The following is a 230686-nucleotide window of genomic DNA, read 5'->3' as shown; positions in this document are numbered from 1 at the left end:
CGCAACGCGTGGACTCCGCCATCGCCAGCGGATACGGCGTCCTGCTCGATAGACACCTGGCTGACTACCAGGAGCTCTTCTCGCGCGTGCAATTCGACGTAGGCGCAACCGTGCCCGACATCCCCACCGATCAGCTCATGAGGAACTACCGCGCAGGATCCTACGATCTCGCAGTCGACCAGATGGCGTACCAGTTCGGTCGCTACCTCAGCATCGCCGGCTCGCGGATCGGCGACCTTCCCACCAACCTCTGCGGCCTGTGGATGATCGGCAGCGCGAGCGCCTTCTGGGGAGCGGACTACCACTTCAACGTCAACGCCCAGATGAACTACTGGCCGGCGATGATCACCCACCTCGCCGAGACCCAGGTGCCGTTCAACGAGTTCGTCGAGTCGCTGGTGGTTCCGGGTCGACTGACGGCTGAGCGGTCCGCAGCGGTGAAGACCGAGGACTTCGCAAACGCGCCGCTCGGGACCAGCAAGGGATTCCTCATCAACACCCAGGTGAACCCGTTCGGGCACACCGCGCCGATCGGTTCGCAGGAGTACGGCTGGAACATCGGCGGATCGTCGTGGGCGATGCAGAACCTCTACGACTACTACCTCTTCACCGGCGACGAGACCTTCCTGCGCGACACCGCGTACCCCATGCTCAAGGAGATGGCCGCGTTCTGGAACGAGTACCTCTGGTACAGCCCGTACCAGAAGCGACTTACCGTGGCGCCGAGCGTCTCAGCCGAGCAGGGCCCGACAGCCGTCGGAACCGCATACGACCAGTCCCTGGTGTGGGAGCTCTACCGCATGGCGATCGAGGCCTCCGAGAAACTCGGGGTCGACGCGGACCTGCGCGCGGTGTGGCAGGACAAGCAGTCGCAGCTCAACCCGATCCTGATCGGGCAGCAAGGTCAGGTGAAGGAGTGGTTCGAGGAGACCACCCTCGGCAAGGCCCAGGCTGGCGATCTCCCCGAGGTGGGCATCTGGAACTTCGGTGCCGGTGGCAGCGCCAACCAAGGCTCTGTGCACCGCCACACATCGCAGCTCGTCGGGCTCTTCCCCGGCACGCTGATCAGCAAGGACACGCCCGAGTGGATGGATGCTGCCATCAAGTCGCTCGAGCAGCGCAGCCTCAACGGCACGGGTTGGTCCAAGGCTATGAAGATCAACATGTACGCCAGGACCGGCCGCGCCGAGGACACCTACTCCATGGTGCGCGCGATGCTCGCCGGGAACCGGAACGGCCTGATGGACAATCTGCTGGACTCCCACCCTCCGTTCCAGATCGATGGCAACTTCGGGCTGACCGCAGGCATGACCGAGATGCTCGTGCAAAGCCAGCTCGGCTACACCCAGTTCCTCCCGGCACTCCCCAGTGCGTGGAAGGACGGGAGCGTCGACGGCCTCGTCGCGCGCGGAAACTTCGTCTTGGACATGAAGTGGGCAAATGGCGCCGCCACGGAGTTCCGGGTGACGGCTCGCAACGGCGGCACGTTCGTCGGTGACTACCCGAGCATCGCGCAGACTACGGTAAAGGACGCGGACGGCAACCTCGTGGCCGTAAAAGCCAACGGCTCGGACGAGATCTCGTTTGACACGACCAAGGGGCAGACCTACACGATCGCCTTCGAGCCCGTAGGTGTTGGGTTCGCCAACGTCTCCTGGCACGTCGATCGCGCCGAGACTGTCGGGGAGCTCGCGAGCTCCGCCGCGGAACAGGTCCGGCAGCACATCGCGCAGGCAGAGCACCTTGCGCAATCGCCCGCGTCGAACCGTGCGGTCATCCGGCAGCTCGACAACGCGGCACAAAAGGGGAAGGCGAGTACGAAGTTGGTTGAGGCACTCAGTGCGCTAGCAGCCACATTCCGCTGAACCACCGAGGCGCGTGCCCGGCGACGTCGGTCGCCGGGCACGCGCCCCTCTTGCTAGCCGTGGTCGACGCGGCGCCTTGAGGGCCGCGCAGAAATCGCCGGACGGCCTCCTCACACTCCGAGCACCTCGTGGAGCAACTCGCCTCCCGCGCCCTCACCAGCGGACAGCGCATGGTCCACGTCCGGCGCGACGAGGACGGGCGGATCGTCGGGGCCGACGGCGAGGACCAGGAGCACCGCACCGACGCCGCTGCCGAGTCGGTCCTGCTCCACTTCTCCTCCCCCGGGCCGCCGCCACCATCGCGGCCTTCCTCCGCACGCGGGTCTACCGGGCCGGAATCCCTGGTGTAACTGGAGGGCTACCAGGCCCTCATCCGCTGGCGAGCCGAGAACGAGATCACCGGCCTGCACGCCGTCCCCTACGACACCGAGACCGACGTCGGCGTCACGAAGGCTTTCCCGCTGGGCAGGTGGGTGCACCAGCAGCGCAAGGCGCTGCGGGCCGGGGAGCTCGAGGAGCGGCGCAAGGAACTGCTGGACGCACCGGAGGCCGGGATGGTGTGGGAACCGGGCGAGGAAGCCTGGGAGGCCAAGCTCGCCGCGCTGCGGTCTTATCGGCGGGCCACCGGGCACCTCGCACCCCGTCAGGACGCGGTCTGGGGCGAAGGCGAGGCGATGATCCCCATCGGGCAGCACATGGCCAACCTCCGGCGGAAGGGAGCGAAGAACGGCCTGGGCAAGCACCCGGAACGGGCGACGGAACGCACCGCGCAGCTAACGGGCTGCCCCGCGATTGATCGGGGGTGTGCCGTGACGTGACGATGGCCGCGCGGGTTCTTGAGGTGTGAAGATCAAGCAGGCCCGCGCGGCCATGGCCCATCCTGCCTTCTGCGGCGTCTCGCGCCAACATCTCGGCGAGTTGATCGAAGAACTCGCGCCACGCTGGGAAGCGCGCTGTGAGTCCGGGCGGCATGACCGGCGCCAGGCCAAGCGTCGACGGGAAGCCGGGGCCGGGCCGAAGTACGAACTCGTCTTCACCGACCGGGTATTGGCGACCCTTGTCCACCTGCGGACCGGACTGACCCACCAGGCCCTGGCCGTCATCTATGAGGTCGACTCCTCCACTGTCGGCCGGGCGATCGGCGAGATCCGTCCGCTGCTGGCCAAGCGTGGGTTCGCCGTGCCTAACCGCCCCGGAGTACGGCTGCGCACGCTGGAGGACGTGTTCGCCTACGCGGAGGCCGAGCAGGTGACGTTGCGGATCGACGGGTTGGAGACCCAGGTCCGCCGCCCGCAAGCGAACCGTCCCGGCCGACGGGCGTTCGTCTCGGGCAAGCGGAAACAGAACACCATCAAGACCACCACGATCAGCGACCACCAGGGCCGGACCCTGTGGTCGGGAGCCGAACGGCCGGGCCGGATGCACGACCAGACCGCCCTGCGCACCGAGGGCATCGCCGAGCAGTTTTACCAACATCCCGGCGTAAAAGCCGAGGTCGACGACGGATACCGGGGCCTGGCCAACGAGTTCCCCGGCCAGGTCTCGGCCCCGCCGAAGAAACCCAAGGGCCTCGACGATGACGACGCCCCGCTGAGCGAGCGGTACGGCTGGCGCGAAGCGAAACGCCGCCAGTCCTCCCGCCGGATCTGCGTCGAGCACGCCAACGCCGAACACCGCCAGTGGCGCCCTCTCCAGCGGTTCACCGGACGGCGCGAGACCTACGGCGAAACCCACCGCGCTGTCGCGGCCCTGGTCTCCGACCGTGCTGCCCAGCGGGCCACCCAGCGCAAGCCCAGCACCGAGCTCGTGCTCGTCCGCACCACGGCCTGCTGAATCATCCACCAGCCGAACCTCCAGGCCAGCACGACCCAACATCAATCGCGGGGCAGCCCGTAAGCTTGTCGTTTAACGTCGCACGTCACTTGACGGGCTGACTTGGGGAGTTCTCGCGGACAGCGGCAGCGGCCGTCCTCCACGCTGTGCAGTGTCGAGCAACACTGCACGGAGGAACGGCCGCTGATGACGAGTCTTCCCGATGCCGCCGACGGCGTGGAGGCGCTTGGGGTGTTGTCCCGCTTTCGGGTGGAGTTCTACGACTGAACTTTCCCGTGATGCTGGACACTCGTTGCGCACGGCGAGCGTGAAGTAGACCATGAACCCGGCCGGCAGGGCGCCAACCTTCTTCACCCATCGAGTCACCACCCCCAGCTGCACATGATCGGATAACCCCACCCACGGATGCATGCCGAGTCCAACGACCGGACCGCTGCGGGGTCACCGTGAACTGCTTGCTGCACTCAAGCAACGGCGTTGAGTCCCTGGCGGCAGGTGGCACAGTGTGACCGGCAGCCCGGTCTCCGCTGCCAGGGCGGCGAGTTCAGTCGTCCAGGCGCGCGCAGCCCGCGTCGGCGGTGATCAGCAACCGTCCGGCCTGCGGGTGGGCGCTGCGGCCGGCGCCGTTCCACCAGCGGCGGATGGATTCCACGGCGAAGGCGGCGGTGTCGTGGTCGGTGCCGACGTTGACCCAGCCAGTGTTCGCCGTGAGGTCGTAGATCCCGTACGGCACCGCTGTTCTAAAGACCCAACCGCTGCACATCAATCTCGGCCTGGGCAGGCCGAGATTGATGTGCAGCGCCCCTGATGGGGACTCGAATCCGACTCAGGCCGTCGGCGCTTGCCGCGACGCATGGTTACGTGCGCGGGTGAGTGCCAACTGGCGGTTGGCTCAGGCGCAGATCACTCGGGCGTCGGCCCAGTCGGCGTGGTCGAAGCCATTGCCGTCACCGCCGTCGGTGACTCGCAGCGTGAGCATTCTGACCCCCGTCACGTCGGTATCGATGAGATGGGCGCTGTCGGTGCCGCGGACGACGCCGGTCCCGGCGAGCTGCCGACCGTCGCCGAGCACCTGATATGCCACCGATCCACGATCGGCCACCTCGTCGTCGACGCCGACCTCGGTGTGGAAGGCGCGACAGGCGCCGCCAAGAAAGATGGTGATCTCGCTGGACGCGTGCGCCCCGATGCCCTTGGCGTACGTCTTCCCGCCGATGGTCAGAGTCGCCCCGTCACCTGCGCCCACATCAGCGTTGGACATGTCGCGTTCGACCGGGCCCCATCCGTTGGTTGCGCTCACGAACGGCAGGTCGCTGAGGTACGCGGTCCCGCTCGGAGCGGGGGGCTGCACGAACACCCGGACTGCCTTCTCCACATGCACCGGGCGGTCCGCCGGGTCGTTGGGGAATCGGAAGGTGGCCACCACCGGCAGGTCCACATAGCCGTAGTCGGCTTTCTCCGGGGGCGTGACGGCCCAATGGCCCTCGATGGACTCCCCGTCCCGCATGCGGGGCTTCGACACGGTGGGGCCGTCAACCTGCCACCCGGTGGGCGGCATGACGCGAAGCTGCACGTCGGTGATCGGCCCGTCCGCTGACACCTTGAACGTTCCGTTCACGTCGACGGCGTCTCCGGGTCGCGCATCCGTCTCGGTCGAGGACATGGTCAGGGATGTCTGCGGCACCTTCCGGACTGGCTGGTCGCAGGTCGACCTGTCCGCACTGTATCTGCAGATCATCGAGAGGAACCCGCCGTTGGTGGCGACCGGCACCGAGAACGTGTCCTTGGCGCTGACGATCTCCGTCTCCCGGATCAGGCCGCTCGGCCCGTCGTGGACGGTCTCCACCCGCCACTGGCCCTCCGGCAGGAAGTTCAGCGGCGTCTTGAACGTCTTCGCCGATACGGCGGAGAGTCCGCCGAGGAACCAGCGGTCGCCGGATCGCCTGGCAAGCACGGCCTCCTTGCCAGGGTGGCCGCTGAGCAGGCGTGTCTTGTCCCACGCGGTGGGGAGCTGGTCCATCACCCGCAGCGCCTCGGGCTGCATCCGGTAGCTCTCCGGCGAGTCCGCGCCGTGCTGCCAGCCGGACTCGAAGACCATGAACGTCGCCAGCTCGTGCGCGTCGGTGGTGTCGCGGCCGGTAATGCTGAAGACCGTGGGCGTGGGGTCCATGCTGCCGACGACGTTGCGGGTGAACGGGAGCGTCGTGTTGACCGCGGCGCGGGTTGTGTCCGGCGGATTCAGGGTGAGGTACTCCAGGCCGCGGGCCGACTCCATGCTCATCACGTGTGGCCAGGTGCGCTGGATGCCACGGGGGATGGTCGCACCGTGGAAGTTGACCATCAACTTCAGCTCGGCGGTCTTCTTGAGCACGTCGTCGTACCACTTGAACCGCGCCTGGGAATCCGATTCCATGAAGTCGATCTTCACACCGGCCACTCCCCAGGACTTGATCAGTGGCAGCGTGGTGTCCCGCTCCTGCGCGGTGTCCAGGTCAGTCCAGTGGAACCACAGCAGAACCTCGACCCCGCGGGCGCGCGCATAGCGTGTTATCTCCGGCACCCAGCTGCGGTTCCATCCCGCATCGATCAACACGTAGGGCCAGCCGTTGCGCGCGGCAAAGTCGATGTACTGCCGCTGACGCGCCGGGTCACGGGGGCTGTCGTGTTCCACCAGCCACGACCAGGCGACCGAGCCAGGGTGGATCCAGGAGGTATCGGTCACCCGCGTCGGCGGGGCGAGGTCGTCGGTCAGGGTTGAGGTGGTCACCGTTGCCAGATCACCGACGATAGCGGTACGCCACGGTGTGGCCAGCGGGCCGGTGGAGGTGACCTGCGCGTCGGCCAGCTTGATGCCGTACGTACCCGACCCCGCCTGATGGGTCAGCCGACCACCGGAGTACCGGCCGTCGACGTCCGACTCCGTGAGCAGGACGTAGGTACCGTTCACATTGAACAGTGAGGGTAAGCCGAAATCACCCGTCGCTGCGGCGCCGGCGGTCGTCTCAGCAGGCTTGGTCTCGTAGTAACTGACGTACGGCTGCAGCCATGCGGTTGCATCGGTGGGCAGGGGGAACGAGGAAGCCTCCCGCTTCACCTTCACGCCTCCGGCCTCCGGCAGGACGTACCGGTAGGCGACGCCATCGCTGGAGACGCGGACTACGAGGTCCATCCGCGTGCCGCCGGACCCGACGAACGAGAATGTCGACTCCCGGAACGCGGCATGCCGCTCACGCTGCTTTCCGACGGTCATCGTGTAGTTCTCATTGACGATCCGGTCCGCGCGCCCCTGGAACTCAAGGCCTTTGGTCAGGTCAGCGGTCTCGGTCTCGATGCCGATCTGGCTCGGCGCGAGCACCGTCACACCCTGATCAGCAACGGCGAACGTCAACTTCCCCGCGGAGTCGAGCTGGACTTGCGCCGACGCGGGCGCCGTGGGCGACGGGCCGGTGACGACCCAGGTGGCCGGTTCGCCGGCCGCCGCGGCGGGGCTGGCCTGAGCCGAAGTGGGGTTGACCGCGACCAGCGCCGCCGTGGCGGTGGCCACCGCCACGGCCAGAGCGGCCCTGATGCGGTTGCGAGGAGAAACGTGCATGGGGACTACGTGCGAGCTTGGCCGGTGCGCGGCTGCCGATCTGGTCGGCAGCCACCCCCGGCAGAGTGCAGCCATACTTCTGGTCCTGATCACCTGTGCTCCCATCATGAACGTCCGAAAGGGAAGACTGATTTACCTGTGCGAAGAGCGCGCTTTGCAGTGCGCGACGAAACTTCACAGCCGCATCCGGCACCTGCAACCGCAAGGACGACACGACGTGCCATCCCTGCCGTATGACAGCGAACTTGTGCATGACCAGCGGAAACCCAGCACCGAGGTGCGGGCCCTGCCGTCCGGCCTTCACGCGATCACGCTTCGGCGTGCCGCGAGCTTGTCGGTTCTCACGTGTCGTAGACCCTCAACTCGTGCGGGTCGCTTTCTCGTGAGACGAGGTGGCCGCCCGGACGTTGCGGCCGGTGGGGGCGGTGGGGGGTCCGGCGTGGAGAGGGTCAGTGGGGCAGTCCGACAGCGCGTTCGCCGTTGCGGCGCTGCTGGATAACGACGGCGGCGACGAGGAGGACGCCCTGGGCGACGTTCTGCCAGAAGGCATTGATGCCCTCCACGGTGAGGCCGTTCTCGAGGCACGCGAGAAGAGCGACGGCGAGGAGGGTGCCGCCGATTCCGCCCTTTCCGCCCTTGAGGGCGGCGCCGCCAAGTGCCGCAGCAGTGATGGCTTTGAGCTCGAGACCTTCGGAACCGGAGACGGGCTGGCCGGAGCCGGTGCGTGCGGTGAGCAGGATGCCGGCGGTGGCGGCGACGATGCCGATGAGGACGTAGACGCAGATGAGGTATTTGTTGATGTTGATGCCGGCGAGGCGGGCGGCGGTGTCGTTGCCGCCGATGGCGTAGAGGTTGCGGCCGATGTCGGTGTACTTGAGGAGCAGATGCACCGTCAGGGCAACGACGACGAGGATCCAGACCATGACGGGAAGGCCTGCTACCTTGCCGCGGCCGAGGAAGATGAAGACATCATTGTTGAGGACGTAGCCCTGGGCGCGGCCGTCGGACAGGAGTTGAGCGAGACCCTTGTAGGCGGCGAGTCCGGCGAGGGTTGCGATGGTGGGGTTGACACGGCCGTAGACGATGACGAGGCCGTTGACCACGCCGATGAGCAGTCCGACGCCGATGGCGGCGACCATGCCCACGAATGCGTTGGAGCCGGTGGTGGTGAAGACCATGGCGCTGACGACGGAGGCGACGCCGACCTGCGAGCCGACGGAGATGTCCAGGCCGCCGCAGATGATGACGACGGTCTGCACGATGGCGAGCAGGCCAGTGATGGTGGCGGCCTCGGCGATCACCTGCATGTTGGACAGGCTCAGGTAGTTGTCGTTGAGGATCCCGAACAGCGTCAGTATGAGCACGAGGGCGCCGACGAGGCTGACGTACTGCCCACTGATGCCGACGAGCAGCTTCGGCCGGGAGGGCGGTGTGGCGTGGGAGGGGCCCTTCGCCGGGGTCGGGGTGCTGGTGAGGCTCATGATGCTGCTCCGGAGGCGCTGGTGGTGGCGGGCGACCTGCCTCGGGTTGATCGCGTAGACCTGGTAGTCGGCGGCGAGCAGCGCCTGCACCCAGGGGCCGCGGTCGGTCTCGATCCCCACGATCACCTCGGTGGCATCGAGGTCCTCACCGCCATGCTCCGCGACGAGTTCATGGAACTTGCCGATGCCCTCGATACCTTCGGGTAGCTTGGCGGCGGCCAGTTTTCGGCCGGTAGCGTCCTGGACCTCGACATCGTGGTGGTCTTCGGCCCAGTCATCGCCGATCAGCAGCAACTCGTCCTCCTGGTCAGGTACTTCAATACTCGTGCAGCCTCCGGAAGACACGGCACGCGGCCTAATGGATCCAGTGCTCACGCCCCACTCGGCGGGCACGCCTCCCCATCAGCGGTCTGGCCTCCCGGCCGACCAGCAGGGGCACGGTCTGACCACAGAGCTCGAACGGCTCCGGCAGTGGAAGTACTCACCTGCTGGCGGCTACGGCACCGAGCCTCTCCGACTCGGCAGCTCCCATTAGGTCAGCGCGGTCGTCAACTGGGCTGACTCTTGGCGACCTTCAGTTTGTAGGTCACCGCTGCGTCAGGGACACCGTCGCTGTTGCGGGCAGTGATGGTGAAGTGTGTGGCGCCCGAGGTGGTGGGGATTCCGGTGATACCACCGGTGTCCTTGTTCAGACTCAGCCCAGCCGGCAAAGCACCAGAAGTGACCTCGTACCGAGTCGTCTGAGGCGTGCTCGAGGTGACCTTGAACCCGTACAACTCCCCCACGTAACCATCGGGCGGCTCGGGCGTGGTGAAGCCGGGCTCCGACGCCTCCACCACCTGCGCCGCCCCGACCGGATTGTCAGCCGAATCCAACTCCTGCAACGACCACCTCTTATCCGCCGTCACCTCACTCAGGTGCCAATACTTGCTCTGGTCGGTCATGAGCTGCTGTTGGGCGGGAGTGAATGCTCCGGCCGCGATGGCAGAGTTCCAGGTCTTTATCGCGGCGAGGATTTCCCTGGTGTTGGATCCTCCGGACAGGCTGCTCACGTTTGTCTCGAACCAGCCGAAGTTCGCGCCAAGGGACGCCCCCAGCGCCAGGTTCCTCTCAATGCTGAGCGTACTCGTGTTACCGCCAATCGGGAGCGAACCACCCATGGGCGGAAGGTAGTTGGCCCGGTAGAAGTTGTTGTTCCTGGTTACCTGGTCATAGTTGGAGTCGGACCACCCGATGCCGCCCCAGCTGATCCGCGACTGGGCGAACCACGTATTGGACGACGGGTTGGAGGCCTCGGAGATGAAGCCGTCCTGGGACTTCAGGTGACGGTAGACGCCGTTGACCAGGTGCGCGAAACCGTGCCCACTCCAGCCGTTCCAGGACGCCTCCTCCAGTCCGTCGTACGAGATGTTCCTGATGCCGGTGGTGTTGCACACCGTGGCCAGCCGGGTAGCGATCTCGTCGATAACCGGCAGATCGCCTCGTGCTCCACCGTACTGGTTCTCGGCGATCCGGGTGGCGCTGGTCCCCTCGGGGTAGGACGCCGCTACGGATCCCCATCGCGCACGGTTGACGCCGGTGAACTGCCAGTCGGTGGCGCTGATTTGGGTCACACCGGAGAACGTGAGGAACTCGTCGCCGAGCCGCAGCCGGCGACCGAAGACGTAACGGCCGCCGCCAGAGTTGCCATCGGCGTACAGGGTCGTGTCCGTCTCGGCGAGGGGGCGGGTCAGCTTCACCGTCAGGCCGGTCGTGAGCCGTGTGTCAGCCGGTGGCGGAACAATGTAGGGGTCGTTGGGGGCGATGAAATTGGACAGTGTGTGCACGCCGACCCGCACCCCGCTCGCGGCGGCGGTTGCCACCATCTGGGTCGCGACGGCGTCCGAACCGCCGAAGTTGCTGTTGAACTCGTAGTGGCCGGTTGACCTCCACGGGCCGGCGGCGCCCTGCACGGAGTAGACGTTCCTGATCCCTGCCTGCTGGGCGAAATTTACGGCGGAGGCGAGGTTTTCGGTACTGAGGTCGTGCAGCGTCAGGAACGGCTGCCGGGTTGCCTGGGCCACCTTCTGCCACTGCCCGTTGATGGTCGGGTACGGCAGGTCCTCACCCTGCGCGACCTGGCTGAGCACGGTGAGCACAAGGTCCGGTGCGCTGCCGAACACCGCCAGCTTCGACCCGAGGATCTTCCCTTCGGGGCCCGACAGCGGGCCGATCGGTATCTCGCCCTCCCTGATCCGAACCTTGCTGTAGTCGTAGGTGTAGGCACGCAGGATGCTGCCCCACGACGTCTTCGCCCCGGCGCTCCGGCCGTTCTGTGTCCCAGCGTGCCCATACGGCAGGGACTCAACGTCCGCGCCGAACCCAAGCGAGTCAAACTCCTTGGGCCAGGCACCGACGGTCTTGTCGTTGAGCGGGATGATCCCAAATGCGAAGCGGCTGTTGCCGACCACGCCGACATCCTCGCCCACCTTCTGGGTGACGCTCGTCGACAGCGGCCCCCACAGCAACGTCTGCACATCCGTGCCCGGCGCGGCGTCCAGCCTGACGACCTCGAGTGTCGAGTACGTCGCGTACTTGACGACCTTCACCTCGACCGTCACCTTGGCGCTGCTGAACACCAACACCCGGGGATCCCGTCGCGAAACCTGCACCTGAGTAGCAGCTTCCTGCTTCCCGTCACCCAGCACGACAGATACCAGGGGCACCGACCTACCCGCTGCCGCGTAGTCAGTTCCGTTGCGCAGGTCCACCAGACTGACCACCCGACCCGCCTGGTCGAGGCCTATCGACAGGAATCCCGCCTTGATCCGCAATGACCTGGGTTCCTGCGCCGCGGACGCAGGCTCAGCCATCGCCGGAACCGCGATCGTCGCCAGCGAACTCACACCACTAGCGATCAGAAAACTCCGCCTGTCCATGGTTCCTCCCAATCGATTTGTTCGATGCTGATGCTGGTTCCGCCGGTGTATTCGGTGGCGTCGATGAACACTGGCAGTCAGTGCCGCCGGCCTCCATCGCGGAGGTCGGCCTCCGGGCTCGTGGCCCGGACCTCGAATCGCCAGAGCGAGTAGCCGAAGGAGGACGTGCGCTTGATCCCTTGCATGCGCACGTACCGGCCCGTCACCGGCGCGAAGGTGAGTTCGTCCACGCGGGCGCCCGTCGGCCTGACGGCGACGGCCGTCGTCCAGTTCTCCGCGTCGTCGGAGACCTGGATGTCGTGCGCGGATGCCGTCTCCCAGTCGAGCAGCAGCGCCGGACGGTCTGCGAGCGCCCCAGGTCCACCTGGATCCATTCGCCGTCCCGGTAGGCACTGGCCCATCGGGTCATTCCGTCCCCATCGGTGGCGTTCTCCGGTCCCCAGCTCGGCACCTCGGACGACGACGCCGTGGTCGGCTGATGCAGAGCCAGGTCGGGCCCATCGAACTGGGGAGGAGGGTGGTCCTCCAACAGGGCCTTTGCTCTGCGGCGCCAGGACCCGGTGCTGCCCGCGGATTGCCGCGAGCGAGGGGCCCGTGCCGAGATGGCCACGTCGAAGCTGCCAGTCCCAGGGACCACCACGGTTAGCTCGTCCAAGGCGTCGAAGATGCCGTCGATCAGCCGAGCGGCCTTGCGCAGGGCTCCAGGCCGGATCTCCTCGGCCTAGAGGAGTCGGCGGCGTCCGGCTTTCCGCGGCGCAGCCGGGGAGCCGTGGCATTCCAGCAGCCGGGTCACCGCTGTATCGTCCAAGCGAGAGCCCCGGACGCGCTCCAAGCTCAGGGCGGAACTGGGTGAGCAGGCCGCGCATCCGGTTGAACGTCCGGGGGGCCTCGGCCGCAGGACCCTGATCAAAGGCGACGAGCACAGTCAGCTCGGCGGTGATCTCGTGGGCCGGCTCCAGGCCGGAGGGTCCCAGGAACATCGAATTGCGTGTCATGCGCTTCATTCCCCTAGGGCGTGTATCGAATGTGCTGGTCACAGCCACTCGTTGATGGCGGCGACGAGGACGGTCGCTTCATACCGGACGGCGAGTTTCTCGTAGCGGGTGGCGACCGCGCGGTGGCGCTTGAGGCGATTGATCCCGCACTCGACCGCGTGCCGCTCGCGGTAGTCGGTCTTGTCGAACTTCGGCGGCCGACCGCCGCGGGATCCGCGCTTCTTGCGGTAGCGGACCTGGTCGGCCTTGTCCGGGATCGTGCAGCGGATCCCGCGTCGCCGCAGGTAAGCGCGGTTGGTGCGAGAGGCGTTCGCCTTGTCCCCCCGCACTCGGTCGGGCTTTGTGCGGGGCCTGCCGGGCCCGATGCGGGGCACTCAGATCGCCTTCAGGACGGGCTCGAACTGCGGGGAGTCCCCGCGCTGCCCAGCCGTGATGACGATCGACGTGGGTTTCTGTCCCTGCTCGACGGCCAGGTGCAGCTTGGTGGTCAGACCGCCACGCGAGCGTCCGAGGCCGTGGTCGGCCGGTTCGGTGGTGGTGCCACCCGGCGGCTCTTTTTGCAGATCCCCCTTTTCCGCGCCCCGGCGGCGTGCTGGTGGGCCCGGCAGATAGTGGAGTCGATGTTGATGTCCCAAGTGATCAGGTTCTTGGCGTCGGCCTGGGCCTGCAGTTCGGTGGAGATCCGCTGCCAGGTGCCATCCCGCTGCAAGCGCCGGAGTCGTACACCCGGCCCCACGGCCCGTACCGCTCCGGGACATCCCGCCACGGCACACCCGTCCGGGTCCGCCACCGTATGCCGTCGATCAGCTGCCGCCTCGTCCATATCGGAGGCCGGCCAGGCTTCTTGCCCTTGGGCAGCAGCGGTTCCAGGCGGGCCCACTGCGCATCCGTCAGGTCTCCACGTGCCACGAACCAAGATCATCTCACGTCCAAGATCCACTTTCGATACAAGCCCTAAGCCTCGGGCGGGCGGTGGTGTTGCCGCGATGCCGTTCCGTAACGAGGTGGGAGGTGATCACCCCTCAATCGCCTACGGAACTCGACACATAGTTCAGACTCTTTTGGAAGCCGTATAGCCTTCGTTGAACGACCACCCTTCCTGGCGGCCTACCCACAAGAGCCCTTAGCTCAGAAGAGTGTGAGGTTTGATCGCGGTCACGTCAAGAAGTCAAACCAAATTAAGCCTGCCTCCCAGGTCAAATAGATGCGATACATCTGGGAGTTGCGGAGATCGGGAATCTGCCATCCGAAACCGCGGGTGCGCCGGTCGTACTTCATGCGGACCAGCACGATCGTGTGCAGGGCGTTGTTGGCGGCGCGGTCGCCGCCGCGGTTGAGCCGGTGGCGGTGGGTGCGGCCGGAGGAAGCCGGGACCGGGGCGGCTCTGCACAGGTGTGCGAAGTATGCCTCGGAGCGGAGCCGTTCGGGGTTGTCGCCCGCGCTCGTCAGCAGCTGGCCGGCGGCCTCTCGCGGAGGTCTACGGCGCCGAAGTCTCCAAGAACACCATCTCCACGATCACGGACAAGGTGATCGACGGCATGAACGAATGGCAGAACCGGCCCCTCGACTCGGTTTACCCGGTCCTGTTCATCGACTGCGTGCACGTGAAGCTGCGCGACGGGAAGGTGGCCAACAGGCCGATCTACGTGGTCCTGGCGGTCACCGTCGAGGGTACCCGCGAGATCCTCGGGCTGTGGGCCGGCGACGGCGGCGAGGGCGCCAAGGACTGGCTCCAGGTGCTGACCGAGATCAAGAACCGCGGCACGGAAGACGTCTGCATGGTCGTCTGCGACGGCCTCAAGGGTCTCCCGGACGCGATCGGGGCGGTCTGGCCGCAGGCGATCACGCAGACTTGTGTGGTTCACCTGCTGCGGGCGTCGTTCCGTTACGCGGCCCGGCAGGACTGGGACAAGATCTCGAAGGCGCTCAAGCCGGTCTACACGGCCCCGACCGAGGACGCCGCCACGGAACGTTTCCTGGAGTTCAGTGACGCCTGGGGCGGGAAGTATCCAGCGATCGTGCGGTTGTGGGAGAACGCCTGGGCCGAGTTCATGCCGTTTCTCCAATTCGACACCGAAATAAGGCGAGTTGTATGCACGACGAACGCCATCGAGTCGGTCAACGCGCGCATCCGCAAGGCCGTCCGCTCCCGCGGACATTTCCCGAACGAGCAGGCAGCGATCAAGTGCGTCTACATGGCCGTCATGAGCCTGGACCCGACGGGGCAGGGCCGCAAACGCTGGTCACAGCGATGGAAGGCCGCACTCAACGCCTTCGAGATCACCTTCGACGGGCGGCTCTCCGCCGCCCGCCGCTGACCCACTAACAACTCCAGAACCACCGTTAACTTTACAGACCCGATCAGAACCTGATGCTTGCGATGTTCATGCCGGTGTCCATGAGGAAGTTGCGGGCGGCCTGGGTGGTCCATGGGCCGGTGGGGTTGGCGGTGACGCCGAGCAGGTGCGCACGGCGGCTGCCGTGTTCGAGCACGACCAGGGCGTAGATGCGTTTGAGGTTGATGGTGTCGACGTGCAGGAAGTCGACGGCGACGATGTGCTCGGCCTGGGCTGCGAGGAACTGCCTCCAGGTTGGTCCGGTACGACGTGGGGCGGGGTCGATGCCGGCCTGGTTGAGGATGTTCCACACGGTGGAGGCGGCCATCTTGTGGCCGAGGCGGGTGAGTTCGCCGTGGATGCGCCGATGGCCCCATCCCGGGTTCTCTGCCGCCACGCGCAAGACCAGGGCTTTGACTGCGGGGCCCGTGGGCGGGCGTCCGGGGCGGCGAAGCCGGCTGTAGTCCCACTTCTTCGCGACGAGTTTGCGGTGGCAGGCCAGCAGCGTGGCCAGTGCACGGGGCGCCGACTTCGGCGAGCGGTCGAGGCTGAACGGCAGCCGGCCAAAGCTGACGCGCGATCGGTCAGACACCGTCACCCTCGTCGGCGACGCCAGCTGGCTCCGTCGTTGGTCTCGTCGACGAGGAAGTCCCGATTCGGCGACAGCCGCCGCGGCGCTCGTAGGATGCCTGGATGCCTAAGCAGATACGGATGAGCCGCTGCTCGTGGGTTGCCGCGTGGGCGGTGCTGTGCGCGGCTGGCCTCGCCGCCACCGCCAAACTGAACGCCTCCTCGGCACCGGACCCGCAGCCCGAGAAGTCCGTCAGTGCCGAGTGCGCCGAGCGCATCGCGGACATCGAGACGCAGCTGGCCAAGGCCAAGCAGGAAGGCAAGGGAGACGGAGTGCTGGTCTTCTCGCGAGTCCAGGTCGGCACCGAGGACGACTGCCGTGACGATCTCCGTAACCACTTCCGTGGCGATCAGTGAGCCGCGGTACCTGGCTCGCCGCGATGACAGGGCTAGCCTTCGTCGGTGCCGGGGCAATCATTGCCGTGGGCGCCACGTCGGAACCGAAGCCGCGGCCCACGCCGCCGCGGGTGTACTCCTCCTGCCTGGCGGCAGACACCAAGCCGGTGTCTGCGGACGACGACCCGTGCGACGGCCGCTGAAGAACGTCCGCCGCATGGCAGAGCACCCAAACCCAAGACGACCTCTTGTCCGACGGCGCCACCAAGAACCGTGGACATCGGGGCTCACCCAGATGAGGGGGACCCTGTTCGTCACTGACAGTGAGTCTAGCCACGGCCACTTGATTCCCCGTCAGGCGGCCTTGGGCGGGGAGATCTAACTGGCCACCGACAGCCAACAGCGCGCTCTGGCGGTCGACGGCGAGGGCCTGGAGGCAGGCGGCCACGGCCTGCGGGCCGAGCGTCGCCATCGCCCACAGGGCACTGGTCCGGCAGCCGGAGGACCAGAGGCCGGTCGTCGGCAGCCGGAATGGGGCCACGGCGATGCTCTGGGCCGCGAAGGCGGCCACGTCGAGATAGGTCATGCCGCCGGTCCCGCACAGATACGCCCGGGCGCCGGTCCCGGCGGCCAGGTCGGCGAGACGTTGGGATCGGCCCGGCCGGGAGGGCAGGCGGCTGCTGGTGAGGACCTGGCCTCGCCAGCCGGCCAGGTCCAGCAGGAGGCGGGTGGATGCCTCGGCGACCGCCGCGGTCTTGCCGGTGGTGAAGGCATCCAGCACCGGGTCCAGGGCCTGGGCGAGAGTGAGGCAGTGGGGGCTAGGGCGCGTATCGGGTCGTGATCAATGGGTGGTCCGGGTGAGGTCTTTGATCCAGATCATCGAGGCGCGCAGGTGGAGGCCGGCGAGGTAGCTGTCCGGGGTCTTGTCGTAGCGGGTGGCGATGCCTCGCCAGGCCTTGAGCTTGTTGATCAGGCGTTCGACGGTGTTCCGCTCTTTGTAGAGGTCCGCGTCGTGACTGACGGGCCGGCCGCCCCTGCTGCCCTTCTTCGTCCGATTGGCGGCTTGGTCCTTCTTCTCCGGGATGACTGCCTTGATGCCGCGTCTGCGCAGGTGGGCCCGGTTACCGCGGGATGAGTAGGCCTTGTCCCCAGCGACCGCGTCCGGCCGGGTGCGGGGGCGGCCGACGGGCCCGCGGACCCGTATCTTCCCCAGCACGGGGATGAACTGCGGGCTGTCGGCGGCCTGTCCCGCGGTCAGGACGAACGCCAGCGGGCGGCACTTGCGGTCGGCGGCGAGGTGGACCTTGCTGGTCTGCCCACCTCTGGAGCGTCCGAGGAGGGCGGCCTTCAGCCGGAGTTTTCGGCGACGCCGGATGCGTCGTCGTTCTTCCCGCTCGGGATCGTTTTCGGCGTCCTGCCCGGTTTGTTCTTCGAGGCCGCCCCCTTTGACCTGGCCTTCTCCTCCTCGGCGGCGGCCTTCTCCAGCGTGGTGATGACGTCCTGGTCCAGATGCATCCCGGCGGCGTCGTGGTGAGCCCGCGCGGTGGTGGAGTCGACGCTGACCAGGGACAGGTCCACCTCGCCCCGCTTCGCGGCCTCCGCGATCAGCCCCTCCAGCAGGGCCTCGAAGACGCCGGCGTCACGCCACTGCCGGAAGCGGTTGTGGACGGTCGACCAGGCACCGAACTCCTGCGGCATCTCCCGCCACTGCCCGCCCGTCCTGAACCGCCAGATCACCCCCTCGAACTGCTGCCGCAGCCGCTCGGGGTACGGGCCGTACTCGCCGATGGGCAGGTACGGCTCGATGAACTCCCACTCCGTGTCCCTCAGTTGCACTCGCGTCACGCAAGAACACCTACCGGTCCAGGCCCCGCCGCGAAGGCGAATCCCGCAGATTGATCACGACTCGATACGCGCCCTAGCACGGGAGCCGGGAGCCCGGCCCGCGGGGCGGTCACCCGCGGGCCGGGCTTCGCGCGCATCGGTGCGGCCGGGGCTCCTGATCGTCTATCCGGACCGCTGATTGTCCCGTTACGGTGTGGTCGTGGATTCCAATCGGCTGCTGGACGGCCGGCTCAAGATGCGTCATCTGACGATGGTGGTCGCGATCGCTGACCACGGCGGCGTGACGCGTGCAGCCGACGAGCTGCATCTGACCCAGCCTGTGGTCACCCGGGCGTTGCGCGAGCTGGAGGAGATCCTGGGCGTCTCCCTGTTCGAACGCGGTCCACGCGGTGTCACGGTCACCGCTTTCGGAGCCGCGTTTGTCGAGGACGCGCGCGCGATCATCAGACGGATGCGCCAGGCTGCCCGCCGCCTCGACGCGCTGGCGGCCGAGGAGGGCGGCACCGTCGCCGTGGGCACCCATCTCACCGGCACGGACGGCTTCCTCCCCCGCGCCATCCACCGCCTCAAACGCTCGCGGCCGCGGGTGGTGGTCGAGCTGGTCGAGGCTCCCCACGAACGCCTTGTGTCCCAGTTGTCCAGCGGTGTGCTGGACATCGTGGTCGGCCGCGTCGACATGTCAGCCGATATTCCCTGCGTACGTCAGGTCCGTCTCTACACCGAGGGCGTGAAGCTCGTCGTGCGGGCCGGACACCCGGCTGCCGCGCAGCCGGATGTGACCCTGGATGCGCTGCGCGGCTACCCGTGGATCTTTCCCGGCGCCGAGACGGCGGTGTCACGCGAGCTGTTCGCGGCGTTCACCGACCGCGATCTGGCGCCGCCGGAGGACCGGATCATCAGCACGTCGCTGTCGGTTCCCGAGATCTTGCTCCTGGAGTCGGACGCGGTCGCGGCGCTGCCTGGGCACATGGCCCTCGACGACGGCCGCTTCCAGGTGCTGCAGTGCGACGGATTCTCCCTGGACCGCACGGTGGGGGTCCTCCTTCCGCAGGAGCGGTCGATGACCCCCACCGCCGTCGACTTCATGAAGTGCCTCCGGATGGAGGCCGGGAAGATCCGCGAGGCCGCAGGAGCCGGCGCCGGCGCCGGCGCCGGCGCCGGCGTCTGATCAGGACGAGGCAGCCGTGCAGGCGGCCAGGGCGCTGACGTCGTAGCTCTGCAGGTCATCGCCCACGATGACCGTGCCGGCGAACTCCGAGCGTGCCCCGGTCAGGAACTGCTCGTGGGTGACGCGCCCGTCGGCGGGGTACAGGTGGGTGAGCACCAAAGCCCCCACACCGGCTTCCGTCGCCACGGCGCCGACACCGGGAACGTAGTCGGGGGCTCCGGGGACCCCGTGACTGACCAGCGGAGTGTGACCGGTCAGGAACTGCCGCCGGTAGGTGTCCGCCAAGGCAGTCCCCTCGTACATTGCGACGGCCTCGTCCACCGCAACGACCTCGTTGACCAGGACGTCGGCGCCCGACGCCAGCTCCACGAGGTTGCGGCACGAGGTGGTGTCCCCGCTGAACACGACGGAACCGTGCGGGGTGTCGAACCGGTAGGCGAAGGCGGGGAAGACGGGCGGGTGGTGGACCAGGATGGCGGTGACCTTGACCCGGTCGTCCTCGTAGATCTCGATGGGGTCCAGGGTCGGGCTGGGATTCTCCACGTGGGCGTGGCCGGGCGTCGGGACCGCCTGGGGGACGATCATCGGACGCCCGGTCTCGCCCGTGAAGGCGAGCGGAACACCATCCGGCCGCCGGGTGGTCCGGATGGCGTTGTTGAGGTCGAACGCGTAGGCCTGTTTGAGCAGCTCGGTCATCTCCACGATGCCCGGGGTGGGCAGCTCCGGCGAGATGACCGGCGTATCTGCCAGGTCAGGCATGCCGGGAGTCCGGCTGGTGCCCGGGCCGCTGAGGTCGGCCCGCCCCGGCCCGAAGACCGGGATCTGCTGCGTCTCAGGTCGCCACAGCGGGAAGTTCACGTTGAAGAACATGAAGTAGTCGGCGATGTGGTCGCTGTGCAGGTGGGTGATGAACATCGAGCGCACCTGCCCAAAGTCCAGCCCCGCCTCATGGAAGCGCTGGATCAGGCCGGCGCCCGCGTCGATGATGTAGACGGCCCCGTCCACAACGAGTGCGCTCACCGCCGATGCGCGCATCTCGGGGTGCGGGCCGGCCCGCGTGCCCAGGAGCACGAGGTGCGTTCCCCTCTCCGGGGGCGGGCTCATCCGCTCTTGCCGTCGATGGGGGTGGACGCCTGATGCGCTCATGATCATTGGCCTTTCCTGTTGTTCTTGCTGTACTTGCTGCACTTGCCGTCGGGTGAGGGGTGGTGGTCTGGAGGGGTCACGCCGGGGGCTCGGCCTGGGGAACCGGCGCGTCGGCAGGCCGCCGCTCTGCTCGCGGGCCTGAGCTCGGGGCCAGGTGCCGCACCTTCTTGCGGCGAAGCGCCCAGACGCCGACGCCGAGCAGAGCCCACAGGGCGAGCGCGAGATTGGCCTGAGGTGTGAGCCGCCCGATCAGCAGGTAGGTCTGGACGACGAGCACCACGCCACCGACCACCGAGCAGGCCAGATGGACGCCCCGGCTGAGCTTGAAGGGCGCTGCGGCGTACTGGCGGGGCGAGCGGGTGCGCAGCCGCCATGACGCTGCGACGAGGATCGCGAGGATGGGGCCCGTGGCGAGCGACGCCATACCGGCAACGGCCTCCACACTGAAACCGAGTAGCACGGGCGCCACGCCCACGACGTACAGGACCGTGAGCAGCCAGTGCGGGGTCCCGTAGCGCTTGTTGACCGCGCCGAGGCCCGCAGGGAGCCAGCCGTCGTCGATGGCGGCGAGGACCGGCTTCGTCGCAGCGAGCAGCAGCGAGTTGATGTGGCCGACCACGGCACACAGTGCTCCGCCGATGACGAAGAAGGCCGCCCCTGAAGGGCTCAGGATGACCTCGGCCACTGCCGTCATCGTCTTGTTGGCGGCCGCCTGCGGACCGAGTACGCCGATCGAGGGGATGGCGACCAGCACGTAGAGGACGGCGGCAAAGGCGGTGGCGCCCACGATGGACACGGGTATGTCACGGCCCGGGCGTTTCATCTCCCCTCCGAGGTCCGACACGGCGACGGCGCCGGTCGTGGCGAAGGTGAGCAGGGCGGCGGTCGACAGCAGCCCGCCCACGCCCTGCGGTGTGAACTCGCTGAAGTGCGTCCCCTGCACATGGCCCAGACCCATGACGCCGTAAAGGCCGAAGGCTGCGAGCATGACGAATCCCAGCAGGATCCCAACGCGGCTGGAGAACGTCGCGCCGAACAGGTTGGCCACGAAGAAGACTGTCATGAACACGAACGCCACGGGCCGCGCGGGAAGGGACGGCCACAGTGACTGGGCATACGCCGCTCCCGCCAGCGCCATCAGGCTGAGCTGGATCGTCACGAGCACCGCGAACCACATCGCGACGAAGCCGATCGTCGGGGAGAACACCCGGGCACCGTAGGTGTAGCGGCCGCCGACCACCGGCATGGCGCTCGCGAGGGTGGCTATGGGAATCGAGTAGATGATCACGGCGACTGCTGCAATCACGAAGGCAAGGGGCGTACCCGAACCCGTCATGGCGATGGCGACACCCATCAGTGCGACGACACCACCACCGACCACCTGGTGGAACGCGACGCCGAGTGCCTGCGGGAGAGTGATGGTCCGCTTCAGATTGGCCTGCGCGCCAACGCTCTGTTTCGACCTCATGGATGATCCCCTCTGTTCCTTGCCACGGAGCCTGTCAGCGGACTGCACCGCAGTTGCTGCCACGAGTCCGCTCATGATGCGGCGCGCCGGCATGCGTGACCAATGCCGAAGTCGTCCATCGACATGGCGAATGGCTATGCGGCCGGGGGTGCCGCAACTCCGGCTGAAAGCAGTACGGTCTGGCCCGCATCGATTCAACCTTCAAGGAGGCGGGACAGTTGGGCATCACACGCCGGACGTTCGTGAAGCGCAGCGGACAGGCCGCGGCAGGGGCCGGTGCCGTATGGCTGGCCGGCAGCACGGTGGGACCGGCCGCCCAGGCGCTCGCGGCGTCGCGCGACAGCGCCGGCACCGCACACATCACCGTCACCGAGGCGACCAACGCCTCGGCGGCCCTCTCCCCGGACGGCCGAACCATCGCCTTCGACCTGCTCAATCTCCTGTGGACCGTGCCGGCCGCCGGCGGTGAGGCGACTCGTCTGACGGACATCGAACAGGAGGCGACCGAGCCGGACTTCTCGCCCGACGGCAAGCGGATCGTCTTCGTGTCGTACACCGACGGCAACTTCCACCTGTGGCTGATGAACACGGACGGGACAGGGCTGCGCCGCCTCACCACCGGCACCGCCGACCACCGCGAGCCGCGGTTCTCCCCGGACGGGACCCGGATCGCCTGCGCCGTCGAGACCGGCAGCCGGTACGCCATCCACGTGCTGTCCCCGGACACCGGCAAGAGCGAGATCTGGACGCGGGGAACGGCCCAGGAGGCGCAGCCGGTCTGGACCCCGGACGGCTCCGCGATCGCCTTCACCACCGGTACGGGCAGCGCCCCGAGAGCCATCGACCTGGTGGACGCCTCCAGCGCGCGACGCACGCTGGTCACCGTCTCCGACGGCTTCGTCGCCGGCCCGTCCTTCTCCCCCGACGGCAGCCAGCTCGCCTACATCCACCTCACCAAGGCGGGCACCTCGCTGGTCGTGGACGGAAAGGTCGTCTCTGACGAGGGCGAGGACGTCTTTCCCTTCCCCGCCCGCTGGATCTCCGACGACGAGCTGCTGCACACCGCCGACGGAAAGCTGCGCCGCCGCGTGATCGGCGGTACGACCCAGGACATCGAGTTCAGCGCCGGCGTCACGGTGTCCACGGTCGACGAGCGGCCCAGCAACCGGGACTTCGACAGCACCGCCGCGCAACAGGTCAAGGGCATCGTCGGCCCGGCGCTCTCGCCGGACGGCAACCGCGTGGCCTTCGCCGCGCTCGGCGACATCTGGGTGATGCACCGGGGCGCGGCACCCGAGGCCGTGGTCTCCGACGGGCACTACAACACCGCCCCCGCCTGGTCGCCGGACGGCCGCACGCTCGCCTACGTCAGCGACCGCTCGGGCGCTGTCGAGCTGTGGCTGTATGAGCTTGGCAGCGGCGAGCGGCGGCAGTTGACCGGTCTCGGCGACGCGGACGCACCGGCCTGGAGCCCCGACGGCAGGTCGGTCGCCTTCGTCGCCGACGGATCGACCCTCACCACCGTCGACGTGGCCACGGGGGACGTACGCAAGGTCGCGGGCCCGCTCAACGCTCCGGGCAGGCCCAGCTTCTCCGCCGACGGCAAGCAGATAGCCAGTGCCGTCCTGGTGCCGGTCACCCCGCGCTTCCGCGAGGGCCGCAACCAGATCCTCAGCGTCGACCTGGACACGGGCGCGGCCCGTTACAGCGAGCCGGTCCCCGGTGCGTCGCTCGCCAATCGCGTCGACAGCGGTCCCGTCCACTCCCCCGACGGCAAGAAGATCGCCTACGTTGTGGGCGGCACCCTGCGGGTCAGCGCAGTGGACTCCTCTGGCCTGCCGACCGGGCCCGCCCGCACCGTGGGCAGCGAGACCGCCGACGCCCCCAGCTGGAGCGGGGATTCCCGCTCGCTGCTCTATCTGTCCGACGGTCGTCTGCGCCTCGCCGACGCGGACAGCGGCGAGGCCCGCACCGTAGCCGTCCCCTTGAGGTGGCGTCAGGCGAAGCCGTCCGGCCGCACCGTGATCCAGGCCGGCGCCCTGTGGGACGGTACGAGCGCACGGCTGCGCCGTGACGTCGACATCACGCTCGAGGGTAACCGCATCGTCGACGTGTCCCCGCGCGGCACCGGGCCCAGGCGAAGCGGCGACCGGACCGTCGACGCCCGGCACCTGACCGCGATGCCCGGCCTGATCGCTGTGCATGAACACGGGCCGTGGTACCGCAACGACACCGGACGGCTGTGGCTGTCCTTCGGCGTCACCGCCCTGCGCTCCCCGGGCACGTGCCACTACGCGAGCGTCGAGGCGAAGGAGGCCGTCGGGTCCGGACGCCGCACCGGCCCGCGGGTGTTCGCCGCCGGCGACTTCATCGACGGTTCGCGGATCTACTACTCCTCCGGCCGCCCGGTGACCAGCGCCGGGGAGCTGCGGCGCGAGCTCGACAAGGGCCGGGCGCTTGGCCACGATCTGGTCAAGACCTACGTCCGGCTGCCGTACTCGCTGCAGCGCAAGGCCATCGAGACCGCCCACCGCCTCGGCCTGCGGACCACCTCCCACTATCTATTCGGCCCGCTCGGACTCGGCGGGGACGCCGTGGAGCACATGGGCGGCACCAGCCGCTACGGGCGCCGCCAGAAGTTGACCCATCTCGGCCACACCTACCAGGACGTCACCGGGCCGCTGTCCGGCGCCGGGATGGCCTTCACCCCGACCCTCGGGCTATCTGGGCTCGGCCTGTACCGCTACGCGGAGTGGGCGATTGACGATCCCCGGCTGACCGAGCTGCTGCCCGCCGCCGAGTACAAGGCGTTCCGCGAAGGCGTCGAAGCAGCGCAGGCCGAGGAGCACGTGGAGGAGATCGCCGACGTGGGGCGCCACGTCGAAACGATCCGCCGTCTGATCGAGGGCGGGGCGCACGTGGCGGTCGGCACGGACACTCCGCTGGTCCCCCCAGCCGTGTACTACCACCTCAATCTGCAGGCCATGGTGCGCTACGGCGTCAGCCCGCACGACACGCTGCGGTCCGCAACCGTCGAGGGGGCGCGCGTCCTGGGGTTGAGCGGTGACCTCGGCACGGTGGAGCCGGGCAAGCTCGCGGACCTGGTTCTGGTCGAGGGCGATCCGCTGGAGGACATCACGGCGGCGGCGGCGGTACGGCAAGTCGTCGTCGGCGGGTTCGTGCGCAGCGTGCCGGACCTCATCGCCAGGAGGGCCTCGGAGGGCGGAGTGCTGAGCGCGGCCGCGCCATCGGCCGCGGCCGGTACGACGTCGGGCGTGCACAACAGGGCTCTGCCCGAGGTCCCGCAGGCTCCGGCCACGGAGCGCTACTGGTGGCACCGGGAGGAGCATCAAAACCACACCTGCTGCTGAGGCCGCAGTACCTGGTGTTGATGGGCGGTGCATGCCGTGCATCGCCCGTCACAGAGGCCACCGCCTCTCCCCTGGCGCCGCCCATGACCAGGCCGACTGACCGGTCCCGCGCGACACCCCCACGCCCGGTGCACAGCGGCTTCCGCGGGAAGACACGCCGAGACTTGCCCGTAACTCGCCTACCTCATCCGGCCGTTGTAAAAGGCTCGAAAGGACGCCGTCTCATCGAGCGGCGAAAGTTGATGAAGATCCAGATCAGGCTGACGGGCCCGCTGACTGGTCCGAAAATGAAGCTTGAACGCTGGCAGGGAAGGTGGGTTCAGGGTGCCGCGATGGGTTCGAAGCGGACGGTGAGGCCGAGGGCGTTGGCTTGTCGGGTGATCCGGCGGAGAGCGCGTTCGGGGTCGAGCTTGGCGTAGTAGTCGCCGCCGAGGTCGTGGTACGGCGTGTCGTTGGCGAGCATGTGCCAGACGGCGGTCAGGAGGGTGTGTTCGACGGCGACCAGGGCCTTCTTCTTGCCCAGGCGGGGCATGAGGCGGTGGTATCGGGCGCCGAGGTAGGTGGTGTCGCGGGTGCGCGAGGCTGCCATGGCGGCGGTGCCCAGGGCCGCGCCAAGCCAGCGGTTGCCGATGTCGCTCGCCGCCGCATCCTCCGGCGTCGGCGTCCGAATCGACGTCAGTGTCCGCAAGGACCTCTCCCCCGCAGTCGCCACCATCCACGAACTAACCTGCAAGGTCGCCGACGCCGACCGCACCCCCGAACAGCAGCAACGCATCGGCCAGGCGCTGCTGGCCGTACTGCGGATGGGCGAGCCGGACCTCACCGACGAACGCCCCCACCACGAGGAGCACGCCAGCCTGCTCGCCGAAGCCACCGACATCCGCACCTGGGTCGCGCTCAAATACATGATCACGCGGGCCGACGGCAGCCAGGAGAGATGGGGCGCCCGCGATGTCACCATCTCCCAGGGCGAAAGCCACCTGATCGTCCTCGCCCCGATGCTGGCCGCGCTCGCCGCCGACTACCGCGACCTGCCCTCCCACGCCGCCCGCCTGTGCGCCCTGGACGAGGTACCCGCCGAGGTCGACCAACAGGGCCGGGACGGGATCGCCGCCTACGTCGAGAGCCTCGATCTGGACCTGATCTGCACCAGCCACCACTGGGACGGCTCCCCCGGCGCCTGGGACGGCGTCGACATCTACGACCTGGAGAAAGCACCCGACGGCACCGTCATCGCATTCGAGGAAATGAACCTCTACGGCCCCAGCCTGCTCCAGGCGACCGGCCATATCCTCCCCCACCCCGCAGGCCCTGCCGCGACCATCGCCAAGGACCGACCGTGACAGCCGGACCAGCTCCGTGCCCGGACGCGCTGTGCCCCGACGGCGCTTGCGACAGCGCCGAGTTCGGCGCTCTGCTCGGCGACAAGGTGATGTGGCTGTGGAAGCAGTTCGCCGACCGGGCCGACCGTGCCATGGAACATGGCACGGTGACAATCACCGCGCCGTCCGATGCGGCTCAGCGGGCGGCTGTCCTCGGTCTCCTGGGCACGAGGTCCCTGCGCCCGGGGCAGAGCAAGCGCATCAACCTGCCCGAACTCACCCGCCGCCTTCGCGCCCGCGGTCCTCGCCTGACCCCTGCGGCCGTGGCCGCGCATGCGTTGCGTCGGGCGTTGGGCCAGAACGCGGCCGAACACGCCCGACAGGCAGCCCGGCTCGCGGGCCTCCAGGAGCTCGCAACCGACTGCTGGCCTCACTTCCTCTCACCGCCCCGGTGAGACCGGGTCCTCAGGAGTGGGCCGTACTGCAGCGGACCGGCCGGGTCAGCCGGATCGCCCAGCACTCCGCCCCCGAGGAACTGCTGGCCGCTCTCGCCCGTGTGCTGGCCCGTCTCCCGGAGAAAGGTCGCCTCGACCGCCGGCTCCTGGCCCACGATGTCACCGGGGACCCGCACGCCCTGGACGCCGATACCGACCTCGGCGGACTTGTCCTCGCCGAAGCAGCCGCCTGCGGCGCCGTGGAACCCGGCCTGCACAGACGCGACGCGTGGGCCCGGCTCGGCGTCGACCTCGACACTCTCACCGGTGGCCTTCTCAGCCTCAACGTCCACCCCCTGCGGCTGGGGCGTCCCCCGCAACCAGCCGCTCATCCTGCCGCCCTGGACACTGAAACGCTGCCCTTGCCGAAAACGTCATCCATTGAGGTCATGCGGCATGTCGGTACTCATGGAGAATGCCGCCGAGGCGATCGCGGCGGCGTATGTCGAGGCGGGCGATCTCGTCCGGATCAGTGATCGGCGTGGGCAATGGATACGGCGGGCGGGCATTCGCGATGCCCTGATGCGGCCGATGGGAGTTATAGAACTGTTCGAACGCGCGCAAGGCGTGGAGCAGATGCCGCTGATTCCAGATCAACGTGCGGTCCAGCAGCTCGCGCCGGCAGGTCTGCACCCACCTCTCCATAATCGAGTTCATTCTCGGCATCCGGACGCCGCTGAGCACAACCTCAATGCCCGCATCGGCGAGGATCGCGTCGAACAAGGCGGGGAACTTCCCGTCCCGGTCCCGGATCAGGAACCGCGCCCGGCAGCGTGCGTCCTTAAGGTCCATGACGAGATTCTTCGCGGCCTGCGCCACCCAGGCGGCGGTCGGGTGTGCCGTGGCGCCCAGAATCCGGATCCGCCGACTGCCGTGCTCGATCACTGCGAGCACGTACATCCGTGCCCCGGACAAGGTGACCGTCTCGAAGAAATCGCACGCCGGCAGGGCGTCGGCCTGCGAGCGCAGGAAGTCCGCCCACGTACTTGAGCTCCGTTGGGGTGACGGATCGATCCCGGCCTCCCGCAGGATCTCCCAGACCGTGGAGGGGGCCACCGTCACGCCCAGCACCAGCAGCTCGCCGTGGAGGCGCCGGTAGCCCCACGTGGGATTTTCCCGTGCCAGGCGCAGCACCAGGGCGCGGATGGAGCGCACGGTGCGGGGCCGACCCGGGCGCTTCGGCTTGGACTCGGCGGCGTGGCGGCGGGCGACCAGGTCGCGGTGCCAACGTAGCACCGTGTCCGGCCGGACCAGCAGCCGCAGCCTGCGCAGCACGTCCCGCGGCAGCCGGTGCGGCAGCGCCGTCAGGAACGCCCGGTCGCTCGGGCTGAACCGCACCTTCTCCATACCGAGTTGGCGCTCCAGCACCGACAGTTGGTGGCGCAGGGCGAGGATCTCCACGTCCTTGTCCCGATCGCTCATCGGTAGCAGGCGCAGCAGGGCGAACGCGTTCGCCATGCCCAAGTAGGCCAGTCGCAGCAGCACGGTTGGTCATCATGCCGCGTTGATCGATAGCCGCGGAGCGGCGCAGACTCGACCGACCGCGCTCGACATCCCGTACACCCCGCACACCAGCTCCGACCAGGTCGGATGAGGTTATCGGCAAGCGCACGTTTCCAGGATGTTCGCCCCGGTTCCTGTCGAATCGTCACGCCGTAATACTTCCTAAAACCGGGGCTCCGGGAAGCTGTCCTATTTCCGTCCCCGTGGTCTGGCCGTGCCCGTGAGGCAGGCACAGGTGTAGTCAGCCCCAGTCGCCGTTGATCCACGCGAGCAGGCGGGCGCGCTTCTTGTAGGAGCAAGGAGCGTAGACAGCGCCGGACGTGACGTACGTTTCGGACCCGCCCCGCAGGTCGTACCCGTAGTCGCTGGGGCCGTATTCGCCGTCGCGGTAGCCGTCCATGTCGTCGGCCCAGTCGAGGAGACCGAAGTCGAGGTTGAGGTTCTCGAGGTACCGGTTGGGGTCGGCCGGTTCTACCGGTGTGGGACGACCGTTTGCCCCGGCGGTGAGCCGGTCTTCGAGGCAGCCGTCGGAGCGCACGGGCTGTCCCAGCCACCACCCGGCCAGGAACACGGCGTACAAAGTGGTGGCGGCGCCGAGGCGGCGCAGGGTTATCCAGGCAGGCATCCGGGGAGTGTCGCACGACACGAGGTCGGCGCCCGCGTCGGCGGACACACCAGGCCACACCGCCTCTCTACCGCCAGTGGCCCTCGAACCACGCTCGCATGCGGGGGCGTTCGCTCGTGTCGTTGGTGCAGGCGACGGCATAGTCGGTGACCGTTTGGGACCACCTGGCGTCGGCGCCCCCACGGGGGTTGTAGGGGGGTTTGTAGGCCGGGTCCGGCGTCGGGTCGAGCGGGAGGGGGGACTTCGAGTCGTACCGTGACGGGTACGCCGTCGGCGTCGGAGTGGGTGTGGGGGATGGTTCGGTTTCGTACTCCTCGGCGATCCGGTCGAGGGCGGCCTGGTCGACGTGGCATTCGGGGGTGACGGGCTGACCCAGGTACCAGCCCGCAACGAACACGCCGTAGATCGCGGCGGCGGCGCCGAGGCGGCGCGGGGTGACCCAGCGGGGGGTGTTCACCGGCGGCCCCGTTCCAGAACACGGGCGGCGTCCCGTAGCGCCTGGACAGCGGCTTCGGCGTCCTTGGCCCGGCTGTCACGGATGAACTGGCAGGCGGTCGAGAGCGACTCCTCCCGCATGGCGGCCTCATTCCCCATGGTCGCGGAAGAGCCGGTGCACACGCCGGGCAACGGGTCCCCGGTCATGGACTGGTTCCCGGTGCCGTGGCGGGGGCCGACCAAGTGCTCGACGACGATGTTGTCCGCGTCCGCGCTGCCGCTCTGGCCGGCGGCGAGGGTGAACCCGGCGCCGAACGCGGCGGCGGTGAAGGCCGCCCCGATTCCGAGGGCGGCGCGGAGGCTGACCCGGCGTATGTCGGGCGGTGTTGTGCTCATGCCGAAGGACCCTACCCGCAGGTGTAGACCTATCTGCCGGTATGTGTGTCCCTCGACACGCGGCCGGCTATGCGACATCCCGCGGGTTCGTCCTGGCTGTCATCTCCCGTTGCCGCAGGTCAGCCCGGCAGACGGGAGCGATGGATCCGCATAGATCATGATGGACCTTCGGGATTCCTGAAGAACCATCATGACTCCTGCACAGACGCACAGGCCGAGGGCGACGAGGTGCCTGGTCAGGCCCCGTGCCGAGGAACCGAGGGGCACGGCGAACCCGCGGGATGTCGCACAAACGCCGCCGTCTGCCAGCTCGCGCAGAACCAGTTTCGCCAGGCGGTCTACGCCGGGACAAGGACGGTAAGCCATTCCGCTTCGCGTGGCCGGTACCCGTAACGATCCCCCAATCCCGACACGATCGCCGGGACGTGGCCGGCCCCGTAGACGACGGCCACCCGGATCTGCTCGTCGCCGCGCTCCGCGTGGATCTCGCCGAGCGCGGCGAGCAACCGCTGGTCGCGCCGACCGGTCATCGCGTGCCCCACAGGATCGTCGGCCATCATCTCCGCCCGCAGCGTCGACGGCAGATCCTCGACCACCAGGTCCTCATCGAGGAAGGCGCGCGGACCGCGCAGCGCGAACACCAGGCCCATCACGGGAGCCGCGACCATGAGCAGCAGGTACGTCCACCGCGGCAGCGTCTTCAGGTCCGCGATCGCCTCCGCCGCGGTCACATCCGGGTTGATAACCGGCACGCCCTCGGGAAGCAGCAGCTCCTCGCGCTGCTCCTGCAGGCCGTTGCGCCGTCGGCGTGGGGTGAACCGGTAAGCAAGCGTGAGGGCACTCACTCCGACCGACTTCCCTCGGATTCCCTCGATGACTATGAGGTCGCATTCCCTGAGCCTGATGCGGACCTGGGAGTAGAACGCCGGCGAAGCCACATGCAGCATCGGGAAGATCACAAACTCAAGTGGCGTTCCTGTCCGCCTCATGGTGATCACAGCAGATCGGACGGCATAACCGGTCACCTCGATAATCTGCATGATTCCCCCGCGAACCTCGCCCGGTTTCTCTTCCACCCGTACCAGGACACGAGCCCGCCCAGGGCCGCGGTTCCCCCCCGTTATGTTTTTCGCGGTCCTGCAACGGGACCGCTGGCCTCCGGGCCCGGCATGACTGTTGCCCCCTGTCGAAGGCATGACCTGGGGGGTGGTGTCACCGAGCCCGGAGGTGTCGTCACAGACGCTGATGAGAGGTCCGGCCACTGTCCGGTCCGGCGCAACGCCGGGCAGTTCGCGGGCGGCAGGTCTGCATAACGTGGATGCGCGAGCACGACACCGAAGCCGAGGCCGGCACTGAGAACACCCCTTGGAAAGAGGGAGTAACGATGTTCGATACGACCGAGGTGGGCGTCTTCCTGGGCCTGGACGTCGGCAAGAGCACCCATCACGGGCACGGGCTGACCCCGGCGGGGAAGAAGGTCTTCGACAAGCCGCTGCCCAACAGTGAACCCAGACTGCGGGCCGTCTTCGACAAGCTCACGGCGAAGTTCGGCACCGTGCTGGTGATCGTGGACCAGCCCGCCTCCATCGGCGCCCTCCCGCTGACCGTCGCCCGAGACGCCGGCTGCAAGGTCGCCTACCTGCCCGGCCTGGCCATGCGGCGGATCGCCGATCTCTACCCGGGCGAGGCCAAGACCGACGCGAAAGACGCCGCGGTCATCGCGGACGCCGCCCGCACCATGCCCCACACCCTGCGCACCCTGGAGCTGACCGACGAGATCACCGCCGAGCTGACCGTGCTCGTCGGCTTCGACCAGGACCTCGCCGCCGAGGCCACCCGCACCTCCAACCGGATACGTGGCCTGCTCACCCAGTTCCACCCCAGCCTCGAACGCGTCCTCGGGCCTCGCCTGGACCACCAGGCCGTCACCTGGCTGCTGGAGCGCCACGGATCCCCGGCCGCCCTGCGCAAAGCCGGCCGCCGCAGGCTCGCCGAGCTCATCCGCCCCAAGGCCCCGCGCATGGCCACCCGGCTGATTGACGACGTCTTCGACGCCCTCGACGAACAGACCGTCGTCGTCCCGGGCACCGGCACCCTCGACGTCGTGATCCCCTCCCTGGCCCGCTCGCTCGGCGCCGTCCACGAACAACGCCGAGCCCTGGAAACCCAGATCAGCACCCTGCTGGAATCCCACCCTCTTTCCCAGGTCCTGACCTCGATGCCCGGCGTCGGCGTCAGGACCGCCGCAGTCCTGCTGACCACCGTCGGCGACGGCACCAGCTTCCCCACCGCCGCCCACCTCGCCTCCTACGCCGGCCTCGCCCCCACCACCAAGCAATCCGGCACCTCGATCCACGGCGAACACGCACCCCGAGGCGGAAACCGGCAACTCAAACGTGCAATGTTCCTCTCCGCCTTCGCCTGCATGAACGCCGATCCCGCCTCCCGCACCTACTACGACCGCCAACGAGCCCGAGGGAAAACCCGCCGAGTAGCCGAGGGGAGTCTCACCCCCCGGCTCTCACAGATCCGTGCGTAACAGTCTCCCGTTACACGGCTCTTGTCGTTCTGATCACCAACCTGATGCGGCCACCGTCGTGCAGCGCCAGTGCGTGAACATGCGGGGATACCGCTGAGCAATCTCCCGCAGCTTCGCAAGGGCCTTCCGCAGCGGCGCGAGCCGTTCGTACTTCTGGCGGATCCAACGCACCAAGTAGGCGTTGATGCGCTTCAAGAAGCGGGTCAACTCGCTCGGCCTGAACCGGCCGTAGTAGTTGATCCACCCCGCCACCACAGGATTGATCCTGCGGGCAAGGTCGGTGAAGGACAGATCCGAGCGCGTGTGCAGGTGCCAGGACCGCACCTCGCCGCTGATCTTCTTCAGAGCATCCTTGCTGATGCCGGGGTCGAACGACAAGAAGAGCTTGCCGTTGCGATCCTGACTGCACCTGGCGCGAAAGGTGAACCCGAGGAATGTGAATGCCGTGGCTCCGAAGGAGCCTCGGCGCTTCCCGTCCTTGCAGTACACGATCCGGGTCTTGTCCGGATGCAGTCGCAATCCGACCTCGGCCATCCTGTTCTCCAGAGCGGACAGCACCTTGACGGCCTGCCGCTCCGAGACGCAGTGCAGTACCGCGTCGTCCGCATACCGTTCGAACCAGACGGTGGGGAACTCCCGGTCCATCCAGAGATCGAACGCATAGTGCAGGAACAGGTTCGCCAGGACAGGCGAGACCGGAGCCCCTTGCGGGGTCCCGCACTCGCGGTCCAGCAGGGAACCGTCGGGCATCTTGAGCGGGGCAGCAAGCCACCGCTCCACATACAACTTCACCCAAACGGCATCAGTGTGAGCTTCCACCGCCTTGACGAGGAGGTCCCAGGGCACGCTGTCGAAGAACTTGGCGATGTCGAACTCCACCACCCAGTCCCGTTTCCGGCAGCGTTCTCTGCAACGCTCCACCGCATTCAGCGCAGACCGCCCGGGCCGGTATCCAAAGGAATCTTGGTGGAAAACAGGCTCCACCCTTCGCATCAGATGCCTGGCCACCACGGTCTGAGCCACACGGTCGGCGACTGCGGGAATGCCGAGCATTCTCACGCCGCCGCCATGAGGCTTCGGAATCTCCACCGCACGCACGGGAGGAGGGAAGTATGAGCCCGATGACATCCGGTTCCAGACCTTATAGAGGTTGTTCCTCAGGTCCTTCTCAAAGTCGTCAATGCTCTGCCCATCCACTCCGGGTGCGCCCTTGTTCGCTCTGACTTCCTCCCACGCCTCCTTGACTTCCCACTTCGAGATATCGAACGGTTTGACTGGCGACTTCAACTGGTCCATCGGACTCCTCCCGGATAGCTCCGGTTGATACGACACACTCAGTCACGAACGACCCGGTCCCTTCGCTCCACCCCCGTTACAGGGGCTTCACCACTACTACGGACCGGTCCGCCGGCATGTCCCGCCCCGGTACTCAACCCCTCACGGTTTCGGCCGCTTGGAGCACTCCCTGTCGCCCGCCCAGAAAGGCGGACAGTGTCGGGACACGCCTTCTCCTGTTCCATGCGAAAGCAGCAGACTGGGCTCACGTCACCTGCATGCCGGACATCACCTGGCCAATAGACGGGCACCCGCCAGGCTTATCCCGGAGCTGGGTATACACCCCGGTTTCGATGCCATCTGAAGGTCTTACGACACGTCAGCAGTGATTCGATTGCACTCGTCTTCCCAGTCCCCACCTGACACCTCTTGGATGCCTTTTCCTCATCGCTCACCACGACGGTCTTCAGCCAACGCAGCATGAGGCGGTTTGAAGCCTCCCCCCGCAGGGCGACTCCGAAGGGCCACACCTTCATCTCTCGCACAGCATCGCTTCTGGGAGCTGCCCTACAAACAGATCCCTTTCGCGTTCAGGACACAAACACCCAGGCCCTCCTCCGCCTCGCCCGCCAGCGCATCAGCGTCCTGTTCGCCATGCTCCGCGACGGAACCTTCTACGAACCCCGAACCCCCGCCGTCACCCTCGCTGCATGACCAACCCAAACAGCCACAAACCAGGCGGCATGACCTTGACGAAGAACATAGAGGCACCCCCCCGGCGCAAGCCGTGCCACCGGGCAGTGGGGTATCGAGCAGGCACTCCCGCGACACCACCTGGCCGCTGACCACCCTCGACAGCACGTGATCAAACCGGCCACAACGCGAAAACGACGCAGCCCTGGTCCAGTTGTGCGACATCCCGCGGGTTCGCCGTGCCCCTCGGTTCCTCGGCACGGGGCCTGACCAGGCACCTCGTCGCCCTCGGCCTGTGCGTCTGTGCAGGAGTCATGATGGTTCTTCAGGAATCCCGAACGTCCATCATGATCTATGCGGATCCATCGCTCCCGTCTGCCGGGCTGACCTGCGGCAACGGGAGATGACAGCCAGGACGAACCCGCGGGATGTCGCATATCACCCGCCGGAAGTCATGGCGGACGACGGCCGACGGCTGACACCGCAACCTCAAGATTCCCGACAGCACATCAGCGCGGCTTCGCCGTGCGCCGGGGGCACAGTAAATGCGCCGTCGTACGTCTTCAGGTCGCTTGTCCGCCCTGCCGGCGAGACGGCCGTATCCGGATCATGGAACTGTTCGTTCCGGACGAGACCGATGACTCTGTGATGCCTCCGAGCTCGCACGACAGCATGGTACTGAGGGCCGTCCACGGGAACCGTGGAGTGTTGCCATGAGCACGCGCGTCAGACTCTTCGCACTGCCTTGGCCCTCCCGGAACGGCACCACGACCCCGAAGAATCGGACGGGAACGGAGCCGAGGCCATGGACGTCCTGCACGAACGCTGCGCCGGCATCGACATCAGCACCCAATCCAGTCGCCGCAGGTCACGACGGTCGGAGGCGCTCGGCGCCACCAGGCCGCTCTGCCAATGAAGTTAGTCGTCGCAGGTCGGAGACTTCCGCTCGGCTGACTTCATTGGCAACGGACACCCACCGACGGACGCCCGGATTCGGCAGCCTGGAGACGGCCAGTTACGTACTGACGCCGCCCAACTCGCCTTCATAGGCTCCTAGTCGGCCTATCCGCCTGTTTCAGGAGGTGTCGTGCAACCCCACACGATGTACTGCTACACCTGCGAGACCGATGAAAATCACCGCCCCCTCACCCCCACGGAGAAGGGCTGGCTCAAGAACCGCACCGGCATGAAGAACGTCGAAGCGTTCTTCATGTGCACGGCACAGGGCTGCCGCAACCTGCGCACCGGCTTCAACCAGCACCCCTTCGACCCAGTCATCCGCGTTCCCCTGCCCGACTGACCCCCCTCGCGGCGCAGTCGTACCGCGGCAGTGGCCGTGGCCCCGAAGACGGTTGTCTTCGGGGCCACGGTTCCTCCAGGTGCCCGGCGGCGGCCCGCCGCCGGACCGGTGGTTGGTCAGCGCGTAATGATGGCGGCGGCGATCGCGATGACGGCGGCTAAACGGCATCCCGCCCGTGGAGCAGTCCCGGACCTGAGCCTGTGCCCCAAAGCACCAGTGTTCTTGCATGCCGGAACGCTGGCGGCTTCGTGTGCGCCGCAGGGACCGGGCCCTAGGGTGAGGCGCACACGGTCATGGATGAAGGGGGACTCATGGACCAGGACGCGTACGGCCTGGCTCTGAGGATTGCTCAGGCCCGCGGCTGGGACTGCCGGCCACAGGGATTCGGAGCTTCGCAGGCCCGGCTGCTGGTGGAGAGCGAAGAGCGCTGGCTTGGTATCACGCTGGCGCCCGACGACCTGGTGCTCCTGGCGGCCGGGCACGTCGTGGACGGAACGCCCGGCAACCCCGAGGTGGAGACGTCGGCGACGGGGTCAGACCTGGAGTCGCTGCTCGCCGAACTGGATCTGCTGTGGCAGAGGCTGGCAGGGCAGAAAGCTTGAGGTCGCCGCACAGCCGGTGGGAGTACGCGGTGTCAGCAGCCGACCAGCTCTTGCTGTGGCACGGGCGCACCCGTCCGGGCCTGCTGGACGAACCGCTCCGGACCAGGGCGGCGGTACTGCTGGGCGCCTGCCTTGCAGACCGCGCGACGGCCGCCGGCCTGGACGGTGCGGCGGTTGCCGAGGTCCGGCTCACTGATGCCGCGGGCGTGCTGGAGAGGTACGTCGCGTCCGCGCTGGAGTCCTGCAGGACGGTCCCGGGCAGTGTCGGCGAGGACGTTGTCGACGAGCTGCTGAATGCGTACGGACAGCCGCTGTTCGAGGAGGCCCGCCAGACGGTGCGCGAGACCCTGGCGCACCACATGGCCGACAGCGGTCCGCACGTCCGCATTGTTGACCGGCGTCAGGCCCTGCTCGACAACCGGGGGCTGCAGTCGTCGTGACTCATGACGGCGAGGAATCGGATGGTGCGTCGTCCGTGCGGCCAGTTCCGAGAGTGCGGCGTGGGCTCTGTGGGGCCGGGATGGGGGCCCCAAGCACTCCACGGGCCCGCAACTCGCTGAGGTCTGGGAGATGGACGCCGGGCAGTCCGTCGAGAAGGTCGGCCTCGGCGACACGGACGCTATGAGCGGGAGCCTCGGGGCCTGAGCCAAGGGTGCGGCGGTCGGTCACGATGATCATCGTAAGGGCCCGAGGTCGCGCCTCTGGTCGCACCGGAAGCCGTCGCCGAGGACGGCTCCGCAGGGCCCTGACCTGGGGGCCAAGGGTGCGTTTGGTGAGCTCGCCGGACGCCGACTACTTCCCTGGGAGCCCTCTACGCGGCGGCCCACTCGTGTGGCTGGCCCCCTCGCCACTCCACCCATGAGGGGTCGTCGAGAAGGGGACCCGGGTCATCGAGCCCGGCTCGTCGCAGGAACTCGATGACGTCGACATCGCTGTACGCGATCCCGAGGATGTGCGTCTTGCCGCCGCTGCGGACGGAGACGCGGCGGCCGCCGTCGGCACTGATGTGGTCGACGATGACGGACGGGCTCATTCCTCCACGGTGCGCCCGGCCCCGTAGCGATGCCACCGTTCACGGCGATACCGCACAACTCCGCTGAGCCTGGCCAATCCGGCGGTTACGCCCCCACCTGCCTCTGGAGTGCTCGTATGGGTGGAACTGTAACCAGCGGTGAACTGTCTGCCATCGTCGGAGCGTCGGCCCGGTCATGGAACAGATCGACCCTTTTCACGTCTCGGAACCGGGCCTGCTGGTCGTTGACCTCACCGCGGCGGACGAAGAGACCGTCCAGGCCGCGATCGATGCGCTCGGTCGGCGCTGGGCAACGTCGGGCGGTGGCCGGGTTCGCCGTGTCCCTGGCGAGCCTGGGGTGACGGCGAGGCTGTATGCAGATATCCGCCGCCCTGGGTCCGAGGGCGCTGCGGCGCCGGACTGACTGCTCAATCCCCTCGCCCCGCACGGGCCGCCTGGACGCTCTCCTCCAGCGCCGCCAACAGATCCACCGGCGCCGCCGGCCCCACGGGCTCGACCAGCTCGCCGCCGCTGAGTTTCACCGTGACCAGCTGCTCCAGGGCGTGTCCGTACCCATCCTGCAGCTCGCTCTCCTCGATGCCGGGCAGTGATCCGATCAACGTCTCAGCGAGTTCGAGCTCCCGGTCCGTGACGGGCGCGGACGGAGCGAGATCACCGGGGTCACGCAGCTCGTCGGCCCAGAGCAGGGTCTGGACAACGAGCACGCCATGCCGTGGACGCAGCAGCGCCAGGCGCTCCCGGCTCCTGATGGCGATCTTGGAAACGCCCACGAATCCGGTTCGGGCGAGGGCTTCGACGAGTACTGGCGATCCCGGTTATCCATAGCTGCGGAATGGGCCGCCGGTCGGTCCATCTGCCAGGAATGATCGGGGCCGGGCGGGAGTAACTCTCGGTCGAGGTCACGACGGTCGGCCGTACGCAGCGGCGTGGTGCGGGCGATCAGCCGCAGCTGTCCGTCGGCGTCGCGGCCACGCGGCAAAGTGGCCAGGGACACCAGTGCTTCGGTGACCCCGCCGATGATGCCTTCGGCGGTGGTGCGGGAGCGGACCTTGATCCTCCTCTGCACCAAGTCAAGCCAGGCGAACCCTGAAGGCGGGGGCAGAGCAGACGAGGGCACCGAGGTGGCAGCGTTGATCATCATCTCGGCTGTAAGACAGAGATCCTGGAGCTACGGTGCAGTGGTGAGCAACGACTCTCTCCTGGGCCGCACCGTCCGCCTCATCCCACTGTCCGTCGGTCATGCCGAAGCGCTGTTCGCTTCTGCGTCGGATCCCGAGGTATGGCGATGGATGCCCCGGCCCCGCCCCGACTCTCTGATACAGATGCGGGCGTTGATCAGCCAGATGCTGGAGGATCCGGCCCGACGGTGCTTCGCAGTTCAACGCCTGGCGGACGAGGCGGTGGTCGGCTCGACCAGCCTGTATGCGCTTGATCTTGCCGAGGGGCGTGCTGAAATTGGCGCTACCTGGTTCGATCGTTCGTGCTGGGGCGGCCCCTACAACGCCGAATCCAAGCTGCTGCTGTTCGGGCATGCCTTCGATGATCTGGGCCTGGTCAGGATTGCCTTGCGCACCGACAACCTCAACGTCCGTTCCCAGCAGGCCCTGACGCGGCTGGGGCTCGTGTACGAGGGGACGTTGCGCAGCCACATGATGCGCCAGGACGGCACTCGTCGGGACTCGCTGTACTACAGCGTGCTTGCGGACGAGTGGCCTGCCGTGCGCGACAAGCTGCTCGCCAGGATCGCGGCCAAGTCCACCGCCTGATACGCAGCTGCCTGTACCTGCGACATCAACGAGCGGTTGTGACTCCTTCATCGGGCTGGCGCGGGGTGTTGGCGACGAGCAGTTCCTGCAGGAGTTCAACGATGAGATCGGGCTGTCCGACGAACGGGGAGTGGCCCGTCTGCCAGTCGCGCACGTCGGTGCAGCGCGAGGCCATCGTCCGCTGCAGGGCCGGGTCGATGGCCCGGTCCTGCGCGCAAACAGCGTAGGTGGTGGGAGCATGCTTCCAGCTGCGGCGCTCTGGGATCCCTCGCCCGCAGCCGGGGGCTTGCGCACGCAGGAGGCCAACCGCCCAGGCGGCGAGAGGTTCGGGACAGTCGCCGTAGAGGGTGCCGGCAGCCCGGTCGGGGTGCAGGCTGGTCGAGCCGTCGGGCTCAGGGTTGATCGCGTCCTGGAGCTGCGGAGACGCGCCACCCAGACCGGCCGCGCTCTCGCCGACATCCGGCACGAAGGCCGCCAGATAGACCAGGTGTCCCGCCCTGCGCAGCCCAGTGATCACTGAGCCGCCGTAGGAGTGACCGAGCACAATCGGCGGCTCCGGTAGCGAGTCGATGACAGCCTGGACCGCGGCTGTGTCAGCCGGCAATGAGCCCCGGTGGAGCTCGGGAACGACGACCTCGGTTCCTGCGGTTCGCAAGCTTTCTGCCACCAGGGAGAAGTGTTCGGGACGGTGATACAGGCCATGAACGAGCACCACGGCGGCCAAACGCACGCCTCCTCGGGTCGGTGTCAGACGAGTGATCCAGGGCCGGTCAGCCGTATCGTTGCAGCAATCCGTCCACGTACGCCTCCAGCCGCTCTCCCAGCACCTCGGACGTCAGATCGACCCGCCCCAGTTCACGCCACGGCCCGGCCAGCTTCGCCGCGTCGGGGCAGTAGTGCAGGGCGTCGAGCAGCCGCCAGTACAAGTGGTCGGGGTCGTCGGCGAGGTCCCGGCCGCCGTGGGCCTCGTACCGCTCGCGGAAGCCCAGCCCGTACGCCGGCCCGTGCAGCAGCGCGAGCGCGGTCGAGCAGTGCGCCACGTCCAGGTCGGCAGGTCCCCACGAGGTCTCGACCCAGTCCACGACACCGGTGATCCGCAGCCCCTGCCCGGCTCCCGTGAAAAGCACGTTCCCGGGGTGGAAATCGCGGTGCAGGAAGCACCCTTCGTATGGCGGCGGGTCGCGGCGGATCACGTCCACGGCCCGCTCCCACAGAGAACCGTCCGGGGTGCGGACGCGCTCCGGGGACGTCCACGCCTGGTACGTGCGCGGTCTTTCGTCCGGTACGACGCCGTGTACGCGGACGAGCTGGGCCGCGAGCAGGTCCAGGCGACGGTCGAGGTCCTCCTCGTCCACGCGGACGCGGCCGGGCAACGCGGACATCAACAGGGTCGGGTGGTCGCAGTGTTCGGCCGTGGCGTCCACAGCGACGAACCCGGGAGCCGGGATGCCTTCATGCCCGGCGAGCAGCGCCAGGACGTCCGCCTCGCGGGCCAGCAGCCCGGGCCCGTGGTGGCGGAAGAACGGCTTCACGAAGGTCCGTTGCACCAGGTCCGTGCCGTCGTCGAGCGTGAGCCAGCGCATCTGGGAGCTCCAGCCACCGGACAGGAGGCGCAAGTCGGTGACCGACCGGCCGTTGCCGAGCTGCTTGGCCACCCACGCACGCGTGGCCGTCCAGCCACGGTCGTCGGGGCCGGTCAGCACCGCCTCCACGAACTCCCGCCGGTCGTCGCCGTGATCGCGGAACCACATGCCCAGCTGGTGCTGCGCGTCCGGAAGGTCGAACCGCGTGTACTGGGCGCGCGCGGCCAGCGCATCCTGTACCGCCTCGGTCACCGCGGGCGGGATCACCGCGTCCGTGCCCGGCACAGCGAGCACCGCCCGGCCCTCGTACACCCGCAGCACCTCAAGCGCGGGCGCCTCCCGCCAGCCGTCCGGCCGCCGGATGATCCCGCTGAACCGGCCGTTCCCGTCCCCGAAGGGGACATCCCACGCCTCGGCCGTGTACACGGCGGGCGCGCACAGCCCCAGCGCCGCCACTCGATCCCCGTAATGCCGGACGAGATCGGCCACCGTCTGCCCGCTCATGCTGAACCCCACCAGGACCAGCGGCCCGTCCGCCCCCGCGTACGCATCGATCACCGCGACGGCCTGCTCGAACCGTCGCCGCAGGCTTAACTCGCTCAGTTTGCCGGTGCTTTCGCCGTGCCCGGAGAAGTCGAAGGCGACCCCTCGACAGCCGTGGGCTACGAACTCCCGCACCAGCGGAAGCAGTCGCTCCGTGCTGCTGGTGCCTGCGCCATGCAGCACCACGGCGGTGCCCCCGACAGGATCACCGCCGTACACACCGCTGAGTCGTTCACCGTCGTGGTCGTGCGTGAAGTCGAAGAGCATGTCCCCTATTCACTCACGCCGTGGCCTCCGTTCTTCGAGAGTGTCACCGCAAGCATCCGACCCTGGTCTCTGCTCTTCGAGCGGCGGCTGAGTTCGGCGGCGTACTGCGCGCGGGGGCCGCCCGCGGCGGCGGCCCAGCCAGTGGCCGCTCCGATGGAGACGCCGAGGACCTCGCTGAGGACGGCGGGGGGCATCTGCGCCGCGAGGTCCATCAGTGCGCTGTTGCGTTCGCGCCGGGAAGGCAGGCCGTAGGACGCGAGGCGCGTGCGCAGTTGGCGGGGGCTGCGAGGGCGGCCCGGGCGGGTGCCGGGCAGGAGCCAGGAGTGGTCGGTGCTCCGGCCGAGCGCGAGGGCACCGTCGCGGTCTTCGGCGAGGTGGATCAGGAGCTGGTCCAGCGGTGGGGGTACGGCGACAGGGTGGGGGCCGAGGGCGAGACGGACGCCTTCGTCGGTGGTGAGGACCTGGCCGGTGGTGAGGCCGGCAATCTTGGTGAGGGGCTGGCCGTAAAGGAGTACAAGGAGGCCCGCGACGCGGTCGACAGCGGCGATGGAGTCGTCGTGCAGGAAGCGGTGGACCAGGCGCCAGCGGTCGGCGTCATCGGGCAGCGTCCGGTACGGCCTGCCGCTGGGCATCGGCGGGAAGGCGACCGGGCGTCGGATGTGGTTGTGGCGGGCTGCCCACCGGACGAAGCCGCGGGCCTTGAACCGCATCACGGTGCCCTCGGCGAGCCAGGTGTCGATGTCGTGCTGGCTGCAGGCGGCGAGCGGGGCACCGTGCTCGCGCAGCCACTGGAGGAACTGGGCGGACTGGGCGAGGCAGTAGCGGACGTCGGCCGCGGTGTAGGGCGACAGGGGGCGGCCGGGGTGGTGCTTGCGGCGCAGGCGGCGCAGATAGTGCCAGGTGACGAAGGCGTGCAGGAGTCGGCGCTCGACAGGATCGGTGGTGTTCTTGAGGAACTGGGAGACCCAGTGTTCCAGCGCGGCGAGTTGCTCGTCGCGTTCGGGCAGCACGTGGGTGGCGACGAGGATCATGCGGAGCAGGCGGGTGCGGTCGGCCGGAGCGAGCTGGTCGAGCATGTCGTGGGTGACCGGCACGCCGGCGTCGCGGATCTGGCTGAGCAGCGCGGCCCGCCCGGGTTTGTTCAGCCACTCCAGTACCGAGGACGGCTTGCCGCCGGCCAGAGCGCGGAAGACGGGTTCCAGGCCCGGGGCCACGATGCCGTGGTCGTCGCCGAGGAGTTCGCGCAGACGGGCGGGTGCGGCGCAGGTTTCGCACAGGCCGTGGCGTGCGGGGATCGCGATCATGCCGCACCCCGGGCACGGCTGCCTGCGGGTGGGGTCGTTGCGGTAACAGGGCTCGCATACCGCATCGCCGCTGGTCCGACGTGTGCTGACGCGGGTCTCGTGCCCGCACCGGGCGCAGGTCTTGATGATGACGTGGCACGAGCGGCACAAGGGCTCGCCCTCGGCGGTTCGGGTGACGACGCGTCGGCGCCGGCCGCAGCCGCTGCACTCCTCCGGCCGGCGGGAACACTCCGGGCACCGGGGCGCGTCGGTGTCCGCGCGGTAGCACGGGGTCATCCGCCCGCAGACGGAGCAGAGAGCGACGGGGAGCCGTACGCATGCGAAGCACACGCCCGCATGGTCGCCGGTCTGGAGGATCTCCACGTCCTTGTCCCGATCGCTCATCGGTAGCAGGCGCAGCAGGGCGAACGCGTTCGCCATGCCCAAGTAGGCCAGTCGCAGCAGCACGGTTGGTCATCATGCCGCGTTGATCGATAGCCGCGGAGCGGCGCAGACTCGACCGACCGCGCTCGACATCCCGTACACCCCGCACACCAGCTCCGACCAGGTCGGATGAGGTTATCGGCAAGCGCAGCGTTGCAGCATCCACTTGAAGTGCTCGTTCTTGGTCGCGAAGGGGACTTTGTCGTCGATCCCGGCCGCGCGGCAGCGGTCACGGTCATCCGTCCAGGAGACAGGGATGTAGAGCTCGCGGTCGATCAACGCCCGCCCCCTGGAGGAGGCGTAGGCCAGGAATGGTCCGATCTGACTGTTCTCCGTGCGGCCAGCTGTGCCGGTGTACTGACGCTGGACGCCGGCGGACTTGGTGCCCTTCTTCAGGAAGCCGGTGTCGTCGCCGATCAGCACCGCATCCTTGGCACCGATGGTCTCCACGACGAAGTCCCGCACATCGTCGCGGACCGCGTTCTCGTCCCAGTCGGAGTGGTTGAGCAGGCGCTGGACGCCGTCGGGGCCCAGCCCGACCTGCTCCGACAGCGTCCACCCGTTCTTTTTCTCAAGCGGCGCGAGCAACCCGTTCAGGTAGTCCAACGCCCGCTCGCGGGGCTCCGACCTGCCGAAACGATGGGCGAACCGGGCATGGAACCCGGCTATCCCCTCGGACCACGACTCGACCTGCTCAACCGTCAACGATTCATCGCACAGTCGGAACAACGAGCCACTCCGGCACCTGTCACGGCAGATGCGGTTGCAGTACTAAGCCCCGCTCCGGCAGAGTTCGGGAGCCGCGTCGCTTGGCGAAAGCAGGTCTGCGTAGTCAGGCTCGAGCCCGGAGTTCGCAGCGATCCGGCATGCCCTAGCCGGCCACTCACCATTCTGCACGGCGGTGTTGTTCTTCATCGTGATGTTCCTGCCGTTGTTCCGCATGAACGGCTGGTCGGTGTAGTTATCGGCAACGAGAAGGTCGTGAATCGAGGATGTCCAAATGTGTAGCCAGATAGGAACATCTTGCACGACGTTGTCCGTCCATTCCTGATAGGCGCTGGCTTCATCCGGGTAAAGGCCACCATAATTGCCTGCGACATGGTCAATGTAGTTGCCGCTGACCTGTGTCCCAGGCTGCGCTGAGAGAGCGTAGATGCCGGCGCCGTCGCGTAGCGTCTTCATCACGTCGAATATCCGGTTGTCGCGTATCTGATTGTCGCGGCTGGTGGTCGGCGTGTCGTAGACGGGCAAACCATTATTGCCCGGGTAGTTGGGGTTTCCGCCCGCATCGAACAGGCCCCAGCCCCAGCCGACGGAGATTCCGGTGTAGGGGAGGTCGAACACCTCATTGTGCGCGACCGTGGTGTGCGTGGTGTACCCGACGAAGATTCCGACCGCGTCCGCATTCTCGACGGCGACTCTGGCAACCACGTTACTGCTGACGGTGTTGTCTTTGACGATCTGTCGTGGGTCACCGGGATGGTGATCCACCTTCATGGTGCCGCCGACCTGGATGCCGGTCGAGGAGATGTCCTCGAAGCGGTTCCCCACGACCTGGCTGCCTTGACTACCAGTTTCGAGATTGACACCGGCCGCGCCGAGATGAGTGAACGTGTTGCGGCGCAACTCGATTCCCCGCGCGTTCTGGAAAACCAGCGCTGCCGGCGTCTGAACCCAATTCGGCATGGTTTGATTGAAGACGGGGTTGTCGGAGCCTACGATCCGGAAACCCGCCTGGACCACGGCATAACCCTCGTCAGTGTTCGGCGCCAGCCACGTGGCGTGCGCGAATGTGATTCCCTCGAACCGCACATCGCGAAGAGGCTCATCCAACGTGCCCTCCCCACGCACCAACGTCTGCAGGACGGGCGCCACGACATCGGCGGTGGAGATGTCCTCGTCGGCCTTGGGGATGTAGTAAAGCCGACCAGCCTGCCTGTCGAGGTACCACTCGCCCGGCAGGTCGAGCAGCTCATAGGCGTTTTCGATCCAGGACGGCAGCCCCATGCCGAACTGCAGGCTCGCGTTGTGCCAGCAGGGCTGCTGCATGGTGATCGTGGTCTCCTTGACGGAAGCGACCGGGCAGCGGAATTGCTTCCATTCCCGCCGGCTGACCACCTCGATGTCCGACGGGTTCCGCCACGACGCCATCGTCGCGTCGGGCGCGATGTAGCCGGTGCTCGTCTTGGTGAAGCCCTGCGGGTTCATCGGGCCGCGGGCGCGGGTCACACGCCTGCCATCCACGTACAGCTGGCGCGTCTTGAGGTCGCCGACGTCGGCCGCCCAGATCTTCTTCGTCTGGTCGACGAGGTGCCAGCCGGTGATCTGGCGTCCACTGCTGACGACCGGGTGTTGGCCAGGCACGTTGCGCCAGATCACGTGGTGCCCGTTCCTGCCGCTGTCGCGGGGGTCGAAGTCCAAAGGACGGGTCAAGCGGTAGGTCCCCCCGTACAAGAAAACGGTCACATCCTTCGCCGCGGCCACGTGCGGGTCGACCGATCGGGCCGCCTGCTGGGCCCGCTCCAGCGTTCGGAACGGCTTGGCCGACGTACCAATGTCCGTGTCGCTGCCGTCGGGCGAGACATAGAAGACCGTCCGTCCCTCGCCCACCACCGGACCGGTACTCGCCACCGCCGACGCTGCGGTGAGGGCCGTAAGACCCACGAGGACGCTCGTGATCCACACAAGCCAGCATTGATGAACGATCCTGCGTCTAGGGACCATCATGCGAGTTCCTTTCCTGTGCACTTTCAGCTTCTTCCTTGCCGACTGCGAAAACGTTGCGCTTGCCGAAAACCTCATCCGCCCAGCTCAGGGCATGTTGGGACTCGTGGAGGACGCCGAGTCGTTTGCGTCGTCGCTGGTGTTGAACGCGATCGGACTACTGAGGGAGTAGGTACCTCCTTGTGTGTGTTCCGTCTTGTCAAGGCCACGGCGTGGGCCACTGACGGGCCCGGACCGCGGCGGCCTCGACACCCGGCCAGACGGCGGCGAGGAGCCGGAGGTACTCCTCCCGGCGCTCGGGCCGCAGCCTGGTGGTCTGCGCGACGCGCCGCCTCACCTCGCATCCCGTCCTTCCGGAGCAGTTCCCCGGCCGGGTGGGGCGAACGGCGTGCGGTAGCTCGGGGTCTGGGTGCGCAGCTCTATCCCGAGCGTGAGCCGGATGCGGGTGGAGGCCGGGAGCCGGACCGTGAGCCAGGGGCTGTTGGGTGATGCTGCGGCTTCGGTGACCGTCGGCTCGCCATGGCCGTAGTCGTACATGTCCCCGACCCAGGAGTCATCCGGGCAGACCGTGTACCGCACCGACCTGAGGGTGTGCTCAGCGAAGGCGCCGGCCTGCACGATCACCGTCCGCGGGGACTCGGGGTCGACGTTGACCAGTTCGACGGTGGTCGCGTCGGGGTCGATGGAACTCACCAGCGCGGCCACGGACGGCGGCAGCCCCGCGCGGCACGCGTCGGCGTCGTAGTAGCGCACACGGGCCTGCTGGAGGCCGCCGTTGTACACGACCTGCGGTCCACCCCACGTCAGCTGGACTAGGGCCTCGGTGACGACAGGGTTCGACTGCTGCCACAGGTGGATGTCGGCCTCGGGGACGTCCACGTCGCGGTAGCGGTCCATACGGGCCAGCCGGTGCCGCACCTGCGCCTGGGCCGCGGCCAGGATCCGCTCGGGGTACGCCGGGTTGTCGCCCGCCAGGAACGCGAACCAGGGCTCCTCGTGCCCGGCCTCCTCCTTGAGGCGGTACGGGCGTACGGTGCGCCAGTCGACACCGGCGGCCTCGCGCAGGTGCTCCAGCCGGGACCCGTCGGCGTCGGACATCGTGTGGTGCCACAGCGCCATGGGTACGGCGGTGGTGACGGGGTTGTAGTCGAACCAGCCGGAGTCGCGGTATCGGAAGGGCACGTGCAGCGTGGGTGTGTGGATGTCCTCGCCGAGCTGGACGAGCCAGCGGGAGGCGAGGCTGGAGTCGGCCTCGGTGAAGGCCATGACCTTTCCGTTGTCGAGGAGGGTGTCGAGTCCGGTGGCGACCATGGACAGGAAGCTGTCGTCGCCGGTGACCGTGGCCGCGGCGAGTGCCGCCACGCATGCCGCATGGCCTACGCTGTGCCAGCCGTGCGGCCATGACCAGCCGTAGTGCCCGCCGTACCAGCGGCCGTCGAGGAGGCTGCCGACCTCGCCGTCGGGTCCGACATTGTCCGGGATGAGTCCGCCGTTGGCCTCCGTGCGTTCCCGCCACGCCCCGACGTACTGGACGATCCAGTCGCGGTAGCGGTCCTCGCCAGTCAGGACCCAGGCGTTGAGGACCAGCCCGGTGGCGGCGAGGTTGACGGCGGTGTCGCCGAAGCCTATCCGGTCGCGCATCGCCTTGCCCAGGCGAGGATCCTCGGACAGCGCGGGCGGGGCGCACACCGCGCCGGCCAGCCATTGCTGCTGACCGCCGGCCGGTGCGAGCCAGTCGAGCGGGAAGCCGTACAGCTCGGCCTCCTTGGGCAGCCAGGGGTAGGCGTGGCCGTCGAAGAGGCCCTGCCGGTCCGCGTCGCTGCCGTTGTGGGGGCGGGTGATGATGCGGTGTACGGGGTCGTAGTTGCCCTTCGCCGGATCCACGTACAACTCGGCGAAACGCAGGGCCCGTTCGGACCAGTCGTCGGGGTCGGCCATGCACAGGAAGTAGAGCAGCAGCAGGCTCTCGCCCTGGTGGAACCAGTCGTAGCCGCGCTCGTACTCCTCCTGGAGCATGCCGAGGTCGGTCAGCTGGCGGGTGACGCCCTCCCAGTGCTTCTCGCTGGCGGCCAGCAGGTCGTCCGCGCCGCCGAGAAGGTAGAGCTGTGGCCAGTTGAAGAAGACCTCGTAGAAGTCGTCGACGCCGTCGCGGGTGGTGAGCCGGCCGTTGTAGTTGAGGCGTCCGTCCGGGCCGGTGAAGTCCCGGGCGAAGCGCCGCCAGGCGTGGTCGAGCAGGTCGAAGAGCGCGCGTTGGGCGACGGCCCAGCCGGGGGGTTCGAGGAGCGGGACGGTCGCGTTCACCTCGGGTGGCGGCAGCGGGGAGCCGGGGGTGCCCTCGCCGGAGGTGCGGTCGGCAGGGCCGATGGTCATGGGGAGAGCTCCGTTCGGGGAGTGGGTGACGCGGAGGACCGCGGTCATTCCTTGGTGGCGCCGGCGAGCATTCCGGTGACCAGGAAGCGCTGGGAGAAGAGGAAGACGATCAGCACGGGGGTGATGGCGATCAAGGTGGCCAGGGCCAGCTGAGGCCGCTCGATCGCGAGGGAGCCGACCGTCGGGTTGAACGACGGCACGTTGCTGAGCAGCGTGCCCACCCCGACCTGCACCGGCATCTGGTCGCTCTCGGGAAGCATCACGTACGGGAGGAAGTAGTTGGTCCAGTTTGCGACGAAGCTGAAGAACCCGACGAGCGCGATGACCGGGGTCGCCAGTGGCAGGGCGACATGGCGGAACACCCCGAACTCCGTACAGCCGTCCATCCGGGCCGCTGCCAGTAGATCGCTGGGGACGGCGGTCGTGAAGTAGATGTACGTCAGGTAGACGCCGAAGGGGTAGAACGAGTACGGCAGGATGATCGACCACATCGTGCCGACCAACCGGACCGCGTTGATCTCCAGGAACAGCGGCACCACCAGGGTGGCGTTCGGCATCAGCATGACGATGAGCGTGGAGATCAGCAGGACGCGCCGGCCGCGGAACTCGGTCATCGCCAGCGCGTAGCCGGCCGGTACGGCGACGCAGAGCGTGATCACCAGGGAGATTCCCGCGTAGAGCACCGAGTTGCGCAGCCACAGCGTGATTGCGTTGTCCTGGAATCCGGAAAGTGCGTGCCAGTTGGCCTTGAGCGCGTGCCAGGATCCGAAGGAGAGCGGGTTGCCGTGGACGAGTTGTTGGTCCGTTTTGGTGGCCGCGAGGAGTAGCCAGAGCACCGGCAGGACGAAGAACACCAGGAAGGCGGCCAGTACCGCTCCGGCCAGCAGCCGGGAGGCCAGGTGCCGTGCCGGGGCGCGACGTCGGCGGGACGGCTCGGGGTTCACCGGATCCATGGCTTGGTGTCCGGGGCGGGGCCCGACGGCCGCGGTGGCGGGCCGGGCGGGGGATTTATTCGGCATCGAAGAACCCCGACCGTGCGACGAAGAGCGCGGCTGCCGACGCACTGACGACGAGGAGCTCGACGGAGACGGCGGCGGCACCGTTGATGTTGTTCATCCGGAAGGCGAAGTCGTACGAGAGCTGGTTCAGGGAGTAGTCGCGGCCGGCCACGCCCACGCTGGCGAGCGACAGCAGTTGCGGCTCGACGAAGAGCTGCGCGCCGCCCGCGAAGGCGAGGATCACCATGTAGACGATCCACTTGCGCAGCATGGGGATCTGCACCCGCCAGGCCGTCTGCCACGCGCCCGCGCCGTCGATGCGGGCGGCCTCCATCACGTCGGTGGGAATGTTGTTGAGCGCGCCATAGATGACGACGATCCATCCGCCCGCGCCGGTCCAGAAGGCGATGACGGTGAACAGCAACGGCAGGTGTCCGGGGGCGATGACCTCGCCGAAGGTGTCGTAGCCCAGGGCGCCGAGCAGTGAACTGACCGGGCTCACCGTGGGATCGAGCATGAACAGCCACACCAGGACACTGGCGGCACCGGCGAGCGCTCCCGGAATGTAGTATAGGAACCGGAGTGTCCTGCTCGCGCCGCCGGATGCCAGCCGGTGCAGCAGCAACGCCAGCCCGACCACGAAGACCACGAGCGAGACGAGCCAGAAGACCAGGTAGACCGCGACGTGCCCGAGAGCCGGCACGAACCGGAAGTCCTGTGCCGTGGTGAGGAAGTTGCCGAGGCCGCTGAAGGTGCCCCCGGCGTTGGTGAAGGCGAAGTAGATGGCGTAGGCGGTCGGGATGATACCGAGGGCGATCAGCAGGACCACGTAGCCCGCGACGAAGGCCATGCCGGCCCGGCTCTGCCGCGCGGCACCGCGGCGGCACCGCGCGGCAGAGCCGGCCGGGAAGTGGGTGAGGGTCACTGGGACACCTTGTATCCGTCGGACTCGGCGTACTTGACGATGGCGTCCTGCCAGGCGGGGAGCAGCGAGACGATGGTCTTGCCCTGGGTGAGGCCGGGCTTGACCGTGGCAGCCCAGATCGCCTCCTGGCTGAACTGACCGGAACCCCAACCCGACCACACCTGGGTCGAGGCGTCCTGCAGCACGCTGATGTCGCCCGCGTAGTAGCCGGAGGCGTTCTGCTTTTTCAGCCAGGTCTCGGCCGCGGGCGCGTACGCCGGGAAGGTGGGTGCCTTCTCGCCCTGGTAGGCGTTGTCGGTCGTGACCCAAGTGAGGAAGTCGGTGGCGGCCTTGAGGTGCGCCGAGTGGCTGGAGAGCAGCCAGGTGCCGCCGCCCACGTTGCCGGTGGACGGCGAGGTCTCACCGCTCCACTGCGGCATGGGGGCCGCCGCGATCCGCTTGGCCGAGGTCTTGAAGGTGTCCTTGAACAGCGCGCCGCCGTACCAGGCCGGGCCGGGCATCATCAGGACCTTGTCGGCCTTGTTCTTGCCGAAGTCGGTGCTGAAGACCCCGCTGATCGACATGGACTTCGCCCTGATCAGGTCGTCCATGAGCTTGGCCATCTTGGTGCAGTTCTCACTGGTGGTGTTCACCGAGACGGACTTGGCACCGGTGATGTCGTTGGCGCCGCACTTGCTCGCCCACAGGTAGATGTCCGGTGTGAAGGCGTCGCCCGCGTCGCCCACGAGGTAGTCCGGATGCTCGGCGGCCACCTTCAGGCCGAGCTTGCGGTACTCCTCCCAGGTCGTCGGCACCGTATAGCCGAACTTCTTCATCAGCGGCGCGTTGTACCAGAGCACGGCCTGCGAGAGGTCGTTGCGCAGGCAGTAGAGCTTCCCGTCGACCGTGCAGACGTCGTTGGCGCCCTTGGCGAACTTCCCGAGCGTCGCCTCGGGGATCAGCCCCTTGTTGAGCGGGGCCACGAAGTTCGCGTCGACCGCCCAGGTCGCCTCGCTGTTCAGCGTGCTGAAGACGACGTCCGGCCATCCCTTGCCGGTTCGGTTGAACAACTGCACCTTTGTCTGCAGGTAGTTCGACCCATTGGCGTCACCGTCGTACGTGACGATGTCTATCTTCACCTTTGGGTGCAACTGCTGGTACTGCTTGGCGGCGGCCAGCCGGACCGAGTCCACCCAGACGGTCAGCGTCCCGTCCGTTTGCGGGACCTGGTTGAAGCCGTCCTTGCCGCTGGTACTCCCCCCGTTGGCACCACAGGCCGAGGCGGTCAGGAGCACCGAGGCCACACAGCCGGCGAACAGCGCAGAAGGTCTCCTGGCGAACGCCCTTCGCCTGGTGGCGGAAGGCTGTCTTACGGTCATGAGTCACTCCACTGCGTCGTGGGCGGCCGTGCATGAGCCGGGCGGCGCGGGCGGACGGTCCTGCAGCCGTGGGCGGCGACACCGCGCCGCAGGGCTACTCGCACACGGCGCCGTCCGCTCGGGTTACGCAAAGCAATTAGGCGCCTCATCCTGCGCCGGGTCAAGGGATGTGCACTCACGATTTTCGCGATTCTTAGCCAACGGCCGAAGAGAAAATGCACCTTTTATCGGGTGAAGGAGGCTATTTGCGCTGCCTTTGTTAGCGTATGCTGTGGTCGTCTCGAAAAATAAGTACGACTCATTTTGAGGATTTCATCAACAGGGGGAATGGCGGATGAAGGAGATGCCCGCGGCCGAGGCGACACCGACGCCCGGTGTTGCGGTGGCTCCGGCGGAAGGCGGGCGGGAGTCAACCGGCTACCGGCCCGGATACGAGATGGTCGCGGAGCAGATCCTCGAATTCATCGGCTCGTCGCGTCTGGAGGCGGGTGATCGGCTGCCCACGGAGGTCGATCTCGCCCGGCAGCTGCATACGAGCAGGGCGGTCGTGCGGGAGGCCGTCAAAATCCTCTCCGCGCTGGGCCGCGTCCGCGCGCAGAAGGGACGTGGCCTCTACGTCGCGGACGACGAGGGCATGTTGACCGCGAGCCGTTGGGGAGGGTTCTTCCGGCCCACCGACCTCGATCACATCTTCATGCTGTTCGAGTTCCGCAGAGTGCAGGAGACGGCGGCCAGCAGACTGGCGGCTACCCGTGCCACCCCCGCCGAACTGCGGGCCATCGAAGTCGCCGTCGAGACCTGCCGCTATGGGTTCGTCCATGGCCAGGTGGAGATCTTCAACCAGGCGGACGACGACTTCCACGCCAGTGTCGCGGCAGCCTCACACAACGACTTCCTCGTCGATGCTGTACGCGACGCCCGGCGGCTGCAGCGACAGTCCAGCGCCATAGGCATGCACGACATCCTCGGCGAACACGCCGAGGCCGCCGTCGAGGAGCACGCGGCGATCTACGAAGCCATCCGTGACGGACAGCCGGAGGCCGCGGCCGAGGCGACCGCGGTGCACCTCGACAAGACATTGGAGGACTACCGGCGCGAGATCCAGCGCCGCCTGTTCGGGTAGCGGTTCAGGCCACCTCGTCGCCCTCGCCCGAACAGCGTGCACACTACGAACGCAGCATCGCGGCCGAGCGCAGCGAAGGGATCGCCGCAACATCCGGCCGCGGGCCGACGGCACCATCGTCGACTGGGGACGCGAACGGCTGCTGGCCATCGGGGCCTGGCTGGACGTCGACGGGCAGGCCATCTACGGCTCCCGGCCTCGCAGCGGGCCGAGGACGGGGAGGTGCGCTACACCGTCGGCGCCGATGGCATCTTCCACATCATCCCGCTGAGCTGGCCGGGTAACCGGCTGGCGGTCCCGGCCGACCTGCCGCAAGAAGTCAGACGCCGCGGCCCTGGCCAACATCCTGCGAACCGACATGGCCGCCCACCGCCCGCTGCCCGCGGACTCCGAGCTCGTGCAGGCCATCGCCGTGCTCGCGCGTGCCCAACAGGACGCCGTCTGGGCCCGCGGCCAGGCCCAGAACAAGCTCCGTTCTCAGCTCAGGGAGTTCTACCCGGCGATCCTCGACGCCTTCGCCCAGCACAAACACGGCCTGTGCTCGAGGGAAGCCCGCAGCATCCTGGCTGCAGCCCCGACGCCGACTATGGCGGCGAAGCTGACACGTCGGCGCCTGCAATCCCTGCTCAAGCAGGCCGGCAGGGTTCGCGGCATCCAGACCGAAGCCGAAAGGCTCCACGAAGTCTTCAAGCGCGAGTATCTCCACCCGCAGGTCGAAACAGCCCTCGGGCATCAGACATCCGCCCTGCTCAGGCAGCTGAACACCGCTTGCGACAACGCTGAACAGCTCGAAGAAGCCGTCACGCAAGCCTTCGCAGAGCATCCCGATGCCCCGATCATCCGCAGCTTTCCAGGTCTCGCCTCACTGACCGGCGCCCGGATCCTGGCAGAGATCGGCGATGACCGGACCCGCTTTGCCAATGCAGGATCGCTCAAGGCCTACGCAGGAAGCGCCCCGGTCACCAGGTCCAGCGGCAAGAGCTGCATGGTCATGAGTCGGAAGATCAAGAATCAGAGATTGGCGGCCGTTGGCTATGTCTGGGCATTCGTCTCCCTTACCCGCTCACCAGGCGCCAGAGCCCACTACGACCGCCGCCGAGAGGCCGGCGACCGCCACGTCGCCGCCCAACGGAACCTCTTCAACCGCTTCATGGGAATGCTGTTCTACTGCCTCCAGAACGGTCACATCTATGACGAAGCAATCGCCTTCCCACAGCCGTCACCCGAACTCTCTGCAGCAGCGGCTTGACGCTTATCCGCGTGGGATGTCTTGTCCCCGGCGACCGCGTCCGGCCGGGTGCGGGGACGGCCGACGGGCCCGCGGACCCGTACTTTCCTGAGCACGGGGATGAACTGCGGGCTGTCGGCGGCCTGTCCCGCGGTCAGGACGAACGCCAGCGGGCGGCACTTGCGGTCGGCGGCGAGGTGGACCTTGCTGGTCTGCCCACCTCTGGAGCGTCCGAGGAGGGCGGCCTTCAGCCGGAGTTTTCGGCGACGCCGGATGCGTCGTCGTTCTTCCCGCTCGGGATCGTTTTCGGCGTCCTGCCCGGTTTGTTCTTCGAGGCCGCCCCCTTTGACCTGGCCTTCTCCTCCTCGGCGGCGGCCTTCTCCAGCGTGGTGATGACGTCCTGGTCCAGATGCATCCCGGCGGCGTCGTGGTGAGCCCGCGCGGTGGTGGAGTCGACGCTGACCAGGGACAGGTCCACCTCGCCCCGCTTCGCGGCCTCCGCGATCAGCCCCCTCCAGCAGGGCCTCGAAGACGCAGGCGTCACGCCACTGCCGGAAGCGGTTGTGGACGGTCGACCAGGCACCGAACTCCTGCGGCATCTCCCGCCACTGCCCGCCCGTCCTGAACCGCCAGATCACCCCCTCGAACTGCTGCCGCAGCCGCTCGGGGTACGGGCCGTACTCGCCGATGGGCAGGTACGGCTCGATGAACTCCCACTCCGTGTCCCTCAGTTGCACTCGCGTCACGCAAGAACACCTACCGGTCCAGGCCCCGCCGCGAGGGCGAATCCCGCAGATTGATCAAGACTCGATACGCGCCCTAATGGTTTTCTGAGCTCGTGCCGGGTCGGTGCTCGGTTTAGGGCGGGTGATATCTGCTGGTCTGCCCAGCTTTTCCACGGGTTCGGTTCCGGTCGGGCCTTGAGGGCGGGGTGGACAGGGGTGTCAGATCAGTCCCGGTGGGGCCGTGCGTGATGGCGAACAAATGCGTCTAGGCTTGCTGCCAGGGCCAGTTGTGGGGCAGGTGCAGGGTGATGCGCCGTGCGGAGCGAGCGATCCGGGCCGGGACGTGGACCAGGTGGGCACGGATCGTGGCGGTGGTCGCCTTCGCGTGGAAGGCCGAGGTGTGTGCTCCGACGGCCCGCAGCAGGTTGTAAGCCATCGCCCACAAGATGAGCCAGGCCGAGTTGGCGTGGAAGCGCCCGGAGGGCGGGTGGGCCAGAGCGCCGGCTTTACTGTCCGCGATGACCTGTTCCACCACCGCGTGGTGGCGGTGTTCCCGTTCGGCCTGGAGTGTCCCGGCGGGGTTGTCGATGAAGAAGGGGTGGTAGCGCCAGACGGGAAACAGCTCGCCCTGTTCTCCCACGACGGCAAGTTTGGCCAGGTCACGGACCCGGCGCACGATCAGCCGGGCCGTGACGCGCTCACTCTTGTTGCGGCTGGCGAACGCGGTGTATGCGGGTATCTCGGCGACCTCGGCGTCCGAGATGAGATCACCGGTGTCTGGATCTTCCACCGCGTTCGGGTAACTAATCTTCTGCCATGCCTGGTTGGGGATGCTGAGGACGGCCCGTTTGATGGACGGGTTCATGCCGGTGGTGATGGAGAAGCGGGCTCCGGCCCGGCGGCACGCGGCGATCACACCGGCGTTGTAGAACTGTGAGTCCGCCCGCAGGATCCGCATGCCGGTACAGCCCGCCTCGACGGCGGTGGCCAGGGCCTCGCTCACGAATTTCGGGGCGCCGCGGGCGTCGGCTGCCTTGCCGCGTCGCATCCGAACCGCGGCGATCACCGGCCGGGAGTGCGGGGTGCAGATCGTGGCGAGCATCCCGCCCGCACCCGAACGGGGGCACACAACTTGGGCCGACTTCCTGCGTTCCCAGGCCGACGCCATCCTGGCCGCCGACTTCTTCGAGACCAAGACCCTCACCGGAACGACCCTGACCGTCCTCGCGGTGATCGAACACGCCACCCGCCGCGTGCGGGTCCTTGGCGTCACCGCCCACACGACCGCGGCATGGGTCACCCAACTCGCGAGGAACCTGGCCATGGATATCCAGGACGCCGGAACGAAGATCAAATACCTGATCCGGGACCGCGACGTGCGCTACCCGGCCGGCTTCGACGGCGTCCTGGCCGAGGAGGGAATCAAGGTCGTGCAAACCGGGGTGAGAATGCCCCGCATGAACGCGATCACGGAGCGCTGGATCCGCTCGTGCCGGACCGAACTCCTCGACCGCACCCCGATCTGGGACCATGCCCACCTGCTGCACGCCCTGCGCGAGTACGAGGCGTTCTACAACGCGCACCGCCCGCACCGCACCCTCGCCGGCGCCGCACCCCTGCGCCCGCCGCCCGAACCGATCACCGAACCCGACCGGCTCGTCCACCTTGACGTCCACCGACGCGACCGCCTCGGCGGCATCCTGCACGAGTACCAACATGCAGCGTGAGCAGCACGGATGTGGTTCTCGACACCTACAAGGTCGGCCAGGGCAGCAGCAGCGCGATCGCCTGCCACTCCGCGTCCGTCATGTCCGTGGTGTAGCGGCGCGGATGAACAGGGCGGCCGGCGCCGTGGCCGAACCGGCACGCGGCGCAGGAACAGCCGACTTCCTCGACCGCGGAGACAGGGGACGGTGTGGTGGCGTACAACGGCATGACAGGACCTCTTGGTGCAGCGGCTGGCTTCGACACCGCTGTTGCCCCCGGCACAGTGCCCTGAGCGCCATTGGCGTATGTCGCCCCCGTACCGCCGATGGCCCGTCCACGCGCCGCGAGTGAAGGCGGCTTCCCGGCACGGGGCGTTGCCGCTGAGGCTCACCTCACTCGTTTCCTCAGCGTTCATTGGGCATTTGATCGAGAGTCGGATGCATTCATCAACGACCGTTAGCAATGGGCTGTTCTTCGTTCGTCTAAAAACAAAGGTGTTTCATGAGTCGTATGTTCGGCAGGTCCGTGCTGACCGCTGTCCTGGTCCTCGTCTCGATGGCGATCGCGCCCACGTCCTGGGCAGACACTTCTGGCCGGGATCTCACGGTCGCGACCTACAACATCCACCACGGCGCGGGGGCCGACGAGGTTCTCGACCTCGAGCGCATCGCGCGTGTCGTCAAGGACACCGGTGCCGACGTCGTCGGCCTGCAGGAAGTCGACCGGTACTGGTCCTCGCGCAGCAACTTCGTCGATCAGGCCAATTGGCTTGCCGAGCGCCTCGACATGCACGTGGCCTACGGGGCCAACCTCGACCTCGAACCGGCACAGGCCGGCGACCCCCGTCGCCAGTACGGGACCGCGATCCTGTCCCGCTTCCCGATCCTTGACTCCCACAACACGCTCCTTCCCCGGCCGGAGCAGGGCGAGCAGCGCGGCCTGTTGGAGGCGAACATCAAGGTGCGCGGCACCACCATGCGCTTCCTGAACACGCACCTGCAGCACAACTCGCAGACCGAGCGCCTGGCGCAGGTGGACACGATCAACGACATCGTCGACGACTCCGACCGCCCCACCGTGCTGGTCGGTGATCTCAACGCCACCCCGGACACTCCCGAGATCGCAACGGTGACCAAGCACCTCGACGACACCTGGCTCGCCGCCGGACGAGGCGACGGGTTCACCCATGACGCGCTGAACCCGCACCTGCGCATCGACTACGTCCTCGCATCGCCGGGTATCGATGCCCACCGTGCCCGCGTCCTCACCACCGACGCGTCTGATCACCTGCCTGTCAGTGTCGACATCACCCTCCCGTAACGCCTGACAGACGGCCGTGAGCGGCTCCCGGCTGCGATCCAGCCGGAAGCCGCTCACGTATGCGGTCGGGCCGGAGGAACCGGCCGTCCCGGTCGGCTGACAACCGCGCGGTCGCCCCGGTCAGGCGCCGGAGGCCGCGGCGTAGCGGTGCCCTTGCCGATAACCTCATCCGCCCTGGTGGGGGTGGGTGTGCCGGGTTTCGCGGTTGCCGACAGCGATCGCTCAAGCAAGGGCTCTCGCGCTGCCGGCGGTCACTGCGGCATCATGATCGACCGTGCTGCTTCGACTGGCTTACCTCGGTGTGACGAACACGTTCGCCATGCTGCGCCTGCTGCCGATGGGCGACAGGGACAAGGACATCGAGATCCTCGCCCTGCGCCACCAACTGTCGGTGCTGGAGCGTCAATTCGGCAAGGCGAAGGTGCGGTTCAGCCCGAGCGATCGAGTGTTTCTGGCGGCGCTGCTGCATCGGCTCCCGCTGGACGTACTGCGCCGGCTACGGCTACTCGTTCAGCCGGACACCGTGCTGCGCTGGCACCGCGACCTGGTCGCACACCACCACGCTGCCGCGTCACGCCCGAAACGACCGGGACGGCCGCGTACCGTGCAGTCCATCCGCGTTCTTATCCTGCGCCTGGCACGGGAGAACCCCAGCTGGGGCTACCGCCGCATCCACGGCGAACTGATGGTCCTCGGCGTGAAAGTGGCCGCCTCCACCGTCTGGGAGATCCTGCGGGACGCCGGGATCGACCCGTCACCCGAACGGAGCTCGAGTACCTGGGCGGACTTCCTGCGTTCCCAGGCCGAGGCCCTGCTGGCCTGCGACTTTCTGGAGACGGTCTCCTTGTCCGGGGCGCGGCTGTTCGTGTTCGCGGTGATCGAGCACGGCAGTCGCCGGATCCGCATTCTGGGTGCGACCGCGCACCCGTCCTGCGCTTGGGTGGTGCAGGCCGCGAAGAATCTGGTCATGGACTTGGGAGCGGGCCCCGTGGTACACCACCAAGGCCGAGCCGGCCCTGTCCGACATGGTCGCCAAGCTCCGCCGGGTGATCATCGCCGCCCGATTTACGCCCACCCGCCCAGGCCGGCCCACGGATGAGGAAATCCGCGTCGTCCAGCAGGCGTGGGCCGCAGCCGGCGCAGCCTGATCACCCAAACCTGTCAGAACATCGAAAGTCGAGTAGGACTACGCGGGTCCTTCACCTCGGCCAACAACCTCCAGAGCACACCCGACTCCGGCACAGACGACACGGGCGACATCACGGCAGCAGGCATGGAAGACTGACGATTCACCGAAGCTCCGTTGGTTCAGGGCGACTTGAGAGGTCACCCCACCCAACGGAGCTTCGGCTTTCCCGGACACGGGCCCCTCACCTGCGAAAACGTCACCCCGACGGACTTTGCGTCAGCCCTGACGTCTCACGCCTCACGAACTACATCTGCCGTGCCTGTGGCCGGCCGTACACAACGCGCGGGCCGAATCCCTGTGGGGAAATCCGGCAGTCGCGCTGGCCGAAGTGCTGGTGCAAGGAGAGGAACGGCTCTTGCGCGCCTGAGCCTCAAGGCGAGTGCAGTGGCAGCCGGTGCTGCCACCGGGGATCTTGAACGTCACACTTGCCACTCCTCAATCAAGTAGTCGACACCGGACGTGAAAACATGATACGCCTTTTCGGAGATCAAATCTTCTCACCGGTTTCCGAATTATCCCTCTTTATCGTAACGTCCAACGAGTTCCTTCAAGGCGGTCACATCGAGGGCGTGCTGGTCACCTTTCCGACGTAAAGCTCGTTTAGCCGGAGGCCGGAGTCGACTCCCCATTCCAGTTTGAATTCGGCAACGGGCGCATACTTGCGCAGATCGATGTTCTGATACGCGCCCGTAAATGTTCCGGCGTCGATCCATTCCGGATCCCCGGTCCCTGCTGCGCCAGCCTGCGCGAATCTCTTGACCTTCAGTTTCACTTCCGATCCCTCGTTCTTCATCAGGATCAGATTGGTTGCGTCCGGGGTATTGATGTTGTTGTAGGTCAGCTCTCCCGCCGTGTTGCCGACGTCGACATAGTTGAAGATATCGAGGTCGAGCAACTTCTCTAGGCCGCTTAGATTAGCTGAGAGAGCGAAGGTGTCCTCCTTGACGGTTGTATTAACCTTTATCTCATTGATCTTGAGCCAGTTGTTCTGTACGCCGTCGGTCAGCTTCACATAACGGGCCGATTTACCGCCGACATCCACAACATTGATGTTTCCCGCGCCAGCGAACGTGATCAGGTCACGCCAACTCATCCCGTCCGAACTCAGTTCAATCTTACCGGAGGACAATACGTCCCCGTCGGAGTTGATGAGCACGTCATAAATCGGAATCTCGCTTCCCAGATCGAATATGAAATGTCGATTTCCGTCCGATCCCCTGAGCCAGAGATACGTGGACGGATTACCGTCCACAATATTGCCCACATTCCCCGAATAGATACTGGCATTATAAGCCGCTGCCGACAGGGACGTTGAACCGCCGAAACTTACGGAAAGCTCCGTAAGTGCGAAGTTCCTTGCCTCCTGAGACGCGTTCCTCACGCGAATGTATTTAGCCGCATTGATGTGTGGATCCGACCAAGACATCGCGCTCCAGTTTCTCCCGTCTGCCGAGAACTCGGCGGTCAGAAACTTGAGGCCATCGTCAATTTTCAGAGAGTGCGCGTTCTTCAGCCTGTTAAATTGGAATCCAAAATAGTCCCCGGGTTCCAGCGTGATCTCAGCGACGTTCCGCAGTGCTGCGGAAGCGCCTTTGAACGTCAGCGCCTGATTCTTCAGCGCGGATACGTTGGTATAGACCTCTGCGGATCTTTCCACGTTCACCTGAAACTCTTTGACGGATAGGCCGCGATTCGGCGATCCGGTGTTCTCGTCGGTGAACTCGGCAGTGGCACGGTAACGCAAGAATTGTGCGTAAAGGTCAAGTCCTTGCGCAGAGATCGTGCTCGTTTCGAATTCCGCAACCTTTGTCCAGTGTCTGTTATCGACTGACGCTTCGAGCACACCCTTTTTATAGTACTTCGTGTCGTCCATCGCGATGTGTACGTTGTCGATATGCGCTTTCCTGCCGAGATTCACGCCGAAGTACGCGCCGCGCGACACCACCGTGCCCGAGTCGGTCGCCGTCGTCATATCGCCGTCCAACATCCTCGTGTAGTCGAGGGTCGTGCTGCCGAAACCGCGCATCTTGGGCGGCAGGGAGAGCCTTTCCATAAGCCGCATTTCCAGCAGGGACAGGATCTCCTCGGTGAAGGGAACGATCTCTTTTTGCGCAACGACCTTCGTCGAGGACGACACTGCTGCTTTAAGCTCTGCTCTGCGCTCAGAAATCCAGTTCATGGTTGCCTGGATTGATGCCGGATCATTCGGAGAGATTTCTCCCAATTTCAGCATTCCTTGCACAGTGTTTCTACTCGCCTGTGCAATCTTCTTCATTTTGTCCAACCAAGGCTTGAGCTCCCCCGAGATACCGTTCGTGCCTTGGTATGCCTTGAGTGTGTTTGCGGCACGGATAATGTCTTCGAATGATCGATCCAGGGACGCGCCAGGGTCGGGAATATCTTTGCCGACCGCAAACCGCTGTTTAAAGGTATTCATCTGGGGCAGCAGGTAGGTGGATTCGCCTGTGTTAAATGGGTTCAGTCCGTTTGACGCGTTCGCCGAAAAGGTGCGCAATGCCATCGCCGCCTGGGGATCATCCCGGATGACGTGGTCAAACGAGTCCTGCCAGCTCTGCTCATAATCGTATGCGTCGGTGTTCCATGTATAATTCGCGACGCTGAACAGCGGCACCTTGGACGCCTGCGCCTGATTCATCGGGTTCGAGGCAAAGCCCGAGATATTCTTCACACCCGGGTAGAGTCCCTTAGCCGGACCTATATGGACATAGCTCGCGCGTCCTAGATCATTTACCGGATAGTTCCACCACATATAGACCGGTCGGTCGATGTACTGGGTGACCCAGTCGATGACGCTCTGATTGACCGGCGAAACGACGTTATCGCCCGTCCACATGATTTGTACGTCTTTCGGGAACCTGCTGATATTCTTCAGGTAATCGATCGTTTTTTGACTGCCACTGTCCTTGCGGTAATACTGCGGGCAGAAGATGATCGGCTTGACATCGCCCTTGGGCTTTATGTATTCACTGTCTATCCGCGTGATAAAGTTCACGAGCTGGTCGTTGTTCGTTGCGGAGTCGTCAAAGAAAATCGCGAATTGCCTGACGCCGATTCCGTACATCTGGTCGAACTTGTTCTTGAGCGCCTGAATGTCGGCTTCCGAGCCAAGATCGATCTTGCCACCGACATGGGCGGCCCAGACGAAGTCAACGTTGTTTTCCAGACCCTTGCTGACCAACTCTTTCAGCTCGGCGAGCTTTTCGGGGGGATAGGGATCCCTCCAGCGCGACGCATGATAGGGATCATCCTTGGGCCCATACAGATAGGAATTCATCTTGAAGTCGCCGCCGAATGACATCAAGTCCTTGCGATTCTCGTGCGACCATGGTGTGCCGTAAAAGCCCTCGATGAAGCCGCGAAATTTTACGTCCGCATAATCTTCGATCAGCGTGTCGGTCAAAACGCCGCCCGCCTGCTCCAAGATCTGATCGAGCGTGGTGACACCGTAAAACGCGCCGCTGTTGTCAGCGCCCATGATGGCGATGGCTCGATCCGCTGCAGAGATCTTGAGCGCATAGCCGTCATCCTTTTTCACTGAATTCGTTGGGTCGAATTTTCCGTCTAGGTACTCGTAATCGGCTCCCTTGTTGTTGTCGATAGCGATCAGAACGTCGATATCGTGCACTGACGCGTCTCGCCGAGCCTTCGTGACGGTGAAGCCTCGTTCCTCGAAAAGTCTTTGTGCCTTGGCTGCGGTATTCTCGCCGACGCCGTCTTCCAGCACCAGATTGATCGTTTCTCCCGCGAGTTTCATCCTCCGCTGTCCAGCGACACACTTGTGCACCCTTGGATACAGGGCGTACTTGCACTCGACTTCTTCATCCAATGTCGAATTAGAAGTATTCGTTTCGCGCTCTTCGGCAGACGCCATGTTTGCCGGGAACATCGACAGCAACAAAAAAGAGATCAGCAATATTCCCAAACTTGTTTTGTATCTTGCCTTGGTTTGCATCTCGAATCCTCTCTTATCTGCTGATTGAGCCTCTATTTAGGGACTTTTGTGACGAACCAGCGCTCACCGATGAAGACTTCCAGGCTGATGAACAAAGATGATGGCGCCTGTCGTGGCCCAAAGCCCTCCCGCCACAACATGCTCGCTGGGCTTGCGTTGCAGTGCGAGTCCTACAGCCGTGGTCAGTCCGGTCAGGACACCCACCTTGTTGAAGCGGTGGCTGGCGATGGACCCAGAAGGTTGGCGAAACGTCCACTTTGGGGCATCTGCCGTGCTGCGTGTTGGCAGCCGCCGACTGGCTCGTAGGCGGAACGCCGGCGAGAAGATCACGATCTCAAAATGTGACTCTCACTGAACCTGTGCGGGGCTCGGAGCTCATGGAACGAACCTCGACGCGCCACAGCGAATAGCCGAACCTGGAGGTGCGCGCGATGCCCTGCATCCACATGTACCTGTTCAATGTCGGTCGCCAGCTGCGCACTCTGCTCGCCGGGCTCGGCGACCTACCCCTTGGCCAGCACGATCCGGCTGTACTTGTGAGCTGAATGTCGCTTCATACGCGCTTCAACCTACTTTCGAGAGATTGAAAGCCTCATCCGCTGTGGTGGTGTAGACCATAGGCCAGGAAAGGTTCGACGTCGAGTGCCTGTGAGTGCCTGAAACTGTGTCACCCCACGCGACCTGCGAGTATTCGTGGATGAGTCCGCCGAGTTGGTCGTGACGGACGAGGCACGTGTTGGCGTCGGCATCAGGGCGATTTCAAAGGCGGGTGATCTTGTAGGCGTGCAGGTCACGGCGGTGTGACGATGTTCGGTGGGCGCGCGACGTACGCAGCGAAGCTCCGTTGTGCAGGTGACCTTCCCAAGTCGCCTTCGCTCAACGGAGCTTCGACCGCCAGTCTGCCACCGGCTGCCTGAGTGCGTCGTGGCAAAGGGAGTCCCTGTTCGATGAGCAAGGGCTTCTTCGTGTGCAGGGCGTGATCGTGGAGGGGTAGGGGCAGGCAGCGGACGGCTTGTTGTTGATCGGGGAGGGTGCGATGCCGTCGGTGCTGGGGTTGATGGAACGGCGTGAGGCGCGGGCAAGGCAGGAGCTGGAGTCCTGGACGGAGGTCCTGGAGCAGGCTCAGGCGGAGGTGGATGCCGCGCGAGAGCGAGTCGAGCGAGCCCGGGTGGGGCGTGAGGAGCTCGTGTCGGTGCTGGCCGAGGAGAGCGCGGGGAATACGCCGGTTTCCGTTCCGTTTGATGGTGGGGCGGTTGCTGCTGGGGGATCGAGCGGCTCCGGCTCGGTGCGTGGCGAGCGGCCGCCGGTGTGGCGGTCGGGCATGGGTGAGGAGGTGCTCAGCGACCTGTATCGGGAGGTGTTCGCCGCGGTGGTGGCCGCGTCGGGGCCGGTGAGCGGGGTGGAGTTGACGCGCATGGTGGGCCGGGATGCGGAGATCAAGAACGAGGTGGAGAAGATCCGTCACCGTGCCTACGCGCTGGAGAAGCGGGGCTGGCTGGTACGGGAGAAGGACGGACGGTTCACGCTCGTGTCCGGGGTAGTCGGCCGGGACGCTTCTCCGGCCAGCGCGGGGCATCGCCGGCCATCTGGCGCGACAGCCTGATCACGGCTGCCCACCACACCATCTGCTGGTGGTGATCAGGGTGGCGTTCGTGGTCGCGGTTGAGGCGGCGTGAGCGGGAGAGCCAGCTCAGCGTTCGCTCCACCACCCACCTGCGGGCCAGTACGACAAATCCGCGTTGCCCATCGGATCGGCGCACGACCTCGATCCGGACTCCGTGACGGGCGAACGCCTTCGCCAGCGCCGGACCCTGGTAGGCGCTGTCGACCCACACCAGTTTCAGCAGCCGGCCCGGCTCGTCCATGAATGTCTCCAGCAGTGCGGGGGCGGCCTTGGAGTCGTGGACATCGGCCGTGGTCACGGTCACCTCCAGGAGCAGGCCCTCCGTGTCGGTCAGGATGTGGCGCTTGCGCCCGTCACGTGACTTGCCGCCGTCGTATCCGCGACTGTCCTCACCGACGGTTTCGGAGGCGTCCACCGACTGACTGTGGCATCCAAGACATATGAGTGGGTGCTGGAGGGCGACATCACGGCCTGTTTCGACGAGATCTCGCACTCGGCCCTGATGGACCGGGTGCGGGCTCGGATCGGGGACAAGCGTGTGATCGCGCTGGTGAAGGCGTTCTTGAAGGCGGGCATCCTCACTGAGGTGGGCACCTCCAAGGAGACCGTCACCGGCACCCCACAGGGTGGGATTCTTTCGCCACTGATGAGCAATGTGGCTCTGTCGGTCCTAGACGAGCACTTCGTCAAGGCTCCGGGCGGGCCGCAGTCCACGACGAAGCAGCGGTGGACACGGCGCCAGAAGGGGCTGCCCAACTACCGGCTGATCCGGTACGCGGACGACTTCGTCGTTCTGGTGTCGGGCACCCGAGCGCACACCGAGGCGCTGCTTCCGGAAGTGGCGGACGTCCTCGCCACCGTCGGTCTTCGGCTGTCGGAGGAGAAGACGCTGATCACGCACATCGACGAGGGCCTCGACTTCCTCGGCTGGCGCATCCAGCGTCACCGGAAGCGGGGAACGGACCGGCAGTACGTCTACAACTACCCGGCCAAGAAGGCACTTCGGTCCATCAAGGCCAAGACGAAGACGATCTGCCGGATGAACGTCAGCCTGCCGCTGGCAGTCCTGCTGCACAAGCTCAACCAGGTGCTGCGGGGCTGGACCGCCTACTTTCGCCCCGGGGTATCTGCCCGGGCCTTCTAGGGCGCGTATCGGGTCGTGATCAATGGGTGGTCCGGGTGAGGTCTTTGATCCAGATCATCGAGGCGCGCAGGTGGAGGCCGGCGAGGTAGCTGTCCGGGGTCTTGTCGTAGCGGGTGGCGATGCCTCGCCAGGCCTTGAGCTTGTTGATCAGGCGTTCGACGGTGTTCCGCTCTTTGTAGAGGTCCGCGTCGTGACTGACGGGCCGGCCGCCCCTGCTGCCCTTCTTCGTCCGATTGGCGGCTTGGTCCTTCTTCTCCGGGATGACTGCCTTGATGCCGCGTCTGCGCAGGTGGGCCCGGTTACCGCGGGATGAGTAGGCCTTGTCCCCAGCGACCGCGTCCGGCCGGGTGCGGGGGCGGCCGACGGGCCCGCGGACCCGTATCTTCCCCAGCACGGGGATGAACTGCGGGCTGTCGGCGGCCTGTCCCGCGGTCAGGACGAACGCCAGCGGGCGGCACTTGCGGTCGGCGGCGAGGTGGACCTTGCTGGTCTGCCCACCTCTGGAGCGTCCGAGGAGGGCGGCCTTCAGCCGGAGTTTTCGGCGACGCCGGATGCGTCGTCGTTCTTCCCGCTCGGGATCGTTTTCGGCGTCCTGCCCGGTTTGTTCTTCGAGGCCGCCCCCTTTGACCTGGCCTTCTCCTCCTCGGCGGCGGCCTTCTCCAGCGTGGTGATGACGTCCTGGTCCAGATGCATCCCGGCGGCGTCGTGGTGAGCCCGCGCGGTGGTGGAGTCGACGCTGACCAGGGACAGGTCCACCTCGCCCCGCTTCGCGGCCTCCGCGATCAGCCCCTCCAGCAGGGCCTCGAAGACGCCGGCGTCACGCCACTGCCGGAAGCGGTTGTGGACGGTCGACCAGGCACCGAACTCCTGCGGCATCTCCCGCCACTGCCCGCCCGTCTTGAACCGCCAGATCACCCCCTCGAACTGCTGCCGCAGCCGCTCGGGGTACGGGCCGTACTCGCCGATGGGCAGGTACGGCTCGATGAACTCCCACTCCGTGTCCCTCAGTTGCACTCGCGTCACGCAAGAACACCTACCGGTCCAGGCCCCGCCGCGAAGGCGAATCCCGCAGATTGATCACGACTCGATACGCGCCCTAGTACCTCCGCATGATCGTCCGGCGGCAGGTCTTCGGATGGCTCCGGCGCAAACACCTCGGAGTCGGGTGGAAGGAACTCCGCCGCCGCTACTGCGACGGTGGATGGTGGCCGCACGACGGAGAAGTCGTCCTGTTCAACCCCGGGTCGGTAGTCACCACACGTTACCGACCCCGTGGAACGACGATTCCATCGCCATGGCCCAGTACAAGCTGAGGAGAGCAACTACCCAACGGGGCTTGTGGAGAGCCGGATGCGGGGCCAACTCGCACGTCCGGTTCGGGAGGGCGGCATGGAGAAACGGGCCGGGAGCAATCCCGAAACCGCGCTCCATGCCGACCCCACCACGATGTCGAGATCCAGGACGGGACCGGCCGGAAGCTGGCTGCCACGAAGCTGCCCGAAGGGGTGGAAGGCGTCGCCAAGCTCCACGAGCTCGTTGCCCGGCACGGTGGTGAGGACCTGGACCCTGCCGACGTGGTGGTGGGGATCGAGACGGACCGCGGCCCGTGGGTGCAGGCTCTGATCGCCGCGGGTTACCAGGTCTATGCGATCAACCCGAGGCAGGTAGCCCGGTTCAAGGAACGGTATGGAACCTCCGGCGCGAAGAGCGACAAGGGCGACGCCCACGCACTGGCGGACATGGTCCGCATCGACCGGGACCAGCTGCGACCGATGGCCGGGGACAGCGACGCCGCCCAGGCCGTGAAGGTCGTCGCCCGCGCCCACCAGACCCTGATCTGGGAACGCACCCGCACCTTCCAACGGCTTCGCAGCACGCTGCGCGAGTACTTCCCCGCCGCCCTGACCGCCTACGCCGGCCTCACCCTGACCAGCACCGACGCTCTCGAACTACTGGTCAAAGCCTCCACCCCGGCTACCGGGGCGAAACTGACCCGCACCCAGATCATCACCGTCCTGGCCCGCCACCGCCGCCGCAACCGCGACGCCAAAGCGGCCAGCATCCAAACCGCGCTGCGCGAGCGGCAGCTGGCTCTACCCGAGCAGGTCACCGCCGCCTACGCGGCCACCGCCACTGCTCATGCCCGGCTGATCATCGCGCTGAACGAGCAGATCGCCGAGCTGGAAGTCCAGGTGAAGGCCCATTTTCTGAAGCACCCGGACGCTGAGATCTACCTCTCGATGCCCGGCATCGGAGAAATCACCGGCGCCCGGGTGCTCGCCGAGTTCGGAGACGATCCCGACCGATACACCTGCGCGAAGGCCCGGAAGAACTACGCCGGCACCAGCCCGGTCACCCGGGCCTCCGGCAAGAGTCACACCGTCCAGGCCCGCTACGTCCGCAACAACCGGCTCGCCGACGCCCTCCAGACCCAGGCGTTCTCCGCCTTGCGCGCCTCACCCGGAGCCCGCCGCTACTACGACAAACAACGCACCCGCGAGATCGGCTACAACCCCGCGCTCCGCCAACTCGGCAACCGGCTCGTCGGCATCCTCCACGGTTGCCTCAAAACCCGCACCACCTACGACGAAGCAACCGCATGGTCACACCACGCCTACCCCCATCCCGCTTGACACCCCAACGACATGGGGTGTCTGACCTCAGACGTGGAAAGCGAGCCGACCTCTACGAGGAGAGTTCCTCTATGCGCGGCATATAGCCTGCTGCGTCATAGTTCGCGATCTTGTTAGCCAGGCCGCGCGGACTCACTCCGTGCGTGTTCTCGCGGTCGGGATCAGCACCAGCCGCAAGCAGTATCCGCAGCGTCGCGGCCTCGCCCCGGGAGTTGAACACTGCCGTCCACAACGCAGTGTTGCCATGCCGATCGGGCACGTCCACCGCTGCCCCGGCGCCCAGGAGAGCCTCGGAGACCTGCGGATTCTGGGCCTGCGCAGCGAAATGCAACGGCGTCCAGCCAGCATTGTCCGCAGCATCCGGATCAGCCCCAATCGCCACGAGCTCACGCAAACCATCAACATCACCGTCCGCGGCGGCATAGTGCACCGCCGTCCGGCCCATCCGATCCCGCCCCTGATCCCCTCGCGTCATGAACCACATCCTCCCCGGGCTTGACGGAAGAGATAGGGGCACCCCCCGGCCGCCGGAGCCCTGTGCCGCTACGCCTCGGAGTGGACCGCGACCAAACTGCGCTGGGACCTGGCCGTCGACGAGCTGGAGAAGAACCAGCTGCTGAAAATCGCAGCCGGCTGCAGCAGTGACACCGTCATCTACACCCCAGCACCCTAACCAAACACCGCGTGAAAAGGGGCCCTGGCGCCACCGGGGTCCTCCCCCACGAGCAAGGGCAGCGATAGCGAACGTGCCCCGACCTCCTCTCCCTATCGCCGCAGCTTTCGTTCCACCGCGTCTTCGTCCGCAACGCCCAGGAGGCCAGCAACCTGGGCGGGGAACTGACCGGACGCATCACGCACTTCGACCTGCCCGACCACGATTTGCGCCAACCCCGAAGTTCTGGTGTTCGACCACATCGGTATGCCGGAGGCTGGCACCCAAGTCCCTGCAGGAGGAGCCAAATCAGGCGAAAGACTGGAAGAAGCGGTCCTTCGAGAGGTCGCCGAGGAGACCGGTCTGCTGACAGCCACCGTGGTCCGGCAGATCGCCGTGGAGGACAAGCCCCATCCCGACACGGGTCAGCCACGACGAACCAGCTTCTTCTTCCTCCAGGCACCAGCAGACACCTACGATGCGTGGGACCACCAGGTCAACAGTGACGGAGACGACGCCGGCCTCACCTTGCCTGCCAGTTCCTCCCCCTTCCCCTGGAGCAACCACTGGCCGACGATCAGGACGCCTGGCTGGGCAGCCAACGGGCGCACCGCGCTGAGGGGCGGCACCAGGCGCACACTCGACTACGCCGCCGAAGTCACCGCTCCACGGGACATACCAACGGCTCTCAGGCAAGGACCTTCCATGCGCCTGAGGGCATCGCCTCCCCTCCGGGAAGCGCGGCCCTCGCTGTACCCGCGGCGCAGGTGTCAGCTGGGGCGAGCGCGATCAACTCTTCCCAGGACAGCGGCTCAAGATCGGACCTGGCAAGATCCAACCGCATCACCGCCCAGCCTCGCTCGCAGGCCGTCACCGGCAGCCCGAAGCGATCACCCTCCAATTACCCGCTGAAGGTTTACGCAGAGAGGTGCCGATGGCTGGAAAGTACCCGCCGAGGCGGTGTCCACAATCGCATGCGCTGGGCATAGCAGCTGGGTCAGCAGGCATGACCGGATCAGACATCCCTGGCCTCGACGGCGTGTTCACTTTGCAGGGTCGGGATGAGGGCCTCCGGGCGGAGGATGTCGGCGATTTGCTGTTCGGTGAGCAGGCCTTGCTCGACGACCAGAGCGCGGACACTGCGCCCGGTGGTGAGCGCGGCGGCGGCTACCTGGGTCGCAGCGGCGTAGCCGATGTGGGGGTTGAGAGCGGTCACGACTCCTATGGACTGTTCGACGACACGGCTCAGGTGCGCCTCGTTCGCCGTGATTCCGGCGATGCAGCGACTGGTCAGAGTGCGGCAGGCACTGGTCAGGTGGGTGATCGACTCGAACAGTGCGTGCGCGATGATCGGCTCGAAGGCATTGAGCTGCAGCTGCCCACCCTCGGCGGCCATGCTGATGGCGACGTCGTTGCCGACGACCTCGAAAGCGACCTGGTTGACGACCTCGGGGATCACCGGGTTGACCTTGCCGGGCATAATGCTCGATCCGGCCTGTACCGCAGGGAGATTGATTTCCGAGAGGCCGGTGCGGGGGCCCGAGGACAGCAGGCGCAGGTCGTTGCAGATCTTCGACAGCTTCACGGCGGTGCGCTTCAGTACCCCGGAAAGTTGCACGAATGCCCCGACGTCCTGCGTGGCTTCCACGAGATCGGCGGCGGTGGTGACCGACACACCGGAAATCTCCCGCAAGTATCGGCAGGCGAGCCCGGCGTAGCGGGGATGGGCGTTGAACCCGTGCCGATCGCTGTGCCACCAAGGTTGATCTCGCTGATCAGCTCTGCGGCTTCGAGCAGGCGCTCGGCGTCCTCGGCGACCATGACACCGTAGGCGCCGAATTCCTGTCCCAGGGTCATCGGAACCGCATCCTGCAGCTGGGTTCGGCCCATCTTCACCACGTCGGCGAACTCGACGGCCTTGGTGTTGAAGGCCTCGGACAGCTCGGCCATCGTGCCGTGCAGGCGACGGGTGGCGAACTGCAAAGCGATCTTGACGGCGGTTGGGTAGACGTCGTTGGTGGACTAGCTCATGTTGACGTGCTCGAGCGGGTGTATCACTGCGTAGTCCCCGCGGTCGCGGTGGAGGTGCTCCAGGGCGCGGTTGGCGATGACCTCGTTGGCGTTCATGTTCGTCGAGGTACCGGCTCCGCCCTGGATGACATCGACGACGAAGTGCTCGTGGAGGGAGCCTGCCCGGATGTCTTCGCAGGCGGCAGCGATCGCGTCAGCCTTGTCGGTGTCGAGTAGGCCGAGTTCCGCGTTACTGCGTGCCGCGGCCTGCTTCACGCACGCCAGCGCGACGATCAGGTCGGGATAGGTACTGATCGGGATCGCGGTGATCGGAAAGTTCTCGGTGGCGCGCAGGGTGTGGATGCCGAAGTATGCGTGGTTATCAACAGACCGGTCGCCGAGCAGGTCGTGCTCGACACGGATCCGGCCTGGCCGGAAATTGGCGTCCGCGTTGCCGGTGGTCGTGTGGGTGGTTGGGGCAGTCATGGTGTTTCGCTTCCTCGATGCCGATCAGTGGTGGACGGACAGTCCGCTCATGCGGCCGTGTCAGGGCTGATGAATGTGAGGCCACGGGCGAGGATGCCGCCGAGCCGGCCCACCTGGCCCGCTGGTGTGGTCCATATCGAGCGACTCCGCAGCCCGTCGCGGACTGGGGATCATCGGTGAATGTCAGGCCGAGCTGAAGCAGTACCGAGCCTTCGACGGCTGCAGGTCAGCGCCGACGACGACGCCCGGGGTGCCGTCGTCGTAGACCGACCCCGACCCGGCGCGAGTGGTGGAGACGAACACCCCGCCCTTGTCGACCGCCCGCCCACGCGCTGCCTGTTGCACAACGGCGGAGCAGGTGCGCGAATGGTTTGCCACGTTCGGCTCCCCGGAGTTCGACCTGACCGGCTGAACCGGCCCGAAAGTAACCACATCACGGGGCCGATGTCCGGCTGTCCGAGATGTCACCGGCACCGTGCCGGCTGTGACGATCCCGTCCACCTTGCACTGGTCGGCCAAGGCCTTGATCGGCAAGGCGTCGGCTTGGGCATAGCTGGAAACGATCTCTGCCGACGCCATGTCCACGGCGTCCACGGTCGACAGGTCGAACGGGGTCACCCAGTCCTCGGTACCGGCCTCGCCTGCGCGCGAGGTCCGCACTCGGTGCTCAACGACCATGCCGAGCGCGCCCAACCGGCCGCGCCTGGGAGCGCGGCCGGGTCCCGTGGACTGGGTGGGCTCAGCTCGCGTGCGAGGGTTCGGCAGCCTCGAGCCGGCCGTTCCTGCGCAGGTACGGCTCGCTGTCGGCCACTCGCGCCATGAACTCCACGCCCAGCTGGGCCCCGAGCAGGGACGTGTTGTTGGACCGGACATCGATCATCGGGTTGATCTCGACGATGTCGAAGCCGACGACATCGGCGTGCCGGGCGATGCCGAACAGCGTCTGCTTCATCTCCTCGTAGCCGAATCCGTCGGGCTCCGCCGAGGCGCATCCCGGGACGAGCGGCATGTCGAGGACGTCGATGTCCATGCTGACGTAGACGGCGGCACCCGCAGGGATCTTGTCCAGAAGTCGCTCCAGCCCGTGGCGACGGTACTGCTTCATGGTGATGACGTCGTTGCCGTGGCGCCGGGCGTCAGCGAGGTCGTCCTGGCTCATCCGCATGCTGCGCATGCCGACCTGCACCATCTGGCCGACCTGGTTCAGGGAGGACATCTTCCGCACCGGGCTGCCGTTGCCGTACTGGGCACCGTGCACAAACGGCCTGAAGTCGAGATGCGCGTCGAAGTGCAGCAAGATGACGGGCTGGTCGTAGGCGCGGACGACGCCGTAGGAGATGGCGTGGTCGCCGCCGTAAATGACCGGCAGCGCGCCGGCGTCCAGGATCTTGCGGACCGAGCGGGTGACGTTGTTCATCGTCTGCTCGGGGTTGGTGTAGACGATGTCGACGTCGCCGCAGTCGACGATGCGGTTGTTCTTGGTCTCGTGCACCAGGTACCGGCGGTCTTCATCGAGGTCGTAGTAGCCGCCGTGACGCTGGGTGGGGCCGTACTCGGCGTACCGGACGGACATCTCGCGGATCTGGCGCGGTGCCATGCGGGCACCGGGGTACCACGGCGAGCCCTCGTCGCTGGGAACACCCAGGATGGCTATGTCGGCGTCGAGTTCGTCGAGGTTACCCACGATCGGCGCCCGCATGAAGGACGGGATACCGGTGAACGGGAGGTTCAGCTTGGCTTCGGACATTGTGCTTCTCCGTTGTGCTTGTCAGCGAATCTGTGTGGATGTCAGCGGACGGGTGGCTGCGGCGGGGTCCGCTTTGATCTCGAGTGGCTTGATGTCCCCGACCATGAAGAGGTAGATGAGGCAGCCGACGATGGCGATGCCCGCAGCGGCGAGCAGTCCGCCGACGAACGAGCCGGTGCTGCTGTAGATCAGGCCGATGACGAACGGGCTGGCGACGCCCGCGAGATTGGACACCGAGTTCTGGACGCCCACGACCGTGTCGAGAGCGGCGCGATGTCGGCGGGCAGCGTCACGATGCTCGACGTAGCGAAGGTGACCCCGCCAAAGGACAGGGACAGCAGGGCGAGCGCCACGATGCTGCTGTCGACCACGGCGGCCAGGCCGATGAGCGCGGACACCAGCATGCCGGCGATGATGCAGGACTTACGGGCGAACGTCAGGCTGTGGCCACGCCGGACCAGTGCGTCCGAGGCCCAGCCGCCCGCGAAGTTGCCGATGAAAGCGACGATTGCCGGGATCATGCCGAACACGCCCAGCGAGAGCAGGGAGAATCCGCGGGCCTCGACGAGATACGACGGGAACCAGGTGATGAAGAAGTAGATCACGAAGGACTGGCAGGAGAACCCCAGCGCCATCCCCCATACCGTTCGGTACCGCAGCAAGTCGCGCCAGCGCAGCTGCGGCGCGTCGTCGGATTCGTCAGCGTCCTGGTCTTGGCCAGCCTCGATGTAGGCGAGCTCCGCCTCATTGGCCTTCGGGTGCTTGCGGGGATCGCGGTACATCTTCAGCCAGAACACCACCCAGATCAGGCCGAACGCACCAGTGATGAGAAACGAGCCGCGCCACCCGAAAGCCGCGATCAGCGCGGTCACCATCGGGGTGGCGAGCAGTGTGCCGCCTCGCGCTCCGCTGTCGTAGATCCCCGAAGCCGTGCCCCGCTCCTGGCTGGGGAACCATCTTTCCACGACCTTGGTGCAGGCCGGGAACGCAGCTGCCTCACCGACGCCGAGCAGCAGCCGGGCGCCGATCAGCGAGCCGGCCCCGCGGACGGCTGCCATGGCGACAGTGATGAGCGACCACCACGCGACGGCTACGGCATACAGCATTCGGCTGCCGAAGCGATCGACGAGCCAGCCCATCGGTATCTGGAAAAGGGAGTATGTCCAGAAGAAGGCGCCGAGCAGTAGACCCGAGAGTGCTGGATCGATGTGCAGGTCCTTGGTCATGTACGGAAGCGCGACCGAAATGTTGGCCCGGTCCACATAGGCAATGGTCAGACCGGCAAAGGCCAGCCAGATCATGAACCACCTGACACGGGAGCGGCGCTCCGTGGGAGGGGCCGCAGCCCCGGTAGAAGTGGTCATCACATCTCCTCTTGGAGAGACGTCTGAGCCGCCACGTATGCGTACCGACGTCAGGCGGTCATCCGGTCCGCCGCCTCCGCAAGGTTGGCGGCGCTCACTCGATGGCGAGGAGTCTGCCCCGAGCGACAGGCGTCCGTCAATAGTGACCGACTACTGTCTCCTTTGGTGGTCAGCAATCAGAAATGGCATACTGACTACTGGACTCTTGAGACTGCACAACGGTTCAAACCGCCGCAATAAGGAGCACTGTGAGCGAAGCGGTACACGACGCACCCTCTACGCCGAGCTGGCTGGACGACAACACCAGCGACGCACTGCTCATCGCCATCGACGAGGTCGGCAGCCCGGTGGGCGCCCGGCAGATCAGTGCCGCGCTGGCCGAGCGGGGACGGCACCTGTCCGAATCCACCGTTGCACGACGACTGCGCCACCTCGATGCCGAGGGCCTGACCCTGCAGATCGGGGTCAAGGGCCGCGTCCTCACCGATGCGGGAAACCGAGCGGTCGAGCGTCTGCGACGCACCTCCCGCAGTGCAAGCCTGGTGTCGGCGTCCGAGGTGCGCACCGCTCAGGACGTGGTCAACCTACTCAAGGCCCGGCGGGCGATCGAACCCGAGGCCGTACGGGACGCCACTACGCACATCTCCGATGCCGAACTCGCCGCCCTGAGCACGGTCGTGGCCGAGCATCGCAACCGGGCCAGCGCCAAAGAGCGGCCTCCCCGGGACATCGCGCTCACATTCCACCGCCTACTGAGCGCGCCCGCACAAAACCCCCTGGTGCAGGCAATGGTCGGCATCGTGCTCGATGACAGCCATGATCACGTCGAGGCGGCGCTGGACGTCATCCTGGAGGCGCATCACCACAGTGCCGTCAGCGTGTCCGAACATGAAGCCATCATCGAAGCCATGGCCCAGCGTGACGCAGAGCGCGCCGCCGACCTGATGCGAACCCACCTCGACCGGCTACTCGAAGAGGTCGACACCTTCATCACCCGCTACGACTCTGAGCTACTCGAACGCCTCCTTCGCCTGCCTTGAGATCTCCTCCCCGTCCACTGGACGGGGACGTGCATCTTCACGCCGAAGCGGGAGCGGATCACCTCGCGCACCCGCTCCCTGGTCCACAGACCGAAGTCCAACTCGAGCTGTCGGGGGTCCTGGTGCGCGATCAGGCGACAGAGCTCCCGCTGCTCATCAGTAGTCAGCTTCGGGGGCGCGCCGGGAGCCTTGCGCTCCTTGAGGGCGTCCCCGTGGGGCTCAAATACGGGATTCGGCCCGCTGATCTGCGGGTTCGTAGCGGTGTCAACTGGCGATCTGGTACTCGTTAATGATTCCGCCAGGGACCGCTGTGCGGCGGACGCGGTGCTCGGCAAGGTCGATGGGGCGCGGAGGTCCGGCTTCAGCTTGCGATGGACAGAGCTGGCTCAGTGCGCGGTGAGGCCGGTGCCCGTTGTAGTGCTCCAGGTAACTGGTGAGGGTTCGGCGCAGGTGCCGTTCGTTGAGGATGAGAGTCCGGTCGAGGACCTCACGGCGCAGGGTGCCGATGAGCCTTTCGCAGTGTGCGTTCGCCTTCGGGACATGGGGCGGCCTTTTGAGGACGCGCAGTCCGACGTTGGCGAAGACGGCGTCGAGGGCGTCGGTGAACTGGCCGCCGCGGTCACGGATCAGGAACCTGATGCTTGCGATGTTCATGCCGGTGTCCATGAGGAAGTTGCGGGCGGCCTGGGTGGTCCATGGGCCGGTGGGGTTGGCGGTGACGCCGAGCAGGTGCGCACGGCGGCTGCCGTGTTCGAGCACGACCAGGGCGTAGATGCGTTTGAGGTTGATGGTGTCGACGTGCAGGAAGTCGACGGCGACGATGTGCTCGGCCTGGGCTGCGAGGAACTGCCTCCAGGTTGGTCCGGTACGACGTGGGGCGGGGTCGATGCCGGCCTGGTTGAGGATGTTCCACACGGTGGAGGCGGCCATCTTGTGGCCGAGGCGGGTGAGTTCGCCGTGGATGCGCCGATGGCCCCATCCCGGGTTCTCGGCCGCCACGCGCAAGACCAGGGCTTTGACTGCGGGGCCCGTGGGCGGGCGTCCGGGGCGGCGACGCCGGCTGTAGTCCCACTTCTTCGCGACGAGTTTGCGGTGCCAGGCCAGCAGCGTGGCCGGGGTCATCGGGAAGACCTGGGCCCAGCGGCGGCGCGTTATCAGGCCTGAAGTTCCCCCTCTGAAGTGGACAGCCTGATACTGGGACGGATAGGTCCCGGAGGAAGCAGTCCAGGTTGAGTGGCAAGAGCAACATGAGCAAGCGGTACACGTCGGAGTTCAAGCGGGACGCGGTGGCACTGGTCCGTTCGTCGGGGCGGAATGTCACCGAGGTCGCCCGGGAACTCGGTGTGAGTCCGGAGGGTCTTCGCGGCTGGGTGAAGCAGGCGAAGGTTGACCGCGGCGAGGGGGCGCCCGGCTCGCTGACCACGGCGGAGAAGGAAGAGCTCCAGCGGCTGCGCAGGGAGAACCGGGAACAGCAGCAGACGATCGAGATCTTGAAAAAAGCAGCGGCCTTCTTCGCGAAGGAGACGATGAAGTAGGCACTCTGTGCCGTTTCATCGACGCGGAGAAGGCCGCCGAGGCCAACCCCGACGGCTATAGCGTGGCCCTGCTGTGCCGCGTCACGGGGATCAACCGCTCCACCTACTACTCGTGGCTGGCGGACCATCCGGCAGCGGCCGAACGGCAGTGTGCCGAGGACGAGTTGACCGAGGAGATCCGCGAGATCCACGCCTCCTCGCGGGGTGCCTACGGTGTTCCGCGCGTGCACGCCGCGCTGCGGCGCAAGGGCCATACGATCAACCGGAAGAAAGTCGAGCGAATCATGCGCGAGCGCGACATCCGCGGCGTCACCCGCCGCAGGCTGTCCCGCTCGAAAATACGATTTAGCGGCTGTGGCCTGCACGTTTGCTGATCCTGGCGACAAGGCCTCGACTGGCCTGCGACGATCTGCGGATGTCGCTGTCGGTCGTCGCCACGCTCGTCCGGAATCTGATCACCGTGCCCGCTGCCGTACTGCGCAGCCGTATGGCCAAAGGTGTGGAAGTTCTCGCGCTCCGGCATGAGAACGCGGTACTGCGCCGGCAGATCGCCCGGGTCTGCTACGAGCCCGCCGACCGGATCTGGCTCGCCGCACTCTCCCGGCTGATCCCGCGCGAACGCTGGCGCCAGGTCTTCGCGGTCACCCCCACCACACTGCTGGCCTGGCACCGTCAACTCCTCGCCCGCAAGTGGGCGTTCACCCAACGCCGCCGCCCCGGCCGACCCTCCACCGCGCCCGCCGTCAAGCAGCTCATTCCGCGCCTGGCCCGCGAGAACAACACCTGGGGCCACCGCCGGATTCAAGGCGAACTCGCCCGCCTGGGCTACGCGATCGCCCCGTCCACAGTCTGGGAGATCCTGCATGCCACCGGCATCGACCCCGCCCCGCAGCGCTCCGGGCCGACCTGGCGCCAGTTCCTCACCGCCCAGGCCCACGGCATCATCGCCGCCGACTTCCTCCACCTCGACACCGTGTCACTCAAGCGCCTCTACGCCCTGGTCGTCATCGAGCACGGCACCCGGCACCTCCACCTCGCCGGCGTCACCGCCCATCCCACCGCGCAATGGACCGTCCAGCAGGCCAGGAACCTCGCCGTGATCCTGGACCGCCCCATCGACTCGCTGCGTTTCCTCCTCCGGGACCGGGACAGCAAGTACACCCGTGCCTTCGACGCCGTCTTCGAGGCCGACGGCGTGGAGATTCTGCTCAGCCCACCACGGGCACCCAAAGCGAACGCGATCTGCGAGCGAGTCGTGGGCACCCTCCGCCGCGAGCTCCTCGACCGCATGCTGATCTACAACGAGACCCACGCCGTGAAAGTACTGACCGAGTACATCCAGCACTACAACGGACACCGTCCCCACCAATCCCGCCAGCAGCTACCCCCGGACAGCGACCAACCGTCCAACCCGGCCGCCATCACCGACCTCCAGGCCCACCGGATCCGGCGACAACCCATCCTCGGAGGATTGATCAACCAGTATCACCGCGCCGCCTGACCAAACGACACCACCGCAGCTCACAGCACCGAATCGCATTTTCGAGCGGGACAGGGTCGGTTGCGAATAGTCGTGCTGCGGCAGTAGAGCGGTTTGTCTGTGTCATGCGAGGCTGCCGTCGGGGTGGTGGTTGATCCACGCGAGGCCCCCGATGTCAAGGCGGTGGCGGGCTCGTGTGACCGCTACGTAGGCGAGCCGGGCCTCGCCGTCGTCGATGGGCCCGGGAAGGGGTTGGCCCTTGTCGTCGTGCTCGTCGCTGTCCGGCGGCGGGGTGAAGTCGTCAGCGATTCGTACACGCGGCCATTCACGCCCTTTGGCTTTGTGCGCGGTGGAGACGGTCACCTCGGCTGTGTGTTCGTCGTTGAGCTGGTCGATTGCACGGAGGATAGTGGTGGTGCCGTGGGTGTCGACGAGGTCGACGAGTGGCTGGAGGTCGCCGCCGGCCGGATCGTGGCCGGCGTAGTCCTGCAGTTCGCCCCAGGTCGGGAAGAGGACGAGCTCGGGGTGAGATGTGCGGCGGCCCTCTTTGAGGTCGTTGGCGGCCCGGGCCAAGGCCCGCAGCGCTTCCCCTCCCCCGACCAGAGCTACGCGGTGGCCCATTTCGAGTAGCTGCATGACTTCGCGCATGGCGCCCACGTTGGTCCGGCACAGGACAGCGTCGGGGACCCCGACGGGGCCAAGCTCGGTGGGGACCGTCTCGGTTCCTTCGAGACGCAGGGGCGCGTCGGCGATGGTGAGCCACCGGTTGGCTTCAGCTGCGAGGCGAGGGCCGAAGCGGAAGGACTTGGACAGGGTGAGTTGTGTGGCGTGGAAGGTGGCCATGACTTCGCGTGCTCCACGCCATTGGTAGATGGCTTGTGCGGAGTCGCCGACCATCACCAGCTGGGCGTGGCTGCGCTGGTTGAGGAAGACTTCCTCGACTACGGGGTTGGTGTCCTGTGCTTCGTCCAGGAGCAGGAAGTCGGTGTTGATTTTCGGCTCGATGAGGGCCCAGGTCTTGAGGTAGTGGTCGTGGTCGAAGCGCACGGCACCGTCGTTAGTTTGTTGGAGGTCCGTCCAGGCTAGGCGGGCGAACGGCACGATGTGTTCGCCGAGTTGGGTGTGCAGGTCGGGGTCTTCGAGGCCGCGCAGACGGGGCACGTGGTGCCGGGTGATGGTGGGGTCGGCGGAGTGGCAGAAGCTGGTCACGGTGCGCAGGGTGGCGTAGGAGAGGGCCTTGGGTGACAGGTCGCGTTCGCCGATGCGGATGGTTTTGGTGATGCCGAGTGCCTGGCCTGTCTGCCAGGCAGGACGTCTGGGGGCGTTCAGCCGCCGGACGTAGTGGTGGCCAATGGTTGCGAAGGCCAGGGCGTGGGCGGTTTTGCAGGTGACGGTGGAAGGGAAGCGGGCAGCGGCGTCCTGGGCGATGGCTCTGTTGTAGGCGAGGTAGCGGCCGCGGCGGCGGGTGTGGTGGGCAAGAAAGGCGAGGGTGCTGGTCTTGCCTGTGCCGGCGCCTGCTTGGAGGGCGAGGTGGTCGCCGGCGTGGAAGGCGTCGGCTGCGGCGGTTTGTTCGTCGGTGGGATTCAGGTTGAGCACCCTGGTACTCCGTCGGTATGCGGGGGCGTGGGTGAACGTATGCGCGGAAGCGGTCAGCTATTGCGGCGGGATGAGGTGTTCAAAAGTCGTTCCAGGGCGATGTCGAGCCTGTGGAGCGTTTTCGGCCGCGGGGGGGTGCCAGCGCCCGGGGCGCGGTATGGGTAGGCGGATTCACGCGCCGGCTCCTGGAGCGTTGCCTCGGTGGGCTTCGGCCGTGCGTGGTCGTGTGCGGTTCTCATGTCCGTGCCTGGGTCCGGTGGTGTCGGACTGTGGTGGGCAGGCGGTTGTGGATGTGCTGGTGGTGCAGCAGTGGGTCGAAGGCTTCCCAGTCGCAGAGTGCGAGGTCGGCTGCGCCTGGGGCGGCGGCGTGGTCGGGGCAGCGTTGGTGGTACCAGCGCAGCTGTTCCGCGTAGGGCAGGTGGGTGAGGTCGTAGACGGCCATCAGGCCGTCCGGGATGGCGAGTTGTCTGCGTCCTGTGGTGGCGGGGGCGAGTGTCCATGTGCCGGCCGGTGCACTGGGGCTGAGGACGGGGCGGGTGCAGCGGTGGCGGAGCCGGGTCTGGGCTACGCATTGGATGGTGTCGATGGGCTGGGCGGCGAGGTAGCGGGTGTGGAGGAGCAGGACGATGGGCCGGGCCGGGCGGCAGGGCTCCGGGGCGGCTGCGATTGGGGCTGTGTCCGGTGCGGGTGGGGTGAGGGTGCCGGTGTCGAGGAGTCGGCGGGTGTGGAGGGCGAGGTGGCGGCGCAGTGCGGCGATCTGCGGGGTAAGGGGGGTGGGGGCGGGGTGTGCGGGGCACAGGGAGAGGTGAGGGATGCGGCACCAGGGGGTGCCGTCGTCGGCGGGGTGGGCGATGCCGGAGCTGGCGTGCCAACGGCTGGCGGCCGGAACGGTGGTGGCGTCGAGTTCTTGCGGGTGGAGGCTGACGGGGTGGTTGTCGGGGCGGGTGTACCAGTCGATGCGGTTGCCGCAGTCGCGACAGCGACTGGGCTGGGCGCTGCGCACGAGGCGGGTGGGGCTGTCGGCGGCGACGCGCAGGGCCCGCTGGCGGTGGGGGCGGTTGGGGGCTCCGTCCCATCGGCGGCCGGATGAGGCAATGGAGGACATGGGCGTGAAGGTGACAGGCGCCGCGCCGCAGCTGCGGTCAGCGTGCCGGATTGTCCTGCGGATGGCTCAATACGGCGGGACTGATGTGCGGTTTCCCGTAAGGGAGTTCCCATCGGTGACTGGATCGGGTGATCCTCAGCACCAGTGCCGGTGGTGCTATTCGGCGGACCCGGCGGGCGGCTCGTGCCCTTCGCAGAGGGTGGCGAAGAGGTGGTCGACGGGCACGTCGAGGGCGTGGGCGAGGGCGTGCCAGGTCTTGAGGGATCCGATGGTGCGGCCCTGCTCGATTTCGATGAGGGTGCGTCTGGCCAGGCCGGTGCGGCGGGCGAGTTCGTCGTAGGTCCAGCCGCGTTCGCTCCTCAGTCGCGCGAGCTCCAGGCGGAGGGCGGTGAGGTTCGGGTCGGGCGGGAAGGTTGTCACTCCCCCATCCGAAGGTGCAGACCCCTGCCCTGTCAGTGCAGACCTCTGCCCTATTTCCGCAGGTCGTCGCGTCGCACGCGAGGGCAGACGTCTGCACTACGGTGTGCGGCCAGCACCCCGCTCCCCCACCCGCACAAGCGGGACACGGACTGGTACCCGACGAAGGTAGGAGGAAGACGCGCCTCATGAGGCTGTGCACGACGCATCTAGTGGGGCAGCGCACCTGGACCGTGGAACTGCGCCCAGAGCGCGGCGGACCGACGCTCTACTGCCCGCAGTGCCCGCCCGGCACCCCGCCCGTGCGGGCTGCGGCGCCCCAGGCGCTGGCACACCTGGCCCGGCATGCACGCCGCGACGCGTTGCCCCAGCATCTGCGTACCTGTCAGTGCGACGCGCGCGGCTGTAGCTGGCATCCGCGTCACCGCGGCTGCGCAGGTCCGGTCCTGCTCGTCCTCACCCGGGAACACGGCGGCCGCCTCTGGCGGCTCGCCGATGTCTGCGCCGCCTGCGCGGCGGCCACCACACACGCCGCTGTCGTACCCGACACCGCGCTTCCCGCCTCGTCGGCAACTCGCACGGCACCGACCAGGAACCGGGCACGGAGCCGACGGGAGCATCGCGGTCCGTCCGAGCAGGTCCGTGTGCGCGAGATGCTCAGCTACCTCGCCGCAGCTCTCCCCACGCAGACCACCGCCGCGGCCCGCCTGCTGGCCCTGCAGTGCGCCTTGCGCTCCAATGCAGCCGGGTATGTACACATCCCCACCGGACTGCTCCGCGGCATGCGGCTCGACTTCCACACCACCACCCCGCACAAGGAACTGCGGGACGCCCACTGGCTGCACTACCCCGCCCGCCCCGGCACCGGGCGGGCGGGTTTCACCGCGCAGCTGCTGGACGCCGCGGTACGCACGCAGGCCCCGGCACGGCGCGACCGGGCCCGCGCAGCTGACTGGGCCCTGCGCACCTGCCCAGCAGCGCGGTTCCGCCCACTCGGCCCGCTCCCGCGCCTACTGGCACTCGTGCTCACCGCCCACCTCCCGGCCGGCAGCCCCCAGGCGCCCGTACTTGCCGAGGGAGACCTACTCGCCCGGATGCGCGGTCTCAACCCACCGGAACTCGTCCACGTACTCGACCTGCTCGTCGACACAGATTTCCTGCAGTCCTGGGCATACGGCCCCAACCCCGAAGACGTGCAGTGGGAGTTCGCGCTACCGGATCCGTTCCCCTTCAGCCAAGGACCAGGCCGCAGAGCCTGTGCCGGCATCCCAGTCCCTGGGACGGTCTGAGCAGCAATATAGAGAGCCTCACTCAAAGGAGCGTTGGTGGAATCCATACGGCGCGCTCGGCCAAAGGGGAGCAGCCTCAGGCCATGCGGGAAATCAACGGAATTGCTTTCAGCGCAGCGCGACCGTCCGCGGTAGAAGTGCGGGCCTGGCGTATCGTTTTCGCGTGGCCAGGACATTGCGGTTGGCGGTTGCGCAGAGCACGGTGCCGAGGGATCCGACCGACCTTGGATCCCTGCGGGCGAGCGGGGCAGAGATCCGTGGCCTGATGCGTGAGGCAAGCAGGGCCGGAGCGCGCCTCGTGCAGTTCCCGGAAGGCGCGATCACCTACCCGGACAAGCACGTAATGTCGGCAGGGGAACCGGGGACGCTCACCGTGTCGGACTGGAGCCGGGTCGCGTGGGATGTGCTGCGTGAGGAAGGGGAGTTGATCGCTGACCTGGCAGGTGAGCTCGGCCTCTGGGCGGCTTTCGGGTCGATCCATCCGCTCACGCCGCCGAACCGGCCGCACAACAGCCTGTACGTGGTGTCCGACCAGGGCCGTCTCGTCGCCCGGTATGACAAGCGGTACCTGTCCTCCACCGAGGTGTCGTACATGTACACCCCGGGGATCCATCCGCTCGTCTTCGAGGTTGCTGGCATCCGGTTCGGGTGCGCGCTGTGCATCGAGGTCAACTTCCCCGAACTGTTCGCCGAGTACGAGCGCTTGGGCGTGGACTGCGTACTTGTGTCGCTCATGGTCGACAATGCGGCGCGGGCCGTCATCGCGCAGGCATACGGAGCGCTGTACAGCTACTGGATCGGCTACTCGATCCCGGCGCAGTTCAGCACCACTGTGCCCTCCGGGATCATCGCCCCCGGAGGGCGCTGGCTCGCCCGCTGCCCAGCCGACGGCCGGCCCTCGCTGACCATCGCGGACCTCGACCTGGGTGCGACAGACCCGGACATCAATGAGGCGGTCCGCCTCGCCCGGCCCTGGCGCCGCTCAGCACGAGCAGGCCTTTACAACACCAAGACCGTTCAGGGCGACCCGCGCAGCGATACACGCACCGCGTTCTGACGGGCTCGCCCCGAGAGTCGTCTTACGGAGCGGATGGTGTGCATGACACCGTCCGCTCTTGCGGTGCCGTCGTCTCAACCGCGGATGATGTTCTCCGCCTGTGGGCCCTTCTGCCCCTGCCCGATGTCGAAGGTCACCTGCTCGCCCTCGGTGAGCTCGCGGTAGCCGCTACCGGAAATGTTCGAGTAGTGCGCGAAGACGTCTGGACCCCCGCCGTCCTGCGCAATGAAGCCGAAGCCCTTTTCGGAGTTGAACCACTTCACCGTTCCGCTGGCCATGCCTCATCCTTCGATCGGTCCTGGGACGCCCAGGCGCGAGCGTTCCAGCTGCCGTCACATCCCGGCACCCGGACGCTGTCCTACCCCGCTGTTCGCCCGCCTACCCCACCCTGGAGCCCCTGCCCCAGAGCGGCAGAGGAACCCCGGCGGACCGCCGGTCGAGAGGGGTGGTTCTGATCCGCCGATCCTGGCCTGCGTCAGCAACTGCACTGCGGTCAGCTATCGTGCGCTGGCCACCGTCTGCACACAGCAGCAAGCGGAACTGGTTACTCCCCGTCAGGGCAGACAAAACGGCAGTCTGTGCTGTCGCTCAGCGCGTGCTCGATGAGAAGGTGCGTCGCTGTGTTCAGAGCCGGAAGTTCCGCCGGGGAAAACCATGCAACGTCGATTGATTCGTCATCATTCACTTTTGCCTCACCGCCGACGGGTCGACAGCGGAAGGTGACGTTGAGGTATTGCGATCTGTCTCGGTTCAGATGGATCAGCGGAGGTTCGGCGTACACGCTGGAGACATATTCGGGGACCACGCGAACACCTGTTTCCTCAAAGACTTCCCGAACAATGCCGGCCGCAGGCTGTTCACCCGGTTCAAGGATGCCGCTGATCGCGGACCACAGTCCGGTGTCCCTCCGACGGTTCAGCAGGATGCGACCAGTCTCGTCGACGACTACGGCAGTGACACTGGGTAGCCACAGCAGGTCGTGGCCTACGGATCGGCGAAGTTGGGCTACGAAATCTGGAATGGGCATTCTGTAACCCTAGAGCGCCTCAGCTTGACTCTGCCGGGAATCTTGGTTGGTCGGGCTCAGCCGCCGAGGGTTCGCCAGGACTTCGGCCGGGGGATTTCGTTCTGATCCAGGAAGGTCTGGAAGGCGGTCGGCGGTCTTGGTGAAGGGGCTTCCTCGGTGACTGACCGGCCGCTGAGGCGTTCAATGTTCACGGCGATGGCTGTGAGTACGTGTTGCAGGTGAGCTTTCGGTTGTCCTCGGTAGCGGCAGCGGCGCATACCGTGTCCGTGGGCAAACTCGTTGATAGTGCTCTCCACTCCGGAGCGGACCGCGTAGCGGGCCTTCCACTCGGGTGTCTGCTGCTCGTTGCGGACACGGACTTGCAGGTCGCGGAGTTCTCGCGGGGGAAAGCCCACGTTCCGGGCGCCCTCGCGGGAACTCGTGCACCGAGGGCGGTCCGGACACGGCTGACACTGGCTCTTGGTGAACCGCGCCACGATCAGGGGTGCCGCGGTGGGCGAGGAGGTCGGGTAGGGGCCGTGCCAGCCCTGGCTGACCTGACCTCGTGGGCAGGTGACCTGTCGGCGGTCGAAGTCGATGTGGAAGTCGTCCCGGCCGAAGCCTTCGTTCCTGCGGTGCTGGCGGGTGGGATTGCCCGGCAGCGGCCCGCTGACGGTGACCTGGTGTTCGCGCTCGGCTCGTTCCAGGTGGACCAGAGAGGTGTAGCCGCCGTCGACCAGGTGCTCCGCGGGCAGCAACCCGCGACGCGCCAGGCGGGTGTGGATGCCGGGCAGGGCCTGGCCGTCGTTCGTGGCGGCCGAGGTGGTGGCCACGTCCGTGATCACGTTGGCGCTGTCGGAGGCACACGTCTCGGTGACATGCGCGGCGAACCCCTTCCAGCTGATGATGTGCCCGTGACGGACGTAACGCGCCGTGGTGTCGTAGGGGGAGACGATCGCCGAGGAGGAGGGCGGCAGACCGCCGTCATCGGCGGTGCGCCAGCGCAGGCGGCCTGCCGTGTCACGGTAGTAGTTCTGCACGACGATCTGCCGCAGCGCCTCGGCCTGTGGGCCGGGCCGGAAACCCGGTCCGTGCCGGTGGAGACGTTCCAGCAGTCGGCAGGCGTCGTCGCCGGCGGCGAGGATCCTGGTCTTGGGCCGTGTGGGGTTCTTGCCCAGACGGACCGGACGGCCGTAGCGGCGCCCCCAGTCCTCGTCGACCAGGCCGGTCAACAGGTGCGAAGCGGTGCGGGCCACTTCTTCCAGCGCGGCACGGACAGCCTCGGTGACCAGTTCCAGCCGGGTCAGGTCGCGCACCGCGGCCAGGACGTGGGTGGAGTCGGTGCGCTGCGTGGTGCGCTCGCGCACGAGTCCGGCCTCCTTCAGGCGCGCGAGCGCCAGATCGAGAAGGCGGTCGGCCCGGTCGTCCTGGGCGAGGCGCTCGCGGAAGTCGGCCAGCACGCTGTGGTGGAAGCCGGGATAATCCAGCTCCATGGCCAGGGCGTACTTGAAATCGATGCGGCAGCGGACCGCTTCCGCTGCCTGCCGGTCCGACAGGCCGAGCAGGAACTGCAGCACACAGACGGTGGCCAATTGGGCAGGCGAGATGCCGGGGCGTCCATCGCGCGGGTACCAGCCCGCGAAGTCCTCGTCGCACCACAGCCCGTCCAGCCGGTCTCTCACCCACATCGCCGTCGTACCGCCCGGGTTGCTCGCCCGCGCGATCTGCGCGGTCAGAGACGGGACTTGCTCACCGGAACGGGGACGGAGCGACAACGGACACCTCGACAACTGCATCGGCCTTCGAAACAGCCACGAGCATGCCCGCTGATCAGGCTGGCGCACCGGGAAACTCCAAGATCCCCGACAGAGTCAAGCTCAGGGCACATGCGGCAACCAGGTGCGCCGCGGCACTACCAAATACCCTTGGATCGCCATTAAAAACTATGCCAAACCCTAAGGGCGACGGCCCCCGAGAAGCCGATTCTGCTCGCGTTTGAGATCACGAAAGGACTTACGCACGTAGCGTGATATTTCCAGGCGCGGGTAGGGGATCGCGGAAAAGTTCTCTCGATAATCACCCTCACCCCATCGAGCGGCGGTGATTTCATAGCCCGCAGCGTGAGCGCAGAGCTGGATCAGAGCCGGTGGCATTTCGGCCTCAATGATCAGATCAGCCTTGCTGACCACCATCTCTCGCATCTTCTTGATGTTGGGGATGAATACCGTGGAAAGCCAGATCCTCCACTCCGCAAGCTCTTGGTCGGTTGGGGTCCCATCGTGATCGAAAGGTGATTGCCCGTCAGGGCGGCTATGACGTTCTGAGAACGCTGCGTAGGACAGGAGCCCTACCTCCTCCATCGCGAGCAGAGGCCCATAAAACTCGGCGAGTTGCCTGGTTATGCGCACAAGGCGCTCTTGGCGCTGTGCGAGGCGTAATCCATTGAGATACGTGGCTATGTAACCTGCCAGTGCGATCGAGACGGTTATGAGCGCTGCAATCATGGCTGCCCTTCGCCGGAGTAAGCGACCGTCGGAGTCGAATTCTCACTTTCGGATTGATCTTTGCGCGTTCGCCGCCTTGGCATAGCGGCCTCTCGGTTCTACTACGCCAAGAAGATCACCAAGCTGGTGCCACGGCGTCTCGCTGGATTGGCGTCCTGGAGAACGTATACCGAGCACTTCCTCGCCTGGACAGACCCAGGCGACGCCTAGCGGTGGGTCCAGGAGGGGCGAACCCCGCCGCCATCAGTTGCTGTGTCCAGACGGCAGCGCCGATCTGGCGACGCACACCCACTGGGCACGATCGCCTGGTGCACCTTGGTTCGCTGCGGACGCCTCAGGACTGAGTCTCGGTCACTTCAGCGCACTTCACACACGGCTTTGACAGTGAAATCGACCGAAAAGCGGCTCGCGTGTTTAATCACAAATATGATGGCCTGTCACTATGGAGGGGATCATCGCGGGTGCCTTGGCCGTCATGGGTACCTTGCTGGGCGCTGTGATAGCGCATCGTTTCCAGGAAAAGGCCGCGAACCGAGCCGAGGGTCGCGCCCGTACCCATCTCCAGCAAGAGCGGCTGTTTGACACTTGCGCCAACTTCATCAGACTCGCTGAGGATTACCGCCGCGCCCAGTACGACCGCTGGTCGTGCTGGGACGAGGCTCCTGACGGTGAAACAGCCGCCGCTGCCCGAACCGAGTCCTACCGGCTCTATGTCGAAACCCGTAGCAGCGCCAGCTACATCAAACTTGCTAGCAGCCGGACGGACGTGCAACAGCTCGCCGATCAGGCCAACATGGTGCTGGAGCTGACCAGCGCGATCATACGGACCAATGACAGGGCCGACATGCTCAAGCGCGGCGAGAGGGCCCAGGAAGCCTGCGACGCCTTCGTCGCCAAGGCCAACGCCGTATTGCACGCCGCATAGCTGAGCCTGCTCACATGTCCTTCGCTGAGCACGTCAACAAGTACGCCGCAGACATCTGCTCTCAGCGTCACTACTACGGCAGTCAGGTTGCGCAGAAACACGTTCGGCCTTCGGCGATCGGTGCGGTGCAGGGAGCGCACCGTAAACGATCCGCTTTACATCGATGTGTGTCTGTGACGGTGGCTCTTCGCCCTGACGGGCCTTCGTCAGCGGGCGAAGCGCGTCGTCAAAGCCGCCCGGCCGTGATCGCGAAGGTCAGCAGTGCCAGGGACAGGGTGGCACTGCCGGCGAAGGCTACGGCACCGCGCAGCAGGGCGGTGGCATAGGTTGCTCCGTCGATCCGAGCAAGCAGGCCAGCCGCTGCTCCTACGAGCGTGCAGAAGAGCGTGAGGACCGTCAGGAGCAGGGCCAGGAGCATCAGGTGTGTGGGTGAGGTCATGTTTTCTTCCCGAGTTGATCGGACGGTGGTGACTTCGGTGAATTTCGCGGTTTTGGTGTTCACCAGGGTTCGGGCCGAACAAAGTTGAATGAAGACGGTCGCCCGAGGGACGGAGTAGACAGGACGTGGAGGAAGTGCACGAAGATCCGTTGTCGGATCTCGGGCTACGGCTGCGCACGCTCAAGGCGCAGCGTGGTCTGCAGGTAAGTGGGCTGCAGGTGCGGTCCGGGTTGGGGCGGACAACGGTCAGCCAGGCGCTGAACGGCAAGGCGGTGCCGTCCGAGGCCACGCTGGTGGCCCTCGCCAAGGCGTTGAGCACAGATGTGAGGCCGTTACTGGCGCTACGCCAGGCCGCTGTGCAGCGGTCTGTTGGCCAGGCTCGGGTTGACGCTCGCGAGTGGCCGGGGTGGCTGGTGCGCGACGTCCGTGATCCTTTCGACCTGGAGGTCCAGCGGGCGATCGACGTCTCCGGCGATGACGGATCCAGCCCTTTGCCGGTGCTGCCGGTCTACGTAGAGCGCGAACACGATGCGCTGCTGCATGAGTCGGTTCTCGGCGCCTTGGATGGGCGCAGCGCGTTGGTGACATTGATTGGCGGTTCTTCCACCGGAAAGACCCGAGCCTGCTGGGAGGCGGTCCGACTCCTGCCGGACGAGTGGCGCTTGTGGCATCCGATCGCGCCAAGCCACGCTGATGCGGTGCTCACGGGCCTGCCAGAGGTCGAGCCGCGCACCGTGCTCTGGCTCAACGAGATCCAGCAGTATCTGCTGACCAGCGACCCGGCCGTCGGCGAGCGGGTCGCTGCCGGCTTGCGTGAACTGCTGCGTACGCCCGGGCGCGGTCCCGTCCTCGCGCTCGCCACCACCAATCTGGATGACTGGGACCGCCTCACCGCCACTTCTCCGCCCCACGATGGCTACCCCCAGGCCCGGGCACTGCTCACCGGAGTCGGCGTCCGCGCGCGGATCCCGGACCAGTTCGTCTGTGATCCCGCGGCCCTTGAGGAGGCGGCCCAGGCCGACCCGCGCGTCGCCGAGGCCTCCGCAGTCGCCATTGACGGGCGGCTCACCCAGTACCTCGCGGGCGTGCCGGCACTCCTGGAGCGCGTCGAGCACGCCTCCCCGATGGCCCGGTGTCTCATCATCGCCGCGGTGCAGTTGCGCCGCCTCGGCCACGGCCCGATGCTGCCCTTGCGTGGGCTGGAAGCCACTGCGGCTTCTCTCGCCCCTGACCACGTGTGGGATGAACACGCTCGCCCTGGGTGGTTCGAGAGCGCCCTGGAGTACCTTTCCGCCCCGTGCCGGGGCGTCCCCGGCCCCCTGAGCCCGGTCCGACCCAGGCCCGGCACTCCCCCACCGGACCGGCCGCTCTACCGGCTGTCCGACTATCTCTTCGAAATCGGCCGCTACGAGCTCCGCCACGACTGCCCGCCCGCGCCGTTCTGGGCAGCCGCCCTGCAGCATGCCGGCACCGACGAGGACCGTCTGGCCCTCGCCCGGTCCGCGTACGAGCGAGGGCGGGTACGCGTGTCCGCTTCGGTCTCAGATGGCAGGGATTTGTTCGGTCTGTACGACCGCGGCTCCTCCTACCTGCTGGGGCAGGAGGCTGACAGGGCGCGTGCGGAGAGCGCTCTGGCCACGATTGGCGAGCAGCGAGCGTCCGGGGAACTCCAGCGCAATGCCGTCCTCGCCTACTTCTACCGGCGCCAGGAAGCACACCATCTCACGGAAATTGGCGAGCTCGAGCGGGCCGCGGCCGTCTGGCGGGAGCTCGCAGACCGGGGGCACCGGGATGCCTTCGTGCACGTCGGGCGCCATCACCTGGAGCTCGGCCAGCGGACGGAGGCCGAGCGGTGGTTCCGGCGGGGTGCCGAGGCCGGTGAGGATAACGCCATGCAGGCGCTGGTGTTCATGCTCGCCGAGGACGGGTTGTTCGAGGAGGCCGCCGCGTGGACCGAACGGATCGCGAGGAGCGGGAGCGGGGATATCTACGCCTATTCCCGGCTGGCCTACCGCTATGAGCGGGCAGGCAATCTCACGCAGGCCAAGATCTACTTCCGTGAGGCGATCGACGCCGGGCTCGTGGACTGCTACCAGGACCTGGTCCAGCTGCACTACCAGGAAGGTGACATCGAAGGGGCCCGCCGCCTGTACGCGGAGGGGATCGAGGCGGGCGAGACCACAGGCCCCATGATGCGGGCCGAGAAGCACGGAGAACACGCCGAGGCCGACGAACTTGCTTTCACCGCCCGGGACCACGGCCGCACCATGGAGCCACTGCGGCTCCTGCTGTTGCATCGGCTGCAGCAGCCGGACACGGTCGCCCTCGGAACGGCCCTCGCGCGCACAGCGATCGACGCAGGCGAGGCCTTCATCGTCAAGGCGGTGGCCAGCGAGCTCTCGGTGGCCGGACACCACCGTGCTGGCGAAGCCCTGCAGGGCGTCTTCGATGCGGTCGACGAAAGCGTGGACCAGTGAGAGCGCGCGCTGCGAGCTCAACTCCGGCCGGTCTCCCGGCGGGCCTCGGGTGGTCCGACGTCGTCTGACCCAGTTCGGAAGGTCATGCCTGCTGGGCCTACTGGGTACGGCGGTTGGTTCCGAGCAATGCTCAGGACTTGTGGATCAGCTCCCCGGGAGCGTGCGAAGGGCGCACCTTCCCGGGTGATTGATCGACCAGTCACCGAGTAGGCCCGCGTTCGCAGCGCGGGTCGGGAAGGCACGCCCGTGCTGAGCGTAGTGAACGCCGACAGCTCGACCGAGATCGGCTCCCTCGGGAGGCCAAACGCTGTCTGAAGCGCCGTCTCGCCGATCACGTATGGCGCATCATGATCGCAGACGAGCGAATGTCCAAGCACCCACTGCCTCAAGCGACTTGACAAGACACAGAGGCACCCCGGTCGTCGATCCAAGCCAGAACCCAGCGCCAGGTGTCGTCCTCGTCGTCCGGGACGTCGTCGGGACCGGCCGCCAAGGTGACGTAACGGAGTCCAGCCGTCCAGGTACCGCCCCAGATCGCCGCCATAGACGGTGCGGTCGCGGCCCTCGACCGTCAGGACATGGCGCCCGGGCTGCTCGCCCGGACGCAGCGTGGCAGTGGTGGTACGGCGCGGGTCGGTCTGCTCCCGGGCGAGGTTGAGGGCGGCGTGATAGCCGAGGCCCCGTTCGGTCTGCAGCGCTCGAGCTCGCTTCTGCAGGGCGGTGCGCTTGGTCACGATCGTCTCCCGACCGGCCGGTCCCCACGCCACCCGCCGAAAGCGGTGGATCGTTCAGCGTCTTTGTGCTCGTGTGCCGGATCCCGCGGGACCTTCTCCCAGCGACTGGCGGCGTGGGCGCCGGTCGGGCGGATGGGCGGTCGGCTCGCCAGGGTCAGCATCTTAGCGGGCGGCGGATGGACGGGCGGGCGAACTCGTGCCGTCGGCGAACTCTTGTGCCAGGAGCAGCGGTTGCTCGGCGGCGGCGATGCGGGACTGCCGATGGCGCTGCTGGCCGATGCCGCGGCAGCCGGCCAGGGGGCGCAGGACGTCCGGCCGGACGGCGGCGACGGCATCGACGTAGGCGCGGCCGCCGAGGGCGATCAGCTGTCGGGCGTGGTGGAGGCCGAGGTGTTCGGCCTGGGCGCGCAGTTGGTCGGGCTGGACGCTGCCGGGCTCGCCCATGCGCAGCTCGTACGGGGCCAGGGGCTCGTCGAGCGTCACGAAGCCGTGGGCCGCGGAGAGGACCAGGACGGTGCCGGTGCCGCTGGCGATGGCGTGGGCGGCCCGGCGGCACAGCCGGTGGAACGATCCGACGTAGAGGTCCGCGGCCGGGACGGGCGCGGTGATGGAGAGCTTGGCTGCGCTGCACGGCGAAGCGCGCAAGTTCCTGGATTCTGAAAGCGGAGCGGCCTCGAACCCGCCGCAGAAGGTCCATTTCGACCGTCAGTCTGCAGCGGGTTCGAGGCCGCTCTTCGGGGTGTGGCCGGCTCAGCGCGGCACTGCGTCGAGGTAGCGCTTGATGCCGGCGGCGAGCCGCAGCTTGTCCGGGGTACCCGGGAACTCGCGGACGGTCTGCAGGAGTTCGCGCTCGGGCCTGGAGGACGGCACCGAGGTCAAGCTCGGGGTGTTCCTGTCGAACAGCAAAAGCAGGCGCGCGAAGCTCACCGCTGGCAAGCTCAAGCAGCTCGCCGACCTCGGACTGGAGTGGGCGGCGTAGCAGCTGGGGCCTCCAGACGGTGGGAACGAGGACGCAGGCAATTCGCTCAGCTCGCGTGCGGATCCCGTCATCCGATCGGCAGTGCAACCCGTCCGGGTCGACCAAGGCTTCCTGATCGACCCGGCTGTAGCGGCACGCATCCTCCCGTGCCCGGGGAGGCCGGTTACTCTCCGCATGGCTCCTCAGGCGTCGTTGAGTGCCCAGACGCTCCACGGCTCACAGGTTCCCTTGATGCAGTGCTTGATACTGATCCTGCTGCCTTGGTAGCCGTTGTGGACGGTCGAGTTTTCGTAGAAATCCTTGTTGCACACCCCAAAGGTTCGGGTTCCGAGGTCGTTGAAACACTCCCCGTATCGGTAAAGCTCCCACCCCCCATCTTTTTTCTTTATTTCATTGCGCCACTGAACGGACATTCGCATGACTGTGTCCGTCTGAGCGGTGTACACCTGCAGGACGTCCCCGTATTTCTGGAAGCAGGAGAACGCATCGGTCCAGCCCGACAGGCTGACGAGGCTGCAATTCTTTTGCGCGGAGAGGTCAGCTACGTCTTCTTCCCATGTGATTGCGTGAGCGTTCCCGGATGACGCCAGAAGAGCGAACGCTGTAAGCGCCGCCATGCCGAGCGTCCGCCCCTTCGAAAGCCGGTTCCTCATACCTTCACCTTCCTTTTTGACGCGCCCAAATTTGCCTTCTGTGAAACTCTGAGTGTGGTGTAGGGGGTGAGGGCACCTCCGCGCTCCGTGTCACATGTTTCTGGGTGCTCTCGTGGTCTGCGGGGTCATGGCTGGACCCCTCGTGTTTGGCCTGTCGGTCCGTAACCAGGTCCTCCCTCCCAAGCGTGGTGGGTCGAGGAATGGATGTCCTTGTCGGTGAGCGACTGACGATTGACGGCTCGTGCCAATCGGATCTGCAGCGCCTGTTGTCGGTAGTCGCTGGGAGATATGCCGTAGGCGGCCCTGAAGACACGGCTGAAGTGGGCGGGGTTGGGAAGGCCCCAGCGTGTGGCTATGGCTTGGATCGGCCTGGACCCCAAGCTGGCGTCGGTCAGGTCGCGGCGGCAGCGTTCCAGTCGGCACTGGCGTATCCAGTCGGCGACAGATGGCCCTGCCCCTTCGAAAAGCCGATGCAGGTGGCGGGTGGAGATGTGGTGGGCGGCGGCGATGGCGTGGGGGGTGAGTCCGGGGTCACCGAGTCGCTGCTGGATGAAGTCGTGGATCTGCACCTGAAAGGCGGCTGTGCGCGTCTCAGGCGGAAGCGAGCCGGCGGCTTCGAGGTGGTGGGCGCAAAAGGCGGCGAGTAGGTCCAGCGTGATGGTGGCGAGGCGGGTGGCATCGGCTGGCGTGTAGCTGGAGGCGTTCTCCTGCAGTTCGATGAGGTGGCGTGCGAGCAGAGCACCGATTCCCTTTCGTCCCTGTAATCGCACGGCGGTGAGCTGTGCCAGAGCGTTCTGGGAGACCGGGAGAAGCGTCCTTGGTATCTGAAGGAGAAGATGGCCGACGGCGCCTCCTTCGCTGGCTGTCCAGCCGTGGAAAGCCCGCGAAGAGTCGTAGAGCATCAGGTCCCGTGAGCCGGCCACGGTCTCACGGCCTGCCTGGGTCAGCCCGAACGTCCCGTGCAACGCCAGTGACAGCGTGTACAGCTCCGCATCGGACTGCCGGATCAGCTTCGGAGTTCGGCGCGGCTCCACCGGGCTGTAGACCAGTGTGGATACCTGCACGGAGCCGAGGTCGACCAGGTGCACCCTTCCCTGGAAGTCGTCTTGATGCTCGGTGCGGAGATCGGTACGCAGATGGGCACGAGTGATCAAGTCGTACCAGGTCGCCCAGCGGTCCACCTGCGGCAGGTCCCCGGTACTGAACACCGTCTCGATCATTTACCGCCCCGTTCGGTCAACTGCATCTCTGCCTACGGCTGGCGAAGCACGCTGTCGGGCTCCAGCATGCGAAACCCTTTCGACCGCAAACTGAATGTCTGATCCAGATACCTCGAAGCAGTCCTCCTGTGGCCAGATACGGCGTAATTCACGCGCCCCGAGAGACCGCGCGGCGAGTGATGCCAAGCTGACTGCTGAGTAGGGTCGGGGACTGGCGCGGTGGCCTGTAAGGGCTCCGTTTCCAGCCCCCGCCCGTCAATCCGTGCATGCGCTTCTCGCGCACACGGCTTACCGACATCGTTCACCGGCTGGCATGCGCTGCCACCCTGTGTACGTTCCCGGACAGGCGGAACACCCCGCGCCGGTTGAACCACGCGCCGTCATGGCGCTGGCCCCAACGGCGGCCGGGGATGTTGCGCTTGCGATTGTCGAAGATCGCGAGCCGCTCGTGGACGTAGCTGTCGATCGTGGAGAACTTTCCGGCCGAGTTACCCCAGCGGAAGTACGCTGCCCAGCCCCGCAGCACGGGGTTGAGGTCGGCGACCACGGGCGCCAGCGGCCGTCCCACCCGGCGGCGGTCGGTGGCCGCGCGGATCTTGTCCCGCAGCACCCCCATCGCCCGCTTGGACGGCCAGCGTTGCAGGTGGAACCTGCCCCGCCGACGCCACGACTCCACCTTGCGGTGGTGGAAGCCGAGGAAATCGAAGCCCTGCCCGCCCCTGGCGAGGTGGCCGGTCTTGTCCGGGTGCAGCCGCAACCCAAGCGAGGCCAGCACCGCGCCCGCCAACTCCCGTGCCTGCTCGACACGTTCCCTGGTCGGGCACAGGATCACGAAATCATCGCAGTACCTCACCAGCACCCCCAGCCGACACCCCTCGCCCTGCCACGCCTCGTCGAGGACGTGCAGCGCGATATTCGCCAGCAACAGTGAGATCGGTGAGCCCTGTGGGGTTCCTACTCCTGGTGAGCCACTCGCCCCGTCCTCCAGCACCCCAGCCTTCAGCCACACCCGGATCAGGTCGAACCATCCACGACGCGCCGAGCCACCTGGGCCACGAGGGCGTCATGCCGGATCGATCCGAAACAGTCGCGGATATCGGCCTCCAGCACCCACTCCCGGCCCCGGTTCGCCTCCACGCGCACGCTCTCGCACGCGTCGATCGTTCGGCGTCAGCCGGCGGCTCAGTATGAGCCTGTGCAGGCCAGCAGTACGGTCTCGTTGCGGAAGCCGCAGGCGTATGAGGTGATGCCCGCGTCGTTGACCATCACCGTGTGCTGGTCACTACCGGAGTTGACGCGGCGTTCGCGGTAGGTACCGCTTGAGTTGCTCACGGAGATCCAGTCGCCCACGCTGGCACCGAGGATCTTGCCCCAGGCGGCGCGGCACGACGGGCTGTAGCGGAGCTGGATCGTGCGTCCTCCGGAGGTCACCTGCTTGGCCGTGATGGCGTCATTGGCGCACGTTGTGCCGTTGGGCTCGATGCCGGTACACGAGGAGCCATAGCAGGTGCCGGCTGCTGCCGCGTGGGCAGTCGGGGCGGTGAAGGCGATCGTCCCGCACAGCAGCGCGGCAGAGGAGAGCCCGACTGCGAATCGTCTGTTCAACGTTCCCCCTGGAAGCAAGAGGCTCTGCCTGGCCGACAGCGCCTTAAGTGTCATGGACACTAACGGGCGCAACAATGCACTCCCAACGTTCGTTCAGGACATATGGAGCAACTTCCCCCAAGACGCACCACTGCTGCTCAGGCGGCGTGTGACAGCGAGGGGAGGCACCCGGCGGAAGCGCGACACCCGTCTCGCAGACCCCGCCAACCGGCCAGTTGCCCGTAAGACGCCCTCAGAACGGAATTTGAAGAAGACATGACCAAAAGTTGCCTTGTAGCGTGCCCGGGTTCAAGGAGTCGTCGCAACACTTCCGTTTTATGTTGATAGTAGATGACTGTTGAGAGTCTCGGAGGGTGTCCTCCAGCCCAGGGTTTTGCGGGGGCGGCCGTTGAGGGCAGCTGCGACGGCAGCGAGATCCTCGCGGGTGTGTCTGCTGAGGTCGGTGCCCTTCGGGAAGTACTGCCGTAGCAGCCCGTTGGTGTTCTCATTCGTGCCGCGCTGCCAGGGGCTGTGCGGGTCGGCGAAGTAGATCTCCAGGCCGGTGTCGATGCGGAGTTCGGCGTGCTGCGCCATTTCCGAACCCTGGTCCCAGGTAAGGGACTTGCGTAGTTGGGCGGGTAGGCGGGTGATCGCTTCCGTCAGGGCGTCACGTACGGCTGCGGCTCCGTGGCCGGCCAGTGCGGGGCCGTTCTTGGCCCGTGTGCCGTCGTGGCCGGGCATGGGCGGTAGGTGCAGCAGCATCGTGAACCTGCTGGTGCGTTCGACCAGGGTGCCGATCGCGGAGCTGTTGAGGCCGATGATGAGGTCGCCCTCCCAGTGGCCGGGGACCGCCCGGTCCTCCGCCTCGGCCGGCCGCTGACTGATCAGCACGTCCTCGGTGACGAACTTCTTCCCCCGGCCGGCGGTGCGAGCCCGGGGCACCCGCAGCGCACGGCCGGTGCGCAGGCAGGCGACCAGCTCGCGCTTGAGTGCTCCCCGGCCCTGGATATAGAGGGCCTGGTAGATCGCCTCGTGAGAGATGCGCATGGAATCATCATCAGGGAAGTCGACCTTCAGCCGGTGGGAGATCTGCTGCGGACTCCACGAGTTGCCCCAACGGCGGTCCTGGCGCCTCGGCTTGTTCCGTCCCTTCCACGGCGGTGCCGCAGGTCCCGGCGCCGGCATGCCGTCCGGGCGGCGGATCTCTCCGGCCAGGCGGTCCTGGACGTACTCGTGCAGCCGCTCGCTGCAGGCAAGTTTGGACGGCTTCGGCCGCCGCGCGGCCAGCTCGGCCTTCCACTGCGCGATCGACGCCCGGTAGGCGAGTTGTCCGCTGCGGGTGGCCGCATTGCGCCGCAGTTCCCGCGAAACAGTGGACGGGTGCCTGCCCAGCCGACGGGCGATCTCCCGGACCCCGGTGTTCTGAGCCTTCAGCACAGCGATCTCCTCGCGCTCTGCAAAGGAGAGATACCTGCCCGACACCGGGCCCAGCTCGATCGACGGCATACCGCCACGTTCCCGGAACCATCGTGAGCCGACCGGCCCCGACACACCGCACGCGATCGCCGCGTCCTCGCTGGTCAGCCCATCAGCGATCTTCTTCCAGAAGGCACGCTCCACATCCCGGCGGACCGGCGGCCTGCCCGGAGACCGCATCGCCGGGCGCCCCGTCACCGCCGTCGTCCACCCTGCCGGTCGCCCCATCGGACACCTCCATGATCGAGGTGTTGCGACGACCGGTTGAATCCACCATGAACACCAACCAAGCAAAATGACCAACAGCTGCAGGATCGGCTAGCCAGAAAGAAAACAGCAGGCCAGAGCACTCATCAGGCGACAACGAGTGCACGCCATCTCCGTACTCCGCTGAGCGGTCAGCGCCCAAAGGCCACAACCAGCCAACTGATCAGCCCAGTTCACCACTCCACGAACCGATCAAAAGAAACGGGCAGCGACAACCGACACCCAGCTGAAGGCTGCCCAGCTCCTGGGGGCTGAGGGCCGGTCGGACGAGGTGCGCGGGGCACGGCTCGCGGCTCTCCAGACGGCACTGCTGAAGGCGTCCGCCGAGGAGGACTTCCGCAGGACGCTGGTCTTCCACCACCTGGTCAAGGAAGCCGAGGCCTTCGCAGCCGGCCTTCCCGACGTCGCCGCACAACTGCACGCGGACGACCCCCAGCTGTACCCGGGCGCGGTCTGGGCCGACTGGCTCTGCGGCGATCACCCACCGGCCCACCGGCGCCGCGTGCTGGACGAGTTCGCCGGCGGCGCGCACGGCGCGGAGATGGCCAGGCGCTTTTTGGGGTCGGCGAAGGTCCTGGGTGAGGGCGTCGACATCCACAACTGCGACAGCGTGTACTTCGCCGACGTCCGCGGCTCCATGCCCGACCTCGTCCAGGCCGTCGGCCGCGCCCTGCGCATCCAGCCCGGCGAGGGCAAGATGGCCTCACTCGTGGTGCCGATCCTGCTCGGGCCCGGGGAAAGTGCGGACACCATGCTCACAAGCAAGGCCTACGGCGGGCTCGCCAAGCTCCTGGAAGCCCTCAGGGCGCACGACACCCGCATCGTGGAGGCACTACTGGCCGCGCCACAGGCGCCCAGCCACTCCACGGGCGTCCAGAGCCGTGAGGGAGGCCAGGACACAGAGAGCACCGAGGGCGAAGACGGCGTCCTCATCTCGGTGCCGGCACGGGCGCTGCTGAAGTTCAGCACCCCGCGCGATGCGGCCGCCCTCGCCGCGTTCATCAACCTGCGCGTCCTCAACCCCGAGAAAGAGCACTGGCGGCGCGGCGTGGAAGCCGCCGTCCTCTACACCCGGCTCCACGGCCACCTGAAGATCCCGTTCACCTACCGCGTGCCCGACAGCCGGGAGCAGGAGACCGAGGGCCGGAGCGAAAAGCAGAGCGAGGGTGTGCGTGAGAGATGGCCGGTCTCGCTCGCAGGCTTCCCCCTCGGGCAGTGGATCGCCGGCGCCCGCCACCTTCACGCCCGCGGCCGCCTGGAAGCCGAACGCGCCTGGCAGCTGGAGCAGTTGGGCATGGTCTGGTCGCACCGTGACGTCGCGTGGGAGGAAGGGCTCACCGCGGCGCGTGGGTGGGCGAAGGAGAACGGACACCTCCTGGCGCCGCTGGACGCCGTCCACCAGGGCCACAAGACCGGCATCTGGCTGAAGAACGCGCGCGCCGACGCCCGCGCCCAGACGCTGGCCCCCCAGCGGCGCGAGCAACTGGAGGACATCGACCCATCATGGTGCCCCGCCTGGCCCGTGGAATGGCAGCGCGCCTTCCACCTCGTCCGCCAGCACCTGGAAGCCCACCGCGTGCTGCCCACCGCGCCGGGCGAGACCGTGCACCAGGGCGAGGACCTCGGACGCTGGGTCACAGCGCAGCGTCTTGGATGGGACCGGCTCACCGGCGGACAGCAGTGGATGTGCGAGCAGGTCCTCGGGATCGAGTCCGCGGCTGAGGACGAGAAGCCGAAGCCACGCCGCACGCAGAGCGACAAGTGGGCACTGAACTACGCCGCCGCCCGCCAGTACTACGAACGAGAGGGGCACCTTCGGGTGCCCAGGGGACACGTCGAACGGATCGTCACCGGCGACGGCCGCGAGAACCAGGAGGAACGAGACCTCAAGCTGGGATCGTGGATCAGCAACCAGCGCAGCAGGGCCGCCACGCTGCCGCCGGAGCGGGTGCAGCAACTGTCCGAGATCGAAATGCGCTGGCCGTAAGCGGCGCCGGACGGGCAGCGGGGCAGGGCAGGGCAGGGCCAGGGAGGCTCAAACCGACCCGCCGCGTCCAGCCGAAGGCCATCACCCTCGTACCCAAACTGGTTTAGCCATTCAAGCAACGGCATTGCCCGCGCCCTTCGCTCTTCTCGTCATCGCTGTCGGGGAGAGGTACGGATGTGTCACCTCTCAGCCGCACGCCCGGGGCCATTTGTCCCGCAGCCACGCCAGGTCGGTCTCGGCGCGGGTACGGGTCGCCTGTTCACGGGTGAAGACGGCGTCCGTCTTGGTCAGGACCAGAACGTAGGGGCGTCCCTGGCGCCGGGTGGTGTGGGAGACGGGCAGGCCGGCCTGGTCGATGCGGCTGTGGAGGTGGCGGCGTCCGTCCTTCGCGAGCGGCCACTCCATGACGTGGCGGGTACGGGAGGTGAGGAAGGCGTCCAAGTCGGGGCAGAGTCCGCAGGCAGTCCGGCATGTCCCGGCCGGGGTGAGGGACCAGTCGTCGGCCGCGCGTACGGGGCGGGTGAGGGCCGCGGCGAGCCGGTCCTCGCAGTGGTCGGCGAGGGTCTGGAAGGCGCGGGCGGCGGGTGCGCCGTCGCGTATGGTCGTCGGCTGGCGGGCCGCGGTGCGCAGGGCGGGGAGCAGGCATTCCAGGGCGGTGTCCGGCAGGCCGCGCAGCGTGGCGGCGATGGTGTCGGCGGTCTCGGGCCCTGCCGCCTGCAGGACGCGGGCCAGTGATGCGCCGAGCCCCTCCATGCCTGTGCGGCGCTCCGTCTCGCGGCCTACGCCGAGCCAGCTGGTGAGCTGCTGCTCGACTGCTTGCCAGGCACCCTCGGCCAGCGGCGAGGCCATCGCGTCCCCATCGCCGTCGACGGCCCGCAGCGCGGTGCACAGGCCGGGCAGCGATTCGAGCCACGCCGCGCGGCCGGCCCCGGTGTACGCGCCAACCGTGCCGAACCAGCTGCTGACGGCCCCGCGGGCCCACGTCCGTCCGTACCGCGCGGCCGCTGCCGCGAGACCCGGGGCGTGCCGCTCACCCAAGGCCTCCACCCCAAAAGGCGCGAGGAGCATCGTGGCAGTGTCCGCTTCCCGCAGTCCCACCGCGACGGGCAGGGCGGCGGCGAAGAGCGCCGCGGCCGCCTCGCCCGAACCGTGGTGCTTCCAGAACGGGGCGAGCGACTGGGCGAGCGTGCGCGCCCGGTCGAGGTCCCCGGCATCCAGGTGGCCCTGAAGTTCCCGCAGTGCGCCCTCGGAGCCGGCCTCGGCGCGGGCCGTGAACGAGCGCTGCCGGGGCCACAGGACCACGGCGGCCCGCCGGTACCAGCGGTCGAGGGTGTTGCCGTAGTTGCCCATGTAGCCCTCGTACTCGGACTGGTAGGGCGTCAGGTCCTTGTTCTCGGTGGTGGCGCACACCTCGGCGTACGCGACGGGCAGGTTGATCTGCTCGCCGCCGGTGCCGTCCGGGCGGGTCCACCAGCTTAGCGTGATCTCGTCGTCGATCAGCTCGTTCAGTTCGTAGCTGGAGAAGTCGCCGCTGCGGCGGCGCTCGGCACCGGGTTCCCCGTCGGGGTCCAGGAGACATTCACCCTCGCACTCCTCGTCCTCGCAGTCGTCGTAGTGCTCGACCTCGCCGTAGTAGTCGTAGCGGTCGTACGGCGCATGCGCGTCCCAGGTCTCCTTCACCTCGGCCAACGCGAGGACCGCTTCGCAGTCCGTCTCTGCGGCGGCCTGGCGGAGCAGGGCGGTGCGGGTGGCGTCGGCTCCCTTGAGGCGGTCCCAGTCCAGGCCGCGCTGGGTGTACTCGTGGTCGAGGAGGTACACGAGGCGGTTCGGGGGCGCGGCCTTCTGGCGGCCGTAGGCGTAGCGCTCTTCGGCCGGCTCGGTGAAGTGTTCGGTCAAGCAGTGGGCCAGGTCGGCGACCGGGTCCCCGTCGTCCTCGCCAGCCGGGCGGATGCGTTCGGCGAGGAGGTTCATGGTGAGGGTGACGCGGTAGCCGGACTTGACGGGCTTGACCTCGTGCAGGCAGTCCGCGTAGAAGGCGGCGAAGGTCAGCTTCTCCCGGGACGCCTGATGGACGACGCTGCGGCCAGCGTGCGAGACGACGAGTTCGCCGCCGGTGTGGTGCGAGGGCAGCGAGACGACCAGGGTGCCCACCATGGAGTCGTCCTTCTCGGAGTCCTGGTGCGGCAGGAAGAACTGGCCCTTGCCGTAGACGAGCAGTGCGTGCGGCTCGGCACGTAGGACGACGGTGGGCGGCAGACCGAGCGCGGTGCGGACACCGTCGAGGACGCCGTCCAGGGTGCGGTCCCAGTCGGTGCCGCCGAGCGTGATGCGGTCCGGGGTGATCTCCCAGGTGTCGCGGACGCTGGTGTCGGACAGGGTCTGCTCGCCGCGGCCGAAGGATGCCTGCCGGGCCTGCGCGATCAGTTTCTTGGTGACCGGGGCACGCAGCGGCAGCGGCAGTTCCCCCACCCCGTCGACCTCGATGCTCAGCGCGCGGGCCGACATCTCGATACGGGTGCTGAAGTCCCCGCGCCGCTGTGCGTCGCCGAGCAGCTCCGCCAGCTGCTTCCGCGCTCCGTGTCCCATACTGTTTCGTCCCCAGGGGTGCAGCGTGCCGTATGGCCTGTCCCGGAAACCCTAACGCCGCGGGCAGTCCTTGTTCCCGGGCTGTTGGTCATGCGGCGAGGGTGAGTATGTCGCGGTAGCGGATGGTGTGAACCGTAGGTGATCGCGTTGCTGGTGGTAGCGCCAGTAGGCGTCGAGGTCGCTGTCCACGGACAGTGGGACGTCCGGGTGAGCGGAGAGTTGATCTCCTTGTGTGCGGACAGCTCATCTCCTTGTCCGGTATGACTTTTCATCCCTCGGACGGCGGTCAGTTGGACGGGGTGAGAGGCTGGACGCCCTGACCGCGGCCACCACAGACATCAACAGCCTCACCACCCGACGCCACCGCACCCGCCGCTCCCCCGCACGTACCCACACATGACCACGTGCCCATAGACGTGCCTGCACCCGGCCGAACCGTCCGAGCAGCACGCCCCGTACCTGGGTCAGTGACACCGGATACGCACCCCGGCCACAAGACGCGGGCGTCGGCGCCCGTGCAGAGCACCAGATCAACCATGCTGGGCGCCACGTGGAGGCACATCTGTACCGGATGACCATGGCTGCTGTCAGTCTTATGCCGATTCACGTCAGTAGGGTGCCGAAGGGCTGCGATACCTGGGGCCTGGAGGGCAGTTCATGCCGTCCGGTTCTCGTGGGAAGGGCCATGATGCAGGGAAGGCGTGATGGTGATCGCGAAAGCGGTCCGGTGGCCATGTTCCCGCCAGCGTCGGGCCGGGCGGCGGCAATGCCCCGGCTGCTGGACCTCGACAGCCGCGGTGAGCTGAGCGCCGCGCATGTGCGCCTGGTGGCAAAGGCGTTGGGGAAGTCGGAGCGGACAGTGTGGCGGTGGCTGGCCGCTGCCCGCGAGGATCACCGCCTCGCACGGGTGGAGGCGCCCCATTTCACGGTCACCACGGAAGTCCGGCGGCTGCTGGCGCTGTGGGGCGGTAACGCCTCCCGAGTCCACGCCGAGCTGGTACAGCGGGCGGCCGACGATCCGAACGCTCCCGCGGTGCCCTCGCTCTCCACGTTGCACCGGGCGATCCGCCGGGACCTGACCCGCGGCGAGCGGGCCGGGCTGAAGAGCGGGGAAGCCGCCCGCCGTGCTCACGACGTGTTCGGGCAGCGCCCGCCGACGCATCGCAACGCGGCGTGGGAGGGCGACCACAAGCACGTGCCCGTCGAAGTCGATGTAGAAGGCGAGCTGGCCACACCGTGGCTGACCTGGTTCATCGACTGCGCCACCAAGGCGATCACCGGGGCCGCGGTCACCGCGCACGCTCCGAGCCGGGACGCGGTGCTGGCGTCCCTGCGGATCGCGATCACCCGCAGCGAGCCGTTCGGGCCGGTGGGCGGGCTGCCGGGTCAGATCCGGGTCGATCGCGGCAAGGAGTTCCTGTGCGCGACGGTCACCGCGGCGATGGGCGCGCTCGCCGTCCCCGTCACCGATCTGCCCGCCTACACCCCGCACTTGAAGGGCTCGATCGAGGCGTTGAACGACGCGGTGGAGGAGATGTTCCTCGTCTCGCTCCCCCGCTACACCGGCCGCCAGAAACTCACCGGTGGCCGGCTCGCCGACCCCGACGCCCCGCCCCTGACCTACGAGGCGTTCGTGGGGCTGCTGCTGGACTGGGTGACCTGGTGGAACACCCTCCATCGTCCCGCCGCGCTGAACGGGGAAACCCCCCTCCAGGCGTGGCAGTCCGACGCGACACCGCTCACGGATGTGTCCGCCGGGCAGCTGGCGACGTTCGCCCTGGAGGACGACGGCCGCACGTACACGATCAGCACGAGCGGGGTGCGGTGGCGCCGCCGGGACTACCTCGCCCCGTGGATGAACGGCCGTACCGGCACCAAAGTCTCGGTACGGCACCTGCCCCACCACGACGACACCATCGAGGTCTTCGACGCCGCCACCGGCCACCACCTCGGATCGGCGTTCCTGGCCGCCGCCGCGAGCTAGTACTGCAACCGCATTTGGGGGTTGTGGCCTCGACGTTTGTAGTGGGAGCGGCGGGCTCGGGCCTGGCTGCGTCGTCGGAAGCGTGACCAGTGCAGATGGTGCTCGTTGGTCTGGTGACGGGGCTTGACGAGGTGGCCCATCAACCGGCGGATCTCCGGGACGCTGAGGGGTATGAGGTCTTGCTCGTCGTCTGCGGTGCCCCTTTTGCGGCTTCTGCGGCGCGGACGGCAGCCAGGTAGGCGAGTGCGGCCATGGCCAGGGTGATGTGCCGGTACCACGCCCGGTAGAGCCTGACCTGGTAGTGGTCCAGGCCGCACTCGCCCTTCGCGGTCTGGAAGCACTCCTCCACTGCCCACCTCGTGGCGGCCACCCTGACCAGGTCTTTCAGCCGGGAGATGGCCGGTCCGTAGCAGACGTAGTAAGCGATCTCGGTGGGGTCGCTGACACTGCGGCGGGCCAGGACCCAGTGCCCGAATCCCTCTTCCCAGCAGGGGCGGATTGCGACGCGGGCCCAGTCGTAGATCCGTTCCCCGTGCGCGCCCTGCCCGCCCGACAGACGCTTCCAGCGTTGCTGTGGCAGCGCGGCGATGAGGTCGTCGACGCGCGACTCGGCCCAACTGGTGGTGATCACGGTGTCGTTGACCTTGGTGGCCAGGACATGCGCGATCTTGCGTTCCTCCAGCCAGGCCCGCGTGTGCTTGACCTGCCCGTATGCCTCGTCCGCGGTCACCCAGGAGAACGGAACGCCGGCGTCGATGGCGCGTTGCAGCATCTGCCGGAAGTGCTCGTTCTTGGTCGCGAAGGGTACCTCGTCGTCGATCCCGGCAGCGCGGCAGCGGTCCCGGTCATCGGTCCAGGAAGACGGCAGGTAGAGCTCCCGGTCGATCAGGGCTCGCCCCTTCGCCGAGGCGTAGGCCAGGAAGGTCCCGATCTGGCAGTTCTCGGTCCGGCCCGGGACTTGCAATTGAATAACTGTCAGATTTGATCTGAAGCATCGTCATCGTCAGGGTGCCGGTGGGAGGCTGTGGCATGGCTACGCATCCGCAACCCCGTACAGCGGCCGAAGCCCTGCAGACAAAGTTCGACCAGATCCTGCCGCACCTTGATGAGCGCCGTCGTCGGCTCTATCTGGCCAGCGAGGCCACCGCGATCGGCCACGGCGGCATCGCTCTGGTGGCGACGGCCTCCGGTACCAGCACCGCCACCATCGCACGCGGCATCGTCGAACTGGCCGGGCAGCCTGCACCGACCCGTCGGATCCGGGTTCCGGGAGGCGGCCGCAAGCCTTTGACGGCCACCGATTCCGGTCTACTGCCGGCACTCGAGGCGTTGATCGAGCCGCACACTCGCGGCGATCCCGTCTCCCCGCTGCGCTGGACCACGCTGTCGCTGCGCGCCTTGGCATCGTCCTTGACCGACCAGGGCCACCCGGTCAGCGCCACGACTGTCGGGCACCTGCTGCACAACCTGGGCTACAGCCTGCAGGGCACCGCGAAGACCCACGAGGGCGTCGGCCATCCGGACCGCGACGCCCAGTTCGCCCACCTGAACCGCACCGCCGCCGCCTTCCTCAACGACAACCAGCCGGTGATCAGTATCGACACCAAGGCCAAAGAGTGGCTCGGCGACCGCGACCGGCCCGGCCGCACCTGGCGACCGGGCGGAAACCCGATCAAAGTGGACTGCCACACCTTCATCACAAGCGACCAGCCGGTAGTCATCCCCTTCGGGATCTACGACATCGCCCACAACAGCGGCTGGGTCAACGTCGGAACCGACCATGACACCTCCGAGTTCGCGGTGGAGTCCATCCGCCGCTGGTGGCAGCACCGCGGACAAGCTGACCACCCGGACGCCACCCGGCTGCTGATCACCGCCGACTCCGGCGGCTCCAACGATCCCCGCCGCTGGACATGGAAGAAGCACCTGCACGCCTTCGCGCAGGAGAGTGGGCTCGAGATCACGGTCTGCCACTTCCCACCTGGCACATCAAAGTGGAACAAGATAGAACACCGAATGTTCTGCCACATCACCGCGAACTGGCGAGGACGGCCGCTGACCAGCTACGAGGTCGCCCTCGAGACCATCGCCGCAACGACCACCACGACCGGGCTTTCGATCGGGGCCGAACTCGACACCGGTAGCTACCACCTTGGCACGACCGTCACGCCAGCCGAGTTCCACGCTCTGCCGATCACACCGAGCACGTTCCACGGCGACTGGAACTACACCCTCGCACCTGCCCCGCCCAAGCCTCCCGAGGCGCCACGGACTCGTCGCCGGATCGACCCGGCCCTGACCGAACTGCTCACCGACCCGGCCCTGACGGGAATGGCCCGCTCCGACTTCGACCACTTGGTGGCGGTCTCGGAGCCGTACTGGGACGCCTTGGCCGAGGCAGCATTCCAACGACGCTTTCACCGTCCGCGCAGCTATCTCCACCCGCAGACCAGCAGCCTGGACCACTACCACCGTCTGCTGACAGCGTTGTTACGCCGCCGCAGAGCATCGACGAGTACGCTCCTGGCCCACTTGCTGGGCGTCACCCGCACCAACCTGTCCAATCAGTTCCAGGACGGGCACCGTCTCCTGGACCTGCACAAAATCACCGTCAAGCCATTGCCCGGAGCGCCCGCCCGCACCCTGGAGCAACTGAAGGCCCGTGGGACGCCTATCGAAAGACACCCCACAGATCAAATCTGACAGTTATTCAATTACAAGCCCCCGCGGTGCCCGAGTACTGCCGCTGGACACCGGCGGACTTGGTGCCCTTCTTCAAAAAGCCGGTGTCGTCGCAGATCAGGACGCCGTCCGCACTGCCGATGGTCTCCACGACGAAGTCGCGGATGTCGTCGCGGACGGCGTTCTCGTCCCAGTCGGAGTGGTTGAGCAGGCGCTGGACCGAGTCCGGGCGCAGCTGCCCGACCTGCTCCGACAGCGTCCACCCGTTCTTCATCTCCAGCGGCGCGAGCAACCCGGTCAGATAGTCAAGCGCCCGCTCACGCGGCTCCGACCTGCCGAAACGGTGGGCGAACCGGGCATGGAGCCCGGCTACCCCCTCGGACCACGACTCGACCTGCTCAACCGTCAGCACATCAGCACACAGTCACACCAACGAGACACAACGCCGTCCGTCACGCCAGATGCGGTTGCAGTACTAAGCCGTCAAGTCATCCCTCAGGGACTTCGTGGTTCGCACCGCCCTGATGACACAGGTAAGGCCGAGGAGCGTCGAGGGCTCGGTCTGGGCAGGGGCAGTCGGTGAGGCGGCATGATGATCGGCATGATGGAGATACCCGGGTACGACAGTTGCCCTCTTGTTCACCAGCCGGAGCTGCTGGAAGAACCTCTCTTCTGGGTTGGCCACCTGTACTCGTGCGTCGGTCCCGACGAGGACATGGAAGAGCTGCTCCTCGGTGCGAATCTCGAGGCGGCCGAGGTGTTCCACCGGGAGCTGTTGGAGCGGGCAGAGTGCCCCTTCTTCTCTATCCCGCTGACCGCCGGGCACCTCCTTCACGTCGTCCACCGCGCGTGCAAGAACGACCCAGGTGTCGACTATCTGCTGCACCACCCCAGCTGGGAGCGTGCGCTGCTGCTGGCCAGGGACGACGGGCACTTCATGGGTCCTGCCTTGTCCTGGCCCGAGTTGTTCTCCGCCGCCGACAACGGGCTGCCCGGAGGCAGCACGGCCGATCCACACAGCCGACTTCTGTTGTTGTTGCCCGCGCTTGGAGATGACAGCGCCCCGGACAGCGCGACACCCCGCCTGGCGGCAGCTCTCAGCACCCTGACGGCGGTTGAGGCCCCCGAAAAACTCGCTGCTGCTTTCGTTTACGGCGGTGCAGGAGGGGCGTCCTGCTGGACCAGCAAGAACGGCGTTCGCGTGGACGACGGCGCATACTCCTACCGGAACCAGTCCAACGTCTTCGCCCTGTCTCCGGAAGACCTAGCTCGCGTTTCGGCTGCCTTCACCTTCTGAGCCGCGTACCAACCCGCGCGTTCTATGGACTGGCCAGCTCAGGCGCGGCCGCTGGTGGGAAGGCGATCGCCTCGTCGAAGGGAGCGCGGGCGAGTAGGCAGTAATGCAGCTGCCCCAGCATGCGATTGAACAGGTGCCTCAGGGCCTGGGCATGCCAGTCCCCGGCCGCGCGACGACGACGGTAGTGCGCATTTGCACCTGCCGAGTGGGTGAGGGTGGCGAAGGCCCACAGGTGTCCAGCGTGGTTGAGCCGGTTGTTCTTCACGAACCGACGGCCGACGTACTTTCGTTTGCCGGAGGCGCGGGTGATCGAGGCGGCGCCCGCGTATGCCTTCAGCCCACCGGCGGTGACGAAGCGGATGCGGTCGTCGCCCATCTCGGCCAAGAGACGGGCGCCGACGCCGGGGCCGATGCCGGGGAAGCTGAGCATGATCGAGGCGGCGCCCGCGTATGCCTTCAGCCCACCGGCGGTGGCGAAGCGGGTGCGGTCGTCGCCCATCTCGGCCAAGAGACGGGCGCCGACGCCGGGGCCGATGCCGGGGAAGCTGAGCATGATCGGCGCGTCGGGGTGAGAGCGGAAAGTCCGCTCCACCGCCTTGGCGAGCTCGTCGACGGCCTTGCAGACAGCGTGCAGCTGAACCAACGGGGCCTTGGCCTGGATGCCCATGGCCTCCTCGACAGCGGGCAGGTGGCGGGCGACGGGCTGCCGGAACAGCGTGTGGAGCCGTTCTGCGTCCTCGGTGATGCCGCGCTTGCGGCCCGCGTTGGTCATCATCAGCCGGAGCTTCCACGTTGGCAGCTGAGCCGCGAGTGCTGGCGTCCGTGCCGCCCCGAGGATCTTACGGGCGTCTGGGCGGGTCAATCCGCCGGCCTTGTCTCGCCAAGCGTCGACGGCGGCCGGGTAGTACTCGCGCAGCAGCGAGCGGAGCTGGTTGGCGATCTGCTGCCGGTTCCAGACCGCGTCCTGGTGCGCGCGGGCCAGGACTGCGATCGCCTGAGCCAGGTCGCTGTCGGCGGGCAGCGGTCGGTGCATGGGCATGTCCGTGCGGATGATGTTCGCCAGAACCAGAGCATCGCCAGGGTCGGACTTCTTGCGGCTCACGCCATGCCGGTCTCGGTAGCGGGATGCCGCCATCGGGTTGACCGCGAACACCTGCCGGGCGCCGGTCCGGAGCGTGGCGACCAGCAGTCCACGGCTGGTCTCGATGGCCACTGGGATAGGGGTCTCGGCGCTGTCACCGTGCTCGGCCAGCAGGTCCAGCAGCAGCTGGTAGCCGTCCAGGTCGTCGTTGATGCGGCGTTTGGCCAGCAGTTGCCCGGTGTCGTCGACCACTGCAACGTCATGGTGGGGTCGGCATGGAGCGCGGTTCCGGGATTACTCCCGGCCCGTTTCTCCATGCCACCCTCCCGAACCGGACGTGCGAGTTGGCCCCGCATCCGGCTCTCCACAAGCCCCGTTGGGCAGTTGCTCTCCTCAGCTTGTACTGGGCCATGGCGATGGAATCGTCGTTCCACGGGGTCGGTAACGTGTGGTGACTACCGACCCGGGGTTGAACAGGACGACTTCTCCGTCGTGCGGCCACCATCCACCGTCGCAGTAGCGGCGGCGGAGTTCCTTCCACCCGACTCCGAGGTGTTTGCGCCGGAGCCATCCGAAGACCTGCCGCCGGACGATCATGCGGAGGTACTGGAAGGCCCGGGCAGATACCCCGGGGCGAAAGTAGGCGGTCCAGCCCCGCAGCACCTGGTTGAGCTTGTGCAGCAGGACTGCCAGCGGCAGGCTGACGTTCATCCGGCAGATCGTCTTCGTCTTGGCCTTGATGGACCGAAGTGCCTTCTTGGCCGGGTAGTTGTAGACGTACTGCCGGTCCGTTCCCCGCTTCCGGTGACGCTGGATGCGCCAGCCGAGGAAGTCGAGGCCCTCGTCGATGTGCGTGATCAGCGTCTTCTCCTCCGACAGCCGAAGACCGACGGTGGCGAGGACGTCCGCCACTTCCGGAAGCAGCGCCTCGGTGTGCGCTCGGGTGCCCGACACGAGAACGACGAAGTCGTCCGCGTACCGGATCAGCCGGTAGTTGGGCAGCCCCTTCTGGCGCCGTGTCCACCGCTGCTTCGTCGTGGACTGCGGCCCGCCCGGAGCCTTGACGAAGTGCTCGTCTAGGGCGTGTTCCAGGTTCGGATCATGTGGGGCGGAGACTCCGGAGCCAGATGATCGATCCGCGTAGGTGGAGTCCGGCGAGGTAGCTGGTAGGAGTCTTGTCGTAGCGGGTGGCCAGCCCTCGCCATTCCTTGATCTTGTTGATGCCGCGCTCGACGGTGTTCCTCTCCTTGTAAAGCTCGGCGTCGTGGGAGAGGGGGCGGCCGCCCTTCGAGCCTCGCTTCTTGCGGTGGGCGGCCTGGTCCTTCTTCTCCGGGATCACCGCCTGGATCCGGCGTTTACGCAGGTAGGAGCGGTTCGCGCGGGAGGAATACGCCTTATCGGCGGCGACGGCCCGGGGGCGGGTGCGGGGCCGACCGACCGGCCCACGGATCCTGACTCGGTCGAGGACCGCGGCGAAACGCGGACTGTCGGCCGCCTGTCCCGGCGTCACCACGAACGACAGCGGGCGGCACCGCCGGTCGGTGGCCAGGTGCGTCTTGACCGTCAGCCCGCCCCGCGAGCGCCCCAACGCGGCAGCTTTCAGGCGGGCCTTGTGGCGGCGGCGTATCCGTCGTCGTTCGGCACGTAACGCTTCCTCGACCGGGTCGCCTTCGGCCGTCACCTGGGCGGATTGTCCCTTTGCTGGAGCCCCTTTTCCTCCTCGGCGGCTTTCACCAGTTCCTCCAGGAGCCCGGGTTCGACGGCCATGCCGGCCGCGTGGTGATGCGCGCGTGCGACGGTGGAATCGACGCTGACCAGGTCCAGATCGGCCTGTCCTCGCCGGGCCGCCTCGGCGATCATCCGCTCCATCAGCGTCTCGAAGGTGCCCGCAAGGGCCCACTTCTGGAAGCGGCCGTAGACGGTGGACCAGGACCCGTAGCGTTCGGGGATGTCGCGCCACGGGCTCCCGGTCCGGAACCTCCACATCACCGCGTTCAACTGTTTACGCAGGTCAGGGATCGGTCCACTCACGCCGAGCGGCAGGTGCGGCTCGAACAACTCCCACTCTGCATCCGTCAGATCGCCTCGCGTCACCCCGGATGTCTACCGTCCCGAGCCACTCCGGCGGAGCGATTTGACCCAACAGTGATCTGAACCTGGAACACGCCCTAGGACCGACAGAGCCACATTACTCATCAGTGGCGAAAGAATCCCACCCTGTGGGGTGCCGGTGACGGTCTCCTTGGAGGTGCCCACCTCAGTGAGGAAGCCCGCCTTCAAGAACGCCTTCACCAGCGCGAGCACACGCTTGTCCCCGATGCGAGCCCGCACCCGGTCCATCAGGACCGAGTGCGAGATCTCGTCGAAACAGGCCGTGATGTCGCCCTCCAGCACCCACTCATATGTCTTGGATGCCAGAAAGCGTGTCTCGGCCATCGCGTCGTGCGCACGCCGATTCGGGCGGAAGCCGTACGAGCACGGCACAAAGTCCGCCTCGAAGATCGGCTCCAGCACCAGCTTCAAAGACGCCTGGACCACCCGATCGGCCACGGACGGAATCCCAAGGCGCCGCCGCTTGCGCGACCCCGGCTTGGGGATCATCCGTTCCCTGACCGGGACCGGGCGGAAGCTGCGGGACTTCAACTGGTCCCGCAGCCCGGCGAGGAACCGCTCCTCACCGATCCGTTCCCGGACGAAGGCGACGGTCATCCCGTCGACTCCGGCCGAGCGTGCGCCCTTGTTCCCCGCGACCCGCTCCCAGGCCATCGCCAGGAAGCCGGGATCGCAGACGAGGTTGTAAAGATCGTCGAACCGACGATGAGGATCGTCGTTCGCCCAACGGTGCAGCTTGGTCTGGATCTCCAGTACCCGCCGCTCGGTCCGCAGAGAACCAAGCGGCAGTTCACTCGTGTTCACCAGTGTTCTCCCGGTCTTCCAGTACTTCCACTGCTGACTTGCTGGTGCCGGGCACCAAAGGGGGGTCCCGAGTGGCCTCCGAAGGGGCTGCCACAGGAATGCACCGCGGCTTGCCTGGGCTGGTCGGCCTGGTGGTCGGGGCGGAGGCCGGCCGCTGGTCGGTGTGCCGTCATCGCGTTGTTCTCCCTCGGTCCGGGCGCCCCGGGTGGGGCGGTGATCGAGGGAGCAGCGTGCACGGGACCCCCTTGTCCGCGGTCTGACGGCGGCCGGTAGCGGGCGTGGTCCAGGGGAAACGCGGCGGTGGTCGGGGTGGTAGCCGGCCTGGACAAGGGGTCCTGGTCGGGTTCGTGGTCGGGCCGACCAGAGTGGACAAGGGGGCCGGGTTTGGCCCTGGCAGCCCGATTCGCCCCGTCCGTTCGGGGAGGGAGAGTCCTCTGTCCTCTGTCCACAGGTCAGCAGGCCGACCATGCGGGGACGACGCCGTGGGTCGCGCGGCGGCCATCGTGAGGAGCTTGATGCCGTACCTGATTCCGTCCCGCACGCCGCTTGTGGACGATCGCGTAATTCCCCAGGGGTAAGTTCACGTAATTCCCCAGGTTCCTCTGCCTGAGAGGGGGGCGCGACAGGTCCGCGGAAGTGGCCGGTTACTCTCATCTCGTTCCAAGGCCATGGCCTGAGATGATCTCCGCTGAAGGGGAGGGGCAGTAATGGAGATGCCACCGACGCACCTGGCTGTCGAACAGGACCGGCTGGAGGATCTGCGCGACCTCTTGGCGGCGGGAGCTGACATCCACGAGGAGTACAACGGGTTCACCCTCCTCCACAGTGCTGTCGACGGAGAGATCGACGGACACATCCAGACTGGGGAGCCCCTCCATGTGGATGCCACGTGCTTCCTGCTGTCCCAAGGTGCAGATCCCACACGTCGTTCACACGGCGGGACCGGAGTGTCAGCCCATCACATGGCCTTCGTCAACAGGCACTGGCTTGCTGACGCTCTCTTCGAAGCCTGGCTCACTCGTGGGGACACCAAAAGCGGTCTTTAGAAGACGGACTCTGGTTATTTAAGGCTTGGCGGTGGGGTTCTTCGGCCGCTTGTTGGGGCGGTAGCTGGGGCCGTTCATGATGACCTGGTGGCTGGTGTTGATCAGCCGGTCCAGCAGCGACTCGGCGACGACGGGGTTGGGGAAGAGCGGATACCAGTCGCTGGGCGCCCGGTTGCTGGTGATGATCAGGGACCGGCCCTGCCGTTCGCTGACCAGCTCGTAGAAGTCGTCAGCCTGGGCCGCGCTGAGCTGGCGCATGGCGAAGTCGTCGAGGATGAGCACGTCGGGCCGTACCATTTCGCGGATCCGCTTGTCCCAGGTGCGGTCCGCGTGTCCGCCGGCGAGGTCCGCGAGGATCCGGCTGGTCTTGGCGAAGCGGACGTGGGCGCCCTGGCGGACGGCGAGGTGGCCGAGGGCCTGAGCGACGTGTGTTTTTCCGACCCCGACCGGCCCGAAGAGGATGACCGACTCCCCGGAGTGGAGCCAGCGCAGGGCTCCGAGATCTCGGATCTGGGCGGCGGGGAGCTTCGAGGAGGCGGTGAAGTCGAACTCCTCCAGGGTGACCTGCTGCTCGAACTTTGCCCGTGCCAGGCGCCGTTGGAAGGCAACGGTCTCGCGGCGGGTGATCTCGTCTTGGCAGAGGACCTGCAGAAAGTCCAGGTGCCCGAGTTCGCCGCCAGGTGGTGACGGCGGCGGCGCCGATGCCGATGGCGCGGTGGAGGGCCGCGTCCAGCTCCATCCACGCGCTGCCCGGCCCGGTGAGCTCGGAGGTGGCCTTGCCGTCGTCGTCGACGCGGGCGGCCTTGCAGTGCTCGATGTAGCCGGTCTTGCCGGTCTTCTTCGCCAGCCATAGCAGAACCGCTCCGCGGTCGATCGCGGCGTGTGTGGAGGCGTTGATGGCCGCGCCGGCGAGCAGCGCGGTGGGCGTGACGCGGTAGCCGAAGGCGCGGGTGATCGCGACGGTCGCCCCGAGCTGCACGGCGGTGTACGAGGCGACGTGGCAGGCCACCGCACGCCTGCCGAGGGTGCTGGTGGTCATGGTCGGGCGGGTGGAGTTCGGCGTGGCGGGGGAGCCGTCGGCGTGGACCAGGTCCTCGCCGTACAGCCGCTTCCGCGAAGCCGTCTTCGACCCCTGCACCCAGTGGTCACAGGCGGGATGCAGTTCGCCGAAGGTCGCCAGCAGGGTGCCGAAGAGGGCCAGGCGCTCGGTGGTGAGGGGCAGACGGGGCATGCTGGGGTTCTCCTGATCTCGAATGCGGGTGAAGGGGAGCGGGGCGGCCGGCCTCTTTGCCGATGCTGCGGCCGACCCCGTGTGCGGCTTCCGCCCCTGGCCACACAGGCCGGGGGCGGGAGCCGTCAGAACGGCGGTTCGTCTGGCCAGGCCGGGACGGGCAGGAGCCGGATGCGCAGCTCGCGCCGCATCGCCCAGCAGCCGCACGCCTCCATCTCCGGGAACGGGCCGCCGGTCCACCAGCCGCCCGCGCCCCGGCAGTCGGGGCAGGAGCGACGGGCGACGGGGGCCAGCTCGATGCGGTGGCGGTCGGCGTGCAGCTTCCAGTGGCCGGCCTTGAGGGCGACGGCGGCCGCGGCGACCGTGCCGGACACGGCGGCCGCGACCAGCGCGGCGGTTCGAATGCGCACGGCGTCAGGGCCGGGCGAAGGGCTGGACGGTGAAGTGGGTGCCCTGCCCGGAGGCGGCGGGCGTCGCGGCGAGGAAGCCGGGGTCGGCCTGCGCGATGTCGCCCAGCAACGCCTTGATCCAGTCGGTGGGGCGTTGGAGGTCGACGCGGAGCGCGGTGAAGTCCGAGAGCCGCACCCGGTGCGGAGCCGCGCCGTAGCGGCGCGCCCACAACCGGGAGCGGATCAGCTTCGCGGCCTCGGTGTCGGTGGGCCTGGCGGGCACGCCGCGCGGCACCGCCCGGCAGGTGGCGGCGTGGATGTTGGCGCCCTGGGCGGCCTCCGTCTCCGTCATCACGTTGCTGGCGGCGTTGCGGTCCGCGCGGTGCGTGCAGCCGAGGCAGGCGACGGCGTAGCGCGCGCTGCTCCGGTCGGGGTCGCCGGTGTAAACGAGGACGGTCGCGCCCTCCAGTGCCCGGAAGCGCTGGGAGACGAGCGTGCCTTCCGGCGTCCAGGTCTTGGGGGCCGGGGCGGTACGGGTGAACAGAGCCACGGTGACTCTCCTTCGCAGGGATCGTTGATCAGGCGGCCAGCCGGTGGGTCACCGGGGCCGTAGCGGTGAAGTAGGTGTCGGGGCTGGGCTCGTAGCCCTTGTGGCACGGGTCGCAGCAGCCCTGGGTGCGCAGCGGGAGGCAGAAGTAATAGCGGCGCTTGCACTCCGGGCAGGTGGACCTCGCGGCCATCGCCCGGTCCAGCGCCCATTCCTGCGCGAGCGTCGGCGTCCGCTTCGGCCGGGCCAGTTCCACGTCGTAGAGCCAGCCCCGCTGGGGGTGGTTGCACGACTGGTCAGGCCGGTAGGCGCAGTACTTGCAGCGCAGGACCGCGACCGGGCCGTGCCCGCCGGGGCTCAGTCCCCGCTCGCGCAGCTGCCTGCGGGTGACCAGGCCCTCGGGACAGGTGCGCCGATCGAACTCCGAAACCAGCGGGTTCGCAGAATCTGGTGGTAGCCGTGGCAGGAACTCGCTGGTGGGTTGTCGGTTCTGTAGTGAGAGGCGCTCGGGTTCGTGCCCGACGCGTCAGGCAAGATGAGGGCTCCAATCGGTTGGGGAGGGGCCTGGGGTGGGTTACGTACTGCAGGCGGTAATCGCAGGGGACGAGCTGCTGAGTGCCGCGGCACGGGACGTTCCGGGAGCCCGAGTGGCGCCCCTTCGGCAGGGCCTGTCGCTGATGCCGATGACGGATGAGGTCTTCGACGGCGTCACGGACGGCAGCGCCGCAGGGGATCTGGGTTTTTGGCGGCTGCCAGGTGGCTTCGAGAGAATGCTCGCTCAGTGGTCGGTCTCAGGGCCGGTTGCCTATGTGGAGGCCGAGTACTTTGGTGGCGGCGGCGAGCAACGAGCCGCCGTCTGGGCTGACGGGGCCCTGGTGCTGGGGCCGCTGGATGTGCCAACGAAGAAGCGGTTCTCCCGAACAGTCAGCCCGATCTCCCAGTCCCTGGGGCGGCTGGGCGCGCGAAGGGGCCTGGGTGAGGACGAGTTCGAGGCCGTGGGGCTGGACCGTCACCGTGACAACGAAGTCTGGATCTCGTCCAGCGCCTGCTAGGCCGTCTCTTTCGGATCACCGACCGGCATACTGGGCGTCATCCAACGGCTGGAAGCAGACAGCGTGCAATTCGACATATTTCGCATCGGCGCAAGCCTTTCGACTGCCACCGTGATGGCATTCGCCCCGTCCGCTTGCGGGACAGCCAAACCCGCCCCCACTCCGAAGGCCGTCACTCATGCCGAATTGGTCGGCCGGTGGGACGGGGAGGGGGAATGCGGATCGCCGATCGTCCGGCTACGCGACGACTACACCTTCTCCAGCAAGGACTTTCCGGTCCAGTGGGACGGCCCCGTGCCGGACTCGCAGGTGACACGCCGTTCAAGCGACGGGAAATGGCATGGGGTCAACAACGACCCCGGCCTGACGCCTTATCTGGTGCTTAGTTTCAAGAATCACAACGACTACCAGTTTCTGCCGTTCTATCTGGAGCACGGAAAGCTGTGGATGGACGGGACTGTCTCCGCGGACGGCGGGGACCCCTATCTCTACACATGTCACTACAAACGCACTTCCGCCGACCCTGAGGCCTAGGCCTGTGTGGAGTCGATAGTGAAGCGCTCGGGATAGGCCGCGCGGACGTAGCAGATCGCGGTGTGCGAGGTAATTCCGAACAGACGCATCAGCCGGATCGGATCCGCGGTCTCGCGGGCCTCGTCGAGGAATCGGTCTTGCCGGAGCTGTGTGGCGTTGATCCCGATCCGGTCCCGCAGTGTCTGGAAGTTGGAGGCGGTGACTGCGGGCTGGTCAACATGCATGGCGGTGATGGGGCTGACGATCATGTGTCTGTGCTGCAGCCCGGCGCTGCAGCACCTGCACGTCCGCCAGGCCGCTGTCCTCCGGGCTGCCCGGGCCTTGCTCATCGCCGTCCTCCGGCTGCCCGGTGAGCAACGTCAGACGGCGGCGACTTCCTGAATCCCGCATAGCCCCGCAAGTTACTGGCCGAACTCGCAGAATCTGCCAGTAACTCGGGAAACTCGACACGGACGGATGACGACCGCCAAGAAGGCCCTCACCTCCCCACTTGCACTGATTCCCGTACAAGAAGCGCTGACGAACCCGCGTGAACTCCAGTTGGCAGGGTCGCGGTGCTGCGCGGCACCTTCTTGACCTCGCGGCGGCGCCCCTTCTTCCGGGGGCGGGGCATCAGCTGCTCCAGGTACCGGGGAGCCGGGCGGGGCGCTGCGGGCGGGGCTGGCCGATGCGGCGGCGCGGGCGGGGGATGAGCACGGTGTGTCCTCCAACAGGGTTGATGGCGGGCAGTGCTGCGCCCGTCGGCGGAAAGTCCGTCGACGGGGCGGAAGGGGTGAGGCGGGCGGCCGGTCGGCCTGTCCGGTCCTCGCCCGCGTACGGCGGGCGAGAGCCAGGCAGGGCGGCGGGTCAGCGCTTTTGGAGCGGGTGCACGTTGTCCGGGGTGTCTTCGGCGGGCGGGGCTGCCGGGGCCGGGAGATGGATGTGCGGCTCGATCTGGTGACCGGCGTTGTGGATGTGGGTGAAGAACGCCGGGCGCAGGGTCAGGCCGCGCAGCGCGAACGCGGAGGCGGCGGTCCAGGCGAGGACGGCGAGCCCGGTGGCGATGGTGCGGCCGTCGGCGGGCGCGGCGCTGTAGACCATCGCGATGCTGGCCGCGCCCCAGGCTGTCCAGGTGATGCGGGCTCCGCTGCTGCGGAAGAACCCGCCGACAAGGCCGAAGAGACCGACGACCTGCCAGACGGTGTAGACGGTGGAGGCGCTGATCGGGAGCGAGGCGGAGTGGGCCGCGATGTACGAGCGGATCGGCTGGTCGGCCACGGCGAAGACGCCGTTGGAGGTGTCGGTGCCGACCTGGACGCGCGGGACGGCGGTCAGCAGGTCGTGCAGCGCGGCGGCCAGGACGTCGGTCGCGCCGTCCAGCAGGATGATGACCGCGCAGATCGCGGCGAGTCCGAGCGCCGCCTTCACCCAGTTCGCCATGCCGTGCCAGCCGAGCTCGGGAACCTGGCGCACGTCTTCCCAGCGCCAAGCCGACGGGTTCGCGGATTCCTGGAGGAGAAATCCAGGGAACCGGAGGGAGGTTCCTCCTCTTGAGGCAGAGTAGCCCGTGGGTTTGGCTTCGCTCACTTCAACCGAAAGAGCGGCAGCATCCCTGCGCTGCCCACCCGGCTCGTCGGCCTGCTTCGCAGATCGGCGCGATCGTTCCGCGGAAAAGAAGCCGCGCTGTCTGCCGCAGAGCTGACAGCATCCGGTGTCATGGCAGATGACAGCACTAACGAGTTGGTGCGTGATAGCGGGTGAGGCGTCGTGCCAGGTTGGTGGCATGATCCGGGTGTGGCGATCATGGTGAATCGGGCGGTGCTGGCGCATCGGTTGTTTACGGGGATCTCGCGGCGTCATCTCGCGTGTCTGATCAAGGAGTTGGCTGTGTCGTGGCAGGCCGGCCTGGAGGGCCGCCGTCATGCCGTGCGGGGTGGGGCCAGGAAGCGGGCCGCGGGTGCCGGCGCCCGTCACCAGCTGGTTTTCGTCGACCGCCTGGTGGCCACGCTGATCCATCTGCGACACGACCTGCCGCACTCGGTGCTGGGCCTGCTGTTCGGCGTCGACCGCTCCACCATCACCCGTGCGATCGCAGAAGTACGCACGCTCCTGGCCGAGCGGGGGTGCGCGGTTCCCGACCGTCCCGGTCTGCGGCTGCGGCTGCGGCTGCGGCTGCGGCTGCGGCTGCGGCTGCGGCTGCGGCTGCGGCTGCGGACGCTGACAAACGTGTTCGCCTACGCCCAGGCCGAGGGCATTGAGCTGCGCTTGGACGCCACCGAGATCCAGGTCCGTCGTCCGCCGGCCGGACGTGGCGGGCGGCGCGCGTTCGTCTCCGGTAAGAAGAAACAGAACACGATGAAGGCCACCGTCATCGCCGACTGGCGTGGCCGCACGTTATGGACCGATGCGCTGCGGCCTGGTCGTATGCACGATGCCACGGCCGCCCGCAACGAAGGCATAGCCATCTGCTTCCAGCACTTCCCCGACGTCGAGGTCCTCTTGGACGACGGCTACCTGGGCCTGAGCCGCGACCACCGCGGGCAAGCGATCACGCCGCCCAGAAAACCGCGTCCGGGAGCACTGCCCGGCAGAGTTGAGCAGTGGGAACGCGACCGCCACGGTCACTCATCCGACCGCATCACCGTCGAACACGCCCTCGCCGACCACAAACGCTGGAAGCAACTGACCCGCTGGACCCACCGCCGCGACCGCCTGCCCGACACCTACCGCGCCATCGTCGGCCTCGTCTCCGACCGCACCATCAACGCCTGACAACCGGCCACGACCAAGCCAAACACGACCCGCCCGCTATCACGCACCAACTCGTAAGCCTTGATGGCGCCCGTGAGCACGCCTTTGACGAAGTACTTCTGGAGGAAGGGGTAGACGGCGACGATCGGGATGATCGCAAGGATCAGCACCGCCATGGACATCGAGGTGGACGACGGCAGCGTGGCGACGCCGAGCGCCTTGGCGTTGAAGGTGTCGCCTTGCAGGACGTACGAGCGGAGCACGACCTGCAGCGGCAGCTTCGAGCCGTCGTTGATGTACAGCATCGCGTTGAAGAAGTTGTTCCAGTACTGGACCGCGTAGAACATCCCGACCACCGCGATGACGGCCTTCGACAGCGGCAGCACGATCCGCAGCAGGATGCGCAGATCGCCCGCGCCGTCGAGGCGCGCCGCCTCGTGGAGCTCGTCCGGGATGCCCTGGAAGAAGGCCCGTACGACCACGATGTTGAAGGCGTTGAGCATGATCGGGGCGATCAGCGCCCCGTATGTGTCGATCATGCCCAGCTCCTGGATGACCAGGTAGTTGGGGATGATGCCGGGGGTGAAGAGGAAGGTCCCGAGGACGATCATCAGCAGCGGCTTGCCCGCCACCGTGCCCGGCCGCGACAGCCCGTACGCCAGGGCCACCGTGCAGAGCAGGCTGAGCGCCGTGCCGACCAGGGTGATGACGACGCTGACCACCGCGGCCCGCGTGACCACGCCGCCGGAGAGGACCACGTTGTAGGACTCGAAGGTCGGATTGCTCGGGAAGAGCACGTAGCCGCCGTTGGCCGCGAGCTCCTCCTTGGTCGCCAGGCTGGCGCCCAGGCAGAGCAGGAACACAAGCGGAACAGGGCTTACCAATCTCCCAAACGTCTCAATTTCGCCTCCATCACACCTTGGGAACCATCCCCCACGCATGCTAGCTTCCCCGTTTGATTCCGAACTGCCATGACACAACGGCAGCTTCGAGACAACAAGCATGTCTTCAGACATGGCTTCAGACATGGGAGGCCCCATGAACAGAAGCGCCGCCGTGCCCCTCGGCGCGGCCTTACTCCTTCTCCTCGGCACGGCCGTGCCCGCCGCCGCGGGAACCCCCGGCGACGGCGCGGCCACCGACGGGGCGACGCTCTACCGCGACAACACGGTCGACGTCTCCTACCGCCAGGTCGCCCCCGGCGACGCGGCGTGGAGCCAGGTCCCGGCCGCCCTCCGCGGCAGAGCGACGGAGGGCTCGTACGTCGCCCGGCTCCAGCTCGAGAACGTCTCCGATCACCCCGTCTCCAAATGGTCGCTGACCTTCGAGCTCTCTGACCGCATCACGGACACCTCCGCCGCGAAGCTCGCCGCCCCCCAGGACGCGCGCACGACGCTCCAGGGCGTCGGCCCCACGAACACCCTCCAGCCGGGCAGGACCGAGACCGTCTGGTACCGCGCCGAGCCCGGCGCCAAGGCCGATACCCCGACCTGGGCGTCCTTCGCCAAGCACGGCATCTCGCCGACGGAGGACACCGACGGCGACCGCCTCCCCGACGACCTGGAGGTGCGCGCCAAGCTCGACCCCAAGTCCGAGGACACCGACGGCGACGGCCTCTCCGACTTCGCCGAGCTCGGCTACCGCTTCAGCAGCCCGCTCAAGGCCGACACCGACGGCGACGGCACCAAGGACGGCGCCGAGGACCCCGACAAGGACGGCCTCACGACCGCCCGCGAGCTCAAGCTCCGCACCACGCCCACCCGCGCCGACACCGACCAGGACGGCCTCTCGGACGCCCGCGAGCTGAAGCTCCGCACGGAGCCCACCAAGGCCGACACCGACGGCGACGGCGTCCAGGACGGCGAGGAGACGAGGCTCAACGCCTCCCCCCGCGCTAAGAACTCCGCCTTCGACGTGACCCGCCGCGCGGACGGCGGCGCCACCGCCGCCGAGGCCACGCTCAAAGGCCTGCGCGCCAAGCAGGTCGGCGGCTTCCAGGTCACCAGGCTCCCTGCCAAGCAGCGGGAGTTCCCGGAGTCCACTCCGGGCTACCTCGGCAACGGCTTCCAGGTCTCCGCCCCCGCGGACGGCGCCGCAAGGCTCACCTTCCGCCTCGACCCCGACCGTACGGAGGGCACCGCACCGGCCCTCTACCGCTACGACGAGAAGGCCCGCCACCTCGTCAAGCAGTCGGGCCAGCAGCGCAGCGGCAGCACGATCACGGCCACCGCCACGGCCGACAGCTCCGCCAAGTACGTCGTCCTCGACAGCCACGCCTTCGACAAGGCAGGCCCCAAGGCCCCTGGCAAGCGAATCCTCTCCGACGGCCCCGGCGACGGCGGAGACCCGGGTGACCCGGGCGACCCGCCCCCGACCGACATGCTGATCCACCAGTCGTCCTTCCGCGAGGGCCGCCGCAAGGCCCCCGACCCCCAGCACCCGCCCGTCCCGGCCGACCCGCGCGTCGCCGACGACCTCACCTTCAACGACTACAACTTCGACGAACTCACCGACCTCGGCTGGGAGTTCTGGGTCGCCCGCATCACGCCCGAGTCCTGGATGTGGGCCGAGTTCAACGACATCATGAACTTCGGCAAGCTCGGCGCCGACGCCGACTACGCCCAGTCCGTCGACGACCTCCGCAACGCCTTCCGCTACGGCCGCGGCGGCCAGAGCGCGGGCACGGTCACCGTCGACGACAACTTCGACCCCGGCCGCTACCTCTACCGCGGCTCCGGCACGGCCCTCTCCCGCGCCGTCGGCGCCTCACCACAGGAGAAGACGTACACCGACAAGGCCAGCCAGATCATCAAGCAGTCCCTCATCGACAACAAGGGCCGCACCGATCAGCTCAAGGTCCAGGAGGACCTCTCCAAGAACTTCCTCTTCCAGGAGTTCCTCCGCCAGGACGTGAAGTACCCGGTGTACGACTTCTCGCTCTGGGACGCCAACCAGCGCGCCCTCTCCATCGCGATCCACCAGTTCCACGGCCACACGATCGCGCTGAAGGACTACAAGGTCGAGGGCAACTCCTTCTCCGGCAAGCTCGTCTTCCACTCCTACGACCACTTCGGTCTCGACCCGGACGACGAGATCACGGAGTACGGCTTCATCGACTGGTTTACGCTCCAGCACTATGACCGGTTCGACGGGAAGTACCCCCCGCCGATCGCGCAGGCGGACATCGAGATCCCCATCAGCGGCACGTTCTGACCTCGCCGACCTGATGCCCCACAGGCGCTCGCCGGGCCGGGTCCTGGTCGTCACGCTGCTCGTCGTGACGGCCGGGTACCTGGCCTGGCGGGTCGCCGTCCTCGCGGGCCTGGAGGCCCACTTCGGCAGCGGCTTCGACGAGCAGCGCTTCAACCGGCTGCAGCAGGAGTACGACCGCCGCGAGGACGCCTTCGCCCGGGCCGACGCCCGGATGCGGAAGCTGATCGCGGAACACCCCCGCGCCGAACGCATCGACTGGAGCCGGTACCGGACCTGCGTCCGCGAGCCCGGCCGCCCCTCCGACACGTGCACGACGACGCCCCCGCGCGACCAGAAGGTGTACGACGCCCTCTGGGGCGTCAGCGTGATCCTCTACCAGCCCAAGGACGAGGGCCGCACGTTCTACCGCTTCTACCACGAGGACCCCCCGCGCTACACGATCATGCGCGCCCCCGAGGACACCGCGGAGGAGGCCGAGGAGTACGCGGACGCCCACGGCTTCCGCTCCACCCGCCCCCTCGGGCCCGGCTGGACGATCCTCGGCCCGATCGACGACATCGGCCGCGAGGAGAAGCAGTTCCCGTAGGAGGGCTCGCGGAACGCTTCGCCGGGAAGCAGCAGGGAAGCAGCAGGCACGAGAGGAGACCCCCACCCCCGTGAACACGTTACTGATCACCGCCGTCCGTGTCATCGCAGGCCCCGCGGACCGGGTGACCGCCGACGGCGCCGTGCTCGTCGACGAGAGCACCGGCGCCGTATCCGCCGTCGGCCCCGCCGCCGAGCTGGACGCGACGGTGGACCCCCAAGTGCCCCGCCTGCGCTGCCCGGGCGCGACGGTGCTGCCCGGCATGACGGACTGCCACGTCCACCTCGCCTTCGACTCCGGCCCCGACCCCATCGGCACGACGGCGCAGGCCACCCCGGCAGAGCTCTCCGCAGGCATGGCGGAACGCTGCCCTTGCCGAAAACGTCATCCATTGAGGTCATGCGGCATGTCGGTACTCGTGGAGAATGCCGCCGAGGCGATCACGGCGGCGTATGTCGAGGCGGGCGATCTCGTCCGGATCAGTGATCGGCGTGGGCAATGGATACAGCGGGCGGGCATTCGCGATGCCCTGATGCGGCCGATGGGAGTTGTAGAACTGTTCGAACGCGCGCAAGGCGTGGAGCAGATGCCGCTGATTCCAGATCAACGTGCGGTCCAGCAGCTCGCGCCGGCAGGTCTGCACCCACCTCTCCATAATCGAGTTCATTCTCGGCATCCGGACGCCGCTGAGCACAACCTCAATGCCCGCATCGGCGAGGATCGCGTCGAACAAGGCGGGGAACTTCCCGTCCCGGTCCCGGATCAGGAACCGCGCCCGGCAGCGTGCGTCCTCCAGGTCCATGACGAGATTCTTCGCGGCCTGCACCACCCAGGCGGCGGTCGGGTGGGCCGTGGCGCCCAGAATCCGGATCCGCCGACTGCCGTGCTCGATCACTGCGAGCACGTACATCCGTGCCCCGGACAAGGTGACCGTCTCGAAGAAATCGCACGCCGGCAGGGCGTCGGCCTGCGAGCGCAGGAAATCCGCCCACGTACTTGAGCCCCGTTGGGGCGACGGATCGATCCCGGCCTCCCGCAGGATCTCCCAGACCGTGGAGGGGGCCACCGTCACGCCCAGCACCAGCAGCTCGCCGTGGAGGCGCCGGTAGCCCCACGTGGGATTTTCCCGTGCCATGCGCAGCACCACGGCGCGGATGGAGCGCACGGTGCGGGGCCGACCCGGGCGCTTCGGCTTGGACTCGGCGGCGTGGCGGCGGGCGACCAGGTCGCGATGCCAACGTAGCACCGTGTCCGGCCGGACCAGCAGCCGCAGCCTGCGCAGCACGTCCCGCGGCAGCCGGTGCAGCAGCGCCGCCAGGAACGCCCGGTCGCTCGGGCTGAACCGCACCTTCTCCATACCGAGTTGGCGCTCCAGCACCGACACTTGGTGGCGCAGGGCGAGGATCTCCACGTCCTTGTCCCGATCGCTCATCGGTAGCAGGCGCAGCATGGCGAACGCGTTCGCCATGCCCAAGTAGGCCAGTCGCAGCAGCACGGTTGGTCATCATGCCGCGTTGATCGATAGCCGCGCGACGGCGCAGACTCGACCGACCGCGCTCGACATCCCGTAAACCCCGCACACCAGCTCCGACCAGGGCGGATGAGGTTATCGGCAAGCACAACGTCACCGAGAACATCGGCCTGACTACCGCGGCTTAAACGGGCACCGAAACCACACCTCAGCACGCCCCGAAGCCCCATCGACCGGTCACCGCGCCATCAACGTGACAACGCCCAACACCGAGTTCCTGCTGCAGTGTTGACTTACCGGGCAAAGGTGATCACCATACGCTAGTGACCAGCATCATCCTGCGATGACACAGGGCCATCATGGCAGTTGAACCACGACACGATGTGCGTCGGCTGCGTGTGCGTCTGCGCGGCTACCTCCTCGCCGTGCTGATCAGCGCTGGGTGGGCGGTCATAGGTCACTGGTGGGTGGCTGAACCGTGGTCAGCGAGCATAGAAACCATGCTCTTCTTACTTGCGGCGGCCGTGCTCTACAGCGAGATCCGCGCCTGGCGACTCCGTCGCATCCACCGTATGCCCGATTGAGCGGAAATCAACGGGTAGCAGCAGTGAGTGTCTAAGCCTCGATCCACCGACGTGCTCTGAAGATGCTCTCTTGATCATTGTGTGAACTGGTTTCGATCGGTGGTCGTTGATGGGCAGGTGGTATCTACTGGTCTGCCCAGCTTTTGCCGCTGGTGCCATCCTCCTGCTCTTCGGACAGCACCTCACCCGAATCGCCGCGCTGGCCTCCAGCACGCTCACCGTCGTGGACGGCACCGCCTTCATCACCTTTCACCGCACCCCCATCCCCTTGCCCAACACTCTCGCCCAGCTCTTGACCGAGCTCACCCAGTGCCCCGCACCCACCGGCTGGAGCGCGAACACGTCATCGTGCTGGCTGTTCCCCGGCCGTGTGCCCGAGAAGGTCGTGCACCACGACGACGGAAGCGTGACCCTCAGCGGCGGGGCGAGACCCTCACCCTGCCCGCCCAGCACGTCGAGAAGCTGACCCAGATGTTCCGGACCGAGGTCACCGTGGACGAGGTGAAGGCCATCGCCGCGGAAGCCGAGCGGTATGGGATGGAACCACTGCTCGCGGCCACCGCCACCGCACAGCCGACAGTGAGCCGGCAAGCGGTGAGCGCGGCTTCGTTGCGCGGTGCGGTCATGGCGGGATCACCGAAAGTCGGGACCGTCGGCCGGACCGGCGGCTTCCGAAGCGGCAGGAGCAACCGGCCTAACGCCGTGCGATCAAGCCGAGGAGCAGTGACCATGCCAGTGTGCACACGCGACTTGACCAGCATCGACCGGAACCGGATGACAGTTGCCCCCTCCAACCGACACGAACAACGCGATCACCGACTCTTCCGCGATGGGCGGAGCAGATGCGGCAGTGGTGCGCCTGTGCCGGGGAAGCGGTGAGCCGGTTCAAAGCAGCGCTTGACAACGATGTCTTCGCTCCACACCTGTGCCGCGGGGTAAGACGCCGACTGACACCACTAACACTCATGAACCGTAGGCGCCGTGCCGGCGAGGACTGATACAGAGAGGTGTCCAAATGAAAGCGATCGTGGTGACGGACCAGGCCGCAGGAACGGCCGGGATGACGCTGACGGAGCGGCCCGAGCCGGAGCCGGCGATAAACGATGTCGTCGTTCAGATTCATGCGTCGGGATTCGTCCCGACCGAGATGGCGTGGCCCTCGACCTGGACCGATCGCCTCGACCGCGACCGAACACCGTCGATCCCCGGACATGAGCTGGCCGGAGTGGTCACCGCCCTCGGCTACGGCACGACGGGTCTCTCGGTGGGACAGCGCGTGTTCGGCCTCACCGACTGGCATCGCGACGGCACCCTCGCCGAGCACGCGCCCGTCGAGGCACGCAACCTCGCGCCGCTGCCGGGCGACGTCGACTTCACCGTGGGCGCGAGCCTGCCGATCTCAGGCCTCACCGCGTGGCAGGGACTGTTCCAGCACGGCCACCTCCAGGCGGGGCAGAGCGTCCTCGCGCACGGCGCGGCCGGCGCAGTCGGGACGATGGTGACGCAGCTCGCACGAGAGGCCGGCGCCTACGTCATCGGCACCGGACGTGCCGCCGACCGTCACAAGGCACTCGACTTCGGCGCAATGGAGTTCGTCGACCTCGACAACAACACCCTCGAAGACGTCGGCGAAGTCGACCTGGTCTTCGACGTCATCGGCGGAGACATCCAGAAGCGATCCGCAGGCCTGATCCGGGCTGGAGGAACACTGGTAACCGTCGTTGGGCCGCCCGAGGCGCGGCCCGCCCACGGCCTGGCGATCGACTTCGTTGTCGAGTCCGATCGTGCCCAACTGGGTGAGATCGTCCAGCGGGTGCGGGACGGACGACTGCGCACGAACATCGGCAACGTCGCGACCCTCGACGATGCCGTCACCGCCCTCAACCCGACCGAGCGACTCCAGGGGAAGACGATCATCCGCGTTCGTCCGTGAGGACCCTGTAGGTGCCGAGGAGACCGGCGAGCACAGGCGGTTCTCCTCGAAGATCCTGCCGCCGTGGTGCCGTAAGTCGCCGAAGGTCTCCGAGGTGCTGCCGCTGCTCTACCTGCACGGACTGTCATCCGGAGACTTCGTGCCCGCGCTGGAGCAGTTCCTCGGCTCTGCTGCTGGCCTTTCACCCGCGACGGTGACCCGGCTGACCAGGCAGTGGAGCGACGACCACGCCGCCTTCCAAGACCGGGACCTGTCGGACCGCGACTACGTCTACGTGTGGGCCGACGGTGTGCACCCCAAGGTCCGGCTCGGCCAGGCGCACTCGTGCGTGCTGGTCCTGCTCGGGGTGCGCATGGACGGCACCAAGGAACTGATCGCGCTCGCGGAGAGACTGCGCGAATCCACCGAGTCGTGGGCCGACCTGCTGCGCGACTGCCGCCGCCGCGGCATGCGCGACCCCGAGCTGACCCTCAGGCTGCCCGCCCCGTCCCTCCAGCCAGGCCGGGGTGGGCAACAACGGCCGCACCACTGCCCATTCCGCGTCCGACATGTCCGACGGGTAGCAGCGTTCCCTCTCCGGATGATCGGCCGCGTTGCCGTACACGTGCGCGAGGCAATCGCACGACACAGCGGACGAGTTGAAATCAACGGGCGCGGGCGCGTACAACAGCGACAACAGGGCCTCCCGGCACTGCTCGGTTCGGATTCGCATCCCCGAGCTACCGAGAGGCCCTGCCCTCATGCGCGTACAGCCGGAAGATCACCCGACCAGGAACCCTGTTCGATCTGCACGTTCCATGATCGGTACAACAACGGCTGCTAAACCTTGGTGAAGGTCCAGGACTGGAGCGGCGCGGCCATGATGCCCAGGGAGATGACCTTGGCGCCATTGGTGGCCGACTCCGCGGTGATCGCCTGGGCGCTGGCCGTCGTCGCCACCAGTGAGTAGCCGGTGGTGGCGGTCTGCCAGAGCGACCAGCGCTGGGCGGCGGTCGACGTGCAGGCGGTCTGGATGATCGCCTGACCCCCGGTGTTCGAGTTGGTGGAGATGGCGACGCAGAGTCCGCTGTAGACGCTCTTGAGTGTGTAGGTGTTGTCCGGGTTGGCGGTGATGACGAACTTCTGGTTATCGCCGGAGTGCGGGCTGTCCACGGTGAGCTGGGTGCCGTCGGTATTGGTCAGGGGGATGTCCATGGCTTTGCCGCCGGTCTTGAGCTGGTAGGTGGCTCCGGACTGGATGACCGGTGCGTAGACCTCGAACTCGTGCAGCGAGTAGCCGTAGCCGGTGGCGCGGGCGGTGCCCTGCATGCGGACGTAGCGGCCGGTGCCCGTGAGCCCGGTCAGGTCGTCGATGCCGCCGTCACCCGTGGTGGTCGTGTAGACCGTCGTCCACGTGGTGGCGTCGTTGGAGACCTGGATCTGGTAGCCCTTGCCGTACGCGTTCCCCCAGTGCAGCTTCACCTGACTGACCGGCTTGGGGATGCCGAGGTCGATGGTGATCGACTGGTTGTCGCTGTAGCGGCTGGACCAGCGAGTGGTGTAGTTGCTGTCCACTGCGTTCGCGCCCGCGACGCTTCTGGCCTCGGTGCTGGAAACGGTCACGGGCCGGCCTGCGGCGACGTTGCCCTGCTGGGCGTCGGTCGGCCAGGCCGGGTTGCGGCCGATGGTGTTGATCGTCGTGGTGAAGTTCGACCACGGGGTCACCAGCTTGGGTGAACCCCAGGTCTGCTGGGCCACCATGCGCAGGCCGTTCTTGATGTCATTGGCGACGCGTTCCTGGGTGGCGGTGTCGCGGTCGCACCAGACGTGGAGCTTGGTGCCGAGGTTCTTGGACTTCGAGGTGTCGCTGATGGTCTGGTTGCCCTGGAACAGGTCGGGGTTCCAGGTGTCATAGCCCCATTGGCTGTCCGGTCCGCTTGGTCCACCCGAGCCGAGAACGTAGTAGGTCGGGCTCCAGCTGTCGTTGGAGATCAGGTGCCCGTTGTCGATGTGCGCCTGCGGTGAGAGACCGAGGTTGTACCAGAACTCGAGGATGATGTTGGGGTTGACCGTAACGGCGGTGCCGCCGCCCACTCCGTCATTCCACGCGCGGGTGGTCTTGCCCTCGGCGCGGATGATGTCGTTGGCCCAGTTAATGAAGCCGAGGTAGACGTCCTTGCCGGTGGCGTTGGCGCCGTAGGTGTCCTGGGCGTACTGCTCCAGCTGCGGGTACTGGCTGTAGCTGCCGACTCTGTACTCGTCGGCGCCGATGTGGAAGTACGGGCCGGGGAACAGCGCCAAGTACTCCTTGTAGAGGTCCTTGAGCAGCGTGTAGGTCCCGGGCTTGCTCAGGTCGATGAACTCCGACTGCTGAGTGCCGGTGCTGGTGACCAGCCGCAGTTCGGGGTGGACGTTCAGGACCTGGCGCAGATGCCCGGGTGCATCGATCTCCGGGACAACGGTGATCTTGTACTTGGCGGCCAGTGCGATGATGTCCTTGACCTCTTGTTTGGTGAGGTGCTCGTAGGACACGATCTCCGGGTGCGAGGTGCTTTCGATCCGGAAGCCCTGATTGTCGGACAGATGCAGGTGGAAGTAGTTCATTTTGAGGTAGGCGAGTTCCTTCACGTGGTCTTTGAGCCACTGCGGGGTGAAGTACTTTCGCCCGATGTCCACCATGAGTCCGCGCTCGGGCTTGAGCGCCCAGTCCCGGGCCGTGCCCTGCGGGATCGACGTGCTCTGCTTGAGCAGTTGCAGGATCGTCCGGGTGCCATAGAAGGCGCCGCGGTCGTCCCGGGCGGTGATGGTGATCTTGTCGGTGACCGAGAGGGCGTAGCCCTCGGTGCCGAGGGCGGTGTCGGTGGAGCCGAGGGACAGGAAGATGTCGCCGGCCCGCAGGCTGGCGGTGGTGCCGATCACCTGGGTGACGGGGTAGCCGTTCAGCTCCCGCAGGTCGTCGGCGAAGACCTGGCTGGTGGTCGCCAGCGCCCTCGCGTTCGCGGCGGCGCGGACGATCCTGGTGGCGCTGGAGTAGGTGAACGACCCGGTGCCGCCGGTCCACTCCTGCAGCGCGGGAATCGTCTGGGGCTTGGGGTTGGGCGTGGTCTGCGCGCTTGCCGGGACGGTTGCCACCGAGACGGTGGCGGCCAGCCCGATGAGAACGGCGAGCACGCTGCGGAAAAGCGACAGTAAGGGCTTCATCTCGGTTCCTTCGCAGGGGTGATCAGGCCACGTGGGACGGCGGATTGGAATCGTGTCGTGTCCGGGACACCCATCGCCGGACAGAACAGCCACCGCGGATCCGGTCGGGATCCGCGGTGTCTTTACTGGGCCGGGATCGTCTGGGGCTTGGGATTCGGGGCGGTCTGCGCGGTCGTCGGGTTGGCCGCCATCACGATGGTGGCCAACCCGACGGCCACGGCGAGCGCGCCAAGGAAGAGCAACCGCAGGGGCCTCATCGTGTTCCTCGATTGAGCTGGCGGATACAGGGTCGCGGTTGGGAAATTGGTCTAAACCACCGGTAGTTCAGCGGGTGATGGGGGCGGTGTCAAGAGGGTTGGTCAATTCGGCGAGCAAACGACATGGTCTGCGCCTCAGTCTGGTCCGTGACGGGCCGCTGGTTCGCGACCTGCGGGCGGAGGAGCCCATACCTACCGTGGTGAAGTTTCCGAACGACTCACCACGGCCGCTGAGTTACAGACCGGCAGAGCTCCGGTGCTCTGAGCCCCTGAGTCAGGGGTCTATCAGGAATCAGGCTCTACGAAAATCTTGTCAGAGCCAGGTATCAGGTGTAGTTCGTCGGGCATGACCTTCATAACGCCGGGTGTGGCCGCTGCCGGCATCAAGGCCACGGGCAGCGTGGCCAGCGCTCTGACCGGACGGTACCGGCCCACGGGCGTGCCCCGGCTGGGCAGCAACGAGGACCGGGCGCAGGCCTACCGGCGGTTGCTGGACGCTTCCGCCCGCCCTTTCGGCTACGCCTACCAGTTGGGGGTGTTCACTCCTATGTGTAAGTGATGGTCTTGCTGGGTGCTGGTCGGGCCCGTCCTGACCTGGAGTTTGTGACACACAGTGAGTGATTTGATGAACGAGATCAGCCCGCAGGCCGCGCCCATGGGCAGCCGTGAGGAGGCCGCCCGACGCCTGGCGGGCGCACTGTCGCCTGCGGCGATCGACCGGATGCTGGCGGACGCGGAGGAGGCCGGGGTCGGCATCGACGGGGCCGGCGGGCTGCTGCAGCAGATGATGATGATGATGATGATGATGATGATGATGAAGGCGGTCCTGGAGCGGGCTCTGCAGGTCGAGATGGCCGACCACCTGGGCTACGAGGCCGGCGACCCGGCCGGTCGGGGCAGCGGGAACTCCCGCAACGGCAGCTTCCCCAAGACACTCACCACGACGGCGGGGCCGGTCACGGTGGACGTGCCCAGGGACCGCAAGGCCGCCTTCGAGCCGGTCATCGTGCCCAAGGGGCGACGGCGCCTGGCCCAGGTCGACGACATGATCCTGTCCCTCTACGCCCGCGGCATGACCACCCGCGACATCACCGCGCATCTGAAGGAGGTCTACGGCTCCGAGGTCTCCCCGGCCCTGGTCTCCAAGATCACTGATGTGGTGGCCGACGAGATAACCGCCTCGCAGAACAGGCCAGTTGACGAGGTCTATCCCATCCTCTACATCGACGCACTCAGCGTGAAGGTCCGCGACGGCGGCATGGTCACCAACAAGTCCGCCCACCTGGTCATCGGCGTCGACGTCGACGGCATCAAGAACGTCCTGGGCATCTGGATCCAGGACACCGAAGGCTCGAAGTTCTGGCTGAACGTGCTCACCCAGCTGAAGAACCGCGGCCTGCGCGATGCGCTGATCGTGTGCTGCGACGGCCTGACCGGCCTGCCCGAGGCCATCAACACCGTCTGGGACAAAGCCCTGGTCCAGACCTGCGTGACCCACCTGATCCGGGCGTCGATGAAGTACGTCTCCTACAGCGACCGCAAGAAGGTCGCCGCCGCCCTCAAACCCATCTACACGGCCGCAACCGAGTCCGAGACACTGTCCGCCCTGGACGAGCTGAGGGCGAACTACAGGACGCCAACGCCCTCATCGCCCTCGCCATACTCAGCCTCGGCGGCCACCGCCCCCAACTACCAGGCCGTCACACCGCATAACCCCACCCACGGAAGCGACCGAAGAGCCCTTTGTTAGGACATCTAAGCGACCCCGCCGGGGCCATGGCCGTTGCCCGGAGGGCCTACGCGGATCGTGCGGAAGTAGTCGTAGGACACGTGGGCGGTGCGGACCGGGTGGGGCTGCTGGTCCCTCTCGATGATGTAGTGGTGATGGGGCAGTTGCCGCAGGTTGGCGAAGATCCCCGCGAAGTCGATCTCGCCCTCTCCCAGGTCGGTCTCGACGTCGTTCCACGGTGCGCCGTCCTTGACGTGGAGCATCGGGAACCGCTTCTCGTACGACCTGAGGTAGGGGGCCGGGTCCGCACCTGCCCGCAGGATCCAGTAGAGGTCCATCTCGAACCAGACCAGATCCGGGTCGGTCTCCTCCAGCCACACGTCGAAGAGAGTCTGCCCAGACTGCGGATCCGCGTGGAACTCGTTGTCGTGCAGGTGGGCATACCAGCGCAGCCCCCGGGCTCGGGCGGCCTCGCCCCACTGGTTCATCTCCCGCGCCATCGCGCGGTAGGCCTGGGCGGTCTGGGCGCCGTCCATGTAGGAGACGCCGACGTACTCCTGTCCAAGCGCCACCGCGTTGTCGAAGGTCTGCTGCGCCCGGGCGCCCCGGAAGTCGCCGGGGTTGTGGTGACTGCCGATCAGCCGCAGTCCGTTCGCATCGGCGATCCTGCGGAACTGCTCGGCGGTGCGCCCGCCGTAGGTGTAGGCAGGCTCGATCTCGGCGTAGCCCGCGTCGGCGATCATCTCGAGTGTGCCCTCGGGATCGACGGCGAGCATGTCGCGCACCGAGTAGAGCTGGAGACCGATGCGGCCTGCCGGAACCCGTCTGCCCGCGTCTCCGGGGGCCGGGGCTGCCAGCGACGGCCAGGCCTGCGATCCAGCGGCCAGAACGGCGGCGGAGACCGCTGCTCCACGGAGGAATTGACGGCGACTGCGTGACTTTCCTTGAGCGGAGTCCATCTTTGTCCCTCTCTCGGCGAAAGTTGAGAGGATGCTATGGACACATCAACTGCTCGCACAAGGTCTTTGACCTCGATCGCTCCAGCCATCAAGGTCACCCATTCGACCCCGGAACCCCCGTTCCACCCTCAGGAAGCCTCATTGCGGACCGTTGAATTGCTCAGCCGTAGAACGGAAGTTCAGCGAAAGCCGGGCTCGGCATCCGGTCGGCGGAGGTACCTGAGCCGAGCGGCCGCCAGGCCGAGCGGCGGAACCCACCACCGGCCCCGGCCACGCTTCCTTGAGGTTGTCCGTCACGGCCGGCACCGCCCGAGACGCAGCAACGCTGCTGCCGCCTACGGTCCGCAGCCGGCCCGCGAGGCCAGATGCTGGTCCATCTCGGCCTCCAGCGCGGCCTGCATCAGGTGCTGGGCCAGCTCGGGCAGGATCCCGCCCTCGCCCATCAGCCGCAGCCCGCCCTCGGCGGTCCGCTCCACCGCGAGCGCGGCCAGCTCCTCCAGCAACTCAGCGGACAGAACGTTCACGGATACCGGCATCGACTTCACGTCGGCACCCTGGGCGCTCTCACCAGCCTCGGCAAGCGACACGCCCCCAGCAGACTCGATCAGGTGACCAGTACTCGTACTCATCAGGTGACTCCTTCGTGGAGGGCCCACACCTGATTCATGGCTCTGTCCCGTAATCGGTGGTAGCGCTATGTGGTGGTCATTGGAGGAGGATGCGGTGGCGGAGCAGGGGAAATCCGGCTCGGCCGTGCATCTGTCTCGTGATCCTCTTGGTGCGTGTGTTGACGCCCTCGGTGCGGCCGTTGTGGTGGGGGTGAGTGAGGCCGGCGTTGACCGCGGCGCGGTCGAGTTCGAGGCCGTTCGCGAAGGTGTGCAGGTGGGGCAGGTTGCAGGCGCGGACGGCTGTGATCCACTCGGTGAGCTTGGTGTCGTTGCCGGTGGCGGGGGTGAGGAGTTCAGCGAACTCCTTGACGAGACGCGCGAGTTAGGTCATCTCGGGGCAGGCGGCGGTGAGTTCACACAGGAGTTCGGCGTCCTTGTCCCGCAGGTTGTCGGGGTGGGTGAGGAGAAGGCGGGCGAGGCGGCGCGGGGTGATGACGGGCCGGTCGCCCTCGGCCCGGCCCTGGGTGATGTAGCGGTAGAGAAGATTGAGGCTGCCGGTGTAGCCCAGTTCCTTGATCTCGCGGAAGAGCTGAAGCACGGGGACGGCGGGGTCCGCGGCCCGGCGGGCGCGCAGGTGGTCGCGGTAGGGGTCGACGAGGGTGGGCCGGTACTGCGGGGCCCGGCGCAGGGCGTTGGGCTCCTGGGTGCGGGCGTAGCGCTTGACGGTGTTGAGGGCGAGGTTCAGGCGGCGGGCGCATTCGAGCAGGCCGACGCCCTTGCCGAGGAGGTCGTGGACCTGGTGCCAGCGTTCGCGGGTGGTCTGCCCGCGTGCTCCCTCGGGGCGGGGTGGGTTGACGGTGGCCCAGCAGGAGCTGTGGGAGCGGACCTCGGCCAGGGCCTTGTCGCAGAGGTTGTGCCACAGGTGCCACCGGTCGCTGACCTGCACCGCGGCGGGCAGGGCCCGGCGTATGGCCTCGCCGTAGGCGCCTGAGCCGTCCCGGCAGACGATCTCAGCGCCGGGATGTTCGCGCAGCCACGCCTCAAGGGTGTCCGCGCTGCGGTCGGGGAGTACGTCGATCCGCTCGCCGGTCTCGGCGTTGATCACGATGGTGGCGTACCGGTGGCGGCGCTTGAGCGCGAAGTCGTCCACGCCCAGCACCCGCGGCACCCGGCGCGGAGGCAGCGGCAGTCGCATGAGCGTCCGCAGGGCGGTCGAGCGCGACACCGCGGTGGCCAGAGCCCGGGAGAGGCGGGCGCCCGCCCGGCCCGCTAACTCCTTGACTACGCTGCCGAGTTGGTCGGTGAGCCGGTTCGTCCGGCGCTGGTAGCGCCCCAGCAGGCCGGGCACCTGCTCACGAAACGTCTGCCGCGGACAGCCCAGCACCGGGCACACCAGGCGCCGCACCCTCACCGACACCACCACCCGCCTGCCGTCCACCGCCACGTCCGCCACCGTCCGGCCGTGAAAGCCGTGCACCCGCCCGGTCGGCGTCCCGCACACCGGACACGGCACCGGATCATCGCGGGTACGCGCCACCACCCGGACCAGCTCACCCTCATCCGCCACACCCTCGATGACCAGGGCAGACAGACCCGAAAACACCGCACCCACAAGGGCATTGACCTCAAGCACGCCCCAGCCTGACACACAGTGACGTACGGTCACCACCGATTACGGGACAGAGCCTGATTCATGACACTCCCGCCGCTGCCCACCCCTTGGGCGCGGTACCTGCATCACGGTGGACCGGGGGCGCTACGAGCGCGCGCAGCGGTGCTCACCGACCGAAGTGTGTGCGCCGGGCGGATCAGGCTGTCCCGGCGCACGGCTTACGGGACGGCCTGGTTCTCAGCCCACCGTGGGGCGGGCTGATGCGCACCGTCGGGTGTCAGAGGCGAAGATCTGGGCCAGGCATCTCCGGCCATTCTCCAGCACATGCCGGACGATCTCCGCGATGCCCAGGGCCTTGGGAAAGATGCCTGCGTGCGCTGCCCAATGCTCTGACCCGACCCCGTCCAGCGTGAGCGGCACGTCGAGGTCCGCGACAACCTCCTCGTCCGCATCGCCGAGATCGAACGCGAAGGACGGCTCGGCAAGGTGGAAACGCTACAGGTGAGCGTTGCCGGAGCGCAGGAAAAACTCGCCCAACTCGACCGAGACCCCGCCAGCCGCAGAGTTGTCGACCTCGGCGGCGAAGCCGACCAGGGCGAGACCGACTGCGATCTCCCGCACGGGCGTCGTAACTTCCGTACTGCCGGTGCGTTGGGCCCCTCATGCGACGGATCATCCGTCTGGCCGCCGGCGCGGCCGCTCTGCTCGTATCCACTCCCCCGCCCGTGCTCGCGGCGCAGCCCGCCGCTGCGGCCCGGATGGTGGACACCCACCGCTGCACACCGCGGGGCGACTACTGCATCGTGCTGCGGTGCGACACCTCCTCCCGGCGGGTGCCGCTGATCATCGCCCACAAGGTCTCCGGACGGGCGGGACATACCTACCGGGCCCGGTAGTCGTACAAGAAACCGGGACACGGCGCGAAGGCCAGCAGGTGGAAGCGGTCCTCGTGGACGGGCGACAACGGGCGGGCGCCCGGCGTCGCGGTGGAAACCCTGTGGAGGCACCGCGGCCGGTCCGGCGGACCGAAGATGCCCGAAGAGACCATGATGTGCATTCGGGCCCCCGGCGAGCAGGACGGGCTTGGTGGTCCGTCCCTCCTCCATCCCGCGGATGTGCAGGGTGATGGTGTCGCTGGTAAATAGCGGCCCGGATCGCATCTGCTCAAGCCGCCACGGCAGGTCATCGAATCCGTCAACGCGACCTTCAAAAGCCAGCTCGACCTTGAACGACATCGCGGCCGCACCCCGGCGGCGTGGCCGTCCGCGTCCTGCACCGCATCCTCGCTCTCACCGCAGCCATCTGGCGCAACGACCACACCGGTCAGACGACCAGACGCGCGCTCACCGCCTACGACCACTGAACCCGTTGGAATCGATCATCTGGGCGTCGCCGGCGCAGCATCGTGTAGCTGCCCGCCATCGCGGGCAGCGCCCACAGCAGGAGCACCACGGGAGCGGTGCCGCTGCTGTAGGGACCGGTGTCCTGTGTGATGACAGGGGACCGTCGAGGCGGCTTCCGTCTTCTCTGCGGAAGGAGCCGCGCGGCGTTCGTCAAGATGGCGCCTTCCCTGCATCACTGTGGGTGATCTCCGTGTTGCGCAAGCCTGGTAGTGATCTTCGGTGGCATCCCGGTGGCATGCTCGCTCCGGCAGGCCGAGGGGCCGGGCCGACGGTGTGCGGGAGGCTGTTGTGATCTGGGAGCAGGGCGGCCGTGCCCGGGTACGGGGCATGGGCCGAAGCGGCCGGGGCGGTGCCTTGAGGGCGCCGGTCGCCGTGGGCGCCCTCGGTGCCCTTGTCCTTGGAGGGTGTGCGGGGGGTGGCGGGTCCTCGCATCCGTTGCCGTCGGCGAGTGTCGTGGGCAGGGCCACGCTGTTCCCCTCCGATTCTGGGCGCGGTGGCGGCCAGGGTGGTGGTTCCGGGATCGGGTTCCCGGCCGTGAAGGTGGGTGAGTCCGCGGACACGGTCGTCGAAATGAAGAACAACGAGAAACGTGCCTGGGAGCACGACAAGCCGACGGTCGCCGGGGATGGTGCGGACGAAGGGGACGGTGTCCAGGGGGCCAAGGCCGCCGGAACCGGTACCGCGTCGGAAGCCACCGGCGACGGACACAACGTGTACCTGATCGTCGAGGACCACTGCGGTGACGATCCGATCCCGCCGGGGCAGTCCTGCACCTTCAAGATCCGCTTCATCCGGGGGTCGAACGATGCGCCTCCGGCCGTACTGCTGGAGATCGACTCACCGACGTGGCCGATCCGGACGGTGGTTACCGCCGTCAGTGAGCCGGGGGTCACCCCCAACACCGTCCCGTCGGGCCTTGAGACATCGGGCCCGGCTGTTTCCCCGGGGACCACAGGGCCGACGAGTCCCACGGGAAGTCCGACCGGTCCCGGCGAGTCCCCTGTGCCCCAGCCGCCGAGCGAGGCGCCGCAGAACACCGCCCCTGCCACTCCCGGAACTGAGCCCGGCGGCGGCGTAACACCGCCTCCCCAGCCGGCGACGCCTGGCGCCCCGGCGGCCTGACGGCCCGCAAGCTGCCCGGCGTACCGGGGGCGCGGGTGGGGTCAGGATGCCCCCGTTCCCCAGTACTCGCCGCGTACCTGCACCCGGATCGACGCGTCGTCCATGAGGATCATGGTGACATCTCCCCACTGCGGGTCCCGGTTGCCAGGGATGAGGTAGTAGTGCGTCTTCGAGTGGGCCAGTACCCGGTAGCCCTCACAGCGGTAGCGGAACGGTTGGTGTTGCTTCCCTTCGTCCACGCAGCGGATCGCCGCGCTGGCCGGCTCGACCGGCTCCCGGGCGTGAACCAGGACCGCCGGCAGGTCGCTGAAGTGGCGCTGCGCCTCGGCGGCGGCCGACGACTCCCCCACACCCCGGGCGTAGCGGGCCACGTCGAAGAACAGGACCATGGCGAGAACGGCGACCATGAAGCCCTCGGCCAGGCGCCACGGCCCTTCGTCCTGGCCGCCGGACCGGTGGTAGAGGCGGAGCGCCAGCAGCATCAGTACCGCCCCGATGGCCACAAAGAGTGTGGGTACGAGGTCTCTCGGCCATCCGGACCTCAGCCGGCTCAGCACCAGATCCGACCACCACGGCGGTTCGAGGAACACCGGGAAACCGAGGAGCAGCAGAGCCACGCCCACGGCCGCGGCCGACCGGCAGACAAGGGTCCGCAGTTGTGTGTGGCGGGGACGGGCCAGTTCGCGCTCGGCCCACCGGAAGGCGAAGAAGACGAGGACTCCGAGGGTCAGCAGGACCCAGACCGGGAGGAAGAGCGCCTGGGGGCTGCCGAGCAGGTAGTCCTGGATCGAGTAGTCCAGTTGGTTCACCCGGATGCCGAAGTAGGTGTAGTAGGCGTTCCAGTAGGTGGCTCCGAAGTAGTACAAGAGGCCCAGAACAGCGGTTCCGGGCGTCGCCACATAGGCGGCCTTCTCCACGAAGGACTTGCTCTTCGGCTTCTCCTCGGTCACCTGCTGCCGTCCCATCACTCTTCAGATGAAACAGGAATTATCCGGCGATTCGATCTTCATCCGGTGATCCGAACATAACCCGCATCGTCGATGAACGCAGATCGGGAACCGTTCTGAAGCCAGGCGTGCCCTGTTACGGGGAAGTTGGGGCTTTGCGTAGCTGGCATCTGCTTGAGGATCTGGCGGGGCGACGGTTGGTGGACCCGCTCAGGTCGAGAAACCGGCGGTAAGCGTCCCGGTCGCGTGCGGAGGGTAAGACACGGCGGGCGCGAAGGAACTGGGACATCGAGGTCTCCCGCAGCAGTCCGATCGCCCTTCCGGCGCTCAGACGGCGAGGCGACTGCCGATCGACCGGGCGACGGCAGCGTGGGAGAGGTACTCCCCGATGCTGTGGGCCCGGTCCCGGGCGTTGCCGACGGCGAGGTCGGTCGGGCTGTCCGCCCAGTCGTCGGCCAGCAGGCATCCGACAGCCACCGCGTCGGTCGGGCACCATGCGTTGAGCCAGTCCGCCACCTCCTCCGGGCTTATGGGCCCGCCGGACAGCAGCCGACGGTACACGCTGTCCATGCCGAGAGGACTGCCCGCCGTGATCAGGTGGACAACCTCCGCACCGGGAGGCAGCCGCGTGAGGAGGTCCATGCCGACGACGTGCCCAGGCTGTGGCTGACGAGGACCATCTCGCCCGCGTCCGGCACGGTCTCGAGCACGCAGCCCAGGACCCTGAGACACTGGCCGACTCAGGCCGTGGGTACGCCGACCGCATCCCACGCCTGGAGTACCGCATCGCGCTCCTGCGGCCCGTAGGCGTCGGCGGCGTCCACGGTCAGCCGAGCGAAGGACGTGAAGTCGGCGTCGCTGGCGAGCGTGCCACTGGTGAGCACGTCGTACCAGATACGGCCGGCGCCATCCCAGGCGTGGGCGCCAAGCTGGGTGGCGGCGAGGTAGAAAGCGTGGTTGGGGATGCCCGAGTTGATGTGCACGCCGCCATTGTCGGCGAAGGTCTGCACAAAGTCGTTCATGTGGGCAGGCTGCGGATCCTTGCCGAGCTCATCGTCGTCGTACGCGGTGCCGGGCGCCTTCATCGAGCGCAGCGCGACGCCTTGTACTCCGGGGCGCAGCAGTTCCTCTCCGATCAGCCAGTTTGCTTCCTCGGTTGTCTCGCCCTTGGCGTATTGCTCGACCAGGGACCCGAACACGTCGGACAGGTGCTCATTCAGAGCTCCGGACTGGCCCACGTATGCCAGGTTGGCGGTGTATTGGGTGACGCCGTGGGTGAGCTCGTGGCCGATGGCGTCGGGGGACTGAGTGAAATCGCCGAAGATGTGCCCGTCCCCGTCGCCGAAGACCATCTGCTCGCCGTCCCAGAAGGCATTGTCGTAGTCCCGGCGGTAGTGAACGCTGGCGTCCAGCGGGAGGCCGGCCCCGTCGATGGACGAGCGGGACAGGGTCTGCAGATAGAAGTCGAAGGTGGCTCCAAGGCCGTCGTAGGCTTGATTGACCGAGGTGTCCGGTACGTCGGCCTCACCCTCTCCGCGTATGCGTCTGCCGGGCAACTCCTGCCGGTGCTCGACGTCGCAGACGGTGCGGTCGGAGTGGTCGGGGCCGCGCGTCGGCCGGGCGGCGGTCGGGCCGATCTCGGCCGTCAGCCTGCGTTGGACGCGTTGTGCCGCGTCAAGCGCAAGGGTGCGGCGGGCAGGCTCGTGCACGGCCGAGTCCTCAGCTCGAGCCAGCCGGTTGAGCAGATGCGGTGGCACGATCGCACACGGCGTCGTGGCCACGGACCTGAGCGAGGAGCCTCGGATGTCGTCGGTCATGGGATGTGCTCCGATCGGTGCGGTAGCGCACCTCATCCGCCTGACGCTCGCGCTTTTCGCGGGTGATGGTACGCGTGCCGACTTTGGACTGAAGTGGTTGACGAACAGCGTCACCGTCGTCTGATCCGAGACCCGTAGGTCCACCTCGAGGCAGTCCCATGAAAACAGTGCTGGCGGTCCGTCAGATGCTGGTACGAGCCGTCGACGCCTGCGACGGACGTAAGGCGCTGCCCCCGCGATACTGGGTACGGACATACTCAAGGAGGTCGACGGGATCAACTACCTGAAGAGCACGCACGTCCGCCTTGAGATGCCGCGGCGCGAGGACGTCTTCATGTCGAAGGTGGCCAATTGCTCTGCCGAGCATGGAGTTCTCTCCCTGGAGGAGAAGACGCTTCCGGGTTCAACGGGCGATCCATGCGCGCGCGTGCTATGGCATCAGTTTCCGCCCGTCACCAGAGGCCTGCAACTCAGCGTCCAGCAGCTCCGGCCTTGGCCCGTCACTACAGCCAGGTCTCACCGAGGGGGGCGGCATTGGCCTCGGCGCCGGCACCGAGGCCAATGCCTCGAAAGCCAGGGTAATTTGGCGCAACTCGGCGTGGGTTTCCGGACGAGGCTCCACGGCGTGAGAGGGTTTCCGGTCGTGCGATCAGGCTGGATTGGGCATTTTGCCGGCATGCCCAAGATATGGATGTCGCAGGCCATCAAAATGAACCTCGGCGATCACGCGCCGTGTGACCCGGTCTTTCTGCCGAAGGCGATCGCGCGGGCTGCACCGGCAGTTCCGCCAACGGCATCCCTGGCAAAGCGAGCTGAGACAAGCTGCGCGTCCCCAACGGCTGACGGCAGTCTCCAGGGCCCCGCGGCGGACTCAGTGCGTTGCTCCGTTTGCGGGACAGGCCCAGTCGGCGCACGCTGGAATTGGAGCGTAACAGCATCGCGGAGACAGAAAATCTCGCGCGGAGTACCCGTGCGTGGGCGCTGTGCGAAGCCTGCCGCAGGATCGGCCTCCAAGTCGAGGAGGCGCGCGATGGTCTCCCCTTCGAACGTGCCATTCGGCAAGACCAACAACGACGTAAAGAGGCCTTGCAGAGCGCCCTGATCGCAGCCGGTTTCAGTATCCCTTCAGGAACCGCCGGCTTGTTCGGCCCGCAGACAAAGTCCGCCTACGCTGCCTGGCAGCGGTCGATCGGCCTCAACAGCTCGGATGCGGACGGATTCCCCGGCTGCTCCTCTCTGAGGAAACTCGGCGCCACAGCCGGGTTCAGTGTGGATTGTCGGCATACCTGGCCTGTCGCCAAGAGTTCCGTCCAAAAAGCGCCCGACCGGTGGTGGTGGTAACCGGGCGGCACCCGCGTCAGCTGTCAACTGTCTTACTGCTGAGTGGGCTTGCTCCAGTCGGGGTCGGCCCAGTGGCGCGGCTCGGTCGGATCGGGCACATCCGGACGGTACTTGGGGTCCCGCTCCCGGCGGAGCCGGACGCTCGTGTGCAGCACGGCGTGCTCGGATACGCGGCGCGAGCGCCGGCCGGTCAGGATCCAGAACGGGCCGTTCTGGTGGATGGCCGCGTCGGCGAACTCCTCGCTCACCGCACAGGCCTCGGCGTACGCTGCCCCTGCCGAAAACCTCATCCACCGAGGTCAGGCTGCATGTTGGTATTCGTGGAGAGTACCGCCGAGGCGGTCGCGTCGTCGTATGTCCAGGCGGGTTATCCCGTGCGGATCGGTGATCGGCGTGGGCAGCGGGTACAGCGGACGGGCGTTGGCGATGCCCTGATGGGGTCGGTGCCCGTTGTAGAAGTGTTCGAACTCGCGCAGGGCGTGGATCAGATGTCGCTGGTTCCAGATCAAGGTGCGGTCCAGCAGTTCGCGTCGGCAGGTCTGCACCCAGCGTTCCATGATCGAGTTCATTCGCGGCATCTGGACGCCACTGAGTACGACCTCTATCCCCGCATCCCGCAGGACCGTGTCGAACAGGTCGGAAAACTTTCCGTCCCGGTCCCGGATCAAGAACCGCGCCCGGCAGCCTGTGTCCTCCAAGTCCATGACCAGATTCTTCGCGGCCTGCACCACCCAAGCGCAGGACGGGTGCGCGGTCGCACCCAGAATGCGGATCCGGCGACTGCCGTGCTCGATCACCGCGAACACGAACAGCCGCGTCCCGGACAAGGAGACCGTCTCCAGAAAGTTGCAGGCCAGCAGGGCCTCGGCCTGGGAACGCAGGAAGTCCGCCCAGGTACTCGAGCTCCGTTCGGGTGACGGGTCGATCCCGGCGTCCCGCAGGATCTCCCAGACGGTGGAGGCGGCCACTTTCACGCCGAGGACCATCAGTTCGCCGTGGATGCGGCGGTAGCCCCAGCTGGGGTTCTCCCGTGCCAGGCGCAGGATAAGTACGCGGATGGACTGCACGGTACGCGGCCGTCCCGGTCGTTTCGGGCGTGACGCGGCAGCGTGGTGGTGTGCGACCAGGTCGCGGTGCCAGCGCAGCACGGTGTCCGGCTGAACGAGCGGCCGTAGCCGGCGCAGTACGTCCAGCGGGAGCCGATGCAGCAGCGCCGCCAGAAACACTCGATCGCTCGGGTTGAACCGCACCTTCGCCTTGCCGAGTTGACGCTCCAGCACCGACAGTTGGTGGCGCAGGGCGAGGATCTCGATGTCCTTGTCCCGATCGCTCATCGGTAGCAGGCGCAGCATGGCGAACGTGTTCGTCACACCGAGGTAAGCCAGTCGCAGCAGCACGGTTGGTCATCATGCCGCGTTGATCGATAGCCGCGCGACGGCGCAGACTCGACCGACCGCGCTCGACATCCCGTACACCCCGCACACCAGCTCCGACCAGGGCGGATGAGGTTATCGGCAAGCGCAACGCCGTATCCGGGTGCCCAGGCTCGGGCCGGGCCGCCCGCGCACCCGGCCGGACAAGGTTCGTGCCGACAAGGCGTACGGCTCCCGCGCGAACCGCACCTACCTGCGCAAGCGCGGTATCCGCTGCACGATACCGGAGAAGCGCGACCAGTTCGCCAACCGCAAGAAACGCGGCCCCCACGGTGGCCGGCCGCCGAAGTTCGACAAGGCCGACTACAAAGAGCGCCACGCGGTGGAGTGCGGCATCAATCGCCTCAAGCGCCACCGCGCGGTCGCCACGAGATACGACAAGCTCGCCGTCCGGTACGAGGTGACCGTCCTGGTCGCAGCCATCAACGAGTGGCTGTGACCAGCACTTTCGAAACGCACCCTAGCTCCGCGATGACGGTGACGCCGCAGGACTCGTCCAGCAGGCGGTCCAGGACGTCAGCAACGTTCCGGCCCTCCTTGGTGCCGTCGGCGTTCTACTTGGCCAGGGCACGCACCATCAGCTGCAGGACACTCGTGACGCCGGCGGAGCTTGCAATTTGAGCAATGTGCGCCGCCAGGGACTCGAACCCCAGACCCGCTGATTAAGAGTCAGTCCTGCAGGCGGACTCGGCAGGCGAGTTGAAGGGCGAAGGCGGTGTCGGGGTCGTCCAGGTCGGCGCCGAGCCGGGCGGTGATGCGGCGGACTCGGTAGCCGACGGTGTTGGGATGCAGGCGGAGCCGGGCGGCTGCGGCCTTGAGGGAGCCCCGGGCGTCGAGGTAGGCGCCGAGGGTGGTGATGGCCTCGACGGCTTCGTCCTGGCCCAAGACGTCGAGGGGGGCGAGCAGGTCGTCGACCGCGCGGCGGGAGAGTGGCGAACCCGACACGGCGGCCAGGATGCGGCTGAGCCCTGTGGCGTCGAAGGCGTGAACGGCGATGTGCTTGCGTGCGGCCACGTCCGCCGCGGCCCGCGCTTCGAGCGCGGACTGCCGCAGGCCGTCGATGCCGCGGTGCGCGGTGCCGATTCCGAAGTGCAGGTCTGCGGCGGGATGTTCGACGGCGAGTGCGGCCCGCACCGAGGTGAGAGCCTCCCGGATCCGGTGCTCCGGCACTTCGGCGCGACCGGTCGCGATCAGCAGGAGGTCATCGGCCAGGCGGGCGGCGTTCCACCTCTCGTGCGTGGGGTGCCGGGTCTGGTGGACGAGCAGGGCGAACGTCTCGGCGAGACGCCGGTCCTCGGCCAGGTCCGCATGGGCGGTTCCGCCGCCGTCCGAGGTGCCGGCCGTGACACCCGTCGCCGCTCCGGTCCGGACTCGGACGACCGTGTGCACCTCGTCCACGGGAAAGCCCAGCATCCGGGCCCGCTCGGCGAGTTGGCCGGCCTGGGCGCGCTCGGAGAGGATCAGTTCGGCAACGACCTCGGAGCGGGCCGCTCCGGGCGCCGTCTCGCGTTCGAGCGCGTGGGTGCGCTGCAGGGACACCGCCGCGGCGACGGCGGGGAGCACGAGGCGGACCGCGTCGTCCTTCGGTCCCGCCACACTGCCTCGGCAGCGACCCGCGACCCACACCGGCTCACCCTGGTCCGGCTCGTCGGTCAGGGTGAGCGGGCAGCCCAGTGCCTCGCTCACCCGGGCCAGCAACTCGGTGGGTGACTCGCCCGGGGTGCGCAGCGCGTCGAGTGCGGCGTCGGCGCGGGCGAGTGTGTCGGCGGCGTCGCCGCGGATGACCTGCCCGAGTTGGAGCACCACCTTGGCCACGTCCACGTCCTCGGGGACGGAGAGCACGGCGATGCCCGCGCGCGTGGCGAGGTGCGCGGCGGTGCGCGGCAGATCCGCGACGCCGATCAGCAGGAGGGCCGGGACGCCGCGCTCGGCGGCGGTGCGGATGGCGACGTCGACCTGGTAGCCGGCCGCCCGCGCGGTGGAGCGACCGGTGACGACGGCCAGCGCGCCGGGCGGCACGTGCTCGAGCGAGCGGAGCGACTCCACGGCGGCGACGGAGGTCAGCTCGGTCTCCGCCGCGGGTCCCGCGAGGAGCGCGAAGGGGATGGGCGACCCGCGTCCGAGCAGGTCGGCGACGTACGGCATGCCTGGAGTGTGCCAGTGTCACAACGGTCTGGAAAGACTTGTGTTGCTGCCACTATCCGGTCGGTTCACCTGTCGGCCACCCTGATCGGCATGCAACCGATTGATCGGATCACACCCGACGACCTTCCCGCGTTCGCACGTGGCTGTGGCGTGCTGGGGACCGGTGGCGGCGGGAGCGTCGACAGCGGTCTGCTGGCCGCCGGGCACGCCCTGAGCCGGTACGGCGACGTCCTGGTCGTCCCGCTGGCCAAGGTTCCGGACGACGGGCTGGTGCTGCCCCTCTCGGGGATCGGCGCGCCCACCGTCTCGCACGAGATGCCGATGAGCGGCGAGGAGCCCGTGCTGATCGCGGCCGAGGTGGAGCGCATCTTCGGCCGCCCCGTCTCGGCGGTGATGGCGAGCGAGATCGGCGGCAGCAATGGCGTCGGCGCGGTGGCGTGGGCCGCCCGGCTGGGCGTGCCGCTGGTGGACGCTGACAGCGTGGGCCGCGCCTTCCCGGAGGTCCAGATGGTCTCGCAGAACATCGCGGGCCTGCCGGTCAACCTGATCGTGCTGGCCGACGTGCAGGGCAACCTCTCCACGATCCGCCCGGTGGACGGACCGTGGTCCGAGGCCATCGCGCGGGCGGTGGCCGTCGCCTGCGGCGGCTCGGCGCTGATGGCGGACTACGTGATGACCGGCCGACAACTGCACGGCGCGGTCGTCGAGGGCTCGGTCAGCTCGGCGGTGTGGATCGGCCGGACCGTCGCCGACAGCGGGGAACCGGTCAGGGCTCTCGCGGAGCTGCTGCGGGCCACGACGCTGATCACCGGCAAGGTCGTGGACGTGGAGCGCCGCACCGGCGGCGGCTTCGTCCGCGGCAGTCTCATCGTGGACGGCACTGGCGGCGACCGCGGCCGGATGCTGCGCGTGGAGATCCAGAACGAGAACCTGGTCGCGTTCGAGGACGGCCGCGTCCGCGCCTGCGTCCCGGACCTGATCACCGTGGTGGACGCGGAGACCGCCGACGCGGTCTCGACCGAGTCACTGCGCTACGGACAGCGCATCACCGTCCTGTCCTGGCCCTGTCACCCGCTGTGGCGCACCCCACGCGGACTGGAGATCGCCGGGCCCAGGGCGTTCGGCTACGACCTCGATTACACCCCGGTGGAGGACCTGCGATGACCACGACCACGCTCCGCGCCACTGTCCCGGCGCGCACCACGCCCGGCGCCCGCGACCTGCGCGTGGGCATCGACGTCGGCGGCACCAACACCGACGCCGTCGTGCTGACCGCCGACGGCACGGTCATCGCCCGCACCAAGCAGGCCACCAGCGCCGACGTCACCACCGGACTGCGCAGCGCGCTGACCGCCGTGCTGGACGCGGTCGGCGAGGACGCCGGCCGCGTCGGCCGGGTGATGCTCGGCACCACGCACGCCACCAACGCGATCCTGGAGCGGCGCGGCCTCGGCCGGGTCGCCGCGGTCCGCCTCGGCGGTCCGGCCACCACCTCCGTCCCGCCGTTGCAGTCATGGCCGGGGGACCTGGCGTCTGCGATCGCCGCAGGGTCGGCCGTGCTGCCGGGCGGCCACTACGTCGACGGGCGGCCGATCAGCGGGCTCGACGAGGACCGGCTGCGGGCCTTCCTCGACACGGTGGCCGGGCGGGTCGACGCGGTCGCGCTCACCGGTGTGTTCAGTCCGGCCTTCACCGACCACGAGCTGGCCGCCGCCGAGCTGGTCCGCAAGCACCTGGGCGACGGCGTGCAGGTCTCGATGAGCCACGAGGTCGGCTCGCTCGGCCTGCTGGAGCGGGAGAACGCCACGGTCCTCAACGCCGCGCTCTACCAGGTGATCGCCACGGTCCGCGACGGACTGCACCAGACCCTGGCCGCGCGCGACCTGGACGCGGCGACGTACTTCGCCCAGAACGACGGCACCTTGATGACGATGGACTACGCCGCGGACTACCCGGTCCTGACCATCGGCTCCGGTCCGTCGAACTCCATCCGCGGCGCGGCCTGCCTGTCCGGGCTGGACGACGCGATCGTGGCCGACGTGGGCGGCACCTCCACCGACTTCGGCGCGCTGGTGGCCGGGTTCCCGCGCGAGTCCGCGGCCGGCGTCGAGATCGGCGGGGTCGGCACCAACTTCCGCATGCCCGACATCCTCGCCCTCGCTCTCGGCGGCGGAACCGTCATCGGTCCCGACGGCCAAATCGGCCCGGAGTCCGTCGGCTACCGGATCAGCCGCGAGGCGTTCGTCTTCGGCGGCGGCACTGCGACGCTGACCGACGCCGGCGTACTGGCCGGGCGCGGCGCGGGCCTGTCGGCCGGCCGGATCCCGGGCGCCGCCCACGCCCGGCTGCGCCAGGCCCTGGCCGACGCCGACGCCAGGCTCGCGGACGCGGTGGACCGGATCACCTTCGGCAAGGCCGACCGGCCGCTGGTCGTCGTCGGCGGCGGAGCCTTCCTGATCCCCGACGACCTGCCCGGCGTCAGCGAGGTGGTCCGCCCCGACCACGGCGATGTGGCCAACGCCGTCGGTGCCGCGATCGCCATGGTCAGCGGCACCGTCGAAACGATCATCCCGGCGGGTCAGGGGCGCGCCGAGGCGATCGCCGCCGCCGAGGAGGCCGCCCGTCACCGCGCCATCCAGGCCGGCGGCGCGCCCTCCGCCGTCGAGGTCGTCGAGATCAACGAAGTCCCGCTCAGCTACCTCAACGAACCCGCCCTGCGCCTGCGTGTCAAGGCCGCAGGCCCGCTCGGCGACCTGTAACCGCCCAGCCCCGGCACCCCCCGGCCCTCTCCCCAACCACAGCAGGAGGCCCCCATGGCACGGCGACTTCGCCTGCCGACGCTCGCCGCGGCCGTCGCCCTGTGCGTCGCGGGCTGCGGCGGCGGCACACCCCAGGCCGCCACCGCGTTCTCCCCCACCTTCACCTACTCCTACCACCGGGACGTCGTCACCGACTGGGACCCGGCGACCTCGTACTCCAACGAACTCATCGTCCTGCAGAACGTCTACGAGTCCCTCACCCGGTACGACCCGGCCACCCGGGCCGTCAAGCCGCAGCTCGCCACCTCCTGGGCCTCCTCGGCGGACGGCCGCACCTGGACCTTCCACCTGCGCCGGGGCGTGCGGTTCCACGACGGCGCCCCGGTGACCGCGCAGGCCGCCAAGGCCGCCATCGAACGGACCGTCGCCGCGCAGGGCGGTGCCGCCTACATCTGGGACGCCGTCAGCTCCATCGACACCCCGGACCCGACCACGCTGGTGTTCCACCTCTCCTACGCGGCGCCGATGGACGTCATCGCCTCCTCCGACTACGGCGCCTACATCTACGACACCACCCCGCCCGGGGTGAAACCCGGCGCGCTCAAGAACTGGCTGGAGGCCGGCCACGACACCGGTACCGGCCCGTACACCGTCGCCGCCTGGAACCAGGGACAGGAGGCCGAAGTCACCCTCAACGCCTCCACCGGGTACTGGGCCGGCTGGAGCGGGCGGCACTACCGCCAGATCGTCTTCAACCACACCCCCGACGTCACCACCGCCTGGCAGACCATGGAGACCGGCGAAGTGAACTTCGTCGCCCAGCTCAACCCGGAGCTGTTCAAGGAGGCGACGCACTTCCGATCGCTCGCCACCCAGGCCACCCCGTCACTGCAGAACATGATCGCGTTCTTCAACACCGCCGCCGGACCGCTCAAGGACGTGCGACTGCGGCAGGCCGTGCAGAACGCCATCAACTACGACGGCCTGCTCGCCGCCCTGCACGGCTCCGTCGGCCCGGCCCAGGGGCTCATCCCCAGCGGCCTTCCGGGCAACGACCCTTCGCTGACACGGCACCAGAACCTCTCCCTGGCCCGGAAACAGCTGGCCGAGGCCGGCTACGGCCCGGGCGGGAAGCACCTGACGCTCAACCTCACCTACGCGCAAGGGGACGACGCCCAGCAGCTCCTCGTCACCCTGCTCTCCTCCGACCTGCAGGGCCTGAACATCACCCTCGACGCCAGGCCCATGCAGTGGAACGCGCAGTGGGCGCAGGCCAAGTCCGCCGACCCTGCGCACCGCCAGGACATCCTGCTCATGTACTGGTACGCGGACTACGCCAGCGCCTACGGCTGGTTCATCAACCTGTTCCACTCCGCGCAGCCGGTCTCCTTCAACCTCAGCTACCTCGACGACCCGGTCGTCGACCGTGAGATCGACGCGATCCCGCAGCTGACCGCGACCGACCCGGCCGCCGCACGGGCCAACTACGCCCTGCTGCAGCGGCAACTGCTGGAGCAGCACGCCGCGGCGGCGCCGCTGTTCGTCAACACCTACCAGCGGGTCTACGCGAGCGGCATCACCGGCTACCGGGACAACCCCGCCTACCCGGACGTCGTCTTCGTCTACGACCTGGAGCCGTCGCCATGAGGTACCTGACCCAACGCCTCGCCCAATCCGCCCTGGTCGTCGCGGGTGTCGTCGCCCTGACCTTCGCCATCACCCGTCTCGTTCCAGGCGACCCGGCCGTCACCTACGCCGGCCCGCGCGCCACGGCCAGGCAGCTGGCCGCCGTCCGCAAGCAGCTCGGTCTCGGCGCACCGCTGCCCGAGCAGCTGTGGCGCTACGTCACGGGCCTGATCCGCGGCGACTGGGGGACCAGCCTGCACACCCGGCGCACCGTCCTGGCCGACATCTCGACCGCCCTCCCCGCCACGCTCGAACTGGTCGGCTGCGCCCTGGTACTGGCGGTCGCGGTCGGGGTGCCGCTGGGCCTGCTCGGCGCGCACCTGCGTCGTGGCAAGGGCCGATGGGGTCGCGCGGTCGGCGACGGCTCGGTGCGGATGACCTCCATGCTGGCGGTGTCGGTGCCGGCCTTCCTGCTGGCCCTGGCCGTCCAGAACCTGTTCGCCGCGCAGTTGGGGTGGTTCCCCGTCGCCGGGGAGTACACGCCGAGCCTGAACCAGACCAGCCCGCTCCAGCACCTCACCCACCTGACGCTGCTCGATTCACTGCTGACCGGCAACTGGCCCGTCCTCGGCAGCGCCCTCGCCCATCTGGTGCTTCCGGCCTTGGTCATGGCCGCCTACCCGGTCGGCGTGGTCGCACAGATGACCCGCGCCGCGCTGCTGGAGGAGGTCGCCGCCCCGCACGCCCGACTCGAACGCGCCTACGGCTTCTCCCGATGGCAGGTGCTGACCCGGTTCTCGCTGCGACCGGCCTCCGGTCCGCTGCTGGCGTTGCTCGCCCTGGTCTTCGCGTTCTCCCTGGTGAACGCGTTCCTGGTGGAGCAGGTCTTCAACTGGCCGGGTCTGGGGCGCTACGCCTCGTCGGCCATCACCTCCGCCGACGCCCCCGCCGTCGCCGGCGTCACCGTCGTCGTCGCGCTGACGTACGTGCTGACCAACCTGCTGGTGGACCTGACCCAGGCGGTCATCGACCCGAGAGTGAGACTGTCATGACCGACGGCTCCCCCACGCAGGCTCCCCCGCTCCCCGTCACGGCAACCGGCTCCGTCCCCGTCCCCCACAGCGCCTCGGGGCCCGCGTCCGCGCCACGGCGCGGACGCGTCCGACGGCTCCTGGGCTGGTCCCGGCACGTCGGAGCGGTGGTGCTGATCCTGATCGTGCTCGGCGCGGTCCTCGCCCCGTGGCTGGCCCCCTATCCCGCCGACGGCACGCACGCGACCCACCCCCTCGACACGCTGGCAGGCCCCGGTGCACAGCACTGGTTCGGCACCGATGCCGTCGGCCGCGACCTGCTCACCCGCGTCCTGTACGGCGCCCGCACCTCCCTCACCGTCGCGGCCGCCGTGCTGACCCTCTCCGCTCTGGTCGGCGTACCGCTCGGCGTGGTCGCCGGGTACGCGGGTGGCGTGGTCAGGGACGTGATCATGCGGATCACGGACATCTTCCTGGCCTTCCCCGCACTGCTGCTGTCCGTCGCGTTGGCCGCCGTACTCCAGGCCGGAACCGGGAGCGCGATCATCGCCATCTCGGTGGGCTGGTGGCCCTGGTACGCGCGCATGACCTGCGTCGCGGCGACCACCATCCGCACCCGCGGCTTCGTTGACTCGGCCCGCTGCCTCGGCGTCACCCGGACCCGGATCGTGCTGCGCCACGTGCTCCCGAACGCCGTCACGCCCGTCCTGGTCCAGCTCTCACTCGACGCGGGCGGCGTGATCCTCACCTCCGCCGCCCTGTCCTACCTGGGCCTGGGCCCGCAGGAGCCCACCGCCGAGTGGGGCCTGATGGTCCAGCAGGGCCAGGACCTGTTCATCACCGACTGGTGGGTCGTGGCCTTCCCGGGCCTGGCCATCCTGCTCACCGCCTTCTGTTTCAACGTGCTCGGCGAGGGCCTGCGCTCCGCCCTGGACCCGCACCGGGAGCTGACCAGATGAGACCTCACCGCGACAGCGACGGAGACGAGGACAGCGGGACCGCGGGCATCGTCTCCGGCCGTCCCCGCCCTGACCGGTCCGCCCTCACCGTGACCGACCTCCAGGTCCGCGTCGGCGACGGTGACGACGCCCGGCTGCTCGCCTCCCTGCCGCACCTCGACGTCCGCGCCGGGGCCTGCGTGGCCATCGTCGGCGAGTCCGGCTCCGGCAAGAGCACGACCCTGCACGCCATGCTCGGCCTGACCGACGGGCTGAGGGTCTCCGGCCGCATCATGCTCGGCGACACCGATGTCGTCAGCGCTCCGGAGAAGACTCTCAACACTCTGCGCGGCGCCCGCATCGCCCTCATCAGCCAGAGCCCGCAGTCCTCCCTCAACCCCACGATGCGGCTCGGCACGCTGATCCGGCGGGTCCTCGCCCGCCACGGCATCCGCGGCACCGAGGTCCGGCAACGCACCGACGACGCGCTGCGCGACGTCATGCTCGACCCGGACCTGCTGCGCCGCTACCCGCACCAGATCTCCGGCGGCCAGGCCCAGCGCTTCGCCATCGCCATGGCGGTCGCGCTACGCGCGGACGTCGTCCTCGCCGACGAACCGACCAGCGCGCTCGACGTCACCGTCCAGGCGGCGGTACTGCAGTTGCTGGACCGGCTGCGGGCCGAGCATGGCATCGCCCTCGTCCTCGTCTCGCACGACCTGGCGGTGGTCTCCCGGATCGCCGACCACATCGTCGTCATGCGGCACGGACACGTCGTCGAGTCCGGCCCGGCCACCGACGTGCTCGCCGCCCCGTCGGCCGACTACACCGGGGAACTGCTCGCCGCCGTTCCCACCCTTGGAGAGTGAGCGCATGCTGACCGCCGACAACCTGACCGTCGCCTACGGGCGCAACACCGTGGTCCACGGCGTCTCGCTCTCCCTCAGCGCCGGGACGGCTCCGGACTCGGCCGCTGAGTCCGCCGGAGCCGGCGCGAGGGGCGGCGTCGCACTCATCGGCGAGAGCGGGTCGGGCAAGACCACCATCGCCCGCGCCCTCCTCGGCCTGGTCAAGCCGAGCGCCGGCACAGTGCGGTTCGCGGAGCAGGACATCCACAAGCTGCACCGCGCCGCCAGGAGGGACTACCGCTCCCGCGTCCAGCCCGTCTTCCAGGACGGCTCGGAGGCCCTCAACCCACGGATGACCATCGGCACTTCGCTGCGAGAGGCCCTGCGCCTGCGCAAGGACGAGGGCCCCTCGATCGAGGTGCTGCTGGAGTCCGTCGGCCTCGACTCGCAGCTCGCCGGGCGCCTCCCACACCAACTCTCCGGCGGCCAGCGGCAGCGCGTCGTCATCGCCAGGGCGCTGGCCGTCGACCCCGCGCTGCTGATCCTCGACGAGCCCACCAGCGCCCTCGACGTCACCGTCCAGGCCCGTGTCCTCGACCTGCTCGAAGACCTGCGCACCACGGCGGGCCTGCGCTACCTGCTGATCACCCACAACCTCGCGGTCGTCCCGCGGCTCTGCGAGACCGTCCACGTCCTTTTCGCTGGCCGCGTCATCGAGTCCGGACCCGCCTCCGAGGTCCTCGCCTCCCCGGCACACCCCTACACCGTCGCCCTGCGCGACGCCGTACCTCGCCTCGGCACAACGAACAGCGAGGGCCGAAGCAGCGCCACTCCTCCCCGGACAGAGCGCACCGACACCCAAGCCGCCACTTCCGGTTGCCCCTTCCGCCACCGCTGCCCCGCGGCCTTCGACCGGTGCGCCACCTCAACCCCCGCCCTGCGCCCTTTGACCAGCGTCCGCAGCGTGGCCTGCCACGCGGCGGACGGAGAAACCGGTCCACACCCTGACGCTCCGACCGTGTGAGTGCTGCCGAGTCCCTCCTGGGTTCTGGAGCGCATGCGCAAGAACGGCGTCCCGCCGAACTCATCCGCGACGCAGGCCGCCTCGTCCCCGGTACCCCCGGCCGCGGCGCAGCGAGCACCCCCGGCCGCCGGAACCAGCACCCGCAGGATTCCCCGAAGCCGCGGAAAACCGCAGCTCGGCACACCGGTCGCGGCGCCCCGTAGCCGCGCGGTGCCCCACCATGCCCCCTCAACCCCGCACCAGGCCCGACCAAGCGAAATGCGGCCCACCCACGAGGGGTAAACCGCCTTGAAAAGCCTCCCAACTAGGCGATATACGCCGCCTTGTGATTGTGCGTCAGATACGCAGGCCTAGCGGTGTGGACCGGGTGGATCCGGGTGTCCGCCGACACCCACGAACTCCAGCCGCCGCCCTCACCGATGGCGGTCCGGCAGCCCTCGCACAGCTCGGGCCGTCGCGGACCAGCCGCTGCCGGATCAACTCGGAACGCAGCTGCACCGCTTCGTCCGTCCGGACGGCGGGCGGACCTCCGCTCCGAAGCCCCCGCGCGGGCATGATCACCACGCCTCCCGCCCCTCGGCCGGCTGTCCTCCGATCGGCCGTGCTGGACGGCGCGCGCCGAGCGCCTCGCCGATCGCCCGGTCGAGCGCGGCGCCGACGTCCGCGACGTGCCGGTGTCGGCCGTGGTCCACGACGACATCGCCTGCGACGACGACCGTGTCGACGTCCGCCCCGGTCGCCGCGAAGAGCACATGTGCCAGCGGGTCGCCATGGCGGGCGCCGGCGGTGCGTGGCGAGTCGAGGCGCACGCTCACCAGGTCGGCGAGTGCTCCTGCGGCGAGGCGCCCGGAGTCCCAGCCCAACGACGCGGCCCCGTCCGCGGTCAGCGCGGCGGCCAGAGCGCCCACGCTCAGATGTCCGCGCCGACCGCTGACCAGCCGCTCGTCGAGCTCGATGGCACGGGCCTCCTCCCACAGGTCGATCATCATGTGGGCGTCGCTGCCGACGCACAACGGCGAGCCCGCACGGGCCAGGCGCACGGCCGGTCCCACCCCGTCGGCGAGGTCGCGCTCGGTGGTGCAGCACATGCTGACCGTCGTGCCGGACCGGCCCAGCAGGTCGATGTCACGGTCGGTCAGATGAGTGGCATGCACCGCCGTGGTGCGCGGGCCGAGCGCCTTCTCCGTGTCGAGCAACTCCGTGGGCGTCATCCGGTACACCTGTTCACACGCGGCGTTCTCGGCCGGCTGCTCGGACAGGTGCACGTGCAGTGGCAGGCCGCGTTCCCTGGCGTAGTCGGCGATGGGCCCCATCGCCGCGCGCGGCACCGCGCGGACGCTGTGGATCGCTGCTCCGACGCGTGACCGGGGCGTGTCGGTGAGCCCGTCCATCCGGCGCGCCCACGCCTGCCAGGAACCGTCGTCGTACTGGCGCTGCACGCCTCGGGTGGGTGCGCCACCGGCATCGGCCTGCAGGTAGCAGGCGTCGAGCAGGGTGATCCGCAGGCCGGCGTCGTTCGCGGCGCGGACGACGGCCCGTCCCATGGCGTTGTGGTCACGGTAGCGCCGCCCGTCCGGTCCGTGGTGCACGTAGTGGAACTCGCCCACGCTGGTGATCCCGCTGAGCGCCATCTCGGCGTAGGTCGCCAGCGCCAGCTCGTACAGCAGGTCGGGGTCGAGCCGCTCGGCCACCCCGTACATCAGGTCACGCCAGCGCCAGAAGTCCGCGACCCCGCTCTGACTGTGGCCGCGGATGGCGCGGTGGAACACGTGCGAGTGGGTGTTGGCCAGCCCTGGCATGGTCAGGCCGGGCAGCCTCCGGGCGCCGGGCGGCGCCGGAACCCCGGGCGTCACGGCGGTGATGCGGTCACCGTCGGTCTCGATCAGAACGTCGGCCTCGGCGGCGGTACCGCCGAGCCAGGCGAACTCGGCGTGGAAGCGGATCGGTGGCGTCATGAAAGCACCTTCGACAGGAAAGAGCGCGTGCGCTCGTGTTGCGGATCGTAGGAATTTCCAGGAACGGCAGTGGACCGGCGGCGAACCGGCAGGTGACCGGCCTCAGCCGACGACGACGGTCCCCGCCGACACGACGGTGGTCACGGAATTGCGGCCGATCCGGTAGGCGATGTCCTCGTGCCGTGCGACGTCGAGGATGATCAGGTCCGCGCGCTTGCCGGGTTCCAGCGACCCGGTGACGGTGTCGCAGCCGAGCGCCCGGGCCGCACCGTACGTCGCGGCCCGCAGCGCCTGCGGGACGCTGAGGCCGCCGTGGCGGCAGGCCATGACGACGGCCAGCTGCATGCTCGTGGTCCAGCAGCCGGGGCAGATGTCGGTGGCCAGAGCGAGTTCCATGCCCGCGTCGAGGATGCGGCGGGGGTCGAGCGGGGCCGGGTGGGCGACCGCGAAGTCCAGGCAGGGCAAATAGACCCCGACGACTCCCGCCGCCCCCAGTGCTTCCAACTCGCCCATGGTGGTGAGGTTCAGGTGGTCGACGCTGGTCGCACCGAGTTCGGCAGCGAGCCGCGCCGCTCCGGTGTGGCTGTAGGCGTCAAGGTGCAGCTTGGGTTTCAGGCCGTGGGCGATGCCGGCTTCGAGGATGCGCCGCGTCCGGGCGAGGTCGAAGTACCCCTCGTCGCAGTAGACGTCGCAGAACCGGGCGAGCCCTGTTTCAGCGATCGCGGGGATCAGGTCGACGACGCGGTCCACGTAGGCGGCGTGTTCGACGCCAGGGGGGAAGGCGTGTGCCCCGAGGTACGTGGACACGATGTCCACCGGCAGGTCGGCGGCGAGGGTACGTCCGGCCTCCAGGATGCGCAGCTCGGTCGCGGTGTCGAGGCCGTAGCCGCTCTTGCTCTCCAGTGTCGTGGTCCCGTGCGCGAGCATCTCCAGGATCCGGGGGCCGGCCTGCTCGACCAGTTCCGGGGTGGCGCAGGCCCGTGTGGCCAGCGTGGTGCCGAGGATCCCGGCGGGGGCGCCCGGAGGAGGCTCCAGGCCCGCGACGCGAGCGGCGTACTCCTGGACCCGCGTGCCGCCGAACACGACGTGCGTGTGCGCGTCGACGAACCCGGGCATCACCACGCGATCCGCGGCGTCGAGTACCCGCCGCCCGGCGTACCGGGACACGTCGCCGACGGCGACGATCCGGCCGCCGTCCACCGCGACCCCGCCGCCGGCGACGCGCCCGATCAGGTCGGGCGCGTCGCCGGCGCAGGTGAGGACCTCGGCCGCACCGGTGACGAGCAGGTCCACGAGCCGGAGGGACTCGTCACTCATCGTCGGGTCCGAACGTGGCCGTGGGCGTCCACCACAGCGGGACCGACATGCCCTCGTCCGGACCGACCGTCTCGGCCACCTCCTTCGCGCGCGCGTAGCCGGCCTGCGCGTGGCGCACGACGCCGATGCCGCTGTCCACGGTGAGACATGCCTTGAGCCGGAAGGCCGCCTCGTCGGTACCGTCGGCGATCATCGTCACGCCCGTGTGGACCGAGTCGCCCATGGCGTAGTTGGCCTGGATGGCGATGAGGTCGCACATGCCCGAGGCGTTGAGCAGCCCGTTGAGGTAGGGCCAGTCCGAGATGCAGTCGGACCCGTCGGGCATGTTCTCGGACTCGAACGTCGGGTTGATGATCGAGCCGGAGTCGAGGTTGTCGCGCGAGAACGCGACCGTGCCCTTCACCTCTCCGCGCTTGATCAACTCGTTGACCGCGAGGCCGAACTTCTTGCGCTGCCCGAAGCCCAGGTAGCACACCCGGGCGGGCAGGCCCTCGATCGGCACGTGCACGCGGGCCAGGTTGATCCAGCGGGTGACGAGCTCGTCGTCGGCGAACAACTCCAGCACGAGGTCGTCGAGCCGGGCCAGGTCGGCGGGGTCGCCGGAGGTGCACGTCCAGCGGAACGGACCGCGTCCCTCGAGGAAGAGCGGGCGCAGGTAGGCCGCGACGAAGCCGGGGATCTTCAGCGCGTCCTCGAAGCCGTGCTCCTCGCACTGGCGGCGGATCTGGTTGCCGTACTCGAAGGTGGGCACGCCGTTGTCGTAGAAGGTGTTCATGGCCTTGAGCTGACGCACCATCGCGTCGCGGGCGATCCGGAAGTATCCGTCGCGGTCGCTCCTGCGCAGCTTCTCGGCCTCGTGGACGGTGAGGCCGACGGGGACGTAGGCCACCGGGTCGTGCGCCGGGGTCATCTCGGTCACCACGTCGGGGCGGAAGTCGTGCTCCAGACAGTATTCGAACAGCTCCGTCGCGTTGGCGACGACGGCGATGCCGAGGGGACGCTTCTCATCGGCGGCCTGACGGGCGAGTTCGAGCGCGTGCGGTATGGAGTCCGCGAGAACGTCGCAGTAGCCGACCTCGATCCGACGCTTGATGATCCGCTCGTCGACGTCCGCGCAGACCGAGACGCCGCCGAGCATCGTCATCGCGCGGGGCTGGTTCCCGCCCATGCCGCCCATCCCGGCGCAGATGAGGATCTTGCCGGCCCAGTCTCCGTCGAGGTGGATGGCGGCGACCGAGCGCAGCGTCTCGAACGTGCCCTGGATGACGCCCTGCGTGCCGATGTACTCCCACGGCGCGGCGGTGTACTGGGCGAAGATGGTGAGGTTCTTGTCCTGCAGTTCGTAGAAGCGCTGCCAGGAGGGGCGGACGAAGTTCGTCGTCGCCATGACCACACGCGGCGCCAGGTCATGCGTCTCGAAGACCGCGACGGGCATGCCGGACTGGACGACGAGGGTCTCGTCGTTCGCGAGATTCTTCAGCGCGTCGACGATCGCGTGGTAGGACTCCCAGTTGCGGGCGGCCTTGCCGATGCCTCCGTAGACCACGAGCTTCTCGGGGTGTTCGGCGACCTCCATGTTGTTCTCGAGCATCCGCAGGATCGTCTCCTGCTTCCAGCCCTTGCAGCGCAGGGTGTCCCCGCGCTCCGCCCTGACCTGGTAGAGGATCTCGGGCTTGGACGGGTCAGCGGGTCGGACCACTGCTGTCATCAGTACTCCCTGCGTGGAATGTCCCGGGCTTCGGCCGGGAGGGAAACGCATCCGGAATCCCGGATGCGTAGCGGATCGGTCACGCCACGTATCGCCCGGTGGCGACGGTTCGGCAAGACAGGATCCATGGCGACGGTCATGTCGCCGGACCCGCCGCCGAACTGATGCGACGTCAAACTTGTGGAGCCGGCACGGGACGGTTGGGCATCACAGCGCCCTCAGTGCCCTTCTCCCCCGGTGATCGGCGCCACGGCGTCGAGGACGGCGCCCGCGTGGACGAGTTCTGTGGCCGCACGGACACGCGGGTACATCACGACGTCGCGGGTGAGGTGCGTGATGCCGCGCCCGTCGCTGGTCGGGGTGGAGCGGACGAGCTCGATGACGGCCCGCGAGGCGGGCGACAGGGCCTCCGGGCCCTTGCCGCTGACCTCCAGCCGCAGTTCGAGGGCCTGGGCGGCCATGACGAGCTCGATGCCGATCACGTTCTCGATGTTGGCGACGACCTGCCGGGCGTGCCGGCCGGCGTTGTTCGCCATCGAGACGTGGTCCTCCTGGTTCGCGCAGGTGGGGATCGAGTCGACGCTGTCCGGGTGGGCCAGCGTCTTGCAGTCGGAGACCAGCGCGGCGGCGAGGTACTGCGGGAGCATGTAGCCGCAGTCCATGCCGATGTCCTCGGACCGGACCAGCATGTCGGGCAGGCCGCGGTTCAGCGTCCCGTCGTCGAGGCGGAACAGCCGCCGCTCCGCGATACTGCCGATCTCGGTCACCGCGATCGCGGTGAAGTCGGAGGCGAAGGCGAGGTATTCGGCATGGAAGTTGCCGCCGGAGACCGCCTTGAGCCGGCGGCTCGCCGGGAGCTCCGGAAAGATGAGCGGATTGTCGGTGGCGGCGTTGATCTCCCGCTCGACGACGGAACCGACGAACTCCAGGCTCTCCCGGACGGCGCCGAGCACCTGGGGCACGCAGCGCAGGGAGTAGGCGTCCTGCGGGGGCTGCCGCCGCGGGTCTTCCTCCTCGCTGCCGTCGATGAAGGCGCTGCCTTTCAGCAGCGCCCGCAGGTGGGCCGCGGAGGCGATCTGGCCGGGGTGCCCGCGGGCCTCGTGGATCTGCGGCAGGAACGCGTCCCCGAAGCCGGTCAGCGCCTCGATCGTCATGGCTGCCGTGACCTCGGAGGTCAGGGCGAGCTGACGGGCGTCGTGGACGGCCAGGGCGGCCATGGCGGTGGAGAAGGAGGTGCCGTTCGTGAGCGCGAGGCCCTCCTTGGGGCCGAGCTTGAGCCGTTCCAGGCCTGCGGCCTTCATCGCGGCCAGGCCGGAGACGACCTGTCCGTTCAGGAGTGCCTGGCCGCTCTCCTCGTCCAGGTCCTCGCCCTCGGGCGCCCGGGACAGCACGATCGCGAGGTGGGCGAGCGGGATGAGGTCGCCGCTGGCTCCCAGGCTGCCGTACTCCGGAACCGCCGGCAGCACGTCGTGGTTGAGCATGTCCAGGATGGCCTGGGCCACCTCGACCCGAACGCCGGAGTGACCGCGGGCCAGGCTGACGGCACGGATCAGCATGGCGGCGCGAATGAGGTCCGGTTCGAGCAGGCGTCCCACGCCGCAGGCGTTGGAGATGATCAGGCGACGCGACAGGTCGCTCGCCTGCTCCGGACGCTCGAACGCCTTGCGGCCGGCCAGTGAACCGAATCCGGTGTTGATGCTGTAGATCGGCTCCACCGGCGCCCCGGGATCGTCGCGCAGCCGCCCCGCGACGGCGTCGCTGACCCAGTCCAGACTCGCCCGCATCCGGTCGGCCGACCCGGGCGCCAGCTCCACGCGCTTCCCACGGCGTGCGACGTCAATCAGATCCCGCATGGTCAGCGGGATCGCCCCGATCTGAAGGGCATTCATGAATTCCTCCCTCGTATACCGCGGCTTCGACAGAAGCTTCCCCGGTTGATTCCAGATACTGCAAATAACTATTCTCACCACATGGAAACATCTGATGATGGGTCGGTCCCGCCCGGACGCGACTCCTCTTTCGGCAAGGGCCTGTCGGTGCTCGCCCGGGTCCTCACCGAGGACGGCATCCGCGCCGACGCCCTCGCCGCCGCCCTGGACCTACCCCTGAGCAGCACCTACCGCTACCTGCGGACGCTGAGGGAGTACGGCTTCGTCAGCGAGGCCGAGGGTGCCTTCCGGGCGGGGCCCCGACTCCCGGGAAGGACCTCCGGACCGCCGGCCGACCGCATCGCCGAGCTGGCCGAGCCCTTCCTGCAGCAACTGGCCGACGCCACCGGGGAGACGGTGACGCTGATCATGCGCCTGGGCCACCACGGGATCTGCGCCCGGCAGGTGGAGTCGACGCACCAGATCCGGCTGGCCTTCCAGGTCGGACAGCTGCTGCCGCTGTACGCCGGCGCCGGCGAGCGTGTGCTGCTGGCTTTCGCCCCGGAGCCGGTCGTGCGCGGCGTCCTGCAGACCGGGCTGCGCGCGTTCACCCCCGACACACCCGACCGCGAGGAAGTCCTCCGGCTCCTCAAGACCGTTCGCGCCCAGCGTTTCGCGATCTCCCGGGGGGAGTTGACACCGGGTGCCGTGTCGCTGGCGGTGCCCGTGCTGGTCGGTCACGAGGCCGTGGCGGCCCTGTGCGTGGCAGGTCCGCGGAACCGTTGTCCGAGCACGTGGCAGCTGAACGCCCGGCGGGAACTGGACAGCGCCGCACAGTCGTTGGCCCAGGTCGTCATCGACGGACGGTGAGCGGCCGGCGGGCTAGTGTCCTGCGCCGGAGATCCGTCGTTAGTACCTGTATGAGTGTTTCTGCGGGTGTGCCCGCACCGCGTCGTGGTCCGAAGCTGGAACCGTTGTTGTTGTCCGTTGACGAGCGTGCGGTGTTGGAGCGTTGGGCCCGGCGGGCGACGTCTGCGCAGGCGGTGGCGTTACGGGCGCGGATCGTGCTGGCGTGTGCAGGCCCTGACGTTCCGCCGATTGTTGTGGTGGCGCGGGATCTGCGGGTAGCGGCGGACACGGTCCGCAAGTGGCGTCGGCGGTTCCTGGCCGCCCGGCTGGACGGGTTGGTGGACGAGCCCCGGCCGGGCCGGCCGCCCACCATCAGCGTCGACCAGGTGGAAGCGGTCGTGGTCAGCACGCTGGAGGAGATCCCGAAGAATGCCACCCACTGGTCGCGCAAGTCGATGGCCGAACGCAGTGGGCTGTCGAAATCGACCGTGGGCCGAATCTGGCGGAAGTTCCATCTCAAGCCTCATCTGACGGACACCTTCAAACTGTCGACGGACCCCTTGTTCGTGGAGAAGGTCTACGACGTGGTCGGGCTGTACTTCAATCCGCCCGAAGGGGCGGTGGTGCTGTCGGTGGACGAGAAGTCGCAGATCCAGGCGCTGGACCGGTCCCAGCCGGTGCTGCCGATGATGCCGGGCATGCCCGAGCGTCGCACCCATGACTACGTCCGTAACGGTCTGACCACCCTCTTCGCGGCCTTCGACGTCGCGACCGGCGAGGTCATCACCTCGCTGCACCGTCGGCACCGGGCAGCGGAGTTCAAGAAGTTCCTCATCAAGATCGAGAAGGAGGTTCCTGGGCACCTCCAGGTCCACCTGATCTGCGATAACTACGGCACCCACAAGACACCCGCCATCAGAGCATGGCTGGCCAAGCACCCCCGATTCCACCTGCACTTCACCCCTACTGGTTCGTCCTGGATCAACCAGGTGGAGAGGTGGTTCGGCTTCCTCGCCGACCAGAAGATCCGCCGCGGTGCACACAAAAGCGTACGTTCCCTGGAAGCCGACATCCGATCCTGGGTCAAGGAATGGAACGAAAACCCAACACCGTTCATCTGGACCAAGACAGCCGAAGAGATTCTCGACTCACTCGCCCGCTTCTGCCAACGGATCTCCGGCGCAGGACACTAGTACTGCAACCGCATTTGGGGGTTGTGGCCTCGACGTTTGTAGTGGGAGCGGCGGGCTCGGGCCTGGCTGCGTCGTCGAAAGCGTGACCAGTGCAGATGGTGCTCGTTGGTCTGGTGACGGGGCTTGACGAGGTGGCCCATCAACCGGCGGATCTCCGGGACGCTGAGGGGTATGAGGTCTTGCTCGTCGTCTGCGGTGCCCCTTTTGCGGCTTCTGCGGCGCGGACGGCAGCCAGGTAGGCGAGTGCGGCCATGGCCAGGGTGATGTGCCGGTACCACGCCCGGTAGAGCCTGACCTGGTAGTGGTCCAGGCCGCACTCGCCCTTCGCGGTCTGGAAGCACTCCTCCACTGCCCACCTCGTGGCGGCCACCCTGACCAGGTCTTTCAGCCGGGAGATGGCCGGTCCATAGCAGACGTAGTAAGCGATCTCGGTGGGGTCGCTGACACTGCGGCGGGCCAGGACCCAGTGCCCGAATCCCTCTTCCCAGCAGGGGCGGATTGCGACGCGGGCCCAGTCGTAGATCCGTTCCCCGTGCGCGCCCTGCCCGCCCGACAGACGCTTCCAGCGTTGCCGTGGCAGCGCGGCGATGAGGTCGTCGACGCGCGACTCGGCCCAACTGGTGGTGATCACGGTGTCGTTGACCTTGGTGGCCAGGACATGCGCGATCTTGCGTTCCTCCAGCCAGGCCCGTGTGTGCTTGACCTGCCCGTACGCCTCGTCCGCGGTCACCCAGGCGAACGGAACGCCGGCGTCGATGGCACGTTGCAGCATCTGCCGGAAATGCTCGTTCTTGGTCGCGAAGGGCACCTCGTCGTCGATCCCGGCAGCGCGGCAGCGGTCCCGGTCATCGGTCCAGGAAGACGGCAGGTAGAGCTCCCGGTCGATCAGGGCTCGCCCCTTCGCCGAGGCGTAGGCCAGGAAGGTCCCGATCTGGCAGTTCTCGGTCCGGCCCGGGGCTTGTAATTGAATAACTGTCAGATTTGATCTGTGGGGTGTCTTTCGATAGGCGTCCCACGGGCCTTCAGTTGCTCCAGGGTGCGGGCGGGCGCTCCGGGCAATGGCTTGACGGTGATTTTGTGCAGGTCCAGGAGACGGTGCCCGTCCTGGAACTGATTGGACAGGTTGGTGCGGGTGACGCCCAGCAAGTGGGCCAGGAGCGTACTCGTCGATGCTCTGCGGCGGCGTAACAACGCTGTCAGCAGTCGGTGGTAGTGGTCCAGGCTGCTGGTCTGCGGGTGGAGATAGCTGCGCGGACGGTGAAAGCGTCGTTGGAATGCTGCCTCGGCCAAGGCGTCCCAGTACGGCTCCGAGACCGCCACCAAGTGGTCGAAGTCGGAGCGGGCCATGCCCGTCAGGGCCGGGTCGGTGAGCAGTTCGGTCAGGGCCGGGTCGATCCGGCGACGAGTCCGTGGCGCCTCGGGAGGCTTGGGCGGGGCAGGTGCGAGGGTGTAGTTCCAGTCGCCGTGGAACGTGCTCGGTGTGATCGGCAGAGCGTGGAACTCGGCTGGCGTGACGGTCGTGCCAAGGTGGTAGCTACCGGTGTCGAGTTCGGCCCCGATCGAAAGCCCGGTCGTGGTGGTCGTTGCGGCGATGGTCTCGAGGGCGACCTCGTAGCTGGTCAGCGGCCGTCCTCGCCAGTTCGCGGTGATGTGGCAGAACATTCGGTGTTCTATCTTGTTCCACTTTGATGTGCCAGGTGGGAAGTGGCAGACCGTGATCTCGAGCCCACTCTCCTGCGCGAAGGCGTGCAGGTGCTTCTTCCATGTCCAGCGGCGGGGATCGTTGGAGCCGCCGGAGTCGGCGGTGATCAGCAGCCGGGTGGCGTCCGGGTGGTCAGCTTGTCCGCGGTGCTGCCACCAGCGGCGGATGGACTCCACCGCGAACTCGGAGGTGTCATGGTCGGTTCCGACGTTGACCCAGCCGCTGTTGTGGGCGATGTCGTAGATCCCGAAGGGGATGACTACCGGCTGGTCGCTTGTGATGAAGGTGTGGCAGTCCACTTTGATCGGGTTTCCGCCCGGTCGCCAGGTGCGGCCGGGCCGGTCGCGGTCGCCGAGCCACTCTTTGGCCTTGGTGTCGATACTGATCACCGGCTGGTTGTCGTTGAGGAAGGCGGCGGCGGTGCGGTTCAGGTGGGCGAACTGGGCGTCGCGGTCCGGATGGCCGACGCCCTCGTGGGTCTTCGCGGTGCCCTGCAGGCTGTAGCCCAGGTTGTGCAGCAGGTGCCCGACGGTCGTGGCGCTGACCGGGTGGCCCTGGTCGGTCAAGGACGATGCCAAGGCGCGCAGCGACAGCGTGGTCCAGCGCAGCGGGGAGACGGGATCGCCGCGAGTGTGCGGCTCGATCAACGCCTCGAGTGCCGGCAGTAGACCGGAATCGGTGGCCGTCAAAGGCTTGCGGCCGCCTCCCGGAACCCGGATCCGACGGGTCGGTGCAGGCTGCCCGGCCAGTTCGACGATGCCGCGTGCGATGGTGGCGGTGCTGGTACCGGAGGCCGTCGCCACCAGAGCGATGCCGCCGTGGCCGATCGCGGTGGCCTCGCTGGCCAGATAGAGCCGACGACGGCGCTCATCAAGGTGCGGCAGGATCTGGTCGAACTTTGTCTGCAGGGCTTCGGCCGCTGTACGGGGTTGCGGATGCGTAGCCATGCCACAGCCTCCCACCGGCACCCTGACGATGACGATGCTTCAGATCAAATCTGACAGTTATTCAATTGCAAGTCCCCGCGGTGCCCGAGTACTGCCGCTGGACACCGGCGGACTTGGTGCCCTTCTTCAAAAAGCCGGTGTCGTCGCAGATCAGGACGCCGTCCGCACTGCCGATGGTCTCCACGACGAAGTCGCGGATGTCGTCGCGGACGGCGTTCTCGTCCCAGTCGGAGTGGTTGAGCAGGCGCTGGACCGAGTCCGGGCGCAGCTGCCCGACCTGCTCCGACAGCGTCCACCCGTTCTTCATCTCCAGCGGCGCGAGCAACCCGGTCAGATAGTCAAGCGCCCGCTCACGCGGCTCCGACCTGCCGAAACGGTGGGCGAACCGGGCATGGAGCCCGGCTACCCCCTCGGACCACGACTCGACCTGCTCAACCGTCAGCACATCAGCACACAGTCACACCAACGAGACACAACGCCGTCCGTCACGCCAGATGCGGTTGCAGTACTAGGGCGTGTTCCAGGTTCGGATCATGTGGGGCGGAGACTCCGGAGCCAGATGATCGATCCGCGTAGGTGGAGTCCGGCGAGGTAGCTGGTAGGAGTCTTGTCGTAGCGGGTGGCCAGCCCTCGCCATTCCTTGATCTTGTTGATGCCGCGCTCGACGGTGTTCCTCTCCTTGTAAAGCTCGGCGTCGTGGGAGAGGGGGCGGCCGCCCTTCGAGCCTCGCTTCTTGCGGTGGGCGGCCTGGTCCTTCTTCTCCGGGATCACCGCCTGGATCCGGCGTTTACGCAGGTAGGAGCGGTTCGCGCGGGAGGAATACGCCTAATGGGAAGCGAACGTCGGCGGTAGCTGCCGTTCTGGGGGCGCGAGCCGAGCCTTTGAATACGCCCGGGCCTGAGAGCCCTGTTGACAAGACGAGGTTGGCTCGCGCCCAGCAGTCCGGGCATGAGTGCTCGGAACCAGGTGCGGTTCTGTCTGTTTGGGCCTCGAAGTGGTCCTGTTGCTGCGGGCCGGTCCATCTGCGCCCACCGGGAGGTTTGCTGTCCGTAGTCCGAGCCGGTTGTGCGGATCACCTCTCAGCTCTGCCTTGAGCTTTCAGCTCTGACGCGGACCGAGGGCCGTACGACTCGCTGGGGTTGCGAACGGCTGGTGGGATGACGTGCCTTGAGCACTTCCATTAGGGAGCACGCGCACCCTGCACAGGCTCTGGCCTGGGAAAAGAGTCACGCCGAAGGAGAAGCATATGGAGATCACCGAGTTACCGACGCCAGTCTTCTGTGGCGTGGACTGGGCCGAAGACCACCACGACATTGCACTGGTCGATGCGGGCGGAAAGCAACTCGCCAAGATGCGGATCAGCGACGATGCTGCAGGGTTTGCCCAGCTCATGGCCCTGTTGGCTGAGCACGGCGATAGCGAGGACGCTCCGATCCCGGTGGCGATCGAGACGTCACGCGGACTGCTTGTCGCGTGCCTGCGAGCCACCGGCCGGCCGGTCTTCGCGATCAACCCGCTGGCCGTTGCCCGCTACCGCGACCGCCACTCCGTCGCCCGCAAGAAGTCGGACGCCGTCGACGCCGCGGCCCTGGCCAACATCCTGCGGACCGACATGGCCGCCCACAGATCGCTGCCGGCGGACTCCGAACTCGTTCAAGCCATCGCCGTGCTCGCCCGGGCCCAACAAGACGCCGTCTGGGCCCGCGGCCAGGCCCACAACAAGCTTCGCTCCCAGCTGAGAGAGTTCTACCCAGCAATCCTCGACGCCTTCGCCCAGCACAAACACGGCCTGTGCTCGAGGGAAGCCCGCAGCATTCTGGCTGCAGCACCGACCCCCACCATTGCCGCGAAACTGACACGGCGGCGCCTGCAGTCACTGCTCAGGCAGGCAGGCCGGGTCCGCGGCATCCAGACCGAAGCCGAAAGGCTCCACGAGGTCTTCAAACGCGACTACCTCCACCAGCTCCCGCAGGTCGAGGCGGCTCTCGGGCATCAGACGTCTGCTCTGCTCAGGCAGCTGAACACCGCCTGCGACAACGCCAGCCAGCTCGAAGAAGCCGTCACGCAAGCCTTCGAAGAGCATCCGGACGCACCCGTGATCCGCAGCTTTCCGGGTCTCGCCGCACTGACCGGCGCCCGGGTCCTGGCGGAGATCGGCGATGACCGGGCTCGATTTGCCAGCGCTGGTTCCTTGAAGGCCTACGCGGGAAGTGCCCCGGTCACCAGAGCCAGCGGCAAGAGCTGCAAGGTCATGAGTCGGAAGGTCAAGAACCAGCGACTGGCTGCCGTCGGCTACGTCTGGGCCTTCGTCTCTCTCACCAGGTCGCCAGGCGCCAGAGCCCACTACGACCGCCGACGAGCAGCTGGCGACCGTCACGTCGCAGCACAGCGGAACCTCTTCAACCGATTTATGGGCATGCTGTTCCACTGCCTCCAGAACGGCCACACCTACGACGAAGCAATCGCCTTCCCGCAGCCCTCAACCGGGCATATCGCAGCGGCAGCTTGACGCTTATCCGCGTGGGATGTCTTATCGGCGGCGACGGCCCGGGGGCGGGTGCGGGGCCGACCGACCGGCCCACGGATCCTGACTCGGTCGAGGACCGCGGCGAAACGCGGACTGTCGGCCGCCTGTCCCGGCGTCACCACGAACGACAGCGGGCGGCACCGCCGGTCGGTGGCCAGGTGCGTCTTGACCGTCAGCCCGCCCCGCGAGCGCCCCAACGCGGCAGCTTTCAGGCGGGCCTTGTGGCGGCGGCGTATCCGTCGTCGTTCGGCACGTAACGCTTCCTCGACCGGGTCGCCTTCGGCCGTCACCTGGGCGGATTGTCCCTTTGCTGGAGCCCCTTTTCCTCCTCGGCGGCTTTCACCAGTTCCTCCAGGAGCCCGGGTTCGACGGCCATGCCGGCCGCGTGGTGATGCGCGCGTGCGACGGTGGAATCGACGCTGACCAGGTCCAGATCGGCCTGTCCTCGCCGGGCCGCCTCGGCGATCATCCGCTCCATCAGCGTCTCGAAGGTGCCCGCAAGGGCCCACTTCTGGAAGCGGCCGTAGACGGTGGACCAGGACCCGTAGCGTTCGGGGATGTCGCGCCACGGGCTCCCGGTCCGGAACCTCCACATCACCGCGTTCAACTGTTTACGCAGGTCAGGGATCGGTCCACTCACGCCGAGCGGCAGGTGCGGCTCGAACAACTCCCACTCTGCATCCGTCAGATCGCCTCGCGTCACCCCGGATGTCTACCGTCCCGAGCCACTCCGGCGGAGCGATTTGACCCAACAGTGATCTGAACCTGGAACACGCCCTAGGGCGCGTATCGAGTCGTGATCAATCTGCGGGATTCGCCTTCGCGGCGGGGCCTGGACCGGTAGGTGTTCTTGCGTGACGCGAGTGCAACTGAGGGACACGGAGTGGGAGTTCATCGAGCCGTACCTGCCCATCGGCGAGTACGGCCCGTACCCCGAGCGGCTGCGGCAGCAGTTCGAGGGGGTGATCTGGCGGTTCAGGACGGGCGGGCAGTGGCGGGAGATGCCGCAGGAGTTCGGTGCCTGGTCGACCGTCCACAACCGCTTCCGGCAGTGGCGTGACGCCGGCGTCTTCGAGGCCCTGCTGGAGGGGCTGATCGCGGAGGCCGCGAAGCGGGGCGAGGTGGACCTGTCCCTGGTCAGCGTCGACTCCACCACCGCGCGGGCTCACCACGACGCCGCCGGGATGCATCTGGACCAGGACGTCATCACCACGCTGGAGAAGGCCGCCGCCGAGGAGGAGAAGGCCAGGTCAAGGGGGCGGCCTCGAAGAACAAACCGGGCAGGACGCCGAAAACGATCCCGAGCGGGAAGAACGACGACGCATCCGGCGTCGCCGAAAACTCCGGCTGAAGGCCGCCCTCCTCGGACGCTCCAGAGGTGGGCAGACCAGCAAGGTCCACCTCGCCGCCGACCGCAAGTGCCGCCCGCTGGCGTTCGTCCTGACCGCGGGACAGGCCGCCGACAGCCCGCAGTTCATCCCCGTGCTGGGGAAGATACGGGTCCGCGGGCCCGTCGGCCGCCCCCGCACCCGGCCGGACGCGGTCGCTGGGGACAAGGCCTACTCATCCCGCGGTAACCGGGCCCACCTGCGCAGACGCGGCATCAAGGCAGTCATCCCGGAGAAGAAGGACCAAGCCGCCAATCGGACGAAGAAGGGCAGCAGGGGCGGCCGGCCCGTCAGTCACGACGCGGACCTCTACAAAGAGCGGAACACCGTCGAACGCCTGATCAACAAGCTCAAGGCCTGGCGAGGCATCGCCACCCGCTACGACAAGACCCCGGACAGCTACCTCGCCGGCCTCCACCTGCGCGCCTCGATGATCTGGATCAAAGACCTCACCCGGACCACCCATTGATCACGACCCGATACGCGCCCTAGTTCGGATAAGCCTGCATCCGCTGTCCCGTGCTCCAGGTCAATCCCAAGATGCTCCCTCGGCTCGCCGAGATCGAGAAGGACCTGATCCTGCGGCGTAAGCGGGCCGAGGAAGAGCAATGGCTCGGTGAGATCGAGGGCATCGACCTGACCTTCGTCCGCACCAAGCAGGCCGATGCGGCCTGCCTCACCCACCGGAGCACTGTCAGCCTCGGCATGCCCACCACCCGTCAAGCAATCGGGTGAGGGACTTCGACCGTGCGGAAATTCCCCGACCCCGCAGCGGCAGCTGCGACACAATCGCCGGATGATCGGCAACAAGACCACTCATCGCACTGCGGACGGCGTTCGCATACCCGGCACATGGCGCCACGCCTTCATCCGCAACGGCGGCACGCACTTCCTCACCGACCTGTTCATCTACGCCGACGGGCTCATCGACTGCTGGGAACTGGTCACCCTCGAGGAGTTCCAGGACAAGCTCCGCAGCGGCTGGGTTGCCACCACCCTGCCGGACGGCGCCAAGGCATCCGCGTTCGAACTGGCCAGCTGGACCTTCAGCGAGCCCCACAGCTACCTCACCCCCGACCTGCTGGTCGCCGAGATACGAGACACCATCGACCAGCTCAACGGGCGCCCGGATTCGACGGGCCGATGCCTCGCCGCCGTCGACACCTTCCTCTCCGACCGGACCGAGGAGAACCGCACCGCGGCCCGCAACGCCTTCCTGGCCATCCCGATCTCGCAGCGCCGTTACGCACTGGGCGACATGGATAGCAAAGACTGGCCGCTGCGGGTGCTGGTGGCGGGACCCGGCAGCGAGACGTACATCCCGGCCGATGGGCCGATCATGCAGGAGGACTACGACAGGGCCGTCGCCTACTTTGAGGAACGGGCGCGATGGGCCGCTGAACGGGCCACGCGCGTCCCGGCAGACGGACCAGTGGCCTCCTTCGCCCCGGCGATCAAGCTGTACCACTCGTATCCGAGCAAACCGGTCGATGCCCCGGGATGGCGGGGCCTGCGCAACGACTACCCGGCCCCGATCGTCGTCGGCGAGGTCAGCTACCCGTCTGTCGCCCACGCCTACTGGGCCCTGTCAGTCGCTGAGCCCGAGGTCCGGACCGTGATCGCCACGGCAGAGACCCATGCCGCCGCACGCAAGTCCGCGACCGCGGCAGCACAGCGTGAGGGCTGGCAGCATGCCCGTACCGCGGTGATGGCGGGCCTCCTGCGCGCTAAGTACGACCAGCACCCCGACCTGGCCGAGATCCTGCTGACCACGAACGACGCCACCGTGATCTACGACGACGCTGACTCGGCCTTCTGGGGGGATAACGCCGGACGCGGCCGCAACTGGGCAGGCCGCCTCCTAGAACTCGTCCGTTCGGAGCTGCAGGCGCAGCGGGCCGGTATCGCAGGGCTGTGAAGGGCCGCTCGCTGCTCGAATTCGAGCAGCGACTGCTCGATGCCGAGCGACCACATCGTCGCTGACCTTTGGTTGATGAAGCGCTCGGTAATCGAGCGTTTCATCAACCACCAGCTCCCGCTTGACTTGGTGCAGAGAAGGTTCCTGCAGGCCGTGGACGTTCCCTGGGACCGGGCGACTCGTCGGGAAGCCCGCGACTTCAGCTGCTGGATCCAAGAGACCGCCAAACCCAGGAAGAGCAAGGCCATGGGCCCGCGAGCGGTACGGGGAGCCGGTGCCACGAACCCGGTGACCGGGAAGCCGTCGACGGGATCCGGATACGCTCCGGCTACCGTCGTGCACAGCGAGACGGTGCTGCGCCGGTTCTATAGCGTGCACCGAGACGTGGGGACCGGCCCGCTGCTCAACCCGTTCCCGCTGGATCTATCCCGCCGCTCCGGGCGGGCTCATGCGCACCACAATCCGATGGACGGCTGGAAGCCTGAGCGGGTGGGCCGCTACCGGCCGAGCCTGCCGCGGCGAATCCCGCGCTCGATTCCGGAAGCATGGTTCAACAAACTGTTCGCGGCGCTGCCCTCCAACCGCGACCGGGCCCTGGTCGCCTTCTGGATCTCCACCGGGGTGCGGGCCTCGGAACTGCTCGGCATGCGCCAGCGCGACGTCGACCCCGGCCAGCAGTTGATCAGCGTGGTGCGCAAGGGCTCGCGGGCAGTCCAGCAGGTGCCGGCATCTGCGGACGCATTCGTATGGCTGCGCCTCTACCAGCGGGAGGTACAAGACCAGGTTGCGCGAGGCCGCACCCAGCCGGTGTGGTGGACACGGCGAGAACCGATCCGCCCCCTGACATACCACGGCGCTCACCGGATGTTCGAGCGCGTCAACGCCTCGCTCGGCGCCGACTGGACCCTTCACGACCTGCGGCACAGCGCGGCCGCCCAGATGGTGCGCGACCCGAAGCTGACACTGTCCGACGTGCAGTGGGTGCTCGGACACGCTCACCTGTCCGCTACTGAGGTATATCTGATGCCGCACAAGGACGAGGTCGTGGCCGGCGTGCTGGCGCATCACGCACGCCAGGCCCGCGCAAGCATCCAGCCGGTGCCACCACCGCCAGCACCGCCAGCACCGCCAGCACCGCCAGCACCGGGCTACGATCCGGCGTCGCTGGACGTCTTGTTCGGGCGCTCGTCATGACGGCCGTCGTCAAGCACACGACGCGCAAGCCGTTGGAGGTCACCAACGCGACAGCGGAGCAGGCCAAGGCGCGAAACAGCCGACTTCGGGAGCAGTTCCCGGCTCGGGCGTCACAACGGTGGTGGCCCCAGACCACGCAGTCGTCTGAGGAGACGCTGCGACACCTGACGACGGCGCCGTTCCTCCCGGTGGCGAACGGCACCCGAGCGGGACGCCGCCGCGGGGTGACCAAGTTGCTGCGCTGGCTGTCGAGCCAGCCCGGCGATACCTGGCAACAGCGCTGGATGGCCACGGGGGCCGAGGACTTGTCCGGAGCCGCCTGGGTGGAGATCCCGCAGCGGTGGCTGAGCGAGCATGGGTCCTCACCATCGCATGACCGGGAGGACCTGGCCTCCGGGCTGCTGATGCTGATCTGCGGAGACGTCATTCGTCCCGCTCTACCGTGGATGCTCACCCGCACGCACCGGTATCTCGCCTCTGTGATGGCCGAGACCCGAGACCCGGATGGATTCGCGCGACTGCACCAGCTGGCCTCCGCCGGGCCGGCGAGCGCGCGCCAGGATGCGCAGACCGCCGCGACGCGGATCGCCACCCTGCTGGCCTGCAAAGGCGGGCGGATCGACGACATCACCGTCGGCGACTGCGTGGAGCTCATCGATACCCAGCGCCGGGTGCACGCCCGCGGCGGACAGAAGAAGGTCGACTTCTACCTGCGACTGCGGGCCATGGGCATCTTCCCCGAGAACGCCCCGGCCACGATCCGTGCCTTCGGGCTCGCCCTGGGCCAGTTGAGCATCGAAGAACTGGTGGACCGCTACCAGATCCAATGCCAACCGGTACGCGACGTGATCGTGGACTATCTGCGCGAACGCCAACCATCGCTGGACTTCACCAGCCTGGACGCGATCTCCCGCACGCTCGCGGGCCTGTTCTGGGCCCGGATCGAAGATCTGGCACCAGGAATCGACTCCCTGCGGCTACCCCCGGCGGTGGCTCGCGCCTGGAAGGACGACCTGAAGGTCAAAAAGCGCACCGTCGTCGGCCCCGACGGCAAGAGCATTGAAGTCACCAGCCCGCGGCTCAACGCCAAAGACGAACTCATGCGCGTCCGAGCGTTCTACCTTGACATCGCTCAATGGGCGGCCGAGGAACCGGCCCGCTGGGGGCCATGGGCCGTGCCCTGTCCGATCAGCGACGACGAGATCCACAAGGCAAAGGAACGCAAGCGGCGCAAAGCCCGGATGGATCAGCGGACCCGCGAGCGGCTTCCCGTCCTCCCCGCCCTGGTCAGTGCCACCGACCGGCGGCGCCGCGAAGCGGCCGGCCTGCTCCAGGCCGCGGGAGACACCGAGCCCGGAGAGCTGATCCCCGGCACGGGCGGCGCCCTGCGCAGAGCCATCGCTCCGAAGGCCGCGGGCCACCTCACCTGGGCCGAGGAGAGCTCCAGTGGACGTCGGCGGAATCTGTCCTACGAAGAAGAGGAGGCGTTCTGGGCATTCGCCGCGATCGAAGTCCTGCGTCTGACCGGTGTTCGCAACGAGGAGCTCCTGGAACTCACGCACCACAGCGTCACCCAGTACCGGCTCCCGTCCACCGGCGAGGTCGTCCCGCTGCTGCAGATCGCTCCGTCCAAGACGGATACCGAGCGACTCCTGCTGGTCAGCCCGGAACTCGCCGACGTCCTCAGCGCCATCATCAGTCGACTGCGCGGCCCCAGCGGGATGGTTCCGCTGGTGGCCGCCTACGACGTCCGTGAGAAGGTCTGGAACCCGCCGATGCCACTGCTGTTTCAGCGCGGCATCGGCTCCGAGCACCGGGCTTTCACACCGACCGCGATCCGAAAGCTGCTGATCAAAGCGCTGGCCGCGACCGGGCTGACCAACGCCGACGGTGAGGCACTGTCCTTCTCCCCCCACGACTTTCGAAGGATCTTCGTCACCGACGCGATCATGAACGGACTGCCCCCGCACATTGCCCAGGTCATCTGCGGTCACAAGAACATCGACACCACAATCGGATACAAGGCGGTCTACCCTGCCGAGACGATCGAGGCCCACCGAGCGTTCATCACTCGCCGACGGGCCTCCCGCCCCGGTGAGGAGTACCGCATCCCGACAGAGGAGGAGTGGGACGCCTTCCTCTCCCACTTCGAGAAGCGGAAGGTGTCCATCGGCACCTGCGCACGCGCCTTCGGATCCCCCTGCATCCATGAGCACGCTTGTGTCAGATGTTCGCTCCTCCGGCCTGATCCAGCCCAACGGTCACGGCTGACTGACATCCGTGACAACCTGATCGCCCGAATCGCCGAGGCGGAGCGGGAAGGATGGCTGGGCGAAGTCGAGGGCCTCCAGGTCAGCCTCGCCGGCGCGCAGGGCAAGCTGGACCAGCTCGATGCCGAAGCAGCCCGCCGACCCTCCACAGTCGATCTCGGCATGCCAGACATCGCCAACCGCACCACCATCACTACGTCGACGGACCGGCACCGTCCCTGAAATCCATAGTCGCCACAAAGCTGAACTGCCTACGCTCCAAGCCATGCGAACTGTCTTCGTGTTTCCCACAGGTGAGCGAGCTGAGACCGTTGCCTCGCTCGATCGGCATCTGCCCGAGCAGCGCCATCCGTGGACTCTGGACGGCAACCTCTACATCGACACCGACGATGAGCAGACCGGCTACCTCTTCTCCGACTGGGATCCTGAGGATGTTGCGATCCTCGAAGTGGCCATCGGACATCACCCCACTTGGGCGGTGCAGATCGACATCTCCGGGCGGATCGACGGCACCGCAGAGGTTCACCAGATGATCGCTCTGCTGCTTGAGCATGGAGGCGTGGCAACGGACGATTACACCACCCACCCATGGACCCTGCCGGAGATCCTGTCTGGAGCAGTGATCGACGGCCTGCGCTTCTTCGACTTTCGCGGCTACCACGAACTCAACCGCGAACACGGGCGTTCCTGACTCGATCACCTCACCAGCGCAAGTTCAGAGAAGCCTGCATCCGATGCCCTGTACTGCAGGTGAACCCCGAAATGATCATTCGGCTTGAAGAGATCGAGCAGGACCTCCTTGGCCGACGGGAACGTGCCGAGCAGGAGGGGTGGAAAGGTGAGATCGAGGGCATCGATCTCACACTCCAGCTGCTACGTCAAAAGCACGCCGACGCCACCCGATTCGCCCGCCGCGCGAGCCAAGTTCCGCTCGGCATGCCCTCGGTCTGCCCTCCGACCTAGTGTCAGTTGGCAGGTTGAGCACTTCAGGCGAGACCGGGTGGGCACCGTGGTGTAGCGGCCTTCGGCGGTGCGGAGCCCCACCGGACCTCGTTCGCTACGATCTGCTGATGTCCTGCGTCTTCTGCGGCAGTTCTCCTGTCACCAGAGAACATGTCTTCCCTCAGTGGCTGAACCAGTATCTTCCGCCAGGGCGACAGCAGACTGAACAGGCCCGCTATGGGGCGGGCGCCTACGAGGTGACCAGAGAGAGCTTGGGCCTGGACTTCACGGTCAAGAAGGTGTGTGCCCCGTGCAACAACGGCTGGATGTCGAAGCTTGAAACATCCTCCAAGGAAGTCCTCGAACCACTGATCATCCGGCAGAACCTTGATCTCATCTCCCTCCAGCAGCAACGCCAGATCGCGCTCTGGGCCACAAAGACAGCGATGATGGCCGACCAGGTTCAGCAGGAGCCCCTCCTGCCGTCCCATCAGCTCCGGAGAATGCGTACTCACCGAGCGATTCCTGGTGGAACGCGCGTCTGGCTGGGGTCCTGTCCTGAACGCAACCCCACCGTCACCAGTCACACCGTGAGGATTGACCTCACAGGTGTATCCACTCCTGACACCCCCCAGCCGGTCGGGTTCTTCTGCCCCATGAAGATCGGGCATCTGTGCATCTACGTCTATTTCCCGGCCGTGGACGTCGTCATCCAGCACGCGCGTGAGTTCCACCTCTCCGTCGCCCGGATATGGCCCCGTCGCTCCAGCGACCTACCTTTCCCTCCACCCGTTCAGCCACGGAACGGGGAAGCCTTCGAGGCATTCGCTGACGCGCTTCGCGAAAGCCTCTACCTCTACACTCCCGAGCAGGCGGCCGAGCATGGGCTCAAGGAGTCCCGAGTGTGACTGGTCGCGATAGATGACACCAGCGGAGCCCGCCGAGCAGGCGCGATGCTCCCCTCCGGTCTCGATAGTTGGTACCGTTTGGTCATCATTGTTGGCACCTGCTCGGGTTGGTCGGCCGACCTGTCGCCGGCGTTGAGCTGTTTCCTCCAGCCAGGGACCTTGCTCAGCTCGATGCGACTGAGCGCGATGGCGCGGGCCGCCCGGCCGAGTAGGTGCTGAGATTCGGTGGTGTCGGCGATCAGCCGCCGTGGAGCCCCCACTCGTCGAGGCCGCCGTACACGTGGGCTTCAAGGCATCGCGGAGCGTCCATGCCGACGGCCTCGCCTCGGTAGAGGGCGATGAGCGAGTCCTTGCCCCGCCACCACGTGTCCGTCACGCCCTGTACTTCAGGCACCGGCTCGAAGCCAACGAGGTCCAATGACTCGACGGCCTTCCCTTTGATCCTTGTCACGGTCTTGGCCCAGCGACCGGCATGGGCGGCGAGCGCCAAGGACTCCACCCATCCGTCTGTGCTGGCATGCAGCGGTGCCCAGCGGTAGGCATCAATCCCGAATGCGCCGTCGGAGCCGATCATGAATCCGTAGGACATGGACACCCGACAGCTTCCCGCCGGAAACAACCAGCCCTCAGCGGCCGAGCCCTCGGGACAATCGGCGCCCAGGATGCGCGGACCGCCCTCGTAGAACGGGGCAGGCGGCAGCGCAAGACCGCCCCAACGGTCCTGGAAGGCCGCGGCCCGGTCGATCTCCACCGCCGGGACCCCGTGCTCGATCCACCTCTCTCGGTGCTGCCCGAGGCCCTGCCGAGGAACACGAACGCCGTCCACCTCGACGAACCTTCTGGCCCGGTCGGTCAGGCCGGCAGGCGCGACCGGGAATGGCGATACGGGAGTGGCGGCCGTCATGGTGCCGGAGTCTAGGCCGTGTTGCTAAAGGAAGCTGGTGAGCCGGGTGCACCCCAGACCTCGGCGTCGAGCAGCGTCATTCCCAGCACGGGCCACGCCTCCCGCCTGCGACGGTGCAGCCGCGTGGTGTCCATCTCGCTGCGTAAACTGTTGGCTCGTATGCCCGTCTGTGATGTCTACGCGCACACTGACGGTTTCCCGTTCGACCCGAAGGACTGAGCCGTGCCCGACCGACCTGAGATTGTCTGCATCTGCGGCTCTACCCGGTTCGTGGACGAGATGAGCGCGGCGAACCGTGATCTGACCTTCGCAGGTGTCATCGTCGTCGCGCCAGGCGTCTTCCTGCGCGCCGAGGATCACGAAGCAGACGAGTTGATCACCAACGAGCAGAAGACCGCGCTGGACGCCCTCCACCTGCGCAAGATCGACCTGGCTGACCGGGTTCTGGTCGTCAACCCAGGCGGGTATATCGGCGAGTCCACGAGCAGGGAGATCGCATACGCCCACGCCACCGGCAAGCCGATCTCGTTCACCGATCCCGTCTGACCAGTAGACGCTTCGTGGTGCGCGCGGGCAACGAGTCTCGGTCAGCCTCGGAGCGTGTTGCTAGGGGGTCTTCGAAGTCGTCGGGCGCAGCCTTGTGCTTGTGTCGCGTGACGTGATCTCTGATGAGGCGTGGGCCGTGCTCGGGCCTCTGTTTCCCGCTGTGAAGGCTACGGGCCGTCCGCCGGTAGACGGCCCTGTCCTCCCGAAGCTGACACCAGACGACATGTAGCTGAGAGTTGCGACTGAGGGCCCGGGATGTTCCCGGGCCCTCAGTCGTGTCGGGCGGAGCGCTCAGGTCACGCGGCCTGTTTGACGGGCGGGAGTTCAGTGTCGAGCCAGGTGATGAAGGCGAGTGCGGAGCCGCCGAAGTGTTCGCGGACGCGGGCCTGGATCGCGCGGAGTTCGTGGCCGGGGACGAAGTCGTGGGTGGTGGTCTCGCCGCAGCCGCATGCGCAGTCGTGGGTGCGGAAGGGGCCTTCTTCGGGGAGGTCGCCGTAGGCGATGCTGTTGCGGGAGGCGTTGTCGAGCGGGTCGAGCTGGTTGATGTACGCGTCGTACATCGGGTGCCCGGGGCCGAGGAGGTCGGCCTCCAGGGCTTTCTTGCGGCCGCGGTCGGTGTCGTGCTCGGTGATGCCGGTGATCTCGGCGACGGCGCGGACGAGGCCCTGGCCGCGATCGGTGATGAGTACGAACCGCTCGCGGCTGATGACCTTCGAGTTGAGGAGCCAGACGCCGCGGCCGGCCTCCATGGCCTCGGCCTCGGTCATGCGGGGGAAGTAGCCGATCGCGCTGCGGCCGAGCGCGTCGTTGGTCACCCGCTCGTAGTCGCCGAGCCGGATCCGGATCGCCATGGTTACCCCTCCAACTTCCTTGACTGCCCTACGCTCTGACACAATTGAACTATTACAGGGCGCCCATGCAAAGTCCAGACCCTTTCATGGGCCGGCGGGAATCGAAGGTTGGGGGACGGTGCGGACGCCCTCAAATAACCATCGTTTTCTGAAGATCGGCCGCTCAAGATCAAAAACACCTCGGGGGCCTTCAAAAACTCCTTCAGAAACTTGGACTCCTCAAGAACCTTCGGACACCGCTTTCTGAGAGGATCGCGGGCATGAACGCGCCCCTGGAGCCGTCCGAACTCCTCGTCGCCTCACCCGCGGTCCTCACCGACATCCGGATCGGGTACGCCCGGGTGTCGACCGGCGGGCAGAAGCTCGACCGCCAGATCGACGCCCTCACCGCTGCAGGCTGCCGCAAGATCTTCGCCGACAAGAAGTCGGGCAAGAACGACCTGCGCCCGGAGCTGAAGGCGTGCCACGCCTTCCTCGACCCCGGCGACACCCTCGTGGTGCCCAGCCTCGACCGGTACGGCCGCTCGCTCCAGGACCTCGTCAACATGGTCGCCGAACTCCGCGAGCGCGGGATCGGCTTTCAGTCCCTCCATGAGGCGCTCGACACAACGACCCCGGGCGGGCGCCTGATCTTCCACGTCTTCGCGGCGCTGGCCGAGTTCATCCGCGAACTCATCGTGGCCGGCACCCACGAGGGCCTGGCCGCCGCCCGCGCCCGGGGCAAGGTCGGCGGGCGGCCGTCGGTCGTCAACGACGACCTCATCCGGGCGGCCCGGGACATGCTGCCCAACCCCGAGAACAGCGTCACCACCATCGCCAAGATCCTCGGCGTCTCGGTCGGCACGCTCTACAACCACATCCCGGACCTCAAGGAGTTGCGGACCTCCCGGGTCCCGCGCCAACTGGAGGGCAGCAAGTGATCCCCGCCTTCCATCGGGCCAAGGGCGGCGCGGCCCAGCTCGGCGTCGCGCCCGGCTTGCCGGGCCCCTTCGGTACATACGAGGAAGAGCGGGTGTAGTTGCGGTACTGGAAGTGCCGCTGAGATTGATCACGGTCGGCTAGGCGGTGCGCCGCCTGACCGCGCTCCGGTGATCACCCGACAAAGGCGGTGCGGAGAATGTCGGGTGATCGGGGCCGGTGTCGCCGCACGATGGGGGCATGGATGACACGACCTTGGTATCCCGTTTCCTCCGCGACGGCTTCGTGAAGTTGGAGGGCGCTGTCGCGCCGCGCGTGGCCGCGGACTGTGCGCGGCTGCTGTGGCGGGAGACGGGCTGCGACCCGGACGATCCGGCGACGTGGACGCGGCCCGTGCACTGGGTGGCCGGCATGGCGCAGGGGCCGTTCGCCGCCGCACCCAACTCCCCGTCCCTGCAGCGCGCGTATGACCTGCTCGTCGGCGCGGGACGCTGGGAGCCGCGCTACTCGCTGGGCACGTTCCCGCTGCGCTTCCCGCACGAGGAGGAACCGGACGACGCGGGCTGGCACATCGAGGGGAGCTATCTGCCGGAGGGCGAGAGCTGGTACTTCACCAATCTGCGCTCCCAGGGCCGGGCGCTGCTGATGCTGTTCCTGTTCAGCGAGGTCGGTGAACAGGACGCCCCGACCCGGATCCGGGTCGGCTCACACCTCGACGTGCCGAAGGTGCTGGAGAAGTACGGGGAGGACGGGGCGAGCGGGCTGACCCTCGCGCCCGATCTGGTGGCGGCGTCCGACCACCGGCCACTCGCCCTCGCCACCGGGTCCCCGGGCGACGTCTTCCTGTGCCATCCGTTCCTGGTGCACGCGGCGCAACCGCACCATGGGGTGCGGCCGCGCTTCATGGCCCAGCCGCCGCTGATGCCGGCCGCGCCGTACGAACTGGAGCGGGCCGACGGCACGTACTCACCCGTGGAGATCGCGATCCGCCGGGGCCTGGGACAGGACACCCCCGGTCCGGACGGGGACGGCACCGGCCGCAACGCAGCGTAAACGTGCCTCACGGCCATCGCAGGCGTGGCCGTGAGGGAAGAGGAAGGAGGCCGGGCATGCTGGAGCGGCTGAACCAGGCCATGGAGCACATCGAGTGCCATCTCGACCAGGCCGTCGACGTGGAGGAGCTGGCACGCCTCGCGGCCACCTCTGAGTACCACCTGCGCCGGATGTTCTCCGCGCTCGCGGGCATACCGCTGTCGGAGTACATCCGACGCCGTCGGCTCACCCTCGCAGGCGCCGAAGTACTCGCGGGACGTGAGACGCTGCTGGAGATCGCGGTGCGCTATGGCTACAGCTCCGGCGAGGCGTTCGCGCGGGCGTTCCGTGCCATGCATGGCATCGGACCGGGCGAGGCCCGGCGTACCGGCGCAGCGCTCAACTCCCAGTCCCGGATGGCCTTCCGCCTCACCATCGAAGGGAGCAGCAGTATGCGCTACCGCATCGTGGACAAGGCGGACTTCACCGTCGTCGGGCTCAAGACCCGGGTACCGCTGGTGCATGCGGGGCCGAACCAGGCGATCATGGACTTTGTCCGTGGGATCGACCCGCAGACCCTGGAGCGCCTGGAGAAACTGTCGGACCAGGAGCCGCACGGCATCGTCGCGGTCTGCGACGACCTGGACCCCAGCCGCGCCGAGGGCACTGAACTCGACTACCACCACGGCGTCATCACCTCTCCGGCCGCTCTGGAGGGCACGACCACGTTGGCCGTCCCGGCCGGCACCTGGGCGGTCTTCACCACCTCCGGGCCGGCACCGCAGGCCATCCAGGAGCTGTGGCGGGACGTGTTCACCGAGTGGTTCCCGTCGAACCCGTACCGCACCCGCACCGGCCCTGAGATCCTGCGCACCCGCCTGTCGCCGGAGAAGACCGAGGCCGACGCCGAACTGTGGCTCCCGGTGGAGCCCGAGCACGGCTGAACAAAGCGGCAGGCCCCGGGGCTGGAGAAGGCCGGGCGCCCGGCCCCCGAGACCTACGCCCCGGCCCTGGTCTGCTACGACGACGACCAGGGCGCCAGCGGCTGGAACCTGCGCCTGACCCGATAGGTCACGCCTCCGTACGGTCCGGTGCCGGTCCTCCGGCACCGGCTTGGGCATCCGGCGCGGCGCGGGGGCCGGGCACGGTGGGCAGCGTGATGTCGAGGTGCGCTGGCAGGATGTCCTGGAGCAGCAGCGTGTTGACATGCACTAATGCGGACAGGAGGAGGTGCAGGGCGAGCATGGACACCTCCTGGCTCTCCTTGTCCGAGCCGGTCAGATCACCGTCCTTGCCGTAGAACAGGTCGTGGTTGGCGAAGTTCCAGTTCTCCACCACCTGCAAGCCGTCGTTGATCTCCCGGCGAAGGTCAGCATCGGCGAGATAGTCACAGATGAACGCCGTCCGCACAGCCCGCCCGAGTTCCTCGATCGCCTGGTAGGTGGGGTGCTTGGGGCCACCACGGGTGAAACGGCGCAGGACCTGCTCGGCCTCCGCCGTCCCGAGGCGGAGCGCGGTGGTGTACTTGACGATCTGGTCGTACTGCTGGCGGATCAGCTCCCAGTTGATCGTCTTGCTGGAGAGCACCGGCGCCAGGTGCGGCCACTTTGCGTCCTCCCCGGTCGCCGGCCGGTACAGCCGCGCGGAGCCGACGTTCTTCAGCCGGGGCAGCAGGTTGAAGCCGAGCATGTGGGCGAACGCGAACCCGACGATGGACGCGCCGTGCGTGTCGGTGTACTGCCGGTCGATCTCCACGTCGGTGCAGTGCCGCAGCACGCCCTCGATCATCGCCGCGACCTCGGACGCGGAGCAGTTCTTGAGCTGGCTGTAGACGCACAGCGACTTCTTCTCGACATGCCAATAGATCATGACGCCGGGGCCGCGGTAGCGCTGGTGCCACTCGGTCATGAAGTTGGACGACCAGGAGCCGAACTTCTTGGAGCCGGAGGCGCACGCGGTCCCCTCGCCCCACCAGGCCGCATCACGGGCCGCGAAGGTGGCGTTGACCATGCGCACCAGCGCCGAGCGCAGGTTGGTGCGGTTGACGAACAGGTGCCGCACCCGGCGCAGTACAGCCTCCGATTCACCGTGCTTGTCGGTGACCGCGACCCGCTTGATGCCCATGTTGGTGCCGAGCGCAAACAGCACGAGCAGCAGTCGGCGCCGCAGGACCGCCTTGGGCACCGCCTCGCGGGTGGCGACCGAGGTGAAGTCGGAGGTGAAGCCGGTGGCGAACTCGGCCTCCTTGAGGATGTCGATCAGGTCGATGGTGCCCCACCTGCGCTCGATCTCCGCCTTCAGCGCGGTGAGGTTTTCCGGCTCCTCCTGCTTGCCCTGCGGCGACACCTTGATCCACGGCTCGCCGTGCTTCTTCACGATCTCCACCCCGCCCGTGGTGCCCAGCTCCAGCGCCGTATCGAAGCGGGTCAGCGCGTCGCGCAGCCGCTTCTCCAGCGCGTCGGTGAACGCGGTGGCGTCCAGCGGCTGGCGGATCGCGTCGTAGTGCACATCGCGGTTGTCCTCAAAGTCCGGCGGCAGATCGTCCTCGGGGTTGCGCCACCGGTTCGCCCCGGCCACCCAGATCTCCCGCCGCCGCAGCGCGTCCCGCAGGGCGACCAGCACGCACAGCTCGTACGGGATGCGCTCGACCCGGCCCTTGTCGTCGACGACCGCCTTGCGCCACTCATCCCGCACCACCCCCGCCAGCGGTATCTTCTCCGCCTCGTCGAAGTAGGCGCCCTCCTTGGCGATGGGTTGGTCCAGGTACCGCTTGAGCAGGTCGATCGCGTCCATCACCGGCCGGTAGGCGGTGTTGTTGCACTTCAGCTCCAACGCGCCCAGCAGCGGCGAGAGCATCCGGCGCCAGTGGTTGGAGTACGACGAACGCAGCACGGTCCGCACCCGGGCCCGGTAGCGGGCCTCGTTCGCCGCGGCCTCCGCGGCAAGCGCCTTCAGCGTGGACTCCCCGGCCACCGGATAGATCACCTTGCGGACAGTTCCGCCCGGCTCCGCGACCGCCGCCTCCGCCAGCCGCAACAGGATGCCCTCCTTGCCCCGGACCCGCTTCAGCTCCTTGGTGAACTCGTTCTCGACCTTCTTCTCCGCCCGCGTGTTGATCTTCTGCACCAGCTGGATGAACAGCTCCACCAACGAGTCGGCGATCTCCGTCTCCCGCACATGGCACAGCGTCGACAGCAGCGTGTACCGCACCGGAGGCGCAGCCGCCCGCAGGTCCGAGGGATACTCCTTCGCCGCCCGCGCCCGCCACACGGCCACCAGCTTCTCCGACACGTCCCCGAACAGCTCCGGCGGCAACTCCAACCCGCGCACCCGCTGGAGCTTGTTCACCTCCGCCAGCAGACTGTCCAGCCCGAGCGCCCCCGGGTCGGCCTTCAACTCGGTGAAGAACGTCCCACCACCGCCCGTACTCTCGCCGCTGCTCTCCTCGCCGTCGCCACCGTCCTCGGAGATCAGGTCGTCCAGCCGGGACCGTGTCGCCGCCGACAGCCGTCCCACCGTCGTCGCGCAGAACCGTTCCTCGAAGGTGTTGACCGCCGAGCCCACCAGCCGCGCCACAGCGTTGCGGAAGCACTCGACCTGCTCGGCTTGGGTGAGCAGATTGGAAATGGTGTTGTAGACGAGGTAGACGAGCGTGTACTTCCCAGGGGCCACGGAAGTCGCCATGTCACCGACGATCACGGGGATGGTCGCTTCGTCCGCCTTGGTTCGCAGTTGATCGACCATCGGAAGCGACAACTCGATACCAGTGACAGGGACTCCTCGCTCGACGAGCGGTACGGCCACCCGGCCGGTCCCGATGGCGAACTCAAGCGCTGCTCCGCCGCCTGCGAGCTCAGCGAGGCGGTCCACGGTCGGCCCCAAGAGCTCGGGCGCGAACATGCCTGTGCCGGGCGTGTCATAGCGCTGGGCAGCATCGCCGTCCCAGATCTCCTCTTGCTGCATGCCGCCAACGTTCGTCGCCGGCCTCTGCGATGTCCAGTGATTTTGTGGCATTGCCGGCGTAGGACCCGGACCGGCTGGGCGACCTTGGGCGGCAGTGGAGCAGTTGGCCGTCGAGGCCGAGAGCCACAGCCGTGCCGCCGTCGATCACGTGCCGCACCGTGAGTTCGAGCAGACGGGACAACCGTCAGTTGAACGTCGAGCCGAGCTGCGCGCGTCGAGACCGTGCCGAGCGTGCCCGCGCCGAAGGTGAACGAACCGGTCGGCGTGACCCCGGAGGAGGTCGACTCGTCGGCGCGCCCGGCGAGAACGCCGACGCCGTTGTCCCGGGACAGCACACCTGGGCGACTGTTGGCGTCGATCACGACCTGCAGGTTCGTCGAGTACCGATAGTTCCTGCTGGAGGCGGAAATGCTGCGGTCGCGGGTCGGCACCAGGGAGCCGTCCACGATCTGCACCGGGTCCTCGCGCGGTCGGCGGGGCCGGTGAGATCGCCAACCGAGTTGCCAGGTGGTCCACTCCACGTCGGATCATCCGCTGCGATCACCCGCGCCCATGCCCCATCGCCGCCCCAACGGTCACACCCGTACGGGACAGCCTTCAGAGCGTGCGGGGGCCCTGCGAGGGGGTGGCCGCTGCGAGACGGATGACGGCGCGGCCGATGTCGAGGTCGACGGTGGAGCGGTTCGGCGGGGCGCCGTCCTCCTCGTCGTCACGGAGCAGCAGGGCGCTCTGGCGCTCCTTGAGTTCGCTCTGCTTGCCCGGCGAGAAGGTCGCGTGCAGCTGCTCGAATCCGGTAGCCGACACCTGGCCCTGGCGCGCGCCGTTGCGCCACGGCAGCACCCCCGCCCGCCCGGCGCGCAGCATCAGCTGGTCGACAAACGCGACCAGAGTCAGCCCGATCACCAGTCCGGGCAGCGTCATCAGTGCGACGAATTCCATCGGGCCAGTATCGCCGAAGCACCTGGCGTACGCATCGCTCCGGAGCACAAGAGTGCGGGCCGTCGCCCATCGGCGACGGCCCGCATTCCCCCCTGTACCGCTGGAGAAGTCAGCCGTTGGGGAGGTTGACCGCGCGGCCGTTGGTCTTGCCGTGGTGCCGCCTCTCGTACGCCGGCGGCGCCTCGTCCAGGGTGTAGGTCTCGACGTGGACCTCGACCGATCCGGCGCGAGCCAGGTCCGGAAGTCCCGGGCCGAAGGTTCCGCGACACCAGCCGCAGGACCTCCGTCACCCGGCAGGGAGGAGAGACGGCTCACACGTCAGTGCAGGGCTGCCACCTGCGCGCCACCCGTACCACCGGTGCGCCCGGACTCCAGCAGCCGGCGCGGTACGACGGCAGAGAGGAACGACGTCCGGCGGCGGAGCCGGAAGCCCAGGGACTCGTAGAGCCTGATCGCGTTCGTGTTGGTCGCGGAGGCATGCAGGAACGGGATGTCGCCGCGCTCCCTGATCTCGTGCGCGACGGCGAGCACGAGCCGGCCGGCGAATCCCTGGCCCCGTACGGACTCGTCGGTGCAGACACCGCTGATCTCGCTGTAGCCGGTCGGGTGCAGCCGCTCCCCGGCCATCGCGACGAGTGCCCCTTCGCGCCGGATGCCGAGGTAGGTGCCGAGCTCGACGGTGCGCGGCAGGAACGGTCCGGGGCGGGTGCGTTCGACCAGCGCGAGCATCTCCGGCACATCTGCCGGACCCAGGCGGACGGCCTCCGGATCCGGGGCTGCTGCAAGTCCGGCATCGACCAGCTGGACGCCCTCGGCGTGAAAGGTGATCTCCCAGTCGCCGGGCGGCGGTTCGCGCAGGGCGGTGAGGGTGAGGGATGCGCCGGGCCCGGCGAGGGCGGCGGCGTCGGCCCAGTCGTCGGCGTCCGGGATGTCCGGAAGCGCGAGCCAGGGCGCCACATCGGTGGGGTAGCGCAGGACGCGGCCCCGGCGTTCGGCGAAGTGGGCGTGCGGTCCGGCCAGCGAGGCGCGGGCCGGGTTGTCCAGCGGGTGCCCGGACCGAGTGGTGGGATGCGGGGCGCTCATGCGGCGTACTCCGCGTACCCACCGCTCAGCGGGTTGCCGAAGACGGCGTCTCCGACTTCGAACCCCTCGGCACCGGGGCCGGCCCGCTCGACGGTCCCGGCCACCTCGCTGCCGAACACGGCGGGGAACCCCGGCGCCGTGCTGCCGGGCCGGGTGTACCCGTTGCGGAGCTTCCAGTCGACGGGGTTCACTCCGGCCGCCCGGACCGCGACCAGGAGCTCCCCGGGCCCAGGGGTCGGTGCCTCCTGCTCGACGAATGCTTCCACCTCAGGTCCGCCGTTGCGGGTGAATACGTACGCCTTGGGCATGAGCTCCCTCGCTCCGGTTCATGGCATCGGCTGTCGGCACCGCCACCGTGGGCTACAGCAGCGAAAAGTCCATTCGGCATGCACGTATTCCCGGGGCCGGAGTGTTCGCAGGGCCGCAATGAATCCGGATCGAGCGGCATAGGGTTGGACCGACGCCGTCGTACGCCGCTGGGCCGATCTGCTGCTCGCGCTGCCGGCCCTGCTCGTCACGATCGTCGTCGCGAATGCATCGGCATCGTCGGCGAGTCCGGCAGTGGCAAGTCCCTGGCCATGCGCGCCGTGGGGGGGACTGCTGCCGTCCGGGACCTCGGTCACGGGCGGGGCCGTACGGATCGACGGCGGGGAGGTCCTGACCTTGCACCGCGCGAGCGGCACGCCCTGCGGGGCCGAAGCGTCACGCTGCTGATGCAGGGCCCGTTCACGATGCTCCATCCGCAGCTGACTTGTGGGCGTCAGATCGCCGACGGGCCGGATACCCGCGCGACTGACCCGCCCCGCTGCCCGGTCCGGAATCGATTTCGACTCAACTGCCCAACGATACGGACCGGTCGCGCCGCATTCGGCCGACTCCTGTGGCAGTCTGATAGTGACCGTCCCACCGGGCTCCCCCGTACCGGTGGGGCGGTTCTGTGCTCTCCCGCTCCTCACCTGAGCGGTTGTGACGCCGGATCACGAACATTCCCGGCCAGTCACGCCGATTGGCCGGATCGACTCGCTCTTTCACGCATGGGCGCCCCTGCCGGAGGCAGGCGCATACACCTCATGGCCTACGACCAGGGGAGCGTGACGAGATGACGGCGCACAGAGCGCGGACGGCCGGGGCAGACGCCCCGGACATGACCGGGTCGGGCCGCGCACCACGTTCCTGGCGTGCGCCGGGGCCACGGAGCGCGTGGCCCCGGCGCACGCCGCGACCGGGGACGGTCAGTCGTCGTCCTTCTCCGCAGGGCGGCCCGCGAAGTAGGTGGCGATCATGTCCTCGCCGCCGTGTCCCGCCTCCTCCGCACGCGTGAACCGGTTCGCCGACGCGGCGACGAGATCCAGCGTCACCCCGGTCTGTTCGGCGGCCGCAAGGATGAGGCGGGTGTCCTTGAGCGCGGTGGACAGGGTGAAGCTCGGGGTGAGGTCGCCGGAGAGGACCGCGGCGGACTTGCCCTGGAGATACGCCGAATCCAGCGGGCCGCCCTTCATCACGTCGAGGAACGATTGCGGGTCGATGCCCAGCCCCTCCGCGAGGTTCAGGCACTCGGCGATGCTGCTCACCATGTTGATCACCCAGGTGTTGACCACGAGCTTCAGCCGCGAGGCGGCGCCCGGTGTTTCGCCGACCCAGACCGTGCGCTGTCCGATCGCGTTCAGCACAGGGTTCACCGACGGGCGGACGGCGGACGGACCGGAGACGAAGACCGTCAACGCACCCTGTTCCGCGGGCTGCTTGGTACCCGCAACCGGGGCGTCAAGATATGCGAGCCCCAAGTCCGCCGCCCTCTGGGAGAGTTCGGTGGTGGCGTCGATCCCGACGGTGGAGCTCTGCAGCAGGACCTGGCCGCGTTGCACCCCGGGCGCCGCGGCGGTGAGCGCGGCGGCCACGGAGAGTCCGTCGTTCAGCATCGTCAGAATGACGTCGGCGCCGCGTACGGCTTCCTCCGCCGTTTCGGTGACCGTGGCGCCGTCGGCGGCGAGGGGGGCCGCCTTGGCCTGCGTACGGTTCCAGGCTCGGACGTCGAGTCCGGCGCGGAGCAGGCTCCGGGCCATGCCGGATCCCATGATCCCGGTGCCGAGGACGGCCACGGTCGGCCGCTCGGGGATGGAGTTGGCAGGGGTGGACGTCATGAGAGCAAGGGTCCCTTCGTCGGCGCGTGGGCGGTGCGAGGTCAAGGGTGCCGCAGTGCGCCCTCCCGTACGGCGGTGTGCACGGCTCGGGCGAGTCGCGATCCCCACGTCGAGCGCGGGCCCGCGAACGGTTCCCCGGCCGCGCCGGGTCCAGGCTCCGGTGAGGCGATGCACACCGCGTCCGTGGGGGTGCCGGAGCAGTCGAGTCCGGCGTCCAGAAGCGCCTGGACCTTCGCCTCGGTGGCGGTCGCGACGGCATTGACCAGAGCGGCGTCGGAAAGGGCCACGGGGACGGTCACGACGATGTTCACCGTGCCCGGCGGCAGCGGCCCGGCGTGTCCCGCGGCCGGGTCGGCGGCCCAGCCCCGTACGCCCAGACCGCTGGTGGCGGTCGCGGTCACGCCCTCGTCGTCGGCGACGGTGTACGCGGTGACATCGGCCGCGGTCATCAGTCCGGCACCGGGACCGGTGAGCGCTTCGGCGGCGGCGATCTCGGCGAGGTGCCGGTCAGGGTCGAGGCGCGGATAACCACCGGGCACCTGGGCGTTGAGGATCCACTCGCGCATCCCGATGCCGCCGCCGAGTACGGCGCTGCTGCACACCCGCCAGCCGGGTCCGAGCCGCCAGACGAGGTGGTGCAGGGCGAGACCGTCCTCCTGCCGGGTCAGCAGCTCGCCCCGTTGTCCGGGTGGGCGGACGCGTACGGAACGAATGGTGCACCCCCGATGGCACGGCAGGACGACGGTCGGAAACGGCCTGTCGATCATATGCGGCAGGGGCGGCGCGGCTCCGTGCGGATGAAGCTCAGCGGGATGCGGCCGATGAGCATCGCCACGAGCGCGCCGACCACGGACGCGTTGGCGCAGATGCCGAGCTTGGAGACCATGTCGATGCCGATGACTGAGGTGCGGCCGGCGCGCCGTTCGGCCGGACCGCCCGAGGTAGCCGTCCGCGATCCCACGTACGCCTCCACACCGCCACGACCTCACTCGAACGGCCCAACGCCGGGTCTGTGCCCCCACCACCGGCATCGCACGCCGCCGCCCCGGACGCGACGGGCCACCGTTCCGGGCCGGGAAGTTGCATCGCCCATCCGGGTGAGGCTCGATGGAAGCCGGACGTGCCTTCCTCGGTGGAGCTGCCCACAGGACGCGCGCCCGGGCGAGGAGGGACCGGTCATGGGAGCCGCTGACGGTTTCACGGATGCCAAGGAGCTCGACGGCCTGACGGTGTACGACCCCAGGGGCGAGAAGGTCGGCACCGTGGGGCGGGTGTATCTCGACGACGCCACCGGCAGACCGGACTGGATCACGGTGAAGACCGGCCTGTTCGGCATGAAGGAGAGTTTCGTGCCTCTGGAGGGCGCTCGCCGGGTGGGCTCCGATCTGCACATCCCCCATCCGAAGGACCGCGTGAAAGCCGCCCCGAGGGTGGACGCGGATGCGCATCTCTCCGTCTCCGAGGAGGAGGAGCTCTACCGTCACTACGGCCTCACCAGGTGAGTTCCACGGCCGGTCCCGGTGACCGGGCAGGCTCGGCTCCCGGCAGCGGACAGGCCAGGGGCGGGCCCGCACCGTGCTGGGTTCCGCCTCCTGCTTCCGTACGTCCGGCTACTCCGCCCGTCCGGGCAGAAACCGCACCGAGGGCCGCCCGTCCGGGCCGTCCTGGGTGACCACCGCCCGTACCTGGTACACATCCGCGATGAGTTCCTCGGTGATCACCTCCGCCGGGGTACCGCCGGCCACCACCCGCCCCTCCTTCATGACGACGATCCGGTCGCAGAACATCGCGGCCAGATTGAGGTCGTGCAGGGCGATGACGCCGGTGACGGGCAGCGAGGTGACCAGGGACAGCAGCTCCAGTTGGTGCTGGATGTCGAGATGGTTCGTCGGCTCGTCCAGCAGCAGTTCACGCGGCTGCTGCGCCAGTGCGCGGGCGATCTGGACACGCTGGCGCTCGCCCCCGGAGAGCGTGTGCCAGGACTGGTCGCTGCGTTCGGCGAGTCCGGTGCGTTCCAGCGCCTCGCGTACCGCTTCGTCGTCCGCGCGGCTGGGCGCGGACCAGGCACGGCGGTGCGGAATGCGGCCGAGCCCGACGACGTCCCGGACGCGCAGCTCGACCTGGGTGTCGGCGTGCTGGTCGACCACGGCGACCCGCTGCGCGACGGTGCGCCGGCCGATTGCGGCGAGCGGTTCGCCGTCGAGCGTCACCACGCCCGCCGCCGGCGCGAGGACCCCCGAGAGCACCCGCAGCAGCGTGGACTTGCCCGACCCGTTGGGCCCGAGGAGTCCGACGGTCGCGCCGGGCGGGGGGACGAGGGAGACCCCGTCGAGCACGAGACGGCCGCCCGCCTCCCGGGAGACACGCTGGGCGCGCAGACCTGCGGCGGTGCCGATGGATGTCATGTGGTCCTCCGGGTGCGGTACAGGACCGATACGAACGCGGGTACGCCGATGAGGGCGGTGACGACGCCCACCGGCACCTCCTGCGGATCGAGGACGGTCCGGGCGAGCGTGTCGACCCAGACCAGGAACACCGCCCCGGCCAGCGCGGTGACCGGTAGCAGCCGCCGGTGCCCGGAGCCGGTGAGCGCCCGGGCGGCATGGGGCAGCACCAGCCCGACGAAGCCGATGGCGCCCGCTGAGCTGACGAGCGCGGCGGTCAGCAGCGCGGTCGTGCAGAGCAGCACGATCCGGGTGCGGCCGACATCGACTCCCAGGGCGGCGGCCGCGTCCTGACCGAAGGCGAAGGCGTCGAGCGTACGGGCGTGGCCCAGACAGATCAGCAGGGTCACGACGAGCACGGTGAAGCAGACCCAGACATCGGTCCAGCCGACCCCGCTGAGCGAGCCGAGCAACCAGAACAGCACGCCTCGGGTCTGCTCGGCGTCGGCCGAGGTCATCACCACGAAGGAGGTCAGCGCGGAGAACAGCTGCATGGCCGCGACGCCGGAGAGGACGACCCGGTCCGTCGTGCCGCCGAGGGTGTGGCTGAGCAGCAGCACGAGGGCGAACGAGCAGAGCGCCCCGATGAACGCCCCGGTCGAGATCGACACCGCTCCCCCGCCCACCCCGAGTACGACGACCACGACCGCGCCCGTCGACGCCCCGGAGGAGACGCCGAGGACGAACGGGTCGGCGAGCGGATTGCGGAGGAGGGACTGCATGACCGTGCCGCACACCGCGAGCCCGGCGCCGCACACGGCGGCGAGCAGAGTACGGGGCATGCGCAGGTTCCAGATGATGCCGTCCCGGATCGGGGTGAGCCGCGAATCGCCCACCCCGAGATGGGCTGCCACCGCGGACCAGACGTCGGCGACGGAGATCCGGGCGGGGCCGATGGTGAGGGCGACGGCGACGGACAGCGCGAGCAGGGCGACGCCCGCGGCCCACAGCACACCGTCGCGCAGCCCCCGTGCGCCACCGTCCCTGCGGTGCGTATCGGTTCCGGGTGCCTGCTCCGTACGTACCGCTGCGACCCGTTCGGTGTCCGTCACCCGGCGAGCCCGAACGTCCACAGCCCGGCGGCGACCTGTTCCAGACCCTCGACCGTCCGGATGGACGGGTTCATGGCCTGGCCGCTGAGCAGCACGTACCGCTTGTGCTTGACAGCGTCCATGTTCTTCGTCGCGGGATTGGACTCCAGGAACTCGATCTTCTTCGCGGCGCTCTCGGCAGTCTGTGCCTTGCGTGTCAGATCGCCGATGACGAGGACGTCGGGGTTGCGGTCGGCGACGGTCTCCCAGCTGATCTGCGGCCATTCCTCATGGGTGTCGTCGAAGACGTTCTTCGCTCCGAGCTCCCTGGTGATGACGCCGGGTGCGCCGCAGCAGCCCGCCAGGTACGGGGCCTTGGAGTCGGAGAACCAGTAGAGGAGAGTGGTGTCGGAGGCGTCGATGCCGTCGGTGGCCTTCTTCACCCGCTCCCGCAGCCGGGCGACGAGCTCGTCGCCGCGCTGCTGGACGCCGAACACCGCGGCGAGGTCGCGCACTTCGCCGTAGACGCTGTCCATGGTCAGTGCTTGGGTACGCGCTCCGTCGCCGCCGCCGCTGTTGTCCTTGCCGGTGCAGTCGGCGGGCGACACGTAGGTGGGGACACCGAGCTCCTCGAACTGTTCGCGGGGGGCGACGCCGCCCTTGGCGAGGGTCGATTCGAACGAGGCGCTGACGAAGTCGGGTTCCTGGCCGAGGACCTTCTCCGACGACGGCCGGTTCTCCGAGAGGCGTGGCACCTTCGCGTTGGCTTTCTCCAGTCCCTTCATCACCGGGTCGGTCCAGGTGGCTGTGGCCGCCAGCCGGTCGGCGAGGCCGAGGGAGAGCAGGATCTCCGTCGATCCCTGGTCGACGGAGACGGCGTGGTGCGGTGCGGCTTCGACGGTGACGGTGCGGCCGCAGTTCCTGAGCGTCACCGGATAGCCTTCGCCACCAGCCGACTTGGCCGTGGAGTTGTCGGTCCCTCCGCCGCACGCGGTCAGCAGGAGGAGTGCCGCCGAGAGCAGGGCGGCGGCGCGGGCAGGGCTGGCTATGGATGGCACGGAGTCCCTCTGCGTCTCAGGGCTCATGCGCGGAGCCCGCTGTACGGAGTGCTGCCGCCCGGTACCGGGCGGCAGGTGCCAGCAGGTCTTCGGACTCGGGTTCCTTCGAACGGGACGCCTTCCCAGGACACCCGTGGATGTCCCAGTGGCCGTGGCCCCGCCCGTCCCCCTCACCGCTGCGCGTCAGCTCCGGATTCGCACCGGATTCCCTGACCCCTACGTGGAGTTTGACTGGCTTTGGCAAGCTATCACGCTGCCCCGCGCGGCTCGTCGGCGGTGCGGTGGGGCCGAAGGCGCCCCGGCCGTCCCGCCCCGGCATGCTGCGCCCCCTGCCTAAGGGTCGGTGAGTCGACCTGAGGCGCGGGGCCAGGATTGCTCCTGGTCCGTTTCCTCAGGCCGCTCTCCGAACCCGCCGTGCGGCTCACACCGCAACGGGCTCTCCACGGAATCTGCCGTCAGGCTGTGGCCGGGACCAGCTCGCGCCTCTGGCCGACCCGAACGTCAGAAGCCTATCCGCGGCCCGAATCCAACGCCGACAAGCCGTCGCTGGCCTGATCAATGAATACCGCCGAGCCGCCTGAGCACCCGGCAACGCTGCAGGTCACAGGCTGTGCAGCCATTCTGGGCCGGTGCGCCCACTTTGCCGCGATGAAGTTGCGGTGCCAGGCCAACAGCGTGCCGGGAGTGACCGGGAAGACCCTCCGCCAGCGGTGACGAGGTATCAGGCTGGAAAGCGCCGCCAACCACAACCGGTCCGCCGACTCGTAGCGGAACGGGCCAGCGATCTGACGGCGCAGGACCTCATTCTCGTGCCGCAGCACGAGCACCTCGGCGGCCTTCGATGTGTTGTTGCGCAGCAGTGCCCCGGGGACGGACAACAACTTGCAAGCCACCTTGTACAGCAGCGAAACGATCACACCGGCATGGTGCCAGTCGAACCTGGCCCACCGCTGCCACCTGCAGAGATGACTTTCCGAGCCCCACACCTCCCTCGCACCGGCCCCGACCGGGGTCGACAGCGACGAGATCGACACCGCCCTGAGTCTTCAGCACACGCCTGGCCGCCGTTGACCCCACCCGCGGGTTGCCGACCCCGATCGAGGTCGGCAACCTGTCAGGGTCACTCCGCGGTGATGGACAACCCCGTCGACGAACTGGTGATGGTGTGGCTGACGCCCTTGAACATCACTCCGGACAGTGTTCCGTTGAACCCGCGCGACATCGTGGCGTCCTGCAATGCCGTCGTCGAGCCGTTCGGTGTGTAGCCGAACAGGTCGCTGATGATGACGTCAGCGAACTTGCCTCCGCAGATTTCGTTGTACGTCATGACCAGCTCCGCGGGGACCCCTACGGCCGGGACGGTTGAGGCGGCCCCGAAGACCAGCGCCTTCCCGAATCCGGTCTTGCCCGTCGACCAGGTCGTGGCGTCGCCGGTCGGGATCGCCGTCCCGGTGGTCGCCTCGGTGGTCGATGAGCCGGTGCCCTCGTCGAAGGGCAGGCGCAGGGTCATGGCCGGGTCGGCGATGGACTCGTTGGCCACACCGCCGCTGTACTTCGACGTGACTTCGGTGGCAGTCAGCGCGCGGTCGTAGACGCGGGCTTCGTTGATGGTGCCGACGAACGTGCGGGTGTCGTCGCCGCCCTTGCTGGTGCCGCCGACGAGCACCGCCACGCCGGTCGAGGGGGTCAGCGCGCCGGTGAGGGTTCGGGAGGCGCGTTCCACCCCGTCGATGTAGATCTTCATGGTGGCGCCGTCATACACGCCGGCGACGTGGTGCCACCCGCCGGTGGGGACGGTGGCGGTCGTTTCCAGGTTTGTCCAAGTTCCGCCGACGGCGATGCCGAAGGAGATGCGGCCACCTGCGCGGCCGCGCAGGGCGTAGCCCTTGTTGCCCTGGTCCTCGGTGTCCTTGGCTATGATGCTCCGCCAGCTCGTCTTGGGCCAGCTCGTGGCGTTGACCCAGGCCGATACGGTCAGCGTCTGCTCGGGGTTGAGTTTCGCCGAGTCCGCGGTGGTCACGACGGAGCCGTTGTTGGTGGGGACCCGCAGGACAAGGGCGGGGTCCTGCGTTCCCGCCGTCGCAGTGGTCCCTTGATACGCGGCGGTGATCTCGGCGGCGGACAGCGCCCGCGTGTGGACGCGGGGCTCATCGATGCTTCCGACGAACTTGCGGGTGTCGTCGGAGGGACAGTTGCCGATGGCGACGGGCGTGCTGGAGGCGGTCAGGGAGCCGGTCTGGCTTCGCGTGGCCTGCTCGACTCCATCGATGTAGATCTTCATCGTGGCGCCGTCGTACACGCCGGCCACGTGGTGCCATCCCGAGGTCGGCACCGTCGCGGTCGTTTGCACGTCTGCCCAGTTTCCGCCGACGGTGATGGCGAAGGAGAGGCGGCCACCCGCCCCGCCGCGCAGGACGTAGCCCCCGTTGCCTTGGGCCCAGGTGTCCTTGGCGATGATGCTGCCCCGCCAGATCTCCTTCGGCCAACTGCTGGCGTTGACCCACGCGGACACCGTCAACGCCTGCGCCGGGTTGAGGCTCGCCCGGTCGGGCACCAAGACGCTGGTGCTGGGGTATGTCAGCTGGTGCGCCTGGCTGAACGGGCCCTTGCTGGTCACGTTCGAGAACTTGGTGAACTGGTTCAGCAGGCCGGCGTAGTCGCCGAACCGGGCGAAGGTCTGTGAGGTCAGGGCAGGCCAGGAGTCGTAGGCGCCGGACGTTCCGTGATCAACCCGATCGACCGGCGCCTGGGAGTCGCGGAAGGACAGTGCCCGCATCCAGTCGCCGTCGAGCAGTTCATCGGTGACGAACTTCTTCATCTCGGTCTTCTGCGTGCTGGTGAGCTTGTCGGCCAGGAGGTTCGCCCCGATTGCGAAGTCGAGGACGGTGCGGACCGCGACCAGGCTCCCGTCGGCGTGCCTGCAGTTCCAGACGCCCTCACCCGGGGCATACAGGGCGAGGACCTCAGGCAGCAGCGTGTCCGCGGAGGAACGCAGGCTCGTGGCCGTCGTGGTGTCGCCCGCCGCCTCTTGCCAGGCAGCGGCCTGGTTCATCATCCAGACGTTCGCCGCGTTGAACGACGCGACCTGGTTGGTGTACTTCGGCAGGACTTCGAGCAGGTTGTGGTTTTCACCGTAGTCGGCCAGCTTTCCGCCCGCGGGCACCAGCGACTTCCAGTGCGTCGAGTTGTCGGTCAGACGTTGCAGAACGGTCTTGCTGTTCACGGTTTCCTGCAGGTAGGCGAGGTCGCCGCTGTAGTTCACGTAGTTGAGGGTGGTGGAGAAGACGGTGAGGTCGTTCGCCGAGTACCACGGCCCGACGGTTCCGCCCTGGATCCACTCGACGGCGTAGCAGCCGTAGATGTCCTTGGACATCCAGGTCTTGGTGATGGTCCGTAGCACCGTCGGATCAAGCAGCGACAGGATGACGGAGGCGTAGGACGTGTCCCAGAAGTAGGTGACGGTCGGCGCGTACTCGGGGGCGGCGGTGACGTAGACCCGGTCGAGGCCGGAGAAGGTTCCGGTCCGGCCAAGGACGGTGTTGAACGCGGGCCCGAGGTTGGTGCGCTCGACGGTGAGCACCGAGAGAACGCTCATGTAGTAGAGGCGCGCGATCGCGTTGCCGGTCGCGGTGTTCTCCGGAGTCAGGACCGGCAGAGAACCGGTGAAGTGCGTGTTTTTGGAGGTGAAGGCCTGAGTCCACCTGGTCGACCATCCGGTGGCGGCGGCGGTGAAGACGGACGTGAAATTCTCCAGGGTGGCGTTGGCCGCGTCGACCACGTTCTGACCGTCCGACACGGCAACCAGGGCTTGACCGGTCGACGTGTCGCCGACGGCCATGACGATGGTCAGCGTCTTGGCCGCGCCCGCGGCAAGGGTCAGGTCCCACGAGGCGGTGCCGCTCGATCCGGACGCGGTGAGCGTCGCCGCGGGACTCACCGCGAAGACGGTCACCGCAGGGCTCGATTTGTCGGAGACCATGACGTTCGCAGCCGGGGCGCCCACCGTCTGTCCGGTGAAGTTATTGTCGCCGGGCCGCGGAACGCCCCAGGACCAGCCAGACGTCCTCTTGCGGATGCGGGGGTTCAGATTCACTGACAGCGTGGTCGTGACCTGTGTCGCGGTCGGGTTGGAGACCGTCACCTGGAGCAGGAGCTGGTTGGCCTCGAAGGCCAGCCGGGTCGCGGTCTGGACGGTCAGCCCCTTGGCCGTGGTGGCCTTGCGGAGGATCTCGTAGGCCGACCAACGCGAGCTGGTCGTGGTGAGCCCGGCGCCGTCCACCGTGAGGTCGCACGACGAACCGCCCTGAGCGTACGGCGGAAGCGTGAAGTTCGTGAAGCCGAGCACGTTCTGGCTGACGTTGATGCCGCCCCAGAAGTTGCTGATGGCGGGCAGGTGCCTGAGAGCCGACGGCGCCAGCCAGTCGCTGGTCAGCGCATCCAGCGCCGGGGCGGTTCCGGGAGTCGCTTTGGCCAGTGCGGCAGGGAGTAGCGGAGCGGCGAACGCGCCGGCTGCCAGGGCTGACGACCACCTGAGAAAGGTACGACGACTTGTTTCACTCATTGCGGGTACTCCTGTGGCTCGGTTGCCCCCGAGGAGGATGAGTGCCTGGGCCGCGGACTGGTGGCCCGGCCTTTGGTGACGAGGAATCTCGGCCGAGCAGAGCTCGGCCGAGGCGGTGCCGGCATCAGGTGGCCACCCGCCCGGGCCCTGCAACGGCGCCGGGGCAGGTGGCGGGTTGTCGTGGGCGTAAGCGGTGCCCTTCTCGGGGACTGTGGTTCCTGTTTTCGGTCTTGGTTGTGCTTGCTGGTTATGGGGTGGTTTCGCGGATGGCGATGGCGTCGTAGACGTGCCATGAGCCGGTTTGGGTGGTGATGGTGATGACGTTCTTCCCGGCGCGGAGTTGGCTGGCGGGCAGGGGGAAATCGAGGATGGTGGGTCGGATGTTGCCACCACGTCCGTCGCCCCAGTGGTACCCGTCCCCGCCGCCCGCCGGGAGCTGGATGATGGTGGCGGTTTGTTCGTTCAGGCTGAGGGCCAGTTTCGGAGGGCTGGTCTGTTGGGTGTCGACCAGCCATGCGGTGAAGGCGAGGTCGTTTTCGGGGATTTGGGGGAGGTCGAAGCGCAGAGTGAAGGTGTGGGCTCGTTTTCCGGCCCAGGCGTCGTCGGGTCCGGGGTGGATGTAACTCCACGCGGATGCAGGGTCGCTGCTGCCGACGGTGAAGTCGACATCGTTGGGGAAGGTGCTGGGGTAGGCGGCGTAACGGTTGGGGGTGAGAGCGAATCCCGCAGTCGCCACATCGATAGCCCCGACCACAGCGATCGCGTGGTGGACGGTGGCGGAGACCTCGTGGTGGGACGTGCCCGGCCCGTTCTTGACCTTCACGACGAGGGTCTGCGCCCCCGAGGCGTTCGCCGGCGGGGTGACGGTGAAGGTCGTGGTAGCAGTGGCACCGGCGGCGAGTTGCTGCGTTCGGGTAGCGGGTTCGACCTGCCAGCCCTGCGGGGCTTGCAGTGAGACTTCCGTGTCCTGGGCTTGGCTGTCGTTGTTGACCAGCCGGACCTGGAACGTAGCCGCGGTGTCCTGCAACAGGCGCAACTCCGCAGGTCCAGTCGACACCGAGATCGCCGGCACGCCGTTCACGTAGAGCACGCCGTCGGGGAGTTCGGTTCCGTCGGCGGCCAGGGCGGTGAAGGTGATCCGGTGAAGCTCTTCCGGAGTGTCCTCGGCAACCCGCAGGGTAAGGTCCTGGCCGGTTGTGCCGCCCGCTGGGACGGTCAGCGTGCCGCTGGCCGGCTCGGTCCGCAGACCCGTGGGGGCGTTGGTCCGCCAGTTCACCGTGACCGCTTCGCCGGTGAGATTCTTCGCCTCCAGCCTGATCGTGCCGTTCTCGCCGGGACCCACCCGAACCTGGTCAGGTGTGGAGTAGATGACCGCGGGTGCCTGTGGTGAGTGGGAAGGCGGCAGTTGCTTGACGCCCCACGCCTTGTTCGGCTGGTCGCCCATCCACAGTTCCAGTGTTCCGCCGGCGGTCAGCTGGTCGTGGTGGAACCAGGCCTGGTCCAGCTTCTGCCCATTGAGCGTGGCGCGCTGGATGTACATGTTGGCCGCAGAGTTGTCGTGGGTGACGATCCGGAACTGCCGGCCGGGGTAGTAGCCGGTGTTGAGATTGATGGTGACCTTGTCGAAGATCGGTGAGGTGATGTCGTAGACCGGCCGCGACAGGCTCGCTCCGGTGACTTCGAACAGGCCGATCGCCATCAGTGCGCTGAGCGATCCCATCTGGCCCTGGTCCTCGTCGTGGTGACCGTACCCATCAGTGGTGGATATAGAGGAGTAGACCTTTTCCTTCACCTGTCGCACCCAGTACTGGGTCAACCACGGTTTGCCCACGTAGTTGAACAGGTGCGCCAGTTGCAAACCGGGCTGGTTGCCGTAGTTGACGTAGGCTCCATCGTCGCCGTTTCCCCCCTCTTCGCCAATGAAATTGGCACCTTTGGAGTGGTCGAAGGCGTAGTTGAGTTTGTCGGCGTAGGCGTCCCTGCCGCCCAGCCGGTTGGCCAGGCCGGTCACATCGTGTGGGGTGTACCAGGTGGCCTGCCAGGAGTTGGCCTCTACGAATTCGTTGCTGGACAGCGGGTCGAACGGCGAGAGCCACCGTCCGTCAGAAGCCCTGGGCCGGATGAACTCGGTGGACCTGTCGAACAGGTTCTGCCAGTTGCCCGACCGCTCGATCAGGTAGGCGCCGGCGTCGGTGTCGTCCCATACCTCGATCTCGTTCAGCCCCACGTTCTCGCCGCTACCGCCGGTCACATCGAACCGTACCCAGCTGACCCGCCTCGGCCGGAAGGCCACCACCTTGTTCCTGCCATCGGTGGGGATATCTTTCACCGCGATCGTCGACCCGTCGCTGAACGTCAGAACGCCGGAGCTCGCGCTCGACCTCGGGTCCGCCCGATCGCTGATCACCACCTTGTGGACGCGCTTCTCCTCACGCCAGCTCAGCTTGATCCACGGGTTCCGTTCTGTGGACGCCCACTCCACATTCTGAGACGGCACCATGCTGGAGCGGATCGGTCGACCGTCCACCGCCCGCACACCGGCGAAGTTCGAATCGTTCACCTGCGAGGACACCGACACCTCGGCGAACTGCGAGATGTTGAGCCCCGACTTGCCCAGCCGCCGGGCCAACTGCCCCAACGTCCAGTCCTGGAACGCAAACTCCAGCGTCTCCCCAGCACCACGCGACTTCCAGGAATCCGACATGTTGTGCGGCACATACCCGTGATCAAGATACGGCCGGGCATTCCCACCGTCTCCCAACCAGGACGCGTACCCGTACGGGGCCTTGTCGAACAGGCCGCCGATGGACTGGGCGTCGAGCATGGCGTCGTAGGCCAGGTCGATGTCGAAGTCGCGGATCCCCTTGTTCCAGGCGCCGGTGATGAACGACGTCACCGCCGAGCCAGTCATCACGAACGAATAGTCGCCAAAGCGTGGGCCGCGCGGCAGCAGGCCGCCGTCCTGGTACATCCGCAGTTGCGAGTGGACGAAGCTGCTGTAGATTTCCGGATACGCGAAACCGAGCACGGTGTTGAGGTTCCACTGGGTCAACCACACCGCGTCGTAGTTGTACATCGCGAACCGCGGCACGCCGCGATCGTCCAGCGGGATCTGCTTGACCTTGCCGTTCCGCCAGGTATTGTCCAGGTACTTGCCGTCCACGTCGCTGATCGTGCTGCGCCCGCACAGCACGTGGAACAGATCGGTGTAGAACTTGACCTGCTGCTGCTCGGAGCCGCCTTCGACGTCGATGCGTCCCATCATCACGTTCCAGCGCTGCTGGGACGCCTGCTTCACCGCTTCGAAGTCCCAGCCCGGCAGCTCCGCTTGGAGATTCTTGCGCGCCCCTGCCGCCCCGGTGAACGACAACCCCACCTTCATCTGCACGACCGCACCGGCATCCAGCTGCTCGTAGCAGGCGTACACCCCCATGTTGTCGCCGGACAGCTCCTCGATCGTCGCACCGCCGTCGGCCAGGCTCCCACCCGCCCAACCACGCAGCGAATCAAACGGCTTGTCGAACCGGATGCTGAAGAACAGTCGGTTCTTTTCCGGCGGCGTTTGGGGCCAGTAGAGGCCGTCGGTGAGATATCCTCCCTGGTCGACGTAGCCCTCGATCTCGTCGTTACTGACCCTGGTGACGTGGGCGCCCTTCATCTTCGCTTCACCCAGCATGCCGCCGAGGTTGATGATGATCTCACTCCGGCCGGCGTTGTCGTAGGTATAGCGGTGCAGGCCCACGCGATCGGTGCAGGTCAGCTCGGCGGTGATGCCATACCGGTCCAGATGCAGCCGGTGGTAGCCCGGCTCGACGACCTCACTCGCGTCGTGCTTCACAGACGACTGCCAGCCGGTGTCGCCCTGCAGCTTCGACACACCCGCACCGCTGGTGGGCATCACCTGCACGCCGGCGATCTGCCAGCAATGAAGATGGCTGAAACCCTTGACGTTGTTCTCATCGTGCCGATAGCCCGTCCCCCAAAGGGTGTTCGTGCTCGTGTCCGGCCGTAGCTTGATCATGCCGAACGGGTTGCTCGCGGACTGGAAGAAGAAGAACCGGCCCCGATCCGCTTCCACCCACGGATTGACCAGGCGCACATAGTCCCGGCCCGCCTCGGCTGAAACCGCATCCGGCTCGGCTGCCCAGGCATTGCCGCCGGAACCGCCAACTCCCGCAACGCCCGCGGCCAGCACTCCACCGGCGGACAGCAGAAGATGACGACGGGCCAACCGGCCACTTTCCTTTGGTTCGGGCATTTCGTGCTTCCCTTCGCTTTCCTTTGGTTCGGGCATTTCGTGCTTCCCTTCGAAACGAGGTCACCGACGAGCGGCTCCCCAACTCCCCCATGACGGTGTCATGGGGGAGTTGGGGGCCGCGGACGGCTCAGGCAAGCGACAGGCCGTCGGGGCCGCTGCTGATCGTCTGGCTCTTGCCGTTGAGGACGACGCCTGAGAGTGTCGCGGTGATTCCTCGGGGCGTTGTTGCGCTCCGCAATCTGGCGGCGGCGCCTTCGGGGGCGTAGCCGAACAGCTCGCTGATGATCACCTCTGCGAAGTTCCCGCCGGCACAGTTGTTGAAGACCTGCAATTGGCTGGCTGGGGCGATGGCGGCGTGGTAGTCGGTCGTTGCGGCGGAGAGGGCCAGTGCGGTGCCGAATCCGGTTCTGCTACTGCACCATGCTGCCCCTTCGATGTTGCTGGCCTGGGCTGTGATCAACTCGGTGGTCTTTGTGCCCTTGCCTTCGTTGAAGGGCAGTCGGAGCACCAGGGAACTGTCGGTGGCGCCGGTGGCGGGGGTGGCGGCTTCGTACTGGGCGTTGATCTCGGTGGCTGACAGCGCCCGCGTGTAGACACGTGCCTCGTCGATGCCGCCGCTGAAACGGCGGGTGGAGTCGCTGGGGTGATTCCCCACGACCACCGGGGTGCCGGTGGAGGGGGTGATCTGCCCGGTGGCCGCTCGTGTGGCTTGGACGGTACCGTCGATGAAGATCTGCAACTTTTCGCCGTCGTAGACACCCGCGACGTGATGCCACCCCGACGTTGGGACCGTGGTGGTGGTCTGCACATCGGTGAAGCGGCCGTTGAGGGCGACGACGAAGGAGATCTGGCCGTCGGCGCCGCCGCGGAGCACGTAGCCGGCATCCTCGCTGCCCCAAGAGTCCTTGGCGATGATGCTGCCCTGCCACACGCGCGTCGGCCAGCTCGAGGGGCTGATCCATGCGGAGACCGTCACGGCTCCGTCGGCGTTCAACGCGGGCCGGTCGGTGACCGACACCCCCGCGGATTGGACTATCTCGTGGGACTGGCTGAAGGGGCCTTGTCCGGTCACGCCAGCAAATCGCCTGAGCAGCGACAGGAATGCCGGGTAATCGCCGAACCGGGCGAAGGTCTGGGCAGTGAGTGAGGGCCAGGCGTCGTAGGCGCCGCTGGTGCCGTGGTCGGTACGGGCGACCGGCGCCATGGAGTCGGCAAGGGACAAGGCGCGCATCCAGTCCCCGGCCAGCAGTTCGTCGGTGGCGAACTGCTTCATGGCGGTCTTCTGCTCGTCGGTCAGCGACGGGGCGAGCAGGTTACCGGCGATGGCGAAGTCGAGGACATGCCGTACGGCAACGGTGGTGCCGTCATTGCGCCTGCAGTTCCAGACGCCCTTGTTGGCCGGGTCGTACAGCTTGAGAACCTCGATCAGCAGGGCCTCGGCTCTGTCGGCGAGGTCCTTGGCGGTTGCCTTGTCACCCGCGCGGTCGAACAGGCCGGCGGCCTGCTGCATCATCCACACATTGGCCGCGTTGAACGACGGCACCTGGTGCACGTATTTCGGCAGAACTTCCAGGAGGTTGTGGTTCTCGCCGTAGTCGGCCAGCGACTGCCCCTGCGGTACCAGGCGTTGCCAGTTGGTGGAGATGGCCTTCAGGTGTTCGAGGACGGTCTTGCCGGAGCTGGAGATCGTGGTGTCCAGGAAGGACACGTCGCCGCTGTAGTTGACGTAGTTGAGGATCGTCGTGAAGACGGTGAGGTCGTTCGCGCTGTACCACGGGCCGACGGTCTTGCCCGACACCCAGTCGATGGCATATCCGGCATAGATGTCTTTGGTGAGCCAGTAGGTGGCTACGGTCCTCACCGTCTGCGGATCGAGCAGCGTCTGGATGATGGAGGAGTAGGAGGTGTCCCAGAAGTAGGTGACCGTCGACGCATTCTCGGGCGCCCCCGTCACATAGACGCGGTCGCACCCTTGGAAGGCGCCGGGTCCGGTGGGTCTGCCGAGAATGGTGGAGAACTCGGGGCCGAGATTGGTGCGCTCCATTGCCAGCACTGACAGGATGCTCATGTAGTACAGGCGGGCGATGGCGGTGTCGTTCGTGTTGGTCAGGACGGGCAGGGATCCCGAGTAGTGGCCGTTCCCGGGTGTGAAGGCGTCTTGCCAGCGCTTTTCCCAGCTCTTGCGGGCGGTGTTGAAGGCCGCTCCGAAAGCGCCCAGCGTGGCGTTGCAGGCGTCCACAACGCCGTTGCCGTCGTTGATGTCCGCCAGCGGCTTCCCCGTCGAGGTCTCGCCCACCTCCATGACGATGTCGATCGTCGCTGACTGCCCCGCGGCGACCGACCACTGGGCGCTTCCGCCGGCCGATGCCGTGGTGAGCGTGGGCGCCGGGGTGAACGCGAACGCGGTCACCGCCGAAGAGGCACTGTCGGATATCAGCAGGCTCGACTCGGAGACCTTGTGCGCGGTGAAGGTGTGGTTGCCGCGGGGCCGTGGGGCATCCCACGCCCACTGGGCCGGAAGCGCCGCCTTGGCAATGCGTGGATTGGCATTGACCGACACCGTGATCGGTGCCGCGGTGGGGTTGGAGACGGTGATGCGCAGCAGCAACTCGTTGCGTTCGAAGGCGAGCCGGGTTGCGGTCCGGATCGCCACCCCCGAGGCGGTGGTCGCCTTACGCGTGATCTCATAGGCCGACCAGCGCGACTCCCTGGTAGCGACCGGCACGCCGTCCACGCTCAGCACGCAGGAGTCGCCACCGCCGTCCACATAGGGCGGAAGGGTGAAGTTGCGGATTCCCAGCACATTGGGGGAGGACCCTACGGCTCCCCAGAAGTTGCTGACCGCGGGGAAGTGCTTCACTTCCCGTGCCGACAGCCAGTCACTGGTCAACGAGTCCAGTTTCGGCGGTCGGCCGGGCGCAGCTGCTGCCAGCCCCGCTCCGAACAGGGGGGTACTGAAGGCCGCCGCGCCCACCACCGCGGACCAGGTGAGGAAGGAACGGCGATTGACTTGCGACATGATCATCTCCAGGAGGTAGACACACCGGACGTTGCGGCGTTGCGGTAGCGAAGGCCTGATTCAGTCGTCTTGAGGTCCGTGGTCACGAACGGACCGCTCGTGCTTCCCTGCAAGATTGATTCGTAGCCGCCGAGCCGTTGGTACGACTCGGCGGCCATGGCGAGCTCGTTCCGGTCGAGGGTGACGCCGAGCCGGGTCTTGGTTGTGCTTGCTGGTTATGGGGTGGTTTCGCGGATGGCGATGGCGTCGTAGACGTGCCATGAGCCGGTTTGGGTGGTGATGGTGATGACGTTCTTCCCGGCGCGGAGTTGGCTGGCGGGCAGGGGGAAATCGAGGATGGTGGGTCGGATGTTGCCACCACGTCCGTCGCCCCAGTGGTACCCGTCCCCGCCGCCCGCCGGGAGCTGGATGATGGTGGCGGTTTGTTCGTTCAGGCTGAGGGCCAGTTTCGGAGGGCTGGTCTGTTGGGTGTCGACCAGCCATGCGGTGAAGGCGAGGTCGTTTTCGGGGATTTGGGGGAGGTCGAAGCGCAGAGTGAAGGTGTGGGCTCGTTTTCCGGCCCAGGCGTCGTCGGGTCCGGGGTGGATGTAACTCCACGCGGATGCAGGGTCGCTGCTGCCGACGGTGAAGTCGACATCGTTGGGGAAGGTGCTGGGGTAGGCGGCGTAACGGTTGGGGGTGAGAGCGAATCCCGCAGTCGCCACATCGATAGCCCCGACCACAGCGATCGCGTGGTGGACGGTGGCGGAGACCTCGTGGTGGGACGTGCCCGGCCCGTTCTTGACCTTCACGACGAGGGTCTGCGCCCCCGAGGCGTTCGCCGGCGGGGTGACGGTGAAGGTCGTGGTAGCAGTGGCACCGGCGGCGAGTTGCTGCGTTCGGGTAGCGGGTTCGACCTGCCAGCCCTGCGGGGCTTGCAGTGAGACTTCCGTGTCCTGGGCTTGGCTGTCGTTGTTGACCAGCCGGACCTGGAACGTAGCCGCGGTGTCCTGCAACAGGCGCAACTCCGCAGGTCCAGTCGACACCGAGATCGCCGGCACGCCGTTCACGTAGAGCACGCCGTCGGGGAGTTCGGTTCCGTCGGCGGCCAGGGCGGTGAAGGTGATCCGGTGAAGCTCTTCCGGAGTGTCCTCGGCAACCCGCAGGGTAAGGTCCTGGCCGGTTGTGCCGCCCGCTGGGACGGTCAGCGTGCCGCTGGCCGGCTCGGTCCGCAGACCCGTGGGGGCGTTGGTCCGCCAGTTCACCGTGACCGCTTCGCCGGTGAGATTCTTCGCCTCCAGCCTGATCGTGCCGTTCTCGCCGGGACCCACCCGAACCTGGTCAGGTGTGGAGTAGATGACCGCGGGTGCCTGTGGTGAGTGGGAAGGCGGCAGTTGCTTGACGCCCCACGCCTTGTTCGGCTGGTCGCCCATCCACAGTTCCAGTGTTCCGCCGGCGGTCAGCTGGTCGTGGTGGAACCAGGCCTGGTCCAGCTTCTGCCCATTGAGCGTGGCGCGCTGGATGTACATGTTGGCCGCGGAGTTGTCGTGGGTGACGATCCGGAACTGCTTACCAGGGCAGTAGTCCCGGTTCAGATTGATGGTGACCTTGTCGAAGATCGGGGAGGTGATGTCGTAGACCGGCCGCGGCAGGCTCGCTCCGGTGACTTCGAACAGGCCGATCGCCATCAGTGCGCTGAGCGATCCCATCTGGCCCTGGTCCTCGTCGTGGTGACCGTACCCATCAGTGGTGGATATAGAGGAGTAGACCTTTTCCTTCACCTGTCGCACCCAGTACTGGGTCAACCACGGTTTGCCCACGTAGTTGAACAGGTGCGCCAGTTGCAAACCGGGCTGGTTGCCGTAGTTGACGTAGGCGGCGTGCTCGCCGTTGGCGCCTTCGCCGATGAAGTTCGCGTCAGCGGACTGTTCGAAGGCGTAGTTGAGCTTGTCGGCGTAGTTGGCCCTGCCGCCCAGCCGGTTGGCCAGTCCCATCGCATCATGCGGGGTGTACCAGGTCACCTGCCAGGAGTTGGCCTCCACGAAATCCTCAGGGGACAGCGGGTCGAATGGGGACAGCCACCGGCCCTCAACTCCCCTGGGCCGGATGAACCCGGTCGACCTGTCGAACAGGTTGCGCCAGTTGCCCGACCGCTCGATCAGGTACGCGCCGGTGTCGGAGGTGTCCCAGACCTCGATCTCGTTCAGCCCCACGTTCTCGCCGCTGCCGCCGGTCACATCGAACCGTATCCAGCTGACCTTCCTCGGCCGGAAGGCCACCACCTTGTTCCTGCCATCGGTGGGGATATTCTTCACCGCGATCGTCGACCCGTCGCTGAACGTCAGAACGCCGGAGTTCGCGTTCGATCTCGGGTCCGCCCGATCGCTGATCACCACCTTGTGGACGCGCTTCTCCTCACGCCAGCTCAGCTTGATCCACGGGTTCTGTTCCGTGGACGCCCACTCCACACTCTGTGCGGGCGTGATGCTGGAGCGGATCGGCCGACCATCCACTGCCCGCACACCCGCGAAGTTCGCATCATTCACCTGCGACGACACCGACACCTCAGCAAACTGCGAGATGTTCAACCCCGTCTTGCCCAGCCGCCGGGCCAACTGCCCCAACGTCCAGTCCTGGAACGCAAACTCGATTGTCTCCCCCGTGCCATCCGACCGCCAACCGGATGCTGGTTGATCGTGCGGCACATAGCCGAGATCCATGTATGGACGCGCACTGCCGCCGTTTGCGGTCCAGCCGGAATATCCATATCGAGCCTTGTCGAACAGGCCGCCGATGGAGTGGGCGTCGAGCATCGCCTCGTAGGCCAGGTCGACGTCGAAGTCGCGGATCCCCTTGTTCCAGGCGCCGGTGATGAACGACGTCACCGCCGAGCCAGTCATCACGAACGAGTAGTCGCCAGCAACAGGGCCGCGCGGCAACAGACCCCCGTCCTCATACATCTGCAGTTGCGAGTGGACGAAGCTGCTGTAGACCTCCGGATACGCGAAACCGAGCACGGTGTTGAGGTTCCACTGGGTCAACCACACCGCGTCGTAGTTGTACATCGCAAACCGCGGCATACCGCGATCGTCCAGTGGGATCTGCTTGACCTTGCTGTGTTTCCATGTGTCGTCCAGGTACTTCCCGTCCACGTCGCTGATCGTGCTGCGCCCGCACAGCACGTGGAACAGGTCGGTGTAGAACTTCACCTGCTGCTGCTCGGAGCCGCCTTCGACGTCGATGCGTCCCATCATCACGTTCCAGCGCTGCTGGGACGCCTGCTTCACCGCCTCGAAGTCCCAGCCCGGCAGCTCCGCTTGGAGATTCTTGCGCGCCCCTGCCGCCCCGGTGAACGACAACCCCACCTTCATCTGCACGACCGCACCGGCATCCAGCTGCTCGTAGCAGGCGTACACCCCCATGTTGTCGCCGGACAGCTCCTCGATCGCCGCACCGCCGTCGGCCAGGCTCCCACCCGCCCAGCCACGCAGCGAATCAAACGGCTTGTCGAACCGGATGCTGAAGAACACTGTGCTGCCCTGCGGGGCCCATTGACGCATGCCCTGCAGGACGACGTAGCCTTCGATTTCGTGGCCGCTGACCTTGGTGACGTGGGCGTTCCTCATCGTTGCTTCGCCCATCACACCGCCGAGGTTGATGATGATCTCACTACGCCCGGCGTTGTCGTAGGTATAGCGATGCAGGCCCACGCGATCGGTGCACGTCAGCTCGGCGGTGATGCCGTACCGGTCCAGATGCAGCCGGTGATAGCCCGGCTCGACGACCTCACTTGCGTCGTGCTTCACATACGACTGCCAGCCTGTGCTGCTCTGCAACTTCGCCACGCTCGCACCGGTGGTGGGCATCACCTGCACGCCGGCGATCTGCCAGTCATGGAGGTGGCTGAAACCCTTGACGTTGTTCTCCTTGTGGAGATAGCCCGTTCCCCAAGGGGTGTTCGTGCTGGTGTCCGGCCGCAGCTTGACCATGCCGAACGGGTTGCTCGCCGACTGGAAGAAGAAGAACCGGCCCCGATCCGCTTCCACCCACGGATTGACCAGGTGCACATAGTCCCGGCCCGCCTCGGCTGAAACCGCATCCGGCTCGGCTGCCCAGGCATTGCCGCCGGAACCGCCAACTCCCGCAACGCCCGCGGCCAGCACTCCACCGGCGGACAACAGAAGATGACGACGGGCCAACCGGCCACTTTCCTTTGGTTCGGGCATTTCGCAATTCCCTTCACTTGCCTTTGACTCGGACATTTCGCGCTTCCCGTTCGGCTGCACGCCTTTGTGTCCGCCCGGCGCGTTGGGACTACCGGGTGAGGCCGTCCATGAACGCCGCGGCTCTCGGTGAGTGATCTCGTCCCAGTTGCCCTCGGCGACGGCTCTCGGGGGGACGACCTCGGTTCCGGCGCAGACGGCGAGGGCTCCGTGGGCGAGGTATTCGGCGGCGTTGGCGGCGTTGACTCCACCGGAGCCCGGCGAGGCCGCAGGCGACGTTGGACTCGGCGCCGCCCATGCCGACCTGGAACTCTTCGACGGACTCGGTGGGGCCGGGGTGTCGGGGCAGCAGGACGGCCGTGGTCTCGCCGAGGCACACCGCTTGCGGGTTGTGGACTGCTGGTTCGGTGCCGACGTAAGCCATGGGTCCGTCGTCCTTCCGTGTTCTGTCCGTGCCGGAGGGCGGTGTGCTGCGTGCGGCCGCCGTCTTCAGCGGAGGTCGGTGATGCTGAGGGTGATGTCGCTGGTCCAGCTGGTGCCGGCCGGCAGGAGGGGTGCCTGGCCGCGGGTGGGGCAGGCCGGGGAAGGGTCGCCGGGCAGCACGTTGGCGGGTTCGATCGCGACGACGTAGGCGCGGCGGTACCAGGGGAAGCCGCTGCTCGCGTGGCACTCCTGCCACAGCCAGGCATGCGGCAGGACGGATGCGTCCCAGTCGACGCGGATGCCGAATCCCGCGCTGGGGCTTTCGATGGCGAAGGAGCCGGTCTCGAAGTCGGTGAGGCAGGCGAACACGGCGCGCCCGCTGTCCGGTCCGGGGCACTGCCGCAGGTCCAGGACGTCCCCGTCGACAGCGGGCGCGAGCGGGAACGCCGCGCGAACATCGGGCGGCAGGACCGTGCCGGGCTGCTCGGCGTCGGTGAGGACGGTGCGGGCCGCGGCCGTGATGGTGCAGTGCTCGTCGATGAACGGGGCCCCGAAGCCCGGGTGCTGGACCCACATCACCGGTACCGGTTCCCCGGAGGTGTTGTGGACGGTGTCGCGGACGTGCAGGGTCGGCCCGTCAAGGCGGAGGCTGCGGGTGAGGCGGAGTGGGGCGGTGATCAGGTCGGTGGCGAGACGGACTTCGGCCTCGTCCGCGCTCTCGACCGTCCAGGCGACGACGGCAGCCTCGCCGTGGTATCCGCGGCGGACGCCGTCGACGGTCCGCTCGGCGCCGGCGTTGGGCACGAGCTGCTGCCAGCCACCGCCGTAGCGGGCGAGCCAGTCGGTCTGGCTGTCGCCGGTGACGGGCGCCCCGGCCAGGTCTCGGCGCCCCCACGGGGTGCGCCACAAGACATCGATGTCGCTGGTGCGTTCGGTGACGGACGTGATGTCCGCGCCCTTGCCGGGGCGTACTTCGACCGACAGGCGGTCGCCGTGCAGCCACACAGAAGCGGTCATGGCCGGTCAGCCTCCGAACCGGTGGGCGGGCAGACCGCGGACGCCCAGGCCGCGCACGGCCAGGACGGAGCCGGCTGGCCCGGCGGGGGTGGGTCCGAGGCCTTCGCGGGCCGTGGTGACGTAGAGGATGTCGAGGCCGGGGCCGCCGAAGGCGCAGGATGAGGGCTGGTCGACGGGAAGGGGGACTTCGGTGAGGACGCCCCCGTCGGGAGAGAGGCGGAGCAGCCGGCCGCCGCCCCACAGGGCGATCCACAAGCAGCCGTCGGCGTCGACGGTCATCCCGTCAGGTTCTCCGGCGGCTTCGGGGAAGCGGGCGAGGGTGCGCCGGCGGGCAGGGGCGAGCCGGTCGGGCAGCACGTCGAAGGCGTTGACCTCGTGGTCGACGGTGTCGATGAGGTAGAAGGTGCGGCCGTCGGGGCTCCAGCCGAGGCCGTTGGGCTGCGTCAGGCCGTCGAGGACCGGTTCCGTCGCCCAGTCCGGGGTCAGGACGTGGAGAGCCCCGCGGCCGACGGCGAAGTCCATGGCGCAACTGCCCGCCCACAGCCGTCCTTGCGGGTCGCACTTGGCGTCGTTCATCCGGCACCCGGGCGGCAGGACGGCCAGGCGGGTGGTCCAGGTGCCGTCGGCGCGGACATCCGTGAACCCCTCGGTGGTGGCCGCGACGTATCCACCGGACGCCTTGGGGACGGCGGCGCCGACGAAGGTCGGCAGGGTGAGGGTGTGCGGGCGGGGCACGGCCGGGTCGGCGGTGTGGACGCGGCCGGCGAGGATGTCCACCCAGGTCAGCTGTCCGGTCTCACCGTCCCAGAACGGTCCTTCTCCGACGCGGGCCTCACCGGGTATCGCGACGGTGATGTCGATGCTCAACTTCACTGCTCCGATCGCGGGTTGAAGAATCGTCGGTAATCAGTCGGGGAGGGCCACGGCGACTTGGGCGAGCAGGCCGCCGTCGACGGGCAGGGAGATGCCGGTGATGAAGGCGGCGCGGTCGCTCGCCAGGAAGGCGATGGCCTCGGCGACCTCCTCGGGACGAGCCACCCGCCCGAGCGGGTGGCTGCGGCCCCACGTGGCGACGACTTCGTCCGCCTCCTCCGGGCTGCCGGCGAACCCGGCGGCGGCGGTGCGCAGCATGGGGGTGTCGACGGAGCCCGGGCAGACGGTGTTGGCGCGGACGCCGAAGGCGGCCTCGTCGACGGCGAGAGAGCGGGCGAACGCGTTGAGGGCGCCCTTGCTGGCGGTGTAGGCGGCGACGTTCTTCTGGGTGACGAAGGCCTGGACGGACGAAACGAGCACGATCGAACCCGCGCCGCAGGCGCGCAGGGCGGGCAGGGCGTGCTTGGCGGCGAGGAAGGCGCCCTCGACGTTGACCGCCATCACCTCCTCCCAGGTCGTGCGCGGGGTGTCGGCGGCGGTGCCGTAGCGCTGGATGCCGGCGCAGGCGACGAGGACGTCGAGTCCGCCGTGGTGCCGGACGGCGTGACCGACGGCGGCGGCGACCGAGGACTCGTCGGTGACGTCGGTCTCGACGTAGGTGATCGCGTCGTGGACGGCGGCCTCCGGTGGTGTGACGGACGCGCACACCACCCGCGCGCCGCGGGCGGCCAGGAGCTCGGCCGCGGCCAGGCCGATGCCGCTGGATCCGCCGGTGACCAGTGCGGACTTGCCCTCGAATTCCATGGGTGTGCGGTCCTTCTGCGAGGAGGCTGCGGGAGGAGGTCCCGGGGCCGACGGTGGCGGCCCCGGGACGGAGCGTGGGAGGCGCGGTGTTACTTGTACAGGCCGGTCTGCGAGGCCGGGTCGTCCAGGTTGTCCTTGGTGATGACCAGCGGGACGAGCGGCTGATCCTTGGGGATGTTGTGGTCGCCATCGATGTACTTCAGCGCGTTTTTCACGGCCAACTGGCCGATCTGGTACGGGTTCTGGGAGACGAGGGCGGTGAGGGTGCCGTTCTTGAGGTTGGTGGCCTCCTGCGGGCTCGCGTCGTAGCCGAGCACGGCGATCTTGCCGGTCTTGCCGGCGGCCCTGACCGCGTTGGCCGCGCCCTCGGCGGTGATGACGTTCGAGGCGAAGATGGCGACCAGGTCGGGGTTGGCGGTGATGGCGGACTGCACCAGGCCGGCGGCCTGCGTGGCGGAGTCGTTGCCGGCGTACAGGTTGGACAGCACCTTGTACTTGGACTGACCGTCGAAGGCCTGCCGGAAGCCCTTCTCACGGTCGTCGATGGAGCTGATGCCCGGCTTGATGTGGACGAACACCACCTTGCCGCCTTCGGGCTTCTGCTTCATGAGCTCCTCGGCGCCCAGCTTGCCACCCTGGACGGAGCTGGCCGCGATGGCGGTGAAGATCTTGTCGCTGTTGACGTTGTTACCCGTCGTCATCACCGGGATGCCCTGGGCGACGGCCGCGGCGATCGGGGCGGCGAGCGCGGTGGCGTCGGTCGGGTCAATGACGATGGCGTCGGGCTTCTTCTGGACGACCGCCTGGAGGACGGGGATCTGCTCGGAGGCCTGGAAGTTGGCCGGGCCCTGCACGATCGGGGTGACCCCGGCGGCCTTGGCCGCGGCCTCGAAGCCGGTGATCTCGGTCGAGTAGTACGGGTCGCAGGTGCACCCGGGGATGAAGGCGATGGTGCGCTGCTTGCCGGAGCCGCCGCCGGTCGCGCTCGAGGGGGCTTCGGAGGAGGAACAGGCCGACAGGGCGAGGGCGGCGGCCGCGGCCGTGACCGCCAGCGCGGCCCGGGTGATTCTGCGGGACATGGGCTGATCCGTTCCGTGTCTGTGCGAGGGAGGTACGGGGGTGCGAGGGAGGTCAGGACGCGCGTAGTTGCTGACGGCGTTTGATGTCGTCGACGGCGACCGCGACGATGAGGATGGCGCCGATGGCCACCGTCTGCCAGAACGGCTGGACGTTGACGATGACCAGTCCGTTGTTGAGCACGGCCGGGATCATGACGCCGACGGCGGCGCCGAAGATGGTGCCGCGGCCGCCGAAGAGGCTGGCCCCGCCGATGATGACGGCGGCGATGGCGACGAGGTTGTCGGCACTGTGGCCGCTGACCTGGGTGGTGGTGTACCGGGCGACGTCCAGGACGGCGGCCAGGCCCGCGAGGGCGCCCATCATGGTGAAGAGCACGACCTGATGGCGGGTCACCTTGATGCCGCTGCGGCGGGCGCCTTCGGCGTTGGAGCCGATGGCGTAGGTGTACCGGCCGAACTGCGTCCTGGCAAGGACGAGGCCGGCCACGACGGCCACGACGGCGGCGATCCACACGGGCAGGGGCAGCCCGAGTACCTGGCGCATGCCGATGCCGGTGACCATCTGTGGCGGCAGCCCCGTGACGTCGGTGCCCTTGGTGATGACCTGTGCCAGGCCGAGGCCCATGCCGAGGGTGCCAAGCGTGATGATGAACGAGGGGATCTTCAGCCGGGTGACAAGGACGCCGTTGAGCAGGCCCCACGCCGCGCCGACGGCCACGGCAACGGCGATGCCGAGCGTGATGGCGGCACCGGCGTTGGGGTAGCCGCTTTCCGCGGACCCGCTGACCGCGACGATGGTCTTGGCGGCGATCACCTGGCTGAAGACCAGCACGGATCCGATGGACAGGTCGAGCTGGCCGCCGATGATCAGATAGGCGGTGCCGACGGCCAGCAGGATCGTCCCGGAGGCGTTGAACAGGATGTTGCGGAAGTTGTCCGCGTTGAGGAACGTTCCGCCGGCCTGAACCGAGAAGGCCACAACGAGGACGACCAGCGCCAGGAAAACCCAGTTGCTCGTCAGTGCGGCGGCTGCGCGGCGCACGCGGTTCGCGGTGTCCTGACCGGACACGTCCGCGCCGACCGTGGGGATGGGGAGATGGGGAGTCATGGCGTGCTTCCCTGCGGGTCGGTCGGGGTTCCGGTCGCCGCGCCTGTGATGGCGGCGACGATCTCGTCGTGCGAGGTGGTGGCGGGCGACAGCGTCGCGGCGGTGGAGCCCAGACGGAGCACGACGATGCGGTCGGCCACGTCGGTCACGAACGGCACACTGTGGCTGATGACGACGACGGCGATGCCCCGGTCCCGGGTGCGCTTGATCAGCTGGGCGACCTGCTCGGTCTGGACGAGGCCCAGCGCGGCGGTGGGCTCGTCCATGATGACCAGCTCGCGTGCCCAGATTCCGGCCCGGGCGATCGCCACGGTCTGGCGCTGGCCGCCGGAGAACATCCGCACCGCAGCCTGGTAGTCCGGAACACGGGCGCCGAGGGTGCGCAGGTAGTCCTCCGCCTCGGTCTGCATCCGCTTGTTGTCGAGGACGCCCAGCCGGCCCAGCAGCCCCGGCTTACGGCGCTCACGGCCCAGGAACAGGTTGGCGGGGGCGGACAGGTCGTCGGCCAGCGCGAGGTCCTGGTAGACGGTCTCGATGCCGGCGGCGCGGGCGTCCGAGGGGTTGGTGAAGTGGACCTGTTCGCCGCGTACGCGCAACTCGCCGCTGTCCGGAGCGAGGGCGCCCGACAGGATCTTGATCAGCGTGGACTTGCCCGCGCCGTTGTCGCCCATCAGGGCCACGACCTCGCCGGGGGCCACCTCCAGGGACACGTCGGTCAGTGCCGTGACGTGGCCGAAGCGCTTGGAGATCCCGGTGGCCGAGAGCACGGGGACGTCCGGGCCGGGGGGGCCGGGGGGTGGTGTCGTATTCGATAGATGCATCAGCACGAGTCTTCCTCTCTCGTTGGCGACTCAGCTGCTCTCCGCAAGAAGTTCCAGGTGCATCCGCTTGTAACCCGGGGACTGCCTGGCGCTAACCCGGATGCTTGCATACAAGTTCTTCAGTATGCAAGGATCATGTCGTGAAATCGGATCGAAACCTCCCAGGCGGCCCGCCGGCCCTCGCGTCGGTCGGGCGGCTGCGTGTCCGCCAGCGCACCTCCGACCGGGTGTACGAGGAGCTGGCCGCGGCCATCCGTGACCTGCGGATCGAGCCGGGTGCGTCGTTGTCGGAGACGGATCTGGCCGAGCAGTTGCATGTCAGCCGCACGCCCCTGCGTGAGGCCATCGCGCGGCTCGTGGACGGCGGTCTCGTTTCGGTCGTGCCCCAGGTGGGCACCCGGGTGGAGCCGATCCGGCTGTACGACGTGGAGCAGGCGCGCTTCGTCCGCGAGAGCCTGGAACTGGCCGCGTTCGCCGCGGCTTGCGAGAAGCCGGAGCGGGACGTCACCGAGCTGCGCACCCTCCTCGCCGAACAGGAACGCTGTCACGAGGCCCACGACCTCGGCGGTTTCTTCGCCGCCGACGAGGCGCTCCACCGGCAGATCTTCGAGATGAGCGGCTATCCGGGCGCCTGGCAGCTGATGCAGCCGATGAAGATGCACCTGGACCGCTTCCGGCGGCTCAGCCTGCCCGACCCCGACACGGTGCGGGTCCTCATCGACGAGCACACGGCGATCGTGGACGCGCTGGAATCCGGCGACGCGGTACACGGCCACGCCCACATCAGCAGGCACGCCCGCAGGGCGCTGGAGAACGCCCCCGGCCTCCAGGGCCGCTACCCCGGGTACTTCGCCGGATGAGGACCTGACGAGCCGGACAGGCCGGACCGACGACGCCGGCCGCCGACGGCGGGCTCCGCACGGGGCCGGCCTTTCCTTCCCCGCGGAAAGGAGCATCATGAGATTCCTGCGCATCGGCCCGCCCGGCGCCGAGACGCCCGTCGTGGCCACCCCGGACGGCGAGTACCACGACCTGCGCTCCGTCACCGCCGACATCGACAGCGCCTTCCTCGGCAGCGACGGAGTGGAACGCGCCCGCGCCGCGCTCGCGGCCGGCGCCCTGCCGCCCTTCGACGTCACCGGCCTGCCCATCGGCCCGCCCGTGGCCCGCCCCGGCGTCGTGCTGTGCGTCGGCCTGAACTACGCCGCCCACGCCGCCGAGTCCGGATCGCCGCCGCCGGAGCACCCGGTGGTGTTCTACAAGGCCCCCGACACCGTCGTCGGCCCCTACGACGACCTCCTGCTCCCGCGCGGATCGGACCGGACCGACTGGGAGGTCGAACTCGCCGTCGTGATCGGCCGCAAGGCCCGCTACCTGGAGTCACCCGAGCAGGCGCTCGCCTGCATCGGGGGATACACCGTCTCCAACGACGTCTCGGAGCGCCGGCTCCAGCTGGAGACCAGCGGTGGCCAGTGGTCCAAGGGCAAGAGCTGCGAGACGTTCAACCCGTTGGGCCCCTGGCTGCTGACGCCCGACGAGGTCCCCGACCCCCAGGCGCTCGGGCTGCGGTCCTGGGTCAACGGCGAGCCCCGGCAGTCCTCCTCGACGTCGGACATGATCTTCGATGTCACCACGCTGATCCACCTGCTCAGCCAGGTCACGGTCCTGGAGCCCGGCGACATCGTCAACACCGGCACCCCCGAGGGCGTCGCGCTCTCCGGCCGGTACCCCCATCTCACCGAAGGCGACCTCTTCGAGGTCGAAATCAACGGCCTCGGCCGGCAGACCCAGAAAGCGGTACGAGCATGACGCTGAGGCTCTCCCTCGGTCACATCGACGTCTACGACGACAGGACGGCGACCTTCGCCCATCAGCTCGGGCTCACCGGCGTCCAGCTCCACACCCCCAACCTGCTGCCCGGCGAGGCGGGTTACTGGAGCCTGGAGGAGCTGCGGGCGCTGCGCGAGCGCTGCGACGCCGACGGGCTGCGGATCGACGGCCTGGAGAACGTCCCCCTGGCCCACTTCTGGAAAGTCCAGCGGGGCCTTCCCGGGCGGGACGAACAGATCGAGAACTACCGCACGACCATCCGGAACATGGGCGCGGTCGGCATAGACATGCTCGGCTACAACTGGCTGCCGACGTTCGTGTGGCGCACCGACATGGACGTGGCCGGCCGCGGCGGCGCCAAGGTCACGTCCTTCGACCTGGCAGGCATCGGTGCCGGCAACGCGCTCGCCTCCTACCGGCTTTCGCCCACCGAGCTGCTGTCCGAGCCAATCACGGCCGAGCAGATGTGGGCCAACCACCAGTACTTCCTCGACGCCGTCCTGCCCGTCGCCGAGGAAGCCGGGGTGCGGCTGGCACTGCACCCGGACGACCCGCCGGTGGACGAGCCGCTGGGCGGCGCGGCGCGCATCTTCAACTCGCCGGCCTCGCTGGCCGCAGCGCGCGAGCAGGCGAAGGGAAGCCCGGCCTGGGGACTGGACTTCTGCCTTGGCACGGTCTCCGAGATGGGCGGCGAGGACGCCGTCAACGAGGTCATCGACACGCTCGGTCCGCTCGGTGCGATCTGCTACGTCCATTTCCGGGACGTCCAGGGAACCGTCCCGTCCTTCCGTGAGTGCTTCCTCGGCGAGGGCAACTACAACCCCGCCCGTGTCATACGCCGCCTCCACGACGTGGGATTCGACGGCTTCATCATCGACGACCATGTGCCGGCCATGGTCGGCGACCCCGACACCTGGCTCGACATTTCCTCTGGTGCCTACTGCAGCCGCGGCCGCGCCCACGCGATCGGCTACCTCCAGGGCGTCCTCAACGCCCTCGGCCTCGACTGACGCGCGATCTCCCCCGGAAATTCCAGCGGAAAGCTCCGGACGCGCACGCGAAATGATCGTGTTCACGTCCGGCGCTTCGGCAGTTCGGTGGCAGGAATTCTCCGGGAGAATTCGGGAGTCTTACCCGCGACTACGAGAGGCTGGGGAACCGGTCCGGACGCGGCAGCTCTCCAGGGGCCGCGTCCAGACCGGCCGGGCGCCCTCAGCCCCGTAGGGATACTTGCATACAAGTGGGTCGGCGTGCGATGATGACCGACGTGAAGTCGGAGCGTAGTGGTCTGAACGCGGTGTCGGCGCTGGCGTCGGTCGGGCGGCTGCGTGTCCGCCAGCGCACCTCCGACCGGGTGTACGAGGAGCTGGCCGCGGCCATCCGTGACCTGCGGATCGAGCCGGGTGCGTCGTTGTCGGAGACGGATCTGGCCGAGCAGTTGCATGTCAGCCGCACGCCCCTGCGTGAGGCCATCGCGCGGCTCGTGGACGGCGGTCTCGTTTCGGTCGTGCCCCAGGTGGGCACCCGGGTGGAGCCGATCCGGCTGTACGACGTGGAGCAGGCGCGCTTCGTCCGCGAGAGCCTGGAACTGGCCGCGTTCGCCGCGGCTTGCGAGAAGCCGGAGCGGGACGTCACCGAGCTGCGCACCCTCCTCGCCGAACAGGAACGCTGTCACGAGGCCCACGACCTCGGCGGTTTCTTCGCCGCCGACGAGGCGCTCCACCGGCAGATCTTCGAGATGAGCGGCTATCCGGGCGCCTGGCAGCTGATGCAGCCGATGAAGATGCACCTGGACCGCTTCCGGCGGCTCAGCCTGCCCGACCCCGACACGGTGCGGGTCCTCATCGACGAGCACACGGCGATCGTGGACGCGCTGGAATCCGGCGACGCGGTACACGGCCACGCCCACATCAGCAGGCACGCCCGCAGGGCGCTGGAGAACGCCCCCGGCCTCCAGGGCCGCTACCCCGACTACTTCGCGGACTGAGTTCCGGCAATTCCCGCACTCTCCCGTCAGCAGGTCGGTGATGTGGGCGTCGATGTGCGGCACTGGTCCGTCCACTCGGGGTTACCCCACGCTCTTCGTCTTCCTCCCCCACCTCTCCGCTGCCGCTGCGGTCCTGGCCGCATCGGCGCGCGTACGAGCACTCGCTCACGCGTCCGACAGTTCCGGCCTCCACTGAGGGATGACGGCATCGAACGCGCCCTTGCGGAGGTCACGCAGCGCCGAGGCGTAGCCCTTAGGGACGCTGGAGGGCGACCACGGCGTTGTGGCCGCCGAAGCCGAAGGAGTGGCTCACGGCGCGCCGGACGGGCCGGTGGAGGGGCTGTTCGGTGACGCAGTCGATGTCGAACTCGGGCGCCGGGACGTCCAGGTTGGCGATCGGCGGTACGATCCCGCGCTGCAGCGTGAGGATCGTCAGCCCCGCCTCGATGGCTCCGGCAGCCCCCATGCAGTGGCCCAGTACCCCCTTGGGGGCGGTGACGGGTGGCCGGTGCGGGTAGGCCCGGCTGATGAGAGCGGCTTCGGTGGCGTCGCCCAGCGGTGTCGACGTGGCGTGCGCATTGACGTGTTCGACGTCCTCGGCCCCCCAGTCCGCGTCGCGCAGCGCGGCCTCGACCGCGGCCCGGGCGACGGCGCCGGACGGGTGCGGACTGGTGGGATGGTGGGCGTCGGTGGTGGCGCCCGTCCCGGCGAGCAGCGCCCGCGGGACCGCTGCCCGGGCCCGTGCGTCGTCCGCCCGTTCCAGGACCATGACGGCGGCGCCCTCGCCCATGACCAGACCGGCGCGGTCTGCCGCGAACGGCCGGCAGAGGCGGGCCGGGTCGCCGTTCCTCGTCGCGGCGGCACCGGACCGCGCGAATCCGGTCATGGCGACCGGGAAGACGATCGACTCGGTGGCTCCGGCGATCGCGAGATCGCACTGCCCGGTGACCAGCAGGTCCCGGGCGACGGAGAGCGCGGTGACCCCGGACGAACAGGCGGTGCACGGCGCCAGGCTGGGACCGGTCGCCCCCATCCGGATGGCGATCTCCGCCGCGGGCATGTTCGGAATGGTGAGGAGGATCCCCGCCGGCGAGGTGGCCCCCGGTCCGCGCCGGTCGAGGGCGACGGCCTGTTCGGTCAGGCCCGCGGAGCCTCCGCTGCTGGTGCCGACGACCACGGCGACCCGGCTGCCGTCCCAGTCGGCCGGGTCCAGTCCGGCGTCCGCGACCGCTTCCCGCGCGGCGAGGACGGCGAACTTGACGTACCTCCCCATCCGGAAGGCCGCACGGCCGCCGACCGCCTCGTCCAGATCGATGCCGGAGACCGTGCAGGCGAAGTCGATCGCGCAGCCTTCGAGCTCCGGGACGGTGCGGGCCGGTGAGACCCCGGCGCACACCCCGTCCCAGGTGGTGTCGGTGTCGTTGCCGACCGGGGTGATCATCCCCAGGCCGGTGACGGCGACGGCAGGCCTGTTCATCGGGCGTTGTTCATCGCGGGGTCGCCGCTCACCGCGGCATCGATGAACGTCGTGATGTCGGCGAGGGTGGCGTCCTTGTAGAGCTTGTCGGAGTCGGCCTCGACCCCCAGCGTCTCCTTCATGATGACGGCGAACTCGGCGACGGCGAGGGAGTCCATCTCCAGGCTGTCCATCGTGGAACCCGGAAGGATCTCGGCGGCGGGCACCTTGAAGGTGTTCGTGAGAACATCGGTGATCTTGGGGTGAATCGCGCTCATGATCTTCCTCTTCGCTAGGTCGTGCAGGTCGTGCAGGTCGCGGAGGTCATGCAGGGTCTGCCGATGCCCGGGACGGCGGAACGCACGGTCCCGACGCCGAAGTAACTGACTCCCGATCTGCGGGTTACGCCTTGCGGCGAACCGATTCGCCAATGATCACCCGCGGCTTCGTACAGCACCGGGAAAGGACGGATGCGGTGCCCCAGTACGCCAGCAGAACGGCCCGGGCTCCGAGGGCCCCGACCGCGTCCCGTACCCGGCACCGCTGCCCGGCGGTGCGCTCGTCCGGGGCCTTCACCGCTCCCCCTGCGCCCCGGTGGTGGTGTGCCAGGATGCCTCCGGATCGTCGTAGGCATCGACGTAATCGGCGCCCGCGATGGGCCAGTTGGCGAACAACTCGTCCGGCAGCGCGAAGGACTCGATCAGGGTGGGCAGATGCCCGGCGACGGCGGCGATGAGCTGCTCGACGGCGTCCGGCAGCGCGTTGACCTGATCGGTGGTCAGATGACCGGCGGCAAGCAGATCGCCACTGTTGCGGGCCACCCACTGGAGGGCGAACAGCCGCTCCAATTCGGCCAGCCTCTCGCGGCCAGGACCTTCGGGCAGTTCTGCGACCGCCTCCGCGTACGCCTCGGCCGCCTGTCGGCGGGCGTGCGCCTCGACGCCCCGCAGGGCGGGCCCGGACGCCGCGTTCCACCGTGCCAGCGGATCACCGTGCGGTGCGCTGCTCATCCGCTCCGTGGCGCGGGCGAACCAGATGACCTCCACCTGCGCATGCAGCCACCCCAGGAACCGGGGGTCGGCGAGCTCTCCGGTCGCTCGGTCCGAGGTGCCGCCGTCCGCGGCCGGTGAGGCGGCGAAGAGCATTTCCGCGGCAGCCTTGGCGTGGATGGCCAGGTTGTCGCCCTCGGCGGTGATCACCGCCTCCGCGCCGGTGATCAGCTCGGTCATGCCGTTGTTCTCCAACAACGCCTGTGCTCCGCACCGTTCGCGGCATTCGACGACAACGGCACGGGCCTGCCAGGTGATCCATCCCTTCGCGACGGCGACCAGCCGCTCCGCCTCGGCCCGTCCCGTCTCCGTGCCGGTCCCGAGTTGTTCCTCCCAGCGGTCGAGGGTCCTGCGGTGGAGCAGGCTCATCGCGAACACTGTGGCCATGGCCTCGGCGAGCGGGCCGTGATGGCTGCGGTGGGCGATCACCCGCACCCGTTCCGTGGCGCGCGGCCCGGAGATGTGCCGATGGCCTCCGTAGCGCACGGCGACGGCGAGCGTCGCGCGCGCGGAGCCGACCGCGCAGGCGCTCATGGAAATCTTGCCGACCGTGACGCGTGCGATCGAGGTGAGGAAGCGGCGCCTGCGGTTGGGCAGAACGCTGCTGAACTCCCCGTCGTCGCCGATCCGTCCGTGCTCACCGCCGAGCAGTGCGTCACGCCCCACGAAGACCCGGTCGAAGGAGGTCAGACAGTGGTCGACGGGGCTGCCCAGGCGTGCCGGAAGCCTGCGGACGCGTACCCCCGGGAGAGAGTGCGTGTCGTCGGTGAGCGGCACCAGGAAGAGAAAGACGCCGTGGTCGGCGCCGTCGGCGAGCAGGCGCGCCGCGACCAGTCCTGACTTGGGGCCGCCGGCCGGGCTCGTGTTGGGCATGAACTTCTGTGCCCCGGCGTGTGGGGTGTGCAGCACGAATCCGTCGCGTGCGCGGTCGTACGTCGCCGTGGTCTCGACGGCCGCCGCGTCATTGCCGTGCGCCACCTCCGTACAGAGGAAGGTGCCGATGCGCCGCAACCGGAGGAAGTCCGACAGGTCACGGCGGCTCTCGCCGGCGTGGTCGAGGAGGCTGCCGAGGAAGAGGTTGTAGTGGATGCCCGCAACGGTGGTGAGCGCCGGATCGACCGGGCCGAGCCACTCGTGCAGGGCGGCGAGGGCGCGTGGGTCGGCGGCGGGCCCTGCTGCGCTGTCGAGCGCGCTGTTGAGGATCCTCAGCCGTTCGTACGTCAGGGCGAGACGCTCGTCGGGACTGTGGTCGGCCGGGCGGCGGAACGGTTCCGTAGAGATCAGCCGACGCCAGGAGCCGTGCTCCTGAGAGAAGTTGACGCCGAAGAGGACGCCTCTCAACAGGTCGGCAGTGCCGTGGACGGTGGTGCTGTCGATCGTTGCGGTCATGAACAAGAGAACGATGAAGGAACGGCGAGGACACACCTCGCCGCTCCCACCGGGACCTGCGGGCGGTCCGAACGGTCAGACGCGCTGGAAGGCGAGAGCGACGTTGTGTCCGCCGAAGCCGAAGGAGTGGCTGACGGCGCGCTCGACGGACTGCCGGCGCGGCTCCTTGGTCACGCAGTCGAGCGCGAACCCGTCCGGCAACGCATCCAGGTTGGCGATCGGCGGCACGATCCCCTGTTCCAGGGTCAGTACGGTCGCCACCGCCTCGATCGCCCCGGAGGCGGCGAGGGTGTGTCCGACCACGCCCTTCGGAGCGGTGACCGAGGGCCGGTGCGGGAAGAGCCGGGAGATGAGCGCGGTCTCCATCGCGTCGTTCAACGGCGTGGACGTGCCGTGCGCGTTGATGTGGTCGACCTCGCGGGGCGCCCAGCCCGCCTCCTCCAGCGCCGCCTCCACCGCCCGCTGCGCACCGCGCCCGTCGGGTGTCGGGGCAGTGGGGTGGTGAGCATCCGTACTGGAACCCACGCCGGTCAGCAGCGCACGCGGATGTCCGCCGCGTGCGCACGCGTCAGCGGTCCGCTCCAGCACGAGCACGGCGGCACCCTCCCCGATGACGAACCCGTCCCGGTCCGTGGCGAACGGCCGCGACGCGCCCGCCGGATCACCGGTACGGGTGGAGAGCGCCCCCATCTTCGCGAAGGCCGCCACCACGAGCGGGGTCAGCGCGGACTCCGAGCCTCCCGCCACGACCACATCGCATCGGCCCCTCGTCAGCAGGTCACGGGCGACCGAGATCGCGGTCGCCCCGGACGCGCAGGCGGTGGCGGGCGCCAGACTGGGCCCCTGGGCACGCAGCGCGATGGCGAGCTCCCCGGCCGCCGCGTTCGGGATCATCATCGGAACCAGGAGCGGAGAGACTGCCTCCGGTCCTGCGCCATCGAGCTTGCGAAGGTTGTCGACGAGGACGGACACACCGCCCACACCGACGCCGAGCACCACGCCGACCCTGCTCCCGTCCCAGTCCGCCGGAGAGAGTCCGGCGTCCGCAACGGCCTGCCGGGCGGCGACCACGGCCAGCTTCACAAACCGTGCCATCCGCCACACCGAGCGCCCGCCCACCGCCGCGTCCAGGTCGAGTCCGTCGACCGGGCAGGCGAAGTCGACCGACAGTCCGGCCAGTTCGTCACAGCGCCGCGCCACGGAGTGTCCCGCGCACAGCCCCGCCCAGAAGGCGTGTTCATCGGCGCCCGCGGGGGTCACGAGCCCCACTCCTGTCACCGCGACCCCGGTGTCAGCCTGCGTCATGTGCCATTCCTTCCGTCGCCCTCTGTGTGCTCCGTACGGGCTCCCGGCCGGCGGAGTACGGCGGAACCCCAGGTCGGACCACCCCGGAGGCGGTGACTCCGCGTACCGCTACCCGCCCCCCGTATCCGGCTGCACGGCGGCGTCGAGTACGTATCCCCTCGGCACTCGCTGCTCCCACTCCCCGCAACCGATCGGGCCCGCCGGCTGGCGAACGGCCGTCACCCCGGTGAGGATGCGTTCACTGGGCCGAATGGGGGCTCGAGGAGCACGGGAGCACCACCGGCTCACGCCCTGCGAGCCCCCTGCTCCCCCGTACGGAGCAACTCACCGTGCTGCCCGCACGCACAGGGCGTCCCCTTGGGACATGGCATCAGCGGACCACGACGAGTCACAGCCCCCCTCGGCCGACGCCGAACTGGACGCGCTGCGTGCGCGGGTGACTCAGCTGGAGGCGCGTACGCCCGTACGGTCCCGGCCCCGGATCCGTTCGTTCTTCGCCGTGCTGCTGATCCTCGTCGCGGCCGTACTCACGCCGCTGAGCGCCGTTGCCGCCTGGGCCAAGAACGACGTCGGCGACACCGACCGCTATGTGGCAATGATGAAGCCGCTGGCGTCGGACCCCGATGTGCAGACAGCTCTGGCGAACCGGGTCACCGGTGTGGTCATGACACATCTGAACGTCCATGCGCTCCTCGCCGAGGTGGCCCCGGCGGACCGGCCGGTCCTCGACAAGGCGCTGGGACGGCTGAGCGCCCCGCTCACCACGGGCCTCACGAACTTCGTGCACGGGACCGTGGAGAAGTTCGTGGCCTCGGACGCCTTCGAGAAGGTGTGGGTCAGCCTCAACCGCGGCGCCCACGCGGCGGCCGTCAAGGCGCTGACGGGCAGTGGGGGCGGGGCCGTGAAACTCACCGACGACACGGTTGTCATCGATCTCGCCCCGGTGATCGACCGGGTGAAGCAGCTCCTGGTCGATCACGGGCTGACGATCGCCGCGAAGATCCCCGAAATCCACACCGACTTCACCGTGCTGACGTCCGACGCGATCGGCAAGGCCCAGAAGGGGTTCCGGCTGCTGCAACTGGCCGGTTTCTGGCTGCCGGTGGTGACCCTGGTGCTCGCCGCGGGCGGGGTGCTGCTCGCCGTGCGCCGACGCCGCGCACTGGTCACGGCGGCCCTCGCCATCGCGGTGGGCGGTGCGGTGCTGGGCCTCGCGCTGTGGGTGTTCCGCGCGTTCTATCTGGACAGTCTTCCGGCCTCGGTGTCGCAGCCGGCGGCCGGTTCCATCTTCGACGCCCTGGTCTCCCAGCTGCGCGCCGTGGTCCGGCTCGTGGTCACGCTGGGCACGGTGGTGGCGCTCGCCGCCTGGCTCTCCGGCGAGGGCCGCGCCGCCACCCGGGTCAAGGCCATGTGGAACGGCGGCATCGGCGCCGTGCGCGACGCGGCCGGGATCACCGGCGGTCCGGTCGGCGCCTGGGTGCACCGGGCGAAACCGTGGCTCAACTGGACGGTCGTCGTGGTCGCCGCGGCGGTCCTGCTCGTGTGGGACCGGCCGACGGGGCTCGTCACGGTGTGGATCGCTCTGGCGGCGCTGTTCGCCCTGGCGGTCGTGGAGTTCCTCGACGACGACAGCACACCGCACATGCTCCCGTCACCGCACGGGTGACCGCAGGCCCCGCTGTGCCACCGGCCGCTCGACGGAGCCCCGTCGGGCGGGCGGTGGCACAGCCGTGCTCAGGCGCGGGTCAGCGCGGCGCGCAGCTCCGGTTCGTCGGGCGGGTTGGCACCGGCGCGTGCGACGGTGAGCGCCGCGGAGACGGCCGCGTGGTGCAGCACATCGGTGACGGTCTCCGGATCGATGGCACGCAGACCGTTCCGTCCTGCGGCGCCGAGCAGCCCGTGCGCGGCGAGGGCGTGCAGCGTGCCCGACATGAACGCGTCGCCCGCCCCCACCGTGTCCACGACCTTGGTACGGGGCGCGTCGACCGTGGTCCGCGCGCCAGGAGTGAAAGCAAGTGCGCCGGCTGCCCCCCGGGTGACCAGGACGAGGGCGGGGCCGCCCGTGCCGAGCCAGCGCGCGGCGACGGACTCCGGGGACTGCCCGGGGTACAGCCATGCCAGGTCCTCGTCGCTGGCCTTGACCACATCACTCAGTGCGACACAGCGCTCCACCCGGCGGACGGCTGCGTCGTGGTCGCCCATCAGGGCCGCCCGCACATTCGGGTCGTAGCTGACAGTCGCCGTGGTACGCAGTGACTCGACAGCGGCGACGACGGTGGCAGCGCCGGGCTCCATGACCGTCGCGATCGAGCCGGTGTGCACATGGTGCGGCGGCCGCTCCGGTTCCACTGGGGAGAGCGTCCACCGGATGGCGAAGGTGTACGCGGCCTGGCCGGCCGCGTCCAGCGCCACCGAGGCGGACGGGGTGGCCCCGGTGGAGCCGTCGGTACGCACGACGACTCCGGCGGACGCCAGATGGTCCGCGATCAGCCGGCCCTCGGCGTCCGGGCCGAGCTGGGTGAGCAGGGTGCTGGACCGGCCGAGTCTGGCGAGTCCGTACGCGACGTTGGCCGGGCTGCCGCCGGGATGGACGCGGTCGTCCTCGCCCGGCAACCGGACGATGTCGGCGACGCATTCGCCGATGAGCAGAAAGCCGGGCGAGCCGGGCGAGCCGGGTGAGCCGAGGGTGTCGACCGTTTCGGGCATGGGTGGGATCTCTCCTGGAGTGCGCGTACGTACGAGTCCTGGTAGGCGGCGCGGCCATCCAACACATTGAGACCGATCCTGCCCCGCGCATGCCGGGTGTCGGTCACGTCGATGGGGGCAGTGCGGGGTCACACGGGGCTTACGGGCGCTCTCCCGCCCCGTACCGGCGCTCGAACTTGGCGACCTGCCCCTCGGTGTCGACGACCCGGGCCTTGCCGGTGAAGAAGGGGTGGCTCTCGGCGGAGATCTCCACGTCGATGACGGGATAGGTCTCCCCGTCGTCCCACTGGATGGTCTGCTCGCTGGACGCGGTGGACCGGGTCAGGAAGGCGTAGCCCGCGGAGCGGTCGCGGAAGACGACGGGACGGTAGGAAGGGTGCTTGTCCTGCTGCATGCCTGCTCCTGGGGACGTACGTACGGACTCGGCTCAGCCTCGCGAACGAAGCCGGTGGGCGCGATCGCAGACGGTCCGTACGGGGGGCGGTGCCGTGGCCCGATGCCCTGCCGGGCCCGTCCGGCGCTTGATGGCGGACCCTCGGACCCGTCGTGGGGCCCGGCACGCCGGACGGGTCACCGGCATCCCAGGTGCCGCTTCACGGCGGGCCACGCCTCCACCCCGTCCGGGGTGCGGACATAGACCCTGGACAGGTCGTCCGTCAGCCACAGTTCCCAGTCGTCGTGCCGGGCGGTGTGACGGTTCCGGTGCGCGCTACCGGCCCTGCGCCGCCTCCACCGCGTCGGCCACCAGCGTCAGGAACCGTGCATGGGCCCGGGGGCTGCAGACCGGTTCCGGATTCCACGGCACCATCGCGGCCGCCCGCTCCAGCGCCGACCAGTCAGCGTTCGACCGGAGCCGGTCCAGGGGTGTGGCATTCGACCGGATGTCCGTGAGCAGGATCCTGGGACGGAGGGCCGCCACCTCCGCCCAGCCGACCGTGGACCAGGTGGCACCGGGCCCGGCGGCCGGTTCGAGGACGTCGACGCCCAGCTCCATCAGCACGCGCAGCTCCGGCCACATGCGGGGACGCGCGAGATGCGCCTGGTCCTGCCCCGCCGGTGACAGGGCGAGGACCCGGGGCCGGGACGGACCGGCGGCGAGACTACGCAGCCACTCCCGGGCTGCTTCCAGGTCCTGCGTCGCCGGCGACCCTCCCTCCTCGGCCCCGAGCGAGCGGGCCAGCTCGGCGAACCGGTCACCGATGCCGGAGAGGGTGCGTGCCTGGCCCACGTCGATCACGACGACCGGAACGTGCTCCTCCAGGTGCTTGGCGGTCTCCGGGGCCAGTCCGTAGACATGTCCTCCCCCGTAGGTGACGGCCACCACGAGGTCCGGCTCGCCCCGTAGGAGGGTGTCCACGTCCAGGACGCTGCCCGCACCGAGATAGTCGACCTCGGTGAGCGGCAGCGACCCCGTCTTGGCCCGGTCGGGCGACTCGCCGTCGTGGTCCGATCCGAAGATCCCGCTCGGACGTATCCCGTGGTCCCACAGCGTGGCCCCGGCCTGGACATAGGCGAGCACACGCGACGGGCGCCGCCCGGCACTCGACAGTTGTCCACGGTCGTCGGAGAACTGCCACTCGGTCCGCTCGCTCACATCGCACACCCTTCTCTACCCGACTGCCCGGCCCCGGTCCGGCTCGTCACCAGTACCTGCCCAGGTCCTTGCCGGGGCATCCCTCGGCGGAACGCCGGTCCCGCACTCGCTTCCGGCCGATCGCAAGGCTTGGGAGGCTGGGTCATCGCCTCTCCCCGCCCATACTGGGAGCGCTCCGACAAGTCCCTGTATGCGGAAAACAGCAGAACTCGTGGGGAGCACCGGAATCACACGGAGCACCGGCAGAAAACTGCGAGATGCCCGCCCCCGAGGTGCTGGAAGGGATCATGCGGAACGTGGAGGTCTTCCACCAGGAGCTCCGGGAGGCCCGGGCGTGGGTGTTCGCCGGAGGACTGAACGCCCCCAGCTCAGCCACTGTGGTGCGGGCTGAGGACGGCGGCACACTGCTCACCGACGGCCCGTACGCCGAGGGGAAGGAGTACCTCGGCGGGCTGTGCATCATCAAGGCACCCCGATCTGGATGCCGCCCTCGACTGGGGCCGCAAGGCCGCGCGGGCGATCACCTCAAAGGGTCTTGGGAGAGCACTCGTCGTCCCCGATGTCCAGACCCGCCAGGAATGCCGCAGCCGCCGGTGTGGGGCGGAACCGGCTCCACACCAGCCGTTCCGTCCGTGCGGGCGCATTGCGCACCGGAAGCACAGTGAGACCCGTCAGCTCCGCCGCGAACGCGGCGGGCAGGAGAGCGACGACCAGTCCGCTGCGCACCAACCGGACGATGAAGTCGGTTCCGCTGACCTCGAACGCCACTTCACGGGTGAGTCCGGACGCCTCGAAGGCCTCCTCCGACTGG

General features: G+C 67.9%; 171 protein-coding genes, 44 pseudogenes and 1 riboswitch (2 of these 216 running past the window's edge). Of the genes and pseudogenes, 82 read left to right on the top strand and 133 right to left on the bottom strand.

Annotated elements, in window-relative coordinates:
• The 3 genes and pseudogenes from OH809_RS38890 to OH809_RS38880 form a co-directional block, all read left to right on the top strand.
• Window positions 1-1865 carry the 3' portion of a glycosyl hydrolase family 95 catalytic domain-containing protein gene (locus tag OH809_RS38890; RefSeq protein WP_406416456.1) on the top strand. It extends 973 nt beyond the left edge of the window, so only the last 1865 of its 2838 coding nucleotides appear in the window; its start codon lies off the left edge, out of view; the stop codon is at window positions 1863-1865.
• Window positions 1866-1975: 110 nt separating this feature from the next.
• Window positions 1976-2641: pseudogene (locus OH809_RS38885) on the top strand (helicase associated domain-containing protein); the annotation flags it as partial.
• A gap of 94 nt (window positions 2642-2735) precedes the next feature.
• Window positions 2736-3698: a transposase family protein gene (locus OH809_RS38880; protein ID WP_406424729.1), complete on the top strand. Its 963-nt coding sequence runs from the start codon at window positions 2736-2738 to the stop codon at window positions 3696-3698.
• Between the two features lie 474 nt (window positions 3699-4172).
• On the opposite strand, the pseudogene OH809_RS38875 reads toward OH809_RS38880, so the two are convergent.
• The 9 genes and pseudogenes from OH809_RS38875 to OH809_RS38835 form a co-directional block, all read right to left on the bottom strand.
• A pseudogene (locus OH809_RS38875) lies at window positions 4173-4434 on the bottom strand (ISAzo13-like element transposase-related protein); the annotation flags it as partial.
• Between the two features lie 156 nt (window positions 4435-4590).
• Window positions 4591-7290, bottom strand: coding sequence for a glycoside hydrolase family 97 catalytic domain-containing protein (locus tag OH809_RS38870; RefSeq protein WP_406516139.1), 2700 nt, complete (start codon window positions 7288-7290; stop codon window positions 4591-4593).
• A 449-nt stretch (window positions 7291-7739) separates the two neighbouring features.
• Complete coding sequence (locus OH809_RS38865) at window positions 7740-8771, bottom strand: ABC transporter permease (RefSeq protein WP_406424731.1); 1032 nt, start codon at window positions 8769-8771, stop codon at window positions 7740-7742.
• Window positions 8772-8786: 15 nt separating this feature from the next.
• Window positions 8787-9065 (bottom strand): annotated as a pseudogene (locus OH809_RS38860) (transposase); the annotation flags it as partial.
• 254 nt (window positions 9066-9319) lie between these two features.
• Window positions 9320-11623, bottom strand: coding sequence for an Ig domain-containing protein (locus tag OH809_RS38855; RefSeq protein ID WP_406516319.1), 2304 nt, complete (start codon window positions 11621-11623; stop codon window positions 9320-9322).
• Window positions 11624-11766: 143 nt separating this feature from the next.
• A pseudogene (locus OH809_RS38850) lies at window positions 11767-12140 on the bottom strand (discoidin domain-containing protein).
• A gap of 34 nt (window positions 12141-12174) precedes the next feature.
• Window positions 12175-12648, bottom strand: a pseudogene (locus tag OH809_RS38845) (IS110 family transposase); the annotation flags it as partial.
• 74 nt (window positions 12649-12722) lie between these two features.
• Window positions 12723-13593 (bottom strand): annotated as a pseudogene (locus OH809_RS38840) (IS5 family transposase).
• Between the two features lie 339 nt (window positions 13594-13932).
• Window positions 13933-14154 (bottom strand): annotated as a pseudogene (locus tag OH809_RS38835) (transposase); the annotation flags it as partial.
• Between the two features lie 2 nt (window positions 14155-14156).
• On the opposite strand from OH809_RS38835, the pseudogene OH809_RS38830 reads away from it, so the two are divergent.
• A pseudogene (locus OH809_RS38830) lies at window positions 14157-15002 on the top strand (IS256 family transposase); the annotation flags it as partial.
• A gap of 43 nt (window positions 15003-15045) precedes the next feature.
• Here the strand turns inward: OH809_RS38830 and OH809_RS38825 are convergent.
• On the bottom strand, window positions 15046-15612 hold the full coding sequence (locus tag OH809_RS38825) for a hypothetical protein (RefSeq protein WP_406416460.1): 567 nt from the start codon (window positions 15610-15612) through the stop codon (window positions 15046-15048).
• A gap of 101 nt (window positions 15613-15713) precedes the next feature.
• Between OH809_RS38825 and OH809_RS38820 the strand changes: the two genes are divergently transcribed.
• Entirely contained in the window at window positions 15714-16007 is a 294-nt protein-coding gene (locus tag OH809_RS38820; protein ID WP_406416462.1) for a hypothetical protein, read from the top strand.
• A 526-nt stretch (window positions 16008-16533) separates the two neighbouring features.
• Here OH809_RS38820 and OH809_RS38815 read toward each other — a convergent pair.
• Window positions 16534-16794: pseudogene (locus OH809_RS38815) on the bottom strand (WbqC family protein); the annotation flags it as partial.
• A gap of 33 nt (window positions 16795-16827) precedes the next feature.
• Window positions 16828-17831: pseudogene (locus OH809_RS38810) on the bottom strand (IS5 family transposase).
• Window positions 17832-18030: 199 nt separating this feature from the next.
• Between OH809_RS38810 and OH809_RS38805 the strand changes: the two are divergent.
• On the top strand, window positions 18031-18999 hold the full coding sequence (locus tag OH809_RS38805) for a LysR substrate-binding domain-containing protein (RefSeq protein WP_406516138.1): 969 nt from the start codon (window positions 18031-18033) through the stop codon (window positions 18997-18999).
• On the opposite strand, the gene OH809_RS38800 is transcribed toward OH809_RS38805, so the two are convergent.
• Together OH809_RS38800 and OH809_RS38795 are read right to left on the bottom strand one after the other, a co-directional pair.
• The gene (locus OH809_RS38800) at window positions 19000-20070 is read right to left on the bottom strand and encodes an MBL fold metallo-hydrolase (protein WP_406416466.1); all 1071 of its coding nucleotides are present in this window, start codon (window positions 20068-20070) and stop codon (window positions 19000-19002) included.
• A gap of 151 nt (window positions 20071-20221) precedes the next feature.
• Entirely contained in the window at window positions 20222-21613 is a 1392-nt protein-coding gene (locus OH809_RS38795; RefSeq protein ID WP_406416468.1) for an APC family permease, read from the bottom strand.
• Window positions 21614-21831: 218 nt separating this feature from the next.
• Between OH809_RS38795 and OH809_RS38790 the strand changes: the two genes are divergently transcribed.
• On the top strand, window positions 21832-24984 hold the full coding sequence (locus OH809_RS38790) for an amidohydrolase family protein (RefSeq protein WP_406416469.1): 3153 nt from the start codon (window positions 21832-21834) through the stop codon (window positions 24982-24984).
• A 319-nt stretch (window positions 24985-25303) separates the two neighbouring features.
• Here OH809_RS38790 and OH809_RS38785 read toward each other — a convergent pair whose 3' ends face one another.
• The gene (locus OH809_RS38785) at window positions 25304-25573 is read right to left on the bottom strand and encodes a hypothetical protein (RefSeq protein WP_406416471.1); all 270 of its coding nucleotides are present in this window, start codon (window positions 25571-25573) and stop codon (window positions 25304-25306) included.
• On the opposite strand from OH809_RS38785, the gene OH809_RS38780 reads away from it, so the two are divergent.
• From OH809_RS38780 to OH809_RS38770, 3 genes are read left to right on the top strand one after another with little or no spacing between them, the layout of a single operon-like run.
• Window positions 25557-26327 carry an SbcC/MukB-like Walker B domain-containing protein gene (locus OH809_RS38780; RefSeq protein WP_406416473.1) on the top strand — a complete coding sequence of 257 codons (771 nt, stop codon included), beginning with the start codon at window positions 25557-25559 and terminating at the stop codon, window positions 26325-26327. The genes OH809_RS38785 and OH809_RS38780 overlap by 17 nt on opposite strands.
• Window positions 26324-26761 carry a TIGR02679 domain-containing protein gene (locus OH809_RS38775; protein ID WP_406416474.1) on the top strand — a complete coding sequence of 146 codons (438 nt, stop codon included), beginning with the start codon at window positions 26324-26326 and terminating at the stop codon, window positions 26759-26761. The genes OH809_RS38780 and OH809_RS38775 overlap by 4 nt, the downstream gene beginning before the upstream one ends.
• Window positions 26758-27276, top strand: coding sequence for a TIGR02679 domain-containing protein (locus OH809_RS38770; protein ID WP_406416476.1), 519 nt, complete (start codon window positions 26758-26760; stop codon window positions 27274-27276). The genes OH809_RS38775 and OH809_RS38770 overlap by 4 nt, the downstream gene beginning before the upstream one ends.
• Here OH809_RS38770 and OH809_RS38765 read toward each other — a convergent pair.
• From OH809_RS38765 to OH809_RS38745, 5 genes are all read right to left on the bottom strand, one after another.
• The gene (locus OH809_RS38765; protein ID WP_406416478.1) at window positions 27188-28285 is read right to left on the bottom strand and encodes an integrase core domain-containing protein; all 1098 of its coding nucleotides are present in this window, start codon (window positions 28283-28285) and stop codon (window positions 27188-27190) included. The two genes, OH809_RS38770 and OH809_RS38765, sit on opposite strands and share 89 nt — an antisense overlap.
• A 259-nt stretch (window positions 28286-28544) precedes the next feature.
• Entirely contained in the window at window positions 28545-28928 is a 384-nt protein-coding gene (locus OH809_RS38760; RefSeq protein ID WP_406416480.1) for a hypothetical protein, read from the bottom strand.
• Between the two features lie 67 nt (window positions 28929-28995).
• On the bottom strand, window positions 28996-29385 hold the full coding sequence (locus tag OH809_RS38755; RefSeq protein ID WP_406416481.1) for a hypothetical protein: 390 nt from the start codon (window positions 29383-29385) through the stop codon (window positions 28996-28998).
• Window positions 29382-29759 (bottom strand): hypothetical protein, encoded by a 378-nt coding sequence (locus tag OH809_RS38750; protein ID WP_406416483.1) that lies wholly within the window; start codon window positions 29757-29759, stop codon window positions 29382-29384. Before OH809_RS38750 ends, OH809_RS38755 begins: the two co-directional genes overlap by 4 nt.
• Before the next feature lie 338 nt (window positions 29760-30097).
• Window positions 30098-30706: a hypothetical protein gene (locus OH809_RS38745; RefSeq protein ID WP_406416484.1), complete on the bottom strand. Its 609-nt coding sequence runs from the start codon at window positions 30704-30706 to the stop codon at window positions 30098-30100.
• Between the two features lie 437 nt (window positions 30707-31143).
• Here OH809_RS38745 and OH809_RS38740 point away from each other — a divergent pair.
• Window positions 31144-32256, top strand: a pseudogene (locus OH809_RS38740) (IS110 family transposase); the annotation flags it as partial.
• 75 nt (window positions 32257-32331) lie between these two features.
• Here OH809_RS38740 and ltrA read toward each other — a convergent pair.
• A complete protein-coding gene (ltrA, locus tag OH809_RS38735; protein ID WP_406516137.1) occupies window positions 32332-33594 on the bottom strand; it encodes a group II intron reverse transcriptase/maturase in 1263 nt (420 codons plus the stop codon).
• Window positions 33595-35368: 1774 nt separating this feature from the next.
• On the opposite strand from ltrA, the gene OH809_RS38730 reads away from it, so the two are divergent.
• From OH809_RS38730 to OH809_RS38720, 3 genes are all read left to right on the top strand, one after another.
• Complete coding sequence (locus tag OH809_RS38730; protein WP_266753797.1) at window positions 35369-35566, top strand: hypothetical protein; 198 nt, start codon at window positions 35369-35371, stop codon at window positions 35564-35566.
• 311 nt (window positions 35567-35877) lie between these two features.
• The gene (locus OH809_RS38725) at window positions 35878-36168 is read left to right on the top strand and encodes a hypothetical protein (RefSeq protein ID WP_406416488.1); all 291 of its coding nucleotides are present in this window, start codon (window positions 35878-35880) and stop codon (window positions 36166-36168) included.
• Between the two features lie 29 nt (window positions 36169-36197).
• Window positions 36198-36608 (top strand): hypothetical protein, encoded by a 411-nt coding sequence (locus OH809_RS38720; protein ID WP_406416489.1) that lies wholly within the window; start codon window positions 36198-36200, stop codon window positions 36606-36608.
• Between the two features lie 371 nt (window positions 36609-36979).
• Here OH809_RS38720 and OH809_RS38715 read toward each other — a convergent pair whose 3' ends face one another.
• Window positions 36980-37201 (bottom strand): hypothetical protein, encoded by a 222-nt coding sequence (locus OH809_RS38715; RefSeq protein WP_406416491.1) that lies wholly within the window; start codon window positions 37199-37201, stop codon window positions 36980-36982.
• Between the two features lie 175 nt (window positions 37202-37376).
• Here OH809_RS38715 and OH809_RS38710 point away from each other — a divergent pair, with 175 nt between their 5' ends.
• On the top strand, window positions 37377-37604 hold the full coding sequence (locus OH809_RS38710) for a DUF6207 family protein (protein WP_406416492.1): 228 nt from the start codon (window positions 37377-37379) through the stop codon (window positions 37602-37604).
• Between the two features lie 4 nt (window positions 37605-37608).
• Here the strand turns inward: OH809_RS38710 and OH809_RS38705 are convergent.
• Window positions 37609-37992 (bottom strand): annotated as a pseudogene (locus OH809_RS38705) (Ku protein); the annotation flags it as partial.
• 213 nt (window positions 37993-38205) lie between these two features.
• Between OH809_RS38705 and OH809_RS38700 the strand changes: the two are divergent.
• Entirely contained in the window at window positions 38206-38967 is a 762-nt protein-coding gene (locus tag OH809_RS38700) for a GNAT family N-acetyltransferase (RefSeq protein WP_406516136.1), read from the top strand.
• Window positions 38968-38992: 25 nt separating this feature from the next.
• Here OH809_RS38700 and OH809_RS38695 read toward each other — a convergent pair whose 3' ends face one another.
• From OH809_RS38695 to OH809_RS38650, 10 genes and pseudogenes are all read right to left on the bottom strand, one after another.
• A complete protein-coding gene (locus tag OH809_RS38695) occupies window positions 38993-39691 on the bottom strand; it encodes an alpha/beta fold hydrolase (RefSeq protein ID WP_406416495.1) in 699 nt (232 codons plus the stop codon).
• A gap of 46 nt (window positions 39692-39737) precedes the next feature.
• A complete protein-coding gene (locus OH809_RS38690; RefSeq protein ID WP_406416496.1) occupies window positions 39738-41360 on the bottom strand; it encodes an alpha/beta fold hydrolase in 1623 nt (540 codons plus the stop codon).
• 5 nt (window positions 41361-41365) lie between these two features.
• A complete protein-coding gene (locus OH809_RS38685; protein ID WP_406516135.1) occupies window positions 41366-43111 on the bottom strand; it encodes a hypothetical protein in 1746 nt (581 codons plus the stop codon).
• A 126-nt stretch (window positions 43112-43237) separates the two neighbouring features.
• Window positions 43238-43792 (bottom strand): annotated as a pseudogene (locus OH809_RS38680) (IS701 family transposase); the annotation flags it as partial.
• Between the two features lie 66 nt (window positions 43793-43858).
• The gene (locus OH809_RS38675) at window positions 43859-45814 is read right to left on the bottom strand and encodes a right-handed parallel beta-helix repeat-containing protein (protein WP_406516134.1); all 1956 of its coding nucleotides are present in this window, start codon (window positions 45812-45814) and stop codon (window positions 43859-43861) included.
• A 196-nt stretch (window positions 45815-46010) separates the two neighbouring features.
• Window positions 46011-46148 (bottom strand): hypothetical protein, encoded by a 138-nt coding sequence (locus OH809_RS38670; protein WP_406416501.1) that lies wholly within the window; start codon window positions 46146-46148, stop codon window positions 46011-46013.
• Window positions 46145-48181 (bottom strand): hypothetical protein, encoded by a 2037-nt coding sequence (locus OH809_RS38665; RefSeq protein ID WP_406416502.1) that lies wholly within the window; start codon window positions 48179-48181, stop codon window positions 46145-46147. The genes OH809_RS38670 and OH809_RS38665 overlap by 4 nt, the downstream gene beginning before the upstream one ends.
• Before the next feature lie 44 nt (window positions 48182-48225).
• On the bottom strand, window positions 48226-49080 hold the full coding sequence (locus OH809_RS38660) for a carbohydrate ABC transporter permease (protein WP_406424737.1): 855 nt from the start codon (window positions 49078-49080) through the stop codon (window positions 48226-48228).
• Between the two features lie 109 nt (window positions 49081-49189).
• Window positions 49190-50104 (bottom strand): carbohydrate ABC transporter permease, encoded by a 915-nt coding sequence (locus OH809_RS38655; protein ID WP_406416504.1) that lies wholly within the window; start codon window positions 50102-50104, stop codon window positions 49190-49192.
• Window positions 50101-51462 carry an ABC transporter substrate-binding protein gene (locus tag OH809_RS38650; protein ID WP_406416506.1) on the bottom strand — a complete coding sequence of 454 codons (1362 nt, stop codon included), beginning with the start codon at window positions 51460-51462 and terminating at the stop codon, window positions 50101-50103. The genes OH809_RS38655 and OH809_RS38650 overlap by 4 nt, the downstream gene beginning before the upstream one ends.
• Window positions 51463-51796: 334 nt before the next feature.
• On the opposite strand from OH809_RS38650, the gene OH809_RS38645 reads away from it, so the two are divergent.
• Window positions 51797-52585: a FadR/GntR family transcriptional regulator gene (locus OH809_RS38645; protein ID WP_406416507.1), complete on the top strand. Its 789-nt coding sequence runs from the start codon at window positions 51797-51799 to the stop codon at window positions 52583-52585.
• A 310-nt stretch (window positions 52586-52895) separates the two neighbouring features.
• Window positions 52896-53834, top strand: a pseudogene (locus OH809_RS38640) (transposase); the annotation flags it as partial.
• A gap of 20 nt (window positions 53835-53854) precedes the next feature.
• On the opposite strand, the pseudogene OH809_RS38635 reads toward OH809_RS38640, so the two are convergent.
• Window positions 53855-54559, bottom strand: a pseudogene (locus OH809_RS38635) (transposase); the annotation flags it as partial.
• Between the two features lie 244 nt (window positions 54560-54803).
• Window positions 54804-55586 carry a transposase gene (locus tag OH809_RS38630; protein WP_406516318.1) on the bottom strand — a complete coding sequence of 261 codons (783 nt, stop codon included), beginning with the start codon at window positions 55584-55586 and terminating at the stop codon, window positions 54804-54806.
• A gap of 52 nt (window positions 55587-55638) precedes the next feature.
• Between OH809_RS38630 and OH809_RS38625 the strand changes: the two are divergent.
• From OH809_RS38625 to OH809_RS38615, 3 genes and pseudogenes are all read left to right on the top strand, one after another.
• Window positions 55639-56265, top strand: a pseudogene (locus OH809_RS38625) (integrase core domain-containing protein); the annotation flags it as partial.
• A 481-nt stretch (window positions 56266-56746) separates the two neighbouring features.
• Window positions 56747-57565, top strand: a complete 819-nt coding sequence (locus OH809_RS38620; RefSeq protein WP_406416510.1) for an endonuclease/exonuclease/phosphatase family protein — start codon at window positions 56747-56749, stop codon at window positions 57563-57565.
• A 274-nt stretch (window positions 57566-57839) separates the two neighbouring features.
• A pseudogene (locus OH809_RS38615) lies at window positions 57840-58541 on the top strand (helix-turn-helix domain-containing protein); the annotation flags it as partial.
• Window positions 58542-59310: 769 nt separating this feature from the next.
• Here the strand turns inward: OH809_RS38615 and OH809_RS38610 are convergent.
• A complete protein-coding gene (locus OH809_RS38610) occupies window positions 59311-62727 on the bottom strand; it encodes a beta-N-acetylglucosaminidase domain-containing protein (protein WP_406416512.1) in 3417 nt (1138 codons plus the stop codon).
• A gap of 1036 nt (window positions 62728-63763) precedes the next feature.
• Here OH809_RS38610 and OH809_RS38605 point away from each other — a divergent pair.
• The gene (locus OH809_RS38605; RefSeq protein ID WP_406416514.1) at window positions 63764-64330 is read left to right on the top strand and encodes a hypothetical protein; all 567 of its coding nucleotides are present in this window, start codon (window positions 63764-63766) and stop codon (window positions 64328-64330) included.
• Here the strand turns inward: OH809_RS38605 and OH809_RS38600 are convergent.
• On the bottom strand, window positions 64248-64766 hold the full coding sequence (locus OH809_RS38600; RefSeq protein ID WP_406416516.1) for a transposase: 519 nt from the start codon (window positions 64764-64766) through the stop codon (window positions 64248-64250). The genes OH809_RS38605 and OH809_RS38600 overlap by 83 nt on opposite strands.
• Before the next feature lie 9 nt (window positions 64767-64775).
• Here OH809_RS38600 and OH809_RS38595 point away from each other — a divergent pair, with 9 nt between their 5' ends.
• Window positions 64776-65495, top strand: a complete 720-nt coding sequence (locus OH809_RS38595) for a reverse transcriptase domain-containing protein (RefSeq protein ID WP_406416517.1) — start codon at window positions 64776-64778, stop codon at window positions 65493-65495.
• A 19-nt stretch (window positions 65496-65514) separates the two neighbouring features.
• Here OH809_RS38595 and OH809_RS38590 read toward each other — a convergent pair.
• Window positions 65515-66518: pseudogene (locus OH809_RS38590) on the bottom strand (IS5 family transposase).
• Between the two features lie 416 nt (window positions 66519-66934).
• On the opposite strand from OH809_RS38590, the pseudogene OH809_RS38585 reads away from it, so the two are divergent.
• A pseudogene (locus OH809_RS38585) lies at window positions 66935-68128 on the top strand (IS110 family transposase); the annotation flags it as partial.
• Between the two features lie 52 nt (window positions 68129-68180).
• Here the strand turns inward: OH809_RS38585 and OH809_RS38580 are convergent.
• Window positions 68181-68603 carry an ankyrin repeat domain-containing protein gene (locus OH809_RS38580; RefSeq protein WP_406416519.1) on the bottom strand — a complete coding sequence of 141 codons (423 nt, stop codon included), beginning with the start codon at window positions 68601-68603 and terminating at the stop codon, window positions 68181-68183.
• A gap of 402 nt (window positions 68604-69005) precedes the next feature.
• Between OH809_RS38580 and OH809_RS38575 the strand changes: the two are divergent.
• A pseudogene (locus OH809_RS38575) lies at window positions 69006-69379 on the top strand (NUDIX hydrolase); the annotation flags it as partial.
• A gap of 416 nt (window positions 69380-69795) precedes the next feature.
• On the opposite strand, the pseudogene OH809_RS38570 reads toward OH809_RS38575, so the two are convergent.
• The 5 genes and pseudogenes from OH809_RS38570 to OH809_RS38550 form a co-directional block, all read right to left on the bottom strand.
• Window positions 69796-71276, bottom strand: a pseudogene (locus OH809_RS38570) (aspartate ammonia-lyase).
• Between the two features lie 183 nt (window positions 71277-71459).
• Window positions 71460-71894, bottom strand: coding sequence for a hypothetical protein (locus tag OH809_RS38565; RefSeq protein WP_406416520.1), 435 nt, complete (start codon window positions 71892-71894; stop codon window positions 71460-71462).
• A 121-nt stretch (window positions 71895-72015) separates the two neighbouring features.
• Window positions 72016-73023, bottom strand: a complete 1008-nt coding sequence (locus tag OH809_RS38560; RefSeq protein WP_327241137.1) for an arginase family protein — start codon at window positions 73021-73023, stop codon at window positions 72016-72018.
• Between the two features lie 21 nt (window positions 73024-73044).
• A complete protein-coding gene (locus OH809_RS38555; RefSeq protein ID WP_406516133.1) occupies window positions 73045-73257 on the bottom strand; it encodes a hypothetical protein in 213 nt (70 codons plus the stop codon).
• Window positions 73212-74387 carry an MFS transporter gene (locus OH809_RS38550; protein ID WP_406516132.1) on the bottom strand — a complete coding sequence of 392 codons (1176 nt, stop codon included), beginning with the start codon at window positions 74385-74387 and terminating at the stop codon, window positions 73212-73214. The genes OH809_RS38555 and OH809_RS38550 overlap by 46 nt, the downstream gene beginning before the upstream one ends.
• 248 nt (window positions 74388-74635) lie before the next feature.
• Between OH809_RS38550 and OH809_RS38545 the strand changes: the two genes are divergently transcribed.
• Window positions 74636-75427 (top strand): FCD domain-containing protein, encoded by a 792-nt coding sequence (locus tag OH809_RS38545; protein WP_406416524.1) that lies wholly within the window; start codon window positions 74636-74638, stop codon window positions 75425-75427.
• Window positions 75428-75691: 264 nt separating this feature from the next.
• Here OH809_RS38545 and OH809_RS38540 read toward each other — a convergent pair whose 3' ends face one another.
• Window positions 75692-76549, bottom strand: coding sequence for an integrase core domain-containing protein (locus tag OH809_RS38540; protein ID WP_406516131.1), 858 nt, complete (start codon window positions 76547-76549; stop codon window positions 75692-75694).
• A 107-nt stretch (window positions 76550-76656) separates the two neighbouring features.
• On the opposite strand from OH809_RS38540, the gene OH809_RS38535 reads away from it, so the two are divergent.
• From OH809_RS38535 to OH809_RS38525, 3 genes are all read left to right on the top strand, one after another.
• Entirely contained in the window at window positions 76657-76962 is a 306-nt protein-coding gene (locus tag OH809_RS38535; RefSeq protein ID WP_406416528.1) for a transposase, read from the top strand.
• 62 nt (window positions 76963-77024) lie between these two features.
• Window positions 77025-77336, top strand: a complete 312-nt coding sequence (locus OH809_RS38530; RefSeq protein ID WP_406416530.1) for an IS3 family transposase — start codon at window positions 77025-77027, stop codon at window positions 77334-77336.
• Window positions 77337-77377: 41 nt separating this feature from the next.
• The gene (locus OH809_RS38525; RefSeq protein WP_406516130.1) at window positions 77378-78463 is read left to right on the top strand and encodes an integrase core domain-containing protein; all 1086 of its coding nucleotides are present in this window, start codon (window positions 77378-77380) and stop codon (window positions 78461-78463) included.
• A 102-nt stretch (window positions 78464-78565) separates the two neighbouring features.
• Here the strand turns inward: OH809_RS38525 and OH809_RS38520 are convergent, their stop codons facing one another.
• The 3 genes from OH809_RS38520 to OH809_RS38510 form a co-directional block, all read right to left on the bottom strand.
• Entirely contained in the window at window positions 78566-80029 is a 1464-nt protein-coding gene (locus tag OH809_RS38520) for a UvrD-helicase domain-containing protein (RefSeq protein ID WP_406516317.1), read from the bottom strand.
• Window positions 80030-80273: 244 nt separating this feature from the next.
• A complete protein-coding gene (locus tag OH809_RS38515; protein WP_406416532.1) occupies window positions 80274-81143 on the bottom strand; it encodes a DUF6083 domain-containing protein in 870 nt (289 codons plus the stop codon).
• A gap of 156 nt (window positions 81144-81299) precedes the next feature.
• The gene (locus OH809_RS38510; protein WP_406416534.1) at window positions 81300-81563 is read right to left on the bottom strand and encodes a helix-turn-helix transcriptional regulator; all 264 of its coding nucleotides are present in this window, start codon (window positions 81561-81563) and stop codon (window positions 81300-81302) included.
• Between the two features lie 185 nt (window positions 81564-81748).
• Between OH809_RS38510 and OH809_RS38505 the strand changes: the two genes are divergently transcribed.
• Together OH809_RS38505 and OH809_RS38500 are read left to right on the top strand one after the other, a co-directional pair.
• Window positions 81749-82849 (top strand): hypothetical protein, encoded by a 1101-nt coding sequence (locus tag OH809_RS38505; RefSeq protein WP_406516129.1) that lies wholly within the window; start codon window positions 81749-81751, stop codon window positions 82847-82849.
• A gap of 163 nt (window positions 82850-83012) precedes the next feature.
• Complete coding sequence (locus OH809_RS38500; protein WP_406416538.1) at window positions 83013-83906, top strand: carbon-nitrogen hydrolase family protein; 894 nt, start codon at window positions 83013-83015, stop codon at window positions 83904-83906.
• Window positions 83907-83980: 74 nt separating this feature from the next.
• On the opposite strand, the gene OH809_RS38495 is transcribed toward OH809_RS38500, so the two are convergent.
• The 4 genes from OH809_RS38495 to OH809_RS38480 all read right to left on the bottom strand — a co-directional run bounded on the left by OH809_RS38495 (window position 83981) and on the right by OH809_RS38480 (window position 87416).
• Entirely contained in the window at window positions 83981-84184 is a 204-nt protein-coding gene (locus tag OH809_RS38495; protein WP_358862110.1) for a cold-shock protein, read from the bottom strand.
• Window positions 84185-84450: 266 nt separating this feature from the next.
• On the bottom strand, window positions 84451-84933 hold the full coding sequence (locus OH809_RS38490) for an NUDIX hydrolase (protein ID WP_406416539.1): 483 nt from the start codon (window positions 84931-84933) through the stop codon (window positions 84451-84453).
• A 56-nt stretch (window positions 84934-84989) separates the two neighbouring features.
• On the bottom strand, window positions 84990-86687 hold the full coding sequence (locus tag OH809_RS38485; RefSeq protein ID WP_406516128.1) for an IS1182 family transposase: 1698 nt from the start codon (window positions 86685-86687) through the stop codon (window positions 84990-84992).
• A gap of 180 nt (window positions 86688-86867) precedes the next feature.
• Window positions 86868-87416 carry a hypothetical protein gene (locus OH809_RS38480; protein WP_406516127.1) on the bottom strand — a complete coding sequence of 183 codons (549 nt, stop codon included), beginning with the start codon at window positions 87414-87416 and terminating at the stop codon, window positions 86868-86870.
• Window positions 87417-87858: 442 nt separating this feature from the next.
• Between OH809_RS38480 and OH809_RS38475 the strand changes: the two genes are divergently transcribed.
• Window positions 87859-88341, top strand: a complete 483-nt coding sequence (locus OH809_RS38475; RefSeq protein ID WP_406416544.1) for a hypothetical protein — start codon at window positions 87859-87861, stop codon at window positions 88339-88341.
• A gap of 226 nt (window positions 88342-88567) precedes the next feature.
• Here OH809_RS38475 and OH809_RS38470 read toward each other — a convergent pair whose 3' ends face one another.
• Window positions 88568-88780: a hypothetical protein gene (locus OH809_RS38470; protein ID WP_401944576.1), complete on the bottom strand. Its 213-nt coding sequence runs from the start codon at window positions 88778-88780 to the stop codon at window positions 88568-88570.
• A gap of 125 nt (window positions 88781-88905) precedes the next feature.
• Here OH809_RS38470 and OH809_RS38465 point away from each other — a divergent pair, with 125 nt between their 5' ends.
• Entirely contained in the window at window positions 88906-91257 is a 2352-nt protein-coding gene (locus OH809_RS38465) for a helix-turn-helix domain-containing protein (protein WP_406416546.1), read from the top strand.
• Window positions 91258-92153: 896 nt separating this feature from the next.
• Here OH809_RS38465 and OH809_RS38460 read toward each other — a convergent pair.
• The 7 genes from OH809_RS38460 to OH809_RS38430 all read right to left on the bottom strand — a co-directional run bounded on the left by OH809_RS38460 (window position 92154) and on the right by OH809_RS38430 (window position 98131).
• Window positions 92154-92636 carry a DUF6884 domain-containing protein gene (locus tag OH809_RS38460; protein ID WP_406416548.1) on the bottom strand — a complete coding sequence of 161 codons (483 nt, stop codon included), beginning with the start codon at window positions 92634-92636 and terminating at the stop codon, window positions 92154-92156.
• Between the two features lie 105 nt (window positions 92637-92741).
• On the bottom strand, window positions 92742-92918 hold the full coding sequence (locus OH809_RS38455; RefSeq protein WP_406416549.1) for a hypothetical protein: 177 nt from the start codon (window positions 92916-92918) through the stop codon (window positions 92742-92744).
• A gap of 234 nt (window positions 92919-93152) precedes the next feature.
• Entirely contained in the window at window positions 93153-93623 is a 471-nt protein-coding gene (locus OH809_RS38450) for a hypothetical protein (RefSeq protein ID WP_406416551.1), read from the bottom strand.
• Window positions 93624-93748: 125 nt separating this feature from the next.
• The gene (locus OH809_RS38445) at window positions 93749-94831 is read right to left on the bottom strand and encodes a helix-turn-helix domain-containing protein (protein WP_406416552.1); all 1083 of its coding nucleotides are present in this window, start codon (window positions 94829-94831) and stop codon (window positions 93749-93751) included.
• A gap of 313 nt (window positions 94832-95144) precedes the next feature.
• Window positions 95145-95834 carry a group II intron maturase-specific domain-containing protein gene (locus OH809_RS38440; RefSeq protein ID WP_406516316.1) on the bottom strand — a complete coding sequence of 230 codons (690 nt, stop codon included), beginning with the start codon at window positions 95832-95834 and terminating at the stop codon, window positions 95145-95147.
• Window positions 95835-96025: 191 nt separating this feature from the next.
• A complete protein-coding gene (locus tag OH809_RS38435) occupies window positions 96026-96448 on the bottom strand; it encodes a DUF2690 domain-containing protein (protein ID WP_359118443.1) in 423 nt (140 codons plus the stop codon).
• Between the two features lie 315 nt (window positions 96449-96763).
• On the bottom strand, window positions 96764-98131 hold the full coding sequence (locus OH809_RS38430) for an IS30 family transposase (RefSeq protein ID WP_406416556.1): 1368 nt from the start codon (window positions 98129-98131) through the stop codon (window positions 96764-96766).
• A gap of 310 nt (window positions 98132-98441) precedes the next feature.
• Here OH809_RS38430 and OH809_RS38425 point away from each other — a divergent pair, with 310 nt between their 5' ends.
• Window positions 98442-100157, top strand: a complete 1716-nt coding sequence (locus OH809_RS38425; RefSeq protein ID WP_406416558.1) for a Helicase associated domain protein — start codon at window positions 98442-98444, stop codon at window positions 100155-100157.
• A 186-nt stretch (window positions 100158-100343) separates the two neighbouring features.
• Here the strand turns inward: OH809_RS38425 and OH809_RS38420 are convergent, their stop codons facing one another.
• Complete coding sequence (locus OH809_RS38420) at window positions 100344-102743, bottom strand: 2OG-Fe(II) oxygenase (RefSeq protein ID WP_406416560.1); 2400 nt, start codon at window positions 102741-102743, stop codon at window positions 100344-100346.
• 733 nt (window positions 102744-103476) lie between these two features.
• Here OH809_RS38420 and OH809_RS38415 point away from each other — a divergent pair.
• The gene (locus OH809_RS38415) at window positions 103477-104727 is read left to right on the top strand and encodes a Mu transposase C-terminal domain-containing protein (RefSeq protein ID WP_406416562.1); all 1251 of its coding nucleotides are present in this window, start codon (window positions 103477-103479) and stop codon (window positions 104725-104727) included.
• 139 nt (window positions 104728-104866) lie between these two features.
• On the opposite strand, the pseudogene OH809_RS38410 reads toward OH809_RS38415, so the two are convergent.
• A pseudogene (locus tag OH809_RS38410) lies at window positions 104867-105679 on the bottom strand (IS701 family transposase); the annotation flags it as partial.
• 77 nt (window positions 105680-105756) lie between these two features.
• Here OH809_RS38410 and OH809_RS38405 point away from each other — a divergent pair.
• Window positions 105757-107450 (top strand): annotated as a pseudogene (locus tag OH809_RS38405) (ISAzo13 family transposase); the annotation flags it as partial.
• Here OH809_RS38405 and OH809_RS38400 read toward each other — a convergent pair.
• Window positions 107450-107818: pseudogene (locus tag OH809_RS38400) on the bottom strand (transposase); the annotation flags it as partial. The pseudogenes OH809_RS38405 and OH809_RS38400 sit on opposite strands and share 1 nt — an antisense overlap.
• A gap of 192 nt (window positions 107819-108010) precedes the next feature.
• Between OH809_RS38400 and OH809_RS38395 the strand changes: the two are divergent.
• Window positions 108011-108706 carry a hypothetical protein gene (locus tag OH809_RS38395; protein WP_406416564.1) on the top strand — a complete coding sequence of 232 codons (696 nt, stop codon included), beginning with the start codon at window positions 108011-108013 and terminating at the stop codon, window positions 108704-108706.
• Window positions 108707-108728: 22 nt separating this feature from the next.
• Here OH809_RS38395 and OH809_RS38390 read toward each other — a convergent pair whose 3' ends face one another.
• The 5 genes and pseudogenes from OH809_RS38390 to OH809_RS38370 form a co-directional block, all read right to left on the bottom strand.
• The gene (locus OH809_RS38390; protein WP_406516315.1) at window positions 108729-109136 is read right to left on the bottom strand and encodes a transposase; all 408 of its coding nucleotides are present in this window, start codon (window positions 109134-109136) and stop codon (window positions 108729-108731) included.
• Window positions 109137-110054: pseudogene (locus OH809_RS38385) on the bottom strand (transposase); the annotation flags it as partial.
• Window positions 110055-110180: 126 nt separating this feature from the next.
• Window positions 110181-110789: a group II intron maturase-specific domain-containing protein gene (locus tag OH809_RS38380; protein WP_406516314.1), complete on the bottom strand. Its 609-nt coding sequence runs from the start codon at window positions 110787-110789 to the stop codon at window positions 110181-110183.
• Between the two features lie 97 nt (window positions 110790-110886).
• Window positions 110887-111881, bottom strand: a pseudogene (locus OH809_RS38375) (IS5 family transposase).
• Window positions 111882-111890: 9 nt separating this feature from the next.
• A complete protein-coding gene (locus tag OH809_RS38370) occupies window positions 111891-112703 on the bottom strand; it encodes a reverse transcriptase domain-containing protein (protein WP_406416566.1) in 813 nt (270 codons plus the stop codon).
• 707 nt (window positions 112704-113410) lie between these two features.
• On the opposite strand from OH809_RS38370, the gene OH809_RS38365 reads away from it, so the two are divergent.
• Window positions 113411-113749 carry an ankyrin repeat domain-containing protein gene (locus OH809_RS38365; RefSeq protein WP_266908570.1) on the top strand — a complete coding sequence of 113 codons (339 nt, stop codon included), beginning with the start codon at window positions 113411-113413 and terminating at the stop codon, window positions 113747-113749.
• Between the two features lie 18 nt (window positions 113750-113767).
• On the opposite strand, the gene istB is transcribed toward OH809_RS38365, so the two are convergent.
• Window positions 113768-114763, bottom strand: coding sequence for an IS21-like element helper ATPase IstB (gene istB / locus OH809_RS38360; protein ID WP_406416568.1), 996 nt, complete (start codon window positions 114761-114763; stop codon window positions 113768-113770).
• On the opposite strand from istB, the gene OH809_RS38355 reads away from it, so the two are divergent.
• A complete protein-coding gene (locus OH809_RS38355; RefSeq protein ID WP_406425462.1) occupies window positions 114700-114996 on the top strand; it encodes a hypothetical protein in 297 nt (98 codons plus the stop codon). The genes istB and OH809_RS38355 overlap by 64 nt on opposite strands.
• A 109-nt stretch (window positions 114997-115105) precedes the next feature.
• Here the strand turns inward: OH809_RS38355 and OH809_RS38350 are convergent, their stop codons facing one another.
• From OH809_RS38350 to OH809_RS38340, 3 genes are read right to left on the bottom strand one after another with little or no spacing between them, the layout of a single operon-like run.
• Window positions 115106-115390, bottom strand: coding sequence for a hypothetical protein (locus OH809_RS38350; RefSeq protein ID WP_406416570.1), 285 nt, complete (start codon window positions 115388-115390; stop codon window positions 115106-115108).
• A gap of 4 nt (window positions 115391-115394) precedes the next feature.
• Entirely contained in the window at window positions 115395-115919 is a 525-nt protein-coding gene (locus OH809_RS38345) for a hypothetical protein (protein WP_406416571.1), read from the bottom strand.
• Window positions 115920-115947: 28 nt separating this feature from the next.
• Entirely contained in the window at window positions 115948-116292 is a 345-nt protein-coding gene (locus OH809_RS38340) for an RRQRL motif-containing zinc-binding protein (RefSeq protein WP_406516313.1), read from the bottom strand.
• Between the two features lie 271 nt (window positions 116293-116563).
• Between OH809_RS38340 and OH809_RS38335 the strand changes: the two genes are divergently transcribed.
• Both OH809_RS38335 and OH809_RS38330 read left to right on the top strand, forming a co-directional pair.
• The gene (locus tag OH809_RS38335; RefSeq protein WP_406416573.1) at window positions 116564-116968 is read left to right on the top strand and encodes a hypothetical protein; all 405 of its coding nucleotides are present in this window, start codon (window positions 116564-116566) and stop codon (window positions 116966-116968) included.
• Window positions 116969-117031: 63 nt separating this feature from the next.
• Window positions 117032-117502 (top strand): hypothetical protein, encoded by a 471-nt coding sequence (locus OH809_RS38330; RefSeq protein ID WP_406416575.1) that lies wholly within the window; start codon window positions 117032-117034, stop codon window positions 117500-117502.
• Here OH809_RS38330 and OH809_RS38325 read toward each other — a convergent pair.
• On the bottom strand, window positions 117499-117750 hold the full coding sequence (locus tag OH809_RS38325; protein ID WP_406416577.1) for a hypothetical protein: 252 nt from the start codon (window positions 117748-117750) through the stop codon (window positions 117499-117501). The two genes, OH809_RS38330 and OH809_RS38325, sit on opposite strands and share 4 nt — an antisense overlap.
• A gap of 598 nt (window positions 117751-118348) precedes the next feature.
• Window positions 118349-118954: a hypothetical protein gene (locus OH809_RS38320; RefSeq protein ID WP_406416579.1), complete on the bottom strand. Its 606-nt coding sequence runs from the start codon at window positions 118952-118954 to the stop codon at window positions 118349-118351.
• A 330-nt stretch (window positions 118955-119284) separates the two neighbouring features.
• Between OH809_RS38320 and OH809_RS38315 the strand changes: the two genes are divergently transcribed.
• Window positions 119285-120253 carry a transposase family protein gene (locus OH809_RS38315; RefSeq protein ID WP_406516312.1) on the top strand — a complete coding sequence of 323 codons (969 nt, stop codon included), beginning with the start codon at window positions 119285-119287 and terminating at the stop codon, window positions 120251-120253.
• On the opposite strand, the gene OH809_RS38310 is transcribed toward OH809_RS38315, so the two are convergent.
• Window positions 120205-121116, bottom strand: a complete 912-nt coding sequence (locus tag OH809_RS38310; RefSeq protein WP_406516126.1) for a carbohydrate ABC transporter permease — start codon at window positions 121114-121116, stop codon at window positions 120205-120207. The two genes, OH809_RS38315 and OH809_RS38310, sit on opposite strands and share 49 nt — an antisense overlap.
• Before the next feature lie 154 nt (window positions 121117-121270).
• On the opposite strand from OH809_RS38310, the gene OH809_RS38305 reads away from it, so the two are divergent.
• Together OH809_RS38305 and OH809_RS38300 are read left to right on the top strand one after the other, a co-directional pair.
• Window positions 121271-123445, top strand: coding sequence for a DUF3289 family protein (locus OH809_RS38305; protein ID WP_406416582.1), 2175 nt, complete (start codon window positions 121271-121273; stop codon window positions 123443-123445).
• A 13-nt stretch (window positions 123446-123458) separates the two neighbouring features.
• Window positions 123459-124031 (top strand): hypothetical protein, encoded by a 573-nt coding sequence (locus OH809_RS38300; RefSeq protein WP_223124638.1) that lies wholly within the window; start codon window positions 123459-123461, stop codon window positions 124029-124031.
• A gap of 79 nt (window positions 124032-124110) precedes the next feature.
• Here OH809_RS38300 and OH809_RS38295 read toward each other — a convergent pair whose 3' ends face one another.
• Both OH809_RS38295 and OH809_RS38290 read right to left on the bottom strand, forming a co-directional pair.
• Window positions 124111-124308: a hypothetical protein gene (locus OH809_RS38295; RefSeq protein ID WP_406416584.1), complete on the bottom strand. Its 198-nt coding sequence runs from the start codon at window positions 124306-124308 to the stop codon at window positions 124111-124113.
• A 120-nt stretch (window positions 124309-124428) separates the two neighbouring features.
• A complete protein-coding gene (locus OH809_RS38290) occupies window positions 124429-125526 on the bottom strand; it encodes an integrase core domain-containing protein (RefSeq protein ID WP_406516125.1) in 1098 nt (365 codons plus the stop codon).
• A gap of 669 nt (window positions 125527-126195) precedes the next feature.
• On the opposite strand from OH809_RS38290, the gene OH809_RS38285 reads away from it, so the two are divergent.
• The 3 genes and pseudogenes from OH809_RS38285 to OH809_RS38275 form a co-directional block, all read left to right on the top strand.
• Entirely contained in the window at window positions 126196-126552 is a 357-nt protein-coding gene (locus OH809_RS38285) for a hypothetical protein (protein WP_406416587.1), read from the top strand.
• A 549-nt stretch (window positions 126553-127101) separates the two neighbouring features.
• The gene (locus OH809_RS38280) at window positions 127102-128019 is read left to right on the top strand and encodes an NADP-dependent oxidoreductase (RefSeq protein ID WP_406516124.1); all 918 of its coding nucleotides are present in this window, start codon (window positions 127102-127104) and stop codon (window positions 128017-128019) included.
• A gap of 19 nt (window positions 128020-128038) precedes the next feature.
• Window positions 128039-128491: pseudogene (locus OH809_RS38275) on the top strand (transposase); the annotation flags it as partial.
• Here OH809_RS38275 and OH809_RS38270 read toward each other — a convergent pair.
• From OH809_RS38270 to OH809_RS38260, 3 genes and pseudogenes are all read right to left on the bottom strand, one after another.
• Window positions 128489-128731, bottom strand: a pseudogene (locus OH809_RS38270) (transposase); the annotation flags it as partial. The pseudogenes OH809_RS38275 and OH809_RS38270 overlap by 3 nt on opposite strands.
• 107 nt (window positions 128732-128838) lie before the next feature.
• Window positions 128839-131199 carry a family 20 glycosylhydrolase gene (locus tag OH809_RS38265; protein ID WP_406516123.1) on the bottom strand — a complete coding sequence of 787 codons (2361 nt, stop codon included), beginning with the start codon at window positions 131197-131199 and terminating at the stop codon, window positions 128839-128841.
• A 122-nt stretch (window positions 131200-131321) separates the two neighbouring features.
• Complete coding sequence (locus OH809_RS38260; RefSeq protein WP_406416593.1) at window positions 131322-131456, bottom strand: hypothetical protein; 135 nt, start codon at window positions 131454-131456, stop codon at window positions 131322-131324.
• Between the two features lie 346 nt (window positions 131457-131802).
• On the opposite strand from OH809_RS38260, the gene OH809_RS38255 reads away from it, so the two are divergent.
• The gene (locus OH809_RS38255; RefSeq protein WP_406416595.1) at window positions 131803-132015 is read left to right on the top strand and encodes a hypothetical protein; all 213 of its coding nucleotides are present in this window, start codon (window positions 131803-131805) and stop codon (window positions 132013-132015) included.
• Window positions 132016-132141: 126 nt separating this feature from the next.
• Window positions 132142-133107, top strand: a pseudogene (locus OH809_RS38250) (IS256 family transposase); the annotation flags it as partial.
• Between the two features lie 104 nt (window positions 133108-133211).
• Here OH809_RS38250 and OH809_RS38245 read toward each other — a convergent pair.
• The 4 genes and pseudogenes from OH809_RS38245 to OH809_RS38230 all read right to left on the bottom strand — a co-directional run bounded on the left by OH809_RS38245 (window position 133212) and on the right by OH809_RS38230 (window position 136985).
• Complete coding sequence (locus OH809_RS38245) at window positions 133212-134144, bottom strand: sugar phosphate isomerase/epimerase family protein (protein ID WP_406416596.1); 933 nt, start codon at window positions 134142-134144, stop codon at window positions 133212-133214.
• 335 nt (window positions 134145-134479) lie between these two features.
• Window positions 134480-134773, bottom strand: a complete 294-nt coding sequence (locus OH809_RS38240; RefSeq protein WP_406416598.1) for a hypothetical protein — start codon at window positions 134771-134773, stop codon at window positions 134480-134482.
• A 76-nt stretch (window positions 134774-134849) separates the two neighbouring features.
• Window positions 134850-136355, bottom strand: a pseudogene (locus OH809_RS38235) (ISL3 family transposase).
• Window positions 136356-136859: 504 nt separating this feature from the next.
• Window positions 136860-136985, bottom strand: coding sequence for a hypothetical protein (locus OH809_RS38230; RefSeq protein ID WP_406416600.1), 126 nt, complete (start codon window positions 136983-136985; stop codon window positions 136860-136862).
• Between the two features lie 41 nt (window positions 136986-137026).
• On the opposite strand from OH809_RS38230, the gene OH809_RS38225 reads away from it, so the two are divergent.
• From OH809_RS38225 to OH809_RS38215, 3 genes and pseudogenes are all read left to right on the top strand, one after another.
• Window positions 137027-137260: a hypothetical protein gene (locus tag OH809_RS38225; protein ID WP_406416602.1), complete on the top strand. Its 234-nt coding sequence runs from the start codon at window positions 137027-137029 to the stop codon at window positions 137258-137260.
• A 249-nt stretch (window positions 137261-137509) separates the two neighbouring features.
• Window positions 137510-137727 (top strand): annotated as a pseudogene (locus OH809_RS38220) (IS982 family transposase); the annotation flags it as partial.
• A gap of 610 nt (window positions 137728-138337) precedes the next feature.
• The gene (locus tag OH809_RS38215) at window positions 138338-138889 is read left to right on the top strand and encodes a hypothetical protein (RefSeq protein WP_406416604.1); all 552 of its coding nucleotides are present in this window, start codon (window positions 138338-138340) and stop codon (window positions 138887-138889) included.
• Window positions 138890-138930: 41 nt separating this feature from the next.
• Here OH809_RS38215 and OH809_RS38210 read toward each other — a convergent pair whose 3' ends face one another.
• The 5 genes from OH809_RS38210 to OH809_RS38190 form a co-directional block, all read right to left on the bottom strand.
• The gene (locus OH809_RS38210) at window positions 138931-139854 is read right to left on the bottom strand and encodes a hypothetical protein (RefSeq protein WP_406416606.1); all 924 of its coding nucleotides are present in this window, start codon (window positions 139852-139854) and stop codon (window positions 138931-138933) included.
• Between the two features lie 309 nt (window positions 139855-140163).
• On the bottom strand, window positions 140164-140478 hold the full coding sequence (locus tag OH809_RS38205) for a hypothetical protein (RefSeq protein WP_406416607.1): 315 nt from the start codon (window positions 140476-140478) through the stop codon (window positions 140164-140166).
• Between the two features lie 98 nt (window positions 140479-140576).
• Complete coding sequence (locus OH809_RS38200; protein ID WP_406416608.1) at window positions 140577-141653, bottom strand: M4 family metallopeptidase; 1077 nt, start codon at window positions 141651-141653, stop codon at window positions 140577-140579.
• A 1373-nt stretch (window positions 141654-143026) separates the two neighbouring features.
• Window positions 143027-143284: a hypothetical protein gene (locus OH809_RS38195; RefSeq protein WP_406416610.1), complete on the bottom strand. Its 258-nt coding sequence runs from the start codon at window positions 143282-143284 to the stop codon at window positions 143027-143029.
• Window positions 143285-143293: 9 nt separating this feature from the next.
• Window positions 143294-144391, bottom strand: coding sequence for a helix-turn-helix domain-containing protein (locus tag OH809_RS38190; protein ID WP_406416612.1), 1098 nt, complete (start codon window positions 144389-144391; stop codon window positions 143294-143296).
• A 133-nt stretch (window positions 144392-144524) separates the two neighbouring features.
• Here OH809_RS38190 and OH809_RS38185 point away from each other — a divergent pair.
• Window positions 144525-144866: pseudogene (locus OH809_RS38185) on the top strand (transposase); the annotation flags it as partial.
• Between the two features lie 230 nt (window positions 144867-145096).
• Here OH809_RS38185 and OH809_RS38180 read toward each other — a convergent pair.
• Entirely contained in the window at window positions 145097-146572 is a 1476-nt protein-coding gene (locus OH809_RS38180; protein WP_406416614.1) for a PucR family transcriptional regulator, read from the bottom strand.
• Window positions 146573-146662: 90 nt separating this feature from the next.
• On the opposite strand from OH809_RS38180, the gene OH809_RS38175 reads away from it, so the two are divergent.
• Genes OH809_RS38175 through OH809_RS38145 form a run of 7 tightly spaced genes read left to right on the top strand, consistent with a single transcriptional unit; the run spans window position 146663 to window position 154798 of the window.
• The gene (locus tag OH809_RS38175; protein WP_406416616.1) at window positions 146663-147736 is read left to right on the top strand and encodes a DUF917 domain-containing protein; all 1074 of its coding nucleotides are present in this window, start codon (window positions 146663-146665) and stop codon (window positions 147734-147736) included.
• Window positions 147733-149331, top strand: a complete 1599-nt coding sequence (locus OH809_RS38170) for a hydantoinase/oxoprolinase family protein (RefSeq protein WP_266993534.1) — start codon at window positions 147733-147735, stop codon at window positions 149329-149331. The genes OH809_RS38175 and OH809_RS38170 overlap by 4 nt, the downstream gene beginning before the upstream one ends.
• Window positions 149332-149385: 54 nt before the next feature.
• Complete coding sequence (locus tag OH809_RS38165) at window positions 149386-150978, top strand: ABC transporter substrate-binding protein (protein ID WP_406516122.1); 1593 nt, start codon at window positions 149386-149388, stop codon at window positions 150976-150978.
• Complete coding sequence (locus OH809_RS38160) at window positions 150975-152009, top strand: ABC transporter permease (RefSeq protein ID WP_406416621.1); 1035 nt, start codon at window positions 150975-150977, stop codon at window positions 152007-152009. Before OH809_RS38165 ends, OH809_RS38160 begins: the two co-directional genes overlap by 4 nt.
• Window positions 152006-152947 (top strand): ABC transporter permease, encoded by a 942-nt coding sequence (locus OH809_RS38155; protein ID WP_406516121.1) that lies wholly within the window; start codon window positions 152006-152008, stop codon window positions 152945-152947. Before OH809_RS38160 ends, OH809_RS38155 begins: the two co-directional genes overlap by 4 nt.
• Window positions 152944-153795, top strand: a complete 852-nt coding sequence (locus OH809_RS38150) for an ABC transporter ATP-binding protein (RefSeq protein ID WP_266993526.1) — start codon at window positions 152944-152946, stop codon at window positions 153793-153795. Before OH809_RS38155 ends, OH809_RS38150 begins: the two co-directional genes overlap by 4 nt.
• Window positions 153796-153799: 4 nt before the next feature.
• Complete coding sequence (locus tag OH809_RS38145; RefSeq protein ID WP_266993524.1) at window positions 153800-154798, top strand: ABC transporter ATP-binding protein; 999 nt, start codon at window positions 153800-153802, stop codon at window positions 154796-154798.
• Window positions 154799-155355: 557 nt separating this feature from the next.
• Here OH809_RS38145 and OH809_RS38140 read toward each other — a convergent pair.
• The 4 genes from OH809_RS38140 to hutH all read right to left on the bottom strand — a co-directional run bounded on the left by OH809_RS38140 (window position 155356) and on the right by hutH (window position 161667).
• A complete protein-coding gene (locus OH809_RS38140; RefSeq protein WP_406516120.1) occupies window positions 155356-156753 on the bottom strand; it encodes a formimidoylglutamate deiminase in 1398 nt (465 codons plus the stop codon).
• A gap of 102 nt (window positions 156754-156855) precedes the next feature.
• Window positions 156856-158070 carry an imidazolonepropionase gene (gene hutI, locus OH809_RS38135; protein ID WP_327241465.1) on the bottom strand — a complete coding sequence of 405 codons (1215 nt, stop codon included), beginning with the start codon at window positions 158068-158070 and terminating at the stop codon, window positions 156856-156858.
• The gene (locus OH809_RS38130; protein ID WP_327241466.1) at window positions 158063-159778 is read right to left on the bottom strand and encodes a urocanate hydratase; all 1716 of its coding nucleotides are present in this window, start codon (window positions 159776-159778) and stop codon (window positions 158063-158065) included. The genes hutI and OH809_RS38130 overlap by 8 nt, the downstream gene beginning before the upstream one ends.
• 218 nt (window positions 159779-159996) lie before the next feature.
• Window positions 159997-161667 (bottom strand): histidine ammonia-lyase, encoded by a 1671-nt coding sequence (gene hutH / locus OH809_RS38125; protein ID WP_406416628.1) that lies wholly within the window; start codon window positions 161665-161667, stop codon window positions 159997-159999.
• Window positions 161668-161748: 81 nt separating this feature from the next.
• Between hutH and OH809_RS38120 the strand changes: the two genes are divergently transcribed.
• Together OH809_RS38120 and OH809_RS38115 are read left to right on the top strand one after the other, a co-directional pair.
• A complete protein-coding gene (locus OH809_RS38120) occupies window positions 161749-162516 on the top strand; it encodes an IclR family transcriptional regulator (RefSeq protein ID WP_266993514.1) in 768 nt (255 codons plus the stop codon).
• Window positions 162517-162566: 50 nt separating this feature from the next.
• Window positions 162567-163688 carry an IS630 family transposase gene (locus tag OH809_RS38115; protein WP_331743599.1) on the top strand — a complete coding sequence of 374 codons (1122 nt, stop codon included), beginning with the start codon at window positions 162567-162569 and terminating at the stop codon, window positions 163686-163688.
• Window positions 163689-163827: 139 nt separating this feature from the next.
• Here OH809_RS38115 and OH809_RS38110 read toward each other — a convergent pair.
• The 4 pseudogenes from OH809_RS38110 to OH809_RS38095 form a co-directional block, all read right to left on the bottom strand.
• Window positions 163828-164640: pseudogene (locus OH809_RS38110) on the bottom strand (IS701 family transposase); the annotation flags it as partial.
• Between the two features lie 3 nt (window positions 164641-164643).
• Window positions 164644-166337 (bottom strand): annotated as a pseudogene (locus OH809_RS38105) (ISAzo13 family transposase); the annotation flags it as partial.
• A 73-nt stretch (window positions 166338-166410) separates the two neighbouring features.
• A pseudogene (locus OH809_RS38100) lies at window positions 166411-166779 on the bottom strand (transposase); the annotation flags it as partial.
• Window positions 166780-166868: 89 nt separating this feature from the next.
• Window positions 166869-167162 (bottom strand): annotated as a pseudogene (locus tag OH809_RS38095) (transposase); the annotation flags it as partial.
• Between the two features lie 427 nt (window positions 167163-167589).
• Between OH809_RS38095 and OH809_RS38090 the strand changes: the two are divergent.
• The gene (locus OH809_RS38090; protein ID WP_406424749.1) at window positions 167590-168846 is read left to right on the top strand and encodes an IS110 family transposase; all 1257 of its coding nucleotides are present in this window, start codon (window positions 167590-167592) and stop codon (window positions 168844-168846) included.
• Between the two features lie 20 nt (window positions 168847-168866).
• Here the strand turns inward: OH809_RS38090 and OH809_RS38085 are convergent.
• Both OH809_RS38085 and OH809_RS38080 read right to left on the bottom strand, forming a co-directional pair.
• A pseudogene (locus OH809_RS38085) lies at window positions 168867-169064 on the bottom strand (transposase); the annotation flags it as partial.
• Window positions 169065-169150: 86 nt separating this feature from the next.
• On the bottom strand, window positions 169151-169567 hold the full coding sequence (locus OH809_RS38080) for an IS5 family transposase (protein ID WP_406416630.1): 417 nt from the start codon (window positions 169565-169567) through the stop codon (window positions 169151-169153).
• A gap of 151 nt (window positions 169568-169718) precedes the next feature.
• On the opposite strand from OH809_RS38080, the pseudogene OH809_RS38075 reads away from it, so the two are divergent.
• From OH809_RS38075 to OH809_RS38040, 8 genes and pseudogenes are all read left to right on the top strand, one after another.
• A pseudogene (locus OH809_RS38075) lies at window positions 169719-170721 on the top strand (IS5 family transposase).
• Window positions 170722-170771: 50 nt separating this feature from the next.
• Complete coding sequence (locus OH809_RS38070) at window positions 170772-170987, top strand: recombinase (protein WP_406416632.1); 216 nt, start codon at window positions 170772-170774, stop codon at window positions 170985-170987.
• A gap of 61 nt (window positions 170988-171048) precedes the next feature.
• The gene (locus OH809_RS38065; RefSeq protein WP_406416634.1) at window positions 171049-172170 is read left to right on the top strand and encodes an NADAR domain-containing protein; all 1122 of its coding nucleotides are present in this window, start codon (window positions 171049-171051) and stop codon (window positions 172168-172170) included.
• Window positions 172171-172209: 39 nt separating this feature from the next.
• Entirely contained in the window at window positions 172210-173364 is a 1155-nt protein-coding gene (locus tag OH809_RS38060; RefSeq protein WP_406516119.1) for a tyrosine-type recombinase/integrase, read from the top strand.
• Window positions 173361-175856, top strand: coding sequence for a tyrosine-type recombinase/integrase (locus OH809_RS38055; RefSeq protein WP_406416637.1), 2496 nt, complete (start codon window positions 173361-173363; stop codon window positions 175854-175856). The genes OH809_RS38060 and OH809_RS38055 overlap by 4 nt, the downstream gene beginning before the upstream one ends.
• A 43-nt stretch (window positions 175857-175899) precedes the next feature.
• Entirely contained in the window at window positions 175900-176325 is a 426-nt protein-coding gene (locus OH809_RS38050; RefSeq protein WP_406416639.1) for a hypothetical protein, read from the top strand.
• 71 nt (window positions 176326-176396) lie between these two features.
• Entirely contained in the window at window positions 176397-176597 is a 201-nt protein-coding gene (locus OH809_RS38045; RefSeq protein WP_406416640.1) for a recombinase, read from the top strand.
• A gap of 107 nt (window positions 176598-176704) precedes the next feature.
• On the top strand, window positions 176705-177484 hold the full coding sequence (locus tag OH809_RS38040; protein WP_406416642.1) for a hypothetical protein: 780 nt from the start codon (window positions 176705-176707) through the stop codon (window positions 177482-177484).
• A 238-nt stretch (window positions 177485-177722) separates the two neighbouring features.
• Here the strand turns inward: OH809_RS38040 and OH809_RS38035 are convergent, their stop codons facing one another.
• On the bottom strand, window positions 177723-178388 hold the full coding sequence (locus OH809_RS38035; RefSeq protein ID WP_406416643.1) for a hypothetical protein: 666 nt from the start codon (window positions 178386-178388) through the stop codon (window positions 177723-177725).
• Between the two features lie 222 nt (window positions 178389-178610).
• Between OH809_RS38035 and OH809_RS38030 the strand changes: the two genes are divergently transcribed.
• Window positions 178611-178934, top strand: coding sequence for a hypothetical protein (locus OH809_RS38030; RefSeq protein WP_020574400.1), 324 nt, complete (start codon window positions 178611-178613; stop codon window positions 178932-178934).
• Between the two features lie 296 nt (window positions 178935-179230).
• Here the strand turns inward: OH809_RS38030 and OH809_RS38025 are convergent, their stop codons facing one another.
• Window positions 179231-179785, bottom strand: a complete 555-nt coding sequence (locus OH809_RS38025) for a hypothetical protein (protein WP_406416645.1) — start codon at window positions 179783-179785, stop codon at window positions 179231-179233.
• 260 nt (window positions 179786-180045) lie between these two features.
• Between OH809_RS38025 and OH809_RS38020 the strand changes: the two genes are divergently transcribed.
• The 3 genes from OH809_RS38020 to OH809_RS38010 all read left to right on the top strand — a co-directional run bounded on the left by OH809_RS38020 (window position 180046) and on the right by OH809_RS38010 (window position 182679).
• Window positions 180046-180705 carry a recombinase family protein gene (locus OH809_RS38020; RefSeq protein WP_406416647.1) on the top strand — a complete coding sequence of 220 codons (660 nt, stop codon included), beginning with the start codon at window positions 180046-180048 and terminating at the stop codon, window positions 180703-180705.
• 238 nt (window positions 180706-180943) lie between these two features.
• Complete coding sequence (locus OH809_RS38015; RefSeq protein WP_406416649.1) at window positions 180944-181756, top strand: phytanoyl-CoA dioxygenase family protein; 813 nt, start codon at window positions 180944-180946, stop codon at window positions 181754-181756.
• A gap of 56 nt (window positions 181757-181812) precedes the next feature.
• Entirely contained in the window at window positions 181813-182679 is an 867-nt protein-coding gene (locus OH809_RS38010; protein WP_406416651.1) for a GyrI-like domain-containing protein, read from the top strand.
• Between the two features lie 127 nt (window positions 182680-182806).
• On the opposite strand, the gene OH809_RS38005 is transcribed toward OH809_RS38010, so the two are convergent.
• The 9 genes and pseudogenes from OH809_RS38005 to OH809_RS37965 all read right to left on the bottom strand — a co-directional run bounded on the left by OH809_RS38005 (window position 182807) and on the right by OH809_RS37965 (window position 190822).
• Window positions 182807-185698 (bottom strand): Tn3 family transposase, encoded by a 2892-nt coding sequence (locus OH809_RS38005; RefSeq protein WP_406416653.1) that lies wholly within the window; start codon window positions 185696-185698, stop codon window positions 182807-182809.
• 341 nt (window positions 185699-186039) lie between these two features.
• Window positions 186040-186220, bottom strand: a pseudogene (locus OH809_RS38000) (IS5/IS1182 family transposase); the annotation flags it as partial.
• Between the two features lie 75 nt (window positions 186221-186295).
• Window positions 186296-186637, bottom strand: a complete 342-nt coding sequence (locus OH809_RS37995; RefSeq protein ID WP_406416655.1) for a DUF6191 domain-containing protein — start codon at window positions 186635-186637, stop codon at window positions 186296-186298.
• A 109-nt stretch (window positions 186638-186746) separates the two neighbouring features.
• Window positions 186747-186875, bottom strand: a pseudogene (locus OH809_RS37990) (NAD(P)-dependent alcohol dehydrogenase); the annotation flags it as partial.
• Window positions 186876-186955: 80 nt separating this feature from the next.
• Window positions 186956-187720, bottom strand: coding sequence for a GNAT family N-acetyltransferase (locus OH809_RS37985; RefSeq protein WP_406416657.1), 765 nt, complete (start codon window positions 187718-187720; stop codon window positions 186956-186958).
• Window positions 187721-187725: 5 nt separating this feature from the next.
• Window positions 187726-188028, bottom strand: a pseudogene (locus OH809_RS37980) (alcohol dehydrogenase catalytic domain-containing protein); the annotation flags it as partial.
• Window positions 188029-188952: 924 nt separating this feature from the next.
• Window positions 188953-189861, bottom strand: coding sequence for an NAD(P)-dependent oxidoreductase (locus OH809_RS37975; protein ID WP_406416658.1), 909 nt, complete (start codon window positions 189859-189861; stop codon window positions 188953-188955).
• A gap of 41 nt (window positions 189862-189902) precedes the next feature.
• Window positions 189903-190628 (bottom strand): adenosylcobinamide amidohydrolase, encoded by a 726-nt coding sequence (locus tag OH809_RS37970; protein WP_406416660.1) that lies wholly within the window; start codon window positions 190626-190628, stop codon window positions 189903-189905.
• Window positions 190625-190822, bottom strand: coding sequence for a hypothetical protein (locus OH809_RS37965; protein ID WP_406416662.1), 198 nt, complete (start codon window positions 190820-190822; stop codon window positions 190625-190627). Before OH809_RS37965 ends, OH809_RS37970 begins: the two co-directional genes overlap by 4 nt.
• A gap of 217 nt (window positions 190823-191039) precedes the next feature.
• Between OH809_RS37965 and OH809_RS37960 the strand changes: the two are divergent.
• A pseudogene (locus OH809_RS37960) lies at window positions 191040-191360 on the top strand (PRC-barrel domain-containing protein); the annotation flags it as partial.
• 111 nt (window positions 191361-191471) lie between these two features.
• Here the strand turns inward: OH809_RS37960 and OH809_RS37955 are convergent.
• From OH809_RS37955 to OH809_RS37890, 14 genes are all read right to left on the bottom strand, one after another.
• Window positions 191472-192266 carry an ABC transporter ATP-binding protein gene (locus OH809_RS37955; protein ID WP_406416664.1) on the bottom strand — a complete coding sequence of 265 codons (795 nt, stop codon included), beginning with the start codon at window positions 192264-192266 and terminating at the stop codon, window positions 191472-191474.
• The gene (locus OH809_RS37950; RefSeq protein WP_406416666.1) at window positions 192263-193357 is read right to left on the bottom strand and encodes a FecCD family ABC transporter permease; all 1095 of its coding nucleotides are present in this window, start codon (window positions 193355-193357) and stop codon (window positions 192263-192265) included. Before OH809_RS37950 ends, OH809_RS37955 begins: the two co-directional genes overlap by 4 nt.
• Window positions 193354-194394 (bottom strand): ABC transporter substrate-binding protein, encoded by a 1041-nt coding sequence (locus OH809_RS37945; RefSeq protein WP_406416668.1) that lies wholly within the window; start codon window positions 194392-194394, stop codon window positions 193354-193356. Before OH809_RS37945 ends, OH809_RS37950 begins: the two co-directional genes overlap by 4 nt.
• Window positions 194395-194456: 62 nt before the next feature.
• Window positions 194457-194645: riboswitch (cobalamin riboswitch) on the bottom strand.
• Window positions 194646-194903: 258 nt separating this feature from the next.
• The gene (locus OH809_RS37940) at window positions 194904-195311 is read right to left on the bottom strand and encodes an integrase (RefSeq protein WP_406516118.1); all 408 of its coding nucleotides are present in this window, start codon (window positions 195309-195311) and stop codon (window positions 194904-194906) included.
• Window positions 195312-195514: 203 nt separating this feature from the next.
• A complete protein-coding gene (locus OH809_RS37935; RefSeq protein ID WP_406416672.1) occupies window positions 195515-198955 on the bottom strand; it encodes a LamG domain-containing protein in 3441 nt (1146 codons plus the stop codon).
• Between the two features lie 247 nt (window positions 198956-199202).
• Complete coding sequence (locus tag OH809_RS37930; RefSeq protein WP_406416674.1) at window positions 199203-203213, bottom strand: glycoside hydrolase domain-containing protein; 4011 nt, start codon at window positions 203211-203213, stop codon at window positions 199203-199205.
• A 127-nt stretch (window positions 203214-203340) separates the two neighbouring features.
• Window positions 203341-206232: a LamG domain-containing protein gene (locus tag OH809_RS37925; RefSeq protein WP_406416675.1), complete on the bottom strand. Its 2892-nt coding sequence runs from the start codon at window positions 206230-206232 to the stop codon at window positions 203341-203343.
• A 215-nt stretch (window positions 206233-206447) separates the two neighbouring features.
• The gene (locus OH809_RS37920; RefSeq protein ID WP_406516117.1) at window positions 206448-210437 is read right to left on the bottom strand and encodes a glycoside hydrolase domain-containing protein; all 3990 of its coding nucleotides are present in this window, start codon (window positions 210435-210437) and stop codon (window positions 206448-206450) included.
• 486 nt (window positions 210438-210923) lie between these two features.
• Window positions 210924-211874, bottom strand: a complete 951-nt coding sequence (locus tag OH809_RS37915) for an aldose 1-epimerase (protein ID WP_406416678.1) — start codon at window positions 211872-211874, stop codon at window positions 210924-210926.
• A gap of 6 nt (window positions 211875-211880) precedes the next feature.
• Window positions 211881-212741, bottom strand: a complete 861-nt coding sequence (locus OH809_RS37910) for an SMP-30/gluconolactonase/LRE family protein (protein ID WP_406416680.1) — start codon at window positions 212739-212741, stop codon at window positions 211881-211883.
• 39 nt (window positions 212742-212780) lie between these two features.
• Entirely contained in the window at window positions 212781-213551 is a 771-nt protein-coding gene (locus OH809_RS37905) for an SDR family oxidoreductase (RefSeq protein WP_406416681.1), read from the bottom strand.
• Window positions 213552-213640: 89 nt separating this feature from the next.
• Window positions 213641-214630: a substrate-binding domain-containing protein gene (locus OH809_RS37900; RefSeq protein WP_406416683.1), complete on the bottom strand. Its 990-nt coding sequence runs from the start codon at window positions 214628-214630 to the stop codon at window positions 213641-213643.
• 52 nt (window positions 214631-214682) lie between these two features.
• A complete protein-coding gene (locus tag OH809_RS37895) occupies window positions 214683-215738 on the bottom strand; it encodes an ABC transporter permease (RefSeq protein ID WP_406416685.1) in 1056 nt (351 codons plus the stop codon).
• The gene (locus tag OH809_RS37890; protein ID WP_406424751.1) at window positions 215735-216559 is read right to left on the bottom strand and encodes an ATP-binding cassette domain-containing protein; all 825 of its coding nucleotides are present in this window, start codon (window positions 216557-216559) and stop codon (window positions 215735-215737) included. Before OH809_RS37890 ends, OH809_RS37895 begins: the two co-directional genes overlap by 4 nt.
• 140 nt (window positions 216560-216699) lie before the next feature.
• On the opposite strand from OH809_RS37890, the gene OH809_RS37885 reads away from it, so the two are divergent.
• The 4 genes from OH809_RS37885 to OH809_RS37870 all read left to right on the top strand — a co-directional run bounded on the left by OH809_RS37885 (window position 216700) and on the right by OH809_RS37870 (window position 220376).
• Window positions 216700-217419, top strand: a complete 720-nt coding sequence (locus OH809_RS37885) for a GntR family transcriptional regulator (RefSeq protein WP_406516116.1) — start codon at window positions 216700-216702, stop codon at window positions 217417-217419.
• Between the two features lie 97 nt (window positions 217420-217516).
• On the top strand, window positions 217517-218368 hold the full coding sequence (locus OH809_RS37880; RefSeq protein ID WP_406516115.1) for a fumarylacetoacetate hydrolase family protein: 852 nt from the start codon (window positions 217517-217519) through the stop codon (window positions 218366-218368).
• A complete protein-coding gene (locus OH809_RS37875) occupies window positions 218365-219399 on the top strand; it encodes a mannonate dehydratase (RefSeq protein WP_406416690.1) in 1035 nt (344 codons plus the stop codon). The genes OH809_RS37880 and OH809_RS37875 overlap by 4 nt, the downstream gene beginning before the upstream one ends.
• A 257-nt stretch (window positions 219400-219656) precedes the next feature.
• Window positions 219657-220376, top strand: coding sequence for a GntR family transcriptional regulator (locus OH809_RS37870; protein ID WP_406416692.1), 720 nt, complete (start codon window positions 219657-219659; stop codon window positions 220374-220376).
• A 253-nt stretch (window positions 220377-220629) separates the two neighbouring features.
• Here the strand turns inward: OH809_RS37870 and OH809_RS37865 are convergent, their stop codons facing one another.
• From OH809_RS37865 to OH809_RS37850, 4 genes and pseudogenes are all read right to left on the bottom strand, one after another.
• The gene (locus OH809_RS37865; protein ID WP_406516114.1) at window positions 220630-221853 is read right to left on the bottom strand and encodes a beta-ketoacyl-[acyl-carrier-protein] synthase family protein; all 1224 of its coding nucleotides are present in this window, start codon (window positions 221851-221853) and stop codon (window positions 220630-220632) included.
• The gene (locus tag OH809_RS37860) at window positions 221850-222110 is read right to left on the bottom strand and encodes an acyl carrier protein (protein ID WP_406416696.1); all 261 of its coding nucleotides are present in this window, start codon (window positions 222108-222110) and stop codon (window positions 221850-221852) included. Before OH809_RS37860 ends, OH809_RS37865 begins: the two co-directional genes overlap by 4 nt.
• Window positions 222111-222234: 124 nt before the next feature.
• Window positions 222235-224270, bottom strand: a pseudogene (locus OH809_RS37855) (acyl-CoA dehydrogenase).
• A gap of 75 nt (window positions 224271-224345) precedes the next feature.
• Window positions 224346-225575 carry a beta-ketoacyl-[acyl-carrier-protein] synthase family protein gene (locus tag OH809_RS37850; protein ID WP_406416697.1) on the bottom strand — a complete coding sequence of 410 codons (1230 nt, stop codon included), beginning with the start codon at window positions 225573-225575 and terminating at the stop codon, window positions 224346-224348.
• A gap of 364 nt (window positions 225576-225939) precedes the next feature.
• Between OH809_RS37850 and OH809_RS37845 the strand changes: the two genes are divergently transcribed.
• Window positions 225940-227241, top strand: coding sequence for a hypothetical protein (locus tag OH809_RS37845; RefSeq protein WP_406416699.1), 1302 nt, complete (start codon window positions 225940-225942; stop codon window positions 227239-227241).
• Between the two features lie 68 nt (window positions 227242-227309).
• Here the strand turns inward: OH809_RS37845 and OH809_RS37840 are convergent, their stop codons facing one another.
• From OH809_RS37840 to OH809_RS37830, 3 genes are all read right to left on the bottom strand, one after another.
• Window positions 227310-228281 (bottom strand): carbohydrate kinase, encoded by a 972-nt coding sequence (locus OH809_RS37840; RefSeq protein WP_406416701.1) that lies wholly within the window; start codon window positions 228279-228281, stop codon window positions 227310-227312.
• A gap of 139 nt (window positions 228282-228420) precedes the next feature.
• Entirely contained in the window at window positions 228421-228675 is a 255-nt protein-coding gene (locus OH809_RS37835) for a type B 50S ribosomal protein L31 (protein ID WP_406416702.1), read from the bottom strand.
• Window positions 228676-228990: 315 nt separating this feature from the next.
• On the bottom strand, window positions 228991-229875 hold the full coding sequence (locus tag OH809_RS37830) for an ABC transporter substrate-binding protein (RefSeq protein ID WP_406416704.1): 885 nt from the start codon (window positions 229873-229875) through the stop codon (window positions 228991-228993).
• Window positions 229876-230132: 257 nt separating this feature from the next.
• Here OH809_RS37830 and OH809_RS37825 point away from each other — a divergent pair.
• A pseudogene (locus tag OH809_RS37825) lies at window positions 230133-230400 on the top strand (YciI family protein); the annotation flags it as partial.
• On the opposite strand, the gene OH809_RS37820 reads toward OH809_RS37825, so the two are convergent.
• Window positions 230401-230686, bottom strand: the 3' end of a protein-coding gene (locus tag OH809_RS37820; protein WP_406416705.1) for a LysR family transcriptional regulator. The gene runs 611 nt beyond the window's last position; only the last 286 of its 897 coding nucleotides appear in the window; its start codon lies off the right edge, out of view; it ends in the stop codon at window positions 230401-230403.

Origin of the sequence: Streptomyces sp. NBC_00873 (assembly GCF_045207415.1) — a bacterium.
Classification (GTDB): Bacteria; Actinomycetota; Actinomycetes; order Streptomycetales; family Streptomycetaceae; genus Streptomyces.
The sequence above is the reverse complement of the archived record's forward strand: the minus strand, read 5'-3'. Positions and strand labels throughout refer to the sequence as shown.

Coding starts and splice junctions, on each gene's coding strand:
- OH809_RS38880 (WP_406424729.1), top strand. CDS start 2,736: ATGGCCCATCCTGCCTTCTGCGGCGTCTCGCGCCAACATCTCGGCGAG.
- OH809_RS38870 (WP_406516139.1), bottom strand. CDS start 7,290: ATGCACGTTTCTCCTCGCAACCGCATCAGGGCCGCTCTGGCCGTGGCG.
- OH809_RS38865 (WP_406424731.1), bottom strand. CDS start 8,771: ATGAGCCTCACCAGCACCCCGACCCCGGCGAAGGGCCCCTCCCACGCC.
- OH809_RS38855 (WP_406516319.1), bottom strand. CDS start 11,623: ATGGCTGAGCCTGCGTCCGCGGCGCAGGAACCCAGGTCATTGCGGATC.
- OH809_RS38820 (WP_406416462.1), top strand. CDS start 15,714: ATGCCTAAGCAGATACGGATGAGCCGCTGCTCGTGGGTTGCCGCGTGG.
- OH809_RS38795 (WP_406416468.1), bottom strand. CDS start 21,613: ATGAGGTCGAAACAGAGCGTTGGCGCGCAGGCCAATCTGAAGCGGACC.
- OH809_RS38785 (WP_406416471.1), bottom strand. CDS start 25,573: ATGGCAGCCTCGCGCACCCGCGACACCACCTACCTCGGCGCCCGATAC.
- OH809_RS38760 (WP_406416480.1), bottom strand. CDS start 28,928: ATGCCTGCCTGGATAACCCTGCGCCGCCTCGGCGCCGCCACCACTTTG.
- OH809_RS38750 (WP_406416483.1), bottom strand. CDS start 29,759: ATGAGCACAACACCGCCCGACATACGCCGGGTCAGCCTCCGCGCCGCC.
- OH809_RS38745 (WP_406416484.1), bottom strand. CDS start 30,706: ATGCTGCATGTGGCTTCGCCGGCGTTCTACTCCCAGGTCCGCATCAGG.
- ltrA (WP_406516137.1), bottom strand. CDS start 33,594: ATGGACCAGTTGAAGTCGCCAGTCAAACCGTTCGATATCTCGAAGTGG.
- OH809_RS38730 (WP_266753797.1), top strand. CDS start 35,369: ATGTACTGCTACACCTGCGAGACCGATGAAAATCACCGCCCCCTCACC.
- OH809_RS38725 (WP_406416488.1), top strand. CDS start 35,878: ATGGACCAGGACGCGTACGGCCTGGCTCTGAGGATTGCTCAGGCCCGC.
- OH809_RS38715 (WP_406416491.1), bottom strand. CDS start 37,201: ATGAGCCCGTCCGTCATCGTCGACCACATCAGTGCCGACGGCGGCCGC.
- OH809_RS38710 (WP_406416492.1), top strand. CDS start 37,377: ATGGAACAGATCGACCCTTTTCACGTCTCGGAACCGGGCCTGCTGGTC.
- OH809_RS38690 (WP_406416496.1), bottom strand. CDS start 41,360: ATGCTCTTCGACTTCACGCACGACCACGACGGTGAACGACTCAGCGGT.
- OH809_RS38675 (WP_406516134.1), bottom strand. CDS start 45,814: ATGATGGTCCCTAGACGCAGGATCGTTCATCAATGCTGGCTTGTGTGG.
- OH809_RS38665 (WP_406416502.1), bottom strand. CDS start 48,181: ATGACCATCGGCCCTGCCGACCGCACCTCCGGCGAGGGCACCCCCGGC.
- OH809_RS38650 (WP_406416506.1), bottom strand. CDS start 51,462: ATGACCGTAAGACAGCCTTCCGCCACCAGGCGAAGGGCGTTCGCCAGG.
- OH809_RS38645 (WP_406416507.1), top strand. CDS start 51,797: ATGAAGGAGATGCCCGCGGCCGAGGCGACACCGACGCCCGGTGTTGCG.
- OH809_RS38630 (WP_406516318.1), bottom strand. CDS start 55,586: ATGCGACGCGGCAAGGCAGCCGACGCCCGCGGCGCCCCGAAATTCGTG.
- OH809_RS38620 (WP_406416510.1), top strand. CDS start 56,747: ATGAGTCGTATGTTCGGCAGGTCCGTGCTGACCGCTGTCCTGGTCCTC.
- OH809_RS38610 (WP_406416512.1), bottom strand. CDS start 62,727: ATGCAAACCAAGGCAAGATACAAAACAAGTTTGGGAATATTGCTGATC.
- OH809_RS38605 (WP_406416514.1), top strand. CDS start 63,764: ATGCCGTCGGTGCTGGGGTTGATGGAACGGCGTGAGGCGCGGGCAAGG.
- OH809_RS38580 (WP_406416519.1), bottom strand. CDS start 68,603: ATGACGCGAGGGGATCAGGGGCGGGATCGGATGGGCCGGACGGCGGTG.
- OH809_RS38560 (WP_327241137.1), bottom strand. CDS start 73,023: ATGTCCGAAGCCAAGCTGAACCTCCCGTTCACCGGTATCCCGTCCTTC.
- OH809_RS38550 (WP_406516132.1), bottom strand. CDS start 74,387: ATGACCACTTCTACCGGGGCTGCGGCCCCTCCCACGGAGCGCCGCTCC.
- OH809_RS38540 (WP_406516131.1), bottom strand. CDS start 76,549: ATGACCCCGGCCACGCTGCTGGCCTGGCACCGCAAACTCGTCGCGAAG.
- OH809_RS38525 (WP_406516130.1), top strand. CDS start 77,378: ATGTCGCTGTCGGTCGTCGCCACGCTCGTCCGGAATCTGATCACCGTG.
- OH809_RS38515 (WP_406416532.1), bottom strand. CDS start 81,143: ATGTCCTCCATTGCCTCATCCGGCCGCCGATGGGACGGAGCCCCCAAC.
- OH809_RS38505 (WP_406516129.1), top strand. CDS start 81,749: ATGAGGCTGTGCACGACGCATCTAGTGGGGCAGCGCACCTGGACCGTG.
- OH809_RS38495 (WP_358862110.1), bottom strand. CDS start 84,184: ATGGCCAGCGGAACGGTGAAGTGGTTCAACTCCGAAAAGGGCTTCGGC.
- OH809_RS38490 (WP_406416539.1), bottom strand. CDS start 84,933: ATGCCCATTCCAGATTTCGTAGCCCAACTTCGCCGATCCGTAGGCCAC.
- OH809_RS38480 (WP_406516127.1), bottom strand. CDS start 87,416: ATGATTGCAGCGCTCATAACCGTCTCGATCGCACTGGCAGGTTACATA.
- OH809_RS38475 (WP_406416544.1), top strand. CDS start 87,859: ATGGAGGGGATCATCGCGGGTGCCTTGGCCGTCATGGGTACCTTGCTG.
- OH809_RS38470 (WP_401944576.1), bottom strand. CDS start 88,780: ATGACCTCACCCACACACCTGATGCTCCTGGCCCTGCTCCTGACGGTC.
- OH809_RS38450 (WP_406416551.1), bottom strand. CDS start 93,623: ATGAGGAACCGGCTTTCGAAGGGGCGGACGCTCGGCATGGCGGCGCTT.
- OH809_RS38430 (WP_406416556.1), bottom strand. CDS start 98,131: ATGGGGCGACCGGCAGGGTGGACGACGGCGGTGACGGGGCGCCCGGCG.
- OH809_RS38420 (WP_406416560.1), bottom strand. CDS start 102,743: ATGGGACACGGAGCGCGGAAGCAGCTGGCGGAGCTGCTCGGCGACGCA.
- OH809_RS38415 (WP_406416562.1), top strand. CDS start 103,477: ATGTTCCCGCCAGCGTCGGGCCGGGCGGCGGCAATGCCCCGGCTGCTG.
- OH809_RS38395 (WP_406416564.1), top strand. CDS start 108,011: ATGATGGAGATACCCGGGTACGACAGTTGCCCTCTTGTTCACCAGCCG.
- OH809_RS38390 (WP_406516315.1), bottom strand. CDS start 109,136: ATGCTCAGCTTCCCCGGCATCGGCCCCGGCGTCGGCGCCCGTCTCTTG.
- OH809_RS38365 (WP_266908570.1), top strand. CDS start 113,411: ATGGAGATGCCACCGACGCACCTGGCTGTCGAACAGGACCGGCTGGAG.
- OH809_RS38325 (WP_406416577.1), bottom strand. CDS start 117,750: ATGATCGTCAGCCCCATCACCGCCATGCATGTTGACCAGCCCGCAGTC.
- OH809_RS38315 (WP_406516312.1), top strand. CDS start 119,285: ATGGTGAATCGGGCGGTGCTGGCGCATCGGTTGTTTACGGGGATCTCG.
- OH809_RS38305 (WP_406416582.1), top strand. CDS start 121,271: ATGAACAGAAGCGCCGCCGTGCCCCTCGGCGCGGCCTTACTCCTTCTC.
- OH809_RS38300 (WP_223124638.1), top strand. CDS start 123,459: ATGCCCCACAGGCGCTCGCCGGGCCGGGTCCTGGTCGTCACGCTGCTC.
- OH809_RS38285 (WP_406416587.1), top strand. CDS start 126,196: ATGGGCAGGTGGTATCTACTGGTCTGCCCAGCTTTTGCCGCTGGTGCC.
- OH809_RS38280 (WP_406516124.1), top strand. CDS start 127,102: ATGAAAGCGATCGTGGTGACGGACCAGGCCGCAGGAACGGCCGGGATG.
- OH809_RS38265 (WP_406516123.1), bottom strand. CDS start 131,199: ATGAAGCCCTTACTGTCGCTTTTCCGCAGCGTGCTCGCCGTTCTCATC.
- OH809_RS38260 (WP_406416593.1), bottom strand. CDS start 131,456: ATGAGGCCCCTGCGGTTGCTCTTCCTTGGCGCGCTCGCCGTGGCCGTC.
- OH809_RS38255 (WP_406416595.1), top strand. CDS start 131,803: ATGACCTTCATAACGCCGGGTGTGGCCGCTGCCGGCATCAAGGCCACG.
- OH809_RS38245 (WP_406416596.1), bottom strand. CDS start 134,144: ATGGACTCCGCTCAAGGAAAGTCACGCAGTCGCCGTCAATTCCTCCGT.
- OH809_RS38240 (WP_406416598.1), bottom strand. CDS start 134,773: ATGAGTACGAGTACTGGTCACCTGATCGAGTCTGCTGGGGGCGTGTCG.
- OH809_RS38225 (WP_406416602.1), top strand. CDS start 137,027: ATGCGACGGATCATCCGTCTGGCCGCCGGCGCGGCCGCTCTGCTCGTA.
- OH809_RS38215 (WP_406416604.1), top strand. CDS start 138,338: ATGAAGAACAACGAGAAACGTGCCTGGGAGCACGACAAGCCGACGGTC.
- OH809_RS38210 (WP_406416606.1), bottom strand. CDS start 139,854: ATGGGACGGCAGCAGGTGACCGAGGAGAAGCCGAAGAGCAAGTCCTTC.
- OH809_RS38205 (WP_406416607.1), bottom strand. CDS start 140,478: ATGGACCTCCTCACGCGGCTGCCTCCCGGTGCGGAGGTTGTCCACCTG.
- OH809_RS38200 (WP_406416608.1), bottom strand. CDS start 141,653: ATGACCGACGACATCCGAGGCTCCTCGCTCAGGTCCGTGGCCACGACG.
- OH809_RS38195 (WP_406416610.1), bottom strand. CDS start 143,284: ATGAGGTTTTCGGCAGGGGCAGCGTACGCCGAGGCCTGTGCGGTGAGC.
- OH809_RS38180 (WP_406416614.1), bottom strand. CDS start 146,572: ATGCCGTACGTCGCCGACCTGCTCGGACGCGGGTCGCCCATCCCCTTC.
- OH809_RS38175 (WP_406416616.1), top strand. CDS start 146,663: ATGCAACCGATTGATCGGATCACACCCGACGACCTTCCCGCGTTCGCA.
- OH809_RS38170 (WP_266993534.1), top strand. CDS start 147,733: ATGACCACGACCACGCTCCGCGCCACTGTCCCGGCGCGCACCACGCCC.
- OH809_RS38165 (WP_406516122.1), top strand. CDS start 149,386: ATGGCACGGCGACTTCGCCTGCCGACGCTCGCCGCGGCCGTCGCCCTG.
- OH809_RS38160 (WP_406416621.1), top strand. CDS start 150,975: ATGAGGTACCTGACCCAACGCCTCGCCCAATCCGCCCTGGTCGTCGCG.
- OH809_RS38155 (WP_406516121.1), top strand. CDS start 152,006: ATGACCGACGGCTCCCCCACGCAGGCTCCCCCGCTCCCCGTCACGGCA.
- OH809_RS38150 (WP_266993526.1), top strand. CDS start 152,944: ATGAGACCTCACCGCGACAGCGACGGAGACGAGGACAGCGGGACCGCG.
- OH809_RS38145 (WP_266993524.1), top strand. CDS start 153,800: ATGCTGACCGCCGACAACCTGACCGTCGCCTACGGGCGCAACACCGTG.
- OH809_RS38140 (WP_406516120.1), bottom strand. CDS start 156,753: ATGACGCCACCGATCCGCTTCCACGCCGAGTTCGCCTGGCTCGGCGGT.
- hutI (WP_327241465.1), bottom strand. CDS start 158,070: ATGAGTGACGAGTCCCTCCGGCTCGTGGACCTGCTCGTCACCGGTGCG.
- OH809_RS38130 (WP_327241466.1), bottom strand. CDS start 159,778: ATGACAGCAGTGGTCCGACCCGCTGACCCGTCCAAGCCCGAGATCCTC.
- hutH (WP_406416628.1), bottom strand. CDS start 161,667: ATGAATGCCCTTCAGATCGGGGCGATCCCGCTGACCATGCGGGATCTG.
- OH809_RS38120 (WP_266993514.1), top strand. CDS start 161,749: ATGGAAACATCTGATGATGGGTCGGTCCCGCCCGGACGCGACTCCTCT.
- OH809_RS38115 (WP_331743599.1), top strand. CDS start 162,567: ATGAGTGTTTCTGCGGGTGTGCCCGCACCGCGTCGTGGTCCGAAGCTG.
- OH809_RS38065 (WP_406416634.1), top strand. CDS start 171,049: ATGATCGGCAACAAGACCACTCATCGCACTGCGGACGGCGTTCGCATA.
- OH809_RS38060 (WP_406516119.1), top strand. CDS start 172,210: ATGCCGAGCGACCACATCGTCGCTGACCTTTGGTTGATGAAGCGCTCG.
- OH809_RS38055 (WP_406416637.1), top strand. CDS start 173,361: ATGACGGCCGTCGTCAAGCACACGACGCGCAAGCCGTTGGAGGTCACC.
- OH809_RS38050 (WP_406416639.1), top strand. CDS start 175,900: ATGCGAACTGTCTTCGTGTTTCCCACAGGTGAGCGAGCTGAGACCGTT.
- OH809_RS38045 (WP_406416640.1), top strand. CDS start 176,397: ATGATCATTCGGCTTGAAGAGATCGAGCAGGACCTCCTTGGCCGACGG.
- OH809_RS38040 (WP_406416642.1), top strand. CDS start 176,705: ATGTCCTGCGTCTTCTGCGGCAGTTCTCCTGTCACCAGAGAACATGTC.
- OH809_RS38035 (WP_406416643.1), bottom strand. CDS start 178,388: ATGACGGCCGCCACTCCCGTATCGCCATTCCCGGTCGCGCCTGCCGGC.
- OH809_RS38025 (WP_406416645.1), bottom strand. CDS start 179,785: ATGGCGATCCGGATCCGGCTCGGCGACTACGAGCGGGTGACCAACGAC.
- OH809_RS38020 (WP_406416647.1), top strand. CDS start 180,046: ATGAACGCGCCCCTGGAGCCGTCCGAACTCCTCGTCGCCTCACCCGCG.
- OH809_RS38015 (WP_406416649.1), top strand. CDS start 180,944: ATGGATGACACGACCTTGGTATCCCGTTTCCTCCGCGACGGCTTCGTG.
- OH809_RS38010 (WP_406416651.1), top strand. CDS start 181,813: ATGCTGGAGCGGCTGAACCAGGCCATGGAGCACATCGAGTGCCATCTC.
- OH809_RS38005 (WP_406416653.1), bottom strand. CDS start 185,698: ATGCAGCAAGAGGAGATCTGGGACGGCGATGCTGCCCAGCGCTATGAC.
- OH809_RS37995 (WP_406416655.1), bottom strand. CDS start 186,637: ATGGAATTCGTCGCACTGATGACGCTGCCCGGACTGGTGATCGGGCTG.
- OH809_RS37985 (WP_406416657.1), bottom strand. CDS start 187,720: ATGAGCGCCCCGCATCCCACCACTCGGTCCGGGCACCCGCTGGACAAC.
- OH809_RS37975 (WP_406416658.1), bottom strand. CDS start 189,861: ATGACGTCCACCCCTGCCAACTCCATCCCCGAGCGGCCGACCGTGGCC.
- OH809_RS37970 (WP_406416660.1), bottom strand. CDS start 190,628: ATGATCGACAGGCCGTTTCCGACCGTCGTCCTGCCGTGCCATCGGGGG.
- OH809_RS37955 (WP_406416664.1), bottom strand. CDS start 192,266: ATGACATCCATCGGCACCGCCGCAGGTCTGCGCGCCCAGCGTGTCTCC.
- OH809_RS37935 (WP_406416672.1), bottom strand. CDS start 198,955: ATGAGTGAAACAAGTCGTCGTACCTTTCTCAGGTGGTCGTCAGCCCTG.
- OH809_RS37930 (WP_406416674.1), bottom strand. CDS start 203,213: ATGCCCGAACCAAAGGAAAGTGGCCGGTTGGCCCGTCGTCATCTTCTG.
- OH809_RS37925 (WP_406416675.1), bottom strand. CDS start 206,232: ATGTCGCAAGTCAATCGCCGTTCCTTCCTCACCTGGTCCGCGGTGGTG.
- OH809_RS37920 (WP_406516117.1), bottom strand. CDS start 210,437: ATGCCCGAACCAAAGGAAAGTGGCCGGTTGGCCCGTCGTCATCTTCTG.
- OH809_RS37915 (WP_406416678.1), bottom strand. CDS start 211,874: ATGACCGCTTCTGTGTGGCTGCACGGCGACCGCCTGTCGGTCGAAGTA.
- OH809_RS37905 (WP_406416681.1), bottom strand. CDS start 213,551: ATGGAATTCGAGGGCAAGTCCGCACTGGTCACCGGCGGATCCAGCGGC.
- OH809_RS37900 (WP_406416683.1), bottom strand. CDS start 214,630: ATGTCCCGCAGAATCACCCGGGCCGCGCTGGCGGTCACGGCCGCGGCC.
- OH809_RS37895 (WP_406416685.1), bottom strand. CDS start 215,738: ATGACTCCCCATCTCCCCATCCCCACGGTCGGCGCGGACGTGTCCGGT.
- OH809_RS37890 (WP_406424751.1), bottom strand. CDS start 216,559: ATGCATCTATCGAATACGACACCACCCCCCGGCCCCCCCGGCCCGGAC.
- OH809_RS37880 (WP_406516115.1), top strand. CDS start 217,517: ATGAGATTCCTGCGCATCGGCCCGCCCGGCGCCGAGACGCCCGTCGTG.
- OH809_RS37875 (WP_406416690.1), top strand. CDS start 218,365: ATGACGCTGAGGCTCTCCCTCGGTCACATCGACGTCTACGACGACAGG.
- OH809_RS37865 (WP_406516114.1), bottom strand. CDS start 221,853: ATGAACAGGCCTGCCGTCGCCGTCACCGGCCTGGGGATGATCACCCCG.
- OH809_RS37860 (WP_406416696.1), bottom strand. CDS start 222,110: ATGAGCGCGATTCACCCCAAGATCACCGATGTTCTCACGAACACCTTC.
- OH809_RS37850 (WP_406416697.1), bottom strand. CDS start 225,575: ATGACGCAGGCTGACACCGGGGTCGCGGTGACAGGAGTGGGGCTCGTG.
- OH809_RS37845 (WP_406416699.1), top strand. CDS start 225,940: ATGGCATCAGCGGACCACGACGAGTCACAGCCCCCCTCGGCCGACGCC.
- OH809_RS37840 (WP_406416701.1), bottom strand. CDS start 228,281: ATGCCCGAAACGGTCGACACCCTCGGCTCACCCGGCTCGCCCGGCTCG.
- OH809_RS37835 (WP_406416702.1), bottom strand. CDS start 228,675: ATGCAGCAGGACAAGCACCCTTCCTACCGTCCCGTCGTCTTCCGCGAC.